This window comes from Amycolatopsis sp. NBC_00348, assembly GCF_036114655.1.
In the GTDB taxonomy this organism is placed as follows: domain Bacteria; phylum Actinomycetota; class Actinomycetes; order Mycobacteriales; family Pseudonocardiaceae; genus Amycolatopsis.
In genome coordinates this window covers 8,887,102-9,110,895 of record NZ_CP107994.1, presented here as the reverse complement: position 1 = coordinate 9,110,895, position 223,794 = coordinate 8,887,102, and the positions used below count along the sequence as shown (strand labels likewise).

The window sequence follows — 223,794 nt, the reverse complement described above, 5'->3', positions numbered from 1 at the left end:
ACTTCCTTGGCCTTGCCGTAGCCGACGCCGACCTGACCGTCACCGTCACCGACGACGACGAGGGCGGTGAAGCTGAAGCGACGACCACCCTTGACGACCTTGGCGACGCGGTTGATCGTCACGACCTTCTCGAGGTGCGGGGTCTTGTCCTGGCCGGCCCCGCCACGGCCGCTGTCGCGCCGGTCCCGGCCGCCACCGCGACGGTCATTGCGGTCGTTGCCGCCCTGCCCGCCGGGTCCGCCCTGTCCGCCGCCGAATTGCCGTGTACGTCCCGGCATCAGGCTGTCCCTTCTTGCTTCTGCAACTGCATGGTCGTCAGAACTCCAACCCCGCCTCACGGGCGGCGTCGGCGAGCGCGGCGATGCGGCCGTGGTAGGCGTTGCCCCCACGGTCGAACACCACAGCCGAGATCCCGGCGTTCTTGGCCCGGGCCGCGACGAGTTCCCCGACCTTGGCGGCCTTGGCCTTCTTGTCGCCGTCCAGCGCCCGCACGTCCGCCTCGAGGGTGGACGCCGACGCCAGCGTGTGGCCGGCGAGGTCGTCGATGACCTGCACGGCGATGTGCCGCGAAGACCGCTTGACGACCAGGCGCGGACGCTGTTCGGTGCCCGCGACCTTCTTGCGGAGCCGGAAGTGCCGACGGGTCTTCGCAACGCGGCGGCGGGTCGAGATGTCCTTGCCCACCGGCTTGCGCTTCGTAGTCGTGTCGCTCATGATCACTTACCCGTCTTTCCGACCTTGCGGCGGATCTTCTCACCCTCGTACCGCAGGCCCTTGCCCTTGTACGGGTCCGGGCGCCGCAGCTTGCGGATGACGGCCGAGATCTGGCCGACCTTCTGCTTGTCGATACCGGAGACCGAGAACCGGGTCGGGGTCTCCACCTTGAAGGTGATGCCTTCCGGGGCTTCGATCTTCACCGGGTGCGAGTAGCCCAGGGCGAACTCGAGGTCCGAGCCCTTGGCCTGCACGCGGTAACCGACACCGTGGATCTCGAGCTTCTTCTCGTAGCCGGCGGTGACGCCCACCACGAGGTTGTTCACGAGCGTGCGGGTGAGGCCGTGCATGGCCTTGCTGTAGCGCTCGTCGTCCGGGCGCTTGATCAGCAGGGTGCCTGCCTCGTCGCGCTCGACCGTGATCGGCTCGGCGATGGTGTGTTCCAGGGTCCCCTTGGGGCCCTTGACGCTGATGCGCTGACCGTCGATGGTCACCTCGACCCCGGAGGGGACGGCGACCGGCAGCTTTCCGATGCGTGACATGTCTGTGCCCCCTTCCTTACCAGACGTAGGCGAGGACTTCGCCGCCCACGCTGTTTCGCTTGGCCTGACGGTCCGTCTGCAGCCCCGAAGACGTCGAGAGGATCGCGACGCCGAGGCCACCCAGAACGGACGGCAGTTCGGTCGATTTTGCGTAGACCCGCAGGCCGGGCTTGGACACGCGCCGGAGGCCGGCGATGCTGCGCTCACGGTTGGGGCCGTACTTGAGCTCGACGATCAGGTTCTTGTGCTTCTCGCCCGGCTCGTCGCGGTAGCTCGCGATGTAACCCTCGCGCTTGAGGATCTCCGCGATGTTCGCCTTGAGCTTCGAGTGGGGAAGCACGACCTCGTCGTGGTACGCCGAGTTCGCGTTACGCAGACGGGTCAAGAAGTCTGCGATCGGGTCGGTCATCGTCATGGTGACCTGTCAACCTTTCTCGCCTGGTTCCCCGCCACCCGGGAGTTCCGGGCAGCGGGGCCTGTGGCGAAGTGGGAGTTAAAGATAAAGAAACGCTTCTACCAGCTGGACTTGCGGACCCCGGGCAGCTCGCCCGCGTGCGCCATCTCGCGAAGGCAGATCCGGCAGAGCCCGAACTTGCGGAACACCGCGTGCGGGCGGCCGCACCGCTGGCAACGGGTGTAGCCGCGCACGGCGAACTTCGGCTTCTTCGAGGCCTTGTGGACCAGTGCTTTCTTGGCCATCGGCTCAGTTCTCCTTGAACGGGAAGCCGAGCTTGCGCAGCAGCGCCCGGCCCTCGTCGTCGTTCGTGGCGGTCGTGACGACGGTGACGTCCATGCCGCGCGGGCGGTCGATGGAGTCAGGGTCGATCTCGTGGAACATCGACTGCTCGTTGAGACCGAACGTGTAGTTGCCGTGGCCGTCGAACTGCTTCGGCGAAAGCCCGCGGAAGTCGCGGATACGCGGCAGCGCGATGGTCAGCAACCGGTCGAGGAACTCCCACATCCGGTCGCCGCGCAGCGTGACGCGCGCACCGATCGGCTGACCCTCGCGCAGCTTGAACTGCGCGATGGACTTGCGAGCCTTCCGGACCTCGGGCTTCTGGCCGGTGATCAGGGCGAGGTCCTTGACCGCGCCGTCGATCAGCTTGCTGTCGCGAGCGGCGTCACCGACGCCCATGTTCACGACGACCTTCACGACGCCCGGGATCTGGTGGACGTTGACGAAGGAGAACTCCGCCTGCAGCTGGCCCTTGATCTCTTCGCGGTAGCGCACCTTGAGGCGCGGCGCGACCTTCTCTGCGGTGGTCATCAGATGTCCTTACCGTTCCGGCGCGAGATCCGGACCTTCTTGCCGTCCTCGCCGATGCGGTAACCCACCCGGGTCGGCTTGCCGTCCGCGTCGACCACCATCACGTTCGAGATGTGGATGGCGGCCTCCTGGGTGACGATGCCACCGGACTGCGCGCCGCGCTGGGTCTGGCTGATCCGCGTGTGCTTCTTGATCCGGTTCACGCCCTCGACCAGCACTCGGTCGCGCTCGGGGTAAGCCTGGATGACCTTGCCCTTGGCGCCCTTGTCCTTGCCGGCGATGACGACGACCGTGTCGCCCTTCTTCACCTTCATGACTTACAACACCTCCGGCGCGAGCGAAATGATCTTCATGAACTTTCGGTCACGCAGCTCGCGGCCCACCGGGCCGAAGATGCGGGTGCCGCGGGGCTCGTTGTCGTTCTTGATGAGCACGGCGGCGTTCTCGTCGAACCGGATGTAGGAACCGTCCGGACGACGACGCTCCTTGACCGTGCGGACGATGACCGCCTTGACGACGTCGCCCTTCTTCACCCCGGCAGCCGGGATGGCGTCCTTCACGGTGGCGACGATGATGTCGCCGATGCCGGCGTAGCGCCGCCCGGAGCCACCGAGAACCCGGATGCAGAGGATTTCCTTCGCACCCGTGTTGTCGGCTACCCGAAGCCGCGACTCCTGCTGGATCACGTCAACTCCTGTATGTCGCGCCGGTTCTCGCCAGCTCGTGAAAGGTCACAGTGAGCGAGCCTTGCGGAACTAAGGACTCTCGAGAGAGCCCTGCTTACTTGGCCTTCTCCACGATCTGCACCAGGCGCCACCGCTTCGTCGCCGACAGCGGGCGGGTCTCCATCAGGGTGACCCGGTCGCCCACGCCCGCCTCGTTGTTCTCGTCGTGCACCTTGACCTTGGTGGTGCTGCGAACGACCTTCGAGTAACGGGGGTGCTTCTTGCGGTCTTCGAGCTCGACCACGATCGTCTTGTTCATCTTGTCCGAAACCACGTAGCCCTCGCGGACCTTGCGGTCGTTCCGGGCCGGCGTCTCGGTGGTGGGCTCGCTCATGCGGCACCTTCACTCTCGGCGTCGGGGGCCACGGACAAGCCGAGTTCGCGCTCGCGCATGACCGTGTAGATCCGCGCGATGTCCGTGCGGACGGTGCGCAGACGGCGGTTGTTGTCGAGCTGCCCGGTCGCCATCTGGAAGCGGAGGTTGAAGAGCTCCTCCTTGTATTCCTTCAGACGCAGGACGAGCTCTTCCGCGGTGAGCTCACGCAGCTCCGATGCCAGAGCGGCACCTGCCTTCGCCATCAGAACTCACCACCTTCACGGGTCACGATGCGGCACTTCATGGGCAGCTTGTGGATCGCGCGACGGAGCGCCTCGCGGGCGGTCTCCTCGTTCGGGAAGCTGATCTCGAACATCACGCGACCCGGCTTCACGTTGGCGATCCACCACTCGGGCGAACCCTTACCGGAACCCATGCGGGTTTCGGCCGGCTTCTTCGTCAGCGGGCGGTCCGGGTAGATGGTCGTCCACACCTTGCCACCACGCTTGATGTGACGGGTCATGGCGATACGAGCGGACTCGATCTGCCGGTTCGTCACGTAGCTGTGCTCAAGCGCCTGGATGCCGTACTCGCCGAAGCTGACCTTCGTGCCACCCTTGGCGGCGCCGTGGCGCTTCGGGGAGTGCTGCTTCCGGTGCTTGACCCTGCGCGGGATGAGCACGTCTCAGCCCTCCGTCTTTTCTGCGGTCTCGGTGGCCGGGGCCGCCTCGGTCGTGGCGGCAGCGGCGGCGCGACCGGCTTCGGTCGAGGTGGCGGTCGTGCCCGACGCGCCGGAACGACGCGGACGGGCCGGCCGGTCACTGCGCTCGCGACGCGGCGCGCGCTCGGCGGCGTCACGGGCTTCGCGGGCCTTCAGGCCACCGACGAGCTCACCCTTGTAGATCCACACCTTGACGCCGATGCGACCGAACGTCGTCTTGGCCTCGAAGAAGCCGTAGTCGATGTCGGCGCGCAGCGTGTGCAGCGGGACACGGCCGTCGCGGTAGTGCTCGGAGCGGGACATCTCGGCACCGCCGAGACGACCGCCGCACTGCACGCGAATGCCCTTGACCTGCGGCGAACGCATGGAGGTCTGGATCGCCTTCCGCATCGCGCGGCGGAACGCCACACGGTTGGAGAGCTGCTCCGCGACCGCCTGGGCGACCAGCTGGGCGTCGGCCTCGGGGTTCTTGACCTCGAGGATGTTCAGCTGGACCTGCTTCTTGGTCAGCTTCTCCAGCGCGCCGCGGATCCGGTCGGCCTCCGCGCCGCGGCGGCCGATGACGATGCCCGGCCGGGCGGTGTGGATGTCGACGCGGACGCGGTCACGGGTGCGCTCGATCTCGACCTTGGAGATGCCGGCGCGCTCCATGCCCGTCGCCAGCAGCTTCCGGATCTTGACGTCCTCGGCCACGTACTCGGCGTACTGCTTGTCGGCGTACCAGCGCGACTTCCAGTCCGTGGTGATACCCAGGCGGAAACCGTGCGGGTTGATTTTCTGGCCCACTACCGGCCACCTGCCTTCTTCTTGCTCTGAGCCTTCTGCGCGGCGGCCGGACGCGACTCCACCTCGACGGTGATGTGGCTGGTCCGCTTGCGGATCCGGTACGCGCGCCCCTGGGCCCGCGGGCGGATGCGCTTGAGGGTCGGGCCCTCGTCGGCGTACGCGTTCTTGACCCAGAGCGTCTCCGGGTCCAGCTGAAGGTTGTTCTCGGCGTTGGCCACGGCGCTCGCGAGCACCTTCGCGACCGGCTCGCTCGCCGCCTGGGGGGCGAAGCGGAGCACGGCCAAGGCGTCGGCGGCGCTACGTCCCTTGATGAGCTCGATGACCCGGCGCACCTTGGTAGGCGAATCCCGGACAAAGCGAGCCCGCGCGTAAGCCACAGGCAGAGCCTCGGCTACGTCGTTCTGGGCGTTCATCGCTAGTTCCTTGATCTCTCGTGCCCGCTCAGCGGCGGCGCGACTTCCGGTCGTCCTTGATGTGACCCTTGAAGGTCCGAGTCGGGGCGAACTCCCCCAGCTTGTGACCCACCATTGCCTCGGTGACGAACACCGGGACGTGCTTGCGGCCGTCGTGCACCGCGATCGTGTGACCCAGGAAGTCCGGGATGATCGTGGACCGACGCGACCAGGTCTTGATGACGGTCTTCTTGCCCGACTCGTTGAGAACGTCCACCTTCTTGAGCAGGTGGTCGTCCACGAAGGGGCCCTTTTTGAGGCTACGTGGCATGTTCTTCTACCTCCCTGCTCAGCGCTTGTTCTTGCCGGTACGGCGACGGCGGACGATCATCGCGTCGGATGCCTTGCGGCGACGCGTGCGACCTTCGGGCTTACCGTTCGGGTTGACGGGGTGACGACCACCGGACGTCTTGCCCTCGCCACCACCGTGCGGGTGGTCGACCGGGTTCATGACGACACCACGGACCGTGGGGCGCTTGCCTCGCCAGCGGTTGCGGCCGGCCTTGCCCCAGTTGATGTTGGCGTGCTCGGAGTTGCCGACCTCGCCGATGGTGGCGCGGTTGCGCACGTCCACGTTGCGGATCTCACCCGAGGGGAGACGCAGCTGGGCGTACGGACCGTCCTTGGCGACGAGCTGCACCTTCGCGCCCGCGGACCGCGCCATCTTCGCGCCGCCACCGGGGCGGAGCTCGATCGCGTGGATCACGGTACCGACCGGGATGTTGCGCAGCGGCAGGTTGTTGCCCGGCTTGATGTCGGCGCGGGGGCCGTTCTCAACCGTGTCACCCTGGCGAAGCTTCTCCGGTGCGATGATGTAGCGCTTCTCACCGTCGGCGTAGTGCAGCAGCGCGATGCGAGCGGACCGGTTGGGGTCGTACTCGATGTGCGCGACCTTGGCGGGAACGCCGTCCTTGTCGTTCCGGCGGAAGTCGATCAGCCGGTACGCACGCTTGTGGCCACCACCCTTGTGCCGGGTGGTGATCTTGCCGGACGAGTTGCGACCGCCCGTGCCGCTCAGCGGACGCAGCAGCGACTTCTCGGGAGTCGAGCGGGTGATCTCGGCGAAGTCCGAGACGCTCGAACCGCGACGACCCGGGGTCGTCGGCTTGTACTTGCGGATGCCCATGTCAGCTCAGTCCTTTACGCGGTGGGTCCGCCGAAGATCTCGATCGCCTTGCTCTCAGGCGAAAGAGTCACGATGGCGCGCTTCGTGTCCTTGCGCTTGCCGAAGCCTGCGCGAGTCCGCTTCCGCTTGCCCTGGCGGTTGGCCGTGTTGACGCTGACCACCTTGACGCCGAACACCTTTTCGACCGCGATCTTGATCTGGGTCTTGTTGGCGTCCGGACGAACGATGAACGTGTACTTGTGGTCCTCGAGCAGTCCGTAGGACTTCTCGGAGATCACCGGCGCGAGCAAGATGTCGCGGGGATCGGCAATGGCGACCGAACTCACTGCTCGTCACTCCCTTCCGAAACCTCGCTCGACCGCGCGGAAGCCTTCGCGCTCTTGCCCCGGGCGGGGCCGGCGACGAAGCCGTCGTAAGCGGCCTTGGTGAACACGACGTCGTCGTTGACCAGCACGTCGTAGGTGTTGAGCTGGTCGAACCAGATCAGGTGAACCTCGGGGAGGTTCCGCAGGGAAACCCAGCTGTACTCGTCGTCCCGGTGCAGCACCACGAGCACGCGCGTCGCCTGCGTCACCGCGGCGAGAACGGCCTTGGCGGCCTTCGTGGACGGCTTCTCACCCGTCACCAGTTCGGTGACGATGTGCAGCTGGCCGGCGCGAGCCCGGTCCGAGAGGGCGCCACGCAGAGCGGCGGCCTTCATCTTCTTCGGGGTGCGCTGGGAGTAGTCACGCGGCGTGGGGCCGTGGACAACGCCACCGCCGACGAACTGCGGCGCACGGGTCGAACCCTGGCGGGCACGGCCGGTGCCCTTCTGGCGGTACGGCTTCTTGCCGCCACCGCGAACCTCGCCACGGGTCTTCGTGTCGTGCGTGCCCTGGCGGCCGGCGGCCTGCTGGGCCACCACCACCTGGTGCATCAGCGCGACATTGGCCTGCACGTCGAAGATCTCCTCGGGGAGGTCCACGGTGCCGTCGGCTTTACCGGCCGGGGTCTTCAGCTCGACGCTTGTCATTCGGAGTTACCACCCTTCGCGGCGCTGCGCACGAACAGCAGGCCGCCCTTGGGACCGGGCACGGCGCCCTTGATCAGCAGCAGGCCGTCCTCGGCACGCACCGCGTGCACGGTCAGGTTCTGCGTGGTGACGCGGTCGGAACCCATCCGACCGGCCATGCGCACGCCCTTGAAGACGCGGCCCGGGGTGGCACAGCCACCGATCGAGCCCGGCCGGCGGTGCACGGCCTGCGCACCGTGGCTCGCGCCCTGGCCCTTGAAGCCGTGGCGCTTCATGACGCCCGCGTAGCCCTTGCCCTTGCTGGTACCGGTGACGTCGACCTCGACGCCGGCGGCGAACACCTCGGCGGTGATCTCCTGGCCGACCTCATAGGTCTCGGCGTCGGTGGTGCGCAGCTCGGCAAGGAAGCGGCGCGGCGTCACGCCCGCCTTGTCGTAGTGGCCGGTGCGCGGCTTGTTCACCCTGCGCGGGTCGACCGCGCCGAACGCCAGCTGCACGGCCGTGTAGCCGTCCTTGTCCTGGGTCCGAACCTGGGTCACCACGTTCGGACCGGCCTTGACGACCGTGACCGGGACGACCCGGTTCAGTTCGTCGAAGACCTGGGTCATGCCGAGCTTGGTGCCCAGGATGCCCTTCATTTGCCTGTCAGACATGAGTCTCTTATCTCCGCCGCTCGCCCAACGCTTACTGGATGTTGACGTCGACGCTCGCCGGCAGATCGATGCGCATGAGCGCGTCGACCGTCTTCGGCGTCGGGTCGAGGATGTCGATCAGACGCTTGTGCGTGCGCATCTCGAAGTGCTCGCGCGAGTCCTTGTACTTGTGCGGCGAGCGGATGACGCAGTAAACGTTCTTCTCGGTGGGCAGCGGCACCGGCCCGACAACACGGGCGCCGGTGCGCGTGACCGTCTCCACGATCTTGCGCGCCGAGGTGTCGATCGCCTCGTGGTCGTAGGCCTTGAGCCGGATGCGGATCTTCTGTCCCGCCATGGTGGCTGCTCGTTCCTTGTCGTCTCGTGCCGCTATCTCACAAAACCCGCCCCGGATGTTGCCATCCGGTCCCGAGTTTCCGCAGTTCAACGGCCCTGTCCCCGGTCCACGCGGTCGGGCGTGTCGCGCCCGACGCACAGACGGATCCCGCGGGATCGTCGTCTTGCCTGGTCTTCCTCAACGTGAGGAGGCTATGGGCCAGCACGCTTTCGCAAGCACTGCCGGCTCACCGCCTTTGCCCGCTCGCCTCACCCGAAGGAAAGTGCTCCGCGGACCGTGGCCACTCGCACCGAGGCGGCCGGATCCCCGAAGGGATCGGCCGCCCCAGGACGAGCAACCTGAATAGTGTCGCACACGTGATTTGACGCCCCGGACCCGGGGGTGTATCAGCCCCGGGCGGGGCGCCGAATCACTTGATGATCTTGGTGACCTGACCCGCACCGACGGTGCGGCCACCCTCGCGGATGGCGAAGCGCAGGTTCACGTCCATGGCGATCGGCTGGATCAGCGCCACCGAGATGTCGGTGTTGTCGCCCGGCATGACCATTTCGGTGCCCTCGGGGAGGGTCACGACGCCGGTCACGTCCGTGGTGCGGAAGTAGAACTGCGGGCGGTAGTTGTTGAAGAAGGGGGTGTGACGGCCACCCTCGTCCTTCGACAGGATGTAGACCCGGCCCTCGAAGTCGGTGTGCGGGGTGGTGGTACCCGGCTTCACGACGACCTGGCCGCGCTCGACGTCCTCACGCTTGATACCGCGGACGAGGAGGCCGACGTTGTCGCCCGCCTGGCCCTGGTCCAGCAGCTTGCGGAACATCTCGACACCGGTGACAGTCGTCTTGGTCGACTTCTCCTTGATGCCGACGATCTCGACCTCTTCGTTCACGTTGACCACGCCACGCTCGACGCGGCCGGTGACGACAGTGCCGCGACCGGTGATCGTGAAGACGTCCTCGATCGGCATGAGGAACGGCTTGTCGAGCTCGCGCACCGGGTCCGGCACGTTGTCGTCGACAGCGTTCATCAGCTCGAGAACGGCTTCGCCCCACTTCTCGTCGCCCTCAAGGGCCTTGAGGCCCGAGACGCGCACGACCGGAGCGTCGTCGCCCGGGAACTCCTGCGAGGACAGCAGCTCACGGACCTCCAGCTCGACGAGCTCGAGGATCTCCTCGTCGTCGACCATGTCGGCCTTGTTCAGCGCGACCACGATGTAGGGCACGCCGACCTGGCGGGCGAGCAGCACGTGCTCACGGGTCTGCGGCATCGGGCCGTCGGTCGCCGCGACCACGAGGATCGCGCCGTCCATCTGAGCGGCACCGGTGATCATGTTCTTGATGTAGTCAGCGTGACCGGGGGCGTCGACGTGCGCGTAGTGACGCTTCTCGGTCTGGTACTCGACGTGCGAGATGTTGATCGTGATACCGCGCTGACGCTCTTCGGGCGCGTTGTCGATCTGGTCGAACGCACGCGACTCGTTGAGCGCCGGGTACTTGTCGTGCAGAACCTTGGTGATCGCCGCGGTCAGCGTGGTCTTGCCGTGGTCGACGTGACCGATGGTCCCGATGTTGACGTGCGGCTTGCTCCGCTCGAACTTCGCCTTCGCCACTGGAATGTCCTCCTGGACTGATTTCGCTTTGTGCTCGGGGGCCGGCGTGGCTGCCGACCCCCGAATGTTCCTTCGTCGGTGCTGCGGACGTTCAGGAGTTCCCTTAATGCCCGCGCGCGGTGGGGGGAGTTACTCCCCCGTCGCCTTCGCGATGATTTCCTTCGCGACGTTCGCGGGAACCTCGGCGTAGGAGTCGAACAACATGGAGTAGTTCGCCCGGCCCTGGGTGCGGGACCGAAGGTCACCGACGTAGCCGAACATCTCCGACAGCGGGACCAGCGCCTTCACGACGCGGATGCCCGCCCGCTCCTCCATGGCCTGGATCTGGCCACGACGGGAGTTGAGGTCACCGATGACATCGCCCATGTAGTCCTCGGGCGTGGTCACCTCGACCGCCATCATCGGCTCCAGGATCACCGGGCCGGCCTTCTTCGCGGCTTCCTTCATCGCCATGGAACCGGCGATCTTGAACGCCATCTCCGAAGAGTCGACCTCGTGGTAAGCACCGTCCAGCAAGGTGAACTTCAACCCGACGAGCGGGTAGCCGGCCAGGACGCCGTACTGCATCGCGTCCTGCGCGCCCGCGTCGACCGACGGGATGTACTCCCGCGGCACGCGGCCACCGGACACCTTGTTGACGAACTCGTAGAGCGCGCCATCGGTGCGCTCGAGCGGCTCCAGCTTCACGATGACCTTCGCGAACTGGCCGGAACCACCGGTCTGCTTCTTGTGGACGAAGTCGAGCTTCTCCACCGTCTTCTTGATCGTCTCGCGGTAAGCGACCTGCGGCTTGCCGATGTTCGCCTCGACCTTGTAGTCGGACTTCATCCGGTTCACCAGCACCTCGAGGTGCAGCTCGCCCATACCCGCGATGATCGTCTGGCCGGTGTCCTCGTCCAGCTTGACCTGGAACGTCGGGTCCTCTTCGGCCAGCTTCTGGATCGCCAGGGACAGCTTCTCCTGGTCGGCCTTCGTCTTCGGTTCGATCGCGACCCGGATGACCGGCTCGGGGAACGTCATCGACTCGAGCACGATCGGGTTCTGCGGGTCCGCCAGGGTGTCACCCGTGGTGGTGTCCTTCAGCCCGATGACCGCGTAGATGTGGCCGACCTGGGCGTCATTGACCGGGTTCTCCTTGTTGGAGTGCATCTGGAAGATCTTCCCGATGCGCTCCTTCCGGTCCTTGGTCGCGTTGACGACCTGGGCGCCGGCGGCGACCTTGCCCGAGTACACCCGGATGTAGGTCAGCTTGCCGAAGAACGGGTGCGCGGCGATCTTGAACGCGAGCGCGGCGAACGGCTCGTCGACCGACGCCTTGCGGGACGCGACGGTCTCGCCGTCGGGCAGCAGGCCCTCGACGGCCGGGACGTCCAGCGGGGTCGGCAGGTAGTCGATGACCGCGTCGAGCATGGGCTGCACGCCCTTGTTCTTGAACGCGGAACCGGCCAGCACCGGGAAGACCTGGCTGGTGATGGTGAGCTTGCGGATGCCGGACTTGATCTCGGCCTCCGTGAGCTCCTCACCCTCGAGGAACTTCTCCATCAGCGTGTCGTCCGCCTCGGAGACGGTCTCGATCAGCTTCTCGCGGTACTCCGCGGCCAGCTCGGCCAGCTCGGCCGGGATGTCCTCGACGGAGTAGTCCTCGCCCTTCTGGACCTCGCCACGCCAGGTCAGCGCCTTCATGCGGACCAGGTCGACAACGCCTTCGAAGTCGTTCTCGGCACCGATCGGCAGCTGGATGACCAGCGGCCGGACGCCGAGACGATCGATGATCGTCTTGACCGTGTAGTAGAAGTCCGCGCCGAGCTTGTCCATCTTGTTGACGAAGCAGATGCGCGGGACGTCGTACTTGTCCGCCTGCCGCCAGACCTGCTCGGACTGCGGCTCGACGCCTTCCTTGCCGTCGAAGACCGCGACCGCGCCGTCGAGCACCCGGAGGTTGCGCTCCACCTCGACGGTGAAGTCGACGTGGCCCGGGGTGTCGATGATGTTGATCTGGTGGTCGTCCCAGAAGGTGGTGGTGGCAGCCGAGGTGATGGTGATACCCCGCTTCTGCTCCTCCTCCATCCAGTCCATGGTGGCGGCGCCGTCGTGGACTTCACCGATCTTGTAGTTGACCCCGGTGTAGAACAGGATCCGCTCGGTGGTCGTCGTCTTGCCGGCGTCGATGTGGGCCATGATGCCGATGTTGCGGACCTTGTTCAGGTCGGTCAGCACGTCACGTGCCACGAGAGTGTTCCCCTGTTCTCAAGCTTGGGGCCCGGCATGGCTTGATCGACAGCCGGGCGATCATCACCAGCGGTAGTGCGCGAAGGCCCGGTTGGACTCGGCCATCTTGTGCGTGTCCTCGCGGCGCTTCACGCTGGCACCGAGGCCGTTGGAAGCGTCGAGGAGCTCGTTCTGCAGGCGCTCGATCATCGTCTTCTCGCGACGAGCCTGCGAGAAGGAGACCAGCCAGCGCAGCGCCAGGGTCGTGGAGCGACCCGGCTTGACCTCGATCGGCACCTGGTAGGTGGCGCCACCGACGCGGCGGCTCTTCACCTCGATGGTGGGCTTCACGTTGTCGAGAGCGCGCTTCAGCGTGACGACCGGGTCGGTGCCGGACTTCTCGCGAGCGCCTTCGAGCGCGCCGTACACGATGCGCTCGGCGAGGGAGCGCTTCCCGTCCTTCAGCACCTTGTTCACCAGCTGGGTGACCAGCGGGGAGGCGTAGACGGGGTCGGAGATCAGCGGCCGCTTGGGGGCCGGACCCTTGCGGGGCATTAGCTCTTCTCCTTCTTCGCGCCGTAGCGGCTGCGCGCCTGCTTGCGGTTCTTCACACCCTGGGTGTCGAGAGAACCACGGATGATCTTGTAGCGGACACCCGGAAGGTCCTTCACACGACCACCGCGCACGAGCACCATCGAGTGCTCCTGCAGGTTGTGGCCCTCACCGGGGATGTAGGCGGTGACCTCGATGCCGCTGGTCAGCTTCACACGCGCGACCTTGCGCAGCGCCGAGTTCGGCTTCTTGGGGGTCGTGGTGTACACGCGAGTGCACACGCCACGCCGCTGCGGGCTCCCCTTGAGGGCCGCGGTCTTCTGCTTGGCAGCCTTGTCCTGGCGGCCCTTGCGGACCAGCTGCTGGATCGTGGGCAATGGACCAGCTTCCTGTCGTGATCTTGCTTCTACGTGTCTTCACCGGCCCCCGCGGTCGGGCGTGTCGGCCCGCGTCACGGTCTCTCGACCGGTAACTTCCCGTAGGGATTTTCCGTCGCAACCCCGACCTGCCGAAGCCGGTGACCGGGTGCCTGAGCACCCCGCCCATGCCGCACGGCACGCGGAGCGGCCCGACGCCTGCCGGGCACGGTCTCCAAAGATACCCGCCCATCTACCGGACGGGCGAAGCGGGGGGTCTGAAGGTCGACGAACCCTCAGCCTACCTCTCAACACGGGCGGAGCGCCGGACATTCCGCAGGGTGGCGCGGCCGGGCCCGACGGGGCCGGGAACGCCGCCACGGCCCCGTTTCGCGCCCCGCCGCTCAGTCCTCTTCGGGCTTCGCGTGGTCCGGCTTGCCCGGGTTCGGGTCACGCGAGAGATCGATCAGCGGGTGCACGCCGGCCCCCTCGGGTGCCGCGTGGCTGCCGCTCTGCTTCCGGTCTTCCTCTTCGGACCGTCCGGCCCCTTCGGTGCTGCTCATCACACACTCCTAGCGCTTGTCCCCTGCTTCCCCTTGCGGCCGAAACCTACCCATTTCCCGATCGGGTGACGCAGTGGGATCGGATCCACCGTTCCCCGCGTCACACCGTCGCCGAGGGGCCACGATGGGTGGACCACGTACCGGGCGTTCGGGAGGAAGCAGGACATGTCGGCGGAGTTCGACCAGCTGGTCGCCGAGTTCCAGCGGTTCGAGGCAGGTATCCGGGACGCCGACGAGCGGTTCGCCGGACTGGACGGGATGCGGCAGGAGCTGACCGGGCTGCGGGCGACCGCGGCGTCGCCGGACGGCGGGGTCACGGTGGTCACCGGGCCGGGTGGCGCGGTCCTCGACGTCACGTTCACCGACGCGGCTCTCGCGAAGGGCCCGCAGGCGCTGTCGGCGGCCCTGATGGCGACGCTGCGGGAAGCCGTCGGCGCGGCCGCCCGGCGGCAGGCCGTCATCGTCCAGGAGCACGTGGGCGACGACGGGCTCGTCGAGCAGGTCCTCGAAACGCAGGCCGAGGCGTTCGGAACCAGCGTCGAAGAACTGCGGTCGAAGCTGGCGGAAGAGACCGCGCCGCCGATCGCAGCTCCCGAGGACTTCTCCGAAGACCGGGTCCTGCGGAAGGCCGACGCCCCGGACCCGCCGGCGGCCCCGCCCGCGAGCGGCGGGTCCGCGGGCGACAGCTTCCTGCGCAACCTGTTCGAAGAGGAGGACTGATGCCCGACGGTGCCGGTGGTTACCAGGTCCGGGTGGACGCGCTGCACAGCTACGCCGGCGTGCTCGGCAAGTACCGCGAGCAGGGCGCGAAGTTCACCGAGAAGGTCGGCCAAGCCGACGTCGGGGACAAGTCCTGGGGCGTGGTGGGCCTGTTCACCAAGCACGGGTACGACGAGACGCTGCGCGAGCTGCGCGACCTGCTGGGGTCGATGGCCGACGGCCTGACCTCGGCGCAGGAGAAGTTCACCGACGCGGCGCGCGTCTACCAGGGCACCGAGGACGACCACAAAGCCTTCTTCGGGCAGGTCGAGGTCCTGCTCGACGGGCCGAAGAAGCCGTAGGGGGACCGACGATGGCGGAGTTCCAGGACGTCGCGAGCGGCGTCACGGTCAAGCCGGACGACCCGGCCACCGTGCTCGGGGTGAACGCCGGCAACGCGGTCAAGGCGACGCCGTTCGCGGGCAGCGCGGTGACCGTCGGCCAAGACGCCGTCTCGGTGGTCAAGGCCGTCGCCGCGCCGCACCCCGACGGCGCGGACATCACGCTCGGGCTCACCTCGATCGCCACCGACACGGCGGGTTTCATCCAGTCGAGCTCCAGCACGATCACCGACATCGCCACCGACCCGCTCGGCTGGCTCGTCGGCCAGGGGCTGAACTTCCTGCTCAGCGCCGTCCAGCCGATCCAGGACGCGATCCACTTCGTCAGCGGCGACGGCCCGGCGCTCGGCGTCGCGGCGGAGAACTTCACCGCGATCGCCACCGGTCTGGACCAGCTGGCGAAGAACTTCGCCGAGGTCGCCGACTCTTCGCTCGCGCAGTGGAAGGGCGACGCGGGTGACGCGGCCCGCCGGTCGCTCGGCGAGTTCGCGCACGGCATCGGCGGCGTCTCCGCGAAGTCCGGCGATCTGGCGCAGATGCTGCAGCTGAGCAGCATGCTGATGAGCTTCGTCGAGGACCTGATCAAGGCGATCCTGACCGAGCTGATCACCTGGCTGATCATGATCTGGGTGCCGGCGCTGGCCGCCGCGGTGCCGACCTGCGGGGCGTCGGTGGCCACCGCGGGGACGGCGTCCGAGGTCAAGCTCGGCACCACCACGGCGAAGACGACGCAGAAGGTGTCGAAGGTCCGCGAGCTGCTGCAGAAGATCCTCGCCTGGCTGGAGAAGATGAAGGCCGAGCTGGCCGCGTCGAAGCTCGGCCGGGTGTTCGCCGGCTCCGACACGGGCAAGGCGCTCGCGAAGATCACCAAGGGCAACGAAGGCCGGACGCTGCTCGAGAAGGCCATGGGTGAGAACGGGATGCTCGGCAAGCGCTGGGCCAAGGCCTGGGAGAACCCGGTCAAGGACGCGGCGGCCAACATCCAGTACACGCCGACGATCCTGAAGACCGGCGCCACCGAGGTCCTGAAGAAGGGCGGCGAGGCCGCGGTCAAGGGCGTGCTCGGGTTCGACCCGGCCAACCCCGGCGACAACCCGGCCAAGACGGTCAACGACCACCTCGGCAAGCTCAACAGCCACGTCAAGAACGCCAAGAAGGCGAGCGACTACGGCGAAACGGGCCGGGACCAGCCGGACGACGAGACCCGCGCGGACCTGGACTTCTGACGATGCACCTCGCCGATGGTGGCGGTACCGGAGCGGTGATCCTCGGGATCGCGCTCGTCGTGGTGGTGGTCGCGGCCGTCGTCGGGCTCTGGTGGCGGTCGCAGACGAAGTCCTCGGAGAACCGGAAAGAGCACTGGTTCAAGGCCTTCGCGGCCGAGTGCGGGGGCACGTTCCACAGTGGCGTCCCGGGCGAGGAGGGCGCGGCGCCGACGTTCGGCGTCGTCCACCCGACCGGCCGGCCGCTGGCGGACCACCCGCGGGAGACCTGGGTCGAGTTCCGCCACCGCGACCGGCCGGTGATCGGGATCGACGACCAGGAGCCGTACCGCAACTTCGACGACCACACCCACCTGCGCGACACCCACGTCACCCAGGTGCGGGTGCCGGAGTGCCCGGAGCTGCGGATCGTCGCCGGCCGGGCGATGACCATGCCGACGCTGCCGCCGGACTCGCGCCTCGAGGGCGAGCTCGCCCGCTGGCTGGCCGCGCACCCGCGGTTCGCGCAGCGGGACGTCGTCGTCGAGCACGGGTCGGCGCGGACCTGGGGCCCGGGCTGCGCGACGCGGCAGAACCTCGTGGCCGAGGCCGACTACCTGGCCGACCTGGCCGGCAACCTGCCCGCGGCGCTGTGGGAGCACTCGCCGCGGTAGCCGTCAGCGGCGGCGGGACGTCAGGTGCGTGAGGCCGGCCGACAAGGCGAACACCACGCCCAGGCCGACGACGTACGGCCCGGCGAGCAGGGCAAACCCGGCGCCGATGTTGGCGTCCGGCTCGTCGGAGGTGGCCCGGAAACCGATCGCGCCCACCGACAGCAGGACCGCACCCGCCGTGATCAGCAGGACGGCCACGATCGTGAGGCGCTTCGTGACAGGCGTCATGCCTTCATGGTGCCCGGGGTCGGGCGCCGCCGCTGAATTCGGTGGACAGCTTCCCCAGGATGGGGACGTGGAGTGGAACATCACCGAGGTCCCCGTCAGTCACCCGGACGCCGTCGCGATCATGCGCGAGTACATGGAGGAAGTCGCTTCGCGGTACTACGGCCGCCCGGTCACCGACGCGGAGATGGCGATCGCGCTGGCCGACGAGCCGGGCACCGACCTGGTCGCCCCGACCGGGGCGTTCCTGCTGGGATCGTGGGACGGTGTGCTCGCCGGCTGTGTCGGCACCCGCGTCCTCGAGCCGGGGGTCGGCGAGCTGACGAAGATATACGTCAAGCCCGCCCACCGCGGCTCGGGAGCGGCCCCGCGGCTGGTCGCGGCGGCCGAGGACGCCGCCCGCAGGCTCGGCGCGCGGCACATGCGGCTCGACACCCGCCACGACCTCGTCGAGGCCCGGGCGCTCTACGCGCGAACCGGGTACGCCGAGGTCGAGCCCTTCAACGACGACCAGTACGCCGAGCACTGGTTCGCGAAAAGCCTGGCCTAGCAACGCTCTTCCCGGCTTCGAGCAGCTCGTCGCCGATGTCGGGCTGGAGCTGGACCGCTGCGTCGTCAACGGCCGGGACGCAGGCCGAGCGGCTGGATGCGGACCTCGACGTCGACGGCGGCCGCCCCGGCGGGATCTGGCTGCGGGGCCGTGCGGATCGGTGACGAGCTGCGGCTGTGTGGCGGTCACCGCGGCGATCGCGATCACCGCGATGCCGAGTCACCGTCCAAACCGGACCGTGCGACGAAGTAGATCGACACCGCGAGGTGCTGCGGTGTGTCGGTTTCGTGGGAGAAACCGTCGCTGCCGAGCGTCAGGTTTGTCGTAGGCGCCCCGATGCGGGCCGCGCCCGGCGTGCCGGGGTTGATCGGGGCCGCGCCGACGACGGTCGGCAGGTCGCCGCCCCGCCCTGCTGCGCCTTCGCGTTCGTGTCGACCCGGCCCTGGACGTCCTCGATCGTGTCGTCCGCCGAGAGCGTGCCTTTCTGCCGCCCGACGATCGCGCGGTAGAGATACTTGTCGTCCGGGCTCGTCTGGATCCAGCCGCCGTTGGAGCCGGCGCCGTTCGAGTCGCTGTTCGGGCAGATCGCCTTGTTCTCGTCACCGGCCTAGACCAGCAGCCACTTCTTCGGCATACCCTCGGCGCGCGCCGCGAGATTCTTCGTCACCAGGTGTTTCGATCACATTCGTCTCCCTGTTCCCTTTCCGGGCGGAATGGCGCGCCGAACCACCGATTCGCCGGGGAATCGTTGGGGCACAACGGAAATTGTCACCAGCCAGGACCGCGAGATATTCGCGCCAAGCGGGCAAAGCGTTGCGCGCCACCATTGGTCCGAAAGGGTGGCCGCCGAGGTTGAGCAACGGGGACCACTCAGCGGCGTCACGGTTGGTCACAATGGCGCAGCCCCGGCGCCTGAACGCCGGGGCTGCTCGTTTACTTACTCGTTGTGAATTCCCGGGAACTCCGGGTCAGAATCGGTTGCCGCAGTCCGAGCAGAACATCGCGCCGGCCTTGTTGCTCTCGCTGCCGCAGCCGCCGCAGCGCACCTTCATCGCCAGCGCGGTGCCGCACGACTGGCAGAACTTGCCGCCTTCGGCCTTGAGGCCGCAGCCCGGGCAGGACACCTTCGCGCGGGTGTCGATGTCGAGACCGGACGTCCAGTCCCGCTCGCGGGCCTTGTCCCAGATCTGGTCGCGCTGCGCGGAAGCCTGCGCGCGCGAGATCTCCTCGGCGACGCTCGGCGAGCAGCGCAGGCACTGGCCGATCTCCTCGTTCCAGCACTGGTCGTGGCACATCCAGTCGCCGCAGCCGCGGCACTGCCGGAAGCTCGGGGTGATCTCCTTGACGGCCGCGGCCAGCGCGCGGTCCTTGGCGGGCGAGTTCGTCGCGCGGTCGTAGCGCCACTGGTCGGCCGAGTTGCTCAGGTCCCGCAGCGTCCCGCCGAAGAACGAGCCGACGGTGCGAAGCACGCTTCGCCCGGTTTCCATGTTGTCGCGCTGGAACGCGGAACGGAAACCGTTCCCACAGCGTTCACAGCGGAACTCGAACTGGTACCCCTGCGTGTTGGAGAGGTCCGAGAAGTTGTCCGTGAAGGGCACAGAGTCAGCCACAGCCCATCTTCCCCAGCCGACCGCGGTCACGGTGACGGAAGATTTGCCGACAACGGCTCGGCTACCGGACGTCACGACCGCGGGCGCGAAAACCGTTACACCGCACGCAAATCGGCCAAAAGCCGTCAAGTCTCCCCCTGAGCGGCGGCTGATCGCGAGACGATTTCCTGCTAGACGTGCGGTATGCCGATTTCCACCCGGATACGCACCCTCGCCGTCACTCTCGCGGCCCTGTCCACCTTCGCCGTCCCCGGCCCGGCCGAGGCGACCACCACGTCGCACGAGTTCGTCGCCCTGTCCGATGTCGCGCCGTCGATCCTGCAGGACATCCGCTACGCCACACCGCACAACTTCGTCGGCCGGCGCGTCGACGGGTACCTCGAGCCCACCTGCGTCCTGACCCGGCAGGCCGCCGAGGGCCTGCGCACCGCCCAGGCGCAGCTGCGGAAGCTGGGCTACACGCTCAAGGTCTACGACTGCTACCGGCCGCAACGCGCGGTCGACCACTTCGTGCGGTGGGCGAAGGACCTCGCCGACGAGAAGATGAAGGCCGAGTTCTACCCGAACGTCGCCAAGGACCGGCTCTTCGAGGACGGCTACATCGCCGAGAAGTCCGGGCACAGCCGCGGCAGCACCATGGACCTCACGCTCGTCAGGATCCCGCCGCGGCCGCAGCGGCCCTACTTCCCTGGCGAACCGCTGAGGCCGTGCTTCGCGCCGCAGGGCAGCCGCTTCCCCGACAACATGGTCGACATGGGCACGGGTTACGACTGCTTCGACCCGCTCGCCCACACCGACAACCCGGCGATCACGGGCATCGCGCGGCAGCACCGCGACCTGCTCCGGACCACCCTGATCGCGGCGGGCTTCCACAACCTGCCCGAGGAGTGGTGGCACTACACCCTGGACAACGAGCCGTTCCCGGACACGTACTTCGACTTCCCGGTGAGCCGCCACGGCCTCCCGTGAACGACGGTGCCCCCGGTCCACAGTGGACCGGGGGCACTTGCCCGGCTCTGCCCACCACAGCCCGGCGGCTGGGTGGGCACGGTCGGCGGCGGCGCGTCGCCGTGTACGGCGTCGAACCGGAGCAGGGTTGGGTTCTCCTCCGGCCCTGCACGCCGAGCTGGGCCGGGTTCTCGTACCGGATCCGCCCAGCGGCGACAGGAAATACAGCAGGTAGTCGGTGGTGTTAGCTCGCCTACGGGACGCTCCCGACGTCGAACCCGCTCGCTGAACGGCGGTGTGACGCCGCGGCCGTTCTCGGCGTGCACGAAAGCAGCGCAGGATCGCCCGGTCACTGGCAGCTCGGCGGCCGGGCCACCGCGGGTGCAGCGAGCAAGCTGGGCGGCGCCACGGCCGCGGCGACGGAACAGTCACCGCGGGCACGCCGGTAAACGGGAAGGGCCCCCGCCGGAAACCCGGCGGGGGCCCTTCTCGTGGATCAGCTTCGTCAGCGGAAGTCGCGGCCGAAGTCGTAGTCGTCCAGCGGGACCGCGGCACCGGTGCCCGTACCGAACACGTCCGGGGTGTAGTAGCCGTCGTCGTAGGACGGGATCGCGTACGCGGCGACCCGGGCCTCTTCCGTCGGCTGCACCTGGATGTTGCGGTACTTGTTGATGCCCGTACCGGCCGGGATCAGCTTACCGATGATCACGTTCTCCTTGAGGCCCACGAGCCGGTCCGAGCGGCCGTTGATGGCCGCGTCGGTCAGGACGCGCGTGGTCTCCTGGAACGACGCCGCCGACAGCCACGAGTCCGTGGTGAGCGACGCCTTCGTGATCCCCATCAGCACCGGACGGCCCGAAGCCGGCTCGCCGCCTTCGGAGACCGTCGAACGGTTGCGTGCCTCGAACTTGGTCCGCTCGGGCAGCTCGCCCGGCAGGAAGTCCGTGCCACCCGAGTCGATGACCGTCACCCGGCGCAGCATCTGCCGGACGATGACCTCGATGTGCTTGTCGTGGATCGACACACCCTGGGCCCGGTACACCTTCTGGACCTCGTCGGTGAGGTGCATCTGCGCCTCACGCGGGCCCATCACGCGCAGGACCTCGTGCGGGTCCGGGGTGCCCTCGAGCAGCTGCTGCCCGACGTTGACGTGGTCACCGTCGCCCAGCGGGCCGTTCGGGGTGTTGGCGAGCCGCTGACGCTTGGACAGCTTGTCGAAGACGATCTCTTCGCCGCCGTCGTCCGGGATCAGCGTGATCTTCCAGAACCGCTCGCTCTCCTCGATGCGCACACGGCCATCGACGTCGGCGATCGGCGCCTTGCCCTTCGGGACCCGGGCCTCGAACAGCTCCTGGACACGGGGCAGACCGGTCGTGATGTCGTCACCGGCGACACCACCCTGGTGGAACGTACGCATCGTCAGCTGCGTACCCGGCTCACCGATCGACTGGGCCGCGACGATACCCACGGCCTCGCCGACGTCGACGAGCAGACCGGTCGCCATCGAGCGGCCGTAGCAGGTCGCGCAGATGCCGACGGCCGACTCGCAGGTCAGCACCGAGCGGACCTTGACCTTCGAGATGCCGCTGGAGATCAGCTTGTCGATGGCCGGGTCGCCGATGTCGTCCGCGGCGTTCAGCACGACGTTGCCCTTGGCGTCCACCGCGTCCGTCGCGAGGTTCCGCGCGTACACGCTGGTCTCGACGTGCTGGTCACGCAGCACCTTGCCGTCGCCGATGTCCTCGCCGATCGGCATCATGATGCCGCGCGTGGTGCCGCAGTCGACCTCGCGGACGATGACGTCCTGCGAGACGTCCACCAGACGACGGGTCAGGTAACCCGAGTCGGCGGTACGCAGCGCCGTGTCCGCCAGGCCCTTGCGGGCACCGTGCGTCGCGATGAAGTACTCCGCCACCGACAGGCCTTCACGGAAGTTGGCCTTGATCGGACGCGGGATGTACTCACCCTTCGGGTTCGACACCAGGCCACGCATGCCGGCCAGCGACCGGACCTGCGTCATGTTGCCCGCCGCGCCCGACTTCACGATCATGGCGATCGGGTTGTCGTCCGGCAGCGCCGTCTCCATGATCTTGTGGACCTCTTCGGTGGCCTGCGTCCACACCTTGACGAGCTCGTTGTTGCGCTCGGTGTGCGACAGCTGACCACGCTGGTAGCGCTTCTCCACCTGGGAGGCCTTGCCCTCGTACTCGTCGAGGATGGCCTTCTTGCCCACAGGCACCAGGACGTCGGAGATCGCCACGGTGACACCCGACCGGGTCGCCCAGTAGAAACCGGCGTCCTTCAGCCGGTCCAGGGTCTGCGCGACCTGGGTCATCGAGTACCGCTCGGCGAGGTCGTTCACGATCGCGGCCTGCCGCTTCTTCGGCATCGGCTCGTTGATGAACGGGTAGTCCGCCGGCAGCAGCTCGTTGAACAGCACGCGGCCCAGGGTCGTCTCGGCCAGCCAGGTCTTGCCCGGCTCCCAGCCCTTTTCCGCGAGCCGGGCCTCGTCGGCCTTCGCCGGCTGACGGTCCTTGACGCGGATCTTGATCGGGGCGTGCAGGCTCAGCGCCTTGCGGTCGTAGGCCATGATGGCCTCGGCCGGCGAGGAGTACGCGCCGCCCGCGCCGTCGGCCTTCTCGTTGAGCCGGGTCAGGTGGAACAGGCCCGTCACCATGTCCAGTCGCGGCATGGCGAGCGGACGGCCCGACGCCGGCGACAGGATGTTGTTCGCCGACAGCATCAGGATCCGGGCCTCGGCCTGCGCCTCGGCCGACAGCGGCAGGTGCACCGCCATCTGGTCACCGTCGAAGTCCGCGTTGAACGCTTCGCAGACCAGCGGGTGCAGCTGGATGGCCTTGCCCTCGACCAGCTGCGGCTCGAAGGCCTGGATGCCGAGGCGGTGCAGGGTCGGCGCGCGGTTCAGCATCACCGGGTGACCGGTGATGACCTCTTCGAGCACGTCCCACACCTGCGGCCGCGAGCGCTCCACCATCCGCTTGGCGGACTTGATGTTCTGCGCGTGGTTCAGGTCGACCAGCCGCTTCATGACGAACGGCTTGAACAGCTCGAGCGCCATGTCCTTCGGCAGACCGCACTGGTGCAGCTTCAGCTGCGGCCCGACGATGATGACCGAACGGCCCGAGTAGTCGACGCGCTTGCCGAGCAGGTTCTGGCGGAACCGGCCCTGCTTGCCCTTGAGCAGGTCGGACAGCGACTTCAGCGGCCGGTTGCCCGGGCCGGTGACCGGACGGCCGCGGCGGCCGTTGTCGAACAGCGCGTCGACGGCCTCCTGCAGCATCCGCTTCTCGTTGTTGACGATGATCTCGGGCGCGCCGAGGTCGATCAGCCGCTTGAGGCGGTTGTTGCGGTTGATCACGCGGCGGTACAGGTCGTTCAGGTCCGACGTCGCGAACCGGCCACCGTCGAGCTGCACCATCGGGCGCAGGTCCGGCGGGATGACCGGGACGGCGTCGAGCACCATGCCGCGGGGGTCGTTGCCGGTGGCCTGGAAGGCCGCGACGACCTTGAGCCGCTTCAGCGCGCGGAGCTTCTTCTGCCCCTTGCCGTTGCGGATGGTGTCGCGCAGGTTGTCGGCTTCGGCCGCGACGTCGAACTCGGTGGCCAGCTTCTGGATGGCCTCCGCGCCCATGCCGCCGGTGAAGTACTCGCCGTAGCGGTCGACGAGCTCGCGGTAGAGCAGCTCGTCGGCGATCAGCTGACGGGTGTCGAGCTTCGTGAAGGTCGTCCAGACCTCTTCGAGGCGGTCCAGCTCGCGACCGGCGCGGTCACGCAGCTGACGCATCTCGCGCTCGCCGCCTTCCTTGACCTTGCGGCGGACGTCGGACTTGGCGCCCTCCGCCTCCAGCTCGGCCAGGTCGGCTTCCAGCTTCTGGGCGCGGGACTCGATGTCCGCGTCACGCTTGGTCTCGAGGTTCTTGCGCTCGACGCCGATCTCGTTCTCGAGGGTCGGCAGGTCGTTGTGGCGCAGCTCCGTGTTCACGCCCGTGATGACGTAAGCAGCGAAGTAGATGATCTTCTCGAGGTCCTTCGGCGCCAGGTCCAGCAGGTAGCCGAGGCGGGACGGAACACCCTTGAAGTACCAGATGTGGGTGACCGGTGCGGCCAGCTCGATGTGGCCCATCCGCTCACGGCGCACCTTGGCGCGGGTCACCTCGACGCCGCAGCGCTCACAGATGATGCCCTTGAAGCGGACGCGCTTGTACTTGCCGCAGTAGCACTCCCAGTCCCGGGTCGGGCCGAAGATCTTCTCGCAGAAGAGGCCGTCCTTCTCGGGCTTGAGCGTGCGGTAGTTGATGGTCTCCGGCTTCTTCACCTCACCGAAGGACCACTGGCGGATGTCGTCAGCGGTGGCAAGGCCGATGCGGAGCTCATCGAAGAAATTGACGTCCAGCACGTCTTTGCATCCCCTTGGGGTTGATTCGACTAGAGGGGTTGGCGGGCGAGCTGGGCCCGGAGGCGGTGTCCTTGCGGGACACCCGCACCCGGGTTACCCAGCTCAGCTCGCGATCAGTGCACGACGTCGTCCACCGAGGGCGACTCGTTGCGGGACAGGTTGATGCCGAGGTTCGCCGCCGCGCGCTCGAGGTCCTCGTCGTCGGAGTCGCGCATCTCGATGGCCGCACCGTCGCTGGAGAGCACCTCGACGTTCAGGCACAGCGACTGGAGCTCCTTGAGGAGCACCTTGAACGACTCCGGGATACCCGGCTCGGGGATGTTCTCCCCCTTGACGATGGCCTCGTACACCTTGACGCGGCCGACCACGTCGTCCGACTTGATCGTCAGCAGCTCCTGCAGCGTGTAGGCAGCGCCGTACGCCTGCATCGCCCAGCACTCCATCTCACCGAAGCGCTGGCCACCGAACTGCGCCTTACCACCCAGCGGCTGCTGCGTGATCATCGAGTACGGACCGGTGGAGCGGGCGTGGATCTTGTCGTCGACCAGGTGGTGCAGCTTCAGGATGTACATGTAGCCGACGGCGACCGGGTACGGGTACGGCTCGCCGGAGCGGCCGTCGAGCAGCGTGGCCTTGCCGTTCTCCTTGACCATGCGCTCGCCGTCGCGGTTCGGCTTGGTCGCCCCGAGCAGCCCGGTGAGCTCCTCTTCCTTCGCGCCGTCGAACACCGGGGTCGCGGTGTTCGTGCCGGGCGCGACGTCGTAGAGCTCCTCGTTGAGGTTCTTCGCCCAGTCGGGGTTGCCCTTGATCTCCCAGCCCTGCGAGGCCAGCCAGCCCAGGTGCAGCTCGAGGATCTGGCCGATGTTCATCCGTCGCGGCACACCGTGCGTGTTCAGGATGATGTCGACGGGCGTGCCGTCCTCCATGAACGGCATGTCCTCGGCCGGCAGGATCTTGCCGATGACGCCCTTGTTGCCGTGGCGCCCGGCGAGCTTGTCGCCCGGCTGGATCTTGCGCTTCTGGGCCACGTAGACGCGGACCAGCTCGTTGACGCCCGGGGGCAGCTCGTCGTCGTCCTCGCGCGAGAACACGCGGATGCCGATGACCTTGCCGGTCTCGCCGTGCGGCACCTTCAGCGAGGTGTCGCGGACTTCGCGGGCCTTCTCGCCGAAGATCGCGCGGAGCAGACGCTCTTCCGGCGTCAGCTCGGTCTCGCCCTTGGGCGTGACCTTGCCGACGAGGATGTCGCCGTCGCGGACCTCGGCACCGATCCGGATGATGCCGCGCTCGTCGAGGTCCGCGAGGACCTCTTCGGAGACGTTCGGGATGTCCCGGGTGATCTCCTCGGCGCCCAGCTTGGTGTCGCGGGCGTCGATCTCGTGCTCCTCGATGTGGATCGACGTGAGCACGTCGTCCTGCACCAGGCGCTCCGAGAGGATGATCGCGTCCTCGTAGTTGTGGCCCTCCCACGGCATGACCGCGACGAGCAGGTTCTTGCCGAGCGCCATCTCACCGTTTTCGGTGGACGGGCCATCGGCGATGACCTGACCCTGCTCGACCCGGTCGCCCTCGTTGACGATCGGGCGGTGGTTGAAGCAGGTGCCGTGGTTCGAGCGGCGGAACTTGTACAGTCCGTAGCTCTTCCGCGTGCCGTCGTCGTGCATGATCGTGATCAGGTCCGCCGAGAGCTCCTCGATGACACCCGACTGCTCGGCGACGAGCACGTCACCGGCGTCGACCGCAGCACGCAGCTCCACCCCGGTGCCGACGTACGGCGCCTGGTTGCGGAGCAGCGGCACGGCCTGGCGCTGCATGTTCGCACCCATCAGGGCGCGGTTCGCGTCGTCGTGCTCGAGGAACGGGATCATCGCCGTCGCGACCGAGACCATCTGCCGCGGCGAGACGTCCATGTAGTCGATGTCGAGCGGGTCGATCAGCTCGACCTCGCCGCCCTTGCGGCGGGCCATGACCCGGTCTTCGACGTAGGTGCCGTCGTCGGTGATCGGTGCGTTGGCCTGCGCCTTGACGTACCGGTCCTCCTCGTCCGCGGTCAGGTAGTCGACCTGGTCGGTGACCCGGCCCTCGACGACCTTGCGGTACGGCGTCTCGATGAAGCCGAACGGGTTGACCCGCGCGTAGGAGCAGAGCGAGCCGATCAGGCCGATGTTCGGGCCTTCCGGCGTCTCGATCGGGCACATCCGGCCGTAGTGCGACGGGTGGACGTCCCGGACCTCCATGCCGGCGCGCTCACGGGACAGACCACCCGGGCCGAGGGCCGACAGACGACGCTTGTGCGTCAGGCCCGACAGCGGGTTGTTCTGGTCCATGAACTGCGACAGCTGCGAGGTGCCGAAGAACTCCTTGATCGCCGCGCCGATCGGGCGGATGTTGATCAGGGTCTGCGGGGTGATCGCCTCGACGTCCTGCGTGGTCATGCGCTCACGCACGACTCGCTCGGTGCGCGACAGGCCGACCCGGATCTGGTTCTGGATCAGCTCGCCGACGGTGCGCAGGCGACGGTTGCCGAAGTGGTCGATGTCGTCGGTCTCGACCGGGATCTCGGTGCCGTTGTCGGCGTCCATCCGGTCCTCGCCGGCGTGCAGCCGGACCAGGTACTCGATGGTGGTGACGATGTCCTCTTCGGTCAGCGTCCCCGTGTCGTACGGCGTCGACAGGCCGAGCTTCTTGTTGACCTTGTACCGGCCGACCTTGGCCAGGTCGTAGCGCTTCGCCTTGAAGAACAGGTTCTCCAGCAGGGTCTGCGCGCTCTCCTTCGTGGGCGGCTCACCCGGGCGCAGCTTGCGGTAGATGTCGAGCAGGGCCTCGTCGGTGCCGGCCGTGTGGTCCTTCTCGAGGGTCGCCAGCAGCGTCTCCGAGAAGGAGAAGCGCTCGCGGATCGCCTCGGTGGTCCAGCCGAGCGCCTTCAGCAGCACGGTGACCGGCTGGCGGCGCTTGCGGTCGATCCGGACGCCGACGGTGTCGCGCTTGTCGACGTCGAACTCGAGCCACGCGCCGCGGCTCGGGATCACGCGGACGCTGAAGACGTCCTTGTCGGTCGTCTTGTCGACGTCCTTCGAGTAGTAGACGCCCGGCGAGCGGACCAGCTGGGACACGACGACACGCTCGGTGCCGTTGATGATGAAGGTGCCCTTGTCGGTCATCACCGGGAAGTCGCCCAGGAAGACCGTCTGGCTCTTGATCTCGCCCGTGTTGTTGTTGACGAACTCCGCCGTGACGAACAGCGGGGCCGCGTACGTCATGTCCTTGTCCTTGCACTCCTCGATCGAGGCCTTGACCTCGTCGAAGCGCGGAGCGGAGAAGGACAGGGACATCGAGCCGGAGAAGTCCTCGATCGGGGAGATCTCGTTGAGGACCTCTTCGAGGCCGCCGACCGGGTTTTCTTCACCTTCTTCGACACGGCGTTCGAACCACGCTTCGTCCCCGGTGAACCACTGGAACGACTGGATCTGGACGTCGAGCAGGTTGGGGGTGTTGAGCGGTTCGCGAATCTTTGCGAAGGAAACCCGCTTGGGCGCGCCGGGGATTCCCGTGGACTCCGAGCGAGATTCAGCCGAGGTGGTCGCAGCAGTGGCCTGGTTCGCGGGAGAGACTGCCAAGATGCGTCCTTCCGGGGACATGAGCGGTGACGGCCGCCATAGCAACAGCTATGAGCGACTGTCAAGGGTGCCGTGTGCCCACTATCCTAACTACCGGCTCCGGGCAGCCTGAAAGAGGGCAGCGCAAAGAGGCAGTCTAGCCCGAACGGCGCGGTCTGTCCAGGGGGCGCTCCCGATGGGGCCCAGCCTGCTTCGCGACGTCTTCAGGTATGCCTCCAGGCGACCCGGTTGTCCCTCCCGCAAGGGCTGCCGGTTTCGCCGTCGGGAGTAAGCGTGAACCCACCGGGCGCGAGAGTCAAGATGCCACACGGGGGTCCCGCCGGTTGGCGCAGCGTGGAAGTAGGTCTGCGGAGCGTGAGCGGCCGAATATCCTCCCAGCTACCGGCCAGTAGCGCCACCACTGTCCGCTGGACCTGCGGGTTTGCCGAGTTCTTGTGCCGTGCGGCCGGCGTTCCGGACCACTTCGGACGGCCCCGGGTTCCGCCATCGGTGGCGTGTCGCGGCGGTTTGCGTGAGCGGTTGACGCCCCGCGGGGGCGACGTCACACCCGCACCAGGAGTCCCGCGCGCCCCGGCCCGTCCGGGCTCTTCCCGGGGCTTCCCGGCGCCTCCGCGGGGGTCGGTGGTCCGGTCGGCCGCCGTCGTCGGTGACGGGGGTGCTGGAGGTCGCCGAGAGCCGCCGAGACGGGTCCGGCGGGGCGAGCGGAGTGACTCGGGCGGGTCACAGCTCGCCCACCGGTCCTCCGGGGCCGTCGACCGGTCGTGCCGAGGTGCTCGGACCCGGCCGGTGAGCCGGGACCCACGTCGGCTCGTTGGGGGCGCCGAGTGCCGTCAGCCGGGCGTGTCGGGCCGCTCAGGCGCGGCCGGTGAGCCCGACCCACTCCGGCAGTGGCTCGCACGCCTCGAGCCACTGGTCCGGGATCGGCGTGCCGTCCGCGGCCAGGACGCCGCCCACGATGGCGGACACCGTGTCGACGTCCTCGGCCACCTGGGCCGCCGTCCAGAGGGCGTCGGTGAAGTTGTCGCCGAAGCGGGCCGCGATCCACAGGGCCAGCGGGACCGTGTCGTGCGCGGCCGTCTCGCGGCCCGTGCCCAGCTTGGCGGCCGCCTCGCGGGCGTCGGAGAACTTCAGGGCCCACGTCAGCCCGTCGCGCACCCGGCCGGGCGGGACCAGCGGGATCACCTCGTCCAGCAGGTCCGCGCCGGCCAGTCCGGGCGACGCGGCCCGCAGCGCGGCCGCCGCCGCGACGGCCACCGCGCCCGCGACGCCTTCGAAGTGCGAGTGCGTCACCACCGCGGACAGCTCGGCCTGGCGCAGCGCCTGCGGCAGCTGGTCGCAGAACCACGCGCCCAGCGGGGCCACGCGCATCGCGCCGCCGTTGCCCCAGGAGCCGCGGCCGTCGCGCTCGGCGACCTCCGGCCACGGCTGACCGGCCTTGATCCGGGTCAGGCGCCACTCCGCGCCGGGGCCGTAGCCGCGGCCGGGGTCGAAGTGCTCGGCGAACGAGGCGGCGAGGGCGTCCTGGTCGAGGTGGCCGTGCCGCGCCAGGACGGCGACGATCGAACACGCCATCTCGGTGTCGTCGGTCCAGGTCCACGGCGCGGCCGGCAGTCGCCGGCCGGCGACGTCCGGGTGGTCGCCGGGCAGGAGTATCTGCGCACCGAAGGCGTCACCGACCGCTAGGCCGACGAGGCTGGCGTGCGCCTGCTCGAATCCCATCGGCCCACCGTAGCGGCGGGACTACCGCCCGCTGCGCACCGCCGGCGCCCCGGGATCGACGAGCGGCAGCGCCCGTCGCCCGGCGGCTTTTACTTGGTCGGAGACGGCGAAGCCGGGGCCGACGACGACGGCGCCGCGGTCGCGGCCGGCACCTTGGGCGCGTTGTACGTGTCCATGTCCGTGATCTTCCACTTGTCGCCCTGGAGCTGGGCGTTCAGGTGGAGCTGGGCGGTGCCGGCGGTCGTCTTCTTGGTGTCCGTGCGGGTCGAGGTCTGGTCGACGAAGACCATCACCTTCGCCAGGTCGTCGTTGAGCATGATCACCGCGGCCCGGGTGACCTTGCACGTCACGATCATCTTCTGGGCCGGCGCGAGCCGCTTCACCTCGCCCATGAGCGAGTTGTACTTGTTACGGACGTCGTCGTTGGCGAGCAGGTCGTTCGCCGCGTCCTCGGTCTTCTTGATGTTGTTGAAGTCGTAGGAGAACAGGGACTCGGCCGCCTTCGAGACGGCGTCCTTCACCTGCGCGGTCTTCGCGACGTCCAGCAGCGCGGTGTTGCTGGTCGCGTTCGAGACCTGGACCTCTTCCATCTTGAAGAAGAACGCCAGCCCGCCCAGGACCAGCGCGACGAGCACCAGCGCGCCGGCCACGAGGTACGGCCGCTGCGCGCGGGACGTCGCGAGCCCCGCCGGCTTGTCGGCGGACTCCTCGGGGACCTCGTCGACCTCGGTCGGCTTCGCGATCCCGGTGTCGCGCTTCTTCCGCCGCGGCGCCGGGCGGACCGGCTCGGCCTCGACGTCGGCGTCCGCGGGAGCCGCCGGCTCACCCGTGAGCGCGTCGACCTTCGGGTCCTCGTCGGTGCCGATCGCGGCGAACACGGCGGTGTCCTCGGCGGGCGCCGTGGCGAAGCCGCCAGCCGTTTCGAACGGCTCCTCGACCGGCGGCTTCGCCACGGGCCGGGGCACCGGCCGCGGTGCCGGGCGCGGCCGCGGCTTGCGCGTCTCGGCCGGCGGCGAAGCGGACTCGGGCACGGCGGGAAGCTGGCCGGTCCGCTCGGCGGGCGACTCGTCCGTCGAGGGCTTGCGCAGCCCGGCCACGCGGGGCCGGCGCACCGGCGGGGTGCTGCGGGGCGGCTGGCGGCGGGAGGGGGGCACTACAGCTCCTTCTGGGTGACGCTCTACTGGCCGGCCGCGACGAGGGGGACGCTGTCGATGCCGGACAGCTTCCAGTCGTCGCCCACGCGGGTCATCGACACTTCGAGGCGCAGCGGCTTCGCGCTGCTCTTGTCCCCCTGCGTGACGGTCGTGGCGATCGCGGCGAGGAAGCTGGCCTTGCCTTCGTGGTCGTCGAGCTCCTCGACGGCGATGTCCTGGACGTCGGTGGTGACCTTGGTCTTGGCGTCCGAGAGGGCTTTGCGGAACGTCGGCGCCGACTGGTCGATCTGCTGCGACATCGTGGCGTCCGAGACGGACTTCTGCCGGGCGAAGAAGCCGTCCAGGTCCTGGTAGTCGACCTCGGTGTAGGCCTTCAGCGCGTTGGTGCCCGCCTTGACGACGGCTTCGCGCGAGGCGGCCAGCCCGGCGTTGGAGTCGGACGCGGCCGCCCACCACTGGATCCCGAAGAGCGCGGCGGCGATCAGCGCGGCCAGTGCCAGCGCCGCGGCCCCGAGCACCAGGATCCGCGAGGAGGACTCGTTCGGCGACGACGCCGCCGAAGACGCCCCGGCTTCCTCTTCGGGCTCCGCCACCGCGACGGCGGCCCGCTCGTCCGAACTCATAACACTCCAGGGTAGGTAACGGTCATCAAGTCCGCGTCAGGCGAGCCCGAGCAGCGAACCCAGGCTGTTGAGGCTGACGCCGGGGCTGCCGATGATGCCGGGCACGCCCCGCGTGTTCCGCTCCTCGGCCAGCTCGTCGGCCGGCCGGTTCGCGTTCGCCGCGACGTCGCTGTTGCTCGGCGCCACCGGCACCCCGTTGTACGGGGCGTTCTGTGCGCCGCGCACGTTGATCGGGCTGCCCTTCGGTTCGGCACAGTACGCGTCTTCCTTCGCCGGCTTCGCCGAAAGGTCGGCCCCCGTCCGGTACTGCTGGTACGGGATGTAGCCCTTGGTGCAGGCCGGCGGGTTGAAGAGGTTGAGCACCAGCCCGAGGTGCGCGGTGCCGTCACCCGGCGCCACGCTGCTGGCCGCGCCGGCCAGCGCCGGGTAGGTCACCAGGCCCTGCTCGATGCCGTCCAGCCGGGTCACGGTCAGGTTGGCCGTGGTGAGCAGGTTCGCCGTCAGCGCACCCAGGCCCGGGCCGGACTCGGCCAGCACCTGGCTGATCTGCGACGCCACCTGCGGCGTGATGCCGATGAGCTTGCGCAGGTCGCCGTCGGAGTTCTTCAGCGTGCCGGTGAGCTCGTTGAGGCTCTTGCTGAACGACGCGAAGTTCTGCGCCTCGTCGTTCTGCGTGTCGAGCACCTGGCCGCCGGCGTCGAGCAGCTGGATCGTCTGCGGCAGGTACTGCTGCGCCGTCGTGGTGAAGCTGCGCGCGGTGTCGAGCAGCTTCTGCAGGTCGCCGCCGGTGCCCTGGAAGGCGTCGTAGGACTCGTCGACGACGGTGCGCAGCGAGTCGACCGGGACCGACGCCGCGAGCGAGTCGAGGTCGCCGATCAGCCGGTCGGTGCTGACCGGGGTGGTCGTCTTGTTCGCCGGGATGACCGAGCCCGCCGCGAGGTACGGACCCTTTTCGCCCTTGGGCCGCAGGTCGACGTACTGCTCACCGACGGCCGAGCGGTTGGCGACGACGGCGTCGAGGTCCGCGGGGACCTGCGGCGCCGACGGGTCGATGTCGAGGTCCGCCTCCAGGCCGGTCTGGGTGAGCCGCAGCTCCCCCACCCGGCCGACGTTGAAGCCGCGGTAGGTGACCTCGGCGTTGGTGAAGATGCCGCCCGACTCGTTGAGCTCGAGCTTCACCGTGTAACCGCTGTTGCCGAACACCGTGCCGAGCCCGGCGAACCGGATCAGCGCGTACACGATGGCGGCGATCGAGATGATCGCGAACGCGACCAGCTGGAACCTCGTCCTGCGCACCAGCATCAGCCGTTACCTCCCGACAGGAGACCGAAGAGCCCGGACAGGCCGGACGACTTCCCGGGTTGACCCGTCTGACCGCTGTCACCGGGGATCGGCAGCGGCGGCGGCTGGTTGGCGGGCGTGCCCTCGACGCCACCGGTCAGGCCCGGGAGCGGGAGCTGCCCGTTCAGGATGTTCTGCCGGCTGTTGCCCAGGTTGCTGACGATGTTCTGCAGGTTCAGGTCCACCTTGGCGTACAGGTTGAAGTAGTCGCCCTTGACGCCGTTGACGGCCTGGTCGCTGAACGGGAACGTCAGCAGGATCTGCAGTGCCTTCGGCAGGTCGTTGCCCGCCTCGCCGAGCTTCTGCAGCGTCGGCGTCAGCGCCTTCAGGTCGGCGACGAGGTCCTTCTGCGACGCGTTCACCGTCTCGGTGGCCACGCCGGAGAGGTTGTTCAGCGCGTTGAGCATCGTGACGAGCTGGCCGCGCTGCGACTCGAGCACGCCGAGGCCGGGCCCGAGGTTGTCGACCGCGCCGACCAGCTTGTCCTTCTGGTCGTTGAGCGTCGAGGAGAGCCGGTTGAGCCCGTCGAGGGCGCGGGTGATGTTCTTCGACTGGTTGTCCAGGTTGGTGACCAGCAGGTTCGCGTTGTCCAGCAGCGCCTTGATGTCCGGCTCGCGGCCCGACGTGGCGTTGTTGAGCTCCTTGGTGATGGTGTTGAGCTGGTCGACACCACCGCCGTTGAGCAGCAGGGACAGCGCGCCGAGCAGCTCCTCGACCTCGACGCTGCGGTTCGTCCGGGCCAGCGGGATCGTCGCGTTGTCGGCGAGTTTGCCCTGGGCCTGGTCGTCACCGGGCGAGGCCAGCTCGACGTACTTCTCGCCGAGCAGGCTGGACTGCTTCACGTTGGCCAGCGCGTTGGCCGGCAGCTTGACGTCGCCGTTGACCTTGAGGGTCACCAGCGCGTGCCAGCCGTCCTTGGTGAGGCCGACGTTCTCGACCTGCCCGATCGGCACCTCGTTGACCTTCACGCCCGCCTTCGGCGTCAGGTCGAGGACGTCCCGGAACTCGACGTTCACCGTGTACGGGTGGTCGCCGAGGTCGGCGCCGCCGGGCAGCGGCAGGTCGTAGATGCCCTTGAACGAGCAGCCGGTGAGCACCAGTGCGGACGCCGTCACCAGCGCTCCGACGGTCAGCAGCTTCCTCACTGGCCACCTCCGAAGAGCTGCCCGGCGATGGGCAGCGGCAAGGGCGGCAGCTGACCGGACTGCAGGGCCTGCAGGGTCTGCGCCAGGGACGGCAGCGGGATCACCTTGTCGACCACGCCGGCGATGTTCTCGCAGGCGTTGCCGAGCACGTCCGGGATGCTGTTGGTGCCGACCTGCTTGAGCAGCCGGCAGATCATCACCAGCGGCGGCTGGGTCAGCTCGTTGAGGTTCGGCCGGGCGTCGAGCGTGCCGGCCGCGCCGTTGTAGGTGTTGACCAGGTTGCTCAGGCCGACCGGCGCGACGTCGAGGATCTCGGCGAGCGAGCTGCGCTGGTCGACGAGCACGTTGGTGATGCCGGCCAGCTTGTCCACATTGGACTTGAGCCGGTCGTGGTTCTGGTCGATGAACGCCTGCACCGAGGTGAGCGTGGTGCCCAGCTGCTGCACGGTCGCGGCCAGGTTGTCCTTTTCGGACGCCAGGTAGCCGCTGACGTCGGCGAGCTGGCCCTCGAAGGTGCGGACCTGGCTGTCGGAGTCGGCCAGCGACTGCGAGAACTTGCCGAGGTTCTCGACCGTGGAGAACAGGTCGTCCTTGTTGCCGGCCAGCGTGCCGGCCGCCTGGCCGAGCTTGGTGATCGTGTCGTGCAGGGCCTGGCCGTTGCCGTCGACGTTGGCCGCCGCGGTGTTCAGCAGGTTCGACAGCGACCCCTGCTTGTTGACGCCGTTGGGGCCGAGGGTCTCGCTGACCTTGGCCAGGCTGGCGGCGAGCTGGTCGACCTCGAGGGGCACCTCGGTGCGGTCGAGGCCGATGACGGCGCCGTCGGAGATCCGCGGGCCGCCGGTGTAGGCCGGGGCCAGCTGGACGTAGCGGTCCGAGACCAGCGACGGCGCCACGATCAGCGCCTTGGCGTCGGCCGGGACGGCGACCGAGCGGTCGTACTCGAAGTCGACCTTCACCTGGTTGCCCATGGGCTGGATCTTGGTGACCGTGCCCATGTCGACGCCGAGCATCCGCACGCTGTTGCCCTCGTACAGGCCGACGGTGCCGGCGAAGTACGCGGTCAGGTGGTTGCGGCCGGCGTCCTTGAGCGTCCACCAGATCCCGCCGGCGACGACGAGCGCGAGGACGATCGCGATGGTGAAGCCCCGGGTCAGGGACTGGCCGAAGCGGGTGTCACTCATTTCGTGTAGCACCCCTCTTCGTTGAGCGGACCGAACGACGGCAGGACCAGGCCGCAGATGTAGTTGTCGAACCAGCGGCCGTTGCCGATGGTGTTGGTGAAGACGCGGATGAACGGCGCGAACTTCGCGATGCCCTGGCCCAGCGCGTCCTGGTTGCGCTGCAGCATCGACGTCAGCTGGTCGAGCTGGGTGAGCACCGGGTCCAGCTGCTTGCCGTTGTCGTCGATCAGGCCCTGCAGCTGCGTCGCCAGCTCGCGGGAGCCGTTGAGCAGCGACGTGATCGCGTCCTCGCGCTTGGCCAGCTCGCCGAGCAGCGCGTTGCCGTCGGTGAGCAGCTTCTGCACCTCGGCGTCGCGGTCGACGAGCGTCTGCGACACCTCGCGGGTGTTGGCCAGCAGGTTCGACAGCTGGCTGTCGCGCGAGGCGATCGTGTCGGACAGCTTCGACAGCCCCGACAGCGCGCCCTTCACGTCCTGCGGCGTGTTGGCGAAGGTCCCCGAGATGGTGTCGAAGCTCTGCGCCAGCTGCTTGGTGTCGATGTCGTCGACGGTCTGCGAGAGGCCGCGGAACGCGTCGAGAACGTCGTAGGGGGCCATCGTGCGGTCCCGCGGGATGGCCGCGCCCGGGTTGAGCGCGCCCTCACCTTGCGGGTCCAGCGACAGGTACTTCTGCCCGAGCAGCGTCTTGATCTTGATCGCGGCGCTCGTCCGGTCGCCCAGCCAGGCGTCCTTGACCTTGAACGACACCTTCACCGACGCGCCGTCGAGCGCGATGTCGCTGATCTTGCCGACCTTGACGCCGGCGATCCGGACGTCGTTGTCGGTCTGCAGCCCGGACGCCTCGCTGAACTCGGCGGTGTAGGTCGTGCCGCCGCCGATCACCGGCAGGTCCTCGGAGTTCAGCGCGGCGATGAACGCCAGCGCGAGGACGGCGATGCCGACCAGCGCGATCGGGACGGGGTTGCGCTTCTGGAAGGACTTCATCCCGTGCACCTCTCCCGGTTGAGGGGCACCAGCGGGATCGCGACGTTGTTGATCAGTGGCGGCAAGCTGACGCTCCCGGAGAACTCGCAGGCGTAGAAGTTGAACCAGGAGCCGTAGTCCGCGGTGCGGGTCAGCGTGCTGACCTTCTCCGGCAGGAACTGGATGAAGTGCTCCAGCTCCGGCTCGTTCTTGTTGAGCTTGTCGGTCAGCGTGCCCAGCGCGCTGATGTCGTTCTTCAGCGGTTCGCGGGCCTCGCCGAGCAGGCCGGACGTCGTCTGCGCCAGGTTGCCGAGGCTCTCGATCGCGTCGCCGATCGGCTTGCGGTCCGCGGCCAGCCCGGACACCAGCTGCTGCAGCTTCACGATCAGGTCGTTGAGCTGCGGGGTGTGCGCGTTGACCGTGTCGAGCACCGAATTGAGGTTGTCGATGACCTGGCCGATGACCTGGTCCTTGTCAGCGATCGTGGTGGCCAGCGACGCGGTGTGCGACAGCAGGCTCTCCACGGTGCCGCCCTCGCCCTGCAGGACCTGGATGACCTCGTAGGACAGCTTGTTGACGTCGTCCGGGTTGAGCGCGGTGAACAGCGGCTTGAAGCCGTTGAACAGCTCGGTCAGGTCCAGCGCCGGCTGGGTCCGGTCCAGCGGGATGGTGCCGCCGGGGCCGAGCGTCTTGCCGGAGGTGTCGGCCCCCTCGCCGAGCGAGACGTAGCGCTGGCCGACCAGGTTGCGGAACTTGATCTGCGCGGTCACCCCGGCCGGCAGCTGCCGGCCGGCGTCGACCTCGAACTCGACCTCGGCCTGGCGCTTGTCGACGATCTTGACGTCCTTGACCTGCCCGACCCGGACGCCGGCGATGCGGACGTCGTCGTTGGGCAGCAGGAGCGTCGCGTCGGTGAAGCGCGCCTTGTAGGCGTTGGTGCTGGTCGTGTTGATGTTGGCGATGCTGATCCCGAGGATCGTCGTGAACAGCACGGTGACGACCACGAAGACGCCGAGCTTGATCAGCGGTGCGAGCAGTCCCCTCACTTGACCGTCACCTCCGCGCCCCGGTACAGCGGGCCGACGAGCAGCGCGCTCCAGCTGGGGACGTCCGCGGCGTTCATGCCGAGCTGCGGGCCGAGCAGGTCGGCCAGGAAGCCCTGCTCCGCCGTGGAGTAGGCCAGGTCGCCACCGGAACCGTTGCTGCCGGTGGCGTCGGCCTTGAAGTTGGCCGGGTTGAGGCCTTCACCGACGGTCTTCGGCGCGGTCTGGTGGATCGTGCCGTCCTTGAAGGCGCCGTCCGGCGGCTCCGAGGGGAACGGGTTCGGCAGCTTGTCCGAGTCGTAGCACCGCGGGCCGCGCTTGTCGTCGAAGCGCGGCTCTTCCTTGCCCGCTTCGTACGGCGCGCGCGGCACGACGACCTCGATCGTCGCGTGCAGGCCGGGCTGGTTCGTGCCCTTGCCCAGCGCCTGGTCGATCAGCGGGACGTTCTTGGCCATCTGGGAGATCACGCAGGGGTACTCCGGCGCGTACTTCGCCAGCAGCTCGGCCGTCGGCCGGGCGGTGGAGGCGAGGGAGATGATGTTGTCCTTGTTGTTCTGCAGGAACGTCTGCAGGTCCACGGACGCCTGGGTCAGGGTGCCGTAGAGGTTCGACAGGTTCTGCTGCTGGTCGACCACGGTGCGGGTCGTCGTGCTCAGGTTGTCGAGGCTCTGCACCAGGTCCGGCGCCGAGTCCTTGAGGTGGTCGGAGAACTCCGCGAGCGCCTTGAGGTTGTGCTGCAGCTCCGGCTCGTGCGGGTTCAGCTCGCCGATGTAGCTGCCCAGCTGGGTGAGCGTGTCACCGAGCTGGTCGCCGCGGCCGGACAGCGCGGTCGAGATCGCGGTGAGCGTCGCCGACAGCTTCTGCGGCTGGACCGCCTGCAGCACCGGCAGCAGGTGCGAGAACGCCTGCTCCAGCTCGACCGCGCTCGACGTCCGGTCCTGCGGGATCACGTCGCCGTTGGCGAGCGTCTTCGCCGACGGCTTGGCGGGGATCTCCAGCGAGACGAAGCGCTCACCGAAGAGCGTCTTCGGCAGGAACCGCGCCGAGACGTTCTCCGGGATCAGCTTCGCCGACTCCGGGTTCAGCGCGAGCGTCAGCTCCGCGCCGTCGGCGGTGGCCGAGATGTCCTTCACCGAGCCGACGATGAGCCCGCGGACCTTGACGTCGGACTGCTGGATCAGCTGGTTGCCGATCTTGTCGGCCCGCAGCTTCACCGTGACGAACGAGGTGAAGGCCTTGTCGTAGAGCGCGATGGAGAGCGCCACGCCGCCGACCATCACGGCGACCAGCAGCAGGCCCAGCAGCCTGCGTCGCAACGTGGTCATCCCGCGATCCTTACCGTGACGTCGGTTCCCCAGATGGCGAAACCGATGAAGAAGTTCATGATCGAGACCGTGACGATCGAGAGCCGGACCGCCTTGCCCACCGCGACGCCGACACCGGCCGGGCCACCGGTCGCCCGGTACCCGAAGTAGCAGTGCGACAGGATGATCAGGACGCTGAAGAGCAGCACCTTGATGAACGAATAGAGCACGTCCTGCGGTGGCAGGAACAGGTCGAAGTAGTGGTCGTAGGTACCGGCCGACTGGTTGTAGATGTAGATCACGACCAGTCTCGACGCGAGGTACGAGCTCAGCAGGCCGATGATGTAGAGCGGGATGACCGCGACGAACCCGGCGATGATCCGGGTCGTCACCAGGTACGGCAGGCTCGGCACGCCCATCACCTCGAGCGCGTCGATCTCCTCGGAGATCCGCATCGCGCCGAGCTGCGCGGTGAACCCGGCGCCGACCGTCGCGCTCAGGGCGAGGCCGGCGACCAGCGGCGCGATCTCGCGGGTGTTGAAGAACGCCGTCAGGAAGCCGGTGAAGGCCGACGTCCCGATCGAGTTCAGCGCCGAGTAGCCCTGGAGGCCGACGAGGACACCGGTGAACAGCGTCAGGCCGACCATCACGCCGACCGTGCCGCCGATGACCGCCAGCGAGCCGGAACCGAAGCTCACCTCGGCCAGCAGCCGGAGGACTTCCTTGGTGTAGCGGCGCAGGGTCCGCGGCGTCCACAGCAGCGCGCGGCCGTAGAACGACATCTGGTCACCGAGGGTGTCCAGCGTCTGGAGCGGTCGGTTGGCGACGCGTTTCGCGCCCTGGAGGAACGTCATGGCGCTAGTCCAGCTTTCCGGGCACGATCTGCAGGTAGATCAGGGTGATCACGAAGTTCACGACGAACAGCATGAGGAACGTGATGACCACCGACTGGTTCACCGCGTCCCCGACGCCCTTGGGGCCGCCGGTGGGGTTGAGACCCCGGTAGGACGCGACGACGGCGGCGATGAACCCGAAGATCAGCGCCTTCAGTTCACCGACCCACAGGTCGGGCAGCTGGGCCAGGGCCGAGAAGCTCGCCAGGTACGCACCCGGCGTCCCGCCCTGCAGCACGACGTTGAAGAAGTAGCCGCCCAGCACGCCGATGACGCTGACCATGCCGTTGAGCAGCAGCGCGACGAGCATCATCGCGAGGGTGCGCGGGACGATCAGCCGCTGCACGGCGGAGACGCCCAGCACCTCCATCGCGGCGATCTCTTCGCGGATGGTCCGGGCGCCGATGTCGGCGCAGACGGCCGAGCCGCCCGCGCCCGCCACCAGCAGCGCGGTGACCAGCGGGCTGGCCTGCTGCACGGTGGCGAGCACGGAGCCCGCGCCGGTGTAGGACTGCGCGCCCAGCTGGCGGGCGAGCGAACCGAACTGCAGCGAGATGACCGCGCCGAAGGGGATGGCCACGAGAGCCGTCGGCAGGATCGTCACGCTCGCGATGAACCAGGCCTGCTGGATGAACTCCCGCAGCTGGAACGGGCGCTGGAAGATGCCACGAACGATGTCGAGGCCGAGGGCGAACAGGTTCCCGGTTTCGCGGAGGATGCCGATCCCGGGGATCTTCGCCTGTGAAGCGGGAGAGCTCACCTGCCACCTGGCCCGTTGTTCGGCGGCGGGGGCATCCGGTGCGAGCCACCGGGTCTCGGCTGCTGGCCGCCGGGAATCCGGGCGACCTGGTCGGCGGGCAGCTGGCCGTGGTGCTGGTTCGGGACGCCGTCACCCTGGCGCGCGCCGGCCGGGACCTGCTGCTGTTGCTGCTGGGCCTGCGCCACCTGCCGCGGGCTGACGCCGTAGTGGCGCTGCTCCTCGGGGCTCAGCGAGGCGATGATGCTCTGCTGCGCGGCGTCCGGCAGCCGGTGCATGATCTCCATGACCCGGTCCTTGCGGCGGACCGCGCCCATCCGGGTCGGCACCCCCGGCGTCGTCTGCATCTGCGGCGGCACGCCGGTGACGTCCTCGACGCCGCCCGCGTGGTGCCCGGCGTCGAACATCGCCTGCTCGGCGGCCATCTGTGCGGAATCCTTCTCCTCGGACATGCCGATCGGACCCTGCATCTTGCCGTTGAGGAACTGCTTGACGACCGGCTCCTCGCTGGTCAGCAGCACCTCGCGCGGGCCGAACATGACCAGTTCCTTGCGGAAGAGCATGCCGAGGTTGTCCGGCACGGTCCGGGCCAGGTTGATGTTGTGCGTGACGATCAGGAACGTCGCGTCGATCTGCGCGTTGACGTCGAGGAACAGCTGCGAGATGTAGGTGGTGCGGACCGGGTCGAGGCCGGAGTCCGGCTCGTCGACGAGGATGATCTCGGGGTCCAGCACGAGCGCGCGGGCCAGGCCGGCGCGCTTGCGCATCCCGCCGGAGATCTCGCCCGGCAGCTTCTTGTCGGCGCCGGCGAGACCGGTCATCTCGAGCTTCTCGCGGACGATCTGCCGGATCTCGGTCTCGGACTTCTTCGTGTGCTCCCGCAGCGGGAACGCGACGTTGTCGTAGAGGTTCATCGAGCCGAACAGCGCGCCGTCCTGGAAGAGGACGCCGAAGAGCTTCCGGATCTCGTAGAGCTTGTGCTCGGAGCAGGTGACGATGTCCACCCCGTTGATCACGCAGCGGCCGCGATCCGGCTTGAGCAGCCCGATCATCGACTTGAGGAACACCGACTTACCGGTTCCCGACGGGCCGAGCATCGCCGACACCTCGCCCGGAGGCAGCGTCAACGTGACGTCCCGCCAGATGGCCTGCTTACCGAAGGACTTCGTCAGACCTTCGATGACCACCTCGGCACCCATCGCACCTCCAGGAGCTGTTCCGCGTCATTGCGCCCGCTGCCACACCCATGCCACCCCACGTCGGCGGCGGATGTGGGCCTCCGGGCCCCGAGAACCCGCGTCAACCAGGTGCAACGAGCTGAGTGCGAACAGGTTACTCACGAGTTTTCTTTTCTGGCCAGCCCCGACGGCATCGTCACCCCGCCGTGATCGGCAACTAGCGGCAACTTAGTCGACGGAATGCGTGGTCGCAGGGCAACTGAGCCCCGAACCCACGATTTAGGGACCCCGGGGCCGACCGGACACCGCTCCTAGGGGATCGCACAGCGAAGGGGCGGGCACCCGGTGGGTGCCCGCCCCTTCACGAGGTGGTGCGTAGGCGCTTAAGCGCCCGAAATCACTTGATGGAGATCTTGGCGCCCGCAGCCTCGAGCTTCTCCTTGGCGGCCTCGGCGGCCTCCTTGTCGACCTTCTCCAGGAGGGCCTTGGGAGCGGCCTCGACCAGCTCCTTGGCCTCCTTCAGGCCCAGACCCGAGACGACCTCGCGGACGACCTTGATGACCTGGATCTTCTTGTCGCCCGCACCCTCGAGGATGACGTCGAACTCGTCCTGCTCCTCGACCGGGGCGGCAGCGGCGGCGACCGGCGCGGCGGCAGCGGCCGGGGCAGCGGCGGTGACGTCGAAGGTCTCCTCGAACTCCTTCACGAACTCGGACAGCTCGAGGAGGGTGAGCTCCTTGAAGGCGTCGATCAGCTCGGCGGTGCTCAGCTTCGCCATGATGGCTTCCTCTCAGAAAAACGAACTAAGAAACGTTCGGGATGGGGGGTGGATCAGCTCTCGGCGGGTGCTTCGGCTGCTTCGGTACCGGTGGCGTTGCGCTGCTTCTCCTCCAGCGCGGCAGCCAGGCGGGCGACCTGGGACGCCGGCGCCTGGAACAGCGCGGCGGCCTGGGACAGCTTCGCCTTGAACGCGCCCGCCGCCTTGGCGAGCAGGACCTCACGGCTGTCGAGATCGGCGATCTTGTTGATCTCGTCCACGGACAGCGCTTTGCCGTCCATGTAGCCGCCCTTGATCACAAGCGCGTTGTTGTCCTTCGCGAAGTCGCGAAGCGCCTTGGCGGCGTCGACCGCTTCACCCTCGACGAAGGCGATGGCGGTCGCGCCGACGAACAGGTCTTCGAGCCCCGTGACGCCGGCGTCCTCGGCGGCCCGCTTGACGAGGGTGTTCTTCGCGACCCGGTACTTGGCACTGGTGCCGAGAGCGCGGCGCAGCTGAGACAGCTGGGACACGGAGAGGCCGGTGTACTGGGTAACGACGGTGGCCGAGCTGCTGCGGAAGCTCTCCGCGATCTCGGCGACGGCCGCCACCTTGTCGGGCTTCGCCATGGTCGCCTCCTCTCTTGGCTAGTGTTTCCACTGGCCCGAAGAGCCCCCGAAACGACAAAACGCCCTCGCGCAACAGGCGCGGGGCGTTGATGGGCACACGAGTGTGTCCGGCCTCGTTCCTCCTGCGCGGGCCGCCCGGCGATGCGGGGCCTTCGTTCCTCGTGTCCGTGGGGGCACTCGGATAACCAGCGGTCTTCGGTAGAACTGTCGGTAACTATAGCTGGTGGGTTTGACGGGCTTCGTTCGCCCCCTCCGCTGACCTGCGTTTAGGGCGGCTGGGGGTTCCTTCGCGTGCTCCGGAGGGCATCATGGTCACGTGGCGGAGCAGCGTGATGACGGAAAGCCGGGCGCGGAAGTCGAACCGGCGGGCTCGAACACGCCCGCTACACCGCCTTCTCCACCCTCGCCGCCTTCTCCGCCGCCGGTCGATCCGGCGGAGCTGGAGCAGTTCCGCCAGTTCCAGCAGTTCCAGGACTACCTGAGGTTCACCCAGACCCAGCAGGGCAACCAGCCGGCGCCACAACCTGGAGCGGGGCAGGTCCAGGCGCCCCAGGGCTACCCGGCCACGCAGTACTCAGGCGGCGGTCAGCCCCCGCTCCCGCCGGGCCCGTCACACGAACTCGTCCCGGCCGAACGCCGCCGACGTCCCGCACCGAAGTGGCTGACGTGGCTGGGCAAGAAGATCATCGCGTGGGTGCTGGCGTTCGTGGTCCTGGTGGTGGCGGGCACGTGGTTGTACAACCACTACTTCCCCAGCGACAAAGGCGAGGACACGCAGACCTTCGTGCAGCACGGAGGGGGCAAGTACCACACCAACCAGAGCCTGCCCACCGACCCGTTCCAAGCGGTACGCGGGATCTACGACGCGATCGGCAAGCCGGATTCACCGGAGAGCAAGGTCGACCACGTCTGTCTCCTGATGAGCAACGAGGCCCAGCTGCAGTTCGGCCGCGACCTCGGTTACCCGGACTGCGCTTCGGCCGTACCGGCCTTGAGCAGCGAGGTCACGGACATGAACTCCTACATCTACGCCGTGCGGCCCATCTCCAGCATGCTGATCCAAAGCCCGATGACCATTCACTCGTGCTGGTACAGCGTGCAGGGCGGACCGCTTCTGGGAAGCTTCACGCTCACCAAGGTGGAGCTGGGGCAGTGGCTGATCACCGGTCATTCCAACGACCCGGGCACGTGCCCCGCTCCCCCGACGGGGAATCGCTAGCGCGGGTGCGGGGCCGACAGGAACGACACCAAGGCCTCCGAGAACGCCGGGGTCATGACCGCCGTCATGTGGTCGCCCGGGATTCGGACCAGGCGCGCCCCGGCGATCGCCGCTGCCAGGCGTTCTGGTTCTGCTGCCAAGACGTCCTGGTCGCCCGCCAGTACCAGTGTCGGGACGCCGATGGCCGACAGGTCCACCACTCCCTCGCGCGACGCCAGTGCCACCGCCGCCAGGGCCTGGCGGTCGCCGCCAACGGCGTCGGCTAGTAGGCGGAAGGGGACTCCCGATGGTGGGACCGTGGTCGGATCCTCCGCCAGCAGGGCCGAGGCGATGTCGGCCGGCTTGACGACGCGTAGGTCCACCCCGCCGAAGTCGACGATGCCTGAGCCCACGCCGCCCGTTGCGAGGCTGCGGATGCGCTTGTCCGCCGCCGTGGCTGCCAGGGCGATGATCGCGCCCATCGAGTAGCCGACCATCGAGACCTCGTCGAGGGCCAGCTCGTCCAGCAACGCTGAGACGTCGCGGGCCATCGTCGTCTCGGTGTAGCGGGACTCGTCGTGCGGTTTCTCCGAGCGGCCGTGGCCGCGGGCGTCCAGGGAGATGACCGTGAGGCCGGCCTTGCGCAGCGCGGCGACGACGCCGGTGGCGATCCAGTTCGCGTTCGTGTCGGCGGCGAAACCGTGCTGCAGCAGCACCGGGCGGGCGGTGCCTTCGCCCTCCCACACGGTGTAGTTCAGCTGGAGCCCGTCGAACGACGCGAAAGTCGGCATGACGTCCATGAGACACGAAGAAAGGGCGCCCCCGCAGCAAGCGGGAGCGCCCTTTCCGGTGATGTCCGACTCAGACGTTCGCGTCCTCGGAGAGGAGGTTGCGAGTCCGCAGCGGGTCGACCGGGATGCCCGGGCCCATCGTCGTGGCGAAGGTGACCTTCTTCAGGTAACGGCCCTTCGCGGACGACGGCTTGGCGCGGAGGATCTCGTCCAGCGCCGCCGCGTAGTTCTCGACCAGCTTCTCGGTGTCGAAGGAAGCCTTGCCGATCACCAGGTGCAGGTTGGCCTGCTTGTCGACGCGGAAGTTGATCTTTCCGCCCTTGATGTCCTGGACCGCCTTGGTGACCGCGGGGGTCACGGTGCCGGTCTTCGGGTTCGGCATCAGGCCACGCGGGCCGAGGATGCGGGCGATGCGGCCCACCTTGGCCATCTGGTCCGGCGTCGCGATCGCGGCGTCGAAATCGAGCCAGCCACCCTGGATGCGCTCGATCAGCTCGTCGGTGCCGACCGCGTCGGCGCCGGCGGCTTCGGCCTCGGCGGCCTTGTCGCCGACCGCGAAGACGATGACGCGGGCGGTCTTACCGGTGCCGTGCGGCAGGTTCACGGTGCCGCGGACCATCTGGTCGGCCTTGCGCGGGTCCACACCGAGACGCATCGCGACCTCGACGGTCGCGTCCATCTTGGTCTTGGAGGTTTCCTTCGCCAGCTTCGCGGCGTCGAGAGGCGCGTACAGCCGCGCCTTGTCGATCAGCTCCGCAGCCTGGCGGTAAGCCTTGCTGTGCTTGGTCATGCTTCTGTCCTTAACTTCTCAAAACGGATCAGTGTGGTGACGAGCCGCACTGGGCTCTCCCACTGGAGCAGCGCGAAATCGCGCCGATTTCTGGACTGAGCGATTCGATCGGCCCCTCGGGCCGAGCGGATCGGGAGGGAAGAAATCGGCTTTGGGCGATTTCGCCGCCTCGACGGAGTCGAGGCAGAAGACTCAGACGACCGTGATGCCCATGGAGCGGGCGGTGCCGGCGATGATCTTCGCCGCCTGGTCGATGTCGTGCGCGTTGAGGTCGGACTCCTTGGTCTTCGCGATCTCGCGGACCTGGTCCCAAGTGACCTTGGCGACCTTGGTCTTGTGCGGCTCGCCGGAGCCCTTCTCGACACCAGCGGCCTTGAGCAGCAGGCGTGCGGCCGGCGGCGTCTTCAGCTTGAAGTCGAACGACCGGTCCTCGTACACGGAGATCTCGACCGGGACGACGTCCCCACGCTGCGACTCGGTCGCGGCGTTGTAGGCCTTGCAGAACTCCATGATGTTGACGCCGTGCTGGCCCAGAGCCGGGCCGACCGGCGGAGCGGGGTTGGCCGCGCCCGCCTTGATCTGCAGCTTGATGATCGCCGCAAGCTTCTTCTTCTTGGGTGGCATTTCTTTTCCTGTCCTGTACTACGTTCCCCGCGTACCTGCCGTGGACGTGGGGACTGCGACCGCGCGGCGGCCGTCAGATCTTGGAGACCTGCGTGAACGACAGCTCGACCGGGGTCTCCCGGCCGAAGATCGACACCAGGACCTTCAGCTTCTGCCCGTCGACGTTGACCTCGGAGATCGTCGCCGGCAGGGTCGCGAACGGGCCGTCCATGACCGTGACCGACTCGCCGATCTCGAAGTCGACCTCGACGGCCGGGCCACCGAGCGGGGCCGAGGCCGAGCCGGACTCGCCCTTGCCCTTGGCCGGGGCTTCGTTCTCGACCTTCGGGGCGAGGAACTTCAGCACCTCGTCCACGGTCAGCGGAGACGGCCGCGAGGTGGCGCCGACGAACCCGGTGACACCCGGCGTGTTGCGCACCGCGCTCCACGAGGCGTCGTTCAGGTCCATCCGGACCAGGATGTAGCCGGGCAGCACCTTGCGCTGCACCTGCTTGCGCTGGCCGTTCTTGATCTCGGTGACCTCTTCGGTCGGGACCTCGATCTGGAAGATGTAGTCCTCGACGTCCAGCGTCGTGGTGCGGGTCTCGAGGTTGGTCTTCACCTTGTTCTCGTACCCGGCGTAGGAGTGCACGACGTACCACTCGCCCGGCGCGGCCACCAGCTCGGCGCGCAGCGTGGCGACCGGGTCGTCGTCCGCCGCGGCGGGCTCGGCTTCGGCGCTCTCGGCGTCGGCGTCGTCCGCCACCTCGGCGGTTTCGGCCTCTGCGGAGTCGGCTTCCTCGGAGGCGGCTTCGTCGACCTCTTCGGCTTCGGGCACGTCGACGGGTTCCAGGTGCTCGGACTCCTCGTCACCGAGTGCCGCGTGCACCTGCTCGTCGGAAAGCTCGGTCAGCTCCTGACCGGCTGCTGTGCCGTTGTCGGAGGTCACGTTCCGTCCTCTCAGTTGATCATTGCCGGGGTCAGGCCGGGACCTGAAGCCCCATCGGCGCGCGCCGGGGCGCGTCAGCCGAATACGTGGCCGATGCCCCACTTGAACAGCAGGTCCAGGCCACTCACCAGGGCCACCATGAACACCACGAAGACCAGCACGACCGCGGTGTAGGTGACCATCTGCTTGCGGTTCGGCCAGATGACCTTGCGCAGTTCCGCCCACACCTCGCGGACGAAGCGCACCAGCCGCGCGAACACGGAGGCCTTCTTCGGCTTCTGGTCCCGCTTCGGGGTCGGAGCGCCCTTCGCGTCGGCGGACTTCTCCCCCGACTTCCCGGCCGGCCGCGCCTTGTCGTCCGCACGTGCCGCGGACTTGCCCGCCGGACGAGCGGTCGCGCGGCGTTCACGCCTGGCAGCGGCTGTGACCGGGCGGGACTGGCTCTCGGGCTTCGACCCGGTGCCGTCCTGCTCCTGCTCGCCGCCGCTGGCGTCGCTGTCGCTCACGACCACTCCTTCGCTCCACCAGTTCCGTTACGCAGGGGTGACAGGACTTGAACCTGCAACCTGCGGTTTTGGAGACCGCTGCTCTGCCAATTGAGCTACACCCCTGTGAGGTCCCGATCGCTCGGGGCCCCCGTGGACGCCTTCCAGCATCCCCACCATCCAGGCGGGGATGACCGTAGTGCTTTCCAAGTCCCGAAGTCTACGGCAACCCTCGGGAGAGTCCGCAACCGCGCCCCCCGAGCGACCGCCGAACCCCGGTCGGCCGGCGGGAAACTCCCCGCCGACCTGGTGATCATGCCAGGATGTCCGCCATGACGAGCAACCCGGAGTCCCGCTCACCGGTGAGCGGGACGCGACTCGGGCTCGCCCTGCCCCAGTACGGCGCCCTCGCCGATCCCGCCGCCGTCGCGCGCTTCGCCGTCGCCGCGGAGGAACTCGGCTTCGGCTCGCTGTGGGTCGGCGACCGGATCCTGACGCCGCTCGAGCCGTCCGATCTCTACCCGGGCGGCGGAACGCCGGAGCACCCGTACCCGGAGGAGTTCAAGACCTTCGCCGACCCGTTCACGACGCTGGCGACGGCGGCAGCGGTGACGGACACGGTCCGCTTGGGCATGAGCGCCCTGACCGGCCCGGTCTATTCCCCCGTCCTGCTCGCCAGGGCGCTGACCTCGCTCGACCTCGCCAGCGCGGGACGGCTGGACGTCGGCTTCGGGCTCGGCTGGCTGCGCGAGGAGTACTTCGCGACGGGCGTGCCGTGGGCGGGCCGGGGCGAGCGGCTCGACGCGGTGCTCGACGCGCTCGACGCGATCTGGACCGGTGACCCGGTGGCGCACGAAGGACCGCAATGGCGGATCGCGCCGTCGACGGTCGGCCTGCGCCCGGCGCAGGATCCGCGGCCACCGGTGCTGCTCGGCGGCTTCGCGCCACCGGCGCTGGCCCGCATCGGCCGCCGCGCGGACGGCTGGCTGGCCGGCTGGATGCCCCGGCAGTACCTCAAGGCCCTCTGGACGGTGGCGCTCGAAACGGCCGAAAAAGCCGGCCGGGACCCCGGCACCTTGCGGCGGGTACTGCGGATCAACCCGCGCGCGGGCACCGGGGTCGAGTCGGTCGCGGACGTCCTGCCGTGCCTGGACGTGGCCCGCGAAGAGGGCATCACGGAGGTGCTGGTCGACCTGCACTACGTCGCGAAGGACGTCGACCACGCACTGGAGCTGGCCGGCGAACTGGCCGGCTGAGCCTCAGGCCGCTCAGGCCCCCTCAGGACTCGCTGTCGGCGAGCGTGGCGAGCGCCTGCGCCTTGGCCGCGAACTTCCAGTTGGCGAGGTCGCGGATCGTCTTGATCTTCAGCTCGGCGAGCAGCTCGTCGTGCTTCGGCGTGAGCCCCTCGAGCGCGGACGGCGGGGCGTCCAGCAGCTCCTTGATCGACTTGTCCTCGTAAGCCTTGTCGACGAGCTTGTTCAGGTTCAGGGCCACAGCGCTTGCCTGCCTTTCCTCGGTTCGACTTGTTCAGCGGGGCCCACCCTCGCTGTGATCCTCGTCGCACGCAAGTGTCGATCCCTCGTTCAGGTTCACCCACCCAAAGGCCAGTTAGTTCTAGTACAGTTAGAACTATGCTCGTACGGATCGATCCGAGTTCGACCGTCCCGCTCTTCGAACAGGTGGCGGGTTCCCTCCGCCGCGCCCTCGCCGCGGGCAGCCCGGCGCAGGGCGACCAGCTGCCGCCGGCCCGCGAGCTGGCGACGTCGCTCGAGATCAACGTCCACACCGTGCTGCGGGCGTACGCGCTGCTGCGCGACGAAGGCCTCATCGACCTGCGAAGACGGCGTGGTGCCGTCGTGCTCGGCGGCGCGCCGTCGCGGGCCCGGCTCACCGAGCTGGTCGCGGCCGTGGTCGACGAGGCGAAGCGTGCGGGCGTCGGCCTGGACGAGCTCACCGGGGTGATCAAGGAGAAGTACTCATGACCAAGCTGATCCGGGTCCTGATCGCGACGGCCGTGCTGCCGGGCGCGGTGCTGGCCGTCGTCGCCGTGCTCGCGAACGCGTGGGCGGACCGGCTGCCCGACCCCATCGCGACGCACTGGAACGACGGGCCCGACAACGCCAGCTCCCTGGGCCTGTTCGTCACCGTCTGCCTGGTGCTCGGCGTGGTCGTGACCGTGGTCGTGGTGCTGATCGCCGTCGTCGGGCTGCGCAACGAGCGGCCGCTGCCACGTCCTGCTATCGGGCTGGGTGCTGGGCTCGCCGCGATGCCGTCCGCCGTCCTGGTGTCGACGCTCCTGCTGAACCTCGACGCGCCGGACTGGCACGCGGCACGAGGGGGCGCTCTGGTCCTGCTCTTCCTGCTGGGTGTGGCCGCGCTCGGCGTCGTGGCGGCGTTCGTCGGCGGCCTGCCCACACCGGCCCGCGAGCACCGGACCGGGGCGAACCGGCCGAGCGTCGGGCTCCGGCCGGGGCAGCGGGCGTTCTGGTCGGGCCGGGCGGCCAACCCGGCGATGCTCTGGGCGCTGCTGGCGATCCCCGGCGCGATCGCGTTCCTGCCCGCCGGGCTCCCGTGGCCGACGGCCGTCTGGATCGGCTTCGTCGGCGCGGTGGTCGCGGCGTTGACGTACCGGCTGCGGGCGAAGGTGGACGGCACGGGCGTGACGATCCGCTTCGGCCTCCTCGGCTTCCCGTGGCGGCACCTCGAGCTGAGCGACATCCGCGAGGCCACCGTGCGCGAACTGACGACGTTCGGCGACGGCGGGCTCGGCCTGCGCTTCAACGCGGTCACCGGCACGACGGCGTACAAGGTGCGCGGCGGCCCGGCGCTGGAGCTGACCTTGGCGAACGGCCGGACCGTGCTGGTGAGCGTCGACGACCCGGAGACCGGCGCCGGCCTGGTGAACGACCTGATCGCCCAGGGCGTCACCCGGATTGACTAGGTGCACCGGCGACGGCGGCCGGTAGAAACGGACGAGTGGCGAAAAAGAGCGGTGGGGGCGGCTGCCTCGTGGTCGTGCTCGTGGTCGGGTTGCTGATCTTCGGGTACTACAAGTGGCAGCACGGCTCGTCCGCCGCGCCGCCGGACGGCGCGGACACCGGCGGCGGCAGCGGCCGCTACGTGGCCCTGGGGGACTCGTACACGTCTTCGCCGCGCACCGGCGGGCAAGCGGGCCAGCCGGCGGGCTGCGAGCGCACGGACGACAACTACCCGCACCTCGTGACGGCGAAGGTGAAGCCGGCCGAGTTCGCCGACGTCAGCTGCGGCGGCGCGACGACCGCGAGCCTGAGCAGCACGCAGAAGACGTCGAACGGCTCGAACCCGCCCCAGCTGGACGCCGTCAACGGGAAGACCACGCTGGTGACGCTCGGGATCGGCGGCAACGACGTCGGCTTCCTGGGGATCGCGCCGTCCTGCGCGACGGCGCACCCGTCGGCGTCACCCTGCAAGGACAAGCTGACCGCGGGCGGGCACGACCAGATCGCCGAGCGGATCGCGAGCACCGCGCCCAAGGTGGGCGCGGTGCTCGACAAGATCCACGCGAAGGCGCCGCAGGCGAAGGTGATCGTGGTCGGCTACCCCACGGTCCTCCCGGACGGCGACGGCTGCTGGCCCGTGCTGCCGTTCGGCTCAGGCGACGTCGCGTACTTCCGCGACGGGCTCGCCGACCTGAACTCGATGCTCGAGGACCAGGCGAAGTCCCACCGCGCGGGCTTCGCCGACACCGCGACGCCCGGCAAGGGCCACGACGTGTGCGCCGACTCGGACAAGCGCTGGGTGGAGGGCCTGCTGCCGGCGTCGCCCGCCGCGCCGATGCACCCCAACGCGCGCGGCGAGCAGGGCATGGCCGACGTCGTGGTGACCTTGCTGAAGCTGCCTTAGCGGTCAGACGCGCACGAGGACCTGCGGCTTGCCCAGCACGGTCTTGCCGTCGGACTTCACCACGAGGTCGATGCGGGCGATGCCGTCGTCCTGCAGCGCGCCGACCTTGCCGGTGATCTCCACCAGCGCGCCTTCCGGGGTGTTCGGGACGACCACCGGGCGCGTGAAGCGGGCGCTGAAGTCGACCAGGCGGCCCGGGTCGCCGAGCCAGTCCGTCACCACGCGGCCGGACACGGCCATCGTGAGCATGCCGTGCGCGATGACGTCGGGGAGGCCGACGTCCTTCGCGAACGCCTCGTTCCAGTGGATCGGGTTGAAGTCGAGCGCCGCGCCGGCGTAGCGGACCAGCTGGTCGCGGGTGATCCTGACTTCGAGGGCGGGCAGTTCGTCGCCGACGTTCACGCGGCCTCCCCCCGCACCACGAGCTGCGCGCGCGTGGTGGCGATGTGCGCGCCGGCGCTGTCGGTGATCTCGGCGCGCAGGTTGATGAAGTCGTTGCCGGCCCGGGCCATGATCCGGTCGATGTGCGTCGTCAGCAGCAGCGTGTCCCCGGCGTGTGCCGGGCGGCTGTAGGAGAACTGCTGGTCGCCGTGCACCATCCGCGAGTAGTCGAGGCCGAGCTCGGGGTCGGTGACGATCGAGTTGATCGAGGCGAGGTTGATGATCGTGAGGAACGTCGGGGGCGCGATGACGTCCGGGTGGCCGGCGGCGCGCGCGGCCTCCGGGTCCCGGTAGACCGGGTTCTGGTCACCGATCGCGTCGGCGAACTCCCGGATCTTCTCCCGGCTCACTTCGTAGCTGGTCTGCGGCGGGTAAACCCGTCCGGTGAACGACTCGTCCAAGGGCACGCCGACGAGGCTACCAACAGCAAAGAGCCGCCCCGGTGGTCCAGGGCGGCTCTTCGAAGCTGGTGCGAACGCGCTACGCGGTCAGCGGGTTTCCTTGTGCGTCCGGTGCGTACCGCAGTTCGGGCAGAACTTCTTCATCTCCAGGCGATCCGGGTTGTTGCGCCGGTTCTTCTTGGTGATGTAGTTGCGGTGCTTGCACTCTTCGCACGCCAGCGTGATCTTGGGTCGCACGTCGGTGGCAGCCACAGCGTTTCCTTCTCTCTCAGGTCCCGGGGCGAGCCCCAGTCGTTACCGCGTAGCGGTGGCCGGACTTGAACCGGCGACACAGCGATTATGAGCCGCTTGCTCTGCCAACTGAGCTACACCGCCCTGACATGCCCAACCCCGGGGGTCCAGGGGGCGTAGCCCCTTGGCGGGGGTCTGGGGGTTCGACCCCCAGATGGACACCGCGAAGCGAGCCAGGCTCGGGATTTCTCCGAGCATAGCTCGCCTGATCGCGGAGCCCCTTTACGGAATCGAACCGTAGACCTTCTCCTTACCATGGAGACGCTCTGCCGACTGAGCTAAAGGGGCCTGGCCTCTCGCGAGGACTTGGAAAGATTACCAAGTCCCGTCACCCCGTCGTGCAACCGGGGTCCCGAAAGAGCAAAACCTCAGGTCAGCAGGGTCAGGACGGTCTCCGAGTGCCGCCCCGGCGAGCGCGCGGTGCGGGCCTGCAGCCACGCCTCCAGGCGGTCCTCCGGCAGCGGCCGCGAGATGAGGTAGCCCTGGGCGACGTCGCAGCCCATCGCCTCGAGCTGGTCGCGCGCGACGTCCTCTTCGACGCCTTCCGCGACCACCGTCAGGCCCAGCGAGTGGCCCAGCTCGACGATCGAGCGCACCACGGCCAGATCGCCGAGGTCGGTGCCCATGCCGAGGACGAAGCTCTTGTCGATCTTGACCTGGTCCACCGGCAGCTGCCGCAGGTAGGCCAGCGACGAGTAACCGGTGCCGAAGTCGTCCACCGCGAGCGTGATGCCCAGCGAGTGCAGCTCGCGCAGGATCGGCAGCGCCTTCTGCGGGTCGGACATCACGCCGGACTCGGTCAGCTCGAACGTCAGCAGCTCGGGCGGGATGCCGACGCGGTCCAGCTCGCGGGCCACCTTGTTCGGGAAGTCCTCGTCGGCCAGGTTGCGCACCGACAGGTTGACCGCCACCGAGATCCGCAGGCCCTCGTCGAGCCACTTGCGGCAGCGCTTCAGCGCCTCGCCGAGCACGAACGACGTCAGCACGCCGATCAGGCCGGCCGCCTCGATGGCCGGGACGAACTCGTCCGGGCCGAGCCGGCCGAACTCCGGGTGCACCCAGCGGACCAGCGCCTCGACGCCGGCCACCTGGCGGTTCGGCAGGGTGATCTTCGGCTGGTAGTGGACGCTGACCTGGCCGTCTTCGAGGGACTGCCGGAACTGCGTGACCATCTGGAAGCGGCGCAGGAAGATCTGGCCCATGCTCGGCACGTAGCCGCGGACCTCTTCACCGCCCTTGGTAGCGCGAACAGCGACGTCGGCGCGCTGCAGCAGGCCTTCGATGTCGACGGCGTCGCCGGTTTCCTCCGCGGACGTCGTCGCGTAGCCGATCATCGCGTTGGCCTCGACCGAAAGCCGGTCCACCGGGTACGGCGCGGACAGCTCTTCGCGCAGCCGCTCGGCCGCCTGGTGGGCGTCCTCCGGCGGGGTGCCGACGAGCAGCGCCGCGAACGACGCGCCTTCGAGCCGGGCCAGCGGGACGTCGGGGCCGAGCGCGTCGCGGATGCGGCGGCCGGCGGCGATGACCATCCGGTCGGCCCAGGCGTAGCCCAGCGCGTCGGAGACGGTCGAGAAGACGTCGAGGTCGATCCGCAGCACGACGGCGTTCGCGAAGTCCCGCAACGGTTCCTTCGCCACCTGCCGGAAGCCCGGCCGGTTGAGGTGCCCGGTGAGCGGGTCGTGGTAGGCGTCGTGGCGCAGGGTCGCGAGCAGCCGCCGGTTGTCCAGCGACGTCGCGAGGTGGCTGGCCATCGTGCCGAGCAGCTGGACGTCGTACTTGCCGAAACCACGCCAGCGGGACAGCCGGTCGTGCGCCTCGACGACGCCGAGCAGCTGGTTCGCGCTGCGCAGCGGGACGACGAGCGCCTCCTGCGCGCCGCGGTCGAGCAGCGCCGCGCGGACGTCGGGGTTGGCCTCGGTGATCCGGAAGTGCCGGACGTGCGCGCCGGGCAGGCGCAGCAGCGGGTCGTCGGCGCCCGGGTCGGCGGCCGGCAGGTCGTCGCCCGCGACGACCACGCGCATGGTGTCCTTCGGCTCCAGCCGCAGCCGCAGCACGACGCGGCCGGCGGCGAGCTGGTCCTTGATGCGCTCGGCGATCGTCGCCCACTCGCGGACGTCGACGCCGCCGACGAGCTCGTCCGCGCGGCTGGCCGGGCGCGCCGCGGCCTGCTGGCCGGAGCGGGCGACCATCAGGCTGACGTCCGAGAGCGCCTCCATGTCCCGCTGCTCGCGCAGCAGGTCGGAGTAGGCCCAGTACAGCGCGGTGAGGCCGAGGAAGACGGCGAGCACCAGCGGCCACGCCTTGGGCGTGTTCGAGATGACGAGGTAACCGGAGAGGCCGACCGACGCGTTGACGAACCCGACGACCAGGATCCGCGCGGTGAGCCGGACGGCGGTGCTCACGCGCATCCGGCGGCGCAGCACGCGCACCGCGGCCAGCGCGAGCAGCGTGCTGACGAGCGGCGCGGTCAGCGTGCCGGCGAGCGCGGCGACCCACGGGATCTCGCTGCCCGCACCGGCGCCGACGGCCACCTTCACCAGGCCGGCGACCGCGAAGGCGCCGGTGATCTCGAGCAGGAACGCGCCCGCGTTGTAGAGGACGCGGCCGGCGACCTTCCGCGCGAGCAGCGTGCCGATGCCCGCGACCAGGTGCGCGGCCAGCACGACCTCGAACGGCGCGATGAAGAAACCGATGACGAGCGGGATCTCGGTGAAGGAGATGGTCCACGAGATGCCGCTGCGGACGTCGACGTTGATGCCGAGCTGTTCGGCGAGCAGGAACGCGACCGCGAGGACCGGGCCGATCCACAGCAGCTTGCTGTCCCAGTGGAACGGCAGCCACGAGCCGACCGCGAACGCGGCGACGAGTCCCAGGCTCAGTACCGCGAAGGTGTAGGCGCGGAACCGGCGTTCGTCGGTCCGTGCCTCGGCGGAGGCCACGGGGAGCGGCGCGGTCGCGGGACCGCCCGGCCCGGGCTGCGCCACGGCGTCGCCGTGCGCGTTGGTCTCCGGCATCCGTTCTTCCCTCCCGGATTGCCCACCGGTCCTGATCCGTGACGTCAGGTGTGGACAAGGGCCATACCGTACCCCGTAGGGCGTACTCATGTCCCTTTCGAGACAGTAGGAGATCACCCCAGGGTTAACAATGCCTCGATAGCGCTGACCTGCGTGGACCAAGGGGTGAAACATCAGGTATCCCCTATCCCCGAGGCACCCTCTACGCATTCCGGGCCGGTTAGCGCTTCAATGTGCCCCATGCACAGCGATGTGATTGCCACCGAGCACGCGACGCGGCTCGCGGCGGTGGACCCCCTCCTCCCCGGCTCCTCCCCCTTCGAGAGCACCGAAAACGCGGTGGTGCTGGACGTCGACCTCGGCGACTCGGCCGCCACCGGGCGCGCGTCCCGCGTCCAGGTGGACCGCGACGCCCCCAACGCGCCGTGGCGCGCGCTCACCGAGCACCGCCTCGACCTCCAGCTGGCGGGTCCGCAGCCGGCCGCCGCGCTCGACGCCCTCCTCACCCGATGGGATGAACATCTGCGCGCGGTCGCCGAACCGGGCGACACCGAGACCGCCGCGGTCCTCCCGCGGGCCAGCCGGGACGCCGCCGGCACGCGCGAAATGCTGCACCACGGCTTCGCGCCGCTGCGCGTGGTCGCGGTCCGCCCGGCCGACCGGATGATCCCGGAGGGCCCGCGCGGCACCCCGGGCGTCAAGATCCGCCGGGCCGAGCCCGGCGACCTCGACACCGCGGTGGCGCTGGGGATGGAGCTGCACTCCTTCGACGCCCAGTACGGCACGGTGAACCTGCGCTCGGGCGTCGAGGACATCCTGGCCAAGGACCTCGCCGAGCAGCTCAACCGGCCGGAACCGCCGTTGTGGATCGCCGAGCTGTACGGCCGGGCGCTCGGCATGGTGAACGTCCAGCACCCGGGCGAGACCGGCTGGATCAGCGACCGCGTCAAGGCCGAGCGCGTCGGCTACCTGTCGTCCTTGGCCGTCGCCGAGGCGGCGCGGTCCTCCGGTGTCGGTACCGCGCTGTCGGCCCACGCCCACCAGGTGCTCGACGAGGAGGGCACCGACGTCGTCCTGCTGCACCACGCCGCGGCGAACCCGCTTTCGACGCCGTTCTGGTACGCCCAGGGCTACCGGCCGCTGTGGACGTATTGGCAGCGTCGCCCAGCCGTTCGGTGAACTACTGGCGGATTACCGGTCGCACTCCGTCCTTATAGGCTGGCGCCAGGACTCGAGGGATGGGGAGCCGAAGTGAACGAGCGGGACGCCGCGCCCAGAGCACCCGAGGGCGTCGACACGGAGAAGCCGTCCGCGGCCCGGATCTACGACTGGTACCTCGGCGGTACCCAGAACTGGGCCGTGGACCGCGAGTTCGGGCGGCGCGTCGAACAGCAGTGGCCGCTCGTGCGCCCCGGCTCCAAGCAGAACCGCGAGTTCATGAACCGCGCCGTGCGCGCGGCTCTCAAGGCCGGGATCCGCCAGTTCGTCGACCTCGGCTCCGGTGTCCCCACGGCCGGCAACGTCCACGAGGTCGTCGAGGCCGAGCTGCCGGACGAGCACGACGCGACGGTCGTCTACGTCGACTACGAGCCGGTAGCCGTCGCCCACGCGACGCTCATCCTCGAAGAGGAGGCGGCGACCGACTGGGCCGGCATCGTCCAGGCCGACATGCGTGACGCCAAGGCCGTGCTGCGCGCGGAAGAGACGAAGCGGCTCATCGACTTCTCGAAGCCGGTCTGCGTGCTGATGATGGCGGTGCTGCACTTCGTCGGCCCGGACGACGACCCGCACGGCCTGCTCAAGGCGTACCGCGACGCGCTCGCGCCGGGCAGCTGGCTGGCGATCTCGCAGATGAGCGAGGGTGACGGCGAAGGTGAGTCGCTGGCCGGGCTGCGGTGGTTCGTCGAGCAGTACCGGAAGACGAGCAACCCGGTGTGGCTGCGCACCCGCGAGGAGATCGTGCCGCTGTTCGGCGACTGGCCGATCCTGGAACCGGGCGTCGTGCACCTGCCGGACTGGCGGCCCGACCGGAAGCTGAACGTCCTGGAAGCCGAAGCCCGCCCGTACGCGTGGTGCGGTATCGCGGAGAAGCCGCTCGGATGAGCGAAAACGCGCCGATCGCACCCGCCGGGGTGGACACGGAGAAGCCGTCCGCCGCGCGCGTCTACGACTGGTACCTCGGCGGCAACCACCACTGGGCGGTCGACCGCGAGTTCGGCCGCCGCGTGGAGAAGGTGTGGCCGCTGATCCGGCCGATCTCGCGGCAGAACCGGGCGTTCATGAACCGCGTCGTCTCGGCCGCGATGGACGCCGGCGTCCGCCAGTTCGTCGACCTCGGCTCCGGTGTGCCGACCGCGGGCAACGTGCACGAGATCGTCCGGGAGCTGCTGCCCGACGGCGAACGCGCGTCGGTGGTCTACGTCGACTACGAGCCGGTGGCGGCCGCGCATTCCCGGCTGATCCTGGAGAAGGAAGACGCGACGGACTGGGCGGGCCTGGTCGAGCGCGACATCCGGCGGCCCGCGGAGATCTTCGCGGACGACGTCGTGTCGGACCTGATCGACTGGTCGCGGCCGGTGTGCCTGCTGATGATCACGGTGATGCACTTCGTCGGCCCCTCGGACGACCCCGACGGCCTGATGGCGACGTACCGGGCGAAGCTGGCGCCGGGCAGCTGGCTGGCGCTGACGCACGGCACCTGCCGCGACGACGCCCCACCGGCCCGCGCGGCCGAGGTGAAACGATTCATCGAGGCCTACCGCGCCACGACGAACCCCGCGTGGCTGCGCACGGCGGAAGAACTGCTCCCCTGGTTCGGCGGCTGGCCGCTCTTGCCGCCGGGGATGACATCGTTGCCGGACTGGCGCCCCGACGAGCGTCCGACGGTGCTGGATCTGGAGACGCGGCCCTTCGCCTGGTGCGCCGTTGCGCGCCGCCCGAGCCTCTGAACTGCGCTTTCCCTCGGCGCCGGACACGGCTCGGACTCGACGAGGCGCACACACGCCTGCTCTGACGACCTCTCTTCGCCGCGACCTGCCGCGACCTGCGCCGGGCGAGCGCAGACCCTCGATCCGCCCTGGTCGTCTCGGCACCGGACGTGACCTCCTCCGCTCACGTACGGGCGGCTCGCGCACGTCGGCGGGAGCGGTCTCGCCGCACCCGTCCGCGGCCCACGATCTCCGGCGGGCAGGCCGGTCCACGCGACCGGTCACCGTCCTTGATCGCCGCCCGAGTCTCTGACCTGCGCTTTCCCTGATCGCTGTGGGCGAACGCACCATCGGAAACAAACACACCCATCGGAGAGTTGAGCAAGGCAGACTCAACTACCCGAGGAGTGCACATGTCCGACACCCGCCTCCTGCCCGTGCTCCCGCTCGATGACGACGTCGTGCTGCCGGGCATGGTCGTCCCGCTCGACCTCACCGACACCGAGACGCGGGCCGCGGTGGAGTCCGCCCAGGCCGGCACGCCCAGCCAGGCGTCCTTCCCCGGCATCCGGTCGACCGGCACCGCCAAGGCCGAAGTCCTGATCGTGCCGCGCGTCCACGGTGAGTACGCCGAGTACGGCACCGTCGCGACCGTCGAGCGCATCGGGCGCGTGCCCGGTGGCAAGGCCGCCGTCCTGCTGCGCGGGACCGCCCGCGCGCTCGTCGGCCGGATGGCCGACGGTCCCGGCGCCGCCCGCTGGGTGCACGCCGAGGACGCCCCCGAAACCACCGGCGACCAGACCGCGAAGCTCGCGGCCGAGTACAAGGCCGTCGTCATCTCGATCCTCCAGCAGCGCGGCGGCTGGCAGCTGATCGACGCCGTCCAGCAGGTCGAGGACCCGTCCGCGGTCGCCGACCTGTCCGGCAACGCGCCGTACCTCGACACCGACCAGAAGGTCGAGCTGCTCACCACGCTCGACGTCACCGCCCGCCTGGAGAAGGCGCTCGAGTGGAGCAAGGAGCACCTGGCCGAGCTCGAGGTCACCGACACGATCCGCAAGGACGTCTCCGAAGGCATGGAGAAGCAGCAGAAGGAGTTCCTGCTGCGCCGCCAGCTCGAAGCGATCCGCAAGGAGCTGGGCGAGCTCGACGGCAGCACCGACGACACGGACTACCGCGCCCGCGTCGAAGGCGCCGAGCTGCCCGACGCCGCGAAGAAGGCCGCGCTGGCCGAGGTGGACAAGCTGGACCGGACGTCCGAGCAGTCCCCCGAGGGCGGCTGGATCCGCACCTGGCTGGACACCGTCCTGGAGCTGCCCTGGAACGAGCGCACCGAGGACGTCTACGACATCGCGGCCGCGCGGGCGGTCTTGGACGCGGACCACGCGGGCCTGGACGACGTCAAGGAACGCATCATCGAGTACTTGGCCGTCCGGAAGCGTCGCGCGGAGTCGGGTCTCGGCCCGGTCGGCGGACGTCGTTCCGGCGCGGTGCTCGCCCTCGCGGGCCCTCCCGGGGTCGGCAAGACGTCGCTGGGTGAGTCCGTCGCGAAGGCCATGGGCCGCAAGTTCGTCCGGGTCGCCCTCGGCGGCATCCGCGACGAGGCGGAGATCCGCGGCCACCGCCGCACCTACGTCGGCGCGCTGCCCGGCCGGATCGTCCGCGCCATCAAGGAAGCCGGCTCGATGAACCCGGTCGTGCTGCTCGACGAGATCGACAAGATCGGCGCCGACTACCGCGGCGACCCGACCGCGGCGCTGCTCGAAGTGCTGGACCCGGAACAGAACCACACGTTCCGCGACCACTACCTCGAGGTCGAGCTGGACCTGTCCGACGTCGTGTTCCTGGCGACGGCCAACGCCCTGGAGACCATCCCCGGCCCGCTGCTGGACCGGATGGAACTGGTGACGCTGGACGGCTACACCGAGCACGAGAAGGTCACCATCGCCCGCGACCACCTGCTCCCCCGCGAGCTGGAGCGCGCCGGCCTGAGCACGGACGACGTCGCGCTGACCGACGCCGCGTTCAGCCGGATCGCCGCGGAGTACACCCGCGAGGCGGGCGTGCGCGCCGCGAACCGCACGATCGCGAAGGTGCTGCGCAAGATCGCGACGAAGGTGGCGCTGGACCAGGCCACCCTGCCGCTCACGATCGACGATGCCGACCTACCGGACTACCTCGGCCGGCCGCGCCACCTGCCGGAGTCGTCGCTGCCCGCGTCGACCCAGCGGACCGCGACCCCGGGTGTGGCCACGGGCCTGGCGGTGACGGGGGCCGGCGGTGACGTCCTCTACATCGAGGCGTCGCTGGCGGACCAGGAGTCCGGCGCGTCCGGGCTGCAGCTGACCGGCCAGCTCGGCGACGTGATGAAGGAGTCCGTCCAGATCGCGCTGTCCTACCTGCGCTCGCACGGCGCGGAGCTGGAACTGCCGGTCGGCGACCTGAAGAACCGCGGCATCCACGTCCACGTCCCCGCGGGCGCGGTGCCCAAGGACGGCCCGTCGGCCGGCGTCACGATGACGACGGCGCTGGCGTCGCTGCTCTCGGGCCGCGTCGTCAAGGCGGACGTCGCGATGACCGGCGAGGTGTCCCTGACCGGACGCGTCCTGCCGATCGGCGGCGTCAAGCAGAAGCTGCTGGCGGCCCACCGCGCGGGGATGAAGACGGTGATCATCCCGCAGCGCAACGAGCCGGACCTGGACGACGTCCCGGCCGAGGTGCTGTCCCAGCTGGACGTCCACGCGGTGGCGAACGTCCGCGAGGTCCTCGACCTCGCCCTGACGCCGGCTTCGACGCCGGTCGCCCAGGCGGCGTAACCCCGAACGCCGCCACAGAACGGCCGGTTTCCCTGTCCCCCAAGGGAAACCGGCCGTTTCCCTATATCCGGACCGGGGCGGTCGACTCGCGTTCGACCAGCGAGACGTCGATCGTCACCGGGTGCTTCGGGCGTTCGCTCTTCTCGATCGAGTCCATCAGGATGGACACCGCCGTTGATGCCTTGCGGGCGATGTCCTGCGACACCGTCGTCAGCCTCGGTGTGACGTAGTTGCAGAGGTCGAGGTCGTCGAAGCCGACCACCGAGATGTCCTCCGGGACGCGCGCACCCGCCTCGGTCAGGCCGTGGACGATGCCGACCGCGAGGATGTCCGCCGTCGCGAACAGCGCCGTCATGCCGGGGTGGCGATCCGCGAGAGCTAGGCCCAGGTCGTGGCCTTCGGCGTACGTCGTGTTGACCGTCTCCACCAGGTCCGGCCGGGCGACGCCGGCGTCCGCGAACGCCTGGCAGAAGCCCTCGAAGCGTTCGTGGACCACGCCTACGCCGCTGAAGGCCGGGCCGGCGAACAGGATGCGGCGGTGGCCGAGGTCCAGGAGGTGCCGGGCCGCGAGGCGGGCGCCCGCGAAGTCGTCCGAGCGCGTGCCCGTCGTGAGGCGGTTCGCCGAGTAGCTGTCGATCGCGACGACGTGGACCGCGCCGATCGTCTTCTTCGTCAGGTTGCCGACCTCCTCGTCGAGGAAACCCAGCAGGATCGCGCCGTCGAGGCTCCACGACCGCAGGGCCTCGGCGACCTCGTCCGGGTGGGCGACGCCGCGCAGCAGCAGGTGGTAGCCGTACTTGCGCAGCTCGCGCTCGATCAGGCCGACGATCGCCATGGTGTGCGGGCTGATCATCAGGCTGTCCTCGTCGGCGGCCGGCACCAGCAGGCCGACCAGCCGCGACGCCTTCGTCGCGAGGCTGCGCGCCGACGCGCTCGGGACGTACCCCAGCTCGGCCGCGATGCGCTGGACCTTCTCGATGGTCCCGGGTGAGACGCGCGCGCGGTTGCCGTTCATCACGTTCGACACGGTCATCATGCTCACGCCCGCCTGCTCGGCGACCTCCCGCAGCGTGACGCGCACCCTCGGACTCCTCTCGCTCACCCCGGGCCCCAAGGTTACGGGACCGGCCGTTGACAAGCGGCCGGGGACGACATTACCGTCTATCGAGGTATAGCGCTAAACCTAATCGCTGCGGACCTGGGTCCGCACCCTTCGCCGCGCTCCGGAAACCGTTGAGCCAGAACGGGAGTCCCGTGACCACCGACCTCTCGACCAGCCCGCTGACCACACCCGCCGAGCAGGCGGCACCGTGGTGGCGCGGTGCCGTCATCTACCAGATCTACCCCCGCAGTTTCGCCGACGGGAACGGCGACGGCACCGGTGACCTCGCCGGCGTCCGCGCCCGCCTGCCCCACCTCAAACGCCTCGGCGTGGACGCCATCTGGTTCACGCCCTGGTACTCCTCGCCGCTGGCCGACGGCGGGTACGACGTCGCCGACTACCGCGTCATCGACCCGGCGTTCGGCACCCTCGACGAGGCCGAACAGCTGATCGCCGAAGCCGCCGGGCTGGGCATCAAGACCATTGTGGACATCGTCCCCAACCACGTCTCGGACCAGCACGAGTGGTTCCGGGCCGCACTGGCCGCCGGGCCGGGATCGCCGGAGCGCCAACGGTTCTGGTTCCGCCCGGGCCGCGGCGAGCACGGCGAGCTGCCGCCGACGGACTGGGAGTCCAGCTTCTCCGGCGGCACCTGGACGCGCACCACGAACCCGGACGGCACGCCCGGCGACTGGTACCTGCACCTGTTCGCGCCCGAGCAGCCGGACCTCAACTGGAACCACCCGGACGTCCGCGCCGAGCACGAGCGCGTGCTGCGCTTCTGGTTCGACCGGGGCGTCGCGGGCATCCGCATCGACTCCGCGACCATGCCGGTCAAGGACCCGATGCTGCCCAACGAGGTGACGCCGGACGCGCACCCGTTCGTCGACCGCGACGAGATCCACGACATCTACCGCGGCTGGCGGGCCGTCGCCGACTCCTACGCCGAGCCGCGGGTGCTGGTCGGCGAGGTCTGGCTGGCCGACCCGCACCGCTTCGCCCGCTACCTGCGGCCGGACGAGATGCACACGGCGTTCAACTTCGACTTCATGATGCGCCCGTGGGACGCCGGCGAGCTGCGCACGGCAATCGTGTCCACTTTGGACGCCCACGGCCCGGTCGGCGCGCCGCCGACGTGGGTGCTGTCCAACCACGACGTCACCCGCGCGGCCACCCGCTACGGCCGGGAAGACAGTTCGTTCGGCTTCGTGGGCCGGGCCTTCGGCATCCCCACCGACCTGGCGAAGGCGCAGCGCCGGGCCCGCGCGGCCGCGCTCCTGTCGGCGGCCCTGCCCGGCTCGCTCTACGTCTACCAGGGTGACGAGCTGGGCCTGCCCGAGGTCGAGGACCTGCCGCTGGACGTCCTGCAGGACCCGATGCACTTCCGCTCCGGCGGCACCGACCCCGGCCGCGACGGCTGCCGCGTCCCGCTGCCCTGGACGTCCGACGCGGACAGCGCGTTCGGGTTCGGTGCCGGAACCCCGTGGCTCCCCCAGCCGGCGAACTGGGGTGACTACTCGGTCGAGCGGCAGGACGGCGATCCGCGGTCGATGCTGACGCTCTACCGCACCATGATCGCGCTGCGCCGGGCCGAACCGGCGTTGCGTGGGGAGGAGTTCGCCTGGGCGGGCGAAAACCGCGACGACGTCCTCGCCTTCCGCCGTGGCGACGACCTGCTCTGCCTGGTCAACTTCGGGGAAACCCCGATCGACCTGCCGTCCCACCTCGAAGTCCTGCTCGTCAGCGAAGAGCCGGCCGACTCCCAGTTGCCCACCGACACAGCCGTCTGGCTGCGAGTCTGAAACCCCGCGTCGAAAACCGCTAGGAGTGACGATGAAGTCCTCGAAGATCGCCGCGGTGTGCCTGTGCGCCGCCGCCGCGCTGACCGCCTGTTCCGGTGGCGACGCCACCACCACCGCCGACGGCAAGACCGTCGTCAAGGTGTCCATCGAACCGGGCCTCGACCAGGGCGCGGTCGCCGCGTTCAACACCCGGGTCACGCAGTTCGAAACCGCGAACCCGAAGATCGACCTGGTCCCGCAGGAGTTCAAGTGGGACGCGACGACGTTCACCGCGCAGCTGGCGGGCGGCACGCTCCCCGACGTCCTGACCATGCCGTTCACCGACGGCCGCGGCCTGATCGAACGCCGTCAGCTCGCCGACATCAGCGGCCTGGTCGACCAGCTGCCGTACGCGAAGAAGTTCAACCCCGAAGTCGCGAAGGCCGGTTCGGCCGACGACGGCAAGATGTGGGCCGTCCCGATCGCCGCCCACGGCCAGGCGCTGCACTACAACCGGACGCTGTTCAAGCAGGCCGGCCTCGACCCGGACAAGCCACCGTCCACTTGGGACGAGATCCGCGCGGACGCGAAGCAGATCGCCGGGAAGACCGGCCAGGCCGGCTACGCCCAGCTGACCACGGACAACACCGGCGGCTGGATCCTCGCCACGCTCGACTACGCCTTCGGCGGCCGCACCGAGCAGCTGGCCGGCGACAAGGCGACCGCGACGCTGAACACGCCGCAGATGGCCCGCGCGCTGCAGACCATCCACACCATGCGCTGGGACGACAACAGCATGGGCGCCAACTTCCTCTACGACTGGAACGGCATCAACCAGGACTTCGCCGCCGGCCGGATCGGGATGTACGTCTCCGGCGGCGGCAACTACGGCTCGCTGAAGGCGCAGAACGCGATCAAGGCGGACGACTACGGCGTCACGGCCCTTCCCCTGGACGGCCCGAACGCCGGTGTCCTCGGCGGCGGCACGCTCGCCGGCGTCAACGCCAAGGCGAACGACGCCGTCAAGGCCGCGGCCGTGAAGTGGATCGACTTCTACTACCTGAGCAAGCAGGCCGACCAGGCCGCGGCCGTCGCCGACGCGAAGGCGACCGCGGACTCCGGTGAAGCCGTCGGCTCCCCCGAGCTGCCGGTGTTCGACAAGGCGACCTTCGACCAGCGGCTGGGCTGGATCGCGCAGTACGTCAACGTGCCGGTGAAGCAGATGACGCCGTACACGGACAAGATGTTCGGCCAGCCGCTGATCCCGGAGCCGACGCGGTCCACCCAGCAGGTCTACGGCCTGCTCGACCCGGTGGCGCAGAAGGTCCTGACCGACCGCGGCGCGGACATCCCCGCCCTGCTGGCCGACGCGCAGACGCAGGCCCAGGCGTTGCTGGACAAGCCGTGACGCTCACGGCGGCCCGGCCGGCGGTCACCACCCGCCGCCCGGCCCGGGCCCGCCGCCGGCGCACCCCGATGACGTGGGTGCGCGGCGGCGGCCTCGGCACGGTCCTGTTCCTGCTGCCGATGCTGGCCGTGTTCGGGCTGTTCTCGTGGCGGCCGATCGGTCAGGCCGTCGTGATGAGCTTCCAGCAGACGAACCTCGTGTCCGACCCGGTGTTCGTCGGGCTCGACAACTATCGCGCTGTCCTCAGCGACCCGCAGCTGTGGAACGCCGTCGGCAACACGCTGTGGTTCGCCGTGCTCGCGCTGCTGCTCGGCTACCCGATCCCGCTCGTCGCCGCGGTGCTGATGAGCGAGGTCCGCCGGGCGAAGGGCCTCTACAGCGCGCTGGCCTACCTGCCGGTGGTGATCCCGCCGGTGGTGGCCGTGCTGCTGTGGAAGTTCTTCTACGACGCGAGCCCGAACGGCGTGTTCAACACCGTGCTGGGCGCCGTCGGGATCAGCCCGGCGCCGTGGCTGCAGTCGGCGTCAACGGCGATGTTCTCGCTGGTCGCGGAGGCGACGTGGGCCGCGGCCGGCGCCACGATCATCATCTACCTCGCCGCACTGACCAGCGTCCCGCCCGAGCAGTACGAGGCGGCCGAGATCGACGGCGCGTCGGTCTGGGGCAAGGTCTGGCACGTCACGCTGCCGCACCTGCGCGGCGTCCTGCTGATCACGTTCATCCTGCAGATCGTCGGCACCGCGCAGGTGTTCCTCGAGCCGTTCCTGTTCACCGGCGGCGGCCCGGCGCGCTCGACGACCACGATCCTGCTGCTCGTCTACGACTACGCCTTCGCCGACAGCCTCGGCGGCGACTACGGCGCCGCGACCGCGTTGAGCGTCCTGCTCGCCCTGGTCCTGGGCTTGTTCTCCGCCGTGTACTTCCGCCTCACCCGCTCCTGGAGCAAGTCATGACGCGCGCCCTGCTCTCGCCGTCGGACTGGCGGCGGCCCGCCGTCCGCCGCACGACCCGCACCCTGCACGCTTTGTTGCTCGCGGCCCTGTTCCTGGCCGGCCTGGGTCCGATGCTGTGGCTGGCGAAGGCGGCGGTCACGCCGACGCAGGACACGCTGCGCGACCCGCTGGCCCTGTGGCCGCACGGGATCGACTTCGCCAACCTCTCGACGGCGTGGACGCGCGTGCAGATCGACAAGTACTTCCTCAACACCGTGTGGGTCGCCGCCGGGTCGTGGCTGGTGCAGCTGATCGTCGCGACGACGGCCGGGTTCGCGCTGTCGGTGCTGCGCCCGCGCTACCGGAAGGTGCTCACCGGCGTCGTCCTGGCGACGTTGTTCGTGCCGGCCGTCGTGCTGCTGGTACCGCTGTACCTGTCGATGGTCGACTTCTCGCTGATCAACTCGTTCTGGGCGGTCTGGCTGCCTTCGGGCGCCAGCGCGTTCAACATCCTTCTGGTGCAACGGTTCTTCGACAACCTCCCGCGTGAGGTGTTCGAAGCCGCTCGCGTCGACGGTGCGGGCCCGCTGAGGCTGTTCTGGTCGGTCGTGCTGCCGATGTCACGGCCGATCCTCGGCGTCGTCTCGGTGTTCGCGATCGTGGCCGCCTGGAAGGACTTCCTGTGGCCGATGCTGGTGCTGCCCGACCCGGCGGTCCAGCCGCTCTCGGTCCGGCTGCCGGCGTTGCAGAAGTTCGTCGAGCTGGACGTCTTCCTCGCCGCTTTGGCTATTTCGACGGTCATCCCCGTCGTGCTGTTCCTCGTGTTCCAGCGGATGTTCCTGCGCGGCAACGCCTTGAGCGGAGCCGTCAAGGGCTGACTCTCTTGTTGGGAGAAAACAGATGCGCAGATCCTCTGTCCTGGCCGTCGCGGTGCTCACTTTCACCGCGTTGGTGTCCACGGTCCCGGCGCACGCCGCGACCACCCGTCTCGAAGCCGAATCCGCTGCTCTTTCGGGCGGCGCTGTGGTCGAAACCGACCATCCCGGCTACAGCGGTTCCGGCTTCGTCGGCGGTTTCACCGACGGCCACCGCGGCACCGCGCGGACGACGTTCGCCGTCAGCGCGGCCTCGGCCGGTTCGTACACCCTCGCGCTCGGCTACGCCAACGGCACCGGGTCCGCGCGAACCCTCACATTGGCCGTGGATTCCTCTGCCGCACAACAGGTTTCGTTGCCCGCGACGGCTTCCTGGGACAGCTGGGGCTCGGCGAGCGTCGCCGTCACCCTCGGCGCCGGCGCGCACAGCGTGTCCTACACATTCGGCTCGGGTGACAGCGGAAACGTCAACCTGGACCGCCTCGACGTGACGCCGTCCGCCACCGGGCAGGCGGGTCCGCTGTTCGAGGCCGAGAACGCGACGCTCACCGGCGGCGCGGTCGTCTCGACCGAGCACCCCGGCTACAGCGGGAGCGGGTTCGTCGGCGGCTACACCGACGGCAACAAGGGCAACGCCCGGACGTCGTTCGCGGTCAAGGTGACCACCGCGGGGGCGCAGTCGCTCGCGCTGCGGTACGCGAACGGCACCGGTGCCGCCATGACGCTTTCGCTCTATGTCGACAGCGTCCGGCAACGCCAGGTGTCGCTACCGGCGTCGGCGAACTGGGACACCTGGACCAGCGCGACCGAGTCCGTGACGCTGACCGCGGGCGACCACACGGTGGCGTACGCGTTCGACAGCACCGACTCCGGCAACGTGAACCTCGACAACTTGACTGTGACGCCGTCGGTGCCTTCGCAACCGGCGGGGCCGGGCGAGGCGGAAGCCGCGTTCCTGTCCGGCGGCGCGACCGTCGGCACGGCGACCACGGGCTTCACCGGGCCGGGTTACGTGACCGGCTTCGGGACCGCGGGCGCGCGTCTGGTGCGCACGTTCGCGATGGCGTCGGCGGGCACGGCGACCGCGACGATCCGGTTCGCCAACGCGGGCACCCTCGCGGTGGCGGCGAACGGCCGTGACGCCGGGACGGCGACCTTGCCGTCCGGCACCGGCTGGCGGACGGCCACGGTCACGGTGCCGGTCCGCGCCGGCGTCAACACGCTGCAGCTGGCCGGCACCGGCAGCGACGTCCTGGTCGACAGCGTCGTCGTCGCGAACGAGACGGCGCTGGCCGCGCGAGGCGCGACGACGCCGTACACCGAGTACGAGGCCGAAGCCGGGACGACCACCGGGACCGTGCTCGCCGCGGACCGGACGTTCCACACGGTCCAGGCCGAGTCGAGCGGCCGCCGCGCGGTGCGGCTCGGCGCGACCGGGCAGTCGGTGAGCGTCACGCTGACCAAGCCCGCGAACGCCGTCACCCTGCGGTTCTCGATCCCGGACAGCGCGGACGGCGCCGGGCAGACCGCGCCGCTGGCGCTGTACGCGAACGGGACGAAGATCCGCGACCTGTCCCTGACGTCGAACTACAGCTGGGTCTACGGCGCGTACCCGTACACGAACGTGCCGTCGCAGGGCAGCCCGCACCGGTACTACGACGAGACGCGCGCTTCGATCGGCGACTGGCCCGCGGGCACGGTCCTGAAGCTGCAGAAGGACGCGTCGAGCACGGCCGCGTACTACGACGTCGACCTGCTGGACGCCGAACAGGCCCCGGCCGCGGCGACCGCCCCGGCGGGCGCGTTGTCCATCACGTCGTACGGCGCGGTGCCGGACAACGGGTCGGACGCGACGTCGGCGATCAACGCCGCGATCGCCGCGGGCGCGGCCCAGAACAAGCCGGTGTGGATCCCGGCGGGGACGTTCCGGATCACATCGAAGATCAACGTCGCGAACGTGCGCGTTTTCGGCGCGGGGCCGTGGTCGTCGGTGATCCAGGGCACCGGTCCGCGCGGTGGCTTCTTCGGCACGGGCAGCAACGTGACGCTGGCCGACTTCGCGATCTTCGGTGACGTCCGGATCCGCGACGACAACGGCTCGGACGGCGCGCTGGACGGCAACTTCGGCACCGGGTCGCTGATCCAGAACCTGTGGATCGAGCACACCAAGGTCGGGCTGTGGGCCGACTCGGGCACGAACGGCCTGTACGTCGTCGGCACGCGGATCCGCGACACGTTCGCGGACGGCGTCAACATCCACGCCAAGGACGCCGGCACGAGCAACGTGCGCGTGGACCAGTCGATGGTCCGCAACACCGGCGACGACGGGCTGGCGATGTTCTCCGAAGGCAACACGGTGGCCGGGAGCGCGTACACGTTCAACACGGTCCAGTCGCCGGCGCTGGCCAACGGCATCGGCGTCTTCGGCGGGTCCGGCAACCGCGTCGAGGACAACGTCGTCGCGGACAACGTCACGGCGGGCTCGGGCATCACGGTCGGCACCCGCTTCAACCCGGTCCCCCTGTCGGGCACGACGTCGATCCGCCGCAACACGCTCGTGAGGACGGGCAGCTTCGAGTACAACTGGAACTCGGCGATCGGCGGCCTCTGGATCTACGCCGATTCGGCACCCATCGCGGCCCCGATCGTCGTCGAGGACCTGACGCTGACCGACAGCGGTTACCAGGGCGTGCTGCTGAGCTTCCAGAAGTCGATCACACAGCTGAGCTTCGACCGCGTCACGATCGCCGGAGCGGGCACGTACGGCATCGAGACGAACGCGACGGGCAGCGCATCGATCGCACATACAACGGTGACGGGCGCCACGTCCGGAGGGCTGCTCGACGACGGCGGCTACACGCTGGTGAGGGGAGCCGGGAACTCGGGCTTTTAACGCAAACGGCCCCGGTGACCTGCGAGGTCACCGGGGCCGTTGGGCGTGGCGGGTGAGGGATTCGAACCCCCGTAGGCGTAAGCCAACTGGTTTACAGCCAGTCCCCTTTGGCCACTCGGGTAACCCGCCCAAGCCGGTTGTACCGGCCGGGGAGAAGCTTACCCAAGCACTCCCGGCGGGGGTCAACCGGGATACCCGGGACTAGGCTGGGTGCCCCTGACTAGCGAGTACGAGGTGTGAGGACACGTGGCGGATCCCTCTTTCGACGTCGTGAGCAAGGTCGACCACCAGGAGGTGGACAACGCGCTGAACCAGGCGAGCAAGGAGCTGGGCACGCGCTTCGACTTCCGCGGCACGGGCACGACGATCAACTGGTCCGGCGAGGAGGCGATCGCGATCGAGTCCGAGACCGAGGAGCGCGCCCTGGCCGCGGTCGAGGTCTTCAAGGAGAAGCTGATCAAGCGCAGCATCTCGTTGAAGGCGTTCGAAGCGGACGAGCCGGCCCTGTCGGGCAAGATCTACAAGCTCAGCGGCAAGATCATCCAGGGCATCGCCTCGGACAAGGCGAAGCAGATCGCCAAGTTCATCCGCGACGAGGGCCCGAAGGGCGTGCAAGCCCAGATCCAGGGCGACCAGCTGCGGGTGTCGGGCAAGAAGAAGGACCAGCTGCAGGACGTGATCGCGTTGCTCAAGGGCAAGGACTTCGAGATCGCGCTGCAGTTTACGAACTACCGCTGAGCTGGGGGTTGACCTGCGGGTATCTCGGACTGAGGTGCTCGCGGGTCCGCCTGAAGGACTCGTGAGTGAGGGCTTCGGCGGGCTGATCCCGGAAGCCGCGCACTTAGCCGTGGCCGCGAGGAAAGATGTCCTCGCCGGACGGGCAGGTCTCCGAGATGGCCGGCCACACATGCAAGTCGCGTTCGTGGGTGGCCGGGCGGCATCTCGTCGACCTCCACAAGGGCTATCACGCCGCGTCAAGGGGGCTTTTCGACGCCCGTCGCGTTGAGCGGAAAGGCCCCCTTGACCCGGTGTGATCGGGCTTCGCCAGGTCGACGAGATGCCGCGGGGCCACCCACTGGTCTTCGATCAGTCTCGGTCGCGTCGGTAGCTGTAGTGGATCAAGCCCTCGTGGTACTTGCCCACCCTGTCGTACAGCGCGCGTGCTGGGGCGTCCGCCAGTGTGTTCCAGTACAGGCCCGGGAAACCCTGCTCCTTCGCGTCCCGCGCCACCCAGTCGATCATCACCGTCGCGATGCCCCGCCGGCGGACGGTCGGGTCCACGAACAGGTCCGCCAGGTAGCACTTCGCGGCGTACCAGATGCTCGCGTGGAACAGGTAGTGCGCTGCGCCCACCACCTCGCCGTTCAGGCGGGCGGCGATTCCGCGGGTCCGGTCGTCGTCCAGCAAGCGGCGCCAGGTGCGTTCGTAGGCTTCGTCGGCTCGCTCCACCTCGAAGTGCGCGTCTTTGCCGCGGGCCAGGACCTCCCAGCGGGCGCGGTCGGACTCGGTCAGGAAGCCGATCTCCACCAACGAATGCCTCCGCTCAGGACGGCGTGATCGTCCAGCTCGTCTCGTAGCCGTCCACCCTCAGGTACGCCGGACCTCGAACGTCCCGGTCCACCTCGACGTCGCCGATCTCGTTGACCAGCAGGTCGCCGGTCTCGGCGGACTGCACCCACAGCGCTATGTTGCCGCGGGTCTTCGCTTTGAGGTGGACGCGTGTGATGCCCGCCGGGACGCGCAGGACCGCGTCGCCCTTGCCGGTCGACGGCTTGGAGGCGCCGGCCTCCGGGAGGCTTCGGTAGTCCGCGATCGTCGCCGTCCAAGGGGCGTCCGCCAGGACCGTCACCTTCCTCGTGGGGCGGTCCGGTTCCGTATTCAGCCAGGTCGTGCCCTTGTACGCGCCGATCGCGTTGACCAGGCCGAACTCACCGCCGTCGGTGCTGATGATCACGTTGCCCGCGCACTTCGGGCAGTCGAACGTGAAGAAGCCCAGCTGGTCCGCCGGCCACGTCACCGCGAACTGGCCTTCGCCCTTGCCCGTGTGCGTCTCCGGCGGCACGTCCCGCGGCGCGGCCGGCGCAGCCGTGGAAGGAGGCGAAGAAGCAGAAGAACCGGCCGCCACGATCACGCCGTACCCGGTCCCCGACGCGCACCCCGACGCCAGTACCACGGCCGCCAGCGCGCACACCAATTTCTTCATCAGATCCCCCTCAGTGATCTTTCGGCCGGCTTTGCCCCGGCGTTACCGTCGCCTTGTGTGATCGATCACCCAATCGGGCACAGGCAAACCCCGAACGTGCGAACGCCGCGCGACCGTCCACAGCAGACCGCCCGCAGCGTGTTGTAATCGCGCGGTCACCGCGTGGAGAGGGTCAGGATGCGCCGTTTGCTCGTCTTCGTGCTTCCGCTGGTCCTCGTCACCGCCCTGCTGACACCCGCGAGCGCCGCCGAGCGCCGGCAGCTCGTTCCCGGCTACGGCTCCTACGCCCGGCTCGTGCGGCTCGAGCACTCCGCCTTCGGACGCGGGCGCATCATCGCCGCGCTCACCAGCGAAGACGCCGGGGGCAAGTTCACCCCCGTCATGGAGAGCACGGACGAAGGCGCGTCGTTCCACGAGATCGCCGAGATCCACGACCCCGACGGCCGCTACGGCATGTGCTGCGGCACCCTCTACGAACTCCCGCAGCGCGTCGGCCGGCTCCGCGCGGGCACCCTCCTGTGGGCCGCGTCCTACCGGCAGGACGCCGGGGCGCAGCGCCGCGTCGGGATCAAGATCTGGGCCAGCAAGGACGGCGGCCGCTCCTGGGGGTTCCTGGCCGAAGCCGCCCGCTCGCACAACATCGACGGCATCTGGGAGCCGGAGTTCACCGTCGACGCCGGGGGCACGCTCTGGCTGCACTTCGCCGACGAGACGCAGGCCCCGAAGTACGCGCAGGTGCTCAACCGCGTCGCCTCGACCGACGGCGTGAACTGGGGCACCAAGCAGCTCACCCTGGCCATCCCGCCGGACCGGGTCCGCCCCGGCATGCCGATCATCCGGCGGCTGCCCGACGGCCGGTACTACTTCGCCTACGAGATCTGCAACTTCCGCGACCGCTACTGCGACCCGTACTTCAAGATCTCGCCCGACGGCGCCAACTGGGGCAGTCCGACCGATCCCGGCACCCGGGTCAACACCGCGAACGGCAACTACTTCCAGCACGCGCAGACGATCACGTTGTTCCCCGGCGGTCCGAACGGCGTCCGGATCGTCATGGTCGGGCAGATCTACACCGACGCCAAGGGCAAACCGCAGCCCGGCAACGGCCAGGTCCTGCTCGCGAACGACAACTTCGGCAGCGGCAACTGGTACGAGCTGCCCGCGCCGGTGCACATCACCGGCATCTACAACAACTTCTGCCCCAACTACTCCTCGACGCTGCTGCCGGTCGACGACGGCAAGAACGTCCTGGAGATCGCCACCGAGTACAACCTCGGCTGCAAGGCCTACTTCGGCAAGGGGCCGGCCTTCTAGCGCTTCCCCATCACGGCTCCACCCGTTGCCCCGTAGGGTGGGCCGCGGCGGTGGACCGAGCAGAGGGAGGCAGCGAATGAAGGGCATCGTGCTGGCCGGAGGCAGCGGGACACGCTTGCACCCGATCACCCAGGCGGTGTCGAAGCAGCTGCTCCCCGTCTACGACAAGCCGATGGTCTACTACCCGATCTCGGTGCTGATGCTGGCCGGGATCCGCGAGATCCTCATCATCTCCACCCCCGCTGACCTGCCGATGTTCCGCAAGCTGCTGGGCAACGGCGACCAGTTCGGCCTCGCGTTCACCTACGCCGAGCAGGCCAGTCCCAACGGGCTGGCCGAGGCGTTCGTGATCGGCGCGGACTTCATCGGCGACGACGACGTCGCGCTGGTGCTCGGCGACAACATCTTCTACGGCCAGGGCTTCTCCAGCCGGCTGCAGGCCGCGGTCCGGGACCTCGACGGCTGCGTCCTGTTCGGCTACCCGGTCAAGGATCCCGAGCGCTACGGCGTCGGCGAGGTCGGCGCGGACGGCAAGCTGGTCTCCATCGAGGAGAAGCCGGCCAAGCCGCGCTCGAACAAGGCGATCACCGGGCTGTACTTCTACGACAACCAGGTCGTCGAGATCGCGCGGGCGCTCAAGCCGTCGCCGCGCGGCGAGCTGGAGATCACCGACGTCAACCTCACCTACGTGCGCCAGGACCGCGCGACGCTGATCGAGCTGAGCCGCGGGTTCGCCTGGCTCGACACCGGCACGCACGATTCGCTGCTCGAAGCCGGGCAGTTCGTGCAGGTGCTGGAGCACCGCACGGGCGTGCGCATCGCCTGCCTCGAGGAGATCGCGCTGCGGATGGGCTTCATCGACGCCGACGAGTGCTACGCGCTGGGCTCGAAGCTCGCGAAGTCCGGCTACGGCGACTACGTCAAGGCCGTCGCCGTAGCGGCGGGAGCCGCGGCCTAGAACAGCTGGGCACGCAGCGTCGGCCCGGCGTACTCGGTCCGGAAGACGCCGCGTTCCTGCAGGTGGGGGACGACCTTCTCGACGAACTCGTCGAGCCCGCCGGGGGTGAGGTGCGGGGCGAGGACGAAGCCGTCGGCCGCGTCGGACTGGACGTACTCGTCGATCGTCCCGGCCACGGTCGCGGGCGAGCCGACGAACTGCTGACGCGCGGTGGCCTCGATCACCAGCTCGCGGATCGACAGCTTCTTCTCCTCGGCGAGGGCCCGCCACTTCGCGGCCAGCGCGGCCGGGTCCTTCTCGTGCCGGACGCGGCCCCAGGTCAGCGGCGCGGCGTCCGGGTCAGGGTCGATGTCGGGCAGCGGCCCGTCGACGTCGTAGGCCGACAGGTCGCGGCTCCACACCTGCTCGAGGAACTGGATCGCGGTGGCCGGGCGGACCTGCTGGTACCGGATCTCCCGCGCGCGCTCCGCGGCTTCAGCATCGGTGTCGCCGAGGACGAACGCCGCGGCCGGCATGATCAGCAGCTCGCCGGGCTCGCGGCCGTAGGTGCTCAACCGCCGCTTGACGTCGTGGAAGAACGCCTGGCCGTCTTCGAGCGTGCCGTGCCGGCTGAAGATGACGTCGGCGGCCTTCGCGGCGAACTCGCGGCCTTCGTCGGAGTCGCCGGCCTGGATGACGACCGGCTGCCCCTGCGGGGTGCGCGGCAGCGTGAACTCGCCGTGGATGTCGAACTGCGGTCCACTGTGGACGAACTTGCCGGGGTCGCGCGCGAAGACGCCGTTCTCCTTGTCCCCCACCAGGGTTCCGGGCTGCCAGCTGTCCCACAGCTCGCGCACGGTGGCCAGGAACTCCTCGGCGCGCGCGTACCGGTCCTCGCGCTTGAGGAAGCCACCGCGCCGGAAGTTCCGGCCGGTCCAGGCGTCCGGCGACGTCACGACGTTCCACGCCGCGCGCCCGCCGGAGAGGTGGTCGATGCTCGCGACCTGGCGCGCCACCTCGTAGGGCTCGTTGAACGTCGACGACAGCGTCCCGGCCAGGCCGAGGTGGGTGGTGACGGCCGACAGCGCGGCCAGCACGGCGGTCGTGTTGGGCCGGCCGACGACGTCGGTGTCGAGGATCTTGCCCGCGTGCTCGCGCAGCCGCAGGCCTTCGGCGAGGAACAGGAAGTCGAGCTTGCCGCGTTCGGCCGTGCGGGCGAGGTGCTCGAACGACGCGAAGTCGATCTGGCTGCCCGCCGCCGGATCGCTCCACACCGTGGTGTTGTTGACGCCGGGGAAGTACGCGGCGAGCTTGATCTGCTTGGTCATCTCAGGCTCCCGGGGTGACGGCGTACTGGTTGACCGCGCGGCCGAGCCCGAGGTGCTCGCGCAACGTCGAGCCGCGGTAGCCGGGCCGGAACGCGCCGGCCGCGCGCAGGGCCGGCACGACCTCGCCGGTCAGCAGGTCGAGGTCGTCGGGCAGCACCGCCGGTCGCAGGTGGAAGCCGGCGACGCCGGACTCGGCGGCCCAGCGCGGCAGCTCGGCGGCCAGCTGCGCGGGCGTGCCGACGAACGACAGGCCGACGGGCTCGAACGGCGTCAGCGCGTCCAGCTCCCGCCGCCGGTCCCGGGCGGTCTGCGCGGTCTCGGCGAGCACGATCGAGACGGTCGCGAGCACCTTCGCGCCGGGGAACCGCGCGGCCGCGGCGCGCACGGCGTCGAGGTGGTCCGCCCTGGTGATGACCAGGTCGGCGGCGACGGCGTGCGGGGAATCGCCGTAGACGGCGGTCACCGGGTGGCCCTGCGGCGGCCGCGGCGTGATCGACGGGCCCTTCACGCTGAAGAAGCCGCCCTCGAAGTCGACGTAGTGCAGCTTCTCCCGGTCGATGAACCGGCCGGTGGCCGCGTCGCGGATGATCGCGCCGTCCTCCCAGCTGTCCCAGAGCCGGGTGACGACGTCGACGACCTCGGCGTTCTCCGCCTCCGCGGCGGCCTCGGCGGGCGCCGGGCGCCGGCCGAAGTGCGCGGCCTCGGCGTCGGTGCGCGACGGCACGGCGAGCACGCCGGCGCGGCCCCGGCTGGCGTAGTCCAGCGTCGCGACCGACGTCGAGACGTGGAACGGCTCGGTGTGCGTGGTGGTGACCGTCGGCACCAGGCCGATCCCGCTGGTCGCCGGCGCGATCGCGGACAGCGTGAGCAGCGCGTCGAGGCGGCCGCGGACGACCTGTTCGCCGCCGGACTGCAGCGCCAGCGAGTCGTCGAGGGTGACGAAGTCGAGCGAAGCCGCTTCGGCGAGCTTCGCGTACTTCAGGTAGTGGCCCGAGGTGAACAGCGCGGCGGGCTCGGCCGCGGACACGCGCCACGCGGCCGGGTGGTACCCGGCCCCGTCGATGGCGACGCCCAGGTGCAGCTCTGCGGAGACCATGCCTGCGCAACTCCGCGCGCCCGACGTGGATTCCCCGTCCCACCATGTGGAAGAAACGCAGCTTTCCCGGCGAAAGTGACGCCTGGGGGTCAGAGGCCGCCGGGGGCGCGGCGGGCCATTTCCTCCAGCCGCGCGATGCGGTCGGCGATCGGCGGGTGCGTCGAGAACAGCTTGCTCATGCCCTCGCCCGGGCGGAACGGGTTCGCGATCATCAGGTGCGACTGCGACACCAGCTGCGGCTCCGCGACCAGCGGCCGCGCCCGCGTGCCCGCGTCCAGCTTCCGCAACGCCGAGGCGAGGCCCAGCGGGTCGCCGGTCAGCTCGGCGCCGGACGCGTCGGCCTGGTACTCCCGCGACCGGCTCACGCCCATCCGGATGACGGCGGCCGCGATCGGCCCGACGAAGAGCAGCAGCAGGCCGACCAGGGGGTTCCCGTCACGGTTGTTGCCGCCGAAGAAGAACGCGATGTTCGCGAGCACGCTGATCAGGCTGGCCAGGGCCCCGGCGACGCACGAAATCAGGATGTCGCGGTTGTAGACGTGGGACAGCTCGTGGCCGAGCACGGCCCGCAGCTCGCGCTCGTCGAGGATGTCGAGGATGCCGGTGGTGCAGCAGACCGCGGCGTGACGCGGGCTGCGGCCGGTGGCGAACGCGTTCGGCGCGGCCGTCGGGCTGAGGTACAGCGCCGGCATCGGCTGCCGGGCGACCGTCGCGAGCTCGCGCACGATCCGGTACATCGCGGGTTGCTCGGCCTCGGACACCGGCTGCGCGTGCATCGCGCGCAACGCCAGCTTGTCCGAGTTGAAGTAGGCGAAGGCGTTCATCCCCAGCGCGATGACCAGGCCGATGACCAGGGCACCGCGGCCGAAGAGCCCGCTGATCGCGACGATGATCGCCGACAGCAGGCCGAGCAGCAACGCCGTCTTCAACCCGTTCTGGTGCCCGTGCACGCGCGCTCGCCTCCGTCCGCTCTTTCCCGCTCTTCTGGTGGGTTACCCACTGGAAACAACGCGATCGGGGGACCCGAAGTTCCTTCGCGTGATCATCGCGCGGGTTACGCTCGGGAGGCGAATCGATCACGAGCGGAGGCGCCGATGCGAGGCCGCCGGATACGTCGGAGGACCCTGTTCGCCCTGGTCACCGCGGGCGCGGGGGCGGTGTTCCTGCCCGGGGTCGCGCGCGCGGAGAACGTCCGGTCGATCGAGCTGGGCGGCGCCCCGACCGGGATCGCGGTGAATCCGGTCACCGGCCTCGGTTACGTCACGGATCCCCAGGCCGGGACCGTTTCCGTCGTGGACCCGCAGAGCGCGACGATCGGCGCGGTGGTCCGCGTCGGCGGCGCGCCCGGCGACATCGCGGTCGACTCGGTCGCCAACCGGATCTACGTCGCCAACCCGCCGGCCGGCACCGTCGTGGTGCTGGACGGCCGCACCCACGACCTGGTGAGCGTCATCGGCGCGGGCGCCGGCGCGGCCACCCTGGCGGTCGACGAGCAGGCCAACCGCGTCTACGCGGCCAGCGGCGGCACCGGCATGCTCGCCGTGCTCGACGGCGTCAGCTGCTCGCTCGCGGCCCTCGTGCCCGGCCCGAAGCCGAGCCTGGGCGGCATCGCCGTCGACCCCGGCCGCAAGCTGGCCTACTGCGCCAGCACCGACACCGACTCGGTGGAGGTGTTCGACATCGACGCCGGGAAGTTCGTCGCGAGCGTGCATGTCGGGGCGAAGCCGACGGCGGTCGCGGTGCACGCCGCGAGCGGCACGGTGTACGTCGCGAACTCCGGCATCCACCACATGTCCATTGTGGACTCCTCGACGCGCACCGAGCGCAAGACCGTGTTGCTGCGCAGCGAATCCTCCGCGCTCGCCGTGCACCAGGGCACGAACACGGTCTACACCAACGGCGGGCAGAACGGCCTCAGCCGGATCGACGGCGCCACGGGCACGCTGACCGGCGACCTGTCACTGGGCGTCAACCCCGGCGACGTCGCCGTCGACCAGCGGACGCACACGGTGTTCGTCACGGATCCCTTGCACGGCAGGGTTTCCCTCATCGGGGATTTCTGAGCACGCACCTGGGGTAACTCCAGGTATACGGTCGGAGACTATGAAACTCGGACTGCAGATCCCCGACTTCACCTGGCCGAACGGGGCGTCCGCGCTGGGCGCCGACCTGGCCTCCGTCGTCCGCACCGCCGACCAAGCGGGCTTCGACTCCATCGCCGTGATGGACCACTTCTTCCAGATCGGCGGGGTCGGCCCCGTCGAAAACGACATGCTCGAGGCGTACACCACCCTCGGCTTCATCGCGGCGCACACCGAGCGCGCCAAGCTGCTGACCGTCGTCACCGGTGTCCTCTACCGCCACCCGGGCCTGCTGGCCAAGGCGATCACGACGCTCGACGTGCTCTCCGGCGGCCGCGCGATCCTCGGCGTCGGCGCGGGCTGGAACGAGGAGGAGTCGAAGGGCCTCGGCTTCCCCTTCCCGCCGCTGAAGGAGCGTTTCGAGCTGCTGGAGGAGAACCTCCAGTACATCCTGCAGATGTGGGCGGAGGGCGACGCGCCGTTCAAGAGCGCGCACTTCGACGCGTCGCGGCTCCTGAACGTCCCGCAGGTGCTTTCGAGCCCGCGGCCGCCGATCATGATCGGCGGCGGCGGCGAGAAGAAGACGCTGCGGTTCGTCGCGAAGTACGCCGACCAGTGCAACCTCTTCAACAGCCCGGAGCTGGAGCACAAGCTCGACGTCCTCAAGCAGCACTGCGAGACCGAGGGCCGCGACTACGGCTCGATCACCAAGACCGTCTACCACATCCTCGACATCGGCGAGGACGGCGAGAAGACCGGCGAGCTGCTGAAGGAGCTGGAGCGGCTGAACGGGCTCGGCATCGAGGTCGCCCTCGGCATGGTCCCGCACGTGCACAACCCGGCGGTGCTCGAGAAGTTCGGCACCGACGTCATCCCGGCCGCCGCGCGGATCGGCTGACCCCGGACAAAAGAACAATCAATTCCCCGCGGATCCCCTGATATCGTTTCTTCGATATTTCGGGATCTGCGGGGGCCACCATGACGGAATCACCGGCTCGGCTGAACGTGATCGCCCCGGCCTGTCTCGGCGAGGCCCTTTCACCGCACGTGTTCCTGCTCGAAAAGCAGGACATCCGGCTGGTCCTGACGGCCGATCTGTCCTGCACCCTGCGGGAACACCGCGGCGCGGTGGCCGCGGTTCCCGCTTTCACCGAAGCCGAGGTTTCGGTGATCAGTTCACTCCGGGCCGCATTTCCCGGGCAAGCGGTGATCGGCGTCGTCGACGACGTCTCCGGAAACCAGACGTATGCCGCGATGCACGCTGGAGCGCACGGCGTGCTCAACATCCAGCTGCCACCATCCCGCGCGGTGACGGTGATCCACCGGCAGGCCGCCCGCCTCGCGCTGGCCACCCCGGATCACCCCGGCGCCGCGCCGGCGTTGAGCGTGAGCGACTTCGCGGTGCTCGAGATGGTGATCGAAGCGCGGTCGACGCGGGAGATGGCCCGGCGCTTCTACTGCTCCGAGCGGACGATGTACCGGCGGCTGAAGGACATCTACGGCCACATCGGCGTCGACGGCCGCCGCGGGCTCCTCGAACTGCTCGCCACGCGCCGGCGGGTGTTCAGCTGAACAGCAGGACGCGGTCCCACGACGACGGGCCGCGCGCGTCGTACCCCGCGAACGGCAGCAGCGCGCAGGCCACCCCGGCCGCGCCTTCGACGAGCCCGGCCACGTCGACGGGCGCGCCGGATTCGTGGTGCCGGAACAGGAACTCCGCCGTTTCGTCCGCACAGGCGGCCACGCGCCGGGCGACGCGGCCGGCCGCGGCCAGCAGCTCCGGATCGCCGGTGGCCGTGCCGACGCGGTGCAGGGCGTGCAGCAGACCGGCGTAACCGTGGCAGACGGTCGGGCCGTCGAGGTGCCACTCGGCCTCGGGACGCCGTGTGACCGCGCGCAGGGCCTCGACCGCGAGCCGCCGCCAAGCCGGTTCGCCCAGCACGGTCCCGGCCCGGTGCAGCGCCACCGCGACGCCGGGAGCGCCGTAGCACCAGGCACTCTTGGCCGGGACCGGGGTTTCCGCGGCCCAGGCCGGGAAGTACGGCCCGGCGGCGTCTTCGCCGGCGATGTCGCGCAGCCAGCCGGCGAGGTGGTGCATCGCGTCCTGCTGGCCGGGCACCACCCGCTCGTGTTCCGCGGCGAGGGCCAGGAACGCGAGGATCCCGGCGACGCCGTGGGCCATCCCGGCGTCGGCGCCGGGCCGGGTTTCCGTGACCGCCAGCCGGACCAGCGCGGCCAGGGTCGGTCCGACGTCGGCGCCCGCGTCGAGCAGGACGCGCCCGAGCCCGGTGAGGCCGTTGACGACGTCGTAGCCGCGCGGGTGGGCGAGCCGGTGCGCCTGCGCGGCCTCGGCGTACGCGGTCAGCCGCGCCCGCAACCCCCGGTAGCGGCCGGTGCCCGCCGCGCACGTCTGCGCGGCGGCGAGCACCGCGGCCGGGCCCTCGTAGAGCCCGGCGGCCGGCGCGTCGGCCAGCGCGGCCACCGCGGCCGCGAGGTGCCGGTGGGCCATCGGCAGCCACCGCTCGTCCGTCCGGCCCAGCTCGCCGAACAGCATCGCGACGCCGGGGTGACCGCGGAACAGCGAGGTCGGCCGGGTCCCGCCCGATCCGACGGGCGTGAGCCGCCGCGCGGTCTCGGTCACCAGCGCCGCGAAGTCCGCGGTCACGAGTGCTTCCGGCGGCCGAGGTGGTCGAGAACCGCGGCACGCGCGTAGCCGTGCACCTTCCGCTCCCGCTCGACGGGTCCGCCGAACAGCCGGTTGCACGTCATGTGCAGCAGGCTCGCCAAGATCTCTTCGGCGTCGCCCAGCTCGCGGACGACGTCGCCGTAGCGGCGCACGGCCTCGTCACGCGGGCCGAGCGCGTCGACGACCGCGCGTCCCTCGGCCGTCGCGCGCAGGCCGGGCCAGTCGCCGGCCGGGTCCACGAGGGACCGCCATCGGACGCGGTTCCGGGCGTACTCGCGGCCCGGCGCGATCGCCGGCAGCCGGTCCGCCGCACCGAACGCGTGGGCCAGCGCCGCCAGCGACACCGCGGCCAGTTCGTCCAGCGAAAAGGCCGTTCGCCGTTCCAGGTCCAGCAGCCTCAGCGCGAGCTCGCTGTCGGCGTGGAACACCGCCTCGGCCGCCGGCATCGCCGCCGGGCCGCCGTAGCGCTCCAGCTCCGGCTCGTGGCTCGCCACCAGCCAGTCACCGATCAGCCGCTGGTCCGACCACTCGCCGAGCCGCGCCGCGAGGCGGGGGAACACCGACGGCCACAACGTCGCCGGGTCGCCGTGGAACCGCAGCCGCAGGACCGGGTCCGGCTCCGCGTAGCGGACGAAGTACCAGGGCCCGCCGGCTTCGGCGGCCAGCGCCGGAAGCCGGTCGCGCACGACGTCCGGTCGCGGCGAGAAAACCTTGACGTACAGCCATTCCCCGCCCGGCTGGTACCGGCGACGGGCCCGCAGCGGACGGGCCCGCGGGGCGGTCCGCACCGGCGTCCGGCGGCTGAGCCCGACGACCACTTCGGCGGGCCGGCCGCCCAGCCAGCCGCCCGGGTCGGCGGACTCGGTGGCGACCAGGCCGGCGTCCTTCCGCAGCTCGTCGCGCAGGATCGCCCGGTGCCACGGGTCGGCCAGGTCGAGCGTCAGCCGCTGGTCCCGGCTGCGCACCTCGACCCGCTCCGGCACCCGCCACGCCGTCCGCCAGCGCTCGACCGCGCCGGGCCAGGCGTCGTCCGGCAGCTCGCGCAGGGCGTCCAGCCGCCACACCGCCGGGCTCAGCACCGTGCGCCGGTAGCGCACGCGCGGCAGGTACGGCCCGGCGAGCGCGCTCCCCCAGTCCCACGGTTCCCACAGCCGCGTCCCGGTCAGCCCGGCGTCGTGCAGGAACCGGACGACGTTCGGCGCCTGGTCCTCGAGCCGCAGCATGTTGTGCACCACCGGCAGCAGCTCGGTACCCGTCGGGACGTGCACGACGGTCACGCGGCCACCGGTCACGCCGACGGCGAGATCGGCCGGCGCGAGCGTCCCCCCGGGCAGGCCGACCGCGATCCGCCGGCCGGTGTGCACGGGCGTGTTGACGACGTTCGCGCCGCGCCCCTCGCGTGGCTGGTAGGCCAGGGTCACGGGCACGACCTGCTCGTCACGCTCCACGACGTCCAGGTCGGGGAGCATCTCGGCGAACCGGCTCGCGGTCGCGCCGGGCTGGTACGACCCGTGGCTCGGCGCGGTGACCAGCCGGAACTCGCCGGCGGCGAGGTCCTCGACCGAGGCCGCGCACAGCTGGAAGCAGTACTCGCCGAAGCGCGTGACCTCGGCCGGGTCGCCGTCGTCGGCCAGGGCGTCGACGGTTTCGTCGTCGAGCACGACCTCACGCACGCCGTCCCGGACCGCCTCGGCCACCAGCGCCGCCACCCGGCGGTCCCGGGGGGTCCGCTCCGGCGACGGCTCCGGCGTCGCGGGCCGCGCGGCCGGCCACCGGTAGCCCGCCGGGGCACCGATCCCGGCGGTCTCGTCGAGGACCTCCAGGAGCGGGACCAGCCGTCCGGTGCCGTACCGCTCGGTGAACCGGGCCTGCCACTCGCCGAGGACGACCCGGCGCGGCGACATCCGCCACATCGCGGTGACCGAGGCCGCGGCCTCGGCGCGGACGTCCTCCGGCAACCGGACGCGCAGCCCCTGCCGGGTGTCGACGTGCACGGGGTTCTCGTGCGGCCGCACGGCCCGCGCGAGGGCGACGAGGCGACGCAGTTCGGCGGGCCCTTCGCCGATCGGCCGCGCGTCGTAGGCGTCGCGCGCTTCGGCCACGGCGACGAGGGCGTCGCGCAGCGGTACGACCGCCCCGCGGCGCTCGGCCTCGGCCAACACGTCGATGACGTGGGTGAGCGGGTCACCGCCGTCGAGCGGCGGCCGCAGCGACGTCAGCAGCACGCCCTGGCGCACCAGCTCGGCGATCAGCCCGATGGCTCGGGGGTCGGAGACCGGGAACCGGTCCCGCAGCGCGGCGACGACGTCCGCGACGGGACGGGCCGCCCGCGTCTCGGCGAGCACGGCCTCGACCGCCGGGGTGCACCGCACCGAAACGGCCGCGCGGCGCCCCGCCGAGGGCGTGTCGAGGTGCAGCCGGTCACCGCGGCGGACCACCGTCGAGTGCGCCTGGACGTCGAGGTGGGGCAGCAGGCCGGGCTCCGGTTCGGCCGCTTCGACGACCTCCCGCAGCCAGCCGAGGTCGACGCGGGTCCGCGTCCGCGCCGGTCCGTCGTCCTCCACCTTCGGCGCGACGTCGAACCGGCCGGCGGACACCCCGGCGAACAGCCCGAACGGCGTCGGCCGGGTCCGCGAGCGGAGGTCGTACTTGAGCACGGCGAGCGCGGCCCGCCGCAGCTGAGCGGGCTTGCGCGCGTCGAGCCGACCGGTCCGCGCGTCCGCCAGAACCGCGGCGAGGCTCGGGCTGGCGACCTCGATCGCCTCGGCCAGCTCGGCCCGGTCGGCCGCGGCGCGCAGGACGTCCCGGCACGCCTCGGGACCCGGGCCGCCGGGGGCGGCCGGCAGCCGGGCGGCGCCCGAGCGCAGCGGGGTGCGTACGACGAAACCGTCGTGCACCCGGAAAATCTCGTCACCCATTTCCGGCCTCCGGGAAACCGGCGGCGGAAAACCGGAACCGGTCCGGTTTTCCGCCCGCCGCGGCGATCAGAAGGCCGAGCAGCAGTCGGTGCCGAGGATCCAGACCACGACGTCCGGGTTGAACTCGGCCTGGACGTCGAGGTCGAACTCGTCCGGCACGACCTGCATGTCACCATTTGCGTTCTGCATGATTCCGCTCCTGTCCGTGGGTACGGGGATTTCGACGTTCACCGGGGCCCTGGTGCTCACCCAGTAAATGGGCGAACCCACGGCCGGGGCAATCGCCGGCGGACAGGTTGGCAGTGATGGCAGGGCCGGTCAGCCGTCCTCGGCGACGCGGCGGGTCAGGGCCGCGACGCCGATGCCGACGACGGCCAGCACGATCCCGGCGATCACCCAGCCGACCAGGGCCAGCACCACGCCGGTGGCCGCGAACAGGGCGAACTCCACCAGGAAACGGGCCGGTTCCGGAAGCCGCCGGGAGGCCTTCGGGGCGATGAACAGGCCCCAGACGGCGGCCGCCGCCACCGGCAGCAGGACGGCGTCGACGATGGCCAGCACCACGCCGCCGCCGAGCTGGGTGCCGGCCAGGGCCAAGCCGCCCAGGAGGGCCAGTTCCGTCAGGAACCGGACCGTCAGCACCACACCCGCGACCCCGCTCAGGCGGGGAGTCGGCTCCGAAGTCATCCGCCCAGCGTAGGGCCCAAGTCCACTGTGGACGTTACGGATCCGGACCGGCACCGTCCGTGATCTGCACCACAGGTCACCTGGTTGGCGTGGTGATGTTGCGGTTCCGAATCGGTCCACCGGCCCGGCACGCGTCGCTGTAACGACCTTCCACCGCCGCTCGACGTGTCTAACGCATATCGCGACCGCGAGTCCAAGGAGCCTGGTAGATGACCACATGTCGACTCTGCGGTTCGACAAACACGGCCAGCGTCGTGGACCTCGGCGCGACTCCCCCGTGTGAGCGATTTCTGACCGCCGAACAGCTCGACGAGCCGGAAGCCACTTTCCCGCTGCACCTCATCGTGTGCACCGAGTGCTGGCTGGCGCAGATCCCGCCGTTGATCGACCCGGACGACACCTTCACGGAGTACGCGTACTTCTCCTCCTTCTCGACGTCGTGGGTGGAGCACGCGAAGCGCTTCGTCGACGGTTCGGTCGAGCGCCTCGGGCTGGACGAGAAGTCGTTCGTCGTGGAGGTCGCCAGCAACGACGGTTACCTGCTCAAGCACGTCGTCGGGCACGGCATCCGGTGTCTGGGAGTCGAACCTTCGGTGAACGTCGGGCAGGCCGCGCGCGACGCCGGCGTGCCCACCCTGACCGCGTTCCTCTCCGAGGAAACCGGCCGTCAGGTGCGCGAGGAGCACGGGCCGGCCGACCTGGTCGCCGCCAACAACGTCTACGCGCACATCCCCGACGTCCTCGGCTTCACCAAGGGCCTGCGCGCCCTGGTCGCGGACGACGGCTGGGTATCCATCGAGGTCCAGCACCTGCTCACGCTGATCGAGAAGAACCAGTACGACACGATCTACCACGAGCACTTCCAGTACTACACGGTCGAATCGGCCCGCCGCGCGCTGGCGACCGGCGGGCTGACCGTGGTCGACGTCGAACTCGTGCCGACGCACGGCGGCTCGATCCGGCTGTGGGCGCGTCCCACCGAGGCTTTCGGGGGGTCCCGGGTGGCGGAGCCCCCGGCCCGGGGCGGCGCCCCGGTTGTCGCAGCGGTCGCGGGCGAGCCCAGCGAGCGGATGACCGACGTGCTGGAGCAGGAGAAGGCCGCCGGGCTGCACGAGCTGTCCGGGTACACCGAGTTCGCCGAGCGCGTCACCCGCGTGCGGCTGGACCTGCTGAAGTTCCTCATCGAGGCGCGCAACGACGGGAAGACCGTCGTCGGCTACGGCGCCCCGGGCAAGGGCAACACCCTGCTCAACCACTGCGGCATCCGCACTGACCTGCTGCAGTACACGGTCGATCGCAACCCGTACAAGCACGGCCGGTTCACCCCGGGCACCCGCATCCCGGTGCTGCCCCCGGAGCGGATCGAAGCCGATCGGCCCGACTACGTGCTCGTCCTCCCGTGGAACCTCCGGGAGGAACTGACCGAACAGCTGTCGTTCGTGGGTGCCTGGGGCGGAAAGCTCGTGTTCCCCATCCCCCGCCTGGAAATCGTCGAGGTGTCTTGAAGTGAAGGTCGTACTCTTCTGCGGTGGTTACGGGATGCGGATGCGCAACGGCGCGGCCGACGACGTTCCGAAGCCGATGGCGATGGTCGGTCCGAGACCGCTCATCTGGCACGTCATGCGGTACTACGCGCACTTCGGGCACACGGAGTTCATCCTGTGCCTCGGCTACGGCGCGGCGCACATCAAGAACTTCTTCCTGAACTACCAGGAAACCATTTCCAACGACTTCGTCCTGCGCAACGGCAAGCCGGAACTGCTCTCGACCGACATCGCCGACTGGACGATCACGTTCGTGCAGACCGGGATCGAGTCGCCGATCGGTGAGCGCCTGCGCCGCGTCCGCGACCACCTCGACGGCGAGGAGATGTTCCTCGCGAACTACGCCGACGTCCTGTCCGACGCGCCGCTGCCCGACATGATCGAGCGGTTCGAGAACACCGACGCCGGCGCGTCGATGATGGTCGTGCCGCCGCAGTCGTCGTTCCACTGCGTGGAGATGAACGAAGGCGGCATGGTCGGCGCGATCACCGCCGTCAGCGAAATGCCGCTGTGGGAGAACGGCGGGTACTTCGTGCTGCGCCAGGAGGTCTTCGACCACATCCCGGAGAACGGCGACCTGGTCGCCGACGGCTGCGGCGAGCTGGCCAAGCGCGGCCGGCTGCTGGCCTACCCGTACCGCGGGTTCTGGAAGCCGACCGACACGGTCAAGGAGCGCGCGGCGCTCGACGACGCCTACACGCACGGCAAGAAGCCCTGGGCGCTCTGGGAGCGGCCCGTCGCGAGCACCGCGTGATCGGGCTCCGGCCGGGACAGCTCGGCGGCGTCGTCGCCCTCGGCGCGCACTGCGACGACATCGCGATCGGCGCCGGCGGCACCCTGCTGACGATGTGCGCGTCACGGCCGGGCCTGCGGGTCGACGCGCTGGTCCTCTCCGGCGGCGGCACGCCCCGCGAGGACGAGGAGCGCGCGGCGCTGGCGGCGTTCTGCCCCGGCGCGCAGATCGACGTCACCGTGCTGAAACTCCCCGACGGCCGGTTCCCGGCGCACTGGGAAGAGGCCAAGAACGCGCTGGAGGAGCTGCGGCGGCGGACCGACCCGGACGTCATCCTGGCGCCGCGCACCGACGACGCGCACCAGGACCACCGCGGGCTGGCCAAGCTGGTGCCGACGGCGTTCCGCGACCACCTGGCGCTCGGCTACGAGATCGTCAAGTGGGACGGCGACCTCGGCGCCCCGTCGGTGTACCAGCCGCTCGACGACGACGTCGCCGAGGAGAAGGTCCGGCTGCTGCAGACGCACTACGCGTCCCAGCGGCACCGCGGCTGGTACGACCGGGAGGCCTTCCTCGGCCTGGCCCGGATCCGCGGGATCGAAGCGGCCGCGAAGTACGCCGAAGCGTTTTTCGTCAAGAAACTCACTCTCGACCTGAAGGGCTGAATTCGATGCGGGTGTTGCTGACGGGGCACAAGGGCTACCTGGGCACGGTGATGGCCCCGGTGCTCGCCGCGGCCGGCCACGAGGTCGTCGGCCTCGACTCCGGGCTGTTCGAGCAGTGCCTGCTCGGGCCCGCACCGGCCGACCCGGGCGGGTACGCCGTCGACCTGCGCGACGTCACGGCCAAGCACGTCTCCGACGTCGACGCGGTGATCCACCTGGCCGCGCTGTCGAACGACCCGCTGGGTTCGCTCGCGCCCGAGCTGACCTACGACATCAACCACCACGCGTCGGTGAAGCTCGCGAAGCTGGCGAAGGACGCCGGAGTCCAGCGCTACCTGTACGCGTCGACCTGCTCGGTGTACGGCGCGGGCGGCGAGAACCTCGTCAACGAGGACGCGCCGCTGAAGCCGGTGACGCCGTACGCCGAGTCGAAGGTGCGCGTCGAGGCCGACGTCCACGAGCTCGCCGACGACGACTTCACCCCGGTCTACATGCGCAACGCGACGGCGTTCGGCTACTCGCCCCGGCTGCGCGGCGACATCGTGCTGAACAACCTCACCGCGCACGCGCACCTGTCCGGCGAGGTGCTGGTGCTCTCCGACGGCACGCCGTGGCGGCCGCTGGTGCACGCCCAGGACATCGCGCGCGCGTTCACCGCGGCGCTGACGGCGCCGAAGGAGGCCGTGCACAACAAGGCCTTCAACATCGGCACCGAGGACAACAACGTCACCGTGGCCGAGATCGCCCAGGAGGTCGTCGAGGCCGTGCCGGGCTCGACGCTGAACATCACGGGCGAGGCCGGCGCCGACCCGCGCTCCTACCGCGTCGACTTCTCACGCTTCCGCGAGGCCATCCCGGGCTTTGCCTGCGAGTGGTCGGTCAAGGACGGCGCCGTCGAGCTGATCGAGGCCTACCGGAAGTTCGGGCTGACCCGGGAGTCGTTCGAGAAGCTGTTCACCAGGCTCGCCTGGCTGCGCAGCGAGGGCGAAGCCGGCCGCGTCGACGACACCCTGCGGCGGCACTAGTGGCGGGCACGCAGCTGCGGACCGGGGCGGAACTGCACGCCCTGGTCGAGCGGCTGTACCCGATCTGCCGCAGCATCACCGGCGACGGCGTGCGGCAGACCCTGGACATCATCGGCGAGCACATCGCGCTGGAGCGGCACGAGGTCCCGACCGGCACCCAGGTGCTGGACTGGACGATCCCGCAGGAGTGGAACATCCGCGACGCCTACGTGGCCACACCTTCGGGTGAGCGGGTAATCGACTTCCGGGAGTCGAACCTGCACGTCGTCGGCTACAGCGTCCCGGTGTCGGAGCGGCTGCCGCTGAGCGAGCTGCGGGAGCACCTGCACACGCTGCCGGACCGGCCGTCGTGGGTGCCCTACCGGACCAGCTACTACGCCCCGGCCTGGGGATTCTGCCTCGCGCAGGAGAAGCTCGACGCGCTGCCCGACGGCGAGTACGACGTCGTCATCGACTCGACCCTGGCCGACGGCTCGCTCACCTACGGCGAGCACGTCGTCCCGGGCCGCGTCACCGACGAGGTCATCGTGTCCTGCCACGTGTGCCACCCGTCGCTGGCCAACGACAACCTCGCCGGCATCGCGGTGGCGGTCTCGCTGGCGCAGCAGCTGGCTCTCGTCCAGCCCCATTACACGTACCGGTTCCTGTTCATGCCGGGCACGATCGGCTCGATCACCTGGCTGGCGCGCAATTCCGACCGGATCGAGAAGGTCAAGCACGGGCTGGTCCTGGCGTGCGCCGGCGACCCGGGCCCGCTGACGTACAAGAAGTCCCGCCGCGACGACGCCGAGATCGATCGCGTCGTGCAGCACGTGCTCCGTTCGCGGGAGCACAAGGTCGTCGACTTCTCGCCGTACGGCTACGACGAGCGCCAGTTCTGCTCGCCGGGCTTCAACCTCGGCGTCGGCTCCCTGACGCGGACGCCGTACGCCGGCTACCCCGAGTACCACACCTCCGCCGACAACCCGGGTTTCGTCTCGCCCGCGGCCATGGAGGACACGCTCGGCGCGCTTCGCGACGCCTTCGGCGTCCTGGACCGCAACCGCCGGTACGTCAACCTCAGCCCGTACGGCGAGCCGCAGCTCGGCAAGCGCGGGCTGTACGAATCGCTCGGCGGCCGCAGCGACGCCAAGGAAGCCCAGATGGCCATGCTCTGGGTGCTCAACCTCTCCGACGGCGACCACAGTCTCCTGGACATCGCCGAGCGGGCCGGCCTGCCGTTCGACATCGTCGACGTCGCGGCGCGTGCCCTGCACGACGCCGGTCTGGTCAAGGAGTGAGCGACGTGGCCAACCACCGCCGGGCCTCCGGCTCGCTGCTCCGGAACGGCGCCGTGCGCGCCATGGCCGGACGGCTGAGCTGGGGCCTCGGCGACCAGGCGGTCTCGAGCCTGACGAACTTCGCGGTCGGCCTGTACGTGGCCCGCTCGCTCGGGACGTTCGCCTTCGGCATCTTCAGCCTCGCCTGGGTGACGTACGGCGTGGTGCTGAACGTCTCGCGCGGCCTGGCCACCGACCCGCTGATGGTGCGCTTCAGCGCCGTCTCGGAGGACCGCTGGCGCCACGGCGTCGCGAGCGCGTCCGGCACCGCCATCGGCGTCGGCTGCGTGACCGGCGTGATCAGCCTGGTCGCCGGACTCGCGGCCGGCGGCCCGCTCGGCAACGCGTTCGTCGCGCTCGCCGTCGTGCTGCCGGGCCTGCTGCTGCAGGACGCCTGGCGCTTCGCGTTCTTCGCCCGCGGGGCGGGCAAGAAGGCGTTCATCAACGACTGCGTGTGGGGCGTCGCGCTGATCCCGGCACTGGTCGTCGCCGCCGAGATCGGCACGGTCGTCGCGTTCGTGCTGGCCTGGGGCATCTCCGGCGCGGTCGCGGCGGTCTTCGGCTGGTTCCAGACCGGCGTCCTCCCGCACCCGCGCGCGCTGCTCGGCTGGTTCAAGTCCCAGCGCGACCTGAGCGTCCGTTACCTGGTCGAGAACGTCAGCAACAGCGGCGCGTCGCAGCTGCGCGCGTACGGCCTCGGCGCGATCGCCGGCATCACCGCCGTCGGCGCGGTCCGCGGCGCCGAGCAGCTGCTCGGCCCGTTCCTGGCCCTGCTCATGGGGCTGTCCCTGGTCACCGTCGCCGAGGGCGCGCGGGTGCTTCAGCGGGCGCCGCACCGGCTGAAGCACTTCTGCATGATCCTCGGCGGCGGCCAGGCCGCCGCCGCGCTGTGCTGGGGCCTGGCACTGCTGCTCCTGCTGCCGGACGCGGCGGGCCGCTGGGTGATGGGCTCGGTGTGGGACTCGTCGTCCCCGCTGATCCTCCCGGTGACCCTCGCCGTGGTCGGCGCGAGCTTCTCGACCGGCGCCGCGGCCGGCCTGCGGGCCCTCGGCGCCGCCCCGCGGAGCCTGCGGTCGCAGCTGATCGCCTCCCTGTTCTACGTCACGTTCGGCATCACCGGAGCCTTCCTGGGCGGTGCGGCCGGGTCCGCGTGGGGCGTCGCGGCCGCGACGCTCACCGGGTCCGTCGTCTGGTGGCTGCAGCTGCGGCTCGGACTGCGCGAGTACGTGCCGCCGGCCCCGGACGACGCCGGGGCCGGCGACGCCACCATCGTCTTCGCGCCGCTCAAGGAGACGATCAACGAAATCACCGTGGTCTTCGAGCCGATCAAAGAGCCGATCAAGGAATGAGGACTCCATGACCACCGTCCCGCGGCTGAGCCTCGGCCTCCCGGTGTACAACGGCGAGGAGTACCTCGCCGAGTCACTGGACGCGCTGCTCGGCCAGACCTACGAGGACTACGAGCTGATCATCTCGGACAACGCGTCCACCGACGCGACCGACGAGATCTGCCGCCGCTACGCCGAGAAGGACTCGCGGATCCGCTACGTCCGCCAGCCGAAGAACATCGGCGCGACACCGAACCACAACTTCGTGTTCGACGTCTCCCGCACCGAGCTGTTCAAGTGGGTCTCCCACGACGATCTCTACGCGCGCGACCTCCTCAAGCGCTGCATCGAGGCGCTCGACGAGCGCCCGGACGTCATCCTCGCCCACTGCGACCAGGCCATCATCGACGGCGACGGCCGCATCGTCCAGCCGCTCGAGTACACCCTGAACACCGGCTCCCGGCACGCCCCGGACCGCTTCCGCAGCATCCTGTTCGAGCCCGGCGGCGACGACTTCTACGGCGTCATCCGCGCCGACGTCCTCCGCCGCGTCAAGCCGCTCGACAGCTACCACCACGCCGACCGCACGTACTCGGCCGAGATGGCGCTGCACGGGCCGTTCTACCAGGTGCCCGAGCTGCTCTACTTCCGCCGCGACCACCCGGGCCGCGCGGAGCGGGCCAACCCGACCATCCGGAGCCGGTGCGCCAACCTCGACCCGCGGCGCGCGGACCGGCTCCGGAACCCCACCGTCCGCCTGGTCGGCGAGTACATCGTCGGGTTCGCCGACCTGATCCGGCGCTCCCCGATCTCGGGCGCCGACAAGCGCGAGTGCTTCCGGCACCTCGGCAGCTGGCTGACCGACCGCGCGCGCTCCGGCCACGGCGAGCGCGTCGAGGACCGCGCGCCGACCGCCTCCGACGTCGCCACGGTCAACGAGATCGTGGCCGGCCGGGAAGGCAGGCTCGCGTGAAGCGTGCCCCTCGCGTCGGCGTGTTCGGCCTGCTCGGCTCGGGGAACCTCGGCAACGACGGTTCCCTCGAAGCCGTGCTCGGCTACCTGCGCGCCGAGTACCCGGACGCCGTGCTGGGCGCCCTGGTGGGCGGTCCGGAGATCGTCCGCGAGCGGTACGGGCTCGACACCACGCCCCTGCACTGGAACCAGTCCGAGTACGAGACGGCGTCCGGCCTCCGATCGATCGTCCTGAAGGGCCTGGGCAAGCTCGTCGACATCGGCCGCACGGCCGCCTGGGTCCGCAAGCAGGACGTCGTCATCGTGCCGGGCATGGGTGTCCTCGAAGCGACGCTTCCGTTGCGTCCCTGGGGTTTTCCGTATTCGCTGTTCCTCCTCTCGGCCACGGGCCGGCTCTTCGGGACGAAGGTCGCGCTGGTCTCGGTCGGCGCCAACGAGATCAGCGCGCGGGCGACGCGGACGCTGGTCCGCTGGGTCGGCCGCCTGGCCACCTACCGCTCCTACCGCGACGACATCTCCCGCGACGCGATGCGCGCCATGGGCGTCGACACCAGCCGTGACCAGGTCTACCCCGACCTCGCGTTCTCCCTCCCCACCCCGGACGACGCCGGCGAGCCGGGCACCGTCGGTGTCGGCGTGATGGCCTACTACGGCGGCAACGACGACCGCGCCGACGCCGACCGGATCTACCGCCACTACGTCGACACGATGAACCGTTTTGTCGGCTGGCTCGTTGACCAGGACAGACCCGTCCGGCTGTTCATCGGCGATCAGATCGACCGGCAGGTCGTCGACGAGATCATCGAGAAGGCCGCTTCCCCGCTGGTGACGGCGGCTTCGGCGGAGACCCTGGACGAGCTGATGCACGAGATGGCCGCGGTGGACCGCGTGGTGGCGACGCGCTACCACAACGTGCTCTGCGCCCTGAAGGTCGCGAAACCGACCGTGGCGATCGGGTACGCGCCGAAGAACGACGTCCTCATGGCGGAGATGGGGCTCGGCGGTTTCACCCAGCGGGCGAAGACCGTCGACTTCGACCGGCTCGTCGAACAGTTCACCGAGCTGGAGAACCGTTCGGCCGAACTGCGCCAGACGCTGCTGGAACGGAATGAGATGAACGCGCAACGGCTCAAGGACCAGTTCGCCGCCCTTTCGGCGGCCCTCTTCGGGGGTGGGCGATGAAGGCCATTCCGGTGCCCGAAATCGAGGGCGTATACCTGTTCGAACCGGCACCCCACGTGGACGTGCGCGGCTTCTTCAGCCGCACCTTCGACCGCGAGGTCGTCGCGTCGGTCGGGATCGACCCGGACGGCTTCGCCCAGGACAGCCTTTCCCGGTCCCGCAAGGGAGTCGTGCGCGGGATGCACCTGCGCGGCGGGGCCGGCGAGTCGAAGCTCGTGCGCTGTTCGCACGGCGCGATCTTCGACGTCGTCGTGGATCTCCGACCGGATTCCCCGACATTCCGAAACATCAAGACGTTCGAACTTTCCGGTGAGACGCAGGTTTCGGTGTACATCCCCGCGGGGTGCGCGCACGGATTCCAGTCACTCACAGATCCCTCGGACGTTTCGTACCGTATCGATCGGGCGCACAATCCGAACGAAGACATTACGATTTCGTACAAAGACCCTGAATTGGACATTTCCTGGCCACTGTCAGTCACACTGGCCAGTGACCGAGACGAACGTGCGCCGTCTCTCGGAGAGGCGTTGAAACCAACGAGGTGACCCCCATGGGAACGAACTTGCCCCGCTCCACGACGGCGAACGAGCGGCTGCACCGGGTCATCCCGGGTGGAGCGCACACTTACGCCAAGGGCTCGGACCAGTATCCCTTCGAGATGGCCCCGGTCATCTCCCACGGCCGCGGCGGCCACGTCTGGGACGTCGACGGCAACGAGTACATCGAGTACGGCTCCGGACTGAGAGCGGTCAGCCTGGGCCACGCCCACCCCCGCGTCCTCGACGCCGTCCGCGGCGAACTGGACAAGGGCAGCAACTTCATCCGCCCGTCGATCATCGAGGCCGAGGCCGCCGAGCGGTTCCTCGAAAACGTGCCGACGGCCGACATGGTGAAGTTCACCAAGAACGGCTCCGACGCCACCACGGCCGCGGTCCGGCTGGCCCGCGCCGCGACCGGGCGCAAGCTCGTCGCGAAGTGCGCCGACCACGCGTTCTTCTCGACCGACGACTGGTTCATCGGCACGACGCCGATGAACGCGGGCATCCCGGACGAGACGACCGAGCAGACGGTGTCCTTCCCGTACGGCGACCTGCAGGCCGCCGAGGAGCTGCTGCAGCGCCACAACGGCGAGATCGCGTGCCTGATCCTGGAGCCGGCCGCGGCGGCCGAACCGCCGCCGGGGTACCTGCAGGGCCTGCGGGAGCTCGCCACGCGCCACGGCGTCGTGCTGATCTTCGACGAGATGATCACCGGCTTCCGCTGGTCCACCCACGGCGCGCAGGGCCTCTACGGCGTCACCCCGGACCTCTCGACGTTCGGCAAGGCCCTCGGCAACGGCTTCGCCGTCTCCGCACTCGCCGGCAAGCGGGAACTGATGGAGATCGGCGGGCTGCGCACCGACCGGGAGCGCGTGTTCCTGCTCTCGACCACCCACGGCGCCGAGACCCACTCGCTCGCCGCCGCGATGGCGGTGATGGACGTCTACCGCGACGAGGACGTCATCGGCCGCATGCACGCCCTCGGCGACCGGCTCGCCGCCGGCGTCCGCGACGTCGCGGCCGGAATCGGCGTCGAGGACCACGTGGTCGTCCGCGGCCGGGCCAGCAACATGGTCTTCGGCACGCTCGACGAAGAAGGCAAGCCTTCGCAGCCGTACCGGACGCTGTTCCTGCGCGAGCTGATCAGCGGCGGGGTGCTCGGCCCGTCCTTCGTGGTCAGTGCCGCGCTCACCGAGGCGGACATCGACAAGACGATCGACGTCGTCGCCCAGGCCTGCACGGTCTACCGCAAGGCGCTCGACGCCAACGACCCCACGCCGTGGATGGGCGGCCGCCCGGTGCGGCCGGTCTTCCGCAAGCGCGCCTGACCCGGCCCCCGCGCCGCCTGGTGCCCGGTTCCCGCCGGGCGCCGGGCGGTTGCGGGTTCGGAGCACGCCGCCGGATCCCCGCTCCGGGGAGCCGGTTTCACTCGTTGGGTCCGATGAGGACACTTGAGGGTGACTGTTTTCCCGCCCGATCGTGCGTAGCGTCCTGCCATGGGCAGATCTCGTGCGTTTCTCGTCGGTGCTTGCTCGCTCTTGATCGCCGTGGCTTGCCCGGCGATCGCGAACGGTGCCGACGGGCCCGGGCCGGTGTGCGATCACCAGCCCGCGGCGTACGAGGAACCGCCGCCCGGGGCGGTCTCCGTCGAACCGGGCGTCGACGGAGACCTCTCGGCCAAGACGGCGGCGCACCCGCCGGGCACCACCTTCTGGCTCCGGCCCGGCACCCACACCCTCGGCACCGACGAGTTCGGCCAGGTCGCGCCCAAGGACGGCGACGTCTACCTCGGCGCGCCCGGCGCGGTCGTCGACGGCCGCGGCGTCAACCGCGCGGCGTTCACCCAGCCCGCCCGCGACGTCGGGATCAAGGGCCTCACCATCCGCGGTTTTGCCGCTCTGCAGGACCAGGGCGTGGTCAACCACGACTCCGGCGACGGCTGGCTCATCGAGAACACCACCATCGAAGACAACGCCGGCGCCGCCCTGATGGCCGGCGCGGGCCAGGTCGTGCGGCACAGCTGCCTGCGGAACAACGGCCAGTACGGGCTCAACGCCTACCAGGCCGGCGACCACATCACCGGCCTCGTGCTGGAGGGCAACGAGATCACCGGCAACAACACCGGCGACTGGGAGACCAAGGTCCCGGGCTGCGGCTGCAGCGGCGGGGCCAAGTTCTGGGCCGTGAACGGCGCCGACGTCCGCGGCAACTGGGTCCACGGCAACCACGGCGCCGGCCTGTGGGCCGACACGAACAACAACGACTTCCTCGTCGAGGACAACCTGTTCGAGGCCAACGACGCCGAGGCGCTGTTCTACGAGACGAGCTACAACCTCGTGCTGCGCGGCAACACCTTCCGCGGCAACAGCCTTGTGCAGGGCCGCAAGTTCGCCTCGCGCGGCGACAACTTCCCGGCCGCGACGGTGTACCTGTCGGAGTCGGGCGGCGAGTCCCGGGTGCCGGCGCGGACGTCGGCCATCGACATCAGCGGGAACACGTTCGTCGACAACTGGTCCGGGATCACGCTGTGGGAGAACGCCGACCGCTTCTGCACCAGCCCGGCGAACACGTCTTCGGGCTACTGCACAAAAGTGGCTTCCCCGTCTTCGTGCTCGGCGGGCACCATCGCGAAGGCGCCGGCCTACGACGACTGCCGCTGGAAGACCCAGCACGTCGAGATTCACGGGAACACCTTCCGGTTCGAGCCTGGGCGGGTGGGCTGCACGAGCTTCTGCGGGCGGATGGCACTGCTGTCGAACTACGGGACGTTCCCGGACTGGTCGCCCTACAAGGGAACCGTGGTCCAGGAAGCGATCACGTTCCAGCAGGACAACCGGTGGCACGACAACTCCTATGCGGGGCCGTGGACCTTCGTCGTGCATGACACCTCCAGGACGGTCGACCCTGCGGGCTGGCGGGCGGGCCCGTACTCGCAGGACGCGTGTTCTTCGTTCGACGGTGGGTCCGCCGGCTGCTGATCACGACTATGGCACCGGGTTCCGACACTTTTCTCCGGCGATCACGACTTCGGTGACGATTTCCCTTGGCAGAAAAGGGAAAAGTCGCGAGTGGTGAATTCCGGACACCGCAATCACCCGTTCAAGCGATGGTGTTCGCACGAGTGTTCGGTACCTTCGGAGACATGGCCACCTCGAGCCCCGTTCCCGAAACCCTCCGCCATGACGCGACCGACGTCGTCGCGTTCGACGCGATGGGCGTCCTCTACTCGCGCGCCGACGACGTCGGTGAACTGCTCGTCCCTTTCTTGCGCAGCAGGGGATGCGTGCTCGAACGGCATGACATCCCCGACTGGTTCGTCAGCGGAGAAACCGGAACACTGCGGCTGTCCACGATGGACAGACTTCGAAGAGAGCTCAGACCGTGGTGAACCGCGAACTCGGCTCTCCTCGCAGCCGCCCCGAGGGCAGCCGCCGGTTGCAGAGCACCAGCAGGAGATCCTGGGCGGCGCCCGTGAGCGGCGAGCCGGTGCCGTACGACCAGTCGAGGTCGTCGGCGCGCAGGGAGACGCCCGCCAGATCGGCGCCGAAGTACCTCACCTGCTTCGGCTTGAGACCGTCGAGAACCACCTCGAGCCGTTCCCGGGGCACCCTCCGGTCGAGGCTCAGGGCGGTCGTGATGTCCAGGCCGTGGATCACGTCGTGGCTCAGGGCGCCTTCCGCTCCCCCGCCCGGCGGCCGCCAGGGGTGTTCGGCGTTGTCGCGCAGCGAGGCGACGAGCGCCTCGGACGACAGCCCGGCCGCGTCGCGTCGCGCCACCCGGTCGGCCATGTGGTTGAAGCGCCCGGCGGACTTCAGCAGTTCGCGGGCGAACCGGCCGGTCGACATGCGGAACGGCATCGTCAGGTGGGCGACCACCTCCGGCACGCGCCAGCCCGCGCACAACGTCGGCGTCGCCCATTCGGCCGGCGACAGGCCATCGAGCACCGCCGCCAGCTCACGGCGTTCCGCGGCGATCAGGTCCTGGATCATCGGGGTCTCCTTCGCGAGTCGGTCACCCCACCGACGAACAAGCCCGACCGAGACCGACAGGTCCGCCCGAAGAACCGCCACCCAACCGGACCGGCGCCTGGGCGCCGCGAGTGTCACCCCGCCGACGACCGCTGGGTCGTCAGAGGCGATCGGCGACGCGGTCCACCGCCCACGCCATCGCAGGGACCACCGCCAGCGCGGCGCAGAACCCGCCGATCGCGTCCGTCGGGTAGTGCGCGCCCAGGGACACTTCGGCCCAGCCCATCGCGATCCCGGCGACCGCGGCCAGCACCAGCATGAGCAGCACCCCCGCCGTGCGGCCCAGGTGCAGGCGGTCGGCCACCAGCAGGCCGATGACCAGCGCGAGGGCCGTGGCCATGGCCGTGTGACCGCTCGGGTAGGACAGAAACTCGCCGTGGATCGTGCGGCCGACGATCGGCTTCAGCACCGTCGTCACCGCGACGGTGGCCAGGACCCCGACCACGGTCAGCACCGCTATCCGGACCCGGTGGGCCAGGAAGCCCAGCAACGCGACCAGGGCGACCAGGATCGTCGACCCGACCGGTTCACCGCCGAAGTCGAAGACCAGCGCCACGTACCGCCAGGGTGGCCGGACGCCGTCGAGCGACGGCAGCACAGCCGCGTCGATCCCGGTCAGGCCGGAGTCGTGGAAGTGGAGGATGCCGAGCGCGACGAGCACCGCCGTCGCCAACGCGCCCGACATGGCCAGCGGGGCCCGCAAGGCGACCGGCAGGGCCTCGGGTGCCGTCCGGACGAGTTCCCTCACCCGTGTGCCTCGATCGCGGCCTGGTACCCGGAGACCAGCCGGTCGAGCCCGACCGCCGGGGTGAAGTCCTTCTCGTACCGGACGCGGGCCGCGTCCCCCATCTCCTGGTTCCGGTCGCCGGTCACCTGGCGCAGCCGGTCCGCGAGCGAGGCCGCGTCGTTCGGCTGGTGCAACAGGCCCGTCACGCCGTCCTCGACGAGCTCGGGGAACGCGCCGTGGGCCGCCGCGACCGTCGGCACGCCGGCCGCCATCGCCTCGACGACGACCAGGCCGAACGCCTCCAGCCACGTCGACGGCGCCACCACGGCGACGGCGTCGGCGGTCAGGGCGCGGCACTCCGCCTTGTTCTGCAGGCCGACGTACGAGACGTCCGGCCGGCCGGACGCCCAGGTCGCGACCTCGTCCTGCATCGGGCCGGTGCCGGCGATGACCAGCGGCACGCCCAGGGCGCCGCCGAGCTGGTCCCACGCCCGCATCAGCAGGCCGACACCCTTTTCCTCGGTGATACGGCCGAGGAACAGTACGTGCTTTCCGTCGCCGGTGCGGCGGACACCGGGGTCGGTGACGAAGTTGTGCTTCACCGCCATCCGCTCACCGGGCATCCCGGCCGACACCAGGAGGTCACGTTGAGCCGCCGAAATGCAGAAGAACCGGGACACGCTCGTCCACCACCGGCGGCGGTTTGCGATCATGCTGGCCGCCATCGGCACCGTCGCGGCGCTCGATCCGCGGTAACAGCCGTGCTTCACCGCGGGCAGCGGTGAGCCGCCGACGCACTCGGTGCAGATGTGGCCGTCGCGGTGCAGGGTGCCCGGCGGGCAGACCATCGTGTAGTTGTGCAGCGTCGCGACGGCGGGCACGCCCGCGTCCGCGCAGGCGGCGACCACCGACGGCGACAGCAGCGGGAACGTGTTGTGGATGTGCACGACGTCCGGGCGCGACGCCCGCAACCGGGCCGCGAGCTCCTTCCGGACCGCCGGGTTCCACGGGATCATCAGCGGAACGGTCGCCTTGCGGGGCAACGGCATCTGCGAGATGTCGTCGCTGCGGCGCTCGAACAACGACACCTTGTGCCCGCCCTCGGCGAGCAGGGAGACCTCGGCGTCGACGACGTTGTTCTCACCGCTCGGCTGCTCGGACCGGTACCGGTTGTGGACCACGAGCACCTTCACGCGGCTGCACCTCGCACGCTTGCCCCCTTCGCCGGGATGAATGCTTCTTCGTCGGACTGCGGCACCCCGCGGACCAGCAGCGACGCGGCCAGGGCCAGGTGGAGCAGGTACGGCGACGCGTCGCCGAGGCCGGCCTCGGTGTAGGAGGCCGAAATGCAGTAGGTGATCAGGAAGATCGCGCACGCGCGAGCCAGGGACGGCGGCCGCAGCACGGCCACCACGACCAACGTGAGGAGGAAGCCCGCGACCAGCGCGATCCCGACGAACCCCTGCTCGTGGTAGATCGCCAGCCAGCTGTTGTCGATGGGGAGGCCGTCGTAGGACTTGTCCGTCAAGCCGACGCCGAAGATGTACTCCGACGTCGTCCGCGGAGCCTCCAGCAACGCGTCCCAGACCTTCGCGCGGCCGGTCAGGCTGGAGAAGTTGTCCGCGCTCTGCCCGCGGAGGAACCACGCCTGCAGCGCGCCGGCCAGCACGAGACCGCCGACACCGCCGATACCGGCCGTCCACGCGAACACCTTGCGGGCGCGGGCGCTGGTCAGCGCCATCGACAGGAAGGCCACCAGGAGCCCGGCAAGCAGGCCGAGTGTCGCCGTGCGGGTGTGCGTGAGCAGCAGCAGCGCGAGGGCCGGCACCACGATGATCAGAGCACTGCGCCAGGTCGTGCGGCGGCCGAACCAGAGCAGGAGCGTCAGGCCGGAGATGACCGCCGCGTACTGGCCGATCTGCGGCGGCGTGAGCGGCCAGATCGCGCCGGACAGCCGGCCGCCGTACTCCTCGGGCATCGCGTTGCCCGGCGAGACGACCAGGCCCACCGCGACCGACGCGAGCACGATCCCGTACGTCCGGATGTGGGACCGGACCAACCCGAACCCGCCGTCCCACCAGCGGGTGAGCAACCAGAGCGTGGAGAGGAAGACCGTGAGCCGGAAGCACCGGAAGAGCGCGCCCGCGCCTTCCTTCAGGTCGGCGCTGGCCAGGATGCTGGACAGCAGCAGCAATGTCAGCAGCAGCAGGTACGCGCTCGGCCGGATCCGCAGGTGCTTGTTCAGGGCCAGCGCGATCACGAAGGCCGTCATCAGCGAGCCCATCGTGACCAGCTGGCTGACCGACCGCGGCAGCGGGATGACCGTCTTCGCGCCGGTCGAGCCGAGCGTGTTGATGATCAGCAGCGCCCACGCCAGAGCCGCCCACTTCGGCGTCGACGACGCGGGCTCGACCGTGGCTTCGCCGCGGATCCTCGCCGTCGTTCGGGTTTGTGTCGCCATGTCAGCCCCCGCCCTGCGCGGTGAAGGTGCTTCCGGAGTCCTGCGAGTACGGCGAGCCCTGCCACTCGCCGATCTCGATGACGCGGTCGGTGGTGTACGGGATGAACGTCCACGGCCCGGCGTAGCTGTTGTCGTGCCAGCGGTTGTCCTGCTTGTACGTGATCGCTTCCTGGACGACGTCGTTCTTGTAGGGCGACCAGTCCGGGTAGGTGCCGAAGTTCGACAGCAGCGCCATCCGGCCGCACGAGGCCTGGCAGCCGACCACGGCCGGGTCCAGGACGAACTTGTTGTCGTGGATGTCGACGTGCTGGGTCTTCCAGCGGCAGTCGCTCAGCAGCGGCTCGGTGGTGATCGCCGGCGCCGCGCACGTCTTCACGTTCGGCACGAGGCGGGTGCAGTCACCGGACGAGGTGTTGGCCGGGCTGTTGCAGTACCGGTCGGCGTTCTCCCACAACGTGATCCCGGACCAGTTGTTCTCCAGGAAGTTGCGGGAGATCTCGATCTTCGCGGTCCGCGCCTTGATCCGCGGCTCGCCGCCGGACTCGGAGATGTAGATCGCCGGCGTCGGGAAGTTGTCGCCCTTGTCGGCGTACCTGCGGCCGTCGACCCAGTTGTTCTTCCGGATCGTGTTGTCGCGGATGATCGCGTTGTAGCTGATCTCGTAGATGATCGCGGCGCTGTCGTTGTTCTCGATGAGGTTGCCCTCGATGAGGAAGTCGTTGTTGTTGGTGTCCGCCCACAGCCCGGTGCCGTGGTTGTCGTGCACCCAGTTGCCGCGGACGTCGGCGCCGTTGACGTCCCAGAACTTGACGCCGCCGGTGCAGCCGCAGCCGTCGATCTTCGTTTCCCAGTCGCCCGTGTTGTTGCCGGCGATCTCGTTGCCCTCGACGACCAGCGCGGTGATCGGGGTGCTGCCGGAGAAGGCGTTGATCCCGTACTGGCCGTTGCGGCGCAGGCAGTTGCCGCGCACCTGCTGGCGCGCGCCCGCCATCAGCCCGGCGCCGTCGTTGTCCTGGATCGTGGAGTGCTCGATCTGCCAGCCGTCGCCCGAGTCGTGGTTGACGACCCCTTCGTCGCGGGGCGCGGCGAAGCCCTGCACGGTCAGGTAGGTGAGCTTGACGTTGTTCCCGTGCCCGGTGAACGCGTACTGGTTGATCTTCCGGCCGTCGAGGATCGCGCCGGGCGCGCCGATGTAGACGTCGCCGTCCTTCGGCGAGACCTGGTCGTACTTGTCGTCGCCGAGGATGTGCTTGCCCGGCTTGAGCCAGAACGTCGTGCCCGGGCCGGCCGCGCGCGTCTTCACGGCGAGGTCGTTCGGGACCGCCGGGTCGACGATCACCGCACCGGCCGGCGCCGCCGTCGGGCCGGCCGGCTCCTTGTCGCAGACCGCCGCGACCGACCCGCTGGGGGCCGAGGTCGCCTGGGCCGGGCCGCCGGTGTCGGGGCTGCTGGAGCACGCCGCGAGCGTGAGCAGCACGCCGAGCAGCGGAGCGGCACGGCGGAGTCGGGAGCGGCGGGCTGTCACGGGCGGGTCCTAACTGAAGCGGAGCAGGGTGATCGAGTGTCCGGGAGTGCCGGAGCCGACCAGGGTGGTCGAAGGTTCCTTGCGGCCGAAGCCCGCCGAGTACCAGCCGAGCGGCGGGTCGAGCTCGCCCCGGTGGGCCGTCCACGTCAGCTCGGCCGGCAGTTCCAGCTCCGCGGTGTGGACGGGGGCCAACGTCCGGCCGTCACCCTCCCACCGCAGGTGGGCGACGTTCCCGTCCAGGGTGGCCGTGACGGCCGGGCCCAGGTGGAACGCCAGCCGCGCGGCCGGGCCCGTGTCGCCGAGCACCTCGTCGACGATCTTCAGCACGGCACCGTCGAGCTCGACCGTCCGGCGGTGCACCGCCGGCGCGTAGCCGTCGTGGGCCGCCGACCAGTGGGACGGGCCGTGGTCGGGGGTGTGCACGCCGAGCACCTTCGTCACCGCGTGCCGGGTCCAGAGGAACGGCCCGCCGGACACGGACTGGTCCTGACCGCCCAGTTCGAGGGTGTTGTGGCCGAGCGTGGAACGGAAGTACGACCGCCACTGCGGCTCGCCGTGGTAGCAGAAGGTGCCCGGGTCGGCGAGGATGTCGATGCCGTCGTGGCGGACCTCCACCGACAGCGCGTCGGCGTGGGCGTGCGCGGCGATCGACAGGAAACCGTGCGGCCCGCCGTCGCACCGCGCCCAGACCTTTCCCGAGCGCAGGATCGTCATGCCCGCGTCCCGCAGGTGGGCGGGGCGCCGGCCGGAGCGGACGCCCGTGGCTCGCGGAGTCCGGAGGGCGAGTGCGGTCAGCAGCGGTGTGCGGACGTCGTCACCCGGCACCGGCCACCAGTCGAGACGGCCGAACAGGACCTCGCCGGTGGCCAGCAGCGACGCCCAGCGGTTGGTCTCGGAGCCGTCGACGATCAGGCCGAAGCCGTCGTCGGCGTCGCCCTGCCGGGGCGGCCGGAACCGGTTGTCCACAATGGACGCCAAGGCGTCGGTCATCCGGAGCAGGACGTCCCAGGTGGAGTCCGGCACCGGGATGCCCGCCGCGTCGGCTTCGAGCGCCGCCGCAAGGCCCAGCTCCAGCACCAGGCCGTGGTACTCGGACGCGAGCTCGGCGTTGAGCCCGGAGCCGAAGGTGTTGCGGCCCAGCTGGACGTCCAGCGAGCGGGTCGCCTCGGCTCGCCAGCGCGGCGACTCCGGGAACCAGCCGAACGCGCACGCCGCGGCCAGCAGGCCGGCGTCCTCGGCGATGACGTGGTTGTTCGCCGACGAGCCGTGGCTGCGCAGGGTCGCCAGCCAGTTCTGGTGGTGCCACAGCTGCAGGTGGAAGTCCGGGTTGTCCTCGAACAACGCCGTGACGCCCGCCCAGCCGTCGAGCAGGCGGCGGACCCAGACCCACGACAGCAGCCGGATGCCCAGCTCGATGCCGCTCACCCAGTGCGGCCCGCGCAACGGCGGGTTCGCCGCCCACCAGGACCGCAGGTGCGCGGCGACGCGCTCGGCGTACGTCTCGGTGCCGGTCAGGGCGTACGCCGCGGCCAGCACGGTGAGGTGCTGGTGGCGCGACGGCTCCCAGATCTGCTTGATGTCGCCGACCTCGTCCTCCGACCGGTACGGCACGTCGAAGGCGTAGACGTCCAGCGGCGCGCGGCGGCCGGTCTTCGGGTCGAGAGCCCAGTCCGGCGACACCATGTCGTCGCGCAGGACGCCGAAGTACTCGGCGCGGCCTGCCATCAGGTGGTCGGCCGTGGCCAGCAGCCGCGTGACGGCCTCGCCGGAGACCTTGCCGACGACGCCGTCCGGCAGCTGGGCGGTGAACCGTGGGTGTGACGGCCACGCGGGCGGCTCGGGCAGCGCGGACCGCCATTGCCGCTGGACGACGGCGTGCCGAGCACGGCCGACGACCTCCGCCGGCCCCATCCGGGACAGCCGGCGGAGGTACCAGCCGGGACCCATCATGCCGGGGCACCCGCCTTCCGCGGCAGCTCGATCCGGACCGGCGCCGAGTTCGCGACGCTGGTCTGGGCGGCGAGCGTGGCCAACGTCGTCGCGGCCAGCGAAGCGACCGAGATCGGCATCGGGCCACCGGTGCGGACAGCTTCGAGGAAGGCGTCGACCTCGGCGGCCTGGCCCTTGTCGCGGCCCTTCGGGAGCCGCGAGCTCGCCCACTTCTTGCGGGAGAACACCGACGCGCGGACGAAGTCGTCGAACTTCAGGACCTTGCCGTCGGCGGTGACGTCGAGCGTCTCCTTCGGGAAGCCCGACGAACCGCTTTCGGCGTAGGTGATGACCGCGGTGGAACCGTCCCCGTAGCCGAGGGTGATCTGCAGGTCCGTGCCACCGGTCGCGTACACCGAGACCGGGTCGGCGTCGAGCAGCCAGCTCACGGTGTCGATGAAGTGCCCGCCTTCACCGGCGAACCGGGAGCCCTCGGTGGCGGTCTGGTTGTACCAGCTGCCGTGGTCGAGGCGGCCGGCGTTGACCAGGTAGCGGACCGTCGCCGGGCCGACGCGCGGGCCGAACTGGCCGCGGGCTTCGTGCAGCAGCGGCGCGAACCGGCGGTTGAAGCCGACCTGCAGCCGGTCGTTGCCGGACTCCTCGATCGCGTCGAGCACCTTCTGCAGCTCGGTTTCCGTCAGCGCCAGGGGCTTCTCGACGAACACCGTCTTGCCCGCGAGCAGCGCCTGGCGGGTCAGCTCGGCGTGCGAACTGTGGCGGGTGACGACGAAGACGGCGTCGATCGAGTCGTCACCGAGCACGTTGTCGATGTCGGTGGACGCCTCGGCGAAGCCGAACTTGCGCCGCGCGTTGGCGCCGGACAGCGCCGACGTCGTCGCGACGTGCTTGAGCTCGACGTCGTCGCGCTCGACGAGGTGCGGCAGCAGCATCGACGACGCGTAGTTGCCGGCCCCGACGAAGCCGAGGCGCACCGGCTGCCCAGCGGGCTTCGGCGCGGCCTTGTGCTCGACCAGCCCGATCCGCGCGGACGTCACGACCGGCTCGGTCTTCGCGACCGCGTCCGGGTAGCGGAACAGCACCGCGACGGCCTTGAGCTCACCGTCGTTGAGCGACTTGTACGTCTCGACGGCCTCGGAGAAGTCCGAGACGTGCGTGATCAGCGGCTCGACGTCGAGGCGGTCGCGGTCGATCAGGTCGATGACGCACTCGAGGTTGCGGCGCTCGGTCCAGCGGACCTGGCCGATCGGGTAGTCCCGGCCTTCGAGCTCGTACGACGGGTCGTAGCGGCCGGGGCCGTACGAGCGGGAGAACCGGACGTCCAGTTCCTTCTCGTAGTAGGCGTTCCACGGCAGGTCGAGCTTGCACTTGCCGATGTCGATCACGCGGCCGCGGTCGCGCGACAGCTTCGCGGCCAGCTCCACCGGGTCGTTCGTGTTGCCGCCCGCGGCGAGGTACGTCTGGTCGACGCCCGCGCCGTGCGTCAGCTCGTCGACGGCGGTGTCCACCACGCCGGAACCCGGGTGGCTGCACACCAGCGCGCCGAGGCTCTCGGCGAGCTTGCAGCGCTCCGGGTCGGGATCGACGCCGAAGACGCGCACGCCGGACGACACCAGCAGCTGCACCACGAGCTGGCCGATCAGGCCGAGCCCGATGACCAGGGCGACGTCGCCGATCTGCGGCTCGCCGCGGCGCACACCCTGCATCGCGATCGAGCCGACGGTGCCGAACGCCGCGTGCCGCGGGTCGACCCCGGCCGGCACGCGCGAGTAGAGGTTCTTCGGCACCCAGTTCAGCTCGGCGTGCAGCGCGTGCTCGTTGCCCGCGCAGGCCACGAGGTCGCCGACCGCGACGTCCGTGATGCCGTCGCCGACCTGCTCGACGATGCCGCACAACGAGTAACCGAGGGGCGTGTATGAGTCCAGTTTGGACGTCACCTTGCGGTAGGTCGCCGAGAGGCCGTTGGTCGCCACGCTCTGGACGACCTTCGCGACCTGGTCCGGCCGAGCCCGCGCTTTGCCCACCAGGGACAGGCTCGCCTCGGAGACCTTCATCATCTCGGTGCCGGTCGAGATCAGGGAGTACACCGTGCGGACGAGCACCCCGCCGGCCTTGCACGCGGGCTCGGGCACTTCCAGCAGTGCCAGTTCACCGCTCTTGTAGTTCTGGACGACCTGCTTCACTTCGCTCCCGCTCCCGACATCGCGTTCCGGTACCAGTACTCAAGGGTCAAGATGTGCCAAAGGTGCTTGCTGCGGTCCTGCTGGCCGGCGGCGTCCTCGGCGACCATCCGCTGCAGTGCTTCGCGCTGCAGGAAACCGGATTCGACGAGCACGCCCTCGTTGACGACTTCGCGCACCAGCGGCGCGAGATCGCGGCTCATCCAGGCCCGCAGCGGCGCGCTGAACAGGCCTTTCGGCCGGTGCACGATCTCGCTGGGCAGGATGTTGAGCGCCGCGTTCTTGAGGGCCACCTTGCCGGCGCGGCCGACGATCTTCTTGTTACCGGGGGTCCGGAACGCCGCGCGGACGACCTCGACGTCGACGAACGGCGTCCGCACCTCGGTGGACGCCGCCATCGTCGAGCGGTCGGTGTAGGTCAGGTTCAGGCCGGGCAGGAACATCCGCGAGTCGGCCAGACACATCCGGTTGACGAAGTCGTCGAGCGACTGGTCGTTGTACGTGTCGGCGTGCTCGGTGAGGACGTCGTCGACCGTCGGCGCGAGGTCCGGGTTGAGCAACCCGAGCAGCTCGGCCTGGTCGTACATCGTGTAGCTGCGCCGGAACGCCGTCTCCTCGGGCAGGCCCGCGAACGACAGGAACCGCTTCGCGAACCGCACCGAGCGGTAGCCGCGCTTGGCCGAGGCCACCGGCAGCCGGTCCACCAGGGACTCCACCGGACGCCGGACCGCGCCCGGAACCTTGTGGTAGCGCAACGCGATCAGGTTCGCGAGGTGCTTGCGGTAGCCGGCGAACAGCTCGTCGGCGCCCATGCCGGACAGCATCACCTTGACGCCGGCGTCGCGCGCGGCCGAGCAGATCAGGAACGAGTTGATCGCCGCCGGGTCCCCGATCGGCTCGTCGAGGTGGTAGGTCATCTTCGGCAGCAGGTCGAGCACCTGCGGCGCGATCTCGATCTCGTGCAGGTCGACGCCGAACTGCTTGGCCACGATCCGGGCGTACTTCAAGTCGTCCGGCATCGCCTCGAACTTGGCGTCCTCGGCGCGGAACCCGATGGTGTAGGCCGAGATCCCCGGCTGCGACCGCGCGGCCAGCGCCGTCAGGTAGCTGGAGTCCAGCCCACCCGAGAGGAACGTCGCGACCGGGACGTCCGAGAGCAGGTGCTTGGCGGTCGACTCGGCGATCACCTCGTGCAGGTCGACCTCGCCCTCGAAGGCCGCGCCCTCTTCGGCGACCTCGCGCAGCGACCAGAAGCGGCCGCGGTCGACCCGGCCGTCCGGGCGGCAGCGCAGCCACGTGCCCGGCTGCAGCTTCTCCGCGCCTTCGTAAGCGCAACGGCTGTCCGGCACCCAGTAGTAGAGCAGCGACGCGACCAGCGCGGCGTTGTCGATCGGCAGCGATCCGCCCAGCTCGCCGGCCAGCGCCTTCAGCTCGGAGGCGAAGGCGACGCCGCCGGCCCGGTGCACGAAGAACAGCGGCTTGATGCCCAGCTGGTCGCGGACCAGGAACAGCTCGCCGGTGCCCTCTTCGAACATCGCGAAGGCGAACATCCCGCGCAGCTTCGGCAGGCAGTCGGTGCCCCAGCGCCGCCACGCCTGCAGCAGCACCTCGGTGTCGGACGTGCCGCGGAAGCGCACGCCGGCGGCCGTCAGCTCGGCGCGCAGCTCGGGCGCGTTGTACAGCTCGCCGTTGTAGCTCAGCGCGAGGCCGTCGAGGACCATCGGCTGGGCGCCGGTCTCGGTCAGGTCGACGATCGAGAGCCGCCGGTGTCCCAAGTGGACTTCACCGGCGCCGGTGCCGCCGACGACGTGGTCGTAGCGGCCGGAGCCGTCCGGCCCGCGGTGGGCCAGCGTCTTCGTCAGCCGGTCGGTCAGCGGTCCGCCGTCCGGCCAGAGGTAGGTGCCTGCGATGCCGCACATCTCGAGTGGGTTCCCCTTCGTCGCGGCGCGCCGAGGTCAGGAGACCTCGGCGCTCTTTTCGGGGGTCTGGGTGGCGAAGCCCCCGGTCCGGGGCGAAGCCCCGCTTGTCACAGCGCTCTTTTCGGACTCGAGCTCGGCGTTCAGTTCGCCTTGGTGTGTCGGCTCGCCGTGGTCGCGCTTGAACGGCGTCGGCCGCTTCGGCTTGACCGGGGCGAACTTCTTCGTCGGCGCGTCCGCGTGCGGAACGCTGACCTTGCCCGGTTCCGGGAGCTTCGGATCCGGCTTCGGCGCCTTGGGCGGCAGCGGCTTGGCGACCTGCGGGACCATCGGCCGGACCGGCGCGAACTTGCGCGTCGGCGGATCCACCAGCGCGACGCGCTCAGCGACCCGGGCGGCCAGCTCGTCGATGCGGTCCTCGCGCTCGACGTCGGCGACCTTCGGTGCCGCGGGCGTCAGCCCGGCGCGGCCGCGCAACGCGGTGTGCAGGCCGTCCCACAGCGTCCCGTCCGACTTGTCGCGCGGGTCCGGGTCGACCAGCACCACGCCGAGGATCGAGATCTCCTGGTCGGCCAGCTGCCGCGCGATCGTGTGCAGCCACAGCGTGTTCGCGTGCCCGGCCTTGACGACCAGCACGGTCTCCGCGCCGAGGTGCTCCAGGTCGGTCCACGCGGTGCCCGGCGAGATGGTGCCAACGCCGACGCGGCGTTCGCCCGGCTCGGCGTCGGGGTCGCCGACGCCCAGGACGACGACCTCGCTCTGGGTCTCGGCCGCCAGCTTCCGGACGTCCTCGCCCGGCAGGTCGTCGACGACGCTCGCGCGGCCGTCCTCGCCGAGTTGCTCGGCGACGTCGAGGGCGAGCGCGGCCGTGATGCTCGGCGCGCCGAGCTCCAGCAGCGACACCTCGGTGATGTCCTTCTGGATCGCGCGGACCAGCGTCGTGGCGACGCGACGGCGTTCGGAGACGGCCCGGGAGCGGCGCCACAGCCGGGACGGCCCGCGGCGCTTCGACGGCAGCTGCGCGATCACGGACGCGCCGAGGTGCGTCGAGATCTCGCGGCGCAGCACCGGCCGGTCGCGCGAGACCGCGCCGACGGCGGCGAACGCGATCCCGAGCGCCAGGCCCAGCGCGAACCCGATGCCGGCGTTGGTCGCCGTCGTCTTGAGGAACGCCTTGGGCAGCGCGCGGGGCGCGTCGACGATCTGGGTACCGGCCGCGACCTGCGGGCTGCCGATGCCGGCCTGCTGGGCGCGGGAGTCGAAGTCCGAAACCTGCGACGCGAGCGCGGCGCGGCGGCCGTAGAGGCCTTCGAGCGTGCTGGCGTTCGCGTTGCGGCCCTTGCCGGTCTCGTCGGCGATCTGCGCGTCGACCTTCGTCAGCTCGTCCTGGGCGTTCTTGCGCTGGTCGAGGATGGCCTTCGACTGCGCGGCCGCGGCGGCCTGGCTGCGCTCGACGTGGTCGGCGATGAACGTGTCGGCCAGCGCCTGCGCCTGCGCGACGGCCTCGCCGTCGCTCTTGGCCTTGACGGTGATCTGCATGACGTTGTTCGTCACGGGCAGGCCCGAGTAGTTCTTCATGAACTCTTCGGACGATTCGGTGCTGTTGAGCTTCTTCAGCGCGCCTTCGGCGATCTGGGTCGTCGACAGCACCGCGACGTCGGTGCGCATCAGCGTGCCGCTGTCGGTCGGCGAGTCGTCCTGGTGGACCACGATCACCTTGGCGACGGCGGTCGGCGGGGCCGGCAGCAGGATCGCGACCAGGGCCCCGGCGATCAGCCCGAGCAGCGCCGTGGCCAGCCAGAGCCGCTTGCGACGGCGGATGGTGACGAACAGCCGCTGGAGATCGACGAGCGGAGCAGCCGGAGTTTCGCTTGTAGTCGTCACGCCGAACCTGCCAAGGCTTTCTCGGGGGCTTCCGCCACGGGTTCGGCGACCGGCTCACGCGGCCGGACGGGATGGGTGAGGACCGCGCCGACGATCTCCCGCCCGGCTTCCGAGCAGGCCTCGGCGAGCGAGACGAGCTCCCACGCGGTGCGGCTGGCGGTGCTGAGCACGACCAGCACCCCGGAGCTCCCACCGGCGTCCGGGACGGTCGGGCGGCCGGGGCTGACCTCTTGGATGCGCAGCGGCAGCGACATCCGGTCGGCCAGCGTGGCCAGCTGCGTCGCGGCCAGCCGGGCCGTCTCGTCGTCGTCGGCGATCAGCAGCAGGATGTCGGCGGGGCCGGTGGCCAGCCTGGCGAGCACCCGGCGGTACCGGATGTCGCGGTTGACGTCGTCGGCCGAGGTCGCCACCGGCGGCAGCACCCACGGCCGGTCGCCGCCGAGCAGGCGCCGCACCTTGCCGTACAGGCCGGTCGCCGGGAGGCGGTCGCCCTCCGGCGTCGGGACGTCGACGCCGGCGAGGATCGGCGAGCCGAGCGCGGACGCGATCTCCGGCTCACCCCGCAGCCGCCGGTCGGCGCGAGCGGTGAAGAGGTGGCCGAAGACGCCGACGAGGAAGAACAGCACCGCGCCACCGGCGGCCAGCTGCGTCATCGTCGGGGCGGCCGGGCCGGCCGGGCGCTCGGACGGACCGAGCACCACGGTGTTGCCGACGCCGGTCGCGAGGTCGGCCTGGTTCAGGTCGTTGATCGCCTGCTCCAGCGACGTCCGCAGGCCTTCGAGCTGCGTGCGGACCTGGACGCTTTCCACGGTCAGGTCCCCGCCGACGGTCTTGGCGAGGTCGCTGATCTTCTGCGTGGTCAGCTGGACCTGCTGGCGCAGCGTCTCGCGCTGCTCCTGGGCCAGCTGCACCGAGGCGTCCGCCGAGTTGCTCGCCAGCTGCCCGGAGTACTTGACGAACTGCTGCGCGACCTGGTCGGCGAGCTGCTGGGTGTGCTCGGCGGTGTCCGCCGAGACGGTGATCGTGACGACGTTGCCATTCGCCACCGACGCCGTGACCTGCTTCTTCAGGTCGGCGCCGGTCGGGTGCCACTGCAGCTGCGCGGCGGCGCGGTCGAGCACGACCGAGCTGGTCGCGACCTCGGCCTGGGTGAGCAGCTCGTCCGCTTGGCGCGGTCCTTGCAGCAGGACGCTGGACGAGGTCTGGTACCCGGGCGAGAAGAGGACGGAGGCGCCGGCGCCCACCGCCGCTCCGAGGACGGCGAGGGCGACCAGCAGCCGCCAGCGCCGGCGGAGAACCTGCCCGATCAGGCTCAGGCGCACCGTGTCGTCAGTCACCGGCGGGATCTCCATTCCTGGGGCGAGTACGCCGAACGGCTTCAGTGAATCGGCCGGTTACCCGATCCGTCGTCCGGCCGGGACCATTGGTTACACGTCCGGTGACTTCTTGACCGAACGGCGATCAGGAACCGAGTGCGTGCTCGTACGCGGCGAGGAGGGCCTTCGCCGAGTTCTCCCAGGACAGCGGGCCCGCGACCCGGGCCTGGCCGAGCTTACCCATCCTGACCCGCTCCTCGGGGTCGTCGAGCAGCCGCGAAACCAGGACCGCGAACTCCGCTTCGTCGTTCGCCGGGGCGTACACCGCGGCGTCGCCGGCCGATACGCGCGCTTCGCGCAGTTCGAACGAAACGATCGGCTTGCTCATCGCCATGTACTCCATGACCTTGTTCATCGTGGAGACGTCGTTGAGCGGGTTGAGCGGGTCCGGCGACAGGCAGACGTCGGCGGTGGACAGGTACCGGACCAGGTCCTCGTCCGAGATCCGGCCGGTGAACTCGACCTGGTTGGCCAGCCCGAGCTTCGCCGAGAGCGCGACCATGTCGTCGAAGGCGTCGCCGGAGCCGACGAACACCGCGTGCCAGTCGGTGCGGCCGACGTCGTCACGCAGCTTCGCGAGCGCGCGCAGGGCGTAGTCGACCCCGTCCTGCGGGCCCATCACGCCGAGGTAGGCCAGCAGGTACGGCTTGCCCTGCTTGAGCTCGGGCTCGACGGGGACCTCGTGGAACCGCTCGACGACCGGGGCGCTGCGCACGACGTAGACGTCCTCGGGCCGCTTGCCGCCGCGGATCCGGGCGACCTGCTTGTAGCTCTCGTTCGTCGAGATGACGACGTCGGCGGCCCGGTAGGTGGCACGCTCCAGCGCGCAGACCCCGCGGTAGAGGAGGTCCTGCCCGCGGTCGAAGCGCGACAGGTACAGCTCGGGGCACAGGTCGTGCTGGTCGAAGATGAACTTCGCGCCCTGCCGCTTGAGCACCTTCGCGACCAGGTACAGCAGGTCCGGCGGGTTGCAGGCGTGCACGACGTCGACCGGCCCGACCTTGCGGGCCAGCCGCAGCGTGTGCCACAGCGCGCTGCCGTACTCCTGCAGGTACCCGGCCGGGCCGCCGGTCGCGGCCTTCAACGGGTAGCGGTGGATGTGGACGCCGTCGATGACGGCTTCGGCCTCGGTGTCGCGTTTCGTGCCCTGCGGGCAGATCACGTGCACCTCCCAGCCGGCGTCGCGCAGGGTCGTGGACTCCTGCCAGACGCGCCGGTCGAAGGGCACGGAAAGGTTTTCGACGAGGATGAGCGCTTTACCAGACTGTGTTTTACCAAGCAAGGCCGGCGTATCCCTCTTCAAGGCGACGCTTCTCGGCGTCGGGCAGGCGGACGAGGTCGATCAGCACCCGGTCGCCGCCGTGCGGCAGCGCCGCCAGCACGTCCGGGTCCTTGCAGCCGACGATCACGACGTCGGCGTGGTCCATGACTTCTTCGACGGACCCGGCGAGCAGCGAACCGAGGTGCGGCAGCCGGCCCTCGATGTACTCGCGGTTGGCGCCCATCAGCCGCGAGAGGCTGACGTTCGCGTCGTAGATCTTCAGGTCGTAGCCCTTGCCGAGCAGCTTCTCGGCCAGCTCGACCAGCGGCGACTCGCGCAGGTCGTCGGTACCCGGCTTGAACGACAGCCCGTACAGCCCGACCTTGCGCTTGCCGGTGCGCGCGACCAGGTCGAACGCCCGCTGCAGGTGCTCTTCGTTGGAGCTGAGCACGTGCGACAGGATCGGCACCTTCACGTCGGCGCGGTGCGCGGCGTAGACCAGCCCGCGCAGGTCCTTCGGCAGGCACGAGCCGCCGAACGCGAAACCGGGCTTGAGGTAGGCCGGGCTGATGTTGAGCTTGGTGTCGGCGAGGAAGACGTCGATCACCTGGTGCGAGTCGAGGCCGAGCGCGCGGCAGATCGAGCCGAGCTCGTTCGCGAACCCGATCTTGAGACCGTGGAAGGAGTTGTCGGCGTACTTCGTCATCTCCGCGACCGGGATCGGCACGCGGAAGACGGCGCCGGGCAGGCCTTCGTAGAGCGCCGCGACGGCGTCACCGCTGAGCGCGTCGAACTCGCCGATCACCGTCTTCGGCGGGTCGAAGAAGTCGCGGACGCTGCTGCCCTCGCGCAGGAACTCGGGGTTCACCGCGACACCGAAGTCGACGCCGGCCGTGCGGCCCGAGGCCTTCTCCAAGATCGGGACCAGCAGGTCCAGGCAGGTGCCGGGCAGCATCGTGCTGCGGAACACGACCGTGTGCCGCTCGGTCTTCTTCGCGAGCGCCTCGCCGATCTCCTCGGCGACGCGCTCGAGGTAGACCGTCGAGAGGCTGCCGTTCGGCGCCGACGGCGTACCCACGCAGACCAGCGAAATCTCGCTGTCGGCGACGGCTTCCGCGACGTCGGTCGTGGCTCTCAGCGCCCCGCTCGCGACGACTTCGGCGGTCAGCTCGCCGATCCGCTCCTCGACCACCGGGGCGTTGCCCGCGGTGATGAGGTCGATCTTGACCGGGTTGACGTCCACGCCGACCACCCGGTGCCCCTGCCCCGCCAAGCACGCGGCGGAGACACACCCGACATAACCAAGCCCGAAGACACTGATCTTCACGCCAAAACCTCCGCTTTTCCCACGCGACCCATGAGTTGGTCGGCGAGCCCCCCTGGATCGTTACCGCGAGGGCCGCGAACGGGGTAATGCGTGAGACGGCCGTGAGGCGCAACAGTTTTCCGGTAAGAATCGCGTCTCGATTCGCCCCGGAATTGCATCTTGCAGGTGGACGGGCAACGCGTTCGGCGCAGTTCTCGTCAGCGGCCCCCGGAAAGATCCCCGAGAAGCCGTTTCCGTTCCGGGGTGTACGTCCACCACGGCCGGGGCGGCGCGCCGTCGGCTTGGTCGACCGCCGACATGAAGGTGTCGAGCACGCAGGGGTCGTGCCGGCGGCCGTCGGTGGCGCAGAGGCGTTCGTACAGTTCAACCGGGTCGCGCCCGGCGAGCTGGGCGGGTTCGGTGATGCCGAGCCGGGTCAGGTCGCGGACCATCGCCGGGCCGATGTTGGCCAGCTTCAGCAGTTCGCTCATGGACCCAGCACAGCAGCCGGGGCCGGCCCGTGTCTTGTACGGATCGGCCCCGGCTGTGTCGTGCGGTGCCGTGCGTCAGTTGTTGTTCACGAAAGTCGTGGCGAGGCTTTCGCCCTTGCTGATCGCATTGGCGTGGTTCTCGATCGGGGAGACGGTCGAGTTCTTGAAGCAGATGTACGTCACACCGGAGTCGGTGCCGCCGTTGGACGGGTCCGGGTTGATGCCGAGATCCTTCGCGGTCGCGTAGGAGGCTTCGCCGATGATCTGGGTCGGGCCGGTGTCGCCGATGACCGCGTACTCGATCTTGCCGTTGTAGATCACCGCGCAGGAGCCGCCGCCCTTCAGCTGCGACGAGGTGTACTTCCAGATGCTGCTCGAGCTCGGCACGACGATGTAGGGCAGCTTCGCGGCACTGAGCGGCTTGCCGTCGGACTGGTGGAACGCCGTGTCGTCCTGGTAGCAGCAGTCGGTGTCCTCGTTGCACTGCGTCGTGCGCTGGCCGTCGCAGTCGATGTCCATGTCGGCCTTCCAGAAGACCGCGCCGTTGGCATCACAGACGGCGACCGTCTTGGCCGAGACGTCCTCGTCCGTCTTGTACTTGCCGTTGGAGATCTGGGTGCAGCTGTTCGTCTTGGCCAGCAGCTGCGCCGCGGTCGGACCGGCTTCGACGGCGGCCGGCGCCGCGGCGGTCTGCGCCGAGGTGGCCTGAGCCGGAGCCGGGGCGGCCGACGCGAGAGCCGAGGGCATCACGGCCGCGGCCAGCGCCATGGTCGCGAGCAGGATCAGTTTCCGCATACCTGGTGCTCCCTTTAGTTAGGAAACTTTCCTTACGGCGGCGAGCACACAGGATGCACCCCGGACGGTGACGGGTTCAAGACCCAGAGGTACGAGAATTTCCCAGCATCCGGCGAGACTTGACGAAAACGCTGCTCACCGGACACGGCCGCGGCGAACCGGTCCGGGCCGTGTTCCGACCACCGGGAAGACGGGCTGACGGTTATACCGACTAACCGTCTGCCCGTCGAAACAGCCGTCGCATCCACTGTCCCCGCCTGCGGCCGCCGGACAGCACGCCGTCCAGCCACTCCTGGTCGAGGTCGTGTCGCAGTTCCGTCCGCGGCTGCAGCCACCCGTCGCGGCTGGTCTCGCCGCCGTCGCTCGCGTACACCCGTGTCGCGCCCGCCTCACGCAGCCGGTCCAGCACCCGGCGGTCGTAAGCGCCGAACGGCAGCGAGTACCGCCGCACCGGCCGGCCGCACAGGTCGCCCAGCAGCTTCGGGGCGTCCGTCAGTTCCCGGCGCGCGTGGCGGTCGTCGAGCCGGCGCCAGTCGCGTGGCTCCCAGCCGTGCGAGCCGATCTCCATGCCGGCACGGGCCAGGTCGCGCAGGGCGTCGTGGTCGAGGTAGCCGCGCTGCCCGAGACGACCGGCGAGCGGGAAGAACTCCGCCGTCAGCCCGCGCTCCACGAGCCGGGGCAGCGCGATCTCGACGTCGGACTCGTTGCCGTCGTCGAAGGTCAGGTGGACGTCCGCGCGTTCCTCGACCGCGTCGAGGACGCGGTCGAACTGCTCGACCGTCACCCAGCGTTCGTTCTCCCCCGGCTCGAGCTGGCGAGCCGGCCGGCCGATCCCGTGCATGGCGAAGTTCACCGCCACCGCTTCCACCCCCTGCCACCGCGAGTAGTCGAGCTGTTACCCCGATTAATCGCGGAAGCAAACGGGTGAGTTACATCCTTTTTCCGGCAATCAGCCTTTCCTGATTTCCAGCGTGCAGCACTTCGGCCCGCCGCCGGCTTTCCGCAGCTCAGAGATGTCGACGTAGACCGGCTCGTACCCGCGCTCGGCAAGCAGTTCACCCAGTCGAGTGGCCTCGACGGGGAGGACGACGTTCCGGCCGTCGGACACCCCGTTCAACCCGAAGCACTCGGCGTCGGCGGCGGTCGCGAGGACGGCGTCCGGGAACAGCCGCTCGAGCACGCGGCGTGATCCCGCGGAGAACGCCGCCGGGTAGTAGACGATCTGCGCGCGCGTCGTGTCGGTCGCCTCGGCGAGCACGAACAACGCCGTGTCGAGGTGGTAGTAGCGCGGGTCGACCAGGTTCAGCGAGACGACCGGGACGCCGAGGACCTCCTGCGCCTCGGCGTGCGCGGCCGGGTCGGTGCGAAAACCGGTGCCGGCCAGCAGCAGGCCGCCGGTCCAGGCGAAGTCGCCCTCGGCCTCGTTGATCTTCTCCGGCATGGTGATGTCGCGGTAGCCGTGTTCGACGAACCAGCGGCGGAAGTGCTCGGCCTCGGCGGTGCGCTGCGGCGCGCGGAACCGCGAGCCGAGGACGCGGCCGTCGACGACCGTGCCGGAGTTCGCGGCGAAGACCATGTCGGGCAGCCCCGGCTGCGGGTCGATCTCCTCGACGGTGTGGCCGAGGCGGCGGTAGGTGTCACGCAGCTCGGTCCACTGCGCGACGGCGACGTCGGCGCTGACCGGCTGGGTCGGGTCCATCCAGGGGTTGATCACGTAGTCCACCGCGAAGAACCGCGGTGGGCACATCAGGTATCGGCGGGTGGTCGGTACGCGAGCGGCCAAGGGCTGTGATCCCTGCATGAAAGCAGGGTAAGCGAGGCCGAAACTCGCAATCAATCGCTGTTCGCTGCGCGTATCTGTGCTAAGTGTTGCGTGTGAACACCATCGACCAGCGAATCGTTTCGTGCCTCGTGGCGAACGCCCGATCGAGCTACGCGGAGATCGGCAAGGTCGTCGGGCTGTCCGCGCCGGCGGTCAAACGACGGGTCGACCGGCTGCTCGAAACCGGCATCCTGCGCGGCTTCACGGCGGTCGTCGACCCGGAGGCGCTGGGCTGGGGCACGGAGGCGTTCGTCGAGGTCACGTGCCAGGGCAACATCACCCCGGCGCGCATCCGCGCGCGGCTGGAACCGCTGCCCGAGGTGGTCGCGGCGTACACGGTGTCGGGCGCGGCGGACGCGATCGTCCACCTGCGGGCCGCCGACATCCACCACCTGGAGACGGCGCTGGAGCGGCTGCGCGGGCTGGAGATCGTGGACCGGACGGTGTCGACGGTCGTGCTGTCCCGGCTGCTCGAACGCCCGCCGACGCCGGAGGCGTGACGCGGCCGGTCGCCGGCGGCGCGAAGATCACGGAAGCGTCCACTGACCGAAACCCGCCGTTCGCCGGGCCCGGCGATTCGGCGCTGGCCGCGCCTGCCGGCTGCTCGAAGGCAGGTCGCGCGAAATTGCGCGGGGCGGCGCCCCCCGTCTTCCAGCGTAGCGGCGGGTACCGACAGTTTCGGCAGCTCAGCCGCCCAGGGCTCGGAATACCGCCGGGGCTTCGTCCGGGTGCAGACGTAGCTCTGTGCGGCCCGCGTTGAACGTGATCGCCTGCTCGTCCACCGCCTGCATCGTCAGCTCTCCCGGCTCGAACAGCGCCGGCGGCCGTCCCGGGGCCAGCCACTGGACGCGGCCCGGCCCCACGAGGAGCCTGCCCTGCTGCTCTCGGCCGTCCGTCAGGGTCGGGTCGCGTAGGACGCACGGGATCTTCGCCTGCTCGCCTCGGCTCAACGCCCTCTGGCGCGCCGATCGGCGGCGGGCTCCGAAGAGCTCGGCCGTGTCGATCATCGTCAGGACGTTTCCCGCCAGCACGATGAACCCCCGGACCAGGGCTCCGACCAGTTCCCCCATCCCTCCAGTCATACCCGAGCAAGGCGACGACCGCCTCGTGCCACCCTTACTGCCATGACCGACAGCATCGTCAGCGAGCACGCGGGCGGCGTCGCCCTGCTGACCGTCGACGCGCCCGGCAGCCGCAACGCGCTGACGCTCGCGCTGTCTTCGCAGCTCGCGGACGCCGTCGCGGCCGCGGAGCGGGACGAGTCGGTGCACGCCGTCGTGGTCACCGGGACTCCGCCGGCGTTCTGCGCCGGGGCCGACCTCTCCGCGCTGGGCGCGGCCGACGAGGCCGGCCTGCGCGCCATCTACGAAGGCTTCCTCTCCGTCGCGCGCTGCACGCTGCCGACGATCGCGGCGGTCGGCGGCGCGGCCGTCGGCGCCGGGCTGAACCTCGCCCTCGCCGCGGACGTCCGGCTGGCCGGGCCGCGCGCGAAGTTCGTCGCTCGTTTCCTGGACCTGGGCCTGCACCCCGGCGGCGGGATGACGTGGATGACGCAGCGGCTGGCCGGCCCGCAGCAGGCCGCCGCCATGACGTTGTTCGGGCAGCCCCTGGACGCCGAGGCGGCCGCGCGCGCCGGGCTGGCGCTGCGCGTGGTCGACGGCGGGCACGACGACCTGCTCGCCGCCGCGCGGGAACTGGCGGCTCCGGCCGTCGCCGCGCCGCGCGAGGCCCTGCTGGCCACCAAGCGCAGCCTGCGGGCAACCGCCTCGCTGGCCGCGCACGCCGACGCCGTGGACGTCGAGATCGAGCCGCAGCTGGCGTCGCTGGCGTCCCCGGAGTTCGCCGAGCGGCTGGCGGCGATGCGGGCCCGGATCCGGTCCGGCCCGTGAGTTCTCACCACGTGGACGTGACGCGGGAGATGCGCGTCACAACGCCTCGTGACAGTTAACCGTTACCATCGGTTACAGGTATTTGTCGGACCAGCAAAGAAGAACCACTAGCGCAGCGAAGAGGTCGTCCGGGACTCGGGACACTGGGAACATCGTGGTCAAGGGCGAGCTAACCTCGTGATAGGGCCTGGTGTCCCGACTGTCATGACACCGGGCAGAGCGACCGAAGGCCGCAACGTCGGGAGAGAGGGAATCCCTGACCCATGAGCACGAGTGCGAACGGCAACGGCGCTGGTCACGGCTCGCTCGCCGCGACCAGGCCCACCGAGATCAGCAAGCTGGACCGGGTGGTCATCCGGTTCGCGGGCGACTCGGGTGACGGGATGCAGCTGACCGGCGACCGCTTCACGTCCGAAGCGGCCGCGTTCGGCAACGACCTGTCGACGATGCCGAACTTCCCCGCCGAGATCCGCGCCCCGCAGGGCACGATCCCCGGCGTCTCCTCGTTCCAGGTCCACTTCGCCGACTACGACATCCTCACGCCCGGCGACCGGCCGGACGTGCTGGTGGCGATGAACCCCGCCGCGCTCAAGGCGAACGTCGCCGACGTGCCGCGCGGCGGCACGATCATCCTCAACACCGACGACTTCATCAAGCGGAACCTGACGAAGGTCGGCTACGCCACCGACCCGCTGGACGACGACACGCTCGAGCCCTACCAGGTGCACCGGGTCGCCATGTCGACGCTGACCCAGGGCGCGCTCGCCGACACCGGCCTCGGCAAGAAGGACGCCGAGCGCTGCAAGAACATGTTCGCCCTCGGCCTGCTGTCGTGGATGTACCACCGGCCGACCGAAGGCACCGAGCGGTTCCTGCGCGAGAAGTTCGCGAAGAAGCCGGACATCGCCGAGGCCAACATCCTGGCCTTCCGCGCGGGCTGGAACTACGGCGAGACGACCGAGTCGTTCGCGACGACGTTCCAGGTCGCCCCGGCGAAGCTGGCGCTGGGCACCTACCGGCAGATCACCGGCAACACGGCGCTGGCGTACGGGCTCGTGGCCGCCGGGCAGCAGTCCGGCCTGCCGATCCTGCTCGGCACCTACCCGATCACCCCGGCGTCGGACATCCTCCACGAGCTGTCCAAGCACAAGAACTTCGGCATCCTCACCTTCCAGGCCGAGGACGAGATCGCCGGCATCGGCGCCGCACTGGGCGCGTCCTACGGCGGCGCGCTCGGCGTCACCTCGACGTCCGGCCCGGGTGTCGCGCTGAAGTCCGAGACCATCGGCCTCGGCGTGATGATGGAGCTGCCGCTGGTCGTCATCGACGTCCAGCGCGGTGGCCCGTCGACCGGCCTGCCGACCAAGACCGAGCAGGCCGACCTGCTGCAGGCGATGTTCGGCCGCAACGGCGAGTCGCCGGTGCCGATCGTCGCGCCGCTGTCGCCGGCGGACTGCTTCGACGCGGCCGTCGAGGCCACCCGGATCGCGCTGAAGTACCGCACGCCGGTGCTGCTGCTCTCGGACGGCGCGATCGCGAACGGCTCCGAGCCGTGGCTGATCCCGGACGTCGAGACGCTGCCAGACCTGCGCGTCGAGTTCGCGACCGAACCCAACTCGGACAACGACTCCGGCGAGTTCTGGCCCTACGTCCGCGACCCCGAGACGCTCGCCCGCGCGTGGGCGATCCCGGGCACGCCCGGCCTGCAGCACCGCATCGGCGGGCTGGAGAAGGCCGACCGGACCGGGCACATCTCCTACGACCCGGACAACCACGACAAGATGGTCCGGCTGCGGCAGGCGAAGATCGACGGCATCGACGTCCCCGACGTCGTGGTCGACGACCCGAGCGGCGGCAAGGCCCGGGTGCTCGCGCTCGGCTGGGGCTCCAGCTTCGGCCCGATCGGCGCCGCGTGCCGCCGGGTGCGCAAGCTCGGCATGCCGATCGCCCAGGCCCACCTGCGGCACCTGAACCCGCTGCCGGCCAACCTCGGCGACGTCCTGCGCGCCTACGACAAGGTCGTCGTGCCGGAGATGAACCTCGGTCAGCTCTCCCTGCTGCTGCGCGCGAAGTACCTGGTGGACGTCCATTCGCACACCAAGGTCGCCGGGATGGCGTTCAAGGCCGAAGAGCTGCAGAACCTGTTCTCGGAGATCATCACCGGCATTGCTACGGAGGCCGTGAAGTGACCGCGATAGACCTGGGACTGCCCACCACCGGCGGGCTGGATCTCGTCCCCACCACCGACGAACCGCAGAAGGCCAAGGACTACAAGTCGGACCAGGAGGTCCGCTGGTGTCCCGGCTGCGGCGACTACGTCGTGCTCAACGCGGTCCAGTCCTTCCTGCCGACCCTCGGCCTCAAGCGCGAGAACATCGTGTTCGTCTCAGGGATCGGCTGCTCGTCGCGGTTCCCGTACTACCTCAACACCTACGGCATGCACTCGATCCACGGCCGCGCGCCGGCGATCGCGACGGGCCTGGCCACCACGCGGCCGGACCTGTCCGTGTGGGTCGTCACCGGTGACGGCGACGCGCTGTCCATCGGCGGCAACCACCTGATCCACGCGCTGCGCCGCAACGTGAACATCAAGATCCTGCTGTTCAACAACCGGATCTACGGGCTGACCAAGGGCCAGTACTCCCCGACGTCGGGGCCGGGCATGGTCACCAAGTCGTCCCCGATGGGTTCGGTGGACACGCCGTTCAACCCGCTGTCGCTGGCGATCGGCGCCGAGGCGTCGTTCGTGGGCCGCGCGATGGACTCCGACCGCAAGGGCCTCACCGAGGTCCTGCAGGCCGCGGCGGAGCACCGCGGGTCGGCGCTGGTGGAGATCTACCAGAACTGCCCGATCTTCAACGACGGCGCGTTCGACGTCCTCAAGGACGCCGACGAGGCCGCCGCCCGGCTGATCCCGCTGCGCGCCGGCGAGCCGATCCGCTTCGGCCCGAACCAGGAGTTCGGCGTCAAGCGCAGCGACTGGGGCGGCCTCGACGTCGCGAAGGTCGCCGACATCGGCGAGGACGACATCGTCGTGCACGACCCGGCGATCACCGACACGTCGTACGCGTTCGCGCTGTCCCGGCTCGGTGACCAGAACCTGAACCACGTCCCGACGGGCATCCTCCGCCAGGTCGAGCGCCCGACCTACGACGACGGCGCCCGCGCCCAAGTCGAGGAGGCTCGTGCGGCCCGCAAGCCGGACCTGCGGGGCCTGCTCCACGGCAAGGACACCTGGACGGTCGCGTAACCGCTGCTGCAAGGTCCGTGAAGGCCCCCTTACCGGCTCAAGATGCCGGGAAGGGGGCCTTCACGACATCAGGGGGTTGCCAGAGCTAGGACACGTGTCCTAAGTTTCAGGTCATGCGACCTTTCGTGTTCTTCGACGTCCGCACGTCCGACGTGGACGGCACCAAGAAGTTCTTCGCCGACCTGCTGGGCTGGGAGTCCGGCGGACCGCTGTTCACCGCGGACGGAGCTCCGTGGGGCGGCCTCACCGAACTCGCGCCGGACGACGACCGCGCGCCGCAGTGGCTGCCCTACGCGCCGGTGTCCGATGTGGACGACGCCGCGGCGAAGGCCGTGGCGCTGGGCGGCCGGGTCGTGCGCGAGCGCACGGATCTGCCGTTCGGCTCGCTGGTCGTCGTCACTGATCCCGGCGGCGCCGCGCTGGTCCTGTTCCAGGCGGCCTGAAACGCCGTGAAGGCCGTCTCGCGGGTTCGCGAGACGGCCTTCACGGATCAGGAACTCAGGTGAGCGGGCGGAACCCGACGCGCTCGGCGTCCTCGGCGGTGCGGAACCAGACCTCGGCCACCATCCGCGGGAACTGCTCGGACTCGTCGGTGCAGTACCGCAAGGCCGTGACGCTCGCCTTCACCTCGAAGCCGTCGCTGGGCCGGCCACCGCCGGGCCGCGGCATCGCCGAACCGGGGCCGAACGGGCCGGGCGGGACGGAGTCCTCGGCCGACTCGCGGGCGGGCGGGGGCGGCGGGGCGTCCGGCGCAACGCCGACGGCCGTCTGGTTCGGCTGCACCGACGGCTCGAACAGCGAGCCGCTGTGCGCGCCGGTCAGCTCGGGTTCGCGGCGCTCGACCGTGCGCATCGACGGCTGGATCGGCTGCGGCGAGTCGAAACCGCCCCGCACCACACCGCGCGGCTGGCGCTTCGGCAGCACCTGCGTCGCCTCGGCCGGCGTCTCCGGCGGCACGTCCAGGTCCCCACCGGCCGCTTCGTCACCGGCGAAGGCGTACTGCGGCGTCTCGTCGTCCTGGAGTTCGTCCTCGAAGTCGTCCGAGAGGTCGTCCTGGAGCTCTTCCTGGGGCTCTTCCTTGCGGACCGATCCGGGGTGCTCGCCGATGTAGCGGGTGCGCTCCATCGGCTCCTCGAACGCCGAGCGCTGCGACTGCGGCTCGCGGTCGAACCAGTCCGGGTCCGCCGCGTGCGCGGCGGCCGGCGGCTGGAACAGCGACCCACCGGTGTCCGGCTCGAGCTGGTGCTCCAGCTGCGAAAGCGCCGGCGCGGGCTCGTACTGCTCGTCGTCTTCCGGGCTGAGGTACTCCGACGCGGCCGCGCGGTACGGGTCATCCTGCTCCGGTTCCGCGACCGGCGCCATGACCTGGGTCGCGGACGCCGGGTAGACGTCCTCCGGTTCCGGCTCCGGCCGGTAGTCGTCCACCGGCGGGGTCCGCGGCGGCACCTGCGAGTCCAGCTCCGCGAAGTCCGCGTCGATGTCGTCGTGGACGTCGTCGCGGTTCACCGGCGACGCGGCGACCAGCGTCCCCGGGTACGACGTCTCCTGCGGCCGGGCCTCTTCGTACGGACTCGCGTTGTACCGGCTCTCGTCGTAGGACGGCTCCGGTCGCGTGTAGACCTCAGTACCCGGCGTGGCCAGCCCGGTGGCGTTCGCGGGCGTGCGCGCGGCGTCGGCGTGGGCCTGGGCCAGCGCGCTCTCCAGCTTGCGGACGCTCTTGCGAAGCGGTAGCACCAGCACCAGCCAGGTGAGCAGTGCCCCGACGAAGAAAGCCGCCAGGCTCCACAGCCAAACCTGTCCGAAAATGGACATCTATCCCTGCCCCTAGTTCAGTGCGTGCGCGCTACCAGGTAAGCGGCAACCGACTCGCACGCGTCACGAGCGGGTGACGCGGGCAGCGCGGTGAGCTCGGCACGCGCGCGCTGAGCGTAGTCGGAAAGGGTGACGCGTGCGCGTTCGAGTCCACTACTGACCCGCAGCAGCGCCAGCGCCTCCTCGACCAGGTCGTCGTCGGCGATCGGGCCGGACAGCAGCTCGACCAGCCGGGGATCGGTCCCGGGGTCGGCCAGCGCGTACAGCATCGGCAACGTGCGGACGCCTTCGCGCAGGTCCGTGCCCTGCGCCTTGCCGAGCTCGTCGGACGGCGACGCGATGTCGATGATGTCGTCGGAGATCTGGAACGCTGTGCCGATGATGTCGCCGAACCGGCGCAGCGCCTCGATGTACTCGTCCGGGGCGCCGGACATCATCCCGCCGAAGCGGCCGGACGTCGCGATCAGCGAGCCGGTCTTCTGGGCGATCACGGTCAGGTAGTGCGCCACCGCGTCGTCACCCGGTCCGGGGCCGACGGTCTCGCGCATCTGGCCGGTGACCAGCTCGCCGAAGGTCTCGGCGATGATCCGCGCCGCGTCCGTGCCGAGGTCGGCGACCAGCCGCGAGGCGTGGGCGAAGAGGAAGTCGCCGGTCAGGATGGCGATCGTGTTGTCCCAGCGCGCGTTGACGCTCTCGGCGCCGCGGCGCATGTCCGCCTCGTCCATGACGTCGTCGTGGTAGAGCGTGGCCAGGTGCACCAGCTCGACCGCGGCGGCGGCGATCACGACGTGGTCGTCCTGCTTCGGCCCGAACTGCGCGGACAGCAGCGTGAACAGCGGACGGAAGCGTTTGCCCCCGGCCTCGACCAGGTGCAGCGCCGCGTCGTGGACGGCCTGGACGTCGCTGCTGACGACGTCGCGGAGCAGCTTCTCGACGTCGGCCAGCCCGGCGGCGATCGCGCGCAGCAGGGCTTCGTCGGCGATCTGCAGGCCGACCGACGCGCGCAGGTCCTCGAGGGCGCCACCCGGCGCAGCGGGGAGGGATCCCGCCCCGGGGGCTGGGGAAGGCACAGACACGTCGGCTCCGCTCTACTCGTGCACCGGTCGGGTTCTCCCCTGAGCGTAGTGGCTACCCCGCGCCACCGTTTACCCGCTGTCCAGCGGAAACGGTGACGAACATGACATCGTCAGCCGGTCGGGGCCGCGTCGCGCACCCGAGCGCGCAACCACCGGTGACCGGGGTCCTTCGCGAAGCGCGGGTGCCACGCCTGCGCCATCGGCCGGAGGGGCAGGTCGGCGGGTACCGGGAGCGGCCGCACGTCGGTCACGCGGGCCGCGAAGCCGCTGGTCGTCAGGCAGACCAGGTCCGAGGCCAGGACCATGTTCAACGCGGCCGTCGGCGTCGGGACGACGGCCACGACGTCGCGGCTCAGCCCGCGCTCGGCGAGCACGGCGTCGAACGGCGCTTCGGTGCGGCCGCGGCGGGAGATCACGAGGTGCGGCTGCGCGGCGAGCCGCTGTTCGACGACGATCTCGGAGTCCGGCAGGTCGATCATCCCCAGGTCAAGGTCGATCCGGCCGTCACGCAGCGGCTGGACGTCCTCCTCGCCCTCCGCGACGAACCGCAGCCGCACCCCGGGCGCGGCGGCGCGGGCCGCCGCGATCAGGCCGGGGCCGAGCTGGCTGACCAGGGAGTCGTTGGCGCGAAGGACGAACGTCCGCTGCAGCGTCGCGAGGTCGAACTCGCCGGAGTTGCGGAGCATGCCGCGAGCGCGTTCGACCAGGCGTTCGACGCAAAGCTTAGTTGTCAAGATTGCACTGGACGCAGTACTCACGACACTGATGGCGCTGTGCGTCGTCACGGTCGTCGGCATGGTCGCGGCGATCAACCTGGCCGTGCCGCTGCTGTCGGCGAGCCCGCTGCACCCGTCGCCGACGGCGCTGCCGTGGGTCGTCGACAGCTACGTCGTCGTCTTCGCCTGTCTGCTGATCCCGGCGGGCGCGGCCGCGGATCGTTTCGGCCGCAAGGGAATCCTGCTGACCGGGCTCGGCGTCTTCACCGCGGGCGCACTGCTGTCCGGGTGCGCGAACGACGTCACGCTGGTGCTGGCTGGCCGCGTGCTGAGCGACGTCGGCGCGGCCGCGGTGATGCCGGCGAGCCTGGCCATCCTGGTCGGCGGCGGCGGCGCGCTGCTGCAGACGGGCTCGTGGCGGGCGTTGTTCTTCGGCGTCGCACCGCCGGCGCTGGCCGTCCTGATCCTTTGTGGACTGTTCGTGCCGCGCACGCCGGTCCACCCGCGGCCGATCGCGCTGCTGTTCACGGCTGGCGTGGTGGCGCTGCTGCTGGGCATCACGTCGGAGCCGTCGGCGGGCTGGGCGAGCGCCGGCGCTGGGCGCGTTCGCCGCGGCCGCGCTCCTGCTCGGCGCGTGGTGGTGGTCGAACTGCCGATCACGCACCCGATGCTCGACCCGCGGCTGTTCGCGATCCCGGCGTTGCGCGCGCACTGCCTCGCGCTGGTCGCGACGTTCGTCGGGATGTTCTACCTCAACGGCCAGTACCTGCAGCACAGCAAGGGTTTCTCGCCGTTCCTGGCGGGCCTGGCGTTGCTCCCGATGGCCGTGACGCTGTTCTTCGGCCCGCGCGTGACGGTGGCACTGGCCGGCCGCGTCCGGCCCCGCCTGCTCACGGCGTCCGGCTTGGTGATCGTCGCGCTCGGCCTGGCGGCACTGTCCACGGCGGACAGTGCGACGCCGTATCCGTGGTACGCCTCGGCCACGGTGGTGCTCGCGGCGGGCTGCCCCACGAACGCGCCGGCGTCGGCTCGGGCCTGCAGGGCATGACCCGCGAACTGGGCAGCGCGCTGGCGGGCACGGTGCTGACCGGCGCCGTCGTGGTGACGACGCGGGTCAGCGGCGCCGGATCTTGACGTCGTCCAGGCAGGTCGAGCTGACGACCAGGTCGTGGTACGGGTAGCCCTCACGCTCGAACAGCTCCATGACCATCAGCTCGGCCTGGTCGTGGGCGTCGTCACCCGATGCGACGTCGACCTGGACGCGGAAGCTGAAGCCGCCAAGGTGGTGACTGTAGGTGAGCGAGCCTTCGGCGCTGAAGACCGGCCCGGCGACGTCGTCCGAGGTCAGGCGGGCGAGCAGCTTTTCGCGGACGGCCTGCGCGGGCCGGTCGAACTTGCCCCGGACGAGGACGCGGTAGGTCGGCATGAGCGTCAATATACAGAGCTGTATCCGGATACCGAAAGGATTATCCACCGGGTGGTTCATGATCCACGAAGGGGTGATCAGCGGTTTCGGGCGCAACGGACGCGTCGGACAGGCGGATATTCACGACGTGGAAGAACTGCCGAACCCGACAGCTCTCCCGGTCAGCAAGGAGGCAGCGACATGCGCAGCACAATCGCGAGGCGGGCGGGGCTCGCTGGAACGCTGTTGGTGGCCGGACTCGCCGTGGGCGTCCCGGCGCAGGCCGCGCCGCAGCCGGGCGTGGCCCAGATCGGCTCCGCCGAGTTCACGAAGGGTGACGCGACGATCAAGGTGCCGGTGCAGGGCCAGTGTTCGGTGAGCGGCCCGAAGACAGCGACGGCCCAGACGGTGTCGAAGAACGGAATCACGTTCGGCGGCGGCACCTCGTCCTGCGCGACGACGGTGACGGACCCGAAGACGTCCGCCACGACAACGACGTCCACGGCGACGGGCAAGAACTTCGAGCTGTCGGCACTGGTGAGCGCGGGCGGCCCGCGGATCAAGCTGTCGACGTTCAAGGTGACCTGCACGGCTACGCACACCCAGACGAACGCCGGCTGGACGTACGGCGGCATGAGCGGAATCACGAACCCGCCGAACCCGGTCCCGGTGGGGTATGTGGTGCCGCTCAAGAAGTCGAACGGAACGGTGCTGGCGAACGCGGTGTTCAACATCCAGAACCTCCCGGGCGACGGCAGCATCGGCTTGACGATGCTGCGCATCAACTTCCTCCCGGCATCGGGCATGACGGGCCAGGTGATCCTGGGCCACACATCCTGCGCGCCGACGCCGTAGGCCCCCTCTGAGCTGGAGTTTCTTGCCTGGCTGCGCCGATGGGGAACCCTGGTAGGGTTCGAGCCGTCGGATACGCAGGGTGCTCGGGGTGAAGCACTGTGCAAGCTAGGGGAGAGCTGACGTGGCGTTTGTGGTGTTGGGCCGTGGGTGAGGTCTACGACCCGAGCAAGGACTGGCAGCTACCGGGGCCGAACGGAACCCCCCACGCGGGCTCGTACGGCTCCGGTCCTGGCTCGGGTTCCGGCGGGGGTGGGGCGGGGTTCCAGTACGACGTCGAGACCCTCCGGGAACTGATGAAGGACTGGAACGACCTCGCCAACGATTTCCGCGATGACCAACAACGTGCGGAGATGCTGGCACAGGCCCAAGGCCCGGGAGTCGAGTACGCGAGCGAGGGCAACGCCGATCAGATACGAGGCTCCGGCCGGGCCTTGATGGAGACGCTCGACGAGCGGGAAAGATACTGCCGGGCGATGGCGAAGAAGTTCGAGACCGCATTGGGCAAGTACGCCGCGATCGAAGACACGCACAGCTTGGAGATCAAGCGAACCGGAGGCACTCTGTGACTCGGCGAACGCTGGTTTTGTTCGGCGCGGCCTTGCTGATGTTGACTGCCTGCTCAAGTGAGACAACGGGCACTGCATCCCCCTCAGGATCAGGCAGTGTGTCAACAAGCACCCCTTCGACGGGCAACGACCTGCCCGGCCAAGGGGTGCCGAAGGTCGACATTCCGATCGATGTCAGCCGCTTCCAACAAGCTCCGTGTGACTCCTTGACTCAGGCGCAAAGCAAAGAGCTTTTGGGGCCGGACGTCACGATCAATCCAGCTGTCGACGACGAAGCCGGCCCGACGTGCCACTGGAACGTGCCGACCGTCTCGCAAGCCGGCGTCGGGGTGACCTTCTTCAAGACCACCCAGCTGGGTTTGACTGGGATCTACCAGGCGAAAGACAACACTTACCGATTCTTTCAGCCGCTCGACTCGATCGACGGGTATCCGACTGTCGCGTTCGGCACGACCGACGAACGAAACACAAAGGGGCGCTGTCTGGTCGCCTTGGGAACGAGTGACACGCAACAGGTCGACATCGCTATCTCTTTGTCAGAAGCAAACATCGGCAAGAAAGACCCCTGTACGGCCGCCCACGAGGTAGCGGCGAATGTGCTCAGCAACCTGCGTGGAGCGAACTGATGGTCAGCGAAGGCCCTCTGACAGCGGCCCAGATCTATGAACAGATCACCGGCGGACGTGGCATCGAGTCACTGGGCATTGCCCAGACCAGCACAGAGCAGTTGACCACCAGGATGGTTGAGCGGGCTCAGCGGATCAGTGCTCTGCGGGCCAAGACCATGGGTGGGTGGCAAGGCGGCGCTGGGGACTCTGCTGCTGATGCCACGCTTCCCCTTGTTCAAGCTGCTGCTGATGATGCTGTTCATCTCGAGACTGCTCGGACTGCCGTTGGTGCTCAGATGGATGCTTTTGGGACTGCCAAGTATTCCGTCAAGCCTGTTGCGCCTCGGCCGCCTGAGATGAATTCTGGGGATCTCTACAATGTTCTCACTGGGGATGGGCAGTCCTACAACTCCAAGGTTTCCGGATGGCAGGCTGATAGTCAGGGGAACATCGAGGCTTTTGGGGCTTATCACTCCGCCAGTGCCTCCAATGGTGGGCTGATGCCTTCCCAGTACGCGCAGATTAATGACTCCGGTGCTCCTATTTCCTTGGCTACTCCGGGGCAGGATACTCACGGTAAGACCACTACCGGGCGGACCGCTACCGCTACCGATGCTGGTGAGTGGGCTCGTAATCCTGGGCAGACCGAGGTTTTCGGGCAGGATCGGGACGTCTCGGCCGGGCGGAATCAGGACGTCTACGGCCAGGACGTCCAGTCTGGGCGTGATCAAGGGCAAGGGGCATATCAGGTTCCGGGGCAGGCCCCTCCTGGGAATGGTGCCTTCGATACCACTCATGCCAACAGCTACGTTCCGCCTGCTGCTCAGGGTGGCGGGTATCAGTTCGGGCCTACCGGGCAGTCCCTTGGCAATCTCGGCGGTGGGTCGGGGAACCAGCTGTACGGTGGTGACAGCGGGGCTGGCGGCTTTGGGCCAGGCACCGGCGGGTTCGGGGCAGGGACCGGCACCGGCACCGGATCAAGGACCGGAAGCGGGCCAGGCAACCTCGGTGGGTACCGCACCGGGACCCCCGGGACCGGCAGCGGGCCCGGCACCGGCGGCTACCGGAACGGTGGCCCGAACACCGGCGGGGTCACCCAACGCGGTCCCGGCTCCGGCGCCCGGGTTCCTGAAGAACGCCCGCCCGGCCAACCCGCCGTCCGCGGTGCGGCTGGCACTCGCGGTGCCAATGGCTTGCCCATGGGCTCCCCCGCCGGCGGGCGTGGGGTGAAAGATGACGACAAAGAGAAGAAGTCCGCTCCCTACCTGAAGAATCCCGATCCCGACGAGACCTTCGGTGGATTCACCGAGAAGCCCATGCCGCCCGTGATCGGGGAAAGCCGGCCCAAGTCGTAGGCGCCTGGAGGAACGAAGCACGTGGTGCTCAAGGCCGAACTGTCTCTCGGCAACCTGCTCACGGCCATGCGCACCGCGGGCTGCGGGGATCCGCATCCGGTCTTCGCCGGTGGGTTGCGCTACATTCCGCCGTCCATCAGGGAACACACTGATCGCCGGGCCTTTGAAGAGCTCTCCGAGTACGGCTTCACCCAGGGCGACGGCTTCACACCCGAGTTCGACGATCTCCTGCACCTGCTCGACCGGCCCGCGGTCGAGTTCTTCGCCTACGCGCGGGACCAGCGGGAACAGATCGGGGTCCTTGTCGCCGTGCAAGGGCGGACCGCCGTCACCGCGCTCTGTCAGGGTGAGCGCGTCTGGCTCCGGGGTGTCTCGCCCGATACCCACCCCGTTGACGCGCTCATCGCGAACCTGCCGCCCTGCGCGGCCGCGGACATCAAGCCGTTTTCCCTGTCGCAGCAAGACTTTCGGGACCAGCCCGGCAGCGAGGTGTTCGACGACGCCCCAGGCCGCAGCCGGGCCGCGCAGAAGCTCGATGAGCTCGTGAAACAGAAGCACAGCGGGATCGGGCAGTTCTACGCCGCCAAGCGGGAAGAGGGGCTTCGCGTCGAAGCTGACGGCTCTTTCGGCTACCTCGACGTCGATGCCGGGCGGGTTGGGATCGGGGTGGCCGATCAGTTCATCAGCGTCATGCCCGGGGATCCCGTCGTGCTGGGGCGGAAGGTTGCAGCACTTCTGGACAACTGAAAGGGCCGCCACCCCCTCAAAGAGAGAGTGACGGCCCTGGCAGAAGGCAGAAGAACAACTCAGGAAGCGAAGCCGCCCGCGCCCGCCCATGAGAGGGCGAATGCCGGGACCAGGCCCAGGACCAGCGTCACCGCCGTGCCCAGGAAGATCGCCGTTCCGGTGCCGAAGCCCGGGATCGTCACCGTGGGGCCGTCCGCGGCCGGCTCGGAGAAGTACATCAGGACGATCACGCGCAGGTAGAAGAACGCCGCCACCGCGCTGAACACCAGGGCGATGACCACCAGCGGGGCCATTCCGTCGGACAGCGCCGCCGAGAACACGACGAACTTGCCGACGAAGCCCGACGTCAACGGGATGCCCGCCAGCGCCAGCAACAGGAACGTGAACACCGCGGCCACCAGTGGCGACCGTTTCGCCAGGCCCGCCCACGCCGAGAGGTGCGTCGCCTCGCCGGACGAGTCGCGGACCAGGCTGATCACGCCGAACGCCGCCAGCGTCGTGAAGCCGTACGACAGCAGGTAGAACAGCGTGCTCGACAGGCCGTTCTCGGTGATCGAGATCGCGCCGATGAGCAGGAAGCCCGCGTGCGCGATCGACGAGTACGCGATCATGCGCTTGACGTCGGTCTGGGTCAGGCCCAGCACCGCGCCGATCAGCATCGAGATGATCGCGACGCCCCAGAGCACGCCGCGCCACTCCCAGCTCGTGGAGCCGAACGCCACCGACAGCACCCGCAGGATCCCGCCGAACGCGGCGACCTTCGTGCACGCCGCCATGAACGCCGTGACCGGGGTCGGCGCGCCCTGGTAGACGTCCGGGGTCCAGGTGTGGAACGGGCCGACCGAACCCTTGAACAGCAGGCCGACGACCAGCAGGCCGAGGCCGGCGAACAGCAGCGTGTCCGAGCGGTCCGAACCGGCCGCCGCGGCGGCGATGTCGCCCAGCTTCACGGAGTTCGCGTAGCCGTAGAGCAGCGCGAGGCCGTAGAGGAAGAACGCCGAGGAGAACGCGCCGAGCAGGAAGTACTTGACCGCCGACTCCTGCGACAGCAACCGCCGACGCCGGGCCAGGCCGCACATCAGGTACAGCGGCAGGGACAGCACTTCCAGCGCGATGAACATCGTCAGCAGGTCGTTCGACGCGGTGAACGCCATCATGCCGCCGAGCGCGAACAGCGTCAGCGGGAAGACCTCGGTCTGCATGGTCGTCGCCGTCTGCGCGCGGTCCTGGACCGTGCCCGGGCGGATGCCGGCCTGCGCGACCAGCGCGCCGCCCGGCTCGACGACGCGGTCCGAGATCAGCAGCACCGCGCCGACCGCCAGGGCCAGCAGCGTGCCCCAGAGGAACAGCGCCGGCTTGTCGATCGAGATCGCGCCGCTGAACGTCTTGACGCCGCCCGCGGGCGCGTCGGTGAGCGCGTACTTGATCAGCCAGCCGCCGGCCGCGAGGATCGCCACCAGGCTCAGCCCGACCTGCGTGCCGAACCGCGAGCGCTTCGAGGCAAACGCTTCCACCAGCACGCTGAGGCAGGCCGCGCCGAAGATGATCAGCACCGGCAGCACGGCGTTGTAGTCGACCGACGGCGTCGCGATCGGTGGTTCCGGCGCCTGGGTCAGGAGGATGTCGAGCACGGGTTACTTGCCTCCCTGAACCGCGGACAGCGTCTGCTGCACCGTCGGGGTGACTGTGTCGAGCACCGGCTTCGGGTAGAAGCCGAGGACGATGATCAGCACGACCAGCGGCGCGAGGATCGCGATCTCCCGGCCGCTCAGGTCCTTGATCACCTTGGTCGCGCCCGGCTCGGTCACGGTCGCGGTGGCCACGGCGCCACCCGACTCGACGCCGGCCGGGGTGGCCCCGCCGCCCTTGGCGGGCGGCACCAGGGCCGCTCCGCGGAGCGGACCCTGCATGACGCGCTGGTAGAGCCAGAGGACGTAGGCCGCGGCCAGGACCATGCCGACCGTCGCCAGGATCGTGTACACCGGCTGGTCCACGAAGGCCCCGATGAGCACCAGGAACTCGGAGACGAACGAGTTGGTGCCCGGCAGCGAGAGCGTGGACAGCCCGGCGAGGAGGAACAGGCCCGCGAGCAGCGGGGTGACCTTCGCCATGCCGCCGTAGTCGGAGATCTTCGTCGAGCCGCCGCGCGCGACGACCAGGCCGATCACCACGATCAGCATGCCGGTCGCGAGGCTGTGGTTCAGCATGTACGTCGCCGAGCCGATCATCGCCTGCTCGTTGAACGCGAAGATGCCGAGCGAGATGAAGCCGAAGTGGGCGATCGAGACGTAGGCGATGAACCGCTTCATGTCCCGCTGCCCCGCGGCGAGGATCGAGCCGTACAGCACGCCGATCACCGACAGCACCAGCACCAGCGGCGCCAGCGTCTTGCTCGCGTCCGGGAACATCGGCAGGCAGTAGCGCAGGAAGCCGAACGTGCCGACCTTGTCCAGCACGCCGACCAGCAGGACGGCGACGCCGATCGGCGCCTCCCCCGCCGCGTCCGGCAGCCAGGTGTGGAACGGCACGAGCGGCGCCTTGATCGCGAACGCCAGGAAGAAGCCGAGGAACAGCCAGATCTGCGTGCTCAGCGGGGCGTCCCGGACGACCGTGACCAGCGTGGCCCAGTCGAACGTGCCGTGGCCGAGCTTCTTGTCCGCCAGCGAGTACGCCCCGATCGCCGAGGCCAGCATGATCAGGCCGCCGAGGAACGAGTAGAGGAAGAACTTCACCGCCGCGTACTGCCGGTTCGCGCCGCCGTAGCCGCCGATGAGGAAGTACATCGGGATCAGCATGATCTCGAACAGCACGTAGAACAGGAAGACGTCCGTCGCGGCGAAGACGCCGATGGTGAGCGCCTCCTGCAGCAGGATCAGCGACAGGAACCCGCCGGCGCTGCGGCCGGGCGGGAGCTTGTCCATCGTGCCGAGCCCGCCGACGACGATCGGCACCAGCAGCGCGATCACCGCGATCATGATCAGCGAGATGCCGTCGGTGCCGAACGCGATGTGCACCCCGAAGCTCGGGATCCAGTCGAAGCTCGACGTCATCTGCAGCCGCGCGCCGGACGGCGAGTAGCTGAGCCAGAACGGGATGATCAGCAGGAACTCGAGGATCGAGAAGGCGAGCGCGGCCAGCACCGCGGCGCGGTCGTTCCCCTTGAGGAACGCCAGCACCAGGGAGCCGGCCAGCGGCACCAGGATGAGGATCAGCAACCAGGTCATCAGGAGAACCTCACCAGCAGGAGAGCCGCCAGAAGCAGGAACGTGCCGCCGAGCATCGACAGCGCGTAGGACCGGACGAACCCGGTCTGCAGCCGCCTCAGCCGGCCGGAGCCGCCGCCGAGAGCGGCGGCGAGGCCGTTGACCGCGCCGTCGACGCCGCGGTTGTCGACGAAGACCAGCGCCCGCGAGAGCCAGGTGCCCGGACGGGCGACCAGCGTCTCGTTGAGGGTGTTGCCGTACAGGTCGTTGCGGGCGGCGCGGGTGACGAACGAGACGCGCTCCGGCCGCTCGACCGGGACGGGACGGCGGAAGATCAGGTACGCGGCCAGGAAGCCCGCCAGCGAGACCGCGACGACGATCCCGGACATGAGCCACTTGTCGATCGCCAGGTGGGCTTCCGGTGCCTCGCCGACCACGGGAGCCAGCCAGTTCTTGAACCGGTCACCGAGCGAGAAGAACGCGCCCGCGCCGACCGAGCCGACCGCGAGGATCGCCATCGGCACCCACATGATCGGCTTGGACTCGTGCGGGTGGAAGTCGCGGCCGTCGGCGCTCTTGATTTCCTTCCAGCGTTCCTTGCCGTGGAAGGTCATCACCATCAGGCGGGTCATGTAGAACGCGGTCAGCCCGGCACCCAGCAGTGCCGCGCCGCCCATGACCCAGCCGCGCCAGCCTTCCTGGGCGAAAGCCGCTTCGATGATCGCGTCCTTGGTCCAGAAACCGGACAGCAGCGGGAAGCCGATCAGCGCGAGATAACCGAGGCCGAAGGTGATGTAGGTGATCGGCATCTTCTTGCGGAGGCCGCCGAACTTGCGCATGTCGACTTCGTCGTTCATGGCGTGCATGACCGAACCGGCCCCGAGGAACAGCCCGGCCTTGAAGAAGCCGTGCGCCACCAGGTGCATGATGCCGAGCGCGTACGCGGCGGGCCCGATGCCGACGGCCAGCATCATGTAGCCGATCTGGCTGACCGTGGAATACGCCAAGACCTTCTTGATGTCGTCGTAGGCGCAGCCGATCACACACCCGATCAGCAGGGTCACCGTGCCGACCAAGGTGACGATCAGGCGCGCGTCCTCGGTGGCGTTGAAGATGTCGTGCGAGCGGGCCACCAGGTAGACGCCGGCGGTGACCATCGTCGCCGCGTGGATCAGGGCCGAGACCGGGGTCGGGCCCTCCATCGCGTCCGGGAGCCAGGCCTGCAGCGGGAACTGGCCGGACTTACCGCACGCGCCCAGCAGCAGGAAGATCGCCATCGCGGTGATCGCGGCCGGCGGGAACTTGCCCGCGCCCACCGCGTCGAAGACCTGCGCGTAACCGGTCGAACCGGCGTACTTGAACATGATGAAGATCGCCAGCGCGAGCCCGACGTCACCGACGCGGTTCATCAGGAACGCCTTCTTCGCCGCGGTCGCGGCGGACGGGCGGCCCTGGTACCAGCCGATGAGCAGGTAGGACGCGAGACCCACGCCCTCCCAGCCCAGGTAGAGCGTCACGAAGCTGTTGCCCAGCACCAGGATCAGCATCGAGGCGACGAAGAGGTTCAGGTACGCGAAGAAGCGGTACCGGGCCTCGTCGTCGGCCATGTAGCCGATCGAGTAGAAGTGGATCAGCATGCCGACGCCGGTGATGAGCAGCACGAACGTCAGCGACAGGGCGTCGACCCGGAGCCCGAAGTCGATCTGCAGCGCGCCGGCCGGGATCCACGAGTAGAGCTTGGTGTCCGTGGTCTGGCCCGTGTCGGCGGTGAAGAACAGGATCAGGCCCCAGACGAAGGCCAGGGTGACGGTGGCCGTTCCGAGCAGATGCCCCCAGCCCTTCGCGCGCTTGCCCATGAGCAGCAGGACGAGCGCGCCGAAGGCAGGGAGGGCCACCAGCAGCCACGATGATGCGGTCACTCGGTGTCTCCTAGTACTTCAGCAGGTTGGTGTCGTCGACCGAGGCCGAGCGCCGGGTGCGGAAGATCGCCATGATGATCGCCAGCCCGACCACGACCTCGGCGGCGGCCACGACCATCACGAAGAAGGCCATGATCTGGCCGTCGAGGCTGCCGTTGATCCGGGCGAACGTCACGAGCGAGAGGTTCACCGCGTTCAGCATCAGCTCGATGCACATGAACACGACGATCGCGTTGCGGCGCACCAGCACGCCGACCGCGCCGATCGAGAACAGCAGCGCCGAGAGCAGCAGGTAGTACGTGGGGGTCATTCCTTCTCCCCTTCCGAAGCACCTTCGGAACCGACCAGCGCGTGCGCGTCCGGGTGCGGGCGATCGTCCGCGACGAGCTTGCGTTCCTTCGCCAGCTCGATCGCCGAGGTGGACTCGATGATCGCCGACAGCGACTCCGGGGCGACCGAGCCGTCCGGCAGCAGCGCCGGGGTGGACACCGAGTTCGCCGTGGCGAAGACACCCGGGCCGGGCAGCGGCGACGGCCGGTCGTGCTCGCCGCGGAAGCGCGCCACGACCAGTTCCTTCTGCGTCTTCTTGCCGCCCTTGGCGTGCCGGTCGGTGAAGGCCAGCACCATCGCGCCGACCGCGGCGGTGATGAGCAGCGCCGACGTCAGCTCGAACGGGAAGAGGTAGTCGGTGAAGATCAGCCGGCCCAGGCCCTTGGGCCCGCCGCCCGCGGACGTCGCCGAGTCGAGCGGGACGGCCGGGGTGACGTTGTCCAGCGCCCGGTAGATGCCGGTGGCCAGCAGCGCGGCCAGGCCGATGCCCAGCACGGTCGCCGCGAGCCGCTGACCGCGCAGCACCTCGACGACCGAGTCGGAGCTCTCGCGGCCGACCAGCATCAGCACGAACAGGAACAGCATCATGATCGCGCCGGTGTAGACGATGATCTGCGTGAAGCCGAGGAACGGCGCCGACTGGATCATGTACAGCGCGCCCAGGCTCAGCATGGTCAGCACCAGCCACAGCGCCGAGTGCACGGCGTTGCGGGAGAAGATCATGCCGAGCGCGCCGAGCAGGCAGACCGGGCCGAGGATCCAGAACGCGATGGCCTCACCGGTCGTCACGCCCGCGGCGGCACCGGTGGGTGCCTGGGCCAGCAGTGCGGTGATCACTTCGCACCCTCCCCGCGCGCCAGCTGTGTTGATGAGCTCTCAGCTGAAAAGCGTGCTTCGAGCTGTGGCCCGTTGACGTAGTAGTCCTGCTCGTTCTCGCCCAGCCGCATCGGGTGCGGCGGCTGCTCCATGCCGGACAGCAGCGGCGCGAGGAGGTCTTCCTTCGTGTAGATCAGCCGCTGGCGGTCGTCGTCGGCCAGCTCGTAGAAGTTGATCATCGTCAGCGACCGCGTCGGGCACGCCTCGATGCAGAGCCCGCAGCCGATGCAGCGCAGGTAGTTGATCTGGTAGTCGGCGCCGTACCGCTCGCCCGGGGAGTACCGGGCTTCCTCGGTGTTGTCACCGCCCTCGACGAAGATCGCGTCCGCCGGGCACGCCCACGCGCACAGCTCGCAGCCGACGCACTTCTCGAGGCCGTCCGGGTGACGGTTCAGCTGGTGCCGGCCGTGGTAGCGCGGGGCGGCCGGCGCGCCGGCCTCCGGGTACTCCTCGGTGGCGACCTTCTTGAACATCATCCCGAAGGTGACGCCGAAGCCCTTGACGGGATCAAGAAACCCCATCTTGCGCTCCTTCCTTTGCGGTACCGACGGCTGCCGGCTTGCGCCGGGCCGCCTTCGCCTCGGCCTTGGCCAAAGCCTTCTGACGCGGAGTGGTCTGCGGGACCTTGAGGTCGAGCGGCGGCACCGGGAACCCGCCACCGGTCACCGGCACGACTTCGCTCTCCTCTTCGCGGCCCGACGCGCGGACGTAGAAGAACAGGGCGAGGACGATGAAGATCGCGACCGCGGCGATGATGATCGACGCGGGGTTCCAGCTGATGACCTTCGCGAAGGTCACCATGACGATCCACACCAGGTTCAGCGGGACCAGGACCTTCCAGCCCAGGCGCATGAACTGGTCGTAGCGCAGGCGGGGCAGCGTGCCGCGCAGCCAGATGAACCCGAAGAGCAGGACGAACATCTTCGCGAAGAACCACAGCACCGGCCACCAGCCGGTGTTGAGCACGTTGTTCCCGATCAGCGACAGCGGCCACGGGGCCATCCAGCCGCCGAGGAACAGCGTGGTGGCGAACGCCGAGACGATCACCATGTTGACGTACTCGGCGAGGAAGAACATCGCGAACTTCATCGAGCTGTACTCGGTGTGGAAACCGCCGACCAGCTCCGACTCGGCCTCCGGGAGGTCGAACGGGGCGCGGTTGGTCTCGCCGACCATCGAGATCAGGTAGATCACGAAGCTCGGGACCAGGTAGAGGAACCACACCGGCTGCTGCTTGGCGACGATGTCGGCCAGGTCCAGCGAACCGGCCTGCAGGATCACCGCGACGATCGAGAGGCCCATCGCGATCTCGTACGAGATCACCTGGGCGGCCGAGCGCATGCCGCCGAGCAGCGGGTACGGCGAGCCGGAAGCCCAGCCCGCGAGCACGATGCCGTAGACGCCGATCGAGGAGCAGGCCAGCACGACCAGCAGGCTGACCGGCAGGTCGAGCAGCTGCAGGACGGTCCGCTCGCCGAAGATCGAGACCACCGGGCCGAACGGGATGGCCGCCAGCGCGATCAACGGCGGCACCACGCAGATGACCGGGGCGAGGAAGTACACCTTGCGGTCGGCGGTGTCCGGGATGATCTGTTCCTTGAACGGCAGCTTGAGCGCGTCCGCCAGGGACTGCAGGTAGCCGTTCGGGCCGACGCGGTTGGGGCCCGGCCGGTTCTGCATCCGGCCGACGGCCTTGCGCTCCCAGACGATCAGCAGGATCGTGAAGATCGGGCCGATCAGCAGGATGATCACGGACTTCAGCGCGATCATCCAGAACGGGTCGTCCGCCAGCAGCGCCGCGCGCGTCGCCGCGTCGGGCACACTCCCGACGGCGACTTCGGTCAGCAACGGTGTCACAGTTCACCCCCAGCGAGGTTCACCACGGCGCCGTGACCGGCACCGAGCGTCTTGGCCACGGCGGAGCCGTCGGAGTTGCCCGGCAGCCACACCACGCCGTCGGGCAGGTCGGCGACCTCGATCGGCAGCGTGATCGCGCCGCGTTCGGTGCTCACCTTGACGGACGCGCCCAGCCCTTCGGCGGTCGTCGCGGACAACCGCGCGACCGGCTTGCGCTGGGTGCCCTTGAGGTGCGGCTCGCCGTCCTGCAGGGACCCGTTGTCGATCAGCTGGCGCCAGGTCGACAGGACCGCCTGGCCGGCACCCGGGGCAACCGTGGCGCCCCCGGTCGCGGCCTCGACGTGACCCCAGCGCAGCGCGGAGGCCGCGCCGAGCTTCTCGTAGTCCCCGCGCGCGGCGGCCGGCGTCTGCGTGAACAGGTCCGTGTCCATCTCGACGGCGAGGGTGTCGAGCACCCGGCAGTCCGGCAGCGAGCCGGTGCCCTCGATGGTGATGTCGAACGGGCGGGTGCGGCCCTCCCAGTTGAGGTAGCTGCCCGCCTTCTCGTCCGACGCGGCCACCGGGAGCACGACGTCCGCGCGCTCGGTCACGGCGCTCGGCCGCAGCTCGAGGCTGACGACGAAACCGGCGTTGTCCAGCGCGCGCAGCGCGAGGTCCGGGTCCGGCAGGTCGTACGGGTCGACGCCGCCGACGACCAGGCCGCCGAGCTCACGACCCGCGGCGGCCTTCAGGATCTCCGTCGCGTCGCGGCCCGGAGCGGACGGAAGCGGGACGCCCCAGGCGTTTTCGACGGCGACGCGCGCGGCGTCCTCGCCGACGCGGCGGCCGCCCGGCAGCAGGCCCGGCACGCAGCCGGTCTCCAGCGCGCCCCGGTCACCGGCGCGGCGCGGGATCCACGCGAGCCGGACGCCGGTGCGCTCCACCAGGTCGTGCAGCGCCGAGAACAAGCCGGGGACCGAAGCGGCGCGCTCGCCGACGAGGACGACGGCGTTCTCACCGCTCAGGGCCTCGTCGAGGTCCGGTGCGTGCTTGGCGATGCCTTCGATGGCCGCGGGCTCCTGGCCCGGGACGCAGGCGAGCAGCTCGCCGGACGTCTTGCGCACCGACGACGTCGTCCACTGTCCCAAGTGGACGACCCGGGTGCGGTTCTTGCGGGCCGCCTTGCGCAGCCGCAGGAACACGATCGGCGCCTCGTCCTCGGGCTCGAACGCCACGCACAGCACGGTGCGGGCCCGCTCGATCTCGCCGAAGGTGACGCCGGACTCCGGCGTCACGCCCACGACGTGCGAGGTGAGGAACGCGAGCTCCTCGGCCGAGTGCGCGCGGGCGCGGAAGTCGACGTCGTTGGTCTGCAGGGCGACGCGGGCGAACTTCGAGTACGCGTAGGCGTCCTCGACGGTCAGCCGGCCACCGGGCAGGACGCCGACGCCGCCGTTGCCGCGGGCCTCGGTGAGACCGGCGGCGGCGATGCGCAGCGCGTCGGTCCAGGACGCCTCTTCCAGCTCACCGGTCTCGCGGTTGCGGACCAGCGGCCGGCGGATGCGGTCCTCGGCGCTGGTGTAGCGGAAGGCGAAGCGGCCCTTGTCGCAGATCCACTCTTCGTTGACGTCGGGGTCGTCGCCGGCCAGCTTGCGCTGGACCTTGCCGCGGCGGAAGTCGGTCCGCTCGGCGCAGCCGGACGAGCAGTGCTCGCAGACGCTCGGCGCGGACACCAGGTCGAACGGGCGGGAGCGGAACCGGTAGGCCGCGCTCGTCAGAGCACCGACCGGGCAGATCTGGATGACGTTGCCGGAGAAGTAGCTCTGGAACGGCTGACCGGACGTCGTGCGCGACGCGAGGTCGAGGACGTCCGCCGTCTCCGCCGTGCCGATCTGCTGGTGGGCGCCGCGTTCGAGGAGCTCGATGAACGGGTCGCCGGCGATCTCGCGGGAGAACCGGGTGCAGCGCTGGCAGAGCACGCAGCGTTCCCGGTCCAGCAGCACCTGCGAAGAGATCGGCAGGGGCTTCTGGAACGTCCGCTTGGTGTCCACGAACCGGGACTCCGTGCGGCCGTGGGCCAGCGCCTGGTTCTGCAGCGGGCACTCGCCGCCCTTGTCGCAGATCGGGCAGTCCAGCGGGTGGTTGATGAGCAGCAGCTCCATCACACCCTGCTGGGCCTTGTCGGCGACCGCCGACGTCAGCTGCGTCTTGACGACCATGCCGTCGGCGACGGTCATCGTGCAGGACGCCTGCGGCTTCGGCATCGGCCGGCCGCCCATCTCGACCTCGACCAGGCACTGGCGGCAGGCGCCCGCCGGGTCGAGGAGCGGGTGGTCGCAGAACCGCGGGATGACCGTGCCGAGGCGTTCGGCCGTGCGGATCAGCAGCTCGCCCTTGGGGGCGATGACCTCTTCGCCGTCGATGACCAGCTTCACGTGGCCTTCGGGGACCGGCGTCGCAGCCGTGTCGGGCTTGTCGGGGGCGATCGTCATGATGCCTGCGCTCCCACCAGTTCGGGCTTGGTCTCTTCGTGCCGGTTCTTCTCGCACAGAGCCAGGAATTCGTCGCGGAAGTACTTGATGCCGCTGGTGATCGGCGACACCGCGCCGTCACCGAGGGCGCAGAACGACCGGCCGAGGATGTTGTCGCAGACGTCGAGGAGGGTGTCGATGTCCTCTTCGGTCCCGTGGCCCTCGACCATCCGCTCGAGGATCTGCGCCAGCCAGTACGTGCCCTCGCGGCACGGCGTGCACTTGCCGCAGGACTCGTGCTCGTAGAACTGCGTCCACTTCATCACGGCCCAGGGCACCGACACCGTCTCGTTGAAGACCTGGACGGCCGTCGTGCCCAGCATCGACCCGGCTTCCGCCGCGCCTTCGAAGTCCAGCGGAACGTCGAGGTGCTCGGCGGTGAACATCGGGGTGGACGAGCCGCCGGGGGTCCAGAACTTGAGCGGGATCCCGTCCTTCATGCCGCCCGCCATGTCGAGCAGCTCGCGCAGCGTGGTGCCGAGCGGGCACTCGTACTGGCCGGGCTTCTCGACGTGACCGGAGATCGAGTAGATCTTCGGGCCGGGCGACTTCTCGCGGCCCATCTCGCGGAACCAGCTCGACCCGCCGTTGACGATGAACGGCGCGCTCGCGATGGTCTCGACGTTGTTGACCGTGGTCGGCGCGGCGTACAGACCGGCCGCGGCCGGGAACGGCGGCTTGAGCCGCGGCTGGCCACGACGGCCTTCCAGCGAGTCGAGCAGCGCCGTCTCCTCACCGCAGATGTACGCGCCGGCGCCGGCGTGCACGGTGATCTTGAGGTCGAAGCCCGAGCCGAGGATGTTCTCGCCCAGGTAGCCCGCCGCTTCGGCTTCGCGCACGGCCGCGTTGAGCCGGCGGATGCAGTGCAGCGCCTCGCCGCGGACGTAGATGAAGCAGTGGTTCGAGCGCATCGCGTACGAGGCGATGATGCAGCCCTCGATGAGCGAGTGCGGGTCCGCCATCATCAGCGGGATGTCCTTGCACGTCCCGGGCTCGCCCTCATCGGCGTTGATCACCAGGTAGTGCGGCTTGTCGAAGTTCGGCGGCATGAACGACCACTTGATGCCGGCCGGGAAGCCCGCGCCGCCGCGGCCGCGCAGACCCGAGTCCTTGACCAGCTGGACGAGCTGCTCCGGCGTGCCGGCGAGCGCCTTGCGGATGGCGGTGTAGCCCTCCAGCGCCTCGTACGTGCCGATCTGCCAGGAGTTCGGCGACAGCCAGCGCTTCGTGAGGACCGGCGTAATGGGATCTGCCATTACTTCTTCTCCACTTCAGGCAGTGGGACGTCCTGGGCGACCGGGGCGACCCAGCCGCGCTCCTGCGCGATCTGCGCGCCCCGCAGGGTTTCAACGGCCTGCGAAGGACCGTCGACGTCCGTGCGGTACTGGCGCTCGTCCTCCGGGAAGAACCCGGCGAGCTGCAGCTCGGCGCCCTTGAAGCTGCTCAGCGGGGCACCGCGCGTCGGAGCCGGCTTCTTGCCCGCCTGCAGCGCGTCGACCAGCGCGACGGCCTTGTCCTCGGTCTGGTTGTCGAAGTACTCGTAGTTGACCTGGATCACCGGCGCGAGGTCGCAGGCCGCGAGGCACTCGGCGTGCTCGAGGGTGATCGAGCCCGGCTCGTTCGGCGTGCCCGCGGTCTCGTTGTGCCCCAGCGGTTCCTGCTCGGAACCGAGGTGCGTCTGGAGCCGCTTGTAGATCGCGTCGCCGCCCATGGCCGCGCACAGCGTGTTCGTGCAGACGCTCACCAGGTGCTCGCCGCACGGCCGGCGCTTGTACATCGTGTAGAACGTCGCGACCGCGCTGACCTCGGCGTCGGACAGGTCGAGCTGCCGCGCGCAGAACGCGATGCCCTCCTGGCTGACGTACCCCTGCACCGACTGCACGAGGTGCAGCAGCGGCAGCAGCGCCGAGCGGGACATCGGGTAACGCGCGATCAGCTCCTGCGCCCGGGAATACACGCCTTCGTCGAAGATGTCTTCGAGCGGCGTCTCCGCCAGGATCCCTTCGGCGACCGCGGGATCCGGCGCGATGGCGATCACGTCGACGTCGCCACCGGCCGCGGCGTGCGTCCGGTCGGCCGCGTTCGGCCCCGGTTCCGGGACTGCGGTTGAAGAGGTCATCGGTCCACTCCCCCCATGACGGGGTCGATCGAGGCGACCGCGGCGATCACGTCCGCCACCAGCCCGCCTTCGGACATCGCGGGCATCGCCTGCAGGTTCACGAAGCTCGGTTCGCGCACGTGGACCCGCAGCGGCCGCGTGCCGCCGTCGGACACCAGGTGCGCGCTCAGCTCGCCGCGCGGCGACTCTACGGAGGTGTACACCTGCCCGGCCGGCACCTTGAAGCCCTCGGTGACCAGCTTGAAGTGGTGGATCAGGGACTCCATCGACTGGCCCATGATCTTCTTGACGTGCTCGAGCGAGTTGCCCATGCCGTCGCTGCCGATGGACAGCTGCGCGGGCCAGGCGACCTTCTTGTCCTCGACCATGACCGGGCCCGGCTCGAGCTTCTCCAGGCACTGCTCGATGATCTTGAGGCTCTCGTGCATCTCGTGCACCCGGATCAGGTACCGCGACCAGCAGTCCGCGCCGTTGTCGACCGGCACGTCGAAGTCGAACTCCTCGTAGCAGGAGTACGGCTCGGTCTTGCGCAGGTCCCACGGCAGGCCGGCACTGCGCAGCACCGGGCCGGTGACGCCGAGCGCGAGGCACGCGTCGACCGGCAGGTACCCGACGCCCTTGAGCCGGTTGCGCCAGATCGGCTGCCCGGTGAAGAGCTTGTCGTACAGCGGAAGGCGTTCCTTCATCGTCTTGACGAATTCGGTGACCTTCTCGCGGTAGTCCGCGGGCATGTCCTGCGCGAGGCCGCCGGGGCGGATGAACGCGTGGTTCATCCGCAGGCCGGTGAGGTGCTCCAGCAGGTGCAGCACGATCTCGCGCTCGCGGAAGCCCAGCGTCATCGCGGTGGTGGCGCCGAGCTCCATGCCGCCGGTGGCGATGTAGACCAGGTGCGAGCCGATGCGGTTGATCTCCAGCAGCATCACGCGCAGCAGCTGCGCGCGGCGCGGGGCCTCGATCTGCAGCAGCTTCTCGACGCCGAGGCAGTACGCCATCTCCGTCGAGAGCGGGGCCAGGTAGTCCATGCGCGTCACGAAGGTGACGCCCTGGGTCCAGGTCCGGTACTCGCAGTTCTTCTCGATGCCGGTGTGGAGGTAGCCGATGACCGACCGCAGCTGCGTGACGGTCTCGCCCTCCATCTCCAGCACGAGCCGGAGCACGCCGTGCGTCGACGGGTGCTGCGGGCCCATGTTGATGACCATGCGCTCGTCGTGCTGGGCGTCGGCGACGACGTCGTCCCAGTCACCGCCGGACACCGAGTAGACGCGGCCTTCGGTCGTGTCGCGAGAATCGGCGTATTCGGGGGTTTCGGCAGTGCCTTCATCGATGGTCACGAGTACGACCTCCGCTGGTCCGGCGGCGGGATCTCCGCGCCCTTGTATTCGACCGGGATCCCGCCGAGCGGGTAGTCCTTGCGCTGGGGGTGGCCGTCCCAGTCGTCCGGCATGAGGATGCGGGTGAGCGCGGGGTGGCCGTCGTAGACGATGCCGAACATGTCCCAGGCCTCCCGCTCCTGCCAGTCGGCGGTCGGGTAGATCCCGACCAGCGACGGCACGTGCGCGTCGTCGACGTCGAGGGAGACCTCGAGCCGGATGCGGCGGCGGTAGGTCAGGGACGTGAAGTGGTACACCGAGTGCAGCCGCTGCGGGACGTCGACGCCGTAGTCCACGCCGGACACCGAGCTGAGCAGCTCGAAGCGGAGGCCGCCGTCGTCGCGCAGGACCTTCGCGATCGCGGGCAGCTGCTCGCGGGCGACGTAGAAGGTGATCTCGCCGCGGTCGACCGTCGTCTGCAGGATCGCCTCGGCCGGGACCTTGTTGTCCGACAGGGCCGCGTAGAACTCGTCGGCGAACTGGTCGAACCAGCCGCCGTACGGGCGCTCGGCCGGCGCCGGGTTGTAGGCCGGCAGCCGGACGCCGCCGTAGCCGGAGGTGTCACCGGTGCCGTGCACGCCGAACATGCCCTGGCGTTCGCGGCCGGTGACGACCGGCTCGGCGGGCCGGGTACCGCGCGGCTCGAGGCCGTCTTCGGTGGGACGATCGGCGCTGGACTGCTCGCCGCCGGGTTCTGGGGTCTCAGTCATCGCTCTACTTCTTCGCGTACTTGATCGAGGACGCGACGAGCTCGGTGCGGGCGCCGCTGGCGGCGCGGATCGCGGCCCGGCGGGCGTTGATCGGCTCGTCCTGGATCTTGGCGTGCAGCTTGAGGATCGCGTCCAGCAGCATCTCCGGCCGCGGCGGGCAGCCGGGCAGGTACATGTCGACCGGCACGATGTGGTCGACGCCCTGGACCACGGCGTAGTTGTTGAACATGCCGCCGGAGGAGGCGCAGACGCCCATGGCGAGGACCCACTTGGGCTCGGCCATCTGGTCGTAGATCTGGCGCAGGACCGGGGCCATCTTCTGGGTGACGCGGCCGGCGACGATCATCAGGTCGGCCTGGCGCGGCGTCGCGCTGAAGCGCTCCATGCCGAAGCGGGCGATGTCGTAGCGGGAACCGCCGACGGTCATCATCTCGATCGCGCAGCAGGCGAGCCCGAAGGTCGCGGGCCACATCGAGTTCTTCCGCGCCCAGTTGACGAGGCCTTCGAGGCTGGCCAGCAGGATGCCGTTGGGGAGTTTCTCTTCGAGGCCCATGGGTCTAGTTCCAATCCAGGCCGCCGCGCCGCCACACGTAGGCGTACGCGAAGCCGACCGTCGCGATGAACAGCAGGATCTCCACCAGGCCGAAGGTGCCCAGCGCGTCCGCCTGCACGGCGAACGGGTAGAGGAAGACCATCTCGATGTCGAACAGGATGAACAGCATCGCGGTGATGTAGTACGCCACCGGCATCCGGCCGCCGCCGACGAGCGGCTGCGGCGACGGTTCGATGCCGCACTCGTACGCCTCGAGCTTGGCCTTGTTGTAACGGCTGGGGCCGACCAGCGGGCCCAGCAGCACCGACAGCACGGCGAACGCCAGCGCCAGCACGAACAGAAGGACCAGGGGCAGGTAGGGCTTCAGGCTCGGGGCCTGCTGCGCCAGGTTCACTGCGTCCGTTTGGGTCAGCACGGGCAACATCAGCACGGGGTCTTCGCCATCCTTTCCGCGCCGCTGCGGTTTTGCTTGTGGTGGGAACCGTTCAGCCTCGTCGGCACCCTAAGGGACCTGGATCACACCGCCGAGGGTCAGGGTCTCCTTACGGCCCGTGGCTGCGTTCGGGCCAGCTTGTGAAATAGTTCACAAGCCACTCGTCGTGGATGTGAAGCGATTCACAAAGCATGGGGGGAGTGTAGGACGCGACTCACATTCTTGTCCCTAGGCCCCCGTGTTATAAGGGTGCCCTAACTTCCGCCGCCATCGTTGTCACGGCCCGGCAACGACGCGCGTGCGACCTGCGCGAAGACGTTTCATGATCACGGCACGACCGGACAAACAGGGCGCTGACCTGTGATCTATCCCACTGACCGCACGGCCAACTTGCTACGCCGGTCGAGTGTCCGCGCGCGAAGGAGGGCGGCACTTTCACGTGAAAGTGCCGCCCTCGACCGGAGATTGAGGCCTAGCGCGGGGAGGGTGTGGCCTTCGCGAGGGCCGAGATGAGGCGGTCGACGCCGTCGCCGCCCTTGGCGTCGTAGCAGCCCGACAGGCCCTTGTAGACCAGCGGGAGGATCTTGTTGATCCGCAGGCCGTACTTGGTCGCCGCGTGCATGATCTTCGGCTTGCCGATGATCTTCGCGAAGACGTTGCCCAGCTGGTAGTAGCCGCCCATCAGCTCGCGCACCGCGCGCGGGTACGCCTCCAGCGCCCGCTCACGCGAAGGCCCTTCGCGCCGCGCCAGGGCCTGGACGACGACCTCCGCCGCGATCTGCGCGGACTCCATCGCCGCCGAGATGCCCTCACCGTTGAACGGGCTGACCATGCCGCCCGCGTCGCCGAGCAGCAGCAGGCCGTCGCGGTAGTGCGGGGTGCGGTTGAAGCCCATCGGGAGGCCGGCGCCGCCGACCTTGCCGATCGCGTTCTCCTCGCGGTAGCCCCACTCCTCCGGCGTCCCGTCGAGCCACTGGCGCAGCAGCGCGCGGTAGTCGGTGTTCCGGAACGACGCCGACGTCGAGAGCATGCCGAGGCCGACGTTCACCGTGCCGTCGCCGAGCGGGAACGCCCAGCCGTAGCCCGGCAGCAGCTTCGGGTCACGCGGGTCGGAGCGGTCCCACAGCTCGAGGTGGCCCTCGATGAACGGGTCGTCGTGGCGCGGGCTCTTGTAGTACTGGCGCACCGCGACGCCCATCGGGCGCTTCTCGTTCTTCTGGATGCCGACGCTCAGCGCGAGCCGCGCGGAGACGCCGTCGCAGGCCAGGACCAGCGGCGCGCGGTAGTTCACCGGGGTGCGCTCCGGGCCGACCTTCGCCTCGACGCCGACCACGCGGCCGGTCGCGTCGGTGATGGCGCTGGTGACGGTGGTGCGCTCGTACAGCCGCGCGCCCGCCTTCACCGCGAGCTTCGCGAGGAGGTCGTCGAAGTCGTGACGGGTGCGGGAAACGCCGTACGGCGGGTAGCTCGTGAGGTCCGGCCAGTCGAGCTCCAGCGTCAGGTCGCCGGTGAGGATCCGCAGGCCGCGGCTCTGCACCCAGCCGGCTTCCTCGCTGGTGTCGATGCCGAGGTCGATGAGCTGCTTGACGCCGCGCGGGGTGAGGCCGTCGCCGCAGACCTTCTCGCGCGGGAACTCGGTCTTCTCCAGCAGCAGCACGTCGACGCCCGACCGGGCGAGGTAGGTCGCGACGGTGGACCCGGCCGGTCCGGCGCCGACGACGATGACTTCGGCGTCCTGGTCAGGGCTTCGACGACTCATACCGCGAGTTTAGGCAGGCTTTCGCGCGCGGTGGATCGCGACGACGCCGAATGTGAGGTTCAACCACTCGACGTCGGCCCAGCCCGCGCTCTCGATGATCTCGCCGAGGGTGCGCTGATCCGGCCAGGCCAGCATCGATTCGGCCAGGTAGGAGTAGGCCTCCGGGTTGGACGACGTCCGCTTGCCGACCCACGTGAGCAGCTTCAGCATGAACCGCCGGTGGATGAACCTGATCGGGGGGAACGGCGGCGTCGAGACCTCGCAGATCACCAGCCGGCCGCCCGGCTTGACCACGCGGGCGATCTCGGTGAGCGCGGCCTTCGTGTCGACGAAGTTGCGCAACGCCAGCGAGATCGTCACCGCGTCGAAGCTCTCGTCGGCGAACGGGAGGTTCAGCGCGTCCGCCGCCACCATCGGGACCTTGCGGTGCAGCCCGGCCCGCAGCATGCCGAACGAGAAGTCCGCGGCCAGGCACCAGGCACCACCGCGGGCGTACTCGACGGTGGACACCCCGGTGCCGGCGGCGAGGTCCAGGACCTTCTCGCCGCGGCGGGCGTCGAGCACGCGGGCGGTGGTGGTGCGCCAGCGCCGGTCGAAGCCGAAGGTCATGAACGAGTTCGCCCGGTCGTACCCGTCCGCGACACCGTCGAACATGGCGGCGACCTCGTGCGGGTTCTTGTCCAGGCTGGCGCGTGACATGGCTCGAATCTAGTCGCTGGTCTTGCGGAAGCTGACGAGCACCAGCCAGATCAGGCCGCCGAACCGCCCGACCGGGATCAGCGGGTAGAGCACGGGCGTCAGCATCCCGAACGCCGACAACGCGGCGAGCACCGCGATCACGTAGCCGGTGATCGCCAGCCAACGCGGCGTCGTCCGCGCCAGGACGGCGATGAGCAGCGCGAGTGGCACCGCGAAGCCGAACGCGCCCGCCGCGAACGCCAGCGACGTGAAGGGCCGGGCGAACTCGGGGTTCTGCGCGGCCGTCCAGGTCGCGAGGCCGCTCAGCACGAGGCTCCCCGAAGCGAGCAGGCCGCCGGCGAAGCCGAGACTCGGCGGTCTCGCGGCCGCGGTCCAGGTGGCGAGCGACAACCCGGCGCCGAGCACGGCCAGCGCCAGCAGCTGGATCAGGCCGTGGTGGCCCGCGTTGTAGGCGGCGACGTCGGCCGCGGACGAGTCCGGGCGGGTACCGGTGGCGCCGAGGACGCCCCCGGCGACGGTGAACAGGCCGTAGGCGATGATCGCGATTCGTTTCATGACGTGAACCATTACATTGGTGTAATGGATTGTCAACGACTATCGTTCCGGCCATGGAAGCGAGGAGACCCCGGCTGGGCAGCGCGTTCCTGCTCGCCCAAGTCGGCGCGCACGCCGCCCAGCAGTTCACCGAACGGATGACGGAGCTGGACCTGACGCCGGCGCAGGTCGGGCTGCTGCGGCTCGTGGCGTCCCGGCCCGGGCAGAGCCAGCAGTCGCTGGCCAAGCAGCTCGGCACGCCGGCGACCCGGCTGGTCCCGCTGGTCGACGGGCTGGAGAAGCGCGGCCTGATCGAGCGGCGCCGCAACGCCGAGGACCGGCGCCTCTACGCCGTCGAGCCGAGCGAGGAGGGGCGCGCGCTGCTGGGCCGCATCGGCCAGGCCGGCGCGGCGCACGAGCAGGCCGTCACCGCGGCGCTGACCGACGACGAACGCGACGTCCTGCACGGCCTCCTGGTCAAGATCGCGGACCAGCAGGGCCTCACCCCGGGCGTCCACCCCGGCTACCTGCGCCTGCGGTCCTGAAGTCAGCGGAAGGCGGCCAGCATCCCGGCCACCGCGGCGGGCCAGGTGAACTCCTCGGCCCGCGCCCGGGCCGCCGCGCGGCGCAGGTCCTCCGGTCGGTCCAGGAGGTTCGTGACGGCCGAGGCGAACGCGGGCGCGTGGTCGTCGACCGCCGCGCCGCAGCCCGGCCGGACGATCTCCCGCAGCGCCGAGGACGCCGAGACCACCACCGGCGTCCCGGACGCGAGGGCTTCCAGCGCGGCCAGGCCGAACGTCTCGTGCGGGCCCGGCGCGAGGGAGACGTCGGCGCTGGCCAGCAGGCGCGCGACGTCGCCGCGGCCGGACAGGAACCCCAGGAACGTCACCGGCAGGCCGCGCGCCCGGCGTTCCAGCGCCCGGCGTCGCGGGCCGTCGCCGGCCACGACGAGCCGGACCCGCGCGCCCGCCTCCGTCAGCTCGGCGACGGTGTCCACGCTGCGTTCCACGTGTTTCTCCGGCGAGAGACGTCCACAGTGGACGATCAGCGCGTCTGCTCCCCCGGCCAGGCCGGCGCGCCAGCCGTCGTCGCGCATGGCGGGCCGGAACGTCGTGAGGTCGACGCCGAGCGGTACGCGGCGGACGTTCGGCGCGGCGATCCGGTCGAACTCCGCCCGCGCGAACGCCGTGGTGCAGACGACCGTGTCGTAGCTCGCGGCCATCCGGCGGTTGGCGGCGTCGGCGACGCGGCGCGCCAGCGGCTCGGGCAGCAGGAACTGCTCCAGCAGCCGGTCGAGGCGCTCGTGGGAGATCACCGTGCTGGGGACGCCGTGACGCCGCGCCCAGCTACCCATCCCCCGCAGCGTCAGCCGGTCCGACACCTCCAGCCGGTCCGGTTCGAGCTTCCGCAGCACCGCGCGGACGCGGTGTGGATCGACGGCGCGGTAGCCGCCGGTGCCCGGGATCTTGGGCGCGGGCAAGGAGAACCGGCGGACGCCGGTGGGCAGGACCTCGTCGGCGTAGCGGGTGCCGGGCACCACCAGCGTCACGACGTGCCCGCTCGCGACGTACCCGGCGCCGAGGTGGTGCAACGCCGTGCGCAGCCCGCCCGAGCGCGGGCCGTAGAAGTTCGCGAGCTGGACGATGTGCACGGCTCAAGCCGCGCGCGCGGCTCGGCCCTGCACCGCTTCGTAGTGCCCCACCAGCTCGTGGCAGACGGCCGGCCAGGTCCGTCCGAGCACGACCTTGCGCGCCTTCTCGCCGAGCCTCGCCCGCAGCGCAGGGTCCCGCAGAGCGTCGATCTTCTCGAGCAGCGCCGGGCCGAACCGCTCGCGGTCCGCGGGCAGCAGGTAGCCGGTGCGGCCGGGCAGCACGAGGTCCTTCGGGCCGCCCGCGTCGGGCGCGAGCACCGGCAGGCCGGACGCCATCGCCTCCTGCACCGCCTGGCAGAACGTCTCGTGCGGTCCGGTGTGGACGAAGACGTCGAAACTCGCGTACGCGGCGGACAGCTCGTCGCCGTACTTCGCGCCGAGGAAGGCCGCGTCCGGGAGCTGCGCCCGGAGGCTTTCGAGATCGGGGCCGTCGCCGACGACGACCACGCGGATGCCGGGGACGCCGGCCAGCGCGGCCAGCCGGTCGACCTCCTTCTCGGGCGCCAGCCGGCCGACGAACCCGACCAGCAGCTCGCCGTTCGGCGCCAGCTCGGCCCGCAGCGCGGCGTCGGCGTGCGCCGGGGAGAACCGGTCGATGTCGACCCCTCGCGCCCAGCGGTGCACCCGCGGCACGCCGTGCCGCCGCAGCTGCTCGACGGAGTCCGTGGACGGCGCCAGCGTCCGGTCGGCCCGGGAGTGCAGCCGCCGCACCCAGCGCCAGGCGGCGCGCGCGGCGAGGCCGAAGCCGTACGCGGACGCGAAACCGGCGATGTCGGTCTGGTAAACGGCGATCGAGGGCACCCGCAGCCGTCGCGCGGCGGCGAGCCCGCGGGCGCCGACCACGAACGGCGACGCGAGGTGCACGACGTCCGGGCCGAACGCGGCCAGCGCCGTCAGCACGGTGCGCGTCGGCACGCCGATGGGCAGCGAGTGCACGCCGGGGAAGTCGAGCGCCGGGATCCGGACCACCGGGGCGCCGCGGTAGGAGTCCGGGCCGGGGCCGGGCGCGATGATCAGCACGTCGTGCCGGCGTTCGCGCAGGTGCTCGACCACCCGCAGGACGGAGTTGGTCACGCCGTTCACCTGGGGCAGGAAACTTTCGGTGACTATCGCGACTCGCACGTTCCCGACGATCGCACCCGATCCTGGCGACCGCGTGACACCGCGGCCAACGCTGCCGGAACAGATCGGCCACGACATGTCATCTCAAGGTCGTGTCCCGGAAACCAGCGGGGCCCAGACTAAGCAGGCATGACCCTCTTGTCCTCCAGGCCGCCGCGGCCCGTGGAGCCCGGCCTGCTGTCGAGGGCCCTCGAAGTGGCCGGGCGCCTGGCCAACGACGCGACCGACGTGATCACCGCGACCGCCGGCCGGGGTGCGCACCCGGCCACGCTCGACTCGCCGTTCGACTGGGTCACCGACACCGACCGGATCCTCGAGCGGCACACGCGGCGCGTGCTGACCGCCGAGTTCCCGGGCATCCCGGTGGTGGGCCACGAGTTCGGCGCCGACCACGGCGCGGACGTCGCGGAGTACCGCTGGGTCGTCGACTCGGTGGACGGCACCGCGAACTACGTCGCCGGGGTGCCGTGGTGCGCCTACAGCCTGGCGCTGGTCGACGCGGCCGGCCCGGTGGTCGGGGTGGTGGCGGACCCGTACCGGGCCCAGATCTACGCCGCGGCGCGCGGCCGGGGGGCCCGCGCGAACGGCACCCCGGTCCGGCTCACCGACCGCTGCGTCACGGCGGGCGCGCTGGTGTTCACGGAGTTCGCCCGTCGCGGGCCCTGGCCGGGGATGGGCGAGTTCATCGAGCGCGCGGCGGCGGCCCACGCGGGCGTCCGGGTGCTGGGCTCGGCGGCGCTGTCGATCGCCCAAGTGGCGCTGGGCCACGCGGCGGCGGCGGTGCTGCACAGCTACCACGAGTGGGACGTCGCGGGCTCGGTGGCGATGGCCATCGAGGCGGGCGCGGTGGTGCTGGACCGGCACGGCGAGGACACGGCGTTGCCGACGGACGGCCTGCTGGTGGCGGCCCCGGGAGTGGCGGACGAGGTGCTGGGCTGGTGGCAGGAGACGGCCCACGCGGGCTGAAACGGGTTGCGCGCGCTGTGAAGATCGGGACATGCCCACCCTCCACACCGCGCGCCTGACGCTCGTACCCCTGGCCGACGAGCACCTGGAGCTGGAGATCGAGCTGGACTCCGACCCGGAGGTGATGCGGTACCTGACGGGCCGGGCGGCGACCCGGGCCGAGGTCGAGGCCGCGCACCGGCGCCGGATGGTCGTCTCACCCGGTTTCGGCTTCTGGATGGGCTTCGCCGGCGAGGACTTCGTCGGCTGGTGGATCCTGCGGCCGCCACAGGGACCGGACCAGCCTTCGGTCGAGGGCGACGGTCAGGCCGAGCTGGGCTACCGGCTGCTGCGCCGGCACTGGCGGCAGGGTTACGCCGGCGAGGGCTCTCGGGAGCTGCTGCGGTACGGCTTTTCCGAGCTGGGGCTGGACCGGATCTTCGCCCAGACGATGGCGGTCAACACGCCGTCGCGGGCGACGATGGCGTCGGCCGGGCTGACGTTCGCCCGCGCGTTCACCTCGGCGGAGGACTTCGCCGCGGTGCTTCCGGGCACCGAACAGGGTGAGGTCGAGTACGAGATCACGCGGAGCCGGTGGTTGGAGAGGGCCCAGCCGGGCTGAGTTGTCCAGGTCGGCTGAGTTGTCCACATCGGCTGCGGTTGTCCACAGATTCACCGCGTCACCCCTTCGGGGGACCCGGTGCCGATAGACTGGAGCAGGGCACGCCCCCCTGGGTGTGGTGGGGGATGTTTGCCGGTCAAGCCGCGGCGTCGACCAGTGTTCGCTTGTTCTGGCGCCGGATCCACCACAGCAGCGGCCCCGCCACCAGCCACGTGAAGAACACGAAACTGCCCAGCGGCAGCAGCGTCAGCGTCGCCGAGCGGCCCGCTACCCGGGCCAGTTCCGGGTCCGTCGCGTCGTACTCGATGCGGACCAGCTGGCCCGCGGCCAGGCCGTCCGGGTAGAGGACTCCGTTGGCCGGGCTGTGGACGATGCCGTCCGGGGTCTCGAAGTGGATGATCGTGCGGTCGAACGCCACCGAGTCCACCGTGGCCGTCGCCGTGCCGAGCTGGCCGGAGATCGAGCGGTCGTTGCGGATCGCCGCGAAGAGCAGGCAGATGCACATCACGGTGAGGAGCGAGGCGACGGCGAGGGTTATCCACCACCCGACGCGCCTCGCCCGCTCACCTCTCGTGCTCACGCCGCGAGCGTAGCGGTACTGCTCAGTGCTTGTGCTCCGCGGCGAGATTCCGGTGGTTGGCCTGGATCTGGTCGAACGACTTCGGCTTGACCGACGCCGCCCGGGCCGTGAAAGCCGCGGGCGAGGCGCCGTTCGGGCCGACCGCCGGCTTGCCCGACGTGTACAGCCACGTCTGGAACAGGTCGTACAGCGGCTTGCCCGAGACCTTCTCGGCCAGCGCGATGAACTCCTGGATCCGGCCGTTCGACCCGCCCTTCTGGGCCTGCCACGCCTGCAGGATCTTGAAGAACGACTCGTCGCCGACGGCGGTGCGCAGCGCCTGCAGCGTCAGCGCGCCGCGGTCGTACACCGCGTTGTCGAACTGGTTGTCCGCACCCGGGTCGGCCGGGATGAGCTTCCACAGGGCACCGTCGGCCGGGTTCGAGTCGTAGGTGTACTGCGCCAGCTCGGCGACCGTGCCCTCGCCCTCGTGCTCCGACCACAGCCACTCGGCGTAGGACGCGAAGCCCTCGTTCAGCCAGATGTCGCTCCAGCGGCCGAGCGAGACGTTGTCGCCGAACCACTGGTGGGCGTTCTCGTGCGCGATGAGCGTCGTGTTGGAGCCCGCGAGGAAGTTGCGCGTGCCGTAGGTCGGCCGGGTCTGGTTCTCCAGCGAGAAGCCGATGCCGCTGGTGACGACGCCGCCCTCGGCCTCGAACGGGTACGGCCCGAACTTCGTCGCCAGGAACGCGTCGATCTCCGGCGTCCGCTCGACACTGGCCTTCGCCGCGTACAGCGAGTCGCCGAGGTCGGAGCCGTACGCCGTGATGAACGGCTTGCCGTCCGGCGTCGTCGACTGGTTCAGCTCGTACTTGCCGACGATGAACGACGTCAGGTAGGTGGCCTGCTGCTTCGTGCTGCGCCACTGCCAGCGCGTCCAGCCGGCGCGGCTCTTCGTCTTGCGGACGAGCGTGCCGTTGGTGACGGCAACGTTGTCATCCGGCGCTTCGATGGAGACGTCGTAGGTTGCCTTGTCGGTCGGGTGGTCGTTGGCCGGGAACCACCACGCGGAGCTCTGCGGCTCGTCGACGCCGAGCGCGCCGAAGGGGCCCTTCTTCCAGCCGTTGAGCCCGTCGACCTGCTCGGTGGACGGCGTGTCCGAGTACGCGACGACGACCGTGGCGGTCTGGCCCTTGAGCAGCGGCTGCGCCGGCGTGATGACGAGCTCGCCGTTGCCGGTCTGGTTCGTGAACTGGGCGGCGCGGTTGTTCACCAGCACGCTCGACGCCTTCAGCGCGAAGTCGAGGTCGAACCGCGAGAGGTCCTGGGTCGCGGTGAGCAGCAGCGTCGTCGTGCCGGCCAGCACGTCGGTCGCGGGCTGGTAGGTCAGGCGGATGTCGTAGTGCAGCACGTCCGTCCCGCCGTTGCCGGCGTTCGGGTAGTACGAGTCACCGACGCCGGGCGCACCGGGCGTCGGGGCCGCACTGGCGGTACCGGCGAGCAGCACCGAGGCGACCCCGGCCGCGAGCACACCAAGGCCGGTGCGAGTTCTTGCACGCATTCGAATCCCTCCAACGGGTGAGGATCAGCGCGCTCGAACGTAGCCAGCCAGGAAGACACCAGGAACAGCCGAAGGGAGGATCTTGCCTGCTGAGATCACACCCGGAAAGCGGTTGACCGGTTGTTTCAGCCGGCGGAGACGGCCGCGCTGACCGCGGAGCGCAACCTCGCGTGCAGGTCACGGTGCCGCGAACGGTCCACCCGCGGCGCCAGGCCCGCGCACCCGGAGAGTCGGCTCGCGTGCCTGGAGGGTCGGCTCGCGTGCCTGGACAGTCGGCTCGCGTACTCAGAGGTCGGCTCGCGCACTCGGAGAGTCGGCTCGCGCCCCCGGAGGGTTGGCTCACGTACCCAGAGGGTCGGCTCGCGCACCCGGAGAGTCGGCTCGCGTGCCTGGACAGTCGGCTCGCGTACCCAGGGAGTCGGCTCGCGTGCCCGGAGAGTCGGTTCGCCTGGTGGCGGCGCCCGTCGCGAGCGGGTCAGACAGCGGAGACGGCCGCGCTGACCGCGGAGCGCAACCTCGCGTGCAGGTCACGGTGCCGCGAACGGTCCACCCGGACCTCCACCACCCGCAGCCCCGGCGCGGGGCGGAGCGCGGCCTGGAACTCCGTCAGCGTCTCCGCCACCACGTGCGGCACCCGGTAGCCCGCGCACAGCGCGCCCAGGTCGGCGCCGTGCGGGGTGCCGAACACCCGCTCGAAGCTCGCCGAGTGCTCCGGGGCGCCCTGCTCCAGCAGGGAAAATATCCCGCCGCCGTCGTCGTTGCAGACCACGATCGTCAGGTCCGGGCGCTGCTCCGCGGGCCCGGTCAGCAGCCCCGACGCGTCGTGCAGGAACGTCAGGTCGCCCAGCAGGGCGTACGACGGGCCGCGGTGGACCGTCGCCGCGCCGATCGCCGTCGAGACCGTGCCGTCGATGCCCGCGACGCCGCGGTTGCGGTGGACCAGGACGTCCGGGCGCAGCCGGCCCGCCAGCGCCACGTCGCGGGTCGGGTTGGACGAGCCCACCACCAGCAGCGAGTCCGGCGGCAGCGCGTCCACCAGCTCCGACGCCAGGCGCAGCCCCGAGGGCCACGGCTCCGACGCCAGCACCGACGCGACCGCCGTGGACGCCGCTTCGTCGGCCCGGCGCCAGCTGGCCAGCCACTCCGGGTCGGCGGGCTTGGTCGGCTCGTCGAACCACTGCCCGACCTGCCGGACGTTGTGCGCGGGCGCCGGCCAGTCCGAGTCCGGCCGGACCAGCAGCACCTCGACCGAGGCGTCGGAGAGGACGTTCTGGATCTGCCGGAACACCGTCGGCCGGCCCAGGCAGAGCACCTGCTCCGGCTTGTGCCGCGTGATGAACTCCGTGACGCCCAGCAGCCACGCGCCGGACGAGATCGCCGTGCCGCCGGACAGCCCGAGGCCGCCGGTCTCCGAGATCACCGGCCAGCCGTGCTGCTCGGCCCACTCGCTCGCCGCCTGGACGCCGGTGTCGCACGCGATGACCAGGCCGTGGCGCGCCGAAGGCACCACGAACGACGGCAGCGCGCCGAAGTCGGGCAGCTCGGTCCAGCGGGAGCCGTCGGGACGGCCGTCCAAGGACTCGTACCACTCGCCGTCGTCGTCCGGATCCGGCACGAGCGGCTCGCGGAACGGGATGTTCAGGTGCACCGGCCCGCAGCGCCACTCGCCGTACGCGGCGTTCCAGGCCCGGCAGATCTGGCTGCGCCAGTAGGAGTTCTGCCCGGCGCGGCGCTCGGCGACGGCCAGCTCGTCGAAGTAGCGGGCGGCGTTGCCGAACAGCCGGTGCTGGTCGATGACCTGCGACGCCCCCGCGGCCCGCAGCTCGGGCGGCCGGTCGGCGGTCATCACGATCAGCGGGACGCCGGCGCGGTCGGCCTCCAGCACGGCGGGGTGGAAGTTCGCGGCCGCGGTGCCGGACGTGCAGAGCACGGCCACCGGACGGCCGGTGCGCGCGGCGATGCCGAGCGCGAGGAAGCCGGCGCCACGCTCGTCGATCCGGACGTGCAGCCGGAGCTTGCCCGCGGCCGCGGCGTCGTACAGCGCGATCGACAGCGGCGCGTTGCGGGAGCCCGGGCACAGCACGACGTGCGAAACGGTGTTGCGGACGAGTTCGTCGACGATGACCCTGGCCTGCGCGGTGGAAGGGTTCACCGGCGGGCTCCGAACTCCGCCGAGGCACTTTTCCCCGCCGAGGCGGCATCAGGCACAGCAAAGGTGTCCACAGGTCCTATTCTCCCAAACGTGGATGACGCCCGAGTTTCCGAGCTGTTCGATCCGGCCGCGTGGACCGAGGTCGAAGGTTTCGCCTTCACCGACATCACCTACCACCGCTCCGCTGAGAGCCGTGGCGGCAAACGCGTGGTGCGCGTCGCGTTCGACCGCCCTGAGGTCCGCAACGCCTTCCGCCCGCACACCGTCGACGAGCTCTACCGGGCCCTCGACCACGCCCGGCTCAGCTCCGACGTCGGCTGTGTCCTGCTCACCGGCAACGGCCCCTCCCCCAAAGACGGCGGATGGGCGTTCTGCTCCGGTGGTGACCAGCGTATTCGCGGACGCTCCGGGTATCAGTACGCCAGCGGCGAGACCTCCGACACGGTCGACCCCGCCCGCGCCGGCCGGCTGCACATCCTCGAAGTCCAGCGGCTGATCCGGTTCCTGCCGAAACCGGTCATCGCGGTCGTTCCGGGCTGGGCCGCGGGCGGCGGGCACTCCCTGCACGTCGTGTGCGATCTCACCCTCGCCTCGGCCGAGCACGCGAAGTTCAAGCAGACCGACGCCGACGTCGGCTCCTTCGACGGCGGCTACGGCTCGGCCTACCTGGCGAAGATGGTCGGCCAGAAGTTCGCCCGCGAGATCTTCTTCCTCGGCCGCGAATACTCCGCCGAGCAGATGCACCGGATGGGCGCGGTCAACGCCGTCGTCCCGCACGCCGACCTCGAAAAAGAGGCCCTGGACTGGGCGTGGACCATCGCCGCCAAGTCGCCGACGGCCCAGCGGATGCTGAAGTACGCGTTCAACCTCACCGACGACGGCCTGGTCGGCCAGCAGCTGTTCGCCGGCGAGACCACCCGGCTGGCGTACATGCAGGACGAGGCCGTCGAAGGCCGCGACGCGTTCCTGCAGAAACGCGACCCCGACTTCAAGGACGTCCCCTATTACTACTGAGCTGCGGCCTCTCCACCTCGACGGCTCCCCCGCGGCGCTCGACGCGCTGAAGGGAGCTCTCGCGGACGCGCTGGGCGGTGGTCCGGCCGTGCTGCCCTTCACCGACCCCGCGCTACGGGACGCGATGGCGCCCGGCGAGCCCGCCGAACCGGACACCGCCGTGGTCATCGCCACCTCAGGCTCGACCGGCGCACCCAAGGGCGTGCTGCTCTCGGCCCGCGCGCTGACCGCCTCGGCCGAGGCCACCCACCATCGCCTCGGCGGCCCCGGGCACTGGCTGCTGGCCACCCCCGCGCACTACATCGGCGGCCTGCAGGTGCTGATCCGGTCACTGCTGGCCGGCACGACGCCGGCGTACCTGACCGGTGACGGCTTCCGCCCCGACACGTTCGCCGCCGCGGCCGCGAAGCTGAAGGGCGGCCCGCGGTACACGGCGCTGGTGCCGACGCAGCTGGTCCGCCTGCTCGACGACGGCGGCGCCGGGCTGGCCGCGGCGACGACGTTCGACGGGATCGTCGTCGGTGCGGCGGCGACCTCGGCCGCGCTGCGCGAACGGGCCGCCGAGGCCGGGGTGGCGATCGTGCCCGCGTACGGGATGAGCGAGACGGCCAGCGGCTGCGTCTACGACGGTGTCCCGCTCGACGGCGTCCGCGTCGACGTCTCCGGAGACCGGATCCGCATCGCCGGTGACGTCCTCGCGCACGGCTACCGGCGCCGGCCGGACCTGACCGCGGAGTCGTTCGACGGTGGCTGGTTCACGACGTCCGATCGCGGGGTCCGGCACGCCGACGGCCGGATCGAGGTGCTCGGCCGGGCCGACGACATGATCAACACCGGCGGCGTGAAGGTGTCAGCGACCGCGATCGAACGATGCCTGACCGCGCAGCCGGGCGTGCGCGACGCGTGCGTCGTCGGCCTGCCGGACCCGGAGTGGGGCGAGGCGGTGGTCGCTCTCGTCGTCCCAGCCGGTGAACCGCGCGAAGCGGCCGAGCTGCGGGCCGCCGTGCGAGCGGAGCTGGGCGCGGCGGCCACGCCCAAACGGCTCGAGTACGCCGCTGAGCTGCCCCTTCGCGGGCCGGGCAAGATCGACCGGGCGGCCGTGCGGGTCCGACTTCTGGCGGGTTTCGGCGGCTGATCGGCCGCACTTCGTTGACACGCACAGGGTGCACCCGCTTGGCTACTCACCATGACGCGCTGGATTCGCACGGCCCTGATCAGCACCGCCGTCGCACTGGGTGTCCTGATTCCGGTGGGCACAGCGCTGGCCGCCGAGGGCCCGACGGTGGACCCCAACAGCGGCTCCCTCGTCTGGCAGCTGCCGACCTCCGACTGACCTCCCGGGCTCCCGCTCGGGCGTGATCGTCATGGCGTTGAATGACGTCCATGGCGAGCTTGAGCGAGTGGATCGAGGGGGCCCGGCCGCGGACGTTGCCGAACGCGGTGGCTCCGGTGGTGGCGGGGGTCGGCGCGGCGATCGCGCTGGACGCGTTCTCCTGGTGGCGTTCGGTGCTGGCGCTGCTGGTCTCGCTCTCGCTGATCGTCGGCGTCAACTACGCGAACGACTACTCCGACGGCATCCGCGGCACGGACGAGAACCGCGTCGGGCCGCTGCGGCTGGTCGGTTCCGGCGTCGCCGCCCCGAAAGCCGTCCTCACCGCGGCGCTGATCGCGCTGGGTCTGGCCGGGGTGCTGGGTTTGCTGCTCGTCGCGCTCACCGGGTACTGGTGGCTGCTGGCCATGGGCGGCCTCTGCATCCTCGGCGCCTGGTTCTACACCGGCGGCAAGAAGCCTTACGGCTACTACGGTTTCGGCGAGATCGCGGTGTTCGTCTTCTTCGGCCTGGCCGGCGTGCTGGGCACGGTCTACGTCCAGGCCGGCCGGATCAGCTGGGCCGCGCTGGCGTGCGCGGTCGCCGTCGGCTGCTTCTCGACGGCGGTCCTGACGGCCAACAACCTGCGTGACATCCCGACCGACGTCGAGTCCGGCAAGCTCACCCTGGCCACGCGCCTCGGCGACCGCGGCACGCGGCGGCTGTACCTGGCGCTGCTCGCGGTGCCGTACGTGCTCGCGCTGGTCATGGGGTTCGCCACGCACTCGCTCGCCGCGCTCCCGCTGATCAGCGCGTCGCTGCTGTACCAGTCCGTCAGCGCGATCCGGCACAACGCGACCGGCCGCGACCTCATCCCGGCGCTGCGCGACACCGGCCTGGCGATGCTCGCCTGGGCCGTCCTGGCCGCGGTCGGCCTGAACCTCTAGTCGTCGATCTCCTCGACGGGGAACTTCCCGGTGGCCAGGAACTCCTCGAACAACGCCGTGTGCGGCGCGAGGTCCAGACCTTGCTGGGTGACCCACTCGTCGTCGTAGTAGGTGTGCGTGTAGCGCTCGCCGCCGTCGCACAGGAGCGTGACGACGCTGCCCGCCTGGCCGTCCTCGACCATCCGGGCGATGAGCCGGAACGCGCCGTAGAGGTTGGTGCCGGTGGAGCCGCCCGCCCAGTGCCCGGTGTGCTCACGCAGCAGCCGGACCGCCGCCAGCGAACCGGCGTCGGGGATCCGGAACATCTCGTCGATCACGCCGGGCACGAACGACGGCTCGCACCGCGGCCGCCCGATGCCCTCGATCCGCGACGGCATCCCGCTTGCGTAGTCCAGGGCGCCGGTCTGCCAGGCGCCGTAGAACGACGAGTTCTCCGGGTCGACGACGCAGACCTTCGTGGTGTGCCGCTTGTAGCGCACGTACCGGCCGAACGTCGCGCTCGTGCCGCCGGTGCCCGCGCCGACGACGATCCAGGACGGCACCGGGTGCCGCTCGGAGCGCATCTGCGCGAACACGGACTCGGCGATGTTGTTGTTGCCGCGCCAGTCCGTCGCGCGCTCGGCGTAGGTGAACTGGTCGAGGTAGTGGCCGCCGCACTCGGCCGCGAGCCGCTCGGCCTCGGGGTACATCGCCGGGGCCTGGTCGACGTAGTGGCACTCACCGCCGTAGAACTCGATGAGCGCGATCTTCTCCTTGCTCGTCCGCCGCGGCACCACGGTGATGAAACGCAGGCCGAGCATCCGGGCGAAGTACGCCTCGGAGACCGCCGTCGAGCCGCTGGAGGCCTCGACGAGCACCGTGTCGGGCCCGATCTGGCCGTTGACGAGCCCGTAGAGGAACAGCGACCGGGCGAGCCGGTGCTTCAGCGAGCCGGTCGGGTGGACGGACTCGTCCTTGAGGTACAGGTCGATGCCCCACTCCGGGGGCAGCGGGAAGACGTGCAAGTGGGTGTCGGCGCTGCGGTTGGCGTCGGCCTCGATGATCCGGACGGCCTCGCGCACCCAGCTGCGGCTGTGCAGGCGGCTCATTCCGGCTGCCCGGCGGCGTCGCCACGCAGCTGCGCGCGCAGCTGGGCCCGGGCCCGCGCGCGGTTCTCGTTGCGCTTGGCCAGGCCGGCCGTGACGCGGGCGTTGAGCGGGCGGAACAGCAGCAGCCCGAGCGGCAGGCCGACGACCAGGCCGATGAGCAGCGCGACCAGCAGGGGCACGCCCACCAGGCTCAGGGCCCAGCCGATCACCCCGACCAGCACGAACCGGGCCAGGAGGTACAGCGTCAGGTCACGGGGCAGGGTGCCGGCCTTCTCGTCGCTCACACCAACGCAGGTTACGCCCCGCCCGGCCGGTCCTTTTCCACGCCCGCGCCCGCCGCGTTGTTCGGGCGGCCCTCGAAGCGGGTCGAGAGCACGACGGTGGTGTTCGTCCGCCCGACGCCGGGGATGCGCCGGAGCCGGCTGAGGGTCCGCTCCAGCTCGTCGACGGTCGGCACGCGCACCTTGACGACGAAGGCTTCGTCACCCGCGACGGCGTAGCAGCTCTCGACCTCGTCGAGTTCGCCGAGCGCGTCGGCGACGTCTTCGTCCGTCGCCGTGTCCGTCGGATGGATGCCGACGAGGGCGGTGACGCCGAGCCCGACCGAGCTCGGATCGACGACCGCGTGGTAGCCGGTGATCACGCCGGCGGCCTCCAGCTTGCCCACGCGCTCGTGCACCGACGAGGCGGACAGCCCGACGGCCCGCCCCAGATCGGCATAGGTGGCCCGTCCGTTGATGCGCAACGCCGCGATGATCTTCCGGTCCAACTGATCCACGGCATCACTCTATGCGGTTGGACAATCCCCCATTGGCACCACGCCTAGCACCCACTGGACAGGGGAAGACTCGTCTCCGCACTTCAAGTGACCGGATCTGATAGTTGCACACCGTAAGCAACCTGTCCGTTTTGACCTTTAAGGGCTCTTTACTCTTTGACAACCGTTCGAGTACCTGACGGGTGAAGTGCAACGATTGCCGTGTTGGCTACCCCGGCGCGACGGGCCAAAATGGCCCGGATTGCCTCCGGTATAGCAGTGAGGGCGTTAAGGAGGCGGAAAATGACCGCGACGATGGGCGGACGACTGCTCACCCCAGGCGAGGTGGCAGCACTGTTCCGGGTGGACCCGAAGACGGTCACCCGGTGGGCGACGGCAGGTCGCATCGGCTCGATCCGGACCCCCGGCGGGCACCGCCGGTTCCGCGAGTCCGAGGTCAACGAGCTCCTGGCCGAGCTGACCACGGACGCGAGCGAACCGGCTCGCAAGGCCTGAACCATCCAGCAGCCTGGGCCGTGTCGGGTACGGGGTACTCCCCCGCCCCCGCACACGGCCCGGTTTGTTTCCGGGTGCCACACCGCAACGCGGCGTACCGCCCGCAGCCCGCGCGGACGGGTAACCTCGGGGGACTGGCAAGCCAAGCGGAAGGATCCGGCATGCTCGCTCTGCTCGCGGCCGTCGGCGCGCTGGTCGTCGCCCTGCTCCTGTGGCGGTCGTTCGCCGGCCAGCGGATCGGAGTGCCCTCGACCCCGCGGCGCGCCCCGATCGCTCCGGACGACGACCCCGACTTCCTGCGCCAGCTGTCCGAACAGCAGCGCAAACGCCGGGACGAAGACCTCTAGGCCGCCCTTTACGTTCGGCTGACCCGAGACCCGCACACCCGGGCCCGGATAACACGCGACCCCACACGGATCCCGTGCACTCCAGCCCGGACCCCGCTTGACTCAGCCCGGAACTCACGTGATCCCAGCCGTAACTCGCGTGATCCAGGCCGGATCTCGCGTGATTCAGCCCGTGACTCGCGTGATCCGGGCCGGAACTCGCGAGTCACGGCTCTGATCACGCGAGTTACGGGCCCGATCACGCCGGTCACGGGTCTGGTCACGCCGGTTACGGCGCTGGTCACGCGGGTTGCGGCTAGCGGTACTGCTGTGAAAGCGGGGTCGCGAAGCCGTCGGCGACCGTGGCCGCCAGGTCCAGCAGGGCCAGGCGGGTGTCGCCGCCCAGGCGGTCCAGCTCGATCTCCGCGCCCTCTTCGAGGTGCGGGTCGAACGGGACCTGGCAGACCGCGCGGACCTTGGCGCCGAAGTGGGCCGACAGCTTGTCGAGGTCGACCGAGCCGCCCTTCGGGCGCACCGAGTTGATCACCGCGACCGAGCGTTTCACCAGCTCGCCGTAGCCGTGGGCCTCGAGCCAGTCCAACGTCGCCGAGGCGCTGCGGGCGCCGTCGACCGAGCCCGACGAGACGACGACCAGCGCGTCCGCGACGTCCAGGACGCCCTTCATCGCCGAGTGCATCAAGCCGGTGCCGCAGTCGGTGAGCACGATGTTGTAGAAGTGCTCCAGCAGGTTGACCGTGCGCCGGTAGTCGTCCTCGGAGAACGCCTCGGAGACGGCCGGGTCCTGCTCGCTGGCGAGGATCTCCAGCCGGCTGGCGCCCTGGGACGTGTAGGACCGGACGTCGCTGTAGCGGGTGATGCGGGCCGCGTCGCGCAGCAGGTGGCGGACCGTCGCCGTGGTCTCCAGCGGGATCTTCTGCGAGAGCGTGCCGCGGTCCGGGTTGGCGTCCACCGCGACCACGCGGTCGCCGCGCAGCGAAGCGAACGTCGCGCCCAGCGTCGTCGTGACCGTGGTCTTGCCGACGCCGCCCTTCAGCGACAGCATCGCGATCTTGTAGCACCCGCGCAGCGGCTGGTTGACCCGCGCGATGAGGTCACGGCGCTGGGTGTCGGCCGGGCTCTCCCCCGGGTTGACGAGCTTCCCGGTGCCGACGTAGACGGCCTTGCGCCAGCCCGACTGCGGCGGCCGCTTGACCTGCTTGACCAGGTGCGCCGTGGACAGGTCGTGGCCGTGGCCGCCCTGCGGCTGCGGCGCGGCGTGCCGGCCGCCCTGGGGCTGCGGCAGGCCGGACGGCTGCTGCTGGGGCTGCTGCTGCGGGTACTGGGCCTGCGCCTGGTACTGCTGCGCGGGGTCGCCGTACTGCGGCTGCAGCGGCGGGAGGTTCTGGTCGTAGCCGTACTGCGTCGGCTGGCCCTGGGGCACCTGGTGCGGGCCCGAGACGGCCGGGTTCGGCACCTGGTGCGGCCCGGACGCGGCCGGGTTCGGCGGCGGCGCGACGGCCTGCGTCGGCTGCACGTCGAACGCGCCTGACGTCTCCGGGTGCGGATGCGAGTCCGTCCGGTCGTCGGCGAACAGGCTCCCCGGCGCCTCCGGCTGCTGCGGGGCAGCGGCCGGTTCGGCGTGGCCAGGAGCCGATTCTTCGCTGGGTCCGGTCACCGGTGTAAACCTCCGCGCACTCCGCCCGACATCACTACCCCTGAAGCTCTCCCCGATGACGACGGTAGTCGGCGTACCCGCAGGTTGCTCAGCCCACCCCGGCGTAGGAGTGCAAGCCCGCGGTGACGAGGTTCACGAAGAACAGGTTGAAGATGATCGCGGCGAACCCGACGATGTTGATGGCCGCCGCCCGGGCGCCGCGCCAGCCGGCCGTCGCGCGTGAGTGCAGGTAGGCCGCGTAGACGACCCACGCGATGAACGCGACGGTCTCCTTGGGGTCCCAGCCCCAGAACCGGCCCCAGGCCGACTCGGCCCAGACGGCGCCGCAGAGCACGCCGAAGGTGAAGACCGGGAACGCGAAGATCGTCGTCCGGTAGGCGATCCGGTCGAGGACGTCGGCCGCGGGCAGCTTCGAGGCGAAGCGCGCGAACTTGGTGTCGTCCTTGTCGTAGGCCGCGCGGAACAGGAACAGCACGCTCGCCACGCCCGGCACCAGGAACACGCCGGAGCCGATGATGGCCGCCGAGACGTGGATGGCCAGCCAGTACGACTGCAGCGCGGGCTGCACCGGCGCCGCGATCGTGTACAGCAGCGTGCCGTTGATGAACATCAGGATCACGACGGGCAGCAGCAGGAAGCCGGTGAGGTGCCGGACCGGGAACTTCCACATCACGATCAGCCAGGTGACCACCGTGATGAAGGTGACCGCCATGCCGTACTCGTACATGTTGCCCCACGGCGCGCGGTGCACGGCGAGCCCGCGCAGCACGATCGCCGACAGCTGCAGCAGCGCGCCGAGCACCAGCAGCGCCGCGCCCATCCGGCCGATCCGCTCGGGCCGCCCGACCGCGCGCTGCTCGGCCTGGATCTGCTCGATCGGCGGTCCGCCGGCCCCGACGAGCTCACGCGCCCGCAGCTTGGCCCGCTCGGTGGCGAGCCGGCCCTTGGCGCCGAAGCCCTGCTCGATCAGGGTGAACATCAGCGCGACGACGTAGATCGCCGCGGCGGTGGTGTACAGCCAGTCGCTGTACTGCGACAGCGTCTCGTTGATCGGCATGCCTCAGCCCTTCTGACCACTGATCAGGCGTTCGCTGATCCGGTGGAACTCTTCGCCGTACCCGGCCTGATCCGTGCGGGCCAGCCCGGCGACCTCGATCACCGTACTCGGCTCGCTCTCGGTCCCCGGCTTCACCCGGACCCATAGCCGACGCCGCTTGACCAGCAAGGACGCGCCGAGGCCGAGGAACATCGAGATGGCGAACCCGAGCACGAAACCCTGCGTCGGGTCGTGGGAGACCTGGAGCGAGACCCAGTGGCCGACGCCGTCGAAGCGGACCTTCGTGCCGTCGTCGAGCTTGATCTCCTGGCCGACCTTCATGTTCTCGCGGGCGATCTTCTTCAGCCGCCCGTCGTCGACCATCGACTGGTCCACCTCGAACACCGACTGGCCGCGTCCGGCGTCCAGGCCGAGGTCGCCGCGCAGGATGTCGACGGCGACGGCGGGGTCGGTCAGCTGCGGCGCCGACGACGTCAGGACGTTGCCGTGCAGGAACGACGTCGGCGCGAACAGGCCGGTGATGGCCAGCTGGCGGGTCCGCCGCTGCACCTCGTCGGTGACGCCGGGCTGGTCGAACTTCGTCGCGCCCTCGGCGAGCATCGTGGTCGGGTCGACCGTGCGCCACTGCGTGTTCTGGGTGCGCTGGGTGCCGTCCGGGAAGGTCACCGTGAACTTCGGCGAGTACCCCTGGCCGAGCAGGTAGACGCGGTCGCCGACGGTGCGCAGCGGCGAGTTGACCTCGAGGCCGTACGGGCGCCAGGTGTTCGTGTCGAGGTCAGCGCCGGACTGGTACTCGATGTTCGAGTGGTAGTACTCCGGCTCGCCGGCGTCGGTGTAGCGCGCGGTGAAGTCGTCGATCTTCACGCAGAACGGGTCGAGGTCGGTGCCGTCGACGCGCAGGCCCGCGTTGAAGGAGTCGTAGTTGTAGATGCCGGAGTTGCAGAAGGTGCTGCCGTCGGCCTGGACGATGACCTGGCCTTCGTAGCCGTACAGCTTGCCCAGCGCGAAGAACACGATCAGGCCCAGCATGCTGAAGTGGAAGATCAGGTTGCCGGTCTCGCGCAGGAACCCGCGCTCGGCGGAGATCGTGCGGACGCCGCCGGCCTCTTCGCGCTCGACGCGCCGCCAGCCGGACAGCTGCTTGTGGACGGCGGCGAGCTCGGCGGCGACGTCCTGCTTGCCGCGGCCGAGCCGGTAGTGCGGCATCCGCGCCAGGTTGCGCGGGGTCAGCACCGGCTTGGCGCGCATCGCCTTGACGTACTCGAAGCTGCGCGGCGTCAGGCAGCCGATCAGCGAGATCATCAGCAGCAGGTAGATCGCCGAGAACCAGATGCTGGAGTAGACGTCGTAGAACTCGAGCTTGTCGAGCAGCGTGCCCCACCAGCCGTGCGCGCTGATGTACTCGTCGACCTTGGGCGCGTTGAGCTTCCGCTGCGGCAGGAGCGCGCCGGGCAGCGCGGCCAGCGCCAGCAGGAACAGCAGGACGAGCGCGGTGCGCATCGACGTCAGGCCGCGCCAGGTGTTGCGCACGAAGGCGAAGGTGCGCTTGGCGGGCGTGGGTCCTCGCGGGGCCGCGGGCGGTGCTTCGGTGGTCGTCACAGCGGCAGCCTCAAGTCACCCGCGAGCTCGTTCCGGAGGAAGCCCATCAGATCTCCCCAGACGCCGGTGACCAGCAGGATCCCGACGATCATCAGCAGCGCGCCGCCGAAGACCTGGACCTGGCGGCCGTGGCGGCGCAGCCAGTCGGTGGCGCGCACGGCCCAGCGGGCGCCGAGCGCGATGAGCAGGAACGGCAGCCCGAGGCCGAGGCAGTAGACGGCGATCAGCAGGTAGCCGCGGGCCTCGGCGCCGCCCGTCGCGCTGGCCAGCGTCGTGACGGCGGACAGCGTCGGGCCGATGCACGGCGTCCAGCCGAGACCGAAGACGGCGCCGAGCAGCGGCGCGCCCCAGATGCCGCCGCCGGGCACGCGGTGCGAGCGGAACTCGCGCTGCAGGCCCGGGATCCAGCCGAGGAACACCAGCGCCATCGCGATGGTGAGGACGCCGCCGATGCGCTGCAGCAGGTCCTGGTTGAGGGTGAGCGTGTCGGCCAGCCAGACCAGGGTGCCCAGGGTGGCGACGAACACGACGGTGAACCCGAGCACGAACAGCAGCGCGGCGCCCAGGACGGCCCAGCGGCCCTGCTTGCGCTCCTCGCCGGCCCGGACCGCGGGCGCGTCCGCGCCGACGAGCGCGGCGAGGTACGCGAGGTACCCCGGCACCAGCGGCACCACGCACGGCGAGGCGAAGGAGATCGTTCCGGCCAGCAGCGCGACGCCCGCGGCGAGCAGCAGCGGTCCGGAGATCGCCAGCTCGGTAACGGAGTTCACGGGATTGAGGGTAGGCAGTGAGGTCCCGGTGAGAACTCCGGGGCCGGTTCACAGGACCTACCTCACAGCAGTTCAGGACCTTGGTCCCGCCCGTTCCGGGAGAAACTGGTCAAGCACGGCGACACTGTGCTCGACGGCTTGGGCGCCGTAGGCGAGCATCTGCGTCTCGTACTCCTCGACGGCTTCGGGGACCGCCTTCTCGACGAGCAGGTCCCGCAGCAGCCGTGCGTCGTACAGCGCCGTGTTGGCGCCGTTGCCACCGCTGGGCGAGGTCGCGTGGATCGCGTCGCCGAGGAGCGTGACGCGGCCGGGTGCCCACCGCCGTTCCGGCCGGACGACCCGGATCGACAGCGCCGCCGAGTGGGCCGGGTCGGCCGCCTCGACCAGCGCGCGGACCCGCGGGTGCCAGCCCTCGACGGCCTTCACCGGGACGTCCGGCGCCGGCAGCAGCACCCAGCGGACGTAGTCGGGTGTGTCGGGCAGCTCGACGCCGAACTCGAGGCCGGCTTCGCGCGGCGGACGGCGGAAGCGCATCAAGCCGAGCATGAGCTGCACCTCGCCGTCGCTGACGCCGGTGCCGAAGCCGGGGACGAGTGACTCGAACTCCGGCGTCAGCGTGGTGCGGCCGACGACGCACCGGACGCCGGTGTCGCTCGGCCGGAGGTCCGGCGCGAGCTGGGCGCGGACCGCGGAGGTGATGCCGTCGGCCCCGACGATCAGGTCGGCGTCGACGTGGGTGCCGTCCGCGAACTCCGCCCGGGTGCCCCGGTAGCCGGTGAACCGCTTGCCGAAGCGGACGTCGATGCCGTCGAGCAGGAGGTGGCGCAGGACGTGCCGGTCGACGGCGATCGCGGTCATCGGCTCGAGCTCGCGCAGCTGCCGGAGCTGGGTGTCGTGGAAGACGCGGCGGCCGTGGAGGTCGCCCGTGACGGCGTCGAGCAGCGGGTGCAGCCGGTCGGGCAGGCAGGCGAGCAGGGCTTCGCGGCCGACGTCGGCTAGGCCGATCCGGTAGCCCTGGAAGCGGGCGCGGACCCCCGGGTCACGTTCGAACACCTCGACGTCGATCCCGGCTTTCCGCAGGCCCTGGGCCAGGCACAGGCCCCCGAGCCCGGCTCCGATCACAGCGACTCTCATGGTTCCTCCTCGACTTATTGAACACTGCTCAAGTTACCTGAACAACGCTCAAGTGCGCCAGGCGTGGTGAACTTGTCCCGATGCCTCTGAACCAGGCGGTGGTGCTGGACGCCGCGATCGAATTGCTCGACGAAACCGGGCTGGACGAGCTGACCACGCGCAAGCTCGCCGACCGCCTCGGCGTGCGCGTCGGCGCGCTCTATTGGCACTACGCGAACAAGCAGGCGCTGCTGGACGCGGTCGCGGAGCACATGCTGGCGGTGGCGTCCCGCGGGCTGAGCGCGTCGGGGACGTGGCGGGAGCGCGTGACGGCGTTCGCGAACGCCCACCGCGAGACGATGCTCGCCCACCCGGACGGCGCCCGGGTCATCGCGACGATGAGCGTCCCCGGGCCGGCCGCGCGGGAGTTCCTGGGTCACCTGCTGGCCACGCTCGCCGCCGCCGGGATGGCTTCACCGGAGCGCGAGGCGTGCGCGGACGTCGTGACGAGCTACGTGAACGGCTTCACGGTCGAAGAACAGGCCCGCCGCACGGCCGTGCCCCGCTCGCTGCGAGACATGGCGTTCGCGACGGGCCTGTCCGTGGTCATCGACGGCCTGGCGGCCCGGGTCGGGCGCGCCGAAAAGCCGTGAAGGCCTCCTTCGCGGCTCTTACGGCCGGTAAGGAGGCCTTCACGGCTTTCGCGGGTCTGGCGGGTCTTGCGGGTCTGGCGGGTCAGAGGTAGAGCTGGCCGCCGTCGGCGAGGACGCCGCCGACGCGGGGGCCGTAGTTGCCGTACTCCTGGGTGTTCAGCTCGTACTGGCCGGTGCTGGTCACCGTCTCGTACGTGACGTACGGGTAGCAGCAGTTGCCGATGTACAGCTGGTCGCCGTACTGGGCGCCCGACAGGCTGCCGTGCACCAGGCCGTTGCCGGTGTTCTGCCACAGGCGGAGCGTGCGGCCGTTGCCGCTCGTCTGCTTGAGCAGCGTGAATCCCTGGACCGTGACCGGTGCCGCCGAAACGGCCGGTGCCGCCGAAGCAGCGGGTGCCGCCGAAGCGGGCGCCGACACGGCCGTGGTGACGGCGAAGGCGAGGAACGCCACGGCCGCCAACTTCTTCATCATGAGAAACCCCCCTGGGTTCGGACAAAACGATCACCGGGAACGTACCGGGAACCGCGCCGCCGGCGGAGGGGTTTCAGCCTGGGCTTAATCAGGCTTGATCAGGCTTGTTCGGCCGCCAGGCGCTGGGTAACCGGGAGCAGGTCCTGGGCCAGCACCGGGCGCAGGAACACCGCCGCGACGCGGTGTTGTCTGTCCAGCACGATCGTCGACGGGATGATGTTGCGCGGGTAGCCGCTCAGCTTGAGCAGCACCCGGCCGTCCGGGTCGTAGATCGACGGGTACGTCAGCCCGCGGTCGCGGACGAAGTCCTGCGCGGCGTCACGCGCCGGGTCGCGGACGTCGATGCCGACGACCTGCACCCCCGGCGCCTGCTTCGCGAGGCTCTCCATCTCGGGCGCCTCCGTGCGGCACGGCCCGCACCACTGGCCCCAGAGGTTGAGCACGACGACCTTGCCGGGGAAGTCCGCCAGCGACAGCTGCTTGCCCTCGTTCATCAGGTCGTCGCCGGAAAGGACGGGCGCCGTCTGGCGCCGGTCGACGTCGTAGGTGATGTCGACCTGGCCGCCCGGGGAGACGAACGTGAAGCTGCTCCCCTGGACGACCGCGTCCTTGCCCGCGCTGCACCCCGCGATCAGGCCCAGCGCGGCCAGCGTGACGAGGAGCCGTTTCATGCCCCGGTCACCTTCGGGTCGGTGGACCCCGCGGGCTCGCTGTAGACGATCTCGCGCAGCTCGTCGCCGTCGAAGACCAGGCTGGTCAGGGAGGCCAGCGAGCACTGGCGACGGCGCGGGTCGTGCCACAGCTTCTTGCCCTCGAGGAACCGGCGGAGCGTCCAGATCGGCAGCTGGTGCGACACGCACAGCGCCTCGTGCCCCTCCGCCGCGTCGCGCGCGCGGTGGACGGCGCCGAGCATCCGGTGCGCGATCTCCAGGTACGGCTCGCCCCACGACGGCTTGAACGGGTTGGTCAGCTTCGACCAGTGCTTCGGCTCCCGCAGCGCGCCGTCGCCGACCGCGACGTGCAGGCCCTCGAACTGGTTGCCGGCCTCGATCAGCTCCGCGTCGGTCGCGATGTCGAGGCGGTGCGCGGCCGCGATCGGCGCCGCCGTCTCCTGCGCCCGCTGCAGCGGCGACGCGACGACGTGCACGAGGTCGTGCCCCGCGACGGCCTCGGCGACGGTCAGCGCCTGACGCTGGCCGCGCTCGGAGAGCCGGTAGCCGGGCAGCCGGCCGTAGAGGATCTTCTCGGGGTTGTGGACTTCGCCGTGGCGGAGCATGTGGACGACGGTGGTCACCGGACCGCTCCGGCCGCCGCCTGCGCCGCCGCGGGCAGCGCCGCTTCGATCACCGAGAACGCTTCTTCGTCCATGGCCGCGTTGACGAACCAGGCCTCGTACGCGCTCGGGGGCGCGTACACACCGCCGTCGAGCAGCGCGTGGAAGAACGGCGGGAAGCGCCAGGTCTCGGACGCCTGCGCGCCCGCGTAGTCGCGGACCGCCGGCTCGCCGAAGAACACGCTCACCAGGTTGCCCGCGTACTGGACGCTGTTCGCGACGCCGGCTTCGCTCAGCGCGAGGCGGAAGAGGTTGCCGAGGCGCTTCGCGTTGGCGTCGAGCGCCGCGTACACGGCCTGGTCGGCCGCGCGCAGCGTCGCGAGGCCGGTGGCCACCGCGACGGGGTTCCCGGACAGCGTCCCGGCCTGGTAGACCGGCCCGCCCGGGGCGAGCTTGGCCATGATGTCGGCGCGGCCGCCGAACGCCGCCGCCGGCAGGCCGCCGGACATCACCTTGCCGAACGTGTACAGGTCGCCGGCCACGCCTTCGAGGCCGAACCAGCCCGCGCGCGAGACGCGGAACCCGGTCATCACCTCGTCCATGACCAGCAGCGCGCCGTGCTCGTGGGCGATCTCCAGCAGGCCCGCGTTGAAGCCCTCGTCCGGCGCGACGGCGCCCATGTTGCCCGCCGCGGCCTCGGTGATCACCGCGGCGATCGTGTCCGGATTGTCCACAAAGGACTGCCGGACGGCGTCGAGGTCGTTGTAGGGCAGCACGATCGTGTCGGCGGCCTGGGCGCCGGTGACGCCCGGCGACGTCGGCAGCCCGAGCGTCGCGACGCCGGAGCCGGCCTGGGCGAGCAGCGCGTCGACGTGGCCGTGGTAACAGCCGGCGAACTTGACGATCTTCGCGCGGCCGGTGAACCCGCGGGCCAGCCGGATCGCGCTCATCGTGGCCTCGGTGCCCGAGTTGACCAGCCGCACCCGCTCGACGGGCTCGACCCGGCCGATGATCTCCTCGGCCAGCTCGACCTCGCCGATGGTCGGCGTGCCGAACGACAGCCCGGACGTCGCCGCCTCGCGCGCCGCCTCGACGACCGCCGGGTGCGCGTGCCCCAGGATCATCGGGCCCCAGGACGACACCAAGTCGACATAGCGGTTCCCGTCGGCGTCCCACAGGTGCGGGCCCTCGCCGCGGACCATGAACCGCGGGGTGCCGCCGACCGAGTTGAACGCCCGGACCGGCGAGTTCACCCCGCCCGGGATGGCCGCCTTAGCGCGGTCGAACCATGCCTTGGACTGCTCGGTTCCAGTGCTCACCCCTTCAGTCTCGCAAACCCGGGCGACGCACCGCCGACCCCGTCACCGGCAACTCGGGGTGCGCGCGAGCGTCACCGCCCTAAGATGGCCGCACGCCGCCCGGGAGGGGAACAACCGGTGACCGAACGTGCGCCCCAGCGCAACCCGTGGCTGGTGCTGGCCTGCTTCCTCGGCGTCGTCGCCGTGGTCGCGGCGGTCGGCGCCCTGGCCGCGACGTCGTCGAAGGAGATCTACGAGCGCTTCGACCTGCCGTCGTGGGCGCCGCCGGTGTCGCTGTTCGGTCCGGTGTGGACGGTGCTGTACGTCACGATCGCGCTGTCCGGCTGGTGCTACTGGCGCACCGACGGCGAGAACCGCGGGTTCGCCGCGTACGGCATCGGCCTGCTGGTCAACCTGCTCTGGCCGCCGCTGTTCTTCGAGGGCGGCGCCGCGGTGCTCGCCCTGCTCGACATCCTGGTGCTGGACGTCGTCGTGCTCGTGACGATCGTCCTGTTCGCCCGCCGGTCGAAGCTCGCGGCCGCGCTGCAGGTGCCCTACCTCGTCTGGATCCTCTTCGCGACCGCGCTCAACACCGCCATCGTCGCGCTCAACTAGCCGTCGTGAGTGGTTAGGGCGGTTAGAACCGCCCTAACCACTCACGAGAGCCGCGGCAGACCCGTCAGCGGGCGGCCTGCTGGGTGATCGCCTGCGCGGCGACCGTGCCGTCGTCGCCGGCCTGGCCCTGGATCGTCACCGTCGAACCCGGCTTGAGGTCCGCGAGCTTGCCCGGCTGGGTCACGCCGACCGTCGTCGAGTCCGATGTGGACACCTTGACGTCGGTGCCCTGCGCGGTCTTCACGTAGACGGTCGTGCCGTCGACGTGGTCGATCGTGCCCGTGGTGCCACGCCCGCCGGCCCCGCGGAAGCCGCCGCCCTGCTGGCCGGTGCCGGTGCCGGTCCCGGTCCCGGTGCCCGTCCCGGCCTGGGTACCACCCTGGGTGCCGCCCTGCTGACCGCCGAAGCCGCCGCCCTGACGTCCGGCCGGCGCGCCAGACGAGCCCGAGCCCGAGGACGAGCCGAACGCGGCGTGCGTCCAGGCGCCGCCGGCGAACACGGCCGCGAGCACCACCAGCCCGGCCAGCACCATCGTGGCGCGGGAGAACGGCTTCGCCGCGCGGCGCATCTCGGCGTTCAGATCACCCTCGACCGCCGGGCTGGCGACGATCTGCTCCGCCGTCGGCTCGGCGGGCGCCGCCGGTTCGACGGCCGGGAGCACCGCTGTCGGCTCGTCCCCCGGGCCGGGCGGCGGGGTCGTCGTGGAAGACATCGGTGACTCCTTATTCATGACGCAGCGCGTCGATCGGCCGCAGCTTGGCGGCCCGGTTCGCCGGGAAACTGCCGAAGAACAGCCCGATCAGGGCGGATACCGCGAAGGCGAGCAGGATCGACGAGGGCACCACGACCGGCTTGATCCCGGAGATGGTGAACCGGCTGCCGATCAGCCCGATCGCGACGCCGAGCAGCCCGCCGAACAGGCTGAGCATGGTCGCTTCGGCGAGGAACTGGCCGAGGATGGCCGCGCGCGGGGCGCCGATGGCCTTGCGGATGCCGATCTCGCGGATCCGCTCGGTGACCGTGACGAGCATGATGTTCGTGACGCCGATGCCGCCGACGAGCAGCGAGATCGCCGCGACAGCCGCCAGCAGCACGGTGAACGTCTCGGTCGCCGACGTCCGCGTCGCGAGCAGCTGCTCGGAGTTCTGGATCTGGTAGTCGGCGGTGCCGCCGAGCCGGATGCCGTGGCGCGCGTTGAGGATCGCGGTGATCTCGGACTGCGCCAGCGTGACGGAGTCCGCGCTGGTGGCCTGGACGGCGATCTGGCTGAGGCTGCCGTAGCCGGCCAGCGAGTTCTGCACGGCCGAGATCGGCGCGATCGCGACGTCGTCGGCGTTCTGCAGCCCGGTGCTGCCCTTGGCCTGCAGCACCCCGACCACGGTGAACTGGATGCTGTTGAGCAGCACGTTCTGGCCGACCGCGTCGGTACCGCTGCCGAAGATCGACTCCGCCGTCGTCGGGCCGAGCACGACGACCTTGCGCGCGGCCGTGACGTCCTCGCTGGTGAACAGCGCGCCCTCGGCGATGTCGCGGTTCGTGGTGGTGAAGTACGCGGGCTCGGTGCCCGCGACGGTCGAGATGTCGTACGACGTCTGCCCGTAGGTCGCGGTGGCCGTCGTGTTCACGACCGGCGACGCGGCCTTGACGTCGGGCGCGCCGATCGGGTCGACCAGCGCGTGCGCGTCCTGCACGGTCAGCGGCCGGGCCGAGGCGCCCTGCCCGCCGCCGCGCGCCGGGGAGACGTTGACGACGTTGGTGCCGAGGCCCTGGATGCTCGCCGCGATGGCCGCCGAGGCGCCGTTGCCGACCGCGACGAGCAGGATCACCGCGGCGACGCCGATGGTGATGCCGAGCGTGGTGAGCGACGAGCGCAGCTTGTTCGCCGTGAGCCCGCGCACGGCGAAGCGCAGGACTTCGAAGAGGTTCACGACACGGCTCCCACGACCCCGGACGCCCGGGTGACGTCATCCGCCACGATCAGCCCGTCGTCGACCCGGACGACGCGGCGCGCGTGCGCGGCGACCTCGTCCTCGTGCGTGATCACGACGATGGTGCGGCCGAGCTGGTTGAGCCGGTCGAACACGCCGAGGACGTCCTCGGTGCTGCGGCGGTCCAGGTTGCCGGTCGGCTCGTCGGCGAGCAGCATCGCCGGCCCGGTGACCAGCGCCCGCGCCACGGCGACGCGCTGGATCTGGCCGCCGGACAGCTCGCTCGGCAGGTGCTTGGCCCGGTCGGACAGCCCGACCATGTCGAGCGCCGCGAGCGCACGGCGCCGGCGTTCCGACCGGCGGAGTCCACTGTAGACAAGCGGCAGCTCCACATTGGACAGAGCCGACGTCCGGGGCACGAGGTTGAACGACTGGAAGATGAAACCGATCTTCCGGTTGCGCAGCAAGGCGAGCTGACGTTCGTTGAGCTTGCCGACGCCGAAGCCGTCCAGCAGGTACTGGCCGGACGTCGGGACGTCGAGGCAGCCCAGCATGTTCAGCAGCGTCGACTTGCCCGAACCGGACGCGCCCATGATCGCGACGTACTCGCCGGGCCACACGGTGAGCTCGACGCCGCGCAGGGCGTGCACCGCGGTGTCCCCCGCGCCGTAGGTCTTGCGCAGTCCGGAGACCGCGATCACCGGGTTCATCCGCGTCCGCCGAAGCCGCCGCCGGCACCCGTGCCGCGCTGGCCGCCGCCGGGCACGCCGCCGGTCCCGCCGCCCGGGAACCCGCCGGTGCCACCCGTTCCCCCGGTGCGGCCGGTGCCGCCGGTGCCGGTCGCGGCCGTCGCGGTGAGCACGACGTTCTCGCCCTCGGTCAGCCCGGAGGTGATCTGCACGGTCGACTCGCCGCGGATGCCGATCTGCACCTGGCGGGGCACGTTCCGGCCGTTCTCCTGCACGGTGACGATGTTGGTGTTGCCGGCGGTCGTCACGGCCGCGGCCGGCACGCTCAGCGCGTTCTGCGCCTCGGCGACGGTGATCACGACGCTGGCCGACTGCCCGGGCCGCAGCCCGTCCGGCGGGCTGGTGAGCGCGAGCTGCGCGCCGTAGGAGACCACGCTGCCGCTGGTCGTCGGGGTCAGGTTGATGCTGGAGACGGTGGCCTGGATCGGCTTGTCCGGCAGCGCGTTGAGCGTCACCGTGGCCTTCTGGCCCGCCTTCACCTTGCTGACGTCGATCTCGGCGACCGAGGTGGTCACGACCAGGCCGCTCATGTTCGTGATGGTGATGAACCCGGTGCTGCTGCTGGAAGAAGACGACGTCGCGGCGCTGGAGTTGGACGAGCCCTGCCCGCCCTGGCCGCTGCCGCTGGACGTCGACTGGGAGCTGCTGCTCGCCGAGCCGCTCGAGGACTGCTGCCCGACCGTGCCGTTGACGGCGGTGACGGTGCCCGCGCCGGGCGCGTAGAGCGAGGTGTTGTCCAGCGCGGTCTGCGCGGTCTGGACGTCCAGCTCGGCCTGGTCCAGCTTCGCCTGCGCCGAGGTGACGCTGTTCGCGGCGGCCTGGGCGCTGTTCTGGCTGTTCTGGCTGTTTTGGCTGTTTTGGCCCGTCGCCGGGGTGTCCTCGGCGGTTTCGGCGCTGTCGAGACTGTCTTGCGCCACCGAGCGATTCGCCTTCGCGACCTGAAGCTGCTTCGCCGCCTGCGTGCTGTCGACGGTCGCGAGCTTCTGGCCGGCGCTCACGACGTCGCCGACCTTCACGTCGATCGACGTCACCTTGCCGGCCGTCGTGAAGTTCGCCGCGCCCGTGTAGCTGCTGGCGAGCGTCCCGGCGGCGGAAATCGTCTCGGAGACCGTCGCCCGGCGCACCTGCGTGCTGCGGGTCTGGGCCTGAGCCGTGTTCGAAGCCGGGGTAAAGGCTTGGTATATCCCGAATCCCGCCCCGGCCAGTAGCACGATCAGAGCACCGTTGATCACCCATGCCCTGGAGGCACGCACCCGCGTCATGCGGCAACAGTGCTGCCGCCGCTTAGCAATTGACTGTTCGTTCCCTGTGGAGGAGCTGTGTATCAGTCCGGCTGCTTTGGGGGGCGCGCACGCAGCGCGAGAGAGAGCTGACGGACCGCGTCCACCAGCAGGATCGCGGCCACGACGCCGAGCCCGATGGCCGCGGCGAGGTGCCCGCCGAAGTACCGGTGCGATTCGAGGACGGCGCCGTCGTCGGTGCGCGTCACCACGGTGGCCATGCCGCTGTGCCAGAAGGCGTAAACGCCCCAGCCGGCCGCCACGGCGAGCACGACCTCCAGAACGGCGACCAGAATCCGCCACGGCTTGTGCAGCCGCGCGGCGGACCCGGATTCATCCGGCGGCCAGAGCTCGGCCCCGGTGGGCTGCGGAAGGTCGATCACGGAGAGGATTTTCTCACGTCTCGCGCGGCGTCGCCCGGACGAGGCGGTCCAGCGCGTCCTGCAGGGCCTCGACGTCCTTCGCCCACGCCAGCACCACCGTGCCGTCCGCCAGCTTCAGCGGCAGCGAATCGTACTTGCGCGGGACCGACCAGCCGCCGCCGAGCACCCTCGCGCCGACCGGTGTGCCGACGTCCGTCACCGACTCCAGCTCAGCCGCCGCGACCTTCTCGCGGCCCTGGCGCAGCTGCTTCGTCGTGACTTCCAGCGAGAGGAACCGGCGCCGCGCGTACACCCACGGGATCGTGATGACGCACAGGCCGAACGCGACCAGCAGCCAGCCCACGAGGTGCACCGGGCCACCCGTCACCAGCTCCGCCAGCGCCCCGACCACGGCGAACACCGGGCCCCACACGATGGCGACCCAGCTCACGCCGGACTCGGCGTAGAGCCGGTCGCTCACGGGCGCTTGCCGGCCTTCGGGAAGTAGCCCGCCACCGACGGCAGGTACAGCAGCACCAGCGCGACGACGAACACCAGCACCGCGGCCAGCGTCAGGAAGTTGATGATCGGCGCGATCACCATGATCAGCACCAGCATCACGATCGGCAGGATGGTGAGCACTGTCCGGGCCGAGCGGGTGCCTTCGCGCGCCTTGTACGCGAACAGCAGGAACAGCAGCACGAACACGACCGAGCCGCCGAGCAGGTACCACAGCAGCGTCGTGACGCCGTCCGCGATCATCTGCGGCGAGTACTTCGAGTCCTTGGTGCCCTCGACGAACTGCGCGATGACCGCGGACTTGCTGCTGAGCAGCTGGACGTAGCTCAGGATCAGCAGCACGCCACCGCCGAGCCACAGCCAGAACGACCACCACACCGGCCGCGGCGGGGCGGCCTTCGGCGCGGACTGTCCCGGCATGACCGGATCCGGCGCGCGGCCCAGTTTGCGGCGTTCGTCGTCGGTGAGACCGCTGAGGTCGGTGCCGTTTTCGGGTGTTTCAGCATCGGTCACGCGAGGACTCTAACCGGTCAGTCCAGCCACGCAGCGGCTTCGGCTGCCCAATACGTCAGGATCATGTCGGCGCCGGCCCGGCGGATCGACGTCAGCACCTCGAGGACGGTCCGCTCGCGCTCGAGCCAGCCGTTGGCCGCGGCGGCTTCGACCATCGCGTACTCGCCGGAGATGTTGTAGGCCGCCACCGGCACCGGGGAGATGTCCGCGGCCGCCTTGACGACGTCCAAATAGGACAGCGCGGGCTTGACCATGATCATGTCCGCGCCCTCGGCGAGGTCCAGCTCGATCTCGCGCAGCGCTTCGCGGGCGTTGCCCGGGTCCTGCTGGTAGGTCTTGCGGTCGCCCTTGAGCTGCGAGTCGACGGCCTCGCGGAACGGGCCGTAGAACGCGCTGGCGTACTTCGCGGCGTACGCGAGGATGGCCTTGTCGCTGTGGCCGACCTCGTCGAGCGCGCGGCGGATGACGCCGATCTGCCCGTCCATCATCCCGGATGGCCCGAGCACGTGCGCCCCGGCTTCGGCCTGCGCGACGGCCATCTCGGCGTAGATGCGCAGCGTGGCGTCGTTGTCGACCCCGCCGTCGGCGTCCAGGACACCGCAGTGGCCGTGGTCGGTGAACTCGTCGAGGCAGGTGTCGGCCATCAGCACGGTGGCGTCACCGAGTTCGGCGCGGAGGTCGCGCAGGGCGACGTTGAGGATGCCGCGCTCGTCGACGGCACCCGAGCCCTCGGCGTCACGGGTCTCGGGAATGCCGAACAGCATCAGCCCGCCGACCCCGGCGTTGACCGCGTCGACGGCGGCCTTCCGCAGGGTGTCCCGGGTGTGCTGCACAACGCCCGGCATGCTCGAAATCGGCCGCGGCTGATCAAGCCCTTCGGCGACGAACATCGGGAGGATCAGCTGGCGTGGCCGCAGCGTCGTTTCACCGACCAGCCGGCGCATAGCGGGCGTGGTCCGAAGCCTGCGTGGACGATGCTCGGGGAACACCCCTCCAAGTTACTCCGCGCCCCTTCGCCGAAGACCCGCAAGGGTGCTCAGCGGCCACTTTCGTCGGTGACCGGCGGCTCGGAAAGCCGTGAAGGCCCCCTTCCCGGCGGTAAGAGCCGGTAAGGAGGCCTTCACGGACCAACGAACCTCAGGACCTGCGGGCCCGCTTCGCCTTGCGCGGCGGCGGCAGGGCGCCCTCCGCGCGGAGGCGTGCGGCGTGCTCGGCCAGGGCGTCCACCAAGTGGGGGACGTCCGCCTTCTCCGGCTGGACGTCGACGCGGAGGCCGAACTCCACTGCCGTCTCGGCCGTCTTCGGGCCGATGCACGCGACCAGCGTGCGGGTGTGCGGCTTGCCGGCGATGCCGACCAGGTTGCGCACGGTCGAGGACGAGGTGAAGCAGACCGCGTCGAAACCGCCGGTCTTGATCATCTCGCGGGTGTCGGCCGGCGGCGGCGCCGCCCGGACGGTCCGGTAGGCCGTGACGTCGTCGATCTCCCAGCCGCGTTCGCGCAGGCCGGCCGACAGGGTCTCGGTGGCGATGTCCGCGCGGGGCAGCAGGACGCGGTCGACCGGGTCGAGGACGTCGTCGTACGGCGGGAACTCGGCCAGCAGGCCTTCGCTGGACTGCTCACCCTCCGGCACCAGCTCGGGGATGATGCCGAACGAGCGCACCTTCTCCGCGGTGGCCGCGCCGACGCAGGCGATCTTCACGCCGGAGAACGCGCGGGCGTCCAGGCCGAACTCCTCGAACTTCTCCCACACCGCGCGGACCGCGTTGGTGGAGGTGAAGACGATCCACTGGTAACGGCCGTCGACCAGGCCCTTGACCGAGCGCTCCATCTGCGCCGGGCTGCGGGGCGGCTCGACCGAAATGGTGGGCACCTCGTGCGACGTCGCGCCGTGGCCGCGCAGGCGCTCGGCCATCTCGCCGGCCTGCTCCTTGGTGCGCGGCACCAGGACCTTCCAGCCGTACAGCGCGCGCGACTCCCACCACGACAGCTTCGAGCGCTGCCCGGCGGCCTGACCGATCGTGACGATCAGCGGCCCGACGAGCTCGCCGGCGTCGTTGGCGACCTTCTCGAGCGTGGTGTCGAGGGTGCGCTGGGTGTTGATGGTGCCGTTCGCCGTCACCGCGACCGGCGTCGACGCGGGCAGGCCGTGCCCGGTCAGCGCCGAAGCGGCCTCGGCGAGGTGCGCCGACGACGCGTGCAGCACCAGCGGGCCCGGGGCCGCGGCCAGGGCCGCCCAGTCGACGTCGCCGCGGACGTCGACCTCGGTGTGCGTGCCGCCGAGCGCGACGCCGGCGTACGCCGGGACGGCCGCGCCCGGGGACACACCCGGGATGACGTCGAACACGGCGCTCGTGCGGGCGACCGCCTGCACCTCGGCCACGACGGCCGGGGTGGTCAGCGGGTCGCCGGCGATCAGGCGGAGCACCAGCCGGCCGGCCTTGGCCTCGTTGGTCAGGTCCTTGGCGACCTCGGTGGCCTCGCCGACGGCGGGGCGGACCTCGGCGCCTTCGGCGGTCATCGCCAGGACGGCCTGGGGCACGTCCGGGTCGGTCACCACGACCTCGGCCTTGGCCAGCAGTTCCTGGGCACGGACCGTGAGCAGGCCGGCGTCGCCGGGCCCGGAGCCCACGAACGCTACGCGCCCGGTGGTCTTTCGCGCGGGGGTCATCTGTGCGTTTCTCCTCTTGCGGCGGCCGTGCGTCATGGCACGGACGCAGGTCTCCTACGTCTTGAGAAGCGCTCGTGAAAGCGCTACTGCGCGGGTCCGGAGAGGGCTCCGGCTCCGAGGTCCAGCAGCTCTGCGGCCAGGTCCTTGCCCAGCTGGGCGGCCTGGTGCTTGTCGGCCAGCGCGATGGCCCGGACCATGTCCACCACGCCTTCCTCGCCCTCGATCGCGGCGGTGCCGCGCAGCGAGATCCGTTCCACGACCTTGCCCTCGGCGTCGAGATCTTCGACGATCTCGGCGAGCGCGCCCACGGGCGAGCTGCACCCCGCCTCGAGCGCGGCCAGCAAAGCACGCTCGGCCGTCACCGCAGCCCGCGTGCCCTCGTCGTCCAGCGTGGATGCGAGCAGGTGCTCGAGGTCCACGTCGGCGGTCCGGCACTCCACCGCCAGCGCGCCCTGTGCGGGCGCGGGCAGCATCTGGATCGGGTCGAGGGTCTCGGTGATGACCTCGACCATGCCGACCCTGGCCAGTCCGGCACGCGCGAGCACCACGGCATCCAGCTCGCCGTCGGTGACCTTGCGCATGCGGGTGTCGATATTGCCGCGAATCGGCACGATTTCCAAACCGAGACCCAGCGCGCGCAGCTGCGCGGTGCGCCGCAGCGAGCCGGTGCCCACCGTCGCGCCCGGCGGCAGCTCGCCGAGAGTCAGCCCGTCACGCGCGATCAGCGCGTCCCGCGGGTCCGCGCGCGGCGGCACGGCGGCGAGCGAAATGCCCGGCTCCGGCGCGGTCGGCAGATCCTTGTACGAGTGGACGATGACGTCGACCTCGTTGCGCAGCAACGCTTCCCGCAGCGCGGAGGTGAACACGCCGACGCCGATCGTCGGGATCGGCGCCATCGACTTGTCCCCGGGCGTGGTCACCGTGACGATCTCGACCTCGGCGCCGGTGGCGCGCAGGGCGTCGGCGACGTGCCCGGTCTGGGCGAGCGCGAGCTTCGATCCGCGCGTACCCATGCGAATGACTCTGGTCACTTACTACTTCTTCTCTGGTGGGGGCGTCGGGCTCGCCACCGCGGCGGGTGCCTGCGGGTCGAGGCAGAACAGTTCGCGCAACGCGTTCGCGTAGTCGGTGTCGGCCGTCTCGGCGGCCAGCTGCTTGACCCGCACCGTCGGCGCGTGCAGCAGCTTGTCGACCACCCGGCGGACCGTGCGGCCGACCTCTTCGCGGATGGCGCTGTCCAATTGGGGCAGCCGGTGGTCCAGCCGCAGCAGCTCGGCGTCGACGACCTCGGCCGCGCGCTTGCGCAACGCGGTCACCGTCGGGGTGACCTCGGCGCTGCGCTGGCCGGCGAGGTACTCGCGCACCTCGTCGAGCACGATGCCGGTGGCCTTCGCCGTCTGCCGGTCGGTGGTCGGGGTGCCGGCTTCGCGCATCCGGCGCTGGACGGTGGCCAGGTCGACGACGCGCACGCCGGCGAGCTCGCCGACCGCCGGGTCGACGTCACGGGGCAGGCCGAGGTCGCAGACGACCAGGGCGCGGCCGCCGCGGGGCAGCACCTGCTCCGGGCCGAAGACGGCGTCCTGCGCGCCGGTGCAGCAGATCACGACGTCGGCGTCACGCACCGCGTCGGCGACCTGGGACAGCGCGATCGCCCGGGCGGGCACGCCCTGCTCGGACACGTTCGCGGCGAGCCGGCGCGCGCGGGCGTCGGTGCGGTTGGCGACGGTGATCTCGCCGATGCCGGCCTTGCGCAGCTGCGACGCGCTCAGCGCGCCCATCGAGCCGGCGCCGACGATGACGGCGTGCTTGCCGGTGACGTCCCCGGCCGCGGCGAGCGCTTCGGACACGACCGACGCGCCCAGCTGGTCGAGGCCGGTTTCGGTGTGCACGCGCTTGCCGACGCGCAGCGTGGTCTGGATCAGCTCGTGCAGCGTGCGGCCGACGGTGCCGGCCTCGCGCGCGGTGGCGTAGGAGGAGCGGATCTGGCCGAGGATCTGCGTCTCGCCGACGACCATCGAGTCCAGGCCGGAGGTGACCGAGAACAGGTGCTCGACCGCGGCGCCGGCGTAGTGCACGTACAGGCTGTCGTAGAGGTCGGCGGGCGTCATCCCGGCCTGGCGGGCGAGGACGTCGGAGACGTCGTTCAAGCCGCCGTGGAAGGTCTCGACCACCGCGTAGACCTCGATGCGGTTGCACGTCGAGACGAGCATGACCTCGCTGATGTGCTCGGCCTGCTGCAGCTCGTCGAGCACCTTGCCGATCTCGGGCGCCGGTACCGCGACGCGTTCCAACGTGCTCAGCTCGGCGCTGCGATGGGACAAGCCCACTGCCAAGACGCTCATGAGCGCACCACCACTTCCCGTCCGCCGTCCGGACCCGCGCCGTTCCGTCCGCTGCTCTTGCCATTGTCGGGCGGCAGACCCGCTGCGGGTAATCCGGAATTGCCCTGATTGCTCGCAGCATCATCCGCCCGACGGGCCACGTGAAATGACAGTATCTGCAGCTCGACGGCCAAATCCACCTTGCGGACCTCGATGTGAGCAGGAACTTGCAGCACGACGGGAGCAAAGTTGAGGATGCACTGGACGCCGCCGGCGACCAGGCGGTCGCACACCGACTGCGCCGCGGTGGGCGGGGTGGCGATCACGCCGATGGAGATGCCGCGCTCGGCGCAGACCCGCGGGATGTCGTCCATGTGGGAGACCGGCAGGCCGCCGACCGGCACGCCGATCAGGTCCGAGTCCAGGTCGAACAGGGCCTCGACCGGGAAACCGCGCCCCGGGAAGCCGCCGTAGTTGGCCAGCGCGTGACCGAGGTTGCCGATCCCGACCACGGCCACTTTGTGCTGCCGGGTCAGGCCGAGGATCCGCTCGATCTGGCTGACGAGGACGCTGACCTCGTAGCCGACGCCGCGGGTGCCGTAGGAGCCCAGGTACGAGAGGTCTTTGCGCAGCTTCGCGGAGTTGACACCGGCGGCCTGCGACAGCTCTTCGCTCGAAACGGTCGTCGCGCCCTGTTCCGACATCGCGGACAGCACGCGGAGGTAGACGGCCAACCGGGCGACGGCCGCTTCGGGGATCTGCTTCGCCCGGACGGCCTCGGGGGCATCCCCGTTGCCGTTGGCGCGGCCGTTCACGGCGGCCGCGGGCACGGCGGGCATCTCGGCCGTCGGCGCGTTGTCGGCGTCCGGCGTGTCCGGCCGGCGGGACCGCCGTGGCGGCCGGCCGGCGGAGTCCGCTCCGTCACGCCCCCCGCGCTGTGTCACCACGCCGTGTCTCCTGCCCGCTGCGCACCTGCCGGCCATCGCCGCGACCGTTCGGAACTGTGTCTTGACCCAGGGCCCGGCGTCCGGTTCGATGCCGGACCACCGGGAGGCGATGGTCCTACGGTAGTCCACTTGTGAACGCACGCACAAAGTCACTGGTCGGAGGCGGTTCGGCACCCCCCGAGTGTGCCGTGGCGGCCTCGAGCGCGGGTCCATCGGGCCAGATCACCGGCCGCACAAGGGTTTCCGGGTCGTCAGTGCGCGTCGAGGGTGACGGAGTGCCAGCCGGTGGCGCCGTCGGGCACCGGGTCGGCGGTGTTCTCCGTCTGGGTGTAGCCGTCCTGGTCGGTGGCCCGGACGAACGCCTGGTGCGTACCGCCGGGGACGTCGAGCTCGAGCCACCAGAGGCGCCAGGTGTCCTTGCTCACCTCCGCCGAAAGGGTGGCTTCGCGCCACTCGCCCTGGTCGAGCCGGACCTCGACCTTCGCGATGCCGGTGTGCTGCGCCCACGCCGTGCCGGCCAGCCGGACCTTGCCCGCGGTGACCTTCGCGAAGCCGGTCGGGGTGTCGATCCGGGACTCGGTCTTGATCGGCGCCTGCTCGGCCCAGCCGCGGTTGAGCCAGTACGACTGCCGCGCGTCCCACTTGGTGAACTCGAGGTCCTTGACCCACTTGGTCGCGGACACGTAGCCGTAGAGGCCGGGGATGACGATCCGCGCCGGGAAGCCGTGCTCGACCGGCAGCGGCTCGCCGTTCATCCCGATCGCGAGCATCGCGCCGCGTGCCGGGTCGAGCGCGACGTTCGCCGGGGTGCCGCAGGTCCAGCCGTCGACGCTGGTCGCGAACATCTGCTCGGCGCCGGTCTGCACGCCGGCTTCGTCGAGCAGGTCGACGAGGTCGACGCCGATGAACGACGCGTTCGAGATCAGGTTCCCGCCGACCTCGTTGGACACGCAGGTCAGCGTCACCCGGCGCTCGACGAGCGGCCGGTCGCGGATGTCCTTGTAGGTGAAGTTCACCTCCTGGTCGACCATCCCGTGGATCTTCAGGCCCCAGTCCTCGGTGCGGATCTGCGGCACGACCAGTGCGGTGTCGATCCGGTAGAAGTCCGCGTTGGGCGTGATGAACGGCGGCGAGCCGAGCTTGACGAAGTCGGCGTCGGCGGGCAGCGGCGGCGCGGTGCGCGCCGGCACGAGCGGCCCGACGGCGGCCCGCGAGTCCTCGGCGTTCGTGCTGGTCCCGGCCACTTCGCCGACCACGGCGGCGACGCCGGCCCCGGCCGCGATGCCGACGCCGGTGCGGATGAACTTCCGCCGGTCGAAGCCCCGGTCGTAGCGGGCCAGCTCGGGCGGCAGCACGAGGCGGTGCAGCATCGTGAACACGGTCAGCCCGGCGACGAGCGCGGCGACCGGCGCGAGCAGTGACACCTGCCCGAGGTCGGTGCGCACGAACACGGCGGCGATCCCGGCGGCGCCGAGCAGCCCGACGAGCACCTGCCCGGCCAGCGGTTTGCGCCGGGACAGCTGCCCGGCGGCCACCGCGAACAGGACGAGCACGACGGCGAGGCCGAGCTTGAGGATCGGCTTGTCCCAGGTGCCCAGCGTCCGCTCGGCCCACTTCACGATGCCGGTCGGGCTGTGGTCGATGACGTAGTTCGCGACCGCGATGAACGGCGAGGCCGTGTAACCGACGAAGCCCGCGACCAGGTGCCCGACGCCGAGGGCGGCGGCCAGGGCGAGAAGGCCGATCAGCGTCGCGACCGGCAGCGAAAGCCGCCTGGGCGCCTCGGGCGGGGCAGGCGCGTCCTGCAAGGTGCTCACCCCTCCATCTTCGGAGCGGTGGGCCGTTCGGGTGGGGCTGGAGTGCTTACGGACGTGTTACGGCTTAACCAAGCCGGGACGTTCAGGACGAAAGCGCCTTGCGCAGCCGGTCCTCTTCGACGCGCCAGTAGCCGTGCTCGGCGCCGTCGACCAGGATCACCGGGACGCGGTCGCCGTACTCCGCGCGCCACTCCGGGTCCGTGTCGACGTCCTCGGACTTCCACGCGACACCCAGCTCGCCGCAGATGCGGGCGACGTCGGCCTCCGCCACCTCGCAGAGGTGGCAGCCGACCCGGCCCATGACCGTCACTTCCTGTGCCATGCCGCCATTACTACCGCAGCCGCATCCGGCGCAGCTTCCCGGTGGCCGAGTGCGGCAGCGACTCGGCGAACTCCACCGCGTGCGGCACCTTGTACCCGGCCAGGTGGGCGGTGCACTGGTCGACGACCTGCTGCTCGGACAGCGACGCGCCCGAGACCGGCACCACGAACGCCTTCACGGCCTCGCCGCTGCGCTCGTCGACGACCCCCACAACGGCGGCTTCGGCCACCTCCGGCAGCTGCGCGATGACCGACTCGACCTCGTTCGGGAAGACGTTGAAGCCGTTGACGATGATCAGGTCGTTGGCCCGGTCGACCAGGTGCAGGTCGCCGTCGACGTCGAGGTAGCCGACGTCGCCGGTGCGGAACCAGCCCTCGTCGTCCGGCCCGTGGGCGCCGTCGGGCCAGTAACCGGAGAACAGGTTCGCGCCGCGGATCGACACCAGCCCGGTCTCGCCCTCGGCCTCGAAGACGTCGTCGACGTCGTCCGGGTCGAGCGGCACGGCCTGGTCGGTGCCGTCGCTGTCGACGAGCCGCAGCTCGACGCCGGGCAGCGGGCTGCCGACCGAGCCGGGCTTCGGGTAGCCGGTGACCAGCGTCGACGTCACCACCGGCGCGCACTCGGTGAGGCCGTACCCCTCGAAGACGTCGAGGCCCGTCGCCTCCCGGATCGCGCCGAGCACCTTCGGGTGCAGCGGTGCCGCGCCCGACGTCATCCGCCGGACCGTGGCCAGTCCCCGGCCGAGCTCCCCGGCGTCCAGCGCGGCGAACTCGGCGTACATCGTCGGGACGCCGGTGATCGTGGTGACGCCGTGTTCGGCGCAGTCCGCCAGCGTGCGCTGGGCCTCGAAGCGCTCCGACAGGACCGCGGTCGCGCCGACGGCGACGGCCTGCAGCAGGCCGGGCCCGAGGCCGTAGACGTGGAAGAGCGGGATGGTGATCAGCACGCGGTCGTCGTGCTCGAGGACACCCTCGACGCCGCTCAGCTGGGCCAGGTTCGCGAGCAGCGCGCGGTGCGAAAGCATCACGCCGCGCGGCGGCCCGGTGGTGCCGGAGGTGTACGAAATGACCGCGGTGTCCTCGCCGGTTCCCCCGGCGTCCGCGAACCCGGCTGCTCCATCCGGGTCAGCTTCGGAAGTGAGACCGATCACCCCGGCCGGCAGCGCCGTATCCGTGTCGCGATGGATGACAACCTTGGCGCCACTGTGCTCGACCAGCTGCTCGAGCTCGGGTCCCGGCGACTGCGGCGACACCGGGACGGCGATCGCGCCGGCCCGCAGCGCGCCGAAGAACGCGACGGCGAAATCGACCGACGTCGGCAGCCGCAGCGCGACCCGGTCGCCGGGTGTGACACCTGCACCCGTAAGTGTCTTGGCCTGGGCTTCGACCGCGGCGGTGAGCTGACGGTAGGTCAGCGTCCGGCCGCCACCGGTCTCCCGCACGGCCGGGTGCTCCGGCCACGTCGCGGCGGCCCGGCCGAGCAGCTCGCCGACCCCGGACAACGTCTCTGCACCGGCACTCACCCGTGGCCCGCCTTCCCGTCGTCCCGCGAAGCGTTGCAAGTCTGTCATCTCGCGCGACGTCATGGGGGAACACCGCGAGCGTCGCCCCTTCACAAGACCGGAACCACTACCTACTTCGCGGTAACTACACGTATGCTGCACTGCGTCGCGGGGGGTGGTGATGATCACCGCCGCGATCGGAGAGAGGGAGTCGCCGTGACGAACTTGCCTGCCCACGGCGCCGTGGGGCACGCGAGCCGGCAGGCCCCTGCTCGCCCGCTCATCGGGGGTACCGTGGCCCACTGGGTCCGAGCCGCCGCCGGAGGTGCCGCCCGATGACAGTGCCGACCGCCGTGAGCCGCGGGCCCGTTTTCATGGTCGCCGACCGCCTCTTCGGACGATCTTCGGCCGTGCCGCTGAGCCGCCAGGCGCCGGGAGCCTCCGCCTCCGACGAAGAGCGCGCCGAAGCCCTCAAGGCCGAGGCGTGGGACCTGGTGCGCGCCGCGCAGGACGGCGACTCGTCCGCGTTCGGCCGCCTCTACGACCGCTACGTCGACGTCGTCTACCGCTACGTGCTCTTCCGGCTGGGCGACCGCGACCTCGCCGAGGACGTCACCAGCGAGACGTTCCTGCGCGCGCTGCGCCGGATCACGTCGGTGAGCTACCAGGGACGTGACGTCGGCGCCTGGTTCGTCACCATCGCCCGCAACCTCGTGCTCGACCACGTGAAGTCGAGCCGGTACCGCCTCGAAGTCGTCACCGACGAGGTGACCGAACCCGGTTCGGCGCCGTTCAGCGTCGGCGCGACCGCGCAGGCCGGCCCCGAGCAGGAGGCCATCAGCCGCGCGACCCGCACCGAGTTGTTGCGCTGCGTCGCGGAACTGGGCGACGACCAGCGGGAATGCATCATCCTGCGGTTCCTGCAGGGACTCTCCGTGGCCGAGACGGCCCAGATCATGAACCGCAACGAGGGCGCCATCAAGGCGCTGCAGCACCGGGCGGTGCGCAGGCTGGCACAACTCCTGCCCACCGGATTGCGCTGAACCCGCGAACTTTTCGGTTCATCGACCGAATCCGGTAACCATCGCGCCTTCTGGATCGTTACTCCTGCCAGACCGGTGTCAGGACCGGCCACGGCCCGAGATGGAGCTGGCGCAGTGAGGTTTGCGCGTGAGCGAACCGACGCGGATCGGTTCGCGCGTGCTTTGGAGCCGTCCCCGGTACGCCGGGACGGCGAGTTCGCCGACGAGCTGGCCGTCGTCGGCGCCCTGCGCGAACTCGGCGAGGCCGGGGCGCCGGACCTGGAGACGCGGCAGCGGATCCGCGCGGAGATCGCGGGCCGCCTCGAGACGGCGGCGGCCACCCCGGTACGGCGGTGGCGGCCGCGGACCGCCGACCTGGTGGCCGCCGCGCTCTTCCTCGTCCTCGTGCTGTCCGGCCTGACGCTGGTGCTCTCCCGCGGCGCGTTGCCGGGTGACGCGCTGTACGCCGTGAAGCGCGCCGGCGAGACGACGTCGTTGAACCTCACCTTCGGTGACCAGCAGAAGGCCCAGAAGCACCTCGAGTTCGCCACCAACCGCGTCACCGAGCTGGGCGAGCTGGCCGCCGAAGGCGCGAGCCCGGCCGACTACCAGACCGCCTACGACGACTTCGCCACCGACCTGCGTGCCGGCGTCACCCAGCTGACCGCCGTCGCGACCAGCGACGGCAGCGGCGCGCAGCAGCTCTCCGACGTCCGGCTGTGGGCCCGGAACCAAGCGGCCCGGCTCGCGGCGCAGCAGGCCGCGCTGCCGGCCGGCGCCGCCTCCGTGTTCGGCGACGTGCGGACCCTGCTCGGCAAGGTCCAGGAGCGCACGAGCGGCCTGGTCGCCCGGCTGAACTGCTACCAGATCACCACCGGCACCGCCGACGACCTGGGCCTGATCCCGGCGACCGGCGAGTGCACCCAGCGCCCGGCGCCGTCCTCGGGCGGCGAGGTGTCCTCGGCGCCGACTTCGTCGTCCTCCTCGACCGCCGAGAGCACCGCGCCGGCCCCGACCGGCACCCAGCTCCCGCCGTCGGACGCGACGGCGACGGCGGAGACGCCCGCGCCGACCGGCGGGAGCACGCCGCCGCCGGTGTTCGGCCAGCCGTCGTCGACCTCCCGGCCGCCGGTGACCTCGACGTCGAGGCCGCCGCCGATCGTGTCGATCCCGCCGCTGCTGCCGGGCCTGCCGCCGATCGTCATCGGCTGAGGTCCGGGCCACACCTGCGACGCCGCGGTGGGCGGCTCGCTACGCTGTGCGAAGGACCGAACGTCCGCAGGGACGTGGTCAGACGTGGGCAGACGTGGAGGCGGTGTGCGTGTCAGCTTGGCGTGGCAGGGACAAGAGTCAGGAGCTCGAACGGCTCGCCGCGCTCGCGGGCGAAGCCTCGGCCGAGGCCGCTCACGCCCGCGTGGTTTCCGAAGCCGCCGAGCCCCCCGCCCCGCCCGCACCGCCCGACCTCACCGCGGCCGCCTTCTTCGACGTCGACAACACGATGATGATGGGCGCGTCGATCTTCTACTTCGCCCGCGGGCTCGCGGCGCGCAAGTTCTTCACGTCGTCCGACCTCGCCGGCTTCGTCTGGGGCCAGATCAAGTTCCGCCTCGGCGGTCGCGAGAACAAGGAAGACATCAAGACCCACCGCGAGCGCGCACTGTCCTTTGTGGCCGGCCGCACGGTGGCCGAGCTGACGTCGATCAGCGAAGAGATCTACGACGAGCTGATGGCGGACAAGATCTGGTCCGGCACCCGCGCGCTCGCCCAGATGCACCTCGACGCCGGCCAGCGCGTCTGGCTGGTCACGGCGACCCCGATCGAGCTGGCGGCGATCATCTCGCGCCGCCTGGGCCTGACGGGCGCGCTGGGCACGGTCGCGGAGACGCGCGAGGGCGTTTACACCGGCCGGCTGGTCGGCGACCTGCTGCACGGCCGCGCGAAGGCCCACGCGGTCCGCGCGCTGGCGTCGCGTGAGGGCCTGAACCTCAAGCGCTGCACGGCTTATTCGGACTCGGCCAACGACATCCCGATGCTGTCGGCGGTGGGCACGGCGGTCGCGGTCAACCCGGACGGCGGGCTGCGGGACGTCGCCCGCGCGCGTGGCTGGGAGATCCGCGACTTCCGCACCGGCCGTAAAGCGGCGAAGATCGGGGTACCTTCGGTACTGGGGGCCGGGGCGCTGGCGGGGGCGGTGGCCGCGGGGATGGCTTACCGCCGCCGCTGACGCGCCCGGCCCGAGGCGTCACTTTCGCCGGGAAAGATGCATAGCCTCACGCGGATTTCACGCCCGGTGGACGGCTGCGCTCAGCGGCGGAAGACGGACTTGCGCTGCGAAAGGCGCTGGTAGAGCGTCTGCTGGATCGACTCGCGCACCTGATCCGTCAGCTGGAAGACCAGCATCGGGTCGTCCACGGCGTCCGGCCCGAAGGAGTCGGTCGGGATCGGCTCGCCGAACTCGATGCTCCACTTCGTCGGGAGCGGGATCGCGCCCAGCGGGCCGAGCAGCGGGAAGAACGGCGTCACCGGGAAGTACGGCAGGCCCAGCATCCGGGCCAGCACCTTGATGTCGCCCAGCTTCGGGTAGATCTCCTCGGCGCCGATCACCGACACCGGGATGATCGGGACGCCCGCGCGCAGCGCCGCCGACACGAAGCCACCTCGGCCGAAGCGCTGCAGCTTGTAGCGCGACGAGAACGGCTTGCCGACGCCCTTGAAGCCCTCCGGCCACACGCCGACCAGCTCACCCTTGCGCAGCAGGCGTTCCGCGTCCGCGTTGCAGGCCAGCGTCTGGCCGGACTTGCGGGCGAACGAGCCCACCAGCGGCACCTGGAACACCAGGTCGGCGCCGAGGCCGCGCAGGTGCCGGCCGCCGGTCTCGTCGTGGACCGCGACCGCCGTCATCAGGGAGTCCAGCGGCAACGTGCCCGAGTGGTTGGACACCAGCAGCGCGCCGCCCTCGGCCGGGAGGTTCTCGACGCCGAACGTGTCGACGCGGAACCAGTTCCGGTAGAGCGCGCGCAGCGGCGGGAGGAACACGGCGTCGGTCAGCTCGGCGTCGAAGCCGAACTCGTCGACGGTGTAGTCGCCGGTCAGCCGGTCGCGGATGAAGCCGAGCGCGGAGCGCGCCGCGTCCGAGAGCACCTCGGGCGCCGGGGCCGGGGCCTCGGCACCGGGGAACGCGACGACCGGGGCGTCTTCACGCGCGGCATCGGCCTCCCGCAGGTCCTCCGCGGCCGCGGAGGCGGCGGGCGGGGCCGCCGCCGGCTTCTCGCGGCCCGGTCCGTGCAGGGGGATGACCTGCGCCTCGGCACCGCCCACCGTCTCCGCCTCGCCTTCCACGTCGTTCAAGCCGTGCGGTCTGCTGTCACCACCGGAGCTTCGCTCCGGGCCGGGGGCTCCGCCACCCGGGCCCCCGAAAGGCATACTCGACCGGCTCACCGGTTCGCCTGGCCGGTCGCCGCGGCGACCAGCACCTTGCCGGCCAGGCCCGCGAGCCGGCCGCCGTCGAGCACCGGACGCAGGCCGCGGCCGACGACGTAGTCGTCGAACGCCTCCCGCGTGGTCCACCGCGGGGTGTAGCCGAACTCCTGCTTCAGCTTGGTGATGTCCACCACCCGGCCGAAGTTCAGCAGCCGCACCTGGTCGGCGGAGAAGTCGACGACGCGCGCGCCGCGCAGCACCTTGCCGACCGACGGAACCACGCTCCGCGGCATCGGCAGCTCGACCCGGCCCGCTCGCCGGATCGCCTGTGAGAGCGTGAGTACCCCTTCGGAGCTCACGTTGAACACGCCGGGCTTGTCCTCGATCGTCGCCCGCTCCAAAACGGACAGCGCGTCCGAGGAGTGCAGCAACTGGATCCGCGCGTCGTAACCGAAAACGGTCGGCACCACCGGCAGCGCGAAGTAGCGGGACAGGACCGTGTCGGTCGACGGCCCGATGATGTTGGCGAAGCGGCACAGGGTCACGGTGATGTCGGGACGGCGCCGCGTCAGGCCGCGCACGTACCCCTCCATCTCGACGGCGTCCTTCGCGTACCCGCTGGTCGACGTCGGGATGAGCTCGGAGTCCTCGGTGAACACCGCCTGCGAGCGCGCGCCCGCGCCGTAGACCGCCGCGGTCGACTTGACGACCAGCTTGCGCACCAACGGCGAACGCTGGCAGGCCGCGAGCAGCCGCATAGTGCCGATGACGTTGACTTCCTTGATGGCCGTGCGCCGGCCCGGGCCGGCGGGGTGCGCGGTGCACGACGCGTGCACCACGGTGTCCACTTCGGCCGTGCTGATCACCTTGGCGATCAACGGGTTCCGGATGTCCGCGCGCACGAACTCGGCGTTTCCCATGCGCTGCAGCACGGTCTTGTCCGGCGGCACCGTGTCGACGCCGATGACCCGCTCGAAGTCGGGGTTGTTGCCGAGCCGGGCGAGCAGTTTCCCACCCAGCTCCCCGGCGACCCCGGTGACGAGCACGACGTTCGACGGCATACGACTCCCTGCGGCGTAGGGCGTGTGGGGGGTGGACGATCACCCAAGGTGCGCGAACCTGCACTCACTGGAAGCATCGCGCGGACACCCTTGAGATGTTACCGCTCATCAGTGGTAGCTCCCGGGTGTCTTACATGCTATTAACCGCTAGGGGCCCAAAAGCGACGGACGCCTCACTCGAACAGGGGAGGCGGCCCACCACATGGACGTGGCCCGTCCAGAGACTGGACGGGCCACGGTCACGCTCGGCTGAGCCGGGTTGCTACTTACCGGCCTTCCGACGCTGCACTCGCGTGCGGCGAAGCAGCTTGCGGTGCTTCTTCTTGGACATGCGCTTACGGCGCTTCTTGATCACAGAGCCCATGGGCGCTCCTTAGTTCGTCGTCGGTCACGCTGCCCGGCGCAGCGTCCAACGGGTGGAGCGCACAGGCACGAGCGGTTTTCCAGGTTACCCGCCACGTTGCGCGGGCCGGTCGGCGGGCACGTCCAAGCCCCGCGCGCCGCTGGCGGCGGCGTGCCCGCTGACCGGTTCAGCTGGCCTTTCGGGGGTCTGGGTGGCGGAGCCCCCGACCCCGGAGCGAAGCTCCGGTTGTGTCAGCCCACGTCGTAATACGCACCCTGGAGGTACTCGTGCACTGCTTTCTCCGGCACTCGGAAGGACTTCCCCACCCTGACGGCGGGTAGCTCACCCGAGTGCACGAGACGGTAGACGGTCATCTTGGAGACCCGCATCAGCGTGGCCACTTCGGCGACCGTCAGAAACTGGACCTGCCCGACTGCGGGCAACTCTTCCCTCTTGTTCGGCGACATGTTTACCGCGTCCTTCGACACGTGTCGCGCCACGAGGCTTCCCCACCTGTGGTATCGACACGCACGTGCTCTATCGAGAGTAGCGGGACTGGTGGGACTAATGCGACGCCTGTCACCGAGATGGGCTCCTACCAGCGCTAACGCACACCCACTCGCGCGTGCAAGACCTCGGTAATCGCCCATTACGGCGAATCCGGGCACCATCGAGGCCGAGAGAGGCCTCGTTCGAGCGATGAGAGCCCACGCACCGGCCACCGGCGAAGGTGGCGACGTGCGGTCGGCGCCGCACCGCGCGGTCGTCCGGTCGACGACCAGCTCGCGCTGCCGCAGGGGCAGCGCGAAACGCCGAGAGAGGTAGCAGCTCCCCCCGGCCCGCAATCCCCGCGGATGAGGCCGGTGGCGGGCTCCACCCACGGAACACCCCCGATGGGCGGCTCAGCTCTCGTGGGCCTTGCCCAGCGCCTCCGAGCGGTCCCTGGCCGCCTCGATGGCGTCGAGCAGGGCCGCGCGGACGCCGTGCTTCTCCAGCTCGCGGATGGCGTTGATGGTCGTCCCGGCGGGCGACGTCACGGCCTCGCGCAGCAGCACCGGGTGCTCCTCCGACTCGGCGAGCATCTTCGCCGCGCCGACGGCCGACTGGATGATCAGCTGGCCGGCCAGCGCACGCGGGAGGCCGAGCAGGATGCCGGCGTCGATCATGGCCTCGACCAGGTAGAAGAAGTACGCCGGGCCGGAGCCCGACAGCGCCGTGACGGCGTCCTGCTGACCCTCCGGCACCTCGACGACCTGGCCGACGTGCGACAGCAGGTCGCGCACCACCGCCAGGTGCTCGGCCGTGGCCCAGCGGCCGGCCGAAATCGCGCTCATGGCCTCGCCGACCAGCATCGGGGTGTTCGGCATCACCCGCACCACCGGCACGCCCTCGGCCAGCCGGCGCTCGTACAGCGACGTCGGCAGCCCCGCACAGAGCGACACCACGAGCGACGGCGGGCCCAGCAGCGGTGCCAGCTCGGTCAGCACCGGGTCGATGTCCTGCGGCTTGACGGCCACGACGAGCACGTCGGCCTGCTTGGCGGCGTCCTCGACCTCGACGCCACGAACGCCGTAGCGGGCCGTCAGCTCCTCGACGCGCGCCGGGTACCGCTCGGTGAAGAGCAGGTCGCCCGGCGCGTGACCGCCGTTCAGCAGCCCCGAGAGCAACGCCTCGCCGATCTTTCCCGCACCCAGCACCGCGATGACCGTCATGCCGCCAAGCGTGCCAGATCCGCGCTCAGCCGCCCGGGGCCGGGGCGAGGCCCAGCTGCCGGGCCTGGCACACCAGCCGGCCCTGCGCGTCGATCACCGTGGCGTCCGAGTCGAACCAGGACTCGTGCACCGACCTCGACTCGACGATGACCCGCAGCCAGCCCGGGGCCGGGCGGGTGCGCAGCAGCGCCGTCAGCTGGACCGTCGGGGCCCAGCCGATGCGGCCCAGGTTCATCACCACCGGGGGGTTGACGTCGGACGCCAGCAACGTGAAGAACGGGTCGACCAGGCTGTGGCGCGGGCGGACCCACAGGCGCATCCGCGGCGGCTCACCCGTGCGGCCGGCCAGGTAGCCCGCGGTCGCCGGGTCGAGCCGCACGTCGCAGCCCTTGGCCAGGTTGAACGGGCCCTCGGGGCTCTCCGGCATGGTCAGCGCGCCCGGCGACGGCTCGGCGGGCATCGACGGCACGTCGGTCCACTCCGGGCGCCGCATCGGCAGCCGGCCGGTGGTCACCCGGGCCTCGACGCAGCTGCGGCCGCGCTGTTCCAGCCGGACCTCGACCACCGTCGCGCGGCGGCCGACCTTGCGGACGTCGGTGCGCAGCAGCACCGGGCCGAGCGCGGGCGCGTGCAGGAACTCCGCGCTGACGACCAGCGGCTCGGCGTGCGGCTCCCCGCGCTCGTTCAGCGCGGCGATCGCCGCCTTGGCCAGCAGGGCCAGCAGGAAACCCCCGTGCGGGTGGGACCCGATGGCCCATTCCGCGCGCAGCACCGCGGTGAAGGTGCCGTCGCCCATCGACCGCGTCGCCGTCGCCGTGTCGAAGGACGCGGCGGTGCCGTCCGTTGCGCTCACGAACGTGCGGGCCCGTCCGTACCCACCGTCCCGGGCGGGGAAAAGGGGTCCTGACCGGGGATGGCGGAGATCAACGAGCGCAACGGGTTCACAGTCGGAACTTTACGTGTTCACGTGCTCGATTCGGCGGCGGGAGTAGTCGTGTCCTGTCGGAACGTGCTCACTTACTGCCCCAGGTGGAAGCGTGCGAACAACAGCGCCTCGGCGAGGTCGCGGACACGCTGGGCCTGGGTGAGGGCGTGCCGGGTGTTGATCTCCAGCACGATCTGCCCGGCGAAACCGTTGCTGACCAGCTTCTCCAGCAGCGACGCGCACGGCTGGCCGCCGCGGCCGGGCACCATGTGCTCGTCCTTCGGGATGCCGGTGCCGTCGGCCAGGTGGACGTGCGTGAGGCCCTCCCCCATCCGCTGCGCCAGCGCCAGCGCGTCCATCCGCGCCGCCGCCGTGTGCGACAGGTCGAGCGTGTAGTGCCGGAACCCGACGTCCGTGGGGTCGATCGACGGCCGGAACGCCGACACGCGCGAGTTCTTCGACCCACCCGGCGGCCGGACCTTGAACATGTTCTCGACGGCGATCTCGACGCCGCTGGACTCCTCCAGCTCGTCGACGAGGTCACCGAACGCGTCGCCGTAGCGGCGCTGCCAGCGGAACGGCGGGTGCACGACGACGGTCCGCGCGCCGAGCTCCACGGCGGCGTCGACGGACATCCGCAGCCGCACCACCGGGTCCGGCGACCAGATCCGCTGGGTGATCAGCAGCGACGGCGAGTGGATCGAGAGCACCGGCATCCCGGTGCGGCGCGACCAGCGGCGCAACGCCGTGACGTCCTGGCTGACCGCGTCGGCCCAGACCATCACCTCGACGCCGTCGTAGCCGAGCTCGGCGGCCAGCTCGAACGCCGAGCCGGCCTTGAGCGGCCACACCGACGCCGAACTGAGCCCGACGGGCACCGGCTTCTCGTCTGTCACGCCGGACATCCTGCCTCGTCACCGAGGGTGGGCCGCACCGCCGGGCCGGGAAGGGGACCTGGGTCTCATCCCCTACCCGGCGATCAGCGTCCGACCAGCAGCAACGCCGCCGGCGAGACCGTCACCACCAGGCCGACCAACACGGCGAGCACGGTGGTCTGCAGGTCCTCGGCGCGGCGGATCTTCCGCACGATCCAGACCAGCGCGACGACCACCAGCAGCGCCGCGATCAGCGCGGCGGCCGGGATGTTCACCCACAGCCAGTTGAAGCCCAGCCAGACGGCGGCACCGCCGACGACGCCGAGGGCGAGCTGGCCGGCGAGGCCCAGCCACTGCTTGCCCGGCGAGCCCGCGGGCACCGGCTCGGCGGCCGGTTCGGGGACGTCGTCGTCGTACTCGTCGTCTTCGTAGCCGTCGCCCTGCTCGTAGCCGTACTCGTCCTGCTCGAAGTCCGGGCCGGCGGCCGGGTAGCCGGGCTCGGCGAACTCGCGCTCGTAGGGCTCCAGGTCGTCCGGGATCGGCGTCCGCGCGGCGCGGTCACCGGGCGCGAACGGCATCGGCGGCGGGTAGGTGCCCGTCGGCGGGCCCGCGTCGTAGGCGGCCTGGTAGCCGCTGCCTTCGGGGGCGAAGCCGTCGTCGGGCTCGAAGTCGTCGTCCGGGTAGCCGTCGTCCGGAGCGCCGGTGGGGATCACCGGCATGACACCGATCTCGGTGTCCTCCATCTGCTCCTTCTGGCGGCGCTTGCGCCAGTTCGCGAGCCCCGCGGGCGTGGAGATGTCCGGGGTCTCGGGCTGCGGCTTGCCCTTCGCCTGCCGGGGCGGAGGCGGCGGCGGTTCTTCGTCGGGGACGGCGGAGAACTGCTCGGTGTAGGCCTCCTGCTTCGGCTGCGGACGTCGCGACGGGGGCCGGCGCGGCGGGCCGGGCGGCGTGGCGAACGTGCCGCTGGGCATCGGCCCGGGCGGGCCGACGGAGCTGTCGACATCGGCGTCCGGGGTGCCGTTGAGCCCGTCGAGCCGTGCCGACAGCGGGCTGCCGGGCGGCGGCGGGGTCGGCAGCTGCTGCGAGGGCTGCGGCGGCGGGGGCGGTCGGCGCCGGACCGGCGGCACGGCGGCCCGCGTCTCCTCGGCCGCCGGCGGGGGCGGCGTCGGGAGCTGCTGCGACGGCTGGGGCAGCTGCTGGGACGGCTGCTGCGGGGGCGGCGGCTGACGGCGCGGCGCCCGCGGCGGCACGGGCAGCTGGGCCGACTCCTGCGGCCGCGGCGGCTGGGCGGGCTCCGGCGGCGCCGGGCGGCCGAACTGCCCGGACTCCTGCGGCGGGGCCGGCCGGTTGAACTGGCCGGACTCCGGCGGGACCGGGCGCCCGTACTGGCCGGACTCGGCGCCGCCGGGAGCGGGCCGGGCCGGGGGCTGCGGCGGCCGCGCGTCCTGGGGGACGGCGCGGGGCGCGGGCGGCGGCGGGGGTGGCGGCTCGGAACGCCGCCGGCCACCGGCCGGACGGGCGGGCGGTGCGGGGGGCGGCGGAACCGTGCCCTCGGAGTGGACGCGGTCGATGATCGCCTGCGGGCCGGTGTCGCCGATCCCCGGCCGCCGGTGCGTGCCGGTCGGGCCGGGCGGTTCCGGGGTGGCCGGTTCGTCGTCGTCATCGACGGCGCGACGCCGGCGGCGGCGTCCGCCCTCGGCCTGCGCGCCGTGCTGTGCGAGCAGCTCAGCCACGGTCTTCTGCGGCTGGTCGCCTCCGGTCTGGTCCGTCATACCTGGTAATCCCTCGCGCGCTCCGGGGAATCGGCACCTCGGGAAGGCCCCGACGGCACGCCGGCGGCGCAGCGCGCGCTGTACGTCGTCCTCTGCATGTCCGTCACCTCTCCATCGTGCCCGTGCTTCAAGCAAAACACCGTCGTGGGCGAAGTCCAGTCGTCTGCTTTCACCGGTCCTCCTGTGCGCCGAAGCGCGCCACGAGTGCGGCTCCAGTTTCATCCGCGCCGGTGGAATGGTCCAGCCGCCGCAGGATGACACCTTCTCGCAGAGCCCACGGGCAGATCTCGAGTTCCGGCAGTCCGAGCGCCCGCATCGTGGCCTGCGCGACGAGCGCGCCCGCCACCAGCTGGTGCGATCGGCTCGAACTGACCCCCTCGAGCTGAGCCAGATCGGCCGAGGGCATCCGCGAGATGAAGGCCAGGAGCTGGCGCAATGCGGTGTCCGAGAGCGTACGTCGCACGCGCGGGCCCGCGGCCGAGGGGGCGGCGCCGGTCAGCCGGGCGAGTGACCGGAACGTCTTCGACGTCGCGACGACGCGATCCGGTTCACCCCATTTGGTGACCTTGCGCGTGAGCTCGGTGAGCTGGTCGTCGAGCCACGCCGACGTCGCGACGAGCTCCGAGCGCGTCGGCGGGTCGTGCCGGAAGCGGGTGCGCGTGGTGCGGCCGGCGCCCAGCGGCAAGGACTCGGCCAGCACGGGCTCTTCGTCGCGGCCCATCGCGACCTCCAGCGAGCCGCCGCCGATGTCGAGCACCAGCAGCTGCCCGGCCGACCAGCCGTACCAGCGGCGGACGGCGAGGAACGTCAGCCGGGCTTCGTCGGTGCCGGAGAGGACCTGCAGCTCGACGCCGGTCTCGTCGGCCACGCGGGCCAGCACCTTCGCCGAGTTCTTGGCTTCGCGGACCGCGGAGGTGGCGAACGCCATGACCTCTTCGCAGCCGAGCCGGACGGCCGCCGCCTTGGCGGATTCGACCGCGGTCACGAGCTCGTCCGCGCCGGTCTTGCTGAGGTCTCCGCTGCGGGTGATCTGCTCGGCCAGCCGGAGCACGGACTTCTCGGAATGCATCGGGGTCGGGTGGGCGCCACGGTGGGCGTCGACCACGAGCAGGTGGACGGTGTTGGAACCGACGTCGAGTACCCCTAGGCGCACGGGGGTCCAGCGTACCGGCCCGAGCGTCAGGTCTCGAACATGTAACCAACAACACTCGGTGCGGTACCGCCCCGGCGCGCCTCCGCGGCCCTGCGACCACCCCGAACGCCTTGAAGGGCACCCTCACGGCCGTTTGAGCCGTGAGGGTGCCCTTCAGGACAAATTGGACTTACGTCTCGAACTTGTAGCCCAGGCCGCGCACCGTCACCAGGTGCCGCGGCGAGCCCGGGTCCGGCTCGATCTTCGACCGCAGGCGCTTCACGTGGACGTCGAGGGTCTTGGTGTCGCCGACGTAGTCCGCGCCCCACACCCGGTCGATGAGCTGGCCGCGGGTGAGCACCCGGCCGACGTTGCGCAGCAGGTACTCGAGCAGGTCGAACTCCTTGAGCGGGAGCGAGACCTCCTCGCCGTCCACGGTCACCACGTGCCGTTCGACGTCCATCCGCACCGGGCCCGCCGAGAGCACCAGCGGGGCCAGCTCGCCCTCGGCGCCGGGCTCGCCGCCGCGGCGCAGCACCGCGCGGACCCGCGCGATCAGCTCACGCGCCGAGTACGGCTTGGTGACGTAGTCGTCCGCGCCCAGCTCCAGGCCGACAACCTTGTCGATCTCGCTGTCCCGCGCGGTCACCATGATCACCGGCACGGCGGAGCGCTGGCGCAGCTGCTTGCAGACGTCGGTGCCGCTCATGCCCGGCAGCATCAGGTCCAGCAGGACGATGTCGGCGCCGTTGCGGTCGAACTCCTCCAGCGCGGCCTGGCCGGTGCCCGCCACCGCGGCGGTGAACCCTTCCTTCCGCAGCAGGAAGGCGAGCGGGTCGGCGAACGACTCCTCGTCTTCGACGATGAGAACCCTGGTCACAGGTTTCCTCCATGATCTGGGCTTTCCTGCCCGGTAACCACGAGCCTCTGGGTGCGCTCGGGGGTCTTCTCCTGCCGTGGTGCCGGCGAGGTCTTGGCCGCCCGCGCCGGCTCGGGGGCCGGTTCGGGGCTGACGTGCGCGGGGATGCGGAGGGTGAACGTCGAGCCGGTGCCGGGCCGGCTCCACAGGCCCACCGAGCCGCCGTGGTTGGCCGCGACGTGCTTGACGATGGCCAGGCCGAGCCCGGTGCCGCCGGTGGCGCGCGAGCGGGCCTTGTCGGCGCGGTAGAAGCGCTCGAACACGCGGGTCTGCTCGTCCTCGGGGATGCCGATGCCGCGGTCGGTGACGGCGATCTCGACCATGCCGTCGGCCAGCCGCCGCGAGATCGACACCGGGCTGCCGGCCGGCGAGTACGCGACGGCGTTCTCCAGCAGGTTCGACAGCGCGGTGACCAGCAGCGTGCGGTCGCCCTCGATGAGCAGGCCGCTGACCGGGTCGGTGGTGATGGTGATCTCGGCCGACTCCGCCGAGAGCGTCGTGCGGCCGAGTGCTTCGCGCACGACCGCGTCGACCTCGACGACGTTGAGGTCCGGCAGCCGCTCGGCGCCCTGCAGCCGCGACAACGCGATCAGCTCGGTGACGAGCTGGCCGAGCCGGGTCGACTCGCGCAGGATCTTGCTCCCGAAGCGGCGGACCTCCTCGACGTCCTCGGCGGCGTCAAGGACGGCCTCGGTGAGCAGCGCGATCGCGCCGACCGGGGTCTTGAGCTCGTGGCTGACGTTGGCGACGAAGTCGCGGCGCACGGCCTCCAGCCGGATGGCCTCGGAGTGGTCGACCGCCTCGACGACGGTGAAGCCGTCGCCGAGGGGCCGGACCTGGCCGAGCACCGCCTCCGGCTGGCGGCCGCGCGCTTCCAGCGGCGAGAGGTCGATCTCCATCGGCTCGTCGGTTTCGACGACCTGTTCGGCGGCCTTGCGGGCCCGCGGGTCGGCCTGGTTGACCCGGACCAGGCCGAGCTCGTAGGCGCGCGGGTTGTGCAGCACCATGTCGCCGAACTTGTTGAGCACGACGACGCCGTTGTGGGAGGACCGGACCAATCGCTCGAGCAGCTCCGCGACGGTCGGGCCCGGTGGGCGGGCCTCTTCGCGCCGGGTTCGCGCCCGCGCGACGAGGTAGCCGACCGCCGCACCGGCCACCAGGGCGCCGATGGCCAGTGCGAGTGAAACAGGCGTGGTCACGGGCCGATCGTAAGCGCTGATGTGGCCCTTCGGCCTAGCGTTGTCCGCCTTGTCGTGAGCACCGCGACACCTGACGGCGACTTGTTCGCCGGGGTGTCAGCCCACGTTCACCCGGCCGATTCCCGACCGAGACATTCCGGGTGAATCAGTTGTCTCGTTCGAGTGTCTTCAGGTCGTCGTCGGAGAGCTCCAGCGCGGCCGCGGCGACGTTCTGCTCGAGGTGCGCGAGATCGCCGGTGCCCGGGATGGCGAGCACGTGCGGGCCCTGGTGCAACGTCCACGCGAGCCGGATCTGCGCCGGCGTGGCGTCGTGGCGCTTCGCGACCTCCGCGACCCGCGCGTCCTCCCCCGTACCGCTGGCGACGGCGAAGAACGGCACGAAGGCGACGCCGTGGTCGGCGCACAGCCGGACGATCTCGTCGTCCTCGCGGCGCGCGGTCAGGCCGTACTGGTTCTGCACGCAGACGACCGGCGCGATCGCCAGCGCCTCCGTCAGGTGCTCCGGGCCGACGTTGGAGATGCCCAGCTCGCGGATCAGCCCCTTCTCCCGGAGGTCGGCGAGCGCGCCGAAGCCGTCGGCGAGGGAGCCGGCGCCGCGGTCCAGACCTTCGCCGATCCGGTAGTTGGCGACGTCGAGGTGGTCCAGACCCAGCTCGCGCAGGTTCTGCTCGACCTGGGCGCGCAGCTGCTCGGGCCGGGCGGTGTAGAAGGTGCCTTCGAAGTCGCGGCCGGGGCCGACCTTGGTGGTGAGCACCAGGTTGTCGTACGGCGCGAGGGCGCTGTTGATGAGCTCGTTCGCCGCGCGCGGGCCGGCGAAGTAGAAGGAAGCGGTGTCGATGTGGTTCACGCCGAGCTCGACGGCGCGGCGGAGCACGGCGATGGACGTCTCGCGGTCGCGGACGCCGCCGTCCGAAGTGGACATCAGGCGCATCGCGCCGAAACCGAGCCGGTTGACTTCGAAGGAGCCGAGCTTCCAGGTGCCCGCCGCGGCGGCGGGGTGTGTCGTGGTCATGACTCCAGCTTCGCCACCCGGGGAGATCCGGGCCGGGTTTGGCAGTTTGCTGCCAGGCGCGGACACTCGATGGTGTGGAAAAGGTGACGGACGTCGTCGTGGTGCGCGGTGAGGCCGAGCTGTTCGAGCGGACGAAGCACTTGTTCGCGGCGGCGACGGAGGTTTCGTGCGCGGCCCGCGACCTGCACACGTGGTCGGTGGCGCACCCGACCGCGCCCGAGCGGGAGCAGGCGGTGCGCGCGACGGCCGTGCGCAAGGTCTACCAGCCCGGCGTGCTGCTCGACCCCACCCTCGCCGGGCACCTGCGGTTCATGGCCGACCACGGCGCCCGGATCCGGATCACCGAGCGCGACATCAACGAGACGATCCTGCTGGACCGCCGGATCGCGATCGTGGCGGGCGATCGCGTCGGCGGCGTCCGCAGCTACACCGTCGTCAGCAGCCCCGAGCTGATCCAGGGCATCCAGTCGCTGTACGAGGCGGTCTGGGCGAGCGCGACCGACCTGGAGTCCTACCAGGCCCGGTTCACCGAGCTCGGCGCGCGGGAGATCCTCGAGCAGCTCGCGGCCGGCTGCAAGGACGAGACGGCGGCCCGCGCGCTCGGCGTCAGCCTGCGCACCTACCGGCGCCGGGTGGCCGAGCTGATGGAGATCCTCGGCGCGTCCTCGCGGTTCCAGGCCGGTGCCCGGGCCCGCGAAGCCGGCCTCCTGTGAGTCCTGCCGCTGCCTGAAAGCCGTGAAGGCCTCCTTACCGGCTCTTATGGCCGGTAAGGAGGCCTTCACGGCTTTGGACTGAGGGTCAGCGGCCCTGGTTCGCGACCGCGGCCGCGGCTTCCTTGGCGGCGTCCGGGTCGAGGTACTCGCCGCCCGGCTTCACCGGCTTCAGGTCGTCGGTGAGGTCGTAGCGCAGCGGGATGCCGGTCGGGATGTTCAGGCCCGCGATGTCCGCGTCCGAGATCCCGTCGAGGTGCTTGACGAGCGCGCGCAGCGAGTTGCCGTGCGCGGCGACCAGCACGGTCTTGCCCGCGCGCAGGTCCGGCACGATCGCGGACTCCCAGTACGGCAGCAGCCGCGCGACGACGTCCTTGAGGCACTCGGTCAGCGGCGCGCTGTCGCCGAGGTCCGCGTACCGCGCGTCGCCCGCCTGGCTCCACTGGTCCTTCGGGTCGATCGCCGGCGGCGGGGTGTCGTACGAGCGGCGCCAGAGCATGAACTGCTCCTCGCCGAACTCGGCCAGCGTCTGCTTCTTGTCCTTGCCCTGCAGCGCGCCGTAGTGGCGCTCGTTGAGCCGCCAGTCGCGCTTCACCGGGATCCAGTGGCGGTCCGCAGCGTCGAGGGCGATGTTCGCGGTCGAGATCGCGCGCCGCAGCAGCGAGGTGTGCACCACGTCCGGCAGCAGCGCGGCGTCGGCCAGGAGCTGCCCGCCCTTGCGGGCTTCGCCTTCACCCTGCTCCGAAAGGGGTACGTCCACCCAGCCGGTGAACAGGTTTTCCGCGTTCCACGTGCTCTGCCCGTGACGGAGCAGCACCAACGTCCCAAGTTCGGCCATGGGGCCCAGCCTGCCAGAACGGACCACGGCGCCCACTGGTGACCTCCCAGGTCTGGGGTTTTCCCCAGCCGACCTACACAGAGTGTGTTACCCGAAAGTAACACCTTCACCCGATGACAAGTCAGCCTGCCAACAAGGCGCAAATTCAGTGCAACATGCTGCACTGCGTTATCGGTCTGCGCAAAGTTCACTCGAACGGACTAGTGTGTAGTCTTGTGATTACAGGTCGAGTTCTGACAGGTTGACTAAGTCCCGAGCGGCCGGATTCCACGCACTCCCCGGCCGGTTTCGGGCTTTGACCGCGGCTCGTCTCCCCCCTGCCGAGCCGCGGCCCGCCGGCCCCGTTGGCACCCCCCTCGTCACCGGGTCCTGATCGGCGGGAACTTCAGCGGGGCGGCTCGAGATCGCGACTCCCCCCTCCCTCGAGCCGTCCCGCCTGCCCGCTTCACACCTCGGGCGTCACGGGTTCCGGCCGCGCCGCCCGGCGACGCCGGTGCAGCCACCAGCCCGCCCACGCGAGCGGGCCGAGGATCAGCAGGAACGGCGCGATCGCGCCCAGCACCGTCAGCAGGCCGCCGCCGAAGACGAGGAACGCGTCCCAGCCACCGGCCAGGCCACCGAGGAACCCGCTGTGGTCCTCTTCGGCGGGCGGCGGCGCGGCCACGCTCCGGATGGTCATCGCGACGGTCGACATCGCGACACTGCCCGCGAGCGAATTCCGTTGCTGTTCGAGGGATTCGAGAGTGGCTTCGCGGCTCGTGAGCTCACTTTCCACCGAAGCGATCTCCGACACCGAGGTCGCCTTCGCGAGCAACGCGCGGATCCGCTCCACCGACGCCCGCTGCGTCGCCAGCCGCGCTTCGACGTCGATGGTCTGCTCGGTGACGTCCTGGGTGTTCAGCTCCCGCTTCACCAGGCTGGTGCCCAGGTGCGAAAGCTGGTCGAGCACGCCGTCCAGCTTCTCGGCGGGCACGGCGAGGCTGAGCGTCGCCAGCCGGTCGCCGGTGCTCTCCTGCCCGGTGTACCCCCCGGCGCCCTGCGCGATCCCCCGCGCCTCCGCGACGACGTCGGTGACCTTCGTGGCGGTCAGCTCGAGCCGGGCGCTGCGCGAAAGCTTGCGATCGGCCGCCCCGGCCTGCGGCGCGGGGACCGGCTGGCCCTTGTCCTGCTCGGCTTTCCCGTTGCCCGCGGTCCCCTGCTGCGGCTGTTGCGGCACCGCCGGGGCGGGGCCGATCCCGGCGCTGTCCGCCGAGGTCGACGTGCCGCTCTCGTTCGCCGAGCAGCCGGCCAGCACGAACGCCACGCCCGCGACCGCGAGCAGGGTTCTCCATCGAGTCCGCATCCTGCGTCTCCCTCCAGTTTCGACTGGCGGTGAGACGGATGTCCGGTTCAGCCCCGTTGCACGGGCCGGGTCACGACTCGGTCAAGCCTGGTTCGTGCGGCTTCGCGGGTCCGACGAGGTGCTTGAACGCCTCGAGGTTGGCCAGGGACTCGCCGCGGGAGACGCGCCAGTCCCACTCGCGCTTGATCGACGTCGCGAAGCCGATCTCCAGCAGGGTGTTGAAGTCGCCGTCGGCGGCTTCAAGGACCTGGCCGAGCACCTTGTCGAGCTCTTCGGCGCTCAGCGTCTCCTTGCCGAAGCGGCCGACCAGGTAGATGTCACCGAGACTGTCCACTGTGTAGTGCACGCCGTAGAGCTTCGCGTTGCGCTGCAACAGGAAGCGGTAAACGTCCTCATGGGACTCGTCGGGCCGCCGGCAGACGAACGCCTCCACGGAGAACGCGTGGTCGCCGTCGACGAGCCACGCGTTCGTCTGCAGCTTCTTGGTTCCCGGCAGCGTGACGAAGTACTTTCCCGGGCCCCGCCGGTCGTACTTCAGTTCCGCTTCGTCCAAAGTGGACTTGATCAGCTCGTCGAGACTCACACCGCCACCTCCGCGCGCAGCTCCAGGGCGCGGGAGAACGCGCTGGTGGCCTGAGCATAGATGTCGAGCAGCGCGTCCGTCGTACGACGCCAGGAGAAGTGCCGCGCGTGCAGGACGGCGTTGGCACCGAGCTCGGCGCACCGGTCCGGGCGCAGCGCGACCGCGGCCAGCGCGTCCGCCCACTCCTCGGCGCCGTGCCCCGGCACCAGCAGCCCGGAGACGCCGTGCGGCACCGCCATCGGCAGCCCGCCGACGTCGGCGGCGACCACCGGCGTCCCGCAGGCCTGCGCCTCCAGCGCGACCAACCCGAACGACTCGTTGTAGCTGGGCACCGCGACGACGTCGGCGGCGCGGAACACCCGGGCGAGCGCCGGGCCGGGCTGCGGCGGCAGGAACCGGACCTGCGCCTCGATGCCGAGGGAGACGGCGAGCTCGCGCAGCGCCTGCGGCTGCTCCAGCCCGGTGCCGGACGGCCCGCCGACGATCAGCACGATCAGCTTCGACGCCAGTTCCGGCCGCCGGCGCAGCAGCGCCTCGGCGGCGTAGAGCAGCACGTCCGGCGCCTTCAGCGGCTGGATCCGGCCGGCGAACGCCAGCACGACGGCGTCGCCGGGCAGGCCGAGCTCGGCGCGCGCGACGTTCTTCGGGCCCGGGGTGAAGCGTTCGAGGTCGACACCCGGCGGCACGGCGTGCACCGCGTGCGGCTCGGCGCCGTAGAGGTCGATGAGCTGCCGCGCCTCGACCGGGGTGTTGGCGACCAGCCTGTCCGCCTCCGCGACGACCTGCTCCTCGCCGATCACGCGCAGCCGCGGCTCGGGTTTGTCACCCTCGGCGAGCGCGGCGTTCTTCACCTTCGCCAGGGTGTGCGCGGTGTGCACCAGCGGCACGGACCAGCGGTCGCGGGCGAGCCAGCCGACCTGGCCCGAAAGCCAGTAGTGCGAGTGGATGAGGTCGTAGTACCCGGGCTCGTGGAACGCCTCGGTGCGCAGCACGCCGGAGGTGAACGCGCACAGCTGCGCGGGCAGCTCGTCGCGGCTCAGCGGCTCGAAGGGCCCCGCCTGCACGTGCCGGACGGTCACGCCCGGCGCCAGCTCGGCCACCGGCGGCTGGTCCGACGCCGTCGCGCGGGTGAACACCTCGACCTCGACGCCGCGGCGGGCCATCTCGGTCGCCGTCTGGCTGACGTAGACGTTCATCCCGCCCGCGTCGCCGGTCCCCGGCTGCTCGAGCGGCGAAGTGTGTACGGACAACACCGCTACCCGTCGCGGCGCAGCACGGAACCCCCGGATGGAGCTGGTCACCTGGTCTCGTCTCCCGCGTTCTACGTCAGCATTCCTCGGCGAACTGCCGGAGCACCGCGTCGAACTCGTCCGCGGCCTCGGCGAAGGGCGCATGACCCCCGCCAAGGAACCAACGTCCGGTGGCCCCCGGAATCTTCCCGATCGTGTGCTTCGCCGCCGCGGAGTCGATCACGCGGTCCTGGGAACCGTGCACGACCAGGGCGGGTTTGTCGATCGCGGCCAGGACGTCGTCGCTGCCGACGTCGCGGCGGAACAACGCCGCGCGCACCGCGGGCGGCACGCCGAGAGCCGCGCTGAGCAGGGCTTGGGCCTGCGTGCCGGGGATCGGCCGGGTCACCATGTCGCGGCTGAACGCCGTGAGCGCCGGGACCGCGATGTCCGGATCGTCCGAAAGCATCGCGCGCATGTGCTCGCGCATCAGCGAGCCGACGCGCCCGCCCGGCCGATCGCGGCCGATCTCGGTTATCGCGCCGACGAGCACGATCCCGCGCAGCCGTGCGGTGCCGTGCACCCGGATGTGGTCGGTCAGCACCAGGCCGCCGTACGACCAGGCGACGACGATCGCGTCGGGCCCGGCGAAGTCGAGCACCGCGGCGAGGTCGTCGGCCCACACCACCGGGTCGTCGTACCCCGCGGCCGGGACGTCGGACGCGCCGTGCCCGCGCAGGTCCATCGCGACCAGGCGGAACCGCTCGGTCAGCGCCGGATCGGCCAGCTGCGCGGCCCAGGCGCCGGACGACTGCGCCCAGCCGTGCACGAACACGATCGGCCTGCTGTTCCCGGCCCCCTCGACCCGCAGGCCGAGCCGCGTCCCGCCGTGTCCGACGACCTCGGTGCGCACGGGTTACTTCGCGCCCAGTGCCTGCCAGGCCGACCAGGAGTAGTTCCAGTCCTTGACGTCCGAGGCCATCGGCGCGCCCAGCTTGGAGCCGGTGATCTCGACCGGGTCGCCGACCAGCGCGGAGTCGAAGTAGTCCTTGGCGTCGGCCTCGAGCAGGTTGACGCAGCCGTGGGAGTTGTTGGTCTTCCCGATGTTGGCCGCGTTGTCCTGGTTCTCGTGGATGTACTCGCCGTGGTTGGAGAACCGGCAGGCCCACTTCTTGTTGACGTTCGTGTAGCCGTAGCGGGCGTTGTCGAAGACCGCCGTCGGCTCCTTGCTCATCACGATGTAGGTGCCGTTCGGGGTGTTGCGGTCGACCTCGGCGTCCAGCCCGTTCGCGCACGGGTAGCTCTTGACCTGCGAGCCGCCGCGGTAGACGTGCATCTGGTGCTCCGGGGTGTTGACCTTGACCACCTGGTTGCGGCCGATCTTGAACTTCGTGGTGACGTCGGCCTTGCCGTACGCGCCGCCGCCCAGCTCGACGCCGTACAGCTTCGCCTCGACGTTCACCGTGATGTTCTGCGGCCAGTACTCCTTCGGCCGGTAGTCGACCTGGCTGTCGGACAGCCAGCCCCAGGCGCCCTCGACGTTCTTGTCCGTCTTCACGGACAGCGCCTTCTCGACGGCCGCGCGGTCCTTGACCGGCGACGCGAACTTGACGCTGATCGGCATGGCCACGCCGACCTGGGCGTTGTCGGCCGGGTTGAGCGTGGCGCGGACCTGCTTGGCCGGGCTGACCGTGGTGAAGGTGCCGGTGAAGTCGACCGGCTTGCCGTCGCTGCCGGTGGCCTTGGCCGCGTAGGTGTACTTCTTGCCGTAACCGAGCGGCTCGGAGCTGGTCCAGGTGAGCCCGTCGGGCGAGGTGTCGCCCTTGACGTCCTTGCCGCCGTCGGCGGTGACCTTGCACTCGGTGAGCTTGCCGTCGGCGACCTTGATCACGACGGGCTTGAGGACCGGGGCGTCCTTGACGTTCGCGGCCGGCTCGGCCGTGATCTTCGCCACGGGCTGCGCGCCGCCGCCCTCGCCGTCGGCGTTCGCGGCCCCGGTGGGCAGCGCGGTGCCGTCGTTCGTGCCCGAACACGCCGCGACGACCACAGCGGCCCCCGCCGCGAGAGCCGCCTTGAAGACCAAGCGCCGTTCGATCACGAATTCCTCCCGAGTTCCCCCGCCGACCAGCAGGTTCAACGCACATTTAGCGCTGGTGACCCGCCTGACGTTACCTGCCGAAAGGTAAAGACCAACCGATCAGGTGGACGTCACCGTTGTCGACAAAGACGTCTGATACACGTCCAGGTTGCCCGTTTCGGCTCAAATGACGCAGTTGATCAAGAGTGGTTCGGGCCGCAGGCGGACGCCGAACCGCTCGTGGACGCCGTCGCGGACCTCGCGGGCCAGCGTGAGCAGGTCCTCCGTCGACGCGTCGCCGCGGTTGGTCAGCGCGAGCGTGTGCTTGGTCGAGAGCGAGACGCGGTTCCCCGGCCCGGGGTACCCCTTGCCGAAGCCGGCGCGCTCGATCAGCCAGGCCGCGGACAGCTTGACGCCACCGTCGGCCGGGTACTGCGGGGCGCTGCCCTCGACGCTCTCCGCGATGCGGGCCAGCACCGCCTCGGCGTCGGCCGCCGGGACGATCGGGTTGGTGAAGAACGAGCCCGCGCTCCACGTGTCGTGGTCCGCCGGGTCGAGCACCATGCCCTTGCCGCGACGCAGCCCGAGGACGGCTTCGCGCGCGTCGGCGGCCGGGACGCGCGCGCCGATCTCGACGCCGAGCGTGCGCGCGAGCTCGGCGTAGCGGACCGGCGCGGAAAGGCCGTCTTCGCGGACCTCGAAGCGGACCGAGAGGACGACGCCGGTGTCGGTGCCCTTGAGGATGCTGGTGCGGTAGGCGAAGCCGAGCTCGTCGGCCTTGAGCGTGCGCACTTCGCGCGTCACACGGTCGTACAGCTCCAGCGAGACGATCGACTCGGCGACCTCGCAGCCGTACGCGCCGACGTTCTGGATCGGCGTCGCGCCGACGCTGCCGGGGATGCCGGAGAGGCATTCGAGCCCGCCCAGGCCCGCCTCGACCAGGCCGGCGACGAAGGCGTCCCAGTTCTGCCCGGCTTCGACGTCGACGATCGCGCCGTCACGCCGCCAGCCGGTGTTCGCCACCTCGACGACCACGCCGTCGAACCCCGCGTCGCCGACCACCAGGTTGGAGCCGCCGCCGAGCAGCAGCACCGGCTCGCCCGCCGCGTCGGCCTCGCGGACCGCCGCGACGAGATCTTCGCTGGTCGCGGCGCTGACGAACCGGCGGGCCGGGCCGCCGAGGCGCAACGTCGTGTACGCGGAGAGGGCCGGGAGTGCGGGAGTACGGGCGGAGTTCACGCGCCTGACGGTACTGTCCGGCTCATGGGATCCCGGATCGAGCACCGTGCCGACTTCGCCGCCGACGTCGCGTCCGCGTACGCCGCCGTGGCCGGTGAGGACGCGCTGCGGGCGCGCCTGGAGGAGCTCGGCGGGCACGCCGCGGCGCTGCTGTCCTACGAGGTCTCCGAGAAGGGCCTGCGCTACCAGCTGCGGCAGGGCATCAGCGCGGACAAGCTGCCGCAGGCCGTCCGGACGCTCCACAAAGGCGACCTGATGGTGACGCGCACGCAGATCTGGCAGCCGTCCGGCGCGGAGTACCAGGGCAAGGCGTCGGTCGAGGTCGGCGGCGTCCCGGGCGAGATCAACGCGCGGACCGCGCTGCTGGCCGACGGCGGCAAGACGGTGCTGCGGACGAGCGGCGAGGTGATCGTGCGGATCCCGCTGTTCGGCGCGAAGCTGGAGAGCGTGATCGCCGAACAAGTCACCAAACTGCTGGACCGCGAAGCCGAATTCTCCGCGAAGTGGCTGGCCGACGCCGCCTGAGCCCGGTCGGCGCGCCGACCAGAGGAACGACCAACCCCAACCGCCTGCGCCGGGTCGACCGGTGGATCGCCACGGCGCCCCCGACGACCCGCTTGCTGCGCGCGGCCGGCTCACCCCTGGTCGTCGACCTCGGCTACGGCGCGTCCCCGGTGACCACCGTGGAGCTGGCCCGCTGGCTGCGCCGGGTCCGCCCCGACGTCCGGGTGCTGGGCCTGGAGCTGGACGCCGATCGGGTCGCTTTCGCGCAGTCCGCGGCGTCGCCGCCCTGGCTTTCGTTCCAGCGCGGCGGGTTCGAGCTGGCCGGCACGCGCCCGGTGCTCGTCCGGGCGTTCAACGTGCTGCGCCAGTACGCGGAGCACGAGGTCGCGGGCGCGTGGCAGCTGATGCTGGAGTCGATGCCCCCTGAAGGGCTCTTGGTCGAAGGCACGTGCGACGAGATCGGCCGCCTCTCGACGTGGGTCCTGGTGTCCCGCGACGGCCCGGTCTCGCTGACGCTGTCGGTCCGGCTCGCGGGCCTGGACCGGCCGTCGACGGTGGCCGAGCGGCTGCCGAAGGCGCTGATCCACCGGAACGTCCCCGGCGAGCGCGTCCACGAGCTGCTGGCCACACTGGACGCCTGCTGGGCGGCCGCGGCCCCGCACCAGGCGTTCGGCGCCCGCTCCCGCTGGCTGGAGACGGTGCGGCTGCTGGGTTCCCGCGGCTGGCCGGTGCTGGGCCCGCCGGGGCGCATCCGGCTCGGCGAGCTGACCGTGCCGTGGGCCGCCGTCGCCCCGGTCGCCCCGTAGATCCGCTGTTCACCGGCCGCACCCCGCTGCGTCACCCGCGGGTGACCTGCGGTGATCACCATGAAGCCGTGGAACTCCTGGGGCACGTCACCGAGCTGCTGCGCGGCGCGCTGGGCTCGCCGTGGCTGTGGGTGCTCGTCTTCGCGGTGTCCGGATTGGACGCGCTGCTGCCGTTCATGCCGAGCGAGACGACCGTCGTCACCGTCGCCGTCCTGTTCGGGCCGGATCCGGCGCAGCTGGCGCTGCTCGCCGCGGTCGCCGCCGGCGGGGCGTGGACGGGCGACTGCCTCGGGTACGCCGTCGGGCGCACCGCCGGGCCGCGGGCGATCGCGTTGCTGCGGCGCGGGCCGGCCGGGCCGCGCCGGTACGAGTGGGCGCGGGACCAGGTGCGCCACCACGGCGGCCTGCTGATCATCGCCGCCCGCTACCTGCCCGGCGGCCGCGTCGCCAGCGCGCTCGCCAACGGCAGCCTCGGTTACCCGCTCCCGCGGTTCGTGCTGGTGGACGCGGCGGGCGCGGCGATCTGGGCGGTCTACAGCGTCCTGATCGGCCTGGCCGGCGGGGCCGCGTTCGCCGGCGAACCGGTGAAGGGCCTGCTGCTGTCCTTCGGCCTCGGGCTCGCGCTGGTGCTCGCGATCGAAGGCGGGCGGCGGCTACGGTCGGCGCATGCGGGAAGCGATCGACATCCACGCGGACGCGCTGAAACGAGCGGCACTGGAAGCCGGGCCGACGGCGCCGGTCCGAAACTGTCCGAAGTGGACTGTTCATGACCTGGTGGCGCACATCGGTTTCGTGCACGGCCTCGCTGTCAGCTTGGCGGTGAACCGGCCGGTGAAGCCGGTACCGCCTTCGGGCTGGGACGACCTGCTCGGGTGGTGGGACGGCCACCGCCTGGCGCTGCGCGAAGCCCTGGCGCGGAACCCCGGCACCCCGTGGGGCCGCCGGATGGCCCACGAAACGGCGATCCACCGCCTCGACGCCGAATCAGCCCTCGAAGACGTTCCGAAGACGCGCTTCTCCCCCGAGTTCGCGAACGACGGCATCGACGAGTTCCTGACCTTCCTCGTCCCGCAGCGCGGTCTCACCATCGGCGTGCGGATCACGACGCCGGAACGGACGTGGACCGTCGGCACGCCGGAGACCGAGGTGGCGGGTGCCGCCGACGACGTCTACCGGGCGCTGTACGGCCGCCCGAACAACGCCTCGGTCACCGGGGACCGGCTCCCCGCCGTGTGACCAGCGCCAGGGACAATATCCGGCGTGACCGCTCCCGAACGCCGCTACGTCATCACCTTCGGCTGCCCCGACCGCACCGGCATCATCGCCCGGATCTCCGGGTTCCTCGCCGAGCACGGCGGCTGGATCGTCGAAGCGGCCTACCACACCGATCCGGACACCGGCTGGTTCTTCACCCGCCAGGTCGTCCGCGCGGACTCGCTGCCGTTCGACGCGACCGGGCTGCGGGCCCGGTTCGCCGAGGTGGCCGCGGACCTGTCCGCGGAGTCGAGCTGGCAGGTCAGCGACACCGGTGAGCGCCGCCGCGCGGTCGTGCTGGTGTCGAAGGCCGGGCACTGCCTCTACGACCTGCTCGGCCGCGTCGCGTCCGGCGAGCTCGACGTCGACGTCGCCGCGGTGATCGGCAACCACGAGTCGCTCGCCGGCATCACCCGCGCGCACGGGATCCCGTTCCACCACGTGCCGTTCCCGGCCGGTGGCAAGGCCGAGGCGTTCGAGGAGGTCCGCGAGCTGGTCGACGAGCACGACCCGCACGCGGTGGTGCTGGCCCGGTTCATGCAGGTCCTGCCCGCCGACCTGTGCCGCGCGTGGGCCGGCCGGGCGATCAACATCCACCACAGCTTCCTGCCGTCGTTCGTCGGCGCGAAGCCGTACCACCAGGCGCACACGCGCGGGGTGAAGCTCGTCGGCGCGACCTGCCACTACGTCACCGCGGACCTCGACGCGGGCCCGATCATCGACCAGGACGTGATCCGCGTGGACCACGGCGACTCGGTCGAGGACATGGTCCGCAAGGGCCGCGACATCGAGAAGGTCACCCTGGCCCGCGGCCTGCGCTGGCACCTGGAGAACCGGGTCCTGGTGCACGGCAACCGCACCGTGGTGTTCTGACGCGGTTGCCGTGCCGCGTCCTCACGCCTCGATGGTCGAGGTGTCGATGACGAACCGGTAGCGCACGTCGGAGTTCTCGACGCGCTCGTAGGCCTCGTTGACCTTGCCGGCCGGGATGACCTCGATCTCGGCGCCGATGTGGTGCTCGGCGCAGAAGTCGAGCATCTCCTGGGTCTCGGCGATGCCGCCGATCATCGACCCGGCCAGCACCTTGTTGCCGCCCAGCAGCGAGAAGGCGTTGTAGTTCAGCGGCTCGCCGGGCGCGCCGACGTTGACCATCGCGCCGCCGACCTTCAGCAGGCCGAGGTAGGCGTCGATCGGCAGCTTGGCCGACACGGTGTTGAGGATGACGTCGAACTTGCCCTTGAGGACGTCGAACGTCGCCTCGTCACTGGTCGCGTAGTAGTCGGTCGCGCCGAGCTTCAGGCCGTCCTCCTGCTTCTTGAGGCTCTGGCTCAGCACCGTCACCTCGGCGCCCATCGCGGCGGCGATCTTGACACCCATGTGCCCGAGCCCGCCGAGGCCGATCACGGCGACCTTCTTGCCGGGGCCGGCGCCCCAGTGGCGCAGCGGCGAGTAGGTGGTGATGCCCGCGCACAGCAGCGGCGCGGCGACGTCGAGGTCGATGCCTTCCGGGATGCCGCAGACGAAGGCGTCCTTCACGACGATCTGCTGGCTGTAGCCGCCGTAGGTGTTCTCGCCGTCGAAGCCGACGCCGTTGTACGTCTGGACGTTGCCCTTGACGCAGAACTGCTCGGTGCCGGCCCGGCAGTACTCGCACTCGCCGCAGGAGTCGACCATGCAGCCGACGCCGACGCGGTCGCCGACCTGGTACTTGGTGACGTCCGGGCCGACCGCGGCGACCACGCCGGCGATCTCGTGGCCCGGGACCATCGGGAAGATCGCCTGGCCCCAGTCTTCCTTCGCCTGGTGGAGGTCGCTGTGGCAGATGCCGGCGAAGGCGATGTCGATCAGCACGTCGTTCGGACGCAGGTCACGGCGTTCGATCGTGGTCGGCGCGAGCGGCGCGCCCGGCGCCGGTGCGGCGATCGCGTGCGTGGTCGTGCTCATGAAACCCCTCCAAAAGAAGTACCGTGTGAACGAGAGCCTCCGTAAGAGGCCTCTTACATGGATCTACGTAAGAGGCCTCTTACATATTCCGAACGGAAGATGTGAGCCACGTCATGGGCGGCAAGTACCACCACGGTGACCTGCGGGGCGAGCTCGTGCGCGTCTCCCTGGACCTGATCGCCGAGCAGGGCCTCGCCGGGTTTTCGGTGGCCCAGGTGGCGAAGCGTGCTCAGGTCAGCCCCGGCGCGCCGTACCGCCACTTCGCGACGCGGGAGAGCCTGCTGGCCGAAGTCGCGTGCCACGTCGCCTGCCAGCTCGCCGAGCGCGTCACCGCGGCGGCCGCCGCCCACGACGACCCGGTGGCCGCCCTGGCCGCGGCGGCCGGCGCCTACACGCGCTACCTGATCGAGCGGCGGGCCGGGATGAACGTCATCTACGCCGACGGCCTCCAGGGCCCGGACCACGCGGAGCTGCACGAGCAGACCCGGCGGCTGACCGACCAGTTCCTGATGCTGTGCCTGACGGTCGCCCCCGACCCGGGCACGGCGCTGGAGCTGATGGAGCAGCTGTTCACCCAGGCCCACGGCTACGGCACGTTCCAGCTCGACGGCATCTTCGTGAAGCACGGGTACTCGGTGGACCAGGTCGTGGCGAAGTCCACGGAAGCGGCTCGGATCGCGATCGCGGGCCGGACTCTCGGCTAGCTTGGGGTGATGGGGAGCATCATCGACAGCCACGAGGCCCTGCGGGAGCTGGTCGGCGAGTCGTCGCCGACGACCCGGCAGAAGGTCCTCGACCACATCGACGACCACGCGCGCACCCTGATCGCGCATTCGCCGTTCGTCCTGCTGGCGACGTCGGCACCGGACGGCAGCTGCGACGTCTCACCCCGCGGCGACCCGGCGGGTTCGGTGCTGGTGCTCGACGACCGGACGCTGGTGCTCGCGGACCGGCCCGGCAACAAGCTGGTCGACAGCTTCCGCAACATCGTCGACAACCCGCACGCGGGCCTGTTGTTCCTGGTGCCGGGCATGAACGAGACGCTGCGCGTCAACGGCCGGGCGACGCTGGTGTCGGACGCGCCGTACTTCGACGACCTGGTGGTCAAGGGCAAGCGCCCGCGGCTCGCGGTGGTCGTCGAGGTCGAAGAGCTGTTCATGCACTGCGCGAAGGCGTTCCTGCGGTCTTCGCTGTGGAAGCCGGAGACCTGGCCGGAGCGCTCGACGCTGCCGTCCCTGGGCACGATCCTGCGCGACCAGCTGTCCTTGCCGGTTTCGGTGGAGGAGCTGGACGCGAGACTCAACGAAGGGTCCCGGACCAAGCAATACTGAAGCCATGCTGTGCGTCTTCGACGTCAACGAGACCCTGCTCGACCTCGCCGCGCTCGACGAGACCATCGGGAGCCCCGAACTCCGGCGCGAGTGGTTCGGGCTGGCCATCCACACGGTGCTGACTGTGACCGCGTCAGGCGGCTACCGCGACTTCGCGGGCATCGCCGGCCAAGCCGCCGTCGAGGTCGCCGCCCGGCACGGCCGTGAGCTGACGTCCGGTCAGCTCACCGCGATCGGCGAAGGCCTGCGTTCGCTCCCGGCCCACCCGGACGTCGCCGAGGGCCTGACGAAGCTGCGCGAAGCGGGCCACGACGTCGTCGCGCTGACGAACTCCCCACTCGCCACGGCCGAGGCGCAGCTGCAGAACTCCGGGCTGGCGCCGCTGCTCGACCGGATCTTCTCGGCCGAGCAGGCGGGCCGCCTCAAGCCGGCACCGGAGCCGTACCGGCAGGTCCTCGACGCGTATTCGCTTCAGCCGCGCGACGCGGTGATGGTCGCCGCGCACGACTGGGACATCGCGGGCGCGCAGGCAGCGGGCCTGCGGACGGCGTTGCTCACCCGCCCCGGCGTCCGCCCGCTGCCCGGCTCGCCCGCGCCCACCTACACGGCGTCGACCCTGCCGGAACTGGCCGCGCTGCTGGGTTAGCTGCGCCGACCCCGGCCGGCCGGGGTCGGGCCCCGCCGCCGGTTACTCCGCGATCCGGACCAGCATCTTGCCGGTGTTGGCCCCGGACAGCAGGCCCAGGAACGCCTCCGGCGCGTTGCGGATGCCGTCGACGAAGGTCTCCGAGTACTTGATCTGCCCGGACGTCACCAGCGGCGCGATCTCGCTGACGAACTGCTGCTGCAGGCCCCAGTGGTCGATCACCAGCAGGCCGCGGATGGTGAGCCGCTTGGCGATGATCTGCGAGAGGTTGCGCGGCGCCGGTGTCGGCTCGGTGGCGTTGTACTGCGAGATCATCCCGCAGACGGCGATCCGGCCGTGCAGCGTGATGGCGTCGATCGCGGCCTCGAGGTGCTCGCCGCCGACGTTGTCGAAGTAGACGTCGATGCCCTCCGGCGCGGCCTGGTGCAGCTGCTCCACGACCGGGCCGTCCTTGTAGTTGAAGGCGGCGTCGAACCCGAGGTCGTCGATCAGGTGGCGGACCTTCTCCGCCGACCCGGCCGAGCCGATGACGCGCTTGGCGCCCTTGAGCTTCGCGAGCTGGCCGACCAGCGAGCCGACGGCGCCGGCCGCGCCGGACACGAACACGGTGTCGCCCGGCTTGAACTCGGCGGACTCCAGCAGGCCCGCGTACGCGGTCAGGCCCGGCATGCCGAGCACACCGAGGTAGGTCGACAGCGGCGCGGCGGACGCGTCCACCTTCACGAACCGCTTCGCGTCGAGCACGGCGTGGGTGCGCCAGCCGGCCTGGTGCAGCACGTGCTCGCCCGGCCTGACGTCGTCGACGTTCGACTCGACGACCTCGCCGACCGCACCGCCATACATCACTTCGCCGACCGCGAAGGGCGGCGCGTACGACTTCACGTCGCGCATGCGCCCGCGCATGGCCGGGTCGACGCTCATGACCAGGTTGCGCACCAGGATCTGGCCCTCGCCCGGGCTCGGAATCTCCGTGTCCACGATGGCGAAGTTCTCGTCCGTGGGGACACCGTGCGGGCGGGAAGCGAGCCGGATCTCGGTCGCCTGGGCGGGTGCGTTCACCGTCGAACTCCTAAGGTCGAGACGTCAAGCGGGGCAGGCGCCCCGGATTCTCCCGGTACAACCGGCCGAGCGGGGCGCACATTCCGATGGTGACCGGTCACACCCTGCTCACCGTCACACGATTTCGGCGAGCTTGCCGAGGACGCCGTTGTAGATCTTCTTGAGCCCGCCCGGCGCGAACGTCTTCTCGAAGAACCCGCCGACGCCGCCCGCGCCGTCCCAGCTCGTCTCGATCCGGACTAGGCTCTTCTCGCCGGCCTCGCTGACGGTCCAGGTGGTGACCATGCTGGAGTTCGCGTCGGTCTCGACCAGGGTGCCGGGCTTCGGCTCACTGACGGTGGCCTTGACGTCGCGCACGCGCTTGGAGGTCGCCTGCAGCTTCCAGCCGGCCTTGGTCCCGGCGCCGACGCCGCCCTCGGTCACCTCGTAGTCGCGGTAGTGCTCGGTGAGCAGCTTCGGGCGCGTTTCGGCGTAGTCCGCGACGAGCGCGCGCACCTTGTCGGCCGGGGCGTCGATCGTCCGCTCCGCGGTGGCCGTGACCTTTCCCATCTCACTCCTTCTCCGAGGTACCGGCTCCGAGGCACCGGTTTCGCGTCGACCCTAGACCGCGAGCGCGAGCCCCAGGGCGGCGGCGTTCACCGCGAGAAAGCCGTTCGCCAGGCCGAACTGAGCGGAGTAGTCGTGCACCCGGACGTGCGTGTAGAGCGCGCAGACGAAGAACAGCACCAGCCCGGCCGCCGCGGCCGCCCCGACAGGCGGCCACACCACCACCCCCGCCAGCAGACCGAGCGCGCCGGCCGTCTTGAGGGTGCCGATGGGAAAGGTCAGCCACGACTCCGGCACCCCGGC

General features: G+C 70.3%; 228 protein-coding genes, 4 tRNA genes and 1 pseudogene (2 of these 233 cut by a window edge). 73 read left to right on the top strand and 160 right to left on the bottom strand.

The annotated features are described in order from the left end of the window. The 24 genes from rpsE to OHS58_RS40825 form a co-directional block, all read right to left on the bottom strand. Window positions 1-278: the start of a 30S ribosomal protein S5 gene (gene rpsE, locus OHS58_RS40940; protein ID WP_247060534.1), read on the bottom strand. It extends 370 nt beyond the left edge of the window; the window shows 278 of its 648 coding nt (coding positions 1-278); its start codon is at window positions 276-278; the stop codon falls past the left edge of the window. Between the two features lie 37 nt (window positions 279-315). Beyond that, window positions 316-714 (bottom strand): 50S ribosomal protein L18, encoded by a 399-nt coding sequence (gene rplR / locus OHS58_RS40935; RefSeq protein ID WP_247060532.1) that lies wholly within the window; start codon window positions 712-714, stop codon window positions 316-318. 2 nt (window positions 715-716) lie between these two features. Then, window positions 717-1,256, bottom strand: a complete 540-nt coding sequence (gene rplF, locus OHS58_RS40930; RefSeq protein ID WP_326946018.1) for a 50S ribosomal protein L6 — start codon at window positions 1,254-1,256, stop codon at window positions 717-719. A gap of 16 nt (window positions 1,257-1,272) precedes the next feature. Next, window positions 1,273-1,671 (bottom strand): 30S ribosomal protein S8, encoded by a 399-nt coding sequence (gene rpsH / locus OHS58_RS40925; RefSeq protein ID WP_247060528.1) that lies wholly within the window; start codon window positions 1,669-1,671, stop codon window positions 1,273-1,275. Between the two features lie 98 nt (window positions 1,672-1,769). Then, window positions 1,770-1,955 (bottom strand): type Z 30S ribosomal protein S14, encoded by a 186-nt coding sequence (locus OHS58_RS40920; protein ID WP_020643210.1) that lies wholly within the window; start codon window positions 1,953-1,955, stop codon window positions 1,770-1,772. Between the two features lie 4 nt (window positions 1,956-1,959). Continuing rightward, on the bottom strand, window positions 1,960-2,523 hold the full coding sequence (rplE, locus tag OHS58_RS40915; RefSeq protein WP_247060525.1) for a 50S ribosomal protein L5: 564 nt from the start codon (window positions 2,521-2,523) through the stop codon (window positions 1,960-1,962). Continuing rightward, window positions 2,523-2,837, bottom strand: a complete 315-nt coding sequence (rplX, locus tag OHS58_RS40910) for a 50S ribosomal protein L24 (protein WP_326946017.1) — start codon at window positions 2,835-2,837, stop codon at window positions 2,523-2,525. Before rplX ends, rplE begins: the two co-directional genes overlap by 1 nt. A gap of 3 nt (window positions 2,838-2,840) precedes the next feature. Beyond that, window positions 2,841-3,209 (bottom strand): 50S ribosomal protein L14, encoded by a 369-nt coding sequence (gene rplN, locus OHS58_RS40905; protein WP_004558867.1) that lies wholly within the window; start codon window positions 3,207-3,209, stop codon window positions 2,841-2,843. Between the two features lie 94 nt (window positions 3,210-3,303). Beyond that, a complete protein-coding gene (gene rpsQ / locus OHS58_RS40900; RefSeq protein ID WP_013222609.1) occupies window positions 3,304-3,582 on the bottom strand; it encodes a 30S ribosomal protein S17 in 279 nt (92 codons plus the stop codon). Next, window positions 3,579-3,827, bottom strand: a complete 249-nt coding sequence (rpmC, locus tag OHS58_RS40895; RefSeq protein WP_247060522.1) for a 50S ribosomal protein L29 — start codon at window positions 3,825-3,827, stop codon at window positions 3,579-3,581. The genes rpsQ and rpmC overlap by 4 nt, the downstream gene beginning before the upstream one ends. Further along, on the bottom strand, window positions 3,827-4,246 hold the full coding sequence (rplP, locus tag OHS58_RS40890; RefSeq protein WP_004558864.1) for a 50S ribosomal protein L16: 420 nt from the start codon (window positions 4,244-4,246) through the stop codon (window positions 3,827-3,829). Before rplP ends, rpmC begins: the two co-directional genes overlap by 1 nt. A 3-nt stretch (window positions 4,247-4,249) precedes the next feature. Next, entirely contained in the window at window positions 4,250-5,071 is an 822-nt protein-coding gene (gene rpsC / locus OHS58_RS40885) for a 30S ribosomal protein S3 (protein WP_247060521.1), read from the bottom strand. Continuing rightward, window positions 5,071-5,484: a 50S ribosomal protein L22 gene (rplV, locus tag OHS58_RS40880; protein ID WP_247060520.1), complete on the bottom strand. Its 414-nt coding sequence runs from the start codon at window positions 5,482-5,484 to the stop codon at window positions 5,071-5,073. Before rplV ends, rpsC begins: the two co-directional genes overlap by 1 nt. A 28-nt stretch (window positions 5,485-5,512) precedes the next feature. Continuing rightward, on the bottom strand, window positions 5,513-5,794 hold the full coding sequence (gene rpsS / locus OHS58_RS40875; RefSeq protein WP_026468892.1) for a 30S ribosomal protein S19: 282 nt from the start codon (window positions 5,792-5,794) through the stop codon (window positions 5,513-5,515). An 18-nt stretch (window positions 5,795-5,812) separates the two neighbouring features. Beyond that, complete coding sequence (rplB, locus tag OHS58_RS40870) at window positions 5,813-6,649, bottom strand: 50S ribosomal protein L2 (RefSeq protein WP_247060519.1); 837 nt, start codon at window positions 6,647-6,649, stop codon at window positions 5,813-5,815. A 14-nt stretch (window positions 6,650-6,663) separates the two neighbouring features. After that, window positions 6,664-6,975, bottom strand: a complete 312-nt coding sequence (rplW, locus tag OHS58_RS40865; protein WP_091618496.1) for a 50S ribosomal protein L23 — start codon at window positions 6,973-6,975, stop codon at window positions 6,664-6,666. Then, window positions 6,972-7,661: a 50S ribosomal protein L4 gene (gene rplD, locus OHS58_RS40860; protein ID WP_247060518.1), complete on the bottom strand. Its 690-nt coding sequence runs from the start codon at window positions 7,659-7,661 to the stop codon at window positions 6,972-6,974. The genes rplW and rplD overlap by 4 nt, the downstream gene beginning before the upstream one ends. Further along, window positions 7,658-8,314: a 50S ribosomal protein L3 gene (gene rplC / locus OHS58_RS40855; protein WP_247060517.1), complete on the bottom strand. Its 657-nt coding sequence runs from the start codon at window positions 8,312-8,314 to the stop codon at window positions 7,658-7,660. Before rplC ends, rplD begins: the two co-directional genes overlap by 4 nt. Window positions 8,315-8,345: 31 nt before the next feature. Next, window positions 8,346-8,651 carry a 30S ribosomal protein S10 gene (rpsJ, locus tag OHS58_RS40850; protein WP_003102098.1) on the bottom strand — a complete coding sequence of 102 codons (306 nt, stop codon included), beginning with the start codon at window positions 8,649-8,651 and terminating at the stop codon, window positions 8,346-8,348. A 409-nt stretch (window positions 8,652-9,060) separates the two neighbouring features. Further along, a complete protein-coding gene (tuf, locus tag OHS58_RS40845; protein ID WP_326946016.1) occupies window positions 9,061-10,254 on the bottom strand; it encodes an elongation factor Tu in 1,194 nt (397 codons plus the stop codon). Between the two features lie 129 nt (window positions 10,255-10,383). Next, a complete protein-coding gene (gene fusA / locus OHS58_RS40840; RefSeq protein ID WP_326946015.1) occupies window positions 10,384-12,483 on the bottom strand; it encodes an elongation factor G in 2,100 nt (699 codons plus the stop codon). Between the two features lie 63 nt (window positions 12,484-12,546). Then, the gene (gene rpsG / locus OHS58_RS40835; protein ID WP_247060514.1) at window positions 12,547-13,017 is read right to left on the bottom strand and encodes a 30S ribosomal protein S7; all 471 of its coding nucleotides are present in this window, start codon (window positions 13,015-13,017) and stop codon (window positions 12,547-12,549) included. After that, window positions 13,017-13,391 (bottom strand): 30S ribosomal protein S12, encoded by a 375-nt coding sequence (rpsL, locus tag OHS58_RS40830; RefSeq protein WP_003102113.1) that lies wholly within the window; start codon window positions 13,389-13,391, stop codon window positions 13,017-13,019. Before rpsL ends, rpsG begins: the two co-directional genes overlap by 1 nt. A gap of 383 nt (window positions 13,392-13,774) precedes the next feature. Then, window positions 13,775-13,933, bottom strand: a complete 159-nt coding sequence (locus OHS58_RS40825) for a hypothetical protein (protein WP_247060512.1) — start codon at window positions 13,931-13,933, stop codon at window positions 13,775-13,777. Between the two features lie 165 nt (window positions 13,934-14,098). On the opposite strand from OHS58_RS40825, the gene OHS58_RS40820 reads away from it, so the two are divergent. Genes OHS58_RS40820 through OHS58_RS40805 form a run of 4 tightly spaced genes read left to right on the top strand, consistent with a single transcriptional unit; the run spans window position 14,099 to window position 16,909 of the window. Beyond that, window positions 14,099-14,653 carry a YbaB/EbfC family nucleoid-associated protein gene (locus tag OHS58_RS40820; protein ID WP_328645897.1) on the top strand — a complete coding sequence of 185 codons (555 nt, stop codon included), beginning with the start codon at window positions 14,099-14,101 and terminating at the stop codon, window positions 14,651-14,653. Further along, window positions 14,653-14,994 carry a hypothetical protein gene (locus OHS58_RS40815; protein WP_247060508.1) on the top strand — a complete coding sequence of 114 codons (342 nt, stop codon included), beginning with the start codon at window positions 14,653-14,655 and terminating at the stop codon, window positions 14,992-14,994. Before OHS58_RS40820 ends, OHS58_RS40815 begins: the two co-directional genes overlap by 1 nt. Window positions 14,995-15,005: 11 nt before the next feature. Further along, a complete protein-coding gene (locus OHS58_RS40810) occupies window positions 15,006-16,259 on the top strand; it encodes a hypothetical protein (protein WP_328645896.1) in 1,254 nt (417 codons plus the stop codon). Between the two features lie 2 nt (window positions 16,260-16,261). After that, a complete protein-coding gene (locus tag OHS58_RS40805; RefSeq protein WP_328645895.1) occupies window positions 16,262-16,909 on the top strand; it encodes a hypothetical protein in 648 nt (215 codons plus the stop codon). Between the two features lie 3 nt (window positions 16,910-16,912). Here OHS58_RS40805 and OHS58_RS40800 read toward each other — a convergent pair whose 3' ends face one another. Then, window positions 16,913-17,137 carry a hypothetical protein gene (locus OHS58_RS40800; RefSeq protein WP_247060505.1) on the bottom strand — a complete coding sequence of 75 codons (225 nt, stop codon included), beginning with the start codon at window positions 17,135-17,137 and terminating at the stop codon, window positions 16,913-16,915. Window positions 17,138-17,204: 67 nt separating this feature from the next. Between OHS58_RS40800 and OHS58_RS40795 the strand changes: the two genes are divergently transcribed. Continuing rightward, window positions 17,205-17,684, top strand: coding sequence for a GNAT family N-acetyltransferase (locus OHS58_RS40795; protein ID WP_328645894.1), 480 nt, complete (start codon window positions 17,205-17,207; stop codon window positions 17,682-17,684). A gap of 35 nt (window positions 17,685-17,719) precedes the next feature. Next, on the top strand, window positions 17,720-17,848 hold the full coding sequence (locus OHS58_RS40790) for a hypothetical protein (RefSeq protein WP_328645893.1): 129 nt from the start codon (window positions 17,720-17,722) through the stop codon (window positions 17,846-17,848). Between the two features lie 54 nt (window positions 17,849-17,902). Here OHS58_RS40790 and OHS58_RS40785 read toward each other — a convergent pair. Both OHS58_RS40785 and OHS58_RS40780 read right to left on the bottom strand, forming a co-directional pair. After that, window positions 17,903-18,288, bottom strand: a pseudogene (locus OHS58_RS40785) (hypothetical protein); the annotation flags it as partial. Window positions 18,289-18,652: 364 nt separating this feature from the next. Beyond that, window positions 18,653-19,294, bottom strand: coding sequence for a zinc ribbon domain-containing protein (locus OHS58_RS40780; RefSeq protein ID WP_247060500.1), 642 nt, complete (start codon window positions 19,292-19,294; stop codon window positions 18,653-18,655). A 183-nt stretch (window positions 19,295-19,477) separates the two neighbouring features. Between OHS58_RS40780 and OHS58_RS40775 the strand changes: the two genes are divergently transcribed. Further along, window positions 19,478-20,263: a M15 family metallopeptidase gene (locus tag OHS58_RS40775; RefSeq protein WP_326956091.1), complete on the top strand. Its 786-nt coding sequence runs from the start codon at window positions 19,478-19,480 to the stop codon at window positions 20,261-20,263. A gap of 484 nt (window positions 20,264-20,747) precedes the next feature. On the opposite strand, the gene OHS58_RS40770 is transcribed toward OHS58_RS40775, so the two are convergent. The 16 genes from OHS58_RS40770 to rplJ form a co-directional block, all read right to left on the bottom strand. Continuing rightward, window positions 20,748-24,659 (bottom strand): DNA-directed RNA polymerase subunit beta', encoded by a 3,912-nt coding sequence (locus tag OHS58_RS40770; protein WP_326946007.1) that lies wholly within the window; start codon window positions 24,657-24,659, stop codon window positions 20,748-20,750. Between the two features lie 113 nt (window positions 24,660-24,772). Continuing rightward, window positions 24,773-28,276 carry a DNA-directed RNA polymerase subunit beta gene (gene rpoB / locus OHS58_RS40765; protein ID WP_247060497.1) on the bottom strand — a complete coding sequence of 1,168 codons (3,504 nt, stop codon included), beginning with the start codon at window positions 28,274-28,276 and terminating at the stop codon, window positions 24,773-24,775. An 852-nt stretch (window positions 28,277-29,128) separates the two neighbouring features. Continuing rightward, window positions 29,129-29,995 carry an ADP-ribosylglycohydrolase family protein gene (locus OHS58_RS40760; protein ID WP_328645892.1) on the bottom strand — a complete coding sequence of 289 codons (867 nt, stop codon included), beginning with the start codon at window positions 29,993-29,995 and terminating at the stop codon, window positions 29,129-29,131. 89 nt (window positions 29,996-30,084) lie between these two features. Continuing rightward, window positions 30,085-31,092, bottom strand: a complete 1,008-nt coding sequence (locus OHS58_RS40755) for a hypothetical protein (RefSeq protein ID WP_328649935.1) — start codon at window positions 31,090-31,092, stop codon at window positions 30,085-30,087. Window positions 31,093-31,172: 80 nt separating this feature from the next. Continuing rightward, window positions 31,173-31,772, bottom strand: a complete 600-nt coding sequence (locus tag OHS58_RS40750; protein WP_247060493.1) for a hypothetical protein — start codon at window positions 31,770-31,772, stop codon at window positions 31,173-31,175. Between the two features lie 36 nt (window positions 31,773-31,808). Then, on the bottom strand, window positions 31,809-33,074 hold the full coding sequence (locus OHS58_RS40745) for an MlaD family protein (protein WP_328645891.1): 1,266 nt from the start codon (window positions 33,072-33,074) through the stop codon (window positions 31,809-31,811). After that, window positions 33,074-34,258 (bottom strand): MCE family protein, encoded by a 1,185-nt coding sequence (locus OHS58_RS40740; RefSeq protein WP_326956092.1) that lies wholly within the window; start codon window positions 34,256-34,258, stop codon window positions 33,074-33,076. The genes OHS58_RS40745 and OHS58_RS40740 overlap by 1 nt, the downstream gene beginning before the upstream one ends. Beyond that, entirely contained in the window at window positions 34,255-35,439 is a 1,185-nt protein-coding gene (locus tag OHS58_RS40735; RefSeq protein WP_326946003.1) for an MCE family protein, read from the bottom strand. Before OHS58_RS40735 ends, OHS58_RS40740 begins: the two co-directional genes overlap by 4 nt. After that, a complete protein-coding gene (locus OHS58_RS40730; protein ID WP_326946002.1) occupies window positions 35,436-36,422 on the bottom strand; it encodes an MCE family protein in 987 nt (328 codons plus the stop codon). Before OHS58_RS40730 ends, OHS58_RS40735 begins: the two co-directional genes overlap by 4 nt. Then, window positions 36,419-37,447: an MCE family protein gene (locus OHS58_RS40725; protein WP_326946001.1), complete on the bottom strand. Its 1,029-nt coding sequence runs from the start codon at window positions 37,445-37,447 to the stop codon at window positions 36,419-36,421. The genes OHS58_RS40730 and OHS58_RS40725 overlap by 4 nt, the downstream gene beginning before the upstream one ends. Next, window positions 37,444-38,769, bottom strand: coding sequence for an MCE family protein (locus OHS58_RS40720; RefSeq protein WP_328645890.1), 1,326 nt, complete (start codon window positions 38,767-38,769; stop codon window positions 37,444-37,446). Before OHS58_RS40720 ends, OHS58_RS40725 begins: the two co-directional genes overlap by 4 nt. Then, the gene (locus tag OHS58_RS40715) at window positions 38,766-39,602 is read right to left on the bottom strand and encodes an MlaE family ABC transporter permease (protein ID WP_003060266.1); all 837 of its coding nucleotides are present in this window, start codon (window positions 39,600-39,602) and stop codon (window positions 38,766-38,768) included. Before OHS58_RS40715 ends, OHS58_RS40720 begins: the two co-directional genes overlap by 4 nt. A gap of 4 nt (window positions 39,603-39,606) precedes the next feature. Beyond that, window positions 39,607-40,401, bottom strand: a complete 795-nt coding sequence (locus OHS58_RS40710; RefSeq protein ID WP_247060481.1) for an MlaE family ABC transporter permease — start codon at window positions 40,399-40,401, stop codon at window positions 39,607-39,609. Continuing rightward, window positions 40,398-41,597 carry an ABC transporter ATP-binding protein gene (locus OHS58_RS40705; RefSeq protein ID WP_326945999.1) on the bottom strand — a complete coding sequence of 400 codons (1,200 nt, stop codon included), beginning with the start codon at window positions 41,595-41,597 and terminating at the stop codon, window positions 40,398-40,400. The genes OHS58_RS40710 and OHS58_RS40705 overlap by 4 nt, the downstream gene beginning before the upstream one ends. Window positions 41,598-41,973: 376 nt before the next feature. Then, window positions 41,974-42,354 carry a 50S ribosomal protein L7/L12 gene (gene rplL / locus OHS58_RS40700; protein WP_247060479.1) on the bottom strand — a complete coding sequence of 127 codons (381 nt, stop codon included), beginning with the start codon at window positions 42,352-42,354 and terminating at the stop codon, window positions 41,974-41,976. Window positions 42,355-42,407: 53 nt separating this feature from the next. After that, on the bottom strand, window positions 42,408-42,962 hold the full coding sequence (gene rplJ, locus OHS58_RS40695) for a 50S ribosomal protein L10 (RefSeq protein ID WP_247060478.1): 555 nt from the start codon (window positions 42,960-42,962) through the stop codon (window positions 42,408-42,410). Between the two features lie 316 nt (window positions 42,963-43,278). Here rplJ and OHS58_RS40690 point away from each other — a divergent pair, with 316 nt between their 5' ends. After that, entirely contained in the window at window positions 43,279-44,181 is a 903-nt protein-coding gene (locus OHS58_RS40690; RefSeq protein ID WP_328645889.1) for a hypothetical protein, read from the top strand. Here OHS58_RS40690 and OHS58_RS40685 read toward each other — a convergent pair. From OHS58_RS40685 to OHS58_RS40660, 6 genes are all read right to left on the bottom strand, one after another. Next, complete coding sequence (locus OHS58_RS40685) at window positions 44,178-44,951, bottom strand: alpha/beta fold hydrolase (RefSeq protein ID WP_328645888.1); 774 nt, start codon at window positions 44,949-44,951, stop codon at window positions 44,178-44,180. The genes OHS58_RS40690 and OHS58_RS40685 overlap by 4 nt on opposite strands. A 70-nt stretch (window positions 44,952-45,021) precedes the next feature. After that, window positions 45,022-45,741 carry a 50S ribosomal protein L1 gene (rplA, locus tag OHS58_RS40680; RefSeq protein WP_326945995.1) on the bottom strand — a complete coding sequence of 240 codons (720 nt, stop codon included), beginning with the start codon at window positions 45,739-45,741 and terminating at the stop codon, window positions 45,022-45,024. 192 nt (window positions 45,742-45,933) lie between these two features. Beyond that, a complete protein-coding gene (gene rplK, locus OHS58_RS40675; RefSeq protein ID WP_155548843.1) occupies window positions 45,934-46,365 on the bottom strand; it encodes a 50S ribosomal protein L11 in 432 nt (143 codons plus the stop codon). 73 nt (window positions 46,366-46,438) lie between these two features. Then, window positions 46,439-47,293, bottom strand: coding sequence for a transcription termination/antitermination protein NusG (nusG, locus tag OHS58_RS40670; RefSeq protein ID WP_326956098.1), 855 nt, complete (start codon window positions 47,291-47,293; stop codon window positions 46,439-46,441). A gap of 74 nt (window positions 47,294-47,367) precedes the next feature. Further along, window positions 47,368-47,805: a preprotein translocase subunit SecE gene (gene secE, locus OHS58_RS40665; RefSeq protein ID WP_247060469.1), complete on the bottom strand. Its 438-nt coding sequence runs from the start codon at window positions 47,803-47,805 to the stop codon at window positions 47,368-47,370. 26 nt (window positions 47,806-47,831) lie between these two features. Further along, window positions 47,832-47,904 (bottom strand) — tRNA-Trp (locus tag OHS58_RS40660). 206 nt (window positions 47,905-48,110) lie between these two features. On the opposite strand from OHS58_RS40660, the gene OHS58_RS40655 reads away from it, so the two are divergent. Next, the gene (locus tag OHS58_RS40655) at window positions 48,111-49,034 is read left to right on the top strand and encodes a TIGR03619 family F420-dependent LLM class oxidoreductase (RefSeq protein WP_326945993.1); all 924 of its coding nucleotides are present in this window, start codon (window positions 48,111-48,113) and stop codon (window positions 49,032-49,034) included. 22 nt (window positions 49,035-49,056) lie between these two features. Here the strand turns inward: OHS58_RS40655 and OHS58_RS40650 are convergent, their stop codons facing one another. Next, entirely contained in the window at window positions 49,057-49,272 is a 216-nt protein-coding gene (locus tag OHS58_RS40650) for a hypothetical protein (protein ID WP_326956101.1), read from the bottom strand. 137 nt (window positions 49,273-49,409) lie between these two features. Between OHS58_RS40650 and OHS58_RS40645 the strand changes: the two genes are divergently transcribed. Genes OHS58_RS40645 through OHS58_RS40635 form a run of 3 tightly spaced genes read left to right on the top strand, consistent with a single transcriptional unit; the run spans window position 49,410 to window position 51,660 of the window. Then, window positions 49,410-49,760 carry a GntR family transcriptional regulator gene (locus OHS58_RS40645; RefSeq protein ID WP_326945991.1) on the top strand — a complete coding sequence of 117 codons (351 nt, stop codon included), beginning with the start codon at window positions 49,410-49,412 and terminating at the stop codon, window positions 49,758-49,760. Then, complete coding sequence (locus tag OHS58_RS40640; protein WP_328645887.1) at window positions 49,757-50,719, top strand: hypothetical protein; 963 nt, start codon at window positions 49,757-49,759, stop codon at window positions 50,717-50,719. Before OHS58_RS40645 ends, OHS58_RS40640 begins: the two co-directional genes overlap by 4 nt. Before the next feature lie 35 nt (window positions 50,720-50,754). Then, window positions 50,755-51,660, top strand: coding sequence for an SGNH/GDSL hydrolase family protein (locus OHS58_RS40635; RefSeq protein ID WP_326956103.1), 906 nt, complete (start codon window positions 50,755-50,757; stop codon window positions 51,658-51,660). A gap of 3 nt (window positions 51,661-51,663) precedes the next feature. On the opposite strand, the gene OHS58_RS40630 is transcribed toward OHS58_RS40635, so the two are convergent. The 6 genes from OHS58_RS40630 to OHS58_RS40605 form a co-directional block, all read right to left on the bottom strand. Further along, window positions 51,664-52,062 (bottom strand): MaoC family dehydratase, encoded by a 399-nt coding sequence (locus OHS58_RS40630; RefSeq protein WP_247060461.1) that lies wholly within the window; start codon window positions 52,060-52,062, stop codon window positions 51,664-51,666. After that, entirely contained in the window at window positions 52,059-52,508 is a 450-nt protein-coding gene (locus OHS58_RS40625; RefSeq protein ID WP_326945988.1) for a MaoC family dehydratase N-terminal domain-containing protein, read from the bottom strand. The genes OHS58_RS40630 and OHS58_RS40625 overlap by 4 nt, the downstream gene beginning before the upstream one ends. A gap of 81 nt (window positions 52,509-52,589) precedes the next feature. Continuing rightward, the gene (gene rpmG, locus OHS58_RS40620; protein ID WP_005152047.1) at window positions 52,590-52,754 is read right to left on the bottom strand and encodes a 50S ribosomal protein L33; all 165 of its coding nucleotides are present in this window, start codon (window positions 52,752-52,754) and stop codon (window positions 52,590-52,592) included. Between the two features lie 50 nt (window positions 52,755-52,804). After that, window positions 52,805-52,877 (bottom strand) — tRNA-Met (locus tag OHS58_RS40615). Between the two features lie 131 nt (window positions 52,878-53,008). Further along, window positions 53,009-53,081: transfer RNA gene (locus OHS58_RS40610), tRNA-Thr, on the bottom strand. A gap of 80 nt (window positions 53,082-53,161) precedes the next feature. Further along, entirely contained in the window at window positions 53,162-55,807 is a 2,646-nt protein-coding gene (locus OHS58_RS40605; protein ID WP_326945987.1) for a putative bifunctional diguanylate cyclase/phosphodiesterase, read from the bottom strand. Between the two features lie 240 nt (window positions 55,808-56,047). Here OHS58_RS40605 and OHS58_RS40600 point away from each other — a divergent pair, with 240 nt between their 5' ends. The 4 genes from OHS58_RS40600 to lon all read left to right on the top strand — a co-directional run bounded on the left by OHS58_RS40600 (window position 56,048) and on the right by lon (window position 61,550). Next, window positions 56,048-56,986 (top strand): GNAT family N-acetyltransferase, encoded by a 939-nt coding sequence (locus tag OHS58_RS40600; RefSeq protein WP_326945986.1) that lies wholly within the window; start codon window positions 56,048-56,050, stop codon window positions 56,984-56,986. A 72-nt stretch (window positions 56,987-57,058) separates the two neighbouring features. After that, a complete protein-coding gene (locus OHS58_RS40595; RefSeq protein ID WP_328645886.1) occupies window positions 57,059-57,910 on the top strand; it encodes an SAM-dependent methyltransferase in 852 nt (283 codons plus the stop codon). Continuing rightward, window positions 57,907-58,755, top strand: coding sequence for an SAM-dependent methyltransferase (locus OHS58_RS40590; protein ID WP_328645885.1), 849 nt, complete (start codon window positions 57,907-57,909; stop codon window positions 58,753-58,755). Before OHS58_RS40595 ends, OHS58_RS40590 begins: the two co-directional genes overlap by 4 nt. Before the next feature lie 392 nt (window positions 58,756-59,147). Continuing rightward, the gene (gene lon / locus OHS58_RS40585) at window positions 59,148-61,550 is read left to right on the top strand and encodes an endopeptidase La (RefSeq protein ID WP_328645884.1); all 2,403 of its coding nucleotides are present in this window, start codon (window positions 59,148-59,150) and stop codon (window positions 61,548-61,550) included. A 61-nt stretch (window positions 61,551-61,611) separates the two neighbouring features. On the opposite strand, the gene OHS58_RS40580 is transcribed toward lon, so the two are convergent. After that, on the bottom strand, window positions 61,612-62,631 hold the full coding sequence (locus OHS58_RS40580) for a LacI family DNA-binding transcriptional regulator (RefSeq protein ID WP_328645883.1): 1,020 nt from the start codon (window positions 62,629-62,631) through the stop codon (window positions 61,612-61,614). Between the two features lie 173 nt (window positions 62,632-62,804). Here OHS58_RS40580 and OHS58_RS40575 point away from each other — a divergent pair, with 173 nt between their 5' ends. Genes OHS58_RS40575 through OHS58_RS40555 form a run of 5 tightly spaced genes read left to right on the top strand, consistent with a single transcriptional unit; the run spans window position 62,805 to window position 70,541 of the window. After that, window positions 62,805-64,454 carry a glycoside hydrolase family 13 protein gene (locus OHS58_RS40575; protein WP_328645882.1) on the top strand — a complete coding sequence of 550 codons (1,650 nt, stop codon included), beginning with the start codon at window positions 62,805-62,807 and terminating at the stop codon, window positions 64,452-64,454. 31 nt (window positions 64,455-64,485) lie between these two features. Then, window positions 64,486-65,841, top strand: coding sequence for an ABC transporter substrate-binding protein (locus OHS58_RS40570; RefSeq protein WP_328645881.1), 1,356 nt, complete (start codon window positions 64,486-64,488; stop codon window positions 65,839-65,841). After that, window positions 65,838-66,794 (top strand): carbohydrate ABC transporter permease, encoded by a 957-nt coding sequence (locus OHS58_RS40565; protein WP_328645880.1) that lies wholly within the window; start codon window positions 65,838-65,840, stop codon window positions 66,792-66,794. The genes OHS58_RS40570 and OHS58_RS40565 overlap by 4 nt, the downstream gene beginning before the upstream one ends. Beyond that, window positions 66,791-67,651: a carbohydrate ABC transporter permease gene (locus OHS58_RS40560; RefSeq protein ID WP_328645879.1), complete on the top strand. Its 861-nt coding sequence runs from the start codon at window positions 66,791-66,793 to the stop codon at window positions 67,649-67,651. The genes OHS58_RS40565 and OHS58_RS40560 overlap by 4 nt, the downstream gene beginning before the upstream one ends. A 22-nt stretch (window positions 67,652-67,673) precedes the next feature. Then, window positions 67,674-70,541: a carbohydrate-binding protein gene (locus tag OHS58_RS40555; protein WP_328645878.1), complete on the top strand. Its 2,868-nt coding sequence runs from the start codon at window positions 67,674-67,676 to the stop codon at window positions 70,539-70,541. A 46-nt stretch (window positions 70,542-70,587) separates the two neighbouring features. Here OHS58_RS40555 and OHS58_RS40550 read toward each other — a convergent pair. Then, a tRNA-Tyr gene (locus OHS58_RS40550) sits at window positions 70,588-70,670 on the bottom strand. A gap of 117 nt (window positions 70,671-70,787) precedes the next feature. On the opposite strand from OHS58_RS40550, the gene OHS58_RS40545 reads away from it, so the two are divergent. Beyond that, window positions 70,788-71,279, top strand: coding sequence for a YajQ family cyclic di-GMP-binding protein (locus OHS58_RS40545; protein ID WP_247060445.1), 492 nt, complete (start codon window positions 70,788-70,790; stop codon window positions 71,277-71,279). Between the two features lie 348 nt (window positions 71,280-71,627). Here the strand turns inward: OHS58_RS40545 and OHS58_RS40540 are convergent, their stop codons facing one another. Together OHS58_RS40540 and OHS58_RS40535 are read right to left on the bottom strand one after the other, a co-directional pair. Further along, entirely contained in the window at window positions 71,628-72,068 is a 441-nt protein-coding gene (locus OHS58_RS40540) for a GNAT family N-acetyltransferase (RefSeq protein ID WP_328645877.1), read from the bottom strand. A 16-nt stretch (window positions 72,069-72,084) separates the two neighbouring features. Continuing rightward, complete coding sequence (locus tag OHS58_RS40535; protein WP_328645876.1) at window positions 72,085-72,744, bottom strand: hypothetical protein; 660 nt, start codon at window positions 72,742-72,744, stop codon at window positions 72,085-72,087. Between the two features lie 177 nt (window positions 72,745-72,921). On the opposite strand from OHS58_RS40535, the gene OHS58_RS40530 reads away from it, so the two are divergent. Then, window positions 72,922-74,058, top strand: coding sequence for a sialidase family protein (locus OHS58_RS40530; RefSeq protein WP_326945974.1), 1,137 nt, complete (start codon window positions 72,922-72,924; stop codon window positions 74,056-74,058). A gap of 76 nt (window positions 74,059-74,134) precedes the next feature. Continuing rightward, complete coding sequence (rfbA, locus tag OHS58_RS40525; protein ID WP_247060435.1) at window positions 74,135-75,016, top strand: glucose-1-phosphate thymidylyltransferase RfbA; 882 nt, start codon at window positions 74,135-74,137, stop codon at window positions 75,014-75,016. Here the strand turns inward: rfbA and OHS58_RS40520 are convergent. The 3 genes from OHS58_RS40520 to htpX all read right to left on the bottom strand — a co-directional run bounded on the left by OHS58_RS40520 (window position 75,013) and on the right by htpX (window position 78,369). Then, a complete protein-coding gene (locus tag OHS58_RS40520) occupies window positions 75,013-76,323 on the bottom strand; it encodes an NtaA/DmoA family FMN-dependent monooxygenase (RefSeq protein ID WP_328645875.1) in 1,311 nt (436 codons plus the stop codon). The two genes, rfbA and OHS58_RS40520, sit on opposite strands and share 4 nt — an antisense overlap. A 1-nt stretch (window position 76,324) precedes the next feature. Next, window positions 76,325-77,419 (bottom strand): LLM class flavin-dependent oxidoreductase, encoded by a 1,095-nt coding sequence (locus tag OHS58_RS40515; protein WP_328645874.1) that lies wholly within the window; start codon window positions 77,417-77,419, stop codon window positions 76,325-76,327. A gap of 89 nt (window positions 77,420-77,508) precedes the next feature. Further along, on the bottom strand, window positions 77,509-78,369 hold the full coding sequence (gene htpX / locus OHS58_RS40510) for a zinc metalloprotease HtpX (RefSeq protein ID WP_326945971.1): 861 nt from the start codon (window positions 78,367-78,369) through the stop codon (window positions 77,509-77,511). A 144-nt stretch (window positions 78,370-78,513) separates the two neighbouring features. On the opposite strand from htpX, the gene OHS58_RS40505 reads away from it, so the two are divergent. From OHS58_RS40505 to OHS58_RS40495, 3 genes are all read left to right on the top strand, one after another. Further along, window positions 78,514-79,482: a YncE family protein gene (locus OHS58_RS40505; RefSeq protein WP_326945970.1), complete on the top strand. Its 969-nt coding sequence runs from the start codon at window positions 78,514-78,516 to the stop codon at window positions 79,480-79,482. 40 nt (window positions 79,483-79,522) lie between these two features. Then, complete coding sequence (locus tag OHS58_RS40500) at window positions 79,523-80,398, top strand: LLM class F420-dependent oxidoreductase (protein WP_326945969.1); 876 nt, start codon at window positions 79,523-79,525, stop codon at window positions 80,396-80,398. 80 nt (window positions 80,399-80,478) lie between these two features. Continuing rightward, window positions 80,479-81,072, top strand: a complete 594-nt coding sequence (locus OHS58_RS40495) for a helix-turn-helix transcriptional regulator (RefSeq protein WP_326956115.1) — start codon at window positions 80,479-80,481, stop codon at window positions 81,070-81,072. Here the strand turns inward: OHS58_RS40495 and OHS58_RS40490 are convergent. The 4 genes from OHS58_RS40490 to OHS58_RS40475 form a co-directional block, all read right to left on the bottom strand. Beyond that, the gene (locus OHS58_RS40490; protein ID WP_328645873.1) at window positions 81,065-82,165 is read right to left on the bottom strand and encodes a lanthionine synthetase C family protein; all 1,101 of its coding nucleotides are present in this window, start codon (window positions 82,163-82,165) and stop codon (window positions 81,065-81,067) included. The two genes, OHS58_RS40495 and OHS58_RS40490, sit on opposite strands and share 8 nt — an antisense overlap. Continuing rightward, window positions 82,162-85,104, bottom strand: coding sequence for a lantibiotic dehydratase (locus OHS58_RS40485; RefSeq protein ID WP_328645872.1), 2,943 nt, complete (start codon window positions 85,102-85,104; stop codon window positions 82,162-82,164). Before OHS58_RS40485 ends, OHS58_RS40490 begins: the two co-directional genes overlap by 4 nt. Before the next feature lie 66 nt (window positions 85,105-85,170). Continuing rightward, window positions 85,171-85,293 carry a hypothetical protein gene (locus tag OHS58_RS40480; RefSeq protein ID WP_326945965.1) on the bottom strand — a complete coding sequence of 41 codons (123 nt, stop codon included), beginning with the start codon at window positions 85,291-85,293 and terminating at the stop codon, window positions 85,171-85,173. Between the two features lie 129 nt (window positions 85,294-85,422). Beyond that, a complete protein-coding gene (locus OHS58_RS40475) occupies window positions 85,423-85,791 on the bottom strand; it encodes a YrdB family protein (protein ID WP_328645871.1) in 369 nt (122 codons plus the stop codon). A gap of 209 nt (window positions 85,792-86,000) precedes the next feature. On the opposite strand from OHS58_RS40475, the gene OHS58_RS40470 reads away from it, so the two are divergent. The 12 genes from OHS58_RS40470 to OHS58_RS40415 all read left to right on the top strand — a co-directional run bounded on the left by OHS58_RS40470 (window position 86,001) and on the right by OHS58_RS40415 (window position 98,486). Then, entirely contained in the window at window positions 86,001-87,296 is a 1,296-nt protein-coding gene (locus tag OHS58_RS40470; RefSeq protein ID WP_326945963.1) for a class I SAM-dependent methyltransferase, read from the top strand. A gap of 1 nt (window position 87,297) precedes the next feature. Beyond that, complete coding sequence (locus tag OHS58_RS40465; RefSeq protein WP_247060419.1) at window positions 87,298-88,089, top strand: glucose-1-phosphate cytidylyltransferase; 792 nt, start codon at window positions 87,298-87,300, stop codon at window positions 88,087-88,089. Next, a complete protein-coding gene (locus tag OHS58_RS40460; protein ID WP_328645870.1) occupies window positions 88,086-88,733 on the top strand; it encodes a PIG-L deacetylase family protein in 648 nt (215 codons plus the stop codon). Before OHS58_RS40465 ends, OHS58_RS40460 begins: the two co-directional genes overlap by 4 nt. A gap of 5 nt (window positions 88,734-88,738) precedes the next feature. Beyond that, window positions 88,739-89,758, top strand: a complete 1,020-nt coding sequence (locus tag OHS58_RS40455) for an NAD-dependent epimerase/dehydratase family protein (protein ID WP_247060415.1) — start codon at window positions 88,739-88,741, stop codon at window positions 89,756-89,758. Then, complete coding sequence (locus OHS58_RS40450) at window positions 89,758-91,038, top strand: DUF4910 domain-containing protein (protein WP_326945961.1); 1,281 nt, start codon at window positions 89,758-89,760, stop codon at window positions 91,036-91,038. The genes OHS58_RS40455 and OHS58_RS40450 overlap by 1 nt, the downstream gene beginning before the upstream one ends. Before the next feature lie 5 nt (window positions 91,039-91,043). Beyond that, entirely contained in the window at window positions 91,044-92,426 is a 1,383-nt protein-coding gene (locus OHS58_RS40445) for a hypothetical protein (protein ID WP_328645869.1), read from the top strand. Window positions 92,427-92,433: 7 nt separating this feature from the next. Further along, window positions 92,434-93,378: a glycosyltransferase family 2 protein gene (locus tag OHS58_RS40440; RefSeq protein ID WP_247060408.1), complete on the top strand. Its 945-nt coding sequence runs from the start codon at window positions 92,434-92,436 to the stop codon at window positions 93,376-93,378. Next, window positions 93,375-94,559 (top strand): polysaccharide pyruvyl transferase family protein, encoded by a 1,185-nt coding sequence (locus OHS58_RS40435; RefSeq protein ID WP_328645868.1) that lies wholly within the window; start codon window positions 93,375-93,377, stop codon window positions 94,557-94,559. The genes OHS58_RS40440 and OHS58_RS40435 overlap by 4 nt, the downstream gene beginning before the upstream one ends. Further along, window positions 94,556-95,104: a dTDP-4-dehydrorhamnose 3,5-epimerase family protein gene (locus tag OHS58_RS40430; RefSeq protein ID WP_247060404.1), complete on the top strand. Its 549-nt coding sequence runs from the start codon at window positions 94,556-94,558 to the stop codon at window positions 95,102-95,104. The genes OHS58_RS40435 and OHS58_RS40430 overlap by 4 nt, the downstream gene beginning before the upstream one ends. Before the next feature lie 5 nt (window positions 95,105-95,109). Further along, the gene (locus OHS58_RS40425) at window positions 95,110-96,426 is read left to right on the top strand and encodes a glutamate-1-semialdehyde 2,1-aminomutase (RefSeq protein WP_328645867.1); all 1,317 of its coding nucleotides are present in this window, start codon (window positions 95,110-95,112) and stop codon (window positions 96,424-96,426) included. 168 nt (window positions 96,427-96,594) lie between these two features. Next, window positions 96,595-98,076 carry a right-handed parallel beta-helix repeat-containing protein gene (locus OHS58_RS40420; protein ID WP_328645866.1) on the top strand — a complete coding sequence of 494 codons (1,482 nt, stop codon included), beginning with the start codon at window positions 96,595-96,597 and terminating at the stop codon, window positions 98,074-98,076. A 164-nt stretch (window positions 98,077-98,240) separates the two neighbouring features. Next, a complete protein-coding gene (locus OHS58_RS40415) occupies window positions 98,241-98,486 on the top strand; it encodes a hypothetical protein (protein ID WP_328645865.1) in 246 nt (81 codons plus the stop codon). On the opposite strand, the gene OHS58_RS40410 is transcribed toward OHS58_RS40415, so the two are convergent. The 16 genes from OHS58_RS40410 to ddaH form a co-directional block, all read right to left on the bottom strand. Beyond that, the gene (locus OHS58_RS40410) at window positions 98,473-99,087 is read right to left on the bottom strand and encodes a maleylpyruvate isomerase family mycothiol-dependent enzyme (protein ID WP_328645864.1); all 615 of its coding nucleotides are present in this window, start codon (window positions 99,085-99,087) and stop codon (window positions 98,473-98,475) included. The two genes, OHS58_RS40415 and OHS58_RS40410, sit on opposite strands and share 14 nt — an antisense overlap. A gap of 139 nt (window positions 99,088-99,226) precedes the next feature. Further along, window positions 99,227-99,874, bottom strand: a complete 648-nt coding sequence (locus OHS58_RS40405) for a phosphatase PAP2 family protein (protein WP_326956127.1) — start codon at window positions 99,872-99,874, stop codon at window positions 99,227-99,229. Beyond that, on the bottom strand, window positions 99,871-101,046 hold the full coding sequence (locus tag OHS58_RS40400; RefSeq protein ID WP_328645863.1) for a glycosyltransferase: 1,176 nt from the start codon (window positions 101,044-101,046) through the stop codon (window positions 99,871-99,873). The genes OHS58_RS40405 and OHS58_RS40400 overlap by 4 nt, the downstream gene beginning before the upstream one ends. Next, the gene (locus OHS58_RS40395) at window positions 101,043-102,314 is read right to left on the bottom strand and encodes an O-antigen ligase domain-containing protein (protein ID WP_442788254.1); all 1,272 of its coding nucleotides are present in this window, start codon (window positions 102,312-102,314) and stop codon (window positions 101,043-101,045) included. The genes OHS58_RS40400 and OHS58_RS40395 overlap by 4 nt, the downstream gene beginning before the upstream one ends. Before the next feature lies 1 nt (window position 102,315). Next, entirely contained in the window at window positions 102,316-103,839 is a 1,524-nt protein-coding gene (locus tag OHS58_RS40390) for a right-handed parallel beta-helix repeat-containing protein (RefSeq protein ID WP_247060394.1), read from the bottom strand. Window positions 103,840-103,848: 9 nt separating this feature from the next. Next, on the bottom strand, window positions 103,849-105,789 hold the full coding sequence (locus tag OHS58_RS40385) for a heparinase II/III family protein (protein ID WP_328645862.1): 1,941 nt from the start codon (window positions 105,787-105,789) through the stop codon (window positions 103,849-103,851). Beyond that, window positions 105,786-107,969, bottom strand: coding sequence for a bi-domain-containing oxidoreductase (locus OHS58_RS40380; protein ID WP_247060392.1), 2,184 nt, complete (start codon window positions 107,967-107,969; stop codon window positions 105,786-105,788). Before OHS58_RS40380 ends, OHS58_RS40385 begins: the two co-directional genes overlap by 4 nt. Continuing rightward, complete coding sequence (asnB, locus tag OHS58_RS40375) at window positions 107,966-109,885, bottom strand: asparagine synthase (glutamine-hydrolyzing) (protein WP_328645861.1); 1,920 nt, start codon at window positions 109,883-109,885, stop codon at window positions 107,966-107,968. The genes OHS58_RS40380 and asnB overlap by 4 nt, the downstream gene beginning before the upstream one ends. A 36-nt stretch (window positions 109,886-109,921) precedes the next feature. After that, the gene (locus OHS58_RS40370; RefSeq protein WP_328645860.1) at window positions 109,922-111,766 is read right to left on the bottom strand and encodes a Wzz/FepE/Etk N-terminal domain-containing protein; all 1,845 of its coding nucleotides are present in this window, start codon (window positions 111,764-111,766) and stop codon (window positions 109,922-109,924) included. After that, window positions 111,763-113,118 (bottom strand): exopolysaccharide biosynthesis protein, encoded by a 1,356-nt coding sequence (locus OHS58_RS40365; RefSeq protein ID WP_442875497.1) that lies wholly within the window; start codon window positions 113,116-113,118, stop codon window positions 111,763-111,765. The genes OHS58_RS40370 and OHS58_RS40365 overlap by 4 nt, the downstream gene beginning before the upstream one ends. Before the next feature lie 109 nt (window positions 113,119-113,227). Continuing rightward, on the bottom strand, window positions 113,228-114,370 hold the full coding sequence (locus OHS58_RS40360) for a glycosyltransferase family 4 protein (protein ID WP_326945946.1): 1,143 nt from the start codon (window positions 114,368-114,370) through the stop codon (window positions 113,228-113,230). A 43-nt stretch (window positions 114,371-114,413) separates the two neighbouring features. Then, complete coding sequence (locus tag OHS58_RS40355; protein ID WP_247060383.1) at window positions 114,414-115,730, bottom strand: nucleotide sugar dehydrogenase; 1,317 nt, start codon at window positions 115,728-115,730, stop codon at window positions 114,414-114,416. A 197-nt stretch (window positions 115,731-115,927) separates the two neighbouring features. Next, window positions 115,928-116,200: a helix-hairpin-helix domain-containing protein gene (locus OHS58_RS40350; RefSeq protein ID WP_326945944.1), complete on the bottom strand. Its 273-nt coding sequence runs from the start codon at window positions 116,198-116,200 to the stop codon at window positions 115,928-115,930. A gap of 75 nt (window positions 116,201-116,275) precedes the next feature. Beyond that, complete coding sequence (locus tag OHS58_RS40345) at window positions 116,276-116,995, bottom strand: glycoside hydrolase family 75 protein (protein ID WP_326945943.1); 720 nt, start codon at window positions 116,993-116,995, stop codon at window positions 116,276-116,278. A 211-nt stretch (window positions 116,996-117,206) separates the two neighbouring features. Continuing rightward, the gene (locus OHS58_RS40340) at window positions 117,207-117,836 is read right to left on the bottom strand and encodes a polysaccharide deacetylase family protein (protein WP_328649934.1); all 630 of its coding nucleotides are present in this window, start codon (window positions 117,834-117,836) and stop codon (window positions 117,207-117,209) included. A gap of 108 nt (window positions 117,837-117,944) precedes the next feature. Then, window positions 117,945-118,796 carry a dimethylargininase gene (gene ddaH, locus OHS58_RS40335; RefSeq protein WP_247060380.1) on the bottom strand — a complete coding sequence of 284 codons (852 nt, stop codon included), beginning with the start codon at window positions 118,794-118,796 and terminating at the stop codon, window positions 117,945-117,947. 74 nt (window positions 118,797-118,870) lie between these two features. Here ddaH and OHS58_RS40330 point away from each other — a divergent pair, with 74 nt between their 5' ends. Continuing rightward, the gene (locus tag OHS58_RS40330; RefSeq protein WP_247015250.1) at window positions 118,871-119,317 is read left to right on the top strand and encodes an Lrp/AsnC family transcriptional regulator; all 447 of its coding nucleotides are present in this window, start codon (window positions 118,871-118,873) and stop codon (window positions 119,315-119,317) included. A gap of 186 nt (window positions 119,318-119,503) precedes the next feature. Here OHS58_RS40330 and OHS58_RS40325 read toward each other — a convergent pair whose 3' ends face one another. After that, window positions 119,504-119,887 carry a hypothetical protein gene (locus OHS58_RS40325; RefSeq protein ID WP_328645858.1) on the bottom strand — a complete coding sequence of 128 codons (384 nt, stop codon included), beginning with the start codon at window positions 119,885-119,887 and terminating at the stop codon, window positions 119,504-119,506. Window positions 119,888-119,941: 54 nt separating this feature from the next. Between OHS58_RS40325 and OHS58_RS40320 the strand changes: the two genes are divergently transcribed. The 4 genes from OHS58_RS40320 to OHS58_RS40305 all read left to right on the top strand — a co-directional run bounded on the left by OHS58_RS40320 (window position 119,942) and on the right by OHS58_RS40305 (window position 124,399). Beyond that, on the top strand, window positions 119,942-120,706 hold the full coding sequence (locus tag OHS58_RS40320) for an enoyl-CoA hydratase (protein ID WP_328645857.1): 765 nt from the start codon (window positions 119,942-119,944) through the stop codon (window positions 120,704-120,706). A gap of 263 nt (window positions 120,707-120,969) precedes the next feature. After that, complete coding sequence (locus tag OHS58_RS40315; protein WP_326956136.1) at window positions 120,970-122,895, top strand: 2-oxoacid:acceptor oxidoreductase subunit alpha; 1,926 nt, start codon at window positions 120,970-120,972, stop codon at window positions 122,893-122,895. Beyond that, window positions 122,892-123,956, top strand: coding sequence for a 2-oxoacid:ferredoxin oxidoreductase subunit beta (locus OHS58_RS40310; RefSeq protein WP_247060376.1), 1,065 nt, complete (start codon window positions 122,892-122,894; stop codon window positions 123,954-123,956). The genes OHS58_RS40315 and OHS58_RS40310 overlap by 4 nt, the downstream gene beginning before the upstream one ends. A gap of 113 nt (window positions 123,957-124,069) precedes the next feature. Next, entirely contained in the window at window positions 124,070-124,399 is a 330-nt protein-coding gene (locus OHS58_RS40305; protein WP_326945937.1) for a VOC family protein, read from the top strand. Between the two features lie 55 nt (window positions 124,400-124,454). On the opposite strand, the gene OHS58_RS40300 is transcribed toward OHS58_RS40305, so the two are convergent. The 3 genes from OHS58_RS40300 to OHS58_RS40290 form a co-directional block, all read right to left on the bottom strand. Then, window positions 124,455-125,768: a sunset domain-containing protein gene (locus OHS58_RS40300; RefSeq protein ID WP_328645856.1), complete on the bottom strand. Its 1,314-nt coding sequence runs from the start codon at window positions 125,766-125,768 to the stop codon at window positions 124,455-124,457. A 17-nt stretch (window positions 125,769-125,785) separates the two neighbouring features. After that, on the bottom strand, window positions 125,786-126,838 hold the full coding sequence (locus OHS58_RS40295) for a polyprenyl synthetase family protein (protein WP_305879382.1): 1,053 nt from the start codon (window positions 126,836-126,838) through the stop codon (window positions 125,786-125,788). 116 nt (window positions 126,839-126,954) lie between these two features. Next, window positions 126,955-127,578 carry a LysR substrate-binding domain-containing protein gene (locus OHS58_RS40290; RefSeq protein ID WP_328645855.1) on the bottom strand — a complete coding sequence of 208 codons (624 nt, stop codon included), beginning with the start codon at window positions 127,576-127,578 and terminating at the stop codon, window positions 126,955-126,957. 31 nt (window positions 127,579-127,609) lie between these two features. Between OHS58_RS40290 and OHS58_RS40285 the strand changes: the two genes are divergently transcribed. After that, on the top strand, window positions 127,610-128,608 hold the full coding sequence (locus tag OHS58_RS40285; RefSeq protein WP_328645854.1) for an MFS transporter: 999 nt from the start codon (window positions 127,610-127,612) through the stop codon (window positions 128,606-128,608). 66 nt (window positions 128,609-128,674) lie between these two features. Here the strand turns inward: OHS58_RS40285 and OHS58_RS40280 are convergent, their stop codons facing one another. Beyond that, entirely contained in the window at window positions 128,675-128,986 is a 312-nt protein-coding gene (locus OHS58_RS40280) for a DUF6204 family protein (protein WP_328645853.1), read from the bottom strand. A gap of 180 nt (window positions 128,987-129,166) precedes the next feature. Between OHS58_RS40280 and OHS58_RS40275 the strand changes: the two genes are divergently transcribed. The 5 genes from OHS58_RS40275 (at window position 129,167) to OHS58_RS40255 (ending at window position 133,096) form a co-directional block, all read left to right on the top strand. Beyond that, window positions 129,167-129,820, top strand: coding sequence for a hypothetical protein (locus tag OHS58_RS40275; protein WP_326956144.1), 654 nt, complete (start codon window positions 129,167-129,169; stop codon window positions 129,818-129,820). Between the two features lie 143 nt (window positions 129,821-129,963). Then, window positions 129,964-130,386 (top strand): hypothetical protein, encoded by a 423-nt coding sequence (locus tag OHS58_RS40270; protein ID WP_328645852.1) that lies wholly within the window; start codon window positions 129,964-129,966, stop codon window positions 130,384-130,386. Window positions 130,387-130,424: 38 nt separating this feature from the next. Continuing rightward, entirely contained in the window at window positions 130,425-131,012 is a 588-nt protein-coding gene (locus OHS58_RS40265) for a DUF3558 domain-containing protein (protein ID WP_328649933.1), read from the top strand. Further along, entirely contained in the window at window positions 131,012-132,349 is a 1,338-nt protein-coding gene (locus tag OHS58_RS40260) for a hypothetical protein (protein WP_328645851.1), read from the top strand. The genes OHS58_RS40265 and OHS58_RS40260 overlap by 1 nt, the downstream gene beginning before the upstream one ends. 21 nt (window positions 132,350-132,370) lie before the next feature. Then, the gene (locus OHS58_RS40255) at window positions 132,371-133,096 is read left to right on the top strand and encodes an ESX secretion-associated protein EspG (RefSeq protein WP_328645850.1); all 726 of its coding nucleotides are present in this window, start codon (window positions 132,371-132,373) and stop codon (window positions 133,094-133,096) included. Between the two features lie 59 nt (window positions 133,097-133,155). Here the strand turns inward: OHS58_RS40255 and nuoN are convergent, their stop codons facing one another. The 17 genes from nuoN to OHS58_RS40170 form a co-directional block, all read right to left on the bottom strand. Continuing rightward, on the bottom strand, window positions 133,156-134,727 hold the full coding sequence (nuoN, locus tag OHS58_RS40250) for an NADH-quinone oxidoreductase subunit NuoN (RefSeq protein ID WP_326945927.1): 1,572 nt from the start codon (window positions 134,725-134,727) through the stop codon (window positions 133,156-133,158). A gap of 3 nt (window positions 134,728-134,730) precedes the next feature. Beyond that, a complete protein-coding gene (locus tag OHS58_RS40245) occupies window positions 134,731-136,320 on the bottom strand; it encodes an NADH-quinone oxidoreductase subunit M (RefSeq protein WP_328645849.1) in 1,590 nt (529 codons plus the stop codon). Continuing rightward, window positions 136,320-138,218 (bottom strand): NADH-quinone oxidoreductase subunit L, encoded by a 1,899-nt coding sequence (gene nuoL, locus OHS58_RS40240; protein WP_326945925.1) that lies wholly within the window; start codon window positions 138,216-138,218, stop codon window positions 136,320-136,322. The genes OHS58_RS40245 and nuoL overlap by 1 nt, the downstream gene beginning before the upstream one ends. A gap of 10 nt (window positions 138,219-138,228) precedes the next feature. After that, window positions 138,229-138,528 carry an NADH-quinone oxidoreductase subunit NuoK gene (gene nuoK, locus OHS58_RS40235; RefSeq protein ID WP_247060354.1) on the bottom strand — a complete coding sequence of 100 codons (300 nt, stop codon included), beginning with the start codon at window positions 138,526-138,528 and terminating at the stop codon, window positions 138,229-138,231. Beyond that, window positions 138,525-139,385 (bottom strand): NADH-quinone oxidoreductase subunit J, encoded by an 861-nt coding sequence (locus tag OHS58_RS40230; protein WP_326945924.1) that lies wholly within the window; start codon window positions 139,383-139,385, stop codon window positions 138,525-138,527. Before OHS58_RS40230 ends, nuoK begins: the two co-directional genes overlap by 4 nt. Then, entirely contained in the window at window positions 139,382-139,945 is a 564-nt protein-coding gene (nuoI, locus tag OHS58_RS40225; RefSeq protein ID WP_328645848.1) for an NADH-quinone oxidoreductase subunit NuoI, read from the bottom strand. Before nuoI ends, OHS58_RS40230 begins: the two co-directional genes overlap by 4 nt. Continuing rightward, window positions 139,932-141,281, bottom strand: a complete 1,350-nt coding sequence (nuoH, locus tag OHS58_RS40220; protein WP_326956150.1) for an NADH-quinone oxidoreductase subunit NuoH — start codon at window positions 141,279-141,281, stop codon at window positions 139,932-139,934. Before nuoH ends, nuoI begins: the two co-directional genes overlap by 14 nt. Then, window positions 141,278-143,752 (bottom strand): NADH-quinone oxidoreductase subunit G, encoded by a 2,475-nt coding sequence (locus OHS58_RS40215; RefSeq protein ID WP_328645847.1) that lies wholly within the window; start codon window positions 143,750-143,752, stop codon window positions 141,278-141,280. Before OHS58_RS40215 ends, nuoH begins: the two co-directional genes overlap by 4 nt. After that, complete coding sequence (gene nuoF, locus OHS58_RS40210) at window positions 143,749-145,047, bottom strand: NADH-quinone oxidoreductase subunit NuoF (protein ID WP_326945920.1); 1,299 nt, start codon at window positions 145,045-145,047, stop codon at window positions 143,749-143,751. Before nuoF ends, OHS58_RS40215 begins: the two co-directional genes overlap by 4 nt. Beyond that, window positions 145,047-145,910: an NADH-quinone oxidoreductase subunit NuoE gene (nuoE, locus tag OHS58_RS40205; RefSeq protein WP_326956153.1), complete on the bottom strand. Its 864-nt coding sequence runs from the start codon at window positions 145,908-145,910 to the stop codon at window positions 145,047-145,049. The genes nuoF and nuoE overlap by 1 nt, the downstream gene beginning before the upstream one ends. Continuing rightward, on the bottom strand, window positions 145,907-147,241 hold the full coding sequence (locus tag OHS58_RS40200; protein WP_328645846.1) for an NADH-quinone oxidoreductase subunit D: 1,335 nt from the start codon (window positions 147,239-147,241) through the stop codon (window positions 145,907-145,909). The genes nuoE and OHS58_RS40200 overlap by 4 nt, the downstream gene beginning before the upstream one ends. Continuing rightward, the gene (locus OHS58_RS40195; protein ID WP_326945917.1) at window positions 147,238-147,990 is read right to left on the bottom strand and encodes an NADH-quinone oxidoreductase subunit C; all 753 of its coding nucleotides are present in this window, start codon (window positions 147,988-147,990) and stop codon (window positions 147,238-147,240) included. The genes OHS58_RS40200 and OHS58_RS40195 overlap by 4 nt, the downstream gene beginning before the upstream one ends. 4 nt (window positions 147,991-147,994) lie before the next feature. Then, a complete protein-coding gene (locus OHS58_RS40190; protein ID WP_086863694.1) occupies window positions 147,995-148,543 on the bottom strand; it encodes a NuoB/complex I 20 kDa subunit family protein in 549 nt (182 codons plus the stop codon). Between the two features lie 4 nt (window positions 148,544-148,547). Then, window positions 148,548-148,967 carry an NADH-quinone oxidoreductase subunit A gene (locus OHS58_RS40185; RefSeq protein WP_247063898.1) on the bottom strand — a complete coding sequence of 140 codons (420 nt, stop codon included), beginning with the start codon at window positions 148,965-148,967 and terminating at the stop codon, window positions 148,548-148,550. A gap of 481 nt (window positions 148,968-149,448) precedes the next feature. Next, the gene (locus tag OHS58_RS40180) at window positions 149,449-150,735 is read right to left on the bottom strand and encodes a geranylgeranyl reductase family protein (RefSeq protein ID WP_326945916.1); all 1,287 of its coding nucleotides are present in this window, start codon (window positions 150,733-150,735) and stop codon (window positions 149,449-149,451) included. A gap of 9 nt (window positions 150,736-150,744) precedes the next feature. Then, window positions 150,745-151,434, bottom strand: coding sequence for a demethylmenaquinone methyltransferase (locus OHS58_RS40175; protein WP_247060336.1), 690 nt, complete (start codon window positions 151,432-151,434; stop codon window positions 150,745-150,747). A 9-nt stretch (window positions 151,435-151,443) separates the two neighbouring features. Continuing rightward, a complete protein-coding gene (locus OHS58_RS40170) occupies window positions 151,444-151,989 on the bottom strand; it encodes a DUF4386 domain-containing protein (RefSeq protein ID WP_328645845.1) in 546 nt (181 codons plus the stop codon). 53 nt (window positions 151,990-152,042) lie between these two features. Between OHS58_RS40170 and OHS58_RS40165 the strand changes: the two genes are divergently transcribed. Further along, complete coding sequence (locus tag OHS58_RS40165; protein WP_328645844.1) at window positions 152,043-152,513, top strand: MarR family winged helix-turn-helix transcriptional regulator; 471 nt, start codon at window positions 152,043-152,045, stop codon at window positions 152,511-152,513. Window positions 152,514-152,515: 2 nt separating this feature from the next. Here OHS58_RS40165 and OHS58_RS40160 read toward each other — a convergent pair whose 3' ends face one another. Both OHS58_RS40160 and OHS58_RS40155 read right to left on the bottom strand, forming a co-directional pair. Further along, on the bottom strand, window positions 152,516-153,619 hold the full coding sequence (locus OHS58_RS40160) for a glycosyltransferase family 4 protein (protein ID WP_328645843.1): 1,104 nt from the start codon (window positions 153,617-153,619) through the stop codon (window positions 152,516-152,518). Window positions 153,620-153,622: 3 nt separating this feature from the next. Then, window positions 153,623-154,693, bottom strand: coding sequence for a glycosyltransferase family 4 protein (locus OHS58_RS40155; protein ID WP_328645842.1), 1,071 nt, complete (start codon window positions 154,691-154,693; stop codon window positions 153,623-153,625). Between the two features lie 177 nt (window positions 154,694-154,870). Between OHS58_RS40155 and OHS58_RS40150 the strand changes: the two genes are divergently transcribed. Continuing rightward, a complete protein-coding gene (locus tag OHS58_RS40150) occupies window positions 154,871-155,707 on the top strand; it encodes an inositol monophosphatase family protein (protein ID WP_247060331.1) in 837 nt (278 codons plus the stop codon). A 31-nt stretch (window positions 155,708-155,738) separates the two neighbouring features. Further along, entirely contained in the window at window positions 155,739-156,308 is a 570-nt protein-coding gene (locus tag OHS58_RS40145; protein ID WP_328645841.1) for a GNAT family N-acetyltransferase, read from the top strand. A gap of 136 nt (window positions 156,309-156,444) precedes the next feature. Here OHS58_RS40145 and OHS58_RS40140 read toward each other — a convergent pair whose 3' ends face one another. The 3 genes from OHS58_RS40140 to menD all read right to left on the bottom strand — a co-directional run bounded on the left by OHS58_RS40140 (window position 156,445) and on the right by menD (window position 160,580). Beyond that, on the bottom strand, window positions 156,445-156,888 hold the full coding sequence (locus tag OHS58_RS40140) for a DUF3592 domain-containing protein (RefSeq protein ID WP_328645840.1): 444 nt from the start codon (window positions 156,886-156,888) through the stop codon (window positions 156,445-156,447). A 22-nt stretch (window positions 156,889-156,910) separates the two neighbouring features. Continuing rightward, window positions 156,911-158,428, bottom strand: a complete 1,518-nt coding sequence (locus OHS58_RS40135; RefSeq protein WP_328645839.1) for a M1 family metallopeptidase — start codon at window positions 158,426-158,428, stop codon at window positions 156,911-156,913. A 475-nt stretch (window positions 158,429-158,903) separates the two neighbouring features. Then, complete coding sequence (gene menD / locus OHS58_RS40130; RefSeq protein ID WP_326956159.1) at window positions 158,904-160,580, bottom strand: 2-succinyl-5-enolpyruvyl-6-hydroxy-3-cyclohexene-1-carboxylic-acid synthase; 1,677 nt, start codon at window positions 160,578-160,580, stop codon at window positions 158,904-158,906. 90 nt (window positions 160,581-160,670) lie between these two features. Here menD and OHS58_RS40125 point away from each other — a divergent pair, with 90 nt between their 5' ends. The 4 genes from OHS58_RS40125 to OHS58_RS40110 are packed head-to-tail and all read left to right on the top strand — an operon-like array spanning window position 160,671 to window position 163,850. After that, window positions 160,671-161,594, top strand: a complete 924-nt coding sequence (locus tag OHS58_RS40125) for a 1,4-dihydroxy-2-naphthoyl-CoA synthase (RefSeq protein ID WP_326945907.1) — start codon at window positions 160,671-160,673, stop codon at window positions 161,592-161,594. A gap of 1 nt (window position 161,595) precedes the next feature. Beyond that, window positions 161,596-162,729 carry an o-succinylbenzoate--CoA ligase gene (menE, locus tag OHS58_RS40120; RefSeq protein WP_328649932.1) on the top strand — a complete coding sequence of 378 codons (1,134 nt, stop codon included), beginning with the start codon at window positions 161,596-161,598 and terminating at the stop codon, window positions 162,727-162,729. Between the two features lie 51 nt (window positions 162,730-162,780). Next, window positions 162,781-162,927 carry a hypothetical protein gene (locus OHS58_RS40115; protein WP_326945906.1) on the top strand — a complete coding sequence of 49 codons (147 nt, stop codon included), beginning with the start codon at window positions 162,781-162,783 and terminating at the stop codon, window positions 162,925-162,927. 50 nt (window positions 162,928-162,977) lie between these two features. Next, window positions 162,978-163,850 (top strand): 1,4-dihydroxy-2-naphthoate polyprenyltransferase, encoded by an 873-nt coding sequence (locus tag OHS58_RS40110; RefSeq protein WP_328645838.1) that lies wholly within the window; start codon window positions 162,978-162,980, stop codon window positions 163,848-163,850. Here OHS58_RS40110 and OHS58_RS40105 read toward each other — a convergent pair. Genes OHS58_RS40105 through OHS58_RS40095 form a run of 3 tightly spaced genes read right to left on the bottom strand, consistent with a single transcriptional unit; the run spans window position 163,847 to window position 165,716 of the window. After that, on the bottom strand, window positions 163,847-164,938 hold the full coding sequence (locus tag OHS58_RS40105) for a PLP-dependent cysteine synthase family protein (RefSeq protein WP_328645837.1): 1,092 nt from the start codon (window positions 164,936-164,938) through the stop codon (window positions 163,847-163,849). The genes OHS58_RS40110 and OHS58_RS40105 overlap by 4 nt on opposite strands. Next, window positions 164,935-165,222 carry a DUF4229 domain-containing protein gene (locus OHS58_RS40100; protein ID WP_247060318.1) on the bottom strand — a complete coding sequence of 96 codons (288 nt, stop codon included), beginning with the start codon at window positions 165,220-165,222 and terminating at the stop codon, window positions 164,935-164,937. Before OHS58_RS40100 ends, OHS58_RS40105 begins: the two co-directional genes overlap by 4 nt. A gap of 11 nt (window positions 165,223-165,233) precedes the next feature. After that, the gene (locus tag OHS58_RS40095; RefSeq protein ID WP_247060317.1) at window positions 165,234-165,716 is read right to left on the bottom strand and encodes an Lrp/AsnC family transcriptional regulator; all 483 of its coding nucleotides are present in this window, start codon (window positions 165,714-165,716) and stop codon (window positions 165,234-165,236) included. Window positions 165,717-165,998: 282 nt separating this feature from the next. On the opposite strand from OHS58_RS40095, the gene OHS58_RS40090 reads away from it, so the two are divergent. Both OHS58_RS40090 and OHS58_RS40085 read left to right on the top strand, forming a co-directional pair. Then, window positions 165,999-166,211, top strand: coding sequence for a BldC family transcriptional regulator (locus OHS58_RS40090; protein ID WP_072474890.1), 213 nt, complete (start codon window positions 165,999-166,001; stop codon window positions 166,209-166,211). A 161-nt stretch (window positions 166,212-166,372) separates the two neighbouring features. After that, a complete protein-coding gene (locus OHS58_RS40085) occupies window positions 166,373-166,558 on the top strand; it encodes a hypothetical protein (protein WP_247060316.1) in 186 nt (61 codons plus the stop codon). A 295-nt stretch (window positions 166,559-166,853) separates the two neighbouring features. Here the strand turns inward: OHS58_RS40085 and OHS58_RS40080 are convergent, their stop codons facing one another. The 5 genes from OHS58_RS40080 to OHS58_RS40060 form a co-directional block, all read right to left on the bottom strand. Continuing rightward, entirely contained in the window at window positions 166,854-168,212 is a 1,359-nt protein-coding gene (locus OHS58_RS40080) for a MinD/ParA family ATP-binding protein (RefSeq protein ID WP_328645836.1), read from the bottom strand. A gap of 88 nt (window positions 168,213-168,300) precedes the next feature. Next, window positions 168,301-169,269: a c-type cytochrome biogenesis protein CcsB gene (gene ccsB, locus OHS58_RS40075; RefSeq protein WP_328645835.1), complete on the bottom strand. Its 969-nt coding sequence runs from the start codon at window positions 169,267-169,269 to the stop codon at window positions 168,301-168,303. 3 nt (window positions 169,270-169,272) lie between these two features. After that, on the bottom strand, window positions 169,273-170,868 hold the full coding sequence (gene resB, locus OHS58_RS40070) for a cytochrome c biogenesis protein ResB (protein ID WP_328645834.1): 1,596 nt from the start codon (window positions 170,866-170,868) through the stop codon (window positions 169,273-169,275). After that, window positions 170,865-171,638 carry a cytochrome c biogenesis CcdA family protein gene (locus tag OHS58_RS40065; RefSeq protein WP_326945900.1) on the bottom strand — a complete coding sequence of 258 codons (774 nt, stop codon included), beginning with the start codon at window positions 171,636-171,638 and terminating at the stop codon, window positions 170,865-170,867. Before OHS58_RS40065 ends, resB begins: the two co-directional genes overlap by 4 nt. A gap of 72 nt (window positions 171,639-171,710) precedes the next feature. Further along, complete coding sequence (locus OHS58_RS40060; RefSeq protein ID WP_328645833.1) at window positions 171,711-172,772, bottom strand: FAD-dependent oxidoreductase; 1,062 nt, start codon at window positions 172,770-172,772, stop codon at window positions 171,711-171,713. 80 nt (window positions 172,773-172,852) lie between these two features. Here OHS58_RS40060 and OHS58_RS40055 point away from each other — a divergent pair, with 80 nt between their 5' ends. After that, window positions 172,853-173,404, top strand: coding sequence for a TetR/AcrR family transcriptional regulator C-terminal domain-containing protein (locus OHS58_RS40055; RefSeq protein ID WP_328645832.1), 552 nt, complete (start codon window positions 172,853-172,855; stop codon window positions 173,402-173,404). 82 nt (window positions 173,405-173,486) lie between these two features. On the opposite strand, the gene OHS58_RS40050 is transcribed toward OHS58_RS40055, so the two are convergent. The 4 genes from OHS58_RS40050 to hemL all read right to left on the bottom strand — a co-directional run bounded on the left by OHS58_RS40050 (window position 173,487) and on the right by hemL (window position 176,468). After that, a complete protein-coding gene (locus OHS58_RS40050; RefSeq protein WP_328645831.1) occupies window positions 173,487-173,876 on the bottom strand; it encodes a hypothetical protein in 390 nt (129 codons plus the stop codon). A gap of 98 nt (window positions 173,877-173,974) precedes the next feature. After that, entirely contained in the window at window positions 173,975-174,547 is a 573-nt protein-coding gene (locus OHS58_RS40045) for a TlpA family protein disulfide reductase (RefSeq protein ID WP_326945896.1), read from the bottom strand. Continuing rightward, complete coding sequence (locus OHS58_RS40040; RefSeq protein ID WP_247060305.1) at window positions 174,544-175,170, bottom strand: histidine phosphatase family protein; 627 nt, start codon at window positions 175,168-175,170, stop codon at window positions 174,544-174,546. The genes OHS58_RS40045 and OHS58_RS40040 overlap by 4 nt, the downstream gene beginning before the upstream one ends. Further along, window positions 175,167-176,468 carry a glutamate-1-semialdehyde 2,1-aminomutase gene (gene hemL / locus OHS58_RS40035; RefSeq protein ID WP_326956167.1) on the bottom strand — a complete coding sequence of 434 codons (1,302 nt, stop codon included), beginning with the start codon at window positions 176,466-176,468 and terminating at the stop codon, window positions 175,167-175,169. The genes OHS58_RS40040 and hemL overlap by 4 nt, the downstream gene beginning before the upstream one ends. 117 nt (window positions 176,469-176,585) lie before the next feature. Between hemL and OHS58_RS40030 the strand changes: the two genes are divergently transcribed. After that, window positions 176,586-177,062, top strand: a complete 477-nt coding sequence (locus OHS58_RS40030; RefSeq protein ID WP_326945894.1) for a TspO/MBR family protein — start codon at window positions 176,586-176,588, stop codon at window positions 177,060-177,062. A gap of 64 nt (window positions 177,063-177,126) precedes the next feature. On the opposite strand, the gene OHS58_RS40025 is transcribed toward OHS58_RS40030, so the two are convergent. From OHS58_RS40025 to OHS58_RS39955, 15 genes are all read right to left on the bottom strand, one after another. Further along, window positions 177,127-177,774 (bottom strand): hypothetical protein, encoded by a 648-nt coding sequence (locus OHS58_RS40025; RefSeq protein WP_328645830.1) that lies wholly within the window; start codon window positions 177,772-177,774, stop codon window positions 177,127-177,129. A gap of 10 nt (window positions 177,775-177,784) precedes the next feature. Continuing rightward, window positions 177,785-178,990, bottom strand: a complete 1,206-nt coding sequence (locus tag OHS58_RS40020) for an ABC transporter permease (RefSeq protein ID WP_326945892.1) — start codon at window positions 178,988-178,990, stop codon at window positions 177,785-177,787. Beyond that, window positions 178,987-179,700 (bottom strand): ABC transporter ATP-binding protein, encoded by a 714-nt coding sequence (locus OHS58_RS40015; protein WP_326945891.1) that lies wholly within the window; start codon window positions 179,698-179,700, stop codon window positions 178,987-178,989. The genes OHS58_RS40020 and OHS58_RS40015 overlap by 4 nt, the downstream gene beginning before the upstream one ends. Further along, window positions 179,697-181,001, bottom strand: a complete 1,305-nt coding sequence (locus tag OHS58_RS40010; protein ID WP_328645829.1) for an efflux RND transporter periplasmic adaptor subunit — start codon at window positions 180,999-181,001, stop codon at window positions 179,697-179,699. Before OHS58_RS40010 ends, OHS58_RS40015 begins: the two co-directional genes overlap by 4 nt. A gap of 62 nt (window positions 181,002-181,063) precedes the next feature. Continuing rightward, window positions 181,064-181,402: a hypothetical protein gene (locus OHS58_RS40005; protein WP_326956171.1), complete on the bottom strand. Its 339-nt coding sequence runs from the start codon at window positions 181,400-181,402 to the stop codon at window positions 181,064-181,066. A 13-nt stretch (window positions 181,403-181,415) separates the two neighbouring features. Then, on the bottom strand, window positions 181,416-181,862 hold the full coding sequence (locus OHS58_RS40000; protein ID WP_328645828.1) for a hypothetical protein: 447 nt from the start codon (window positions 181,860-181,862) through the stop codon (window positions 181,416-181,418). Then, window positions 181,859-182,413 carry a hypothetical protein gene (locus tag OHS58_RS39995; RefSeq protein ID WP_326956172.1) on the bottom strand — a complete coding sequence of 185 codons (555 nt, stop codon included), beginning with the start codon at window positions 182,411-182,413 and terminating at the stop codon, window positions 181,859-181,861. Before OHS58_RS39995 ends, OHS58_RS40000 begins: the two co-directional genes overlap by 4 nt. 17 nt (window positions 182,414-182,430) lie before the next feature. After that, window positions 182,431-183,402 (bottom strand): porphobilinogen synthase, encoded by a 972-nt coding sequence (hemB, locus tag OHS58_RS39990; protein WP_328645827.1) that lies wholly within the window; start codon window positions 183,400-183,402, stop codon window positions 182,431-182,433. Window positions 183,403-183,550: 148 nt separating this feature from the next. Then, a complete protein-coding gene (locus OHS58_RS39985) occupies window positions 183,551-185,083 on the bottom strand; it encodes a uroporphyrinogen-III synthase (protein WP_247060288.1) in 1,533 nt (510 codons plus the stop codon). An 83-nt stretch (window positions 185,084-185,166) separates the two neighbouring features. Then, complete coding sequence (hemC, locus tag OHS58_RS39980) at window positions 185,167-186,096, bottom strand: hydroxymethylbilane synthase (RefSeq protein WP_247060286.1); 930 nt, start codon at window positions 186,094-186,096, stop codon at window positions 185,167-185,169. 21 nt (window positions 186,097-186,117) lie between these two features. After that, on the bottom strand, window positions 186,118-187,425 hold the full coding sequence (locus OHS58_RS39975; RefSeq protein ID WP_328645826.1) for a glutamyl-tRNA reductase: 1,308 nt from the start codon (window positions 187,423-187,425) through the stop codon (window positions 186,118-186,120). Beyond that, entirely contained in the window at window positions 187,422-188,351 is a 930-nt protein-coding gene (locus OHS58_RS39970) for a redox-sensing transcriptional repressor Rex (RefSeq protein ID WP_328645825.1), read from the bottom strand. Before OHS58_RS39970 ends, OHS58_RS39975 begins: the two co-directional genes overlap by 4 nt. A 251-nt stretch (window positions 188,352-188,602) precedes the next feature. Continuing rightward, window positions 188,603-190,168, bottom strand: coding sequence for a molybdopterin-dependent oxidoreductase (locus OHS58_RS39965; protein WP_326945883.1), 1,566 nt, complete (start codon window positions 190,166-190,168; stop codon window positions 188,603-188,605). 82 nt (window positions 190,169-190,250) lie between these two features. Beyond that, on the bottom strand, window positions 190,251-190,490 hold the full coding sequence (locus OHS58_RS39960; protein ID WP_247060279.1) for a glutaredoxin family protein: 240 nt from the start codon (window positions 190,488-190,490) through the stop codon (window positions 190,251-190,253). A 10-nt stretch (window positions 190,491-190,500) separates the two neighbouring features. Beyond that, entirely contained in the window at window positions 190,501-192,060 is a 1,560-nt protein-coding gene (locus OHS58_RS39955; protein ID WP_442875496.1) for an AMP-binding protein, read from the bottom strand. Window positions 192,061-192,326: 266 nt separating this feature from the next. Here OHS58_RS39955 and OHS58_RS39950 point away from each other — a divergent pair, with 266 nt between their 5' ends. The 3 genes from OHS58_RS39950 to OHS58_RS39940 all read left to right on the top strand — a co-directional run bounded on the left by OHS58_RS39950 (window position 192,327) and on the right by OHS58_RS39940 (window position 195,237). Beyond that, complete coding sequence (locus tag OHS58_RS39950; RefSeq protein WP_326945881.1) at window positions 192,327-193,034, top strand: sigma-70 family RNA polymerase sigma factor; 708 nt, start codon at window positions 192,327-192,329, stop codon at window positions 193,032-193,034. Window positions 193,035-193,148: 114 nt separating this feature from the next. After that, a complete protein-coding gene (locus OHS58_RS39945; RefSeq protein ID WP_328645823.1) occupies window positions 193,149-194,225 on the top strand; it encodes a DUF5667 domain-containing protein in 1,077 nt (358 codons plus the stop codon). A 109-nt stretch (window positions 194,226-194,334) separates the two neighbouring features. Then, complete coding sequence (locus OHS58_RS39940; protein WP_442792250.1) at window positions 194,335-195,237, top strand: HAD family hydrolase; 903 nt, start codon at window positions 194,335-194,337, stop codon at window positions 195,235-195,237. An 80-nt stretch (window positions 195,238-195,317) separates the two neighbouring features. Here OHS58_RS39940 and OHS58_RS39935 read toward each other — a convergent pair whose 3' ends face one another. The 12 genes from OHS58_RS39935 to OHS58_RS39880 form a co-directional block, all read right to left on the bottom strand. Beyond that, on the bottom strand, window positions 195,318-196,361 hold the full coding sequence (locus OHS58_RS39935; protein ID WP_328645822.1) for a lysophospholipid acyltransferase family protein: 1,044 nt from the start codon (window positions 196,359-196,361) through the stop codon (window positions 195,318-195,320). 86 nt (window positions 196,362-196,447) lie between these two features. Further along, on the bottom strand, window positions 196,448-197,494 hold the full coding sequence (locus OHS58_RS39930) for an NAD-dependent epimerase/dehydratase family protein (protein ID WP_326945877.1): 1,047 nt from the start codon (window positions 197,492-197,494) through the stop codon (window positions 196,448-196,450). Between the two features lie 262 nt (window positions 197,495-197,756). Further along, window positions 197,757-197,858 carry a 30S ribosomal protein bS22 gene (locus OHS58_RS39925; RefSeq protein WP_007030867.1) on the bottom strand — a complete coding sequence of 34 codons (102 nt, stop codon included), beginning with the start codon at window positions 197,856-197,858 and terminating at the stop codon, window positions 197,757-197,759. 230 nt (window positions 197,859-198,088) lie between these two features. After that, window positions 198,089-198,304 carry a helix-turn-helix domain-containing protein gene (locus tag OHS58_RS39920; protein ID WP_247063893.1) on the bottom strand — a complete coding sequence of 72 codons (216 nt, stop codon included), beginning with the start codon at window positions 198,302-198,304 and terminating at the stop codon, window positions 198,089-198,091. A 435-nt stretch (window positions 198,305-198,739) separates the two neighbouring features. Continuing rightward, window positions 198,740-199,549 (bottom strand): pyrroline-5-carboxylate reductase, encoded by an 810-nt coding sequence (proC, locus tag OHS58_RS39915; protein WP_328645821.1) that lies wholly within the window; start codon window positions 199,547-199,549, stop codon window positions 198,740-198,742. A gap of 25 nt (window positions 199,550-199,574) precedes the next feature. Next, window positions 199,575-200,345, bottom strand: a complete 771-nt coding sequence (locus tag OHS58_RS39910) for a thioesterase family protein (RefSeq protein WP_247063891.1) — start codon at window positions 200,343-200,345, stop codon at window positions 199,575-199,577. Window positions 200,346-200,566: 221 nt separating this feature from the next. Beyond that, on the bottom strand, window positions 200,567-201,379 hold the full coding sequence (locus OHS58_RS39905) for a sugar phosphate isomerase/epimerase family protein (protein WP_247060266.1): 813 nt from the start codon (window positions 201,377-201,379) through the stop codon (window positions 200,567-200,569). 74 nt (window positions 201,380-201,453) lie between these two features. Continuing rightward, entirely contained in the window at window positions 201,454-203,121 is a 1,668-nt protein-coding gene (locus tag OHS58_RS39900; protein ID WP_328645820.1) for a hypothetical protein, read from the bottom strand. A 169-nt stretch (window positions 203,122-203,290) separates the two neighbouring features. Further along, window positions 203,291-204,274 carry a Ppx/GppA phosphatase family protein gene (locus OHS58_RS39895; RefSeq protein ID WP_326945874.1) on the bottom strand — a complete coding sequence of 328 codons (984 nt, stop codon included), beginning with the start codon at window positions 204,272-204,274 and terminating at the stop codon, window positions 203,291-203,293. Between the two features lie 169 nt (window positions 204,275-204,443). Next, complete coding sequence (locus OHS58_RS39890) at window positions 204,444-205,133, bottom strand: response regulator transcription factor (protein ID WP_247060263.1); 690 nt, start codon at window positions 205,131-205,133, stop codon at window positions 204,444-204,446. Continuing rightward, a complete protein-coding gene (locus OHS58_RS39885) occupies window positions 205,130-206,371 on the bottom strand; it encodes a sensor histidine kinase (RefSeq protein ID WP_328645819.1) in 1,242 nt (413 codons plus the stop codon). Before OHS58_RS39885 ends, OHS58_RS39890 begins: the two co-directional genes overlap by 4 nt. A 145-nt stretch (window positions 206,372-206,516) precedes the next feature. Next, complete coding sequence (locus OHS58_RS39880) at window positions 206,517-207,383, bottom strand: oxidoreductase (protein WP_328645818.1); 867 nt, start codon at window positions 207,381-207,383, stop codon at window positions 206,517-206,519. 74 nt (window positions 207,384-207,457) lie between these two features. Between OHS58_RS39880 and OHS58_RS39875 the strand changes: the two genes are divergently transcribed. Next, window positions 207,458-208,096: a DNA-binding response regulator gene (locus OHS58_RS39875; RefSeq protein ID WP_328645817.1), complete on the top strand. Its 639-nt coding sequence runs from the start codon at window positions 207,458-207,460 to the stop codon at window positions 208,094-208,096. 85 nt (window positions 208,097-208,181) lie between these two features. On the opposite strand, the gene OHS58_RS39870 is transcribed toward OHS58_RS39875, so the two are convergent. The 7 genes from OHS58_RS39870 to OHS58_RS39840 form a co-directional block, all read right to left on the bottom strand. Further along, complete coding sequence (locus tag OHS58_RS39870) at window positions 208,182-208,931, bottom strand: phosphoglyceromutase (protein ID WP_326956180.1); 750 nt, start codon at window positions 208,929-208,931, stop codon at window positions 208,182-208,184. A gap of 445 nt (window positions 208,932-209,376) precedes the next feature. After that, window positions 209,377-210,273 (bottom strand): DUF4349 domain-containing protein, encoded by an 897-nt coding sequence (locus tag OHS58_RS39865; protein ID WP_328645816.1) that lies wholly within the window; start codon window positions 210,271-210,273, stop codon window positions 209,377-209,379. A gap of 70 nt (window positions 210,274-210,343) precedes the next feature. After that, on the bottom strand, window positions 210,344-210,856 hold the full coding sequence (locus OHS58_RS39860; protein WP_328645815.1) for a YbjN domain-containing protein: 513 nt from the start codon (window positions 210,854-210,856) through the stop codon (window positions 210,344-210,346). After that, on the bottom strand, window positions 210,853-212,157 hold the full coding sequence (gene mshA / locus OHS58_RS39855; RefSeq protein WP_326945867.1) for a D-inositol-3-phosphate glycosyltransferase: 1,305 nt from the start codon (window positions 212,155-212,157) through the stop codon (window positions 210,853-210,855). The genes OHS58_RS39860 and mshA overlap by 4 nt, the downstream gene beginning before the upstream one ends. A gap of 25 nt (window positions 212,158-212,182) precedes the next feature. Further along, window positions 212,183-212,998 carry an alpha/beta fold hydrolase gene (locus OHS58_RS39850; protein WP_328645814.1) on the bottom strand — a complete coding sequence of 272 codons (816 nt, stop codon included), beginning with the start codon at window positions 212,996-212,998 and terminating at the stop codon, window positions 212,183-212,185. Between the two features lie 3 nt (window positions 212,999-213,001). Beyond that, entirely contained in the window at window positions 213,002-214,183 is a 1,182-nt protein-coding gene (locus tag OHS58_RS39845; protein ID WP_326956182.1) for a L,D-transpeptidase, read from the bottom strand. A 162-nt stretch (window positions 214,184-214,345) separates the two neighbouring features. After that, on the bottom strand, window positions 214,346-215,401 hold the full coding sequence (locus tag OHS58_RS39840; protein ID WP_328645813.1) for a UDP-N-acetylmuramate dehydrogenase: 1,056 nt from the start codon (window positions 215,399-215,401) through the stop codon (window positions 214,346-214,348). A gap of 24 nt (window positions 215,402-215,425) precedes the next feature. Here OHS58_RS39840 and OHS58_RS39835 point away from each other — a divergent pair, with 24 nt between their 5' ends. From OHS58_RS39835 to purU, 5 genes are all read left to right on the top strand, one after another. After that, on the top strand, window positions 215,426-215,926 hold the full coding sequence (locus tag OHS58_RS39835; RefSeq protein ID WP_326945863.1) for a DUF2505 domain-containing protein: 501 nt from the start codon (window positions 215,426-215,428) through the stop codon (window positions 215,924-215,926). Next, window positions 215,905-216,711, top strand: a complete 807-nt coding sequence (locus OHS58_RS39830) for a class I SAM-dependent methyltransferase (protein WP_326945862.1) — start codon at window positions 215,905-215,907, stop codon at window positions 216,709-216,711. The genes OHS58_RS39835 and OHS58_RS39830 overlap by 22 nt, the downstream gene beginning before the upstream one ends. A 68-nt stretch (window positions 216,712-216,779) precedes the next feature. Beyond that, a complete protein-coding gene (locus tag OHS58_RS39825) occupies window positions 216,780-217,481 on the top strand; it encodes a DedA family protein (protein ID WP_328645812.1) in 702 nt (233 codons plus the stop codon). Further along, window positions 217,378-217,947, top strand: coding sequence for a maleylpyruvate isomerase family mycothiol-dependent enzyme (locus OHS58_RS39820; RefSeq protein ID WP_328645811.1), 570 nt, complete (start codon window positions 217,378-217,380; stop codon window positions 217,945-217,947). The genes OHS58_RS39825 and OHS58_RS39820 overlap by 104 nt, the downstream gene beginning before the upstream one ends. Before the next feature lie 24 nt (window positions 217,948-217,971). After that, complete coding sequence (purU, locus tag OHS58_RS39815; RefSeq protein ID WP_328645810.1) at window positions 217,972-218,838, top strand: formyltetrahydrofolate deformylase; 867 nt, start codon at window positions 217,972-217,974, stop codon at window positions 218,836-218,838. A 21-nt stretch (window positions 218,839-218,859) separates the two neighbouring features. Here purU and OHS58_RS39810 read toward each other — a convergent pair whose 3' ends face one another. Next, on the bottom strand, window positions 218,860-219,909 hold the full coding sequence (locus tag OHS58_RS39810) for an NAD(P)-dependent alcohol dehydrogenase (RefSeq protein ID WP_326945858.1): 1,050 nt from the start codon (window positions 219,907-219,909) through the stop codon (window positions 218,860-218,862). Between the two features lie 101 nt (window positions 219,910-220,010). Between OHS58_RS39810 and OHS58_RS39805 the strand changes: the two genes are divergently transcribed. The 3 genes from OHS58_RS39805 to OHS58_RS39795 are packed head-to-tail and all read left to right on the top strand — an operon-like array spanning window position 220,011 to window position 221,886. Next, complete coding sequence (locus OHS58_RS39805; RefSeq protein ID WP_326956187.1) at window positions 220,011-220,613, top strand: TetR/AcrR family transcriptional regulator; 603 nt, start codon at window positions 220,011-220,013, stop codon at window positions 220,611-220,613. A 9-nt stretch (window positions 220,614-220,622) separates the two neighbouring features. After that, entirely contained in the window at window positions 220,623-221,240 is a 618-nt protein-coding gene (locus OHS58_RS39800) for a pyridoxamine 5'-phosphate oxidase family protein (RefSeq protein ID WP_326945856.1), read from the top strand. Window positions 221,241-221,244: 4 nt separating this feature from the next. Then, a complete protein-coding gene (locus OHS58_RS39795; RefSeq protein ID WP_328645809.1) occupies window positions 221,245-221,886 on the top strand; it encodes a haloacid dehalogenase type II in 642 nt (213 codons plus the stop codon). 42 nt (window positions 221,887-221,928) lie between these two features. On the opposite strand, the gene OHS58_RS39790 is transcribed toward OHS58_RS39795, so the two are convergent. From OHS58_RS39790 to OHS58_RS39780, 3 genes are all read right to left on the bottom strand, one after another. Further along, complete coding sequence (locus OHS58_RS39790) at window positions 221,929-222,945, bottom strand: NADP-dependent oxidoreductase (protein WP_328645808.1); 1,017 nt, start codon at window positions 222,943-222,945, stop codon at window positions 221,929-221,931. A gap of 114 nt (window positions 222,946-223,059) precedes the next feature. Then, window positions 223,060-223,494 (bottom strand): SRPBCC family protein, encoded by a 435-nt coding sequence (locus tag OHS58_RS39785; protein WP_328645807.1) that lies wholly within the window; start codon window positions 223,492-223,494, stop codon window positions 223,060-223,062. Window positions 223,495-223,545: 51 nt separating this feature from the next. After that, window positions 223,546-223,794, bottom strand: partial view of a DoxX family protein gene (locus OHS58_RS39780; RefSeq protein WP_326956189.1) — the 3' portion only. 108 nt of this gene lie beyond the right edge of the window; the window shows 249 of its 357 coding nt (coding positions 109-357); its start codon lies beyond the right edge, outside the window; its stop codon occupies window positions 223,546-223,548.

Coding starts and splice junctions, on each gene's coding strand:
- rplR (WP_247060532.1), bottom strand. CDS start 714: ATGAGCGACACGACTACGAAGCGCAAGCCGGTGGGCAAGGACATCTCG.
- rplF (WP_326946018.1), bottom strand. CDS start 1,256: ATGTCACGCATCGGAAAGCTGCCGGTCGCCGTCCCCTCCGGGGTCGAG.
- rpsH (WP_247060528.1), bottom strand. CDS start 1,671: ATGACGATGACCGACCCGATCGCAGACTTCTTGACCCGTCTGCGTAAC.
- OHS58_RS40920 (WP_020643210.1), bottom strand. CDS start 1,955: ATGGCCAAGAAAGCACTGGTCCACAAGGCCTCGAAGAAGCCGAAGTTC.
- rplE (WP_247060525.1), bottom strand. CDS start 2,523: ATGACCACCGCAGAGAAGGTCGCGCCGCGCCTCAAGGTGCGCTACCGC.
- rplX (WP_326946017.1), bottom strand. CDS start 2,837: ATGAAGGTGAAGAAGGGCGACACGGTCGTCGTCATCGCCGGCAAGGAC.
- rpsQ (WP_013222609.1), bottom strand. CDS start 3,582: ATGAGCGAGCCCACCACCGAGACGCCGGCCCGGAACGACCGCAAGGTC.
- rpmC (WP_247060522.1), bottom strand. CDS start 3,827: ATGGCGAAGGCAGGTGCCGCTCTGGCATCGGAGCTGCGTGAGCTCACC.
- rplV (WP_247060520.1), bottom strand. CDS start 5,484: ATGAACGCCCAGAACGACGTAGCCGAGGCTCTGCCTGTGGCTTACGCG.
- rpsS (WP_026468892.1), bottom strand. CDS start 5,794: ATGCCACGTAGCCTCAAAAAGGGCCCCTTCGTGGACGACCACCTGCTC.
- rplB (WP_247060519.1), bottom strand. CDS start 6,649: ATGGGCATCCGCAAGTACAAGCCGACGACCCCGGGTCGTCGCGGTTCG.
- rplD (WP_247060518.1), bottom strand. CDS start 7,661: ATGACAAGCGTCGAGCTGAAGACCCCGGCCGGTAAAGCCGACGGCACC.
- rplC (WP_247060517.1), bottom strand. CDS start 8,314: ATGTCTGACAGGCAAATGAAGGGCATCCTGGGCACCAAGCTCGGCATG.
- rpsJ (WP_003102098.1), bottom strand. CDS start 8,651: ATGGCGGGACAGAAGATCCGCATCCGGCTCAAGGCCTACGACCACGAG.
- rpsG (WP_247060514.1), bottom strand. CDS start 13,017: ATGCCCCGCAAGGGTCCGGCCCCCAAGCGGCCGCTGATCTCCGACCCC.
- OHS58_RS40825 (WP_247060512.1), bottom strand. CDS start 13,933: ATGAGCAGCACCGAAGGGGCCGGACGGTCCGAAGAGGAAGACCGGAAG.
- OHS58_RS40820 (WP_328645897.1), top strand. CDS start 14,099: ATGTCGGCGGAGTTCGACCAGCTGGTCGCCGAGTTCCAGCGGTTCGAG.
- OHS58_RS40815 (WP_247060508.1), top strand. CDS start 14,653: ATGCCCGACGGTGCCGGTGGTTACCAGGTCCGGGTGGACGCGCTGCAC.
- OHS58_RS40810 (WP_328645896.1), top strand. CDS start 15,006: ATGGCGGAGTTCCAGGACGTCGCGAGCGGCGTCACGGTCAAGCCGGAC.
- OHS58_RS40805 (WP_328645895.1), top strand. CDS start 16,262: ATGCACCTCGCCGATGGTGGCGGTACCGGAGCGGTGATCCTCGGGATC.
- OHS58_RS40800 (WP_247060505.1), bottom strand. CDS start 17,137: ATGACGCCTGTCACGAAGCGCCTCACGATCGTGGCCGTCCTGCTGATC.
- OHS58_RS40790 (WP_328645893.1), top strand. CDS start 17,720: ATGTCGGGCTGGAGCTGGACCGCTGCGTCGTCAACGGCCGGGACGCAG.
- OHS58_RS40775 (WP_326956091.1), top strand. CDS start 19,478: ATGCCGATTTCCACCCGGATACGCACCCTCGCCGTCACTCTCGCGGCC.
- OHS58_RS40760 (WP_328645892.1), bottom strand. CDS start 29,995: ATGGGATTCGAGCAGGCGCACGCCAGCCTCGTCGGCCTAGCGGTCGGT.
- OHS58_RS40750 (WP_247060493.1), bottom strand. CDS start 31,772: ATGAGTTCGGACGAGCGGGCCGCCGTCGCGGTGGCGGAGCCCGAAGAG.
- OHS58_RS40745 (WP_328645891.1), bottom strand. CDS start 33,074: ATGCTGGTGCGCAGGACGAGGTTCCAGCTGGTCGCGTTCGCGATCATC.
- OHS58_RS40735 (WP_326946003.1), bottom strand. CDS start 35,439: ATGAGTGACACCCGCTTCGGCCAGTCCCTGACCCGGGGCTTCACCATC.
- OHS58_RS40730 (WP_326946002.1), bottom strand. CDS start 36,422: ATGAAGTCCTTCCAGAAGCGCAACCCCGTCCCGATCGCGCTGGTCGGC.
- OHS58_RS40720 (WP_328645890.1), bottom strand. CDS start 38,769: ATGACCACGTTGCGACGCAGGCTGCTGGGCCTGCTGCTGGTCGCCGTG.
- OHS58_RS40715 (WP_003060266.1), bottom strand. CDS start 39,602: ATGACGTTCCTCCAGGGCGCGAAACGCGTCGCCAACCGACCGCTCCAG.
- OHS58_RS40705 (WP_326945999.1), bottom strand. CDS start 41,597: ATGGGTGCCGAGGTGGTCATCGAAGGTCTGACGAAGTCCTTCGGTAAG.
- rplL (WP_247060479.1), bottom strand. CDS start 42,354: ATGGCGAAGCTGAGCACCGCCGAGCTGATCGACGCCTTCAAGGAGCTC.
- rplJ (WP_247060478.1), bottom strand. CDS start 42,962: ATGGCGAAGCCCGACAAGGTGGCGGCCGTCGCCGAGATCGCGGAGAGC.
- OHS58_RS40685 (WP_328645888.1), bottom strand. CDS start 44,951: ATGCCGACTTTCGCGTCGTTCGACGGGCTCCAGCTGAACTACACCGTG.
- rplA (WP_326945995.1), bottom strand. CDS start 45,741: ATGACCAAGCACAGCAAGGCTTACCGCCAGGCTGCGGAGCTGATCGAC.
- rplK (WP_155548843.1), bottom strand. CDS start 46,365: ATGCCACCCAAGAAGAAGAAGCTTGCGGCGATCATCAAGCTGCAGATC.
- OHS58_RS40655 (WP_326945993.1), top strand. CDS start 48,111: ATGACGAGCAACCCGGAGTCCCGCTCACCGGTGAGCGGGACGCGACTC.
- OHS58_RS40645 (WP_326945991.1), top strand. CDS start 49,410: ATGCTCGTACGGATCGATCCGAGTTCGACCGTCCCGCTCTTCGAACAG.
- OHS58_RS40640 (WP_328645887.1), top strand. CDS start 49,757: ATGACCAAGCTGATCCGGGTCCTGATCGCGACGGCCGTGCTGCCGGGC.
- OHS58_RS40605 (WP_326945987.1), bottom strand. CDS start 55,807: ATGCCGGAGACCAACGCGCACGGCGACGCCGTGGCGCAGCCCGGGCCG.
- OHS58_RS40600 (WP_326945986.1), top strand. CDS start 56,048: ATGCACAGCGATGTGATTGCCACCGAGCACGCGACGCGGCTCGCGGCG.
- OHS58_RS40590 (WP_328645885.1), top strand. CDS start 57,907: ATGAGCGAAAACGCGCCGATCGCACCCGCCGGGGTGGACACGGAGAAG.
- lon (WP_328645884.1), top strand. CDS start 59,148: ATGTCCGACACCCGCCTCCTGCCCGTGCTCCCGCTCGATGACGACGTC.
- OHS58_RS40570 (WP_328645881.1), top strand. CDS start 64,486: ATGAAGTCCTCGAAGATCGCCGCGGTGTGCCTGTGCGCCGCCGCCGCG.
- OHS58_RS40560 (WP_328645879.1), top strand. CDS start 66,791: ATGACGCGCGCCCTGCTCTCGCCGTCGGACTGGCGGCGGCCCGCCGTC.
- OHS58_RS40555 (WP_328645878.1), top strand. CDS start 67,674: ATGCGCAGATCCTCTGTCCTGGCCGTCGCGGTGCTCACTTTCACCGCG.
- OHS58_RS40535 (WP_328645876.1), bottom strand. CDS start 72,744: ATGAAGAAATTGGTGTGCGCGCTGGCGGCCGTGGTACTGGCGTCGGGG.
- OHS58_RS40530 (WP_326945974.1), top strand. CDS start 72,922: ATGCGCCGTTTGCTCGTCTTCGTGCTTCCGCTGGTCCTCGTCACCGCC.
- rfbA (WP_247060435.1), top strand. CDS start 74,135: ATGAAGGGCATCGTGCTGGCCGGAGGCAGCGGGACACGCTTGCACCCG.
- OHS58_RS40520 (WP_328645875.1), bottom strand. CDS start 76,323: ATGACCAAGCAGATCAAGCTCGCCGCGTACTTCCCCGGCGTCAACAAC.
- OHS58_RS40515 (WP_328645874.1), bottom strand. CDS start 77,419: ATGGTCTCCGCAGAGCTGCACCTGGGCGTCGCCATCGACGGGGCCGGG.
- OHS58_RS40505 (WP_326945970.1), top strand. CDS start 78,514: ATGCGAGGCCGCCGGATACGTCGGAGGACCCTGTTCGCCCTGGTCACC.
- OHS58_RS40500 (WP_326945969.1), top strand. CDS start 79,523: ATGAAACTCGGACTGCAGATCCCCGACTTCACCTGGCCGAACGGGGCG.
- OHS58_RS40495 (WP_326956115.1), top strand. CDS start 80,479: ATGACGGAATCACCGGCTCGGCTGAACGTGATCGCCCCGGCCTGTCTC.
- OHS58_RS40485 (WP_328645872.1), bottom strand. CDS start 85,104: ATGGGTGACGAGATTTTCCGGGTGCACGACGGTTTCGTCGTACGCACC.
- OHS58_RS40480 (WP_326945965.1), bottom strand. CDS start 85,293: ATGCAGAACGCAAATGGTGACATGCAGGTCGTGCCGGACGAGTTCGAC.
- OHS58_RS40475 (WP_328645871.1), bottom strand. CDS start 85,791: ATGACTTCGGAGCCGACTCCCCGCCTGAGCGGGGTCGCGGGTGTGGTG.
- OHS58_RS40470 (WP_326945963.1), top strand. CDS start 86,001: ATGACCACATGTCGACTCTGCGGTTCGACAAACACGGCCAGCGTCGTG.
- OHS58_RS40455 (WP_247060415.1), top strand. CDS start 88,739: ATGCGGGTGTTGCTGACGGGGCACAAGGGCTACCTGGGCACGGTGATG.
- OHS58_RS40440 (WP_247060408.1), top strand. CDS start 92,434: ATGACCACCGTCCCGCGGCTGAGCCTCGGCCTCCCGGTGTACAACGGC.
- OHS58_RS40430 (WP_247060404.1), top strand. CDS start 94,556: ATGAAGGCCATTCCGGTGCCCGAAATCGAGGGCGTATACCTGTTCGAA.
- OHS58_RS40425 (WP_328645867.1), top strand. CDS start 95,110: ATGGGAACGAACTTGCCCCGCTCCACGACGGCGAACGAGCGGCTGCAC.
- OHS58_RS40420 (WP_328645866.1), top strand. CDS start 96,595: ATGGGCAGATCTCGTGCGTTTCTCGTCGGTGCTTGCTCGCTCTTGATC.
- OHS58_RS40415 (WP_328645865.1), top strand. CDS start 98,241: ATGGCCACCTCGAGCCCCGTTCCCGAAACCCTCCGCCATGACGCGACC.
- OHS58_RS40410 (WP_328645864.1), bottom strand. CDS start 99,087: ATGATCCAGGACCTGATCGCCGCGGAACGCCGTGAGCTGGCGGCGGTG.
- OHS58_RS40395 (WP_442788254.1), bottom strand. CDS start 102,314: ATGGCGACACAAACCCGAACGACGGCGAGGATCCGCGGCGAAGCCACG.
- OHS58_RS40385 (WP_328645862.1), bottom strand. CDS start 105,789: ATGATGGGTCCCGGCTGGTACCTCCGCCGGCTGTCCCGGATGGGGCCG.
- asnB (WP_328645861.1), bottom strand. CDS start 109,885: ATGTGCGGCATCGCAGGCACCTACCTCTGGCCGGACGGCGGACCGCTG.
- OHS58_RS40365 (WP_442875497.1), bottom strand. CDS start 113,118: ATGGAGATCCCGCCGGTGACTGACGACACGGTGCGCCTGAGCCTGATC.
- OHS58_RS40350 (WP_326945944.1), bottom strand. CDS start 116,200: ATGAGCGAACTGCTGAAGCTGGCCAACATCGGCCCGGCGATGGTCCGC.
- OHS58_RS40345 (WP_326945943.1), bottom strand. CDS start 116,995: ATGCGGAAACTGATCCTGCTCGCGACCATGGCGCTGGCCGCGGCCGTG.
- OHS58_RS40340 (WP_328649934.1), bottom strand. CDS start 117,836: ATGCACGGGATCGGCCGGCCGGCTCGCCAGCTCGAGCCGGGGGAGAAC.
- ddaH (WP_247060380.1), bottom strand. CDS start 118,796: ATGCAGGGATCACAGCCCTTGGCCGCTCGCGTACCGACCACCCGCCGA.
- OHS58_RS40325 (WP_328645858.1), bottom strand. CDS start 119,887: ATGGGGGAACTGGTCGGAGCCCTGGTCCGGGGGTTCATCGTGCTGGCG.
- OHS58_RS40320 (WP_328645857.1), top strand. CDS start 119,942: ATGACCGACAGCATCGTCAGCGAGCACGCGGGCGGCGTCGCCCTGCTG.
- OHS58_RS40315 (WP_326956136.1), top strand. CDS start 120,970: ATGAGCACGAGTGCGAACGGCAACGGCGCTGGTCACGGCTCGCTCGCC.
- OHS58_RS40305 (WP_326945937.1), top strand. CDS start 124,070: ATGCGACCTTTCGTGTTCTTCGACGTCCGCACGTCCGACGTGGACGGC.
- OHS58_RS40300 (WP_328645856.1), bottom strand. CDS start 125,768: ATGTCCATTTTCGGACAGGTTTGGCTGTGGAGCCTGGCGGCTTTCTTC.
- OHS58_RS40285 (WP_328645854.1), top strand. CDS start 127,610: ATGGCGCTGTGCGTCGTCACGGTCGTCGGCATGGTCGCGGCGATCAAC.
- OHS58_RS40280 (WP_328645853.1), bottom strand. CDS start 128,986: ATGCCGACCTACCGCGTCCTCGTCCGGGGCAAGTTCGACCGGCCCGCG.
- OHS58_RS40275 (WP_326956144.1), top strand. CDS start 129,167: ATGCGCAGCACAATCGCGAGGCGGGCGGGGCTCGCTGGAACGCTGTTG.
- OHS58_RS40265 (WP_328649933.1), top strand. CDS start 130,425: ATGTTGACTGCCTGCTCAAGTGAGACAACGGGCACTGCATCCCCCTCA.
- OHS58_RS40260 (WP_328645851.1), top strand. CDS start 131,012: ATGGTCAGCGAAGGCCCTCTGACAGCGGCCCAGATCTATGAACAGATC.
- OHS58_RS40245 (WP_328645849.1), bottom strand. CDS start 136,320: ATGACCTGGTTGCTGATCCTCATCCTGGTGCCGCTGGCCGGCTCCCTG.
- nuoK (WP_247060354.1), bottom strand. CDS start 138,528: ATGACCCCCACGTACTACCTGCTGCTCTCGGCGCTGCTGTTCTCGATC.
- nuoI (WP_328645848.1), bottom strand. CDS start 139,945: ATGGGGTTTCTTGATCCCGTCAAGGGCTTCGGCGTCACCTTCGGGATG.
- OHS58_RS40215 (WP_328645847.1), bottom strand. CDS start 143,752: ATGACGATCGCCCCCGACAAGCCCGACACGGCTGCGACGCCGGTCCCC.
- nuoF (WP_326945920.1), bottom strand. CDS start 145,047: ATGGCAGATCCCATTACGCCGGTCCTCACGAAGCGCTGGCTGTCGCCG.
- nuoE (WP_326956153.1), bottom strand. CDS start 145,910: ATGACCTCTTCAACCGCAGTCCCGGAACCGGGGCCGAACGCGGCCGAC.
- OHS58_RS40195 (WP_326945917.1), bottom strand. CDS start 147,990: ATGACTGAGACCCCAGAACCCGGCGGCGAGCAGTCCAGCGCCGATCGT.
- OHS58_RS40190 (WP_086863694.1), bottom strand. CDS start 148,543: ATGGGCCTCGAAGAGAAACTCCCCAACGGCATCCTGCTGGCCAGCCTC.
- OHS58_RS40185 (WP_247063898.1), bottom strand. CDS start 148,967: ATGTTGCCCGTGCTGACCCAAACGGACGCAGTGAACCTGGCGCAGCAG.
- OHS58_RS40180 (WP_326945916.1), bottom strand. CDS start 150,735: ATGAGTCGTCGAAGCCCTGACCAGGACGCCGAAGTCATCGTCGTCGGC.
- OHS58_RS40175 (WP_247060336.1), bottom strand. CDS start 151,434: ATGTCACGCGCCAGCCTGGACAAGAACCCGCACGAGGTCGCCGCCATG.
- OHS58_RS40170 (WP_328645845.1), bottom strand. CDS start 151,989: ATGAAACGAATCGCGATCATCGCCTACGGCCTGTTCACCGTCGCCGGG.
- OHS58_RS40165 (WP_328645844.1), top strand. CDS start 152,043: ATGGAAGCGAGGAGACCCCGGCTGGGCAGCGCGTTCCTGCTCGCCCAA.
- OHS58_RS40150 (WP_247060331.1), top strand. CDS start 154,871: ATGACCCTCTTGTCCTCCAGGCCGCCGCGGCCCGTGGAGCCCGGCCTG.
- OHS58_RS40145 (WP_328645841.1), top strand. CDS start 155,739: ATGCCCACCCTCCACACCGCGCGCCTGACGCTCGTACCCCTGGCCGAC.
- OHS58_RS40135 (WP_328645839.1), bottom strand. CDS start 158,428: ATGCGTGCAAGAACTCGCACCGGCCTTGGTGTGCTCGCGGCCGGGGTC.
- OHS58_RS40115 (WP_326945906.1), top strand. CDS start 162,781: ATGACGCGCTGGATTCGCACGGCCCTGATCAGCACCGCCGTCGCACTG.
- OHS58_RS40110 (WP_328645838.1), top strand. CDS start 162,978: ATGGCGAGCTTGAGCGAGTGGATCGAGGGGGCCCGGCCGCGGACGTTG.
- OHS58_RS40105 (WP_328645837.1), bottom strand. CDS start 164,938: ATGAGCCGCCTGCACAGCCGCAGCTGGGTGCGCGAGGCCGTCCGGATC.
- OHS58_RS40090 (WP_072474890.1), top strand. CDS start 165,999: ATGACCGCGACGATGGGCGGACGACTGCTCACCCCAGGCGAGGTGGCA.
- OHS58_RS40085 (WP_247060316.1), top strand. CDS start 166,373: ATGCTCGCTCTGCTCGCGGCCGTCGGCGCGCTGGTCGTCGCCCTGCTC.
- ccsB (WP_328645835.1), bottom strand. CDS start 169,269: ATGCCGATCAACGAGACGCTGTCGCAGTACAGCGACTGGCTGTACACC.
- OHS58_RS40060 (WP_328645833.1), bottom strand. CDS start 172,772: ATGAGAGTCGCTGTGATCGGAGCCGGGCTCGGGGGCCTGTGCCTGGCC.
- OHS58_RS40055 (WP_328645832.1), top strand. CDS start 172,853: ATGCCTCTGAACCAGGCGGTGGTGCTGGACGCCGCGATCGAATTGCTC.
- OHS58_RS40050 (WP_328645831.1), bottom strand. CDS start 173,876: ATGATGAAGAAGTTGGCGGCCGTGGCGTTCCTCGCCTTCGCCGTCACC.
- OHS58_RS40045 (WP_326945896.1), bottom strand. CDS start 174,547: ATGAAACGGCTCCTCGTCACGCTGGCCGCGCTGGGCCTGATCGCGGGG.
- OHS58_RS40025 (WP_328645830.1), bottom strand. CDS start 177,774: ATGTCTTCCACGACGACCCCGCCGCCCGGCCCGGGGGACGAGCCGACA.
- OHS58_RS40015 (WP_326945891.1), bottom strand. CDS start 179,700: ATGAACCCGGTGATCGCGGTCTCCGGACTGCGCAAGACCTACGGCGCG.
- OHS58_RS40010 (WP_328645829.1), bottom strand. CDS start 181,001: ATGACGCGGGTGCGTGCCTCCAGGGCATGGGTGATCAACGGTGCTCTG.
- OHS58_RS39985 (WP_247060288.1), bottom strand. CDS start 185,083: ATGACCCCCGCGCGAAAGACCACCGGGCGCGTAGCGTTCGTGGGCTCC.
- hemC (WP_247060286.1), bottom strand. CDS start 186,096: ATGGGTACGCGCGGATCGAAGCTCGCGCTCGCCCAGACCGGGCACGTC.
- OHS58_RS39975 (WP_328645826.1), bottom strand. CDS start 187,425: ATGAGCGTCTTGGCAGTGGGCTTGTCCCATCGCAGCGCCGAGCTGAGC.
- OHS58_RS39960 (WP_247060279.1), bottom strand. CDS start 190,490: ATGGCACAGGAAGTGACGGTCATGGGCCGGGTCGGCTGCCACCTCTGC.
- OHS58_RS39955 (WP_442875496.1), bottom strand. CDS start 192,060: ATGACAGACTTGCAACGCTTCGCGGGACGACGGGAAGGCGGGCCACGG.
- OHS58_RS39950 (WP_326945881.1), top strand. CDS start 192,327: ATGACAGTGCCGACCGCCGTGAGCCGCGGGCCCGTTTTCATGGTCGCC.
- OHS58_RS39930 (WP_326945877.1), bottom strand. CDS start 197,494: ATGCCGTCGAACGTCGTGCTCGTCACCGGGGTCGCCGGGGAGCTGGGT.
- OHS58_RS39925 (WP_007030867.1), bottom strand. CDS start 197,858: ATGGGCTCTGTGATCAAGAAGCGCCGTAAGCGCATGTCCAAGAAGAAG.
- OHS58_RS39920 (WP_247063893.1), bottom strand. CDS start 198,304: ATGTCGCCGAACAAGAGGGAAGAGTTGCCCGCAGTCGGGCAGGTCCAG.
- proC (WP_328645821.1), bottom strand. CDS start 199,549: ATGACGGTCATCGCGGTGCTGGGTGCGGGAAAGATCGGCGAGGCGTTG.
- OHS58_RS39910 (WP_247063891.1), bottom strand. CDS start 200,345: ATGGGCGACGGCACCTTCACCGCGGTGCTGCGCGCGGAATGGGCCATC.
- OHS58_RS39905 (WP_247060266.1), bottom strand. CDS start 201,379: ATGTCCGGCGTGACAGACGAGAAGCCGGTGCCCGTCGGGCTCAGTTCG.
- OHS58_RS39900 (WP_328645820.1), bottom strand. CDS start 203,121: ATGACGGACCAGACCGGAGGCGACCAGCCGCAGAAGACCGTGGCTGAG.
- OHS58_RS39880 (WP_328645818.1), bottom strand. CDS start 207,383: ATGACCACGACACACCCCGCCGCCGCGGCGGGCACCTGGAAGCTCGGC.
- OHS58_RS39870 (WP_326956180.1), bottom strand. CDS start 208,931: ATGGCCGAACTTGGGACGTTGGTGCTGCTCCGTCACGGGCAGAGCACG.
- OHS58_RS39865 (WP_328645816.1), bottom strand. CDS start 210,273: ATGCGGACTCGATGGAGAACCCTGCTCGCGGTCGCGGGCGTGGCGTTC.
- OHS58_RS39835 (WP_326945863.1), top strand. CDS start 215,426: ATGGGATCCCGGATCGAGCACCGTGCCGACTTCGCCGCCGACGTCGCG.
- OHS58_RS39820 (WP_328645811.1), top strand. CDS start 217,378: ATGCGGGAAGCGATCGACATCCACGCGGACGCGCTGAAACGAGCGGCA.
- OHS58_RS39810 (WP_326945858.1), bottom strand. CDS start 219,909: ATGAGCACGACCACGCACGCGATCGCCGCACCGGCGCCGGGCGCGCCG.
- OHS58_RS39800 (WP_326945856.1), top strand. CDS start 220,623: ATGGGGAGCATCATCGACAGCCACGAGGCCCTGCGGGAGCTGGTCGGC.
- OHS58_RS39795 (WP_328645809.1), top strand. CDS start 221,245: ATGCTGTGCGTCTTCGACGTCAACGAGACCCTGCTCGACCTCGCCGCG.
- OHS58_RS39785 (WP_328645807.1), bottom strand. CDS start 223,494: ATGGGAAAGGTCACGGCCACCGCGGAGCGGACGATCGACGCCCCGGCC.